Annotated in this window: 213 protein-coding genes, 6 tRNA genes and 1 pseudogene (2 of these 220 only partly in view); 141 read left to right on the forward strand and 79 right to left on the reverse strand. The window is 69.5% G+C overall.

The window, feature by feature from the left end; translation table 11 throughout:
* The 3 genes from ASE14_RS13260 to ASE14_RS13270 all read right to left on the reverse strand — a co-directional run.
* Positions 1-1,121 carry the 5' portion of an MFS transporter gene (locus tag ASE14_RS13260; RefSeq protein ID WP_056655269.1) on the reverse strand. Its footprint begins 196 nt before the window's first position, so 1,121 of the gene's 1,317 nt are visible here — the first part of the coding sequence; it begins with the start codon at positions 1,119-1,121; its stop codon lies beyond the left edge, outside the window.
* Positions 1,122-1,303: 182 nt separating this feature from the next.
* Positions 1,304-2,515 (reverse strand): ROK family transcriptional regulator, encoded by a 1,212-nt coding sequence (locus ASE14_RS13265; protein WP_056655272.1) that lies wholly within the window; start codon positions 2,513-2,515, stop codon positions 1,304-1,306.
* A 4-nt stretch (positions 2,516-2,519) separates the two neighbouring features.
* Positions 2,520-3,098, reverse strand: coding sequence for a TetR/AcrR family transcriptional regulator (locus ASE14_RS13270; RefSeq protein ID WP_056655273.1), 579 nt, complete (start codon positions 3,096-3,098; stop codon positions 2,520-2,522).
* A gap of 92 nt (positions 3,099-3,190) precedes the next feature.
* Here ASE14_RS13270 and ASE14_RS13275 point away from each other — a divergent pair, with 92 nt between their 5' ends.
* The 5 genes from ASE14_RS13275 to ASE14_RS13295 all read left to right on the forward strand — a co-directional run bounded on the left by ASE14_RS13275 (position 3,191) and on the right by ASE14_RS13295 (position 9,945).
* Positions 3,191-4,471, forward strand: coding sequence for an MFS transporter (locus ASE14_RS13275; protein ID WP_056655276.1), 1,281 nt, complete (start codon positions 3,191-3,193; stop codon positions 4,469-4,471).
* A gap of 10 nt (positions 4,472-4,481) precedes the next feature.
* Complete coding sequence (locus tag ASE14_RS13280; protein WP_082600673.1) at positions 4,482-5,798, forward strand: MFS transporter; 1,317 nt, start codon at positions 4,482-4,484, stop codon at positions 5,796-5,798.
* Positions 5,798-6,580, forward strand: a complete 783-nt coding sequence (locus ASE14_RS13285) for a phosphatase PAP2 family protein (protein WP_056655278.1) — start codon at positions 5,798-5,800, stop codon at positions 6,578-6,580. The genes ASE14_RS13280 and ASE14_RS13285 overlap by 1 nt, the downstream gene beginning before the upstream one ends.
* Positions 6,577-8,853, forward strand: a complete 2,277-nt coding sequence (locus tag ASE14_RS13290) for a glycoside hydrolase family 3 C-terminal domain-containing protein (protein ID WP_056655281.1) — start codon at positions 6,577-6,579, stop codon at positions 8,851-8,853. Before ASE14_RS13285 ends, ASE14_RS13290 begins: the two co-directional genes overlap by 4 nt.
* A gap of 108 nt (positions 8,854-8,961) precedes the next feature.
* Entirely contained in the window at positions 8,962-9,945 is a 984-nt protein-coding gene (locus ASE14_RS13295) for an endonuclease/exonuclease/phosphatase family protein (protein ID WP_162257740.1), read from the forward strand.
* A 26-nt stretch (positions 9,946-9,971) separates the two neighbouring features.
* Here the strand turns inward: ASE14_RS13295 and ASE14_RS13300 are convergent, their stop codons facing one another.
* A complete protein-coding gene (locus ASE14_RS13300) occupies positions 9,972-10,544 on the reverse strand; it encodes a TetR/AcrR family transcriptional regulator (RefSeq protein WP_056655286.1) in 573 nt (190 codons plus the stop codon).
* A gap of 71 nt (positions 10,545-10,615) precedes the next feature.
* Between ASE14_RS13300 and ASE14_RS13305 the strand changes: the two genes are divergently transcribed.
* From ASE14_RS13305 to ASE14_RS13335, 7 genes are all read left to right on the forward strand, one after another.
* Positions 10,616-11,206 carry a dihydrofolate reductase family protein gene (locus ASE14_RS13305; RefSeq protein ID WP_056655289.1) on the forward strand — a complete coding sequence of 197 codons (591 nt, stop codon included), beginning with the start codon at positions 10,616-10,618 and terminating at the stop codon, positions 11,204-11,206.
* A gap of 151 nt (positions 11,207-11,357) precedes the next feature.
* Positions 11,358-11,807 (forward strand): hypothetical protein, encoded by a 450-nt coding sequence (locus ASE14_RS13310; protein ID WP_056655291.1) that lies wholly within the window; start codon positions 11,358-11,360, stop codon positions 11,805-11,807.
* Positions 11,808-11,960: 153 nt separating this feature from the next.
* Positions 11,961-13,658, forward strand: coding sequence for a LuxR C-terminal-related transcriptional regulator (locus ASE14_RS13315; RefSeq protein WP_369816490.1), 1,698 nt, complete (start codon positions 11,961-11,963; stop codon positions 13,656-13,658).
* A gap of 130 nt (positions 13,659-13,788) precedes the next feature.
* Positions 13,789-14,127, forward strand: a complete 339-nt coding sequence (locus ASE14_RS13320; protein ID WP_200953328.1) for a hypothetical protein — start codon at positions 13,789-13,791, stop codon at positions 14,125-14,127.
* 57 nt (positions 14,128-14,184) lie between these two features.
* Positions 14,185-15,813 carry a LuxR C-terminal-related transcriptional regulator gene (locus ASE14_RS13325; RefSeq protein ID WP_056655294.1) on the forward strand — a complete coding sequence of 543 codons (1,629 nt, stop codon included), beginning with the start codon at positions 14,185-14,187 and terminating at the stop codon, positions 15,811-15,813.
* A gap of 96 nt (positions 15,814-15,909) precedes the next feature.
* The gene (locus ASE14_RS13330) at positions 15,910-17,037 is read left to right on the forward strand and encodes an NAD(P)/FAD-dependent oxidoreductase (RefSeq protein ID WP_056655296.1); all 1,128 of its coding nucleotides are present in this window, start codon (positions 15,910-15,912) and stop codon (positions 17,035-17,037) included.
* The gene (locus tag ASE14_RS13335) at positions 17,034-17,549 is read left to right on the forward strand and encodes an isoprenylcysteine carboxylmethyltransferase family protein (protein ID WP_056655300.1); all 516 of its coding nucleotides are present in this window, start codon (positions 17,034-17,036) and stop codon (positions 17,547-17,549) included. Before ASE14_RS13330 ends, ASE14_RS13335 begins: the two co-directional genes overlap by 4 nt.
* Here the strand turns inward: ASE14_RS13335 and ASE14_RS13340 are convergent.
* Together ASE14_RS13340 and ASE14_RS13345 are read right to left on the reverse strand one after the other, a co-directional pair.
* Positions 17,539-18,915: an alpha-hydroxy acid oxidase gene (locus ASE14_RS13340; RefSeq protein WP_056655302.1), complete on the reverse strand. Its 1,377-nt coding sequence runs from the start codon at positions 18,913-18,915 to the stop codon at positions 17,539-17,541. The two genes, ASE14_RS13335 and ASE14_RS13340, sit on opposite strands and share 11 nt — an antisense overlap.
* Before the next feature lie 75 nt (positions 18,916-18,990).
* Positions 18,991-19,743 carry a FadR/GntR family transcriptional regulator gene (locus ASE14_RS13345; protein WP_056655305.1) on the reverse strand — a complete coding sequence of 251 codons (753 nt, stop codon included), beginning with the start codon at positions 19,741-19,743 and terminating at the stop codon, positions 18,991-18,993.
* A 129-nt stretch (positions 19,744-19,872) separates the two neighbouring features.
* On the opposite strand from ASE14_RS13345, the gene ASE14_RS13350 reads away from it, so the two are divergent.
* The gene (locus ASE14_RS13350) at positions 19,873-21,039 is read left to right on the forward strand and encodes an acyltransferase (RefSeq protein WP_082600674.1); all 1,167 of its coding nucleotides are present in this window, start codon (positions 19,873-19,875) and stop codon (positions 21,037-21,039) included.
* 19 nt (positions 21,040-21,058) lie between these two features.
* Here ASE14_RS13350 and ASE14_RS13355 read toward each other — a convergent pair whose 3' ends face one another.
* Positions 21,059-21,334 carry a hypothetical protein gene (locus tag ASE14_RS13355; protein ID WP_056655312.1) on the reverse strand — a complete coding sequence of 92 codons (276 nt, stop codon included), beginning with the start codon at positions 21,332-21,334 and terminating at the stop codon, positions 21,059-21,061.
* Between the two features lie 210 nt (positions 21,335-21,544).
* Here ASE14_RS13355 and ASE14_RS20615 point away from each other — a divergent pair, with 210 nt between their 5' ends.
* The gene (locus ASE14_RS20615) at positions 21,545-21,688 is read left to right on the forward strand and encodes a hypothetical protein (RefSeq protein ID WP_157372979.1); all 144 of its coding nucleotides are present in this window, start codon (positions 21,545-21,547) and stop codon (positions 21,686-21,688) included.
* A gap of 20 nt (positions 21,689-21,708) precedes the next feature.
* Here ASE14_RS20615 and ASE14_RS13360 read toward each other — a convergent pair whose 3' ends face one another.
* The 5 genes from ASE14_RS13360 to ASE14_RS13380 form a co-directional block, all read right to left on the reverse strand.
* Positions 21,709-22,155, reverse strand: coding sequence for a hypothetical protein (locus ASE14_RS13360; RefSeq protein ID WP_157372980.1), 447 nt, complete (start codon positions 22,153-22,155; stop codon positions 21,709-21,711).
* 202 nt (positions 22,156-22,357) lie between these two features.
* On the reverse strand, positions 22,358-23,485 hold the full coding sequence (locus tag ASE14_RS13365) for an NYN domain-containing protein (RefSeq protein WP_056655318.1): 1,128 nt from the start codon (positions 23,483-23,485) through the stop codon (positions 22,358-22,360).
* A 72-nt stretch (positions 23,486-23,557) separates the two neighbouring features.
* On the reverse strand, positions 23,558-24,541 hold the full coding sequence (locus tag ASE14_RS13370) for a serine hydrolase (RefSeq protein WP_056655321.1): 984 nt from the start codon (positions 24,539-24,541) through the stop codon (positions 23,558-23,560).
* Between the two features lie 23 nt (positions 24,542-24,564).
* Positions 24,565-25,500, reverse strand: coding sequence for a 2-hydroxyacid dehydrogenase (locus ASE14_RS13375; protein ID WP_056655325.1), 936 nt, complete (start codon positions 25,498-25,500; stop codon positions 24,565-24,567).
* Positions 25,501-25,507: 7 nt separating this feature from the next.
* On the reverse strand, positions 25,508-26,707 hold the full coding sequence (locus ASE14_RS13380) for a DUF418 domain-containing protein (RefSeq protein WP_056655328.1): 1,200 nt from the start codon (positions 26,705-26,707) through the stop codon (positions 25,508-25,510).
* A gap of 180 nt (positions 26,708-26,887) precedes the next feature.
* Between ASE14_RS13380 and ASE14_RS13385 the strand changes: the two genes are divergently transcribed.
* Entirely contained in the window at positions 26,888-27,688 is an 801-nt protein-coding gene (locus ASE14_RS13385; protein ID WP_056655330.1) for a helix-turn-helix domain-containing protein, read from the forward strand.
* A gap of 151 nt (positions 27,689-27,839) precedes the next feature.
* On the forward strand, positions 27,840-29,198 hold the full coding sequence (gene gdhA, locus ASE14_RS13390; RefSeq protein ID WP_157372981.1) for an NADP-specific glutamate dehydrogenase: 1,359 nt from the start codon (positions 27,840-27,842) through the stop codon (positions 29,196-29,198).
* Positions 29,199-29,335: 137 nt separating this feature from the next.
* Here the strand turns inward: gdhA and ASE14_RS13395 are convergent, their stop codons facing one another.
* Both ASE14_RS13395 and ASE14_RS13400 read right to left on the reverse strand, forming a co-directional pair.
* The gene (locus tag ASE14_RS13395; protein WP_082600676.1) at positions 29,336-30,838 is read right to left on the reverse strand and encodes an MFS transporter; all 1,503 of its coding nucleotides are present in this window, start codon (positions 30,836-30,838) and stop codon (positions 29,336-29,338) included.
* 5 nt (positions 30,839-30,843) lie between these two features.
* Positions 30,844-31,341 carry a MarR family winged helix-turn-helix transcriptional regulator gene (locus tag ASE14_RS13400; protein ID WP_082600677.1) on the reverse strand — a complete coding sequence of 166 codons (498 nt, stop codon included), beginning with the start codon at positions 31,339-31,341 and terminating at the stop codon, positions 30,844-30,846.
* Positions 31,342-31,459: 118 nt separating this feature from the next.
* On the opposite strand from ASE14_RS13400, the gene ASE14_RS13405 reads away from it, so the two are divergent.
* The 7 genes from ASE14_RS13405 (at position 31,460) to ASE14_RS13435 (ending at position 41,826) form a co-directional block, all read left to right on the forward strand.
* On the forward strand, positions 31,460-32,626 hold the full coding sequence (locus tag ASE14_RS13405; protein ID WP_056655333.1) for a DUF4185 domain-containing protein: 1,167 nt from the start codon (positions 31,460-31,462) through the stop codon (positions 32,624-32,626).
* A 188-nt stretch (positions 32,627-32,814) separates the two neighbouring features.
* Positions 32,815-34,146, forward strand: coding sequence for an ABC transporter substrate-binding protein (locus tag ASE14_RS13410; protein WP_056655335.1), 1,332 nt, complete (start codon positions 32,815-32,817; stop codon positions 34,144-34,146).
* Between the two features lie 77 nt (positions 34,147-34,223).
* Positions 34,224-35,219 carry a carbohydrate ABC transporter permease gene (locus tag ASE14_RS13415; protein WP_056655338.1) on the forward strand — a complete coding sequence of 332 codons (996 nt, stop codon included), beginning with the start codon at positions 34,224-34,226 and terminating at the stop codon, positions 35,217-35,219.
* 10 nt (positions 35,220-35,229) lie between these two features.
* Entirely contained in the window at positions 35,230-36,051 is an 822-nt protein-coding gene (locus ASE14_RS13420) for a carbohydrate ABC transporter permease (RefSeq protein WP_056655341.1), read from the forward strand.
* A 41-nt stretch (positions 36,052-36,092) separates the two neighbouring features.
* Positions 36,093-38,135 (forward strand): DUF4185 domain-containing protein, encoded by a 2,043-nt coding sequence (locus tag ASE14_RS13425; RefSeq protein ID WP_056655343.1) that lies wholly within the window; start codon positions 36,093-36,095, stop codon positions 38,133-38,135.
* A gap of 146 nt (positions 38,136-38,281) precedes the next feature.
* Complete coding sequence (locus ASE14_RS13430) at positions 38,282-40,066, forward strand: ABC transporter ATP-binding protein (protein ID WP_056655346.1); 1,785 nt, start codon at positions 38,282-38,284, stop codon at positions 40,064-40,066.
* Complete coding sequence (locus tag ASE14_RS13435) at positions 40,063-41,826, forward strand: ABC transporter ATP-binding protein (RefSeq protein WP_056655349.1); 1,764 nt, start codon at positions 40,063-40,065, stop codon at positions 41,824-41,826. Before ASE14_RS13430 ends, ASE14_RS13435 begins: the two co-directional genes overlap by 4 nt.
* 82 nt (positions 41,827-41,908) lie before the next feature.
* Here ASE14_RS13435 and ASE14_RS13440 read toward each other — a convergent pair whose 3' ends face one another.
* Entirely contained in the window at positions 41,909-42,631 is a 723-nt protein-coding gene (locus ASE14_RS13440) for a TetR/AcrR family transcriptional regulator (RefSeq protein ID WP_056656410.1), read from the reverse strand.
* 87 nt (positions 42,632-42,718) lie between these two features.
* Between ASE14_RS13440 and ASE14_RS13445 the strand changes: the two genes are divergently transcribed.
* Positions 42,719-43,108: a VOC family protein gene (locus ASE14_RS13445; protein ID WP_056655351.1), complete on the forward strand. Its 390-nt coding sequence runs from the start codon at positions 42,719-42,721 to the stop codon at positions 43,106-43,108.
* 198 nt (positions 43,109-43,306) lie between these two features.
* On the opposite strand, the gene ASE14_RS13450 is transcribed toward ASE14_RS13445, so the two are convergent.
* From ASE14_RS13450 to ASE14_RS13460, 3 genes are all read right to left on the reverse strand, one after another.
* Entirely contained in the window at positions 43,307-43,816 is a 510-nt protein-coding gene (locus tag ASE14_RS13450) for a GNAT family N-acetyltransferase (RefSeq protein WP_056655354.1), read from the reverse strand.
* Positions 43,813-44,340: a hypothetical protein gene (locus ASE14_RS20820; RefSeq protein WP_056655357.1), complete on the reverse strand. Its 528-nt coding sequence runs from the start codon at positions 44,338-44,340 to the stop codon at positions 43,813-43,815. The genes ASE14_RS13450 and ASE14_RS20820 overlap by 4 nt, the downstream gene beginning before the upstream one ends.
* Before the next feature lie 121 nt (positions 44,341-44,461).
* Positions 44,462-45,604, reverse strand: coding sequence for a glycoside hydrolase family 172 protein (locus tag ASE14_RS13460; protein WP_082600679.1), 1,143 nt, complete (start codon positions 45,602-45,604; stop codon positions 44,462-44,464).
* A gap of 115 nt (positions 45,605-45,719) precedes the next feature.
* Here ASE14_RS13460 and ASE14_RS13465 point away from each other — a divergent pair, with 115 nt between their 5' ends.
* Positions 45,720-46,730 (forward strand): LacI family DNA-binding transcriptional regulator, encoded by a 1,011-nt coding sequence (locus ASE14_RS13465; protein WP_056655361.1) that lies wholly within the window; start codon positions 45,720-45,722, stop codon positions 46,728-46,730.
* 25 nt (positions 46,731-46,755) lie between these two features.
* Here the strand turns inward: ASE14_RS13465 and argS are convergent, their stop codons facing one another.
* Positions 46,756-48,477 carry an arginine--tRNA ligase gene (gene argS, locus ASE14_RS13470; RefSeq protein WP_056656416.1) on the reverse strand — a complete coding sequence of 574 codons (1,722 nt, stop codon included), beginning with the start codon at positions 48,475-48,477 and terminating at the stop codon, positions 46,756-46,758.
* A gap of 137 nt (positions 48,478-48,614) precedes the next feature.
* Between argS and ASE14_RS13475 the strand changes: the two genes are divergently transcribed.
* From ASE14_RS13475 to ASE14_RS13485, 3 genes are read left to right on the forward strand one after another with little or no spacing between them, the layout of a single operon-like run.
* The gene (locus ASE14_RS13475; RefSeq protein ID WP_082600681.1) at positions 48,615-50,207 is read left to right on the forward strand and encodes an FGGY-family carbohydrate kinase; all 1,593 of its coding nucleotides are present in this window, start codon (positions 48,615-48,617) and stop codon (positions 50,205-50,207) included.
* Entirely contained in the window at positions 50,204-52,744 is a 2,541-nt protein-coding gene (locus tag ASE14_RS13480; protein ID WP_056655364.1) for a GH116 family glycosyl-hydrolase, read from the forward strand. The genes ASE14_RS13475 and ASE14_RS13480 overlap by 4 nt, the downstream gene beginning before the upstream one ends.
* Complete coding sequence (locus ASE14_RS13485) at positions 52,741-54,375, forward strand: fucose isomerase (RefSeq protein WP_056655367.1); 1,635 nt, start codon at positions 52,741-52,743, stop codon at positions 54,373-54,375. Before ASE14_RS13480 ends, ASE14_RS13485 begins: the two co-directional genes overlap by 4 nt.
* 80 nt (positions 54,376-54,455) lie before the next feature.
* Here ASE14_RS13485 and ASE14_RS13490 read toward each other — a convergent pair whose 3' ends face one another.
* Positions 54,456-55,673: a cytochrome P450 gene (locus ASE14_RS13490; RefSeq protein WP_157372983.1), complete on the reverse strand. Its 1,218-nt coding sequence runs from the start codon at positions 55,671-55,673 to the stop codon at positions 54,456-54,458.
* A 65-nt stretch (positions 55,674-55,738) separates the two neighbouring features.
* Between ASE14_RS13490 and ASE14_RS13495 the strand changes: the two genes are divergently transcribed.
* Complete coding sequence (locus tag ASE14_RS13495) at positions 55,739-56,587, forward strand: alpha/beta hydrolase (RefSeq protein WP_056655372.1); 849 nt, start codon at positions 55,739-55,741, stop codon at positions 56,585-56,587.
* A 9-nt stretch (positions 56,588-56,596) separates the two neighbouring features.
* Here ASE14_RS13495 and ASE14_RS13500 read toward each other — a convergent pair whose 3' ends face one another.
* On the reverse strand, positions 56,597-56,959 hold the full coding sequence (locus tag ASE14_RS13500) for a hypothetical protein (RefSeq protein ID WP_056655374.1): 363 nt from the start codon (positions 56,957-56,959) through the stop codon (positions 56,597-56,599).
* A gap of 55 nt (positions 56,960-57,014) precedes the next feature.
* A complete protein-coding gene (locus ASE14_RS13505; protein ID WP_082600682.1) occupies positions 57,015-57,659 on the reverse strand; it encodes a histidine phosphatase family protein in 645 nt (214 codons plus the stop codon).
* A gap of 70 nt (positions 57,660-57,729) precedes the next feature.
* Here ASE14_RS13505 and ASE14_RS13510 point away from each other — a divergent pair, with 70 nt between their 5' ends.
* From ASE14_RS13510 to ASE14_RS13520, 3 genes are all read left to right on the forward strand, one after another.
* Positions 57,730-58,779 (forward strand): biotin/lipoate A/B protein ligase family protein, encoded by a 1,050-nt coding sequence (locus ASE14_RS13510; RefSeq protein ID WP_056655376.1) that lies wholly within the window; start codon positions 57,730-57,732, stop codon positions 58,777-58,779.
* Positions 58,780-58,822: 43 nt separating this feature from the next.
* Entirely contained in the window at positions 58,823-59,152 is a 330-nt protein-coding gene (locus ASE14_RS13515; RefSeq protein WP_056655379.1) for a hypothetical protein, read from the forward strand.
* 157 nt (positions 59,153-59,309) lie between these two features.
* Positions 59,310-60,212: a site-specific DNA-methyltransferase gene (locus ASE14_RS13520; RefSeq protein ID WP_056655382.1), complete on the forward strand. Its 903-nt coding sequence runs from the start codon at positions 59,310-59,312 to the stop codon at positions 60,210-60,212.
* 114 nt (positions 60,213-60,326) lie between these two features.
* Here the strand turns inward: ASE14_RS13520 and ASE14_RS13525 are convergent, their stop codons facing one another.
* The 5 genes from ASE14_RS13525 to ASE14_RS13545 all read right to left on the reverse strand — a co-directional run bounded on the left by ASE14_RS13525 (position 60,327) and on the right by ASE14_RS13545 (position 66,061).
* Positions 60,327-61,331, reverse strand: a complete 1,005-nt coding sequence (locus tag ASE14_RS13525; protein ID WP_056655385.1) for a LacI family DNA-binding transcriptional regulator — start codon at positions 61,329-61,331, stop codon at positions 60,327-60,329.
* Positions 61,332-61,394: 63 nt separating this feature from the next.
* Positions 61,395-62,864 carry a GH1 family beta-glucosidase gene (locus tag ASE14_RS13530; RefSeq protein WP_056655387.1) on the reverse strand — a complete coding sequence of 490 codons (1,470 nt, stop codon included), beginning with the start codon at positions 62,862-62,864 and terminating at the stop codon, positions 61,395-61,397.
* Positions 62,861-63,682: a carbohydrate ABC transporter permease gene (locus ASE14_RS13535; RefSeq protein ID WP_082600683.1), complete on the reverse strand. Its 822-nt coding sequence runs from the start codon at positions 63,680-63,682 to the stop codon at positions 62,861-62,863. The genes ASE14_RS13530 and ASE14_RS13535 overlap by 4 nt, the downstream gene beginning before the upstream one ends.
* Positions 63,679-64,686: a carbohydrate ABC transporter permease gene (locus tag ASE14_RS13540; protein ID WP_056655390.1), complete on the reverse strand. Its 1,008-nt coding sequence runs from the start codon at positions 64,684-64,686 to the stop codon at positions 63,679-63,681. Before ASE14_RS13540 ends, ASE14_RS13535 begins: the two co-directional genes overlap by 4 nt.
* Before the next feature lie 94 nt (positions 64,687-64,780).
* Positions 64,781-66,061, reverse strand: a complete 1,281-nt coding sequence (locus ASE14_RS13545; protein WP_369816492.1) for an extracellular solute-binding protein — start codon at positions 66,059-66,061, stop codon at positions 64,781-64,783.
* 268 nt (positions 66,062-66,329) lie between these two features.
* Here ASE14_RS13545 and ASE14_RS13550 point away from each other — a divergent pair, with 268 nt between their 5' ends.
* Positions 66,330-67,142 carry a M15 family metallopeptidase gene (locus tag ASE14_RS13550; RefSeq protein ID WP_157372984.1) on the forward strand — a complete coding sequence of 271 codons (813 nt, stop codon included), beginning with the start codon at positions 66,330-66,332 and terminating at the stop codon, positions 67,140-67,142.
* The gene (locus ASE14_RS13555; protein ID WP_056655392.1) at positions 67,135-68,463 is read left to right on the forward strand and encodes an MFS transporter; all 1,329 of its coding nucleotides are present in this window, start codon (positions 67,135-67,137) and stop codon (positions 68,461-68,463) included. The genes ASE14_RS13550 and ASE14_RS13555 overlap by 8 nt, the downstream gene beginning before the upstream one ends.
* Here ASE14_RS13555 and ASE14_RS13560 read toward each other — a convergent pair.
* Positions 68,429-69,442, reverse strand: a complete 1,014-nt coding sequence (locus ASE14_RS13560; RefSeq protein ID WP_056655395.1) for a DUF1648 domain-containing protein — start codon at positions 69,440-69,442, stop codon at positions 68,429-68,431. The two genes, ASE14_RS13555 and ASE14_RS13560, sit on opposite strands and share 35 nt — an antisense overlap.
* Entirely contained in the window at positions 69,439-69,789 is a 351-nt protein-coding gene (locus ASE14_RS13565) for a GntR family transcriptional regulator (protein WP_056655397.1), read from the reverse strand. Before ASE14_RS13565 ends, ASE14_RS13560 begins: the two co-directional genes overlap by 4 nt.
* Positions 69,790-70,132: 343 nt before the next feature.
* Here ASE14_RS13565 and ASE14_RS13570 point away from each other — a divergent pair, with 343 nt between their 5' ends.
* Positions 70,133-71,269: an amidase domain-containing protein gene (locus ASE14_RS13570; protein WP_162257741.1), complete on the forward strand. Its 1,137-nt coding sequence runs from the start codon at positions 70,133-70,135 to the stop codon at positions 71,267-71,269.
* A 59-nt stretch (positions 71,270-71,328) separates the two neighbouring features.
* Here ASE14_RS13570 and pgm read toward each other — a convergent pair whose 3' ends face one another.
* The gene (pgm, locus tag ASE14_RS13575) at positions 71,329-72,957 is read right to left on the reverse strand and encodes a phosphoglucomutase (alpha-D-glucose-1,6-bisphosphate-dependent) (RefSeq protein ID WP_056655402.1); all 1,629 of its coding nucleotides are present in this window, start codon (positions 72,955-72,957) and stop codon (positions 71,329-71,331) included.
* Positions 72,958-73,111: 154 nt separating this feature from the next.
* Positions 73,112-74,392, reverse strand: a complete 1,281-nt coding sequence (locus tag ASE14_RS13580) for a DUF445 domain-containing protein (RefSeq protein ID WP_056656427.1) — start codon at positions 74,390-74,392, stop codon at positions 73,112-73,114.
* A gap of 99 nt (positions 74,393-74,491) precedes the next feature.
* On the opposite strand from ASE14_RS13580, the gene pheA reads away from it, so the two are divergent.
* Genes pheA through ASE14_RS13600 form a run of 4 tightly spaced genes read left to right on the forward strand, consistent with a single transcriptional unit; the run spans position 74,492 to position 77,181 of the window.
* Positions 74,492-75,445 (forward strand): prephenate dehydratase, encoded by a 954-nt coding sequence (pheA, locus tag ASE14_RS13585; protein WP_056655406.1) that lies wholly within the window; start codon positions 74,492-74,494, stop codon positions 75,443-75,445.
* A 28-nt stretch (positions 75,446-75,473) separates the two neighbouring features.
* On the forward strand, positions 75,474-76,067 hold the full coding sequence (locus ASE14_RS20620; RefSeq protein WP_157372985.1) for a hypothetical protein: 594 nt from the start codon (positions 75,474-75,476) through the stop codon (positions 76,065-76,067).
* On the forward strand, positions 76,064-76,357 hold the full coding sequence (locus tag ASE14_RS13595) for a hypothetical protein (RefSeq protein ID WP_056655414.1): 294 nt from the start codon (positions 76,064-76,066) through the stop codon (positions 76,355-76,357). The genes ASE14_RS20620 and ASE14_RS13595 overlap by 4 nt, the downstream gene beginning before the upstream one ends.
* Positions 76,354-77,181 carry a hypothetical protein gene (locus ASE14_RS13600; protein WP_056655419.1) on the forward strand — a complete coding sequence of 276 codons (828 nt, stop codon included), beginning with the start codon at positions 76,354-76,356 and terminating at the stop codon, positions 77,179-77,181. The genes ASE14_RS13595 and ASE14_RS13600 overlap by 4 nt, the downstream gene beginning before the upstream one ends.
* Here the strand turns inward: ASE14_RS13600 and ASE14_RS13605 are convergent.
* Positions 77,138-78,145: a diacylglycerol kinase family protein gene (locus ASE14_RS13605; RefSeq protein ID WP_056655421.1), complete on the reverse strand. Its 1,008-nt coding sequence runs from the start codon at positions 78,143-78,145 to the stop codon at positions 77,138-77,140. The two genes, ASE14_RS13600 and ASE14_RS13605, sit on opposite strands and share 44 nt — an antisense overlap.
* Positions 78,146-78,236: 91 nt before the next feature.
* Between ASE14_RS13605 and serS the strand changes: the two genes are divergently transcribed.
* The 6 genes from serS to ASE14_RS13635 all read left to right on the forward strand — a co-directional run bounded on the left by serS (position 78,237) and on the right by ASE14_RS13635 (position 83,399).
* Positions 78,237-79,502, forward strand: a complete 1,266-nt coding sequence (gene serS, locus ASE14_RS13610) for a serine--tRNA ligase (protein ID WP_056655424.1) — start codon at positions 78,237-78,239, stop codon at positions 79,500-79,502.
* A gap of 11 nt (positions 79,503-79,513) precedes the next feature.
* Positions 79,514-80,335, forward strand: a complete 822-nt coding sequence (locus ASE14_RS13615; protein ID WP_056656431.1) for an HAD family hydrolase — start codon at positions 79,514-79,516, stop codon at positions 80,333-80,335.
* 73 nt (positions 80,336-80,408) lie between these two features.
* Complete coding sequence (locus ASE14_RS13620; RefSeq protein WP_056655427.1) at positions 80,409-81,680, forward strand: LCP family protein; 1,272 nt, start codon at positions 80,409-80,411, stop codon at positions 81,678-81,680.
* A 143-nt stretch (positions 81,681-81,823) separates the two neighbouring features.
* Positions 81,824-81,908: transfer RNA gene (locus ASE14_RS13625), tRNA-Ser, on the forward strand.
* 132 nt (positions 81,909-82,040) lie between these two features.
* On the forward strand, positions 82,041-83,222 hold the full coding sequence (locus ASE14_RS13630) for an LCP family protein (RefSeq protein ID WP_235511358.1): 1,182 nt from the start codon (positions 82,041-82,043) through the stop codon (positions 83,220-83,222).
* A gap of 88 nt (positions 83,223-83,310) precedes the next feature.
* Positions 83,311-83,399, forward strand: a tRNA-Ser gene (locus tag ASE14_RS13635).
* 117 nt (positions 83,400-83,516) lie between these two features.
* Here the strand turns inward: ASE14_RS13635 and ASE14_RS13640 are convergent.
* Positions 83,517-84,302: an SDR family NAD(P)-dependent oxidoreductase gene (locus ASE14_RS13640; RefSeq protein ID WP_056655431.1), complete on the reverse strand. Its 786-nt coding sequence runs from the start codon at positions 84,300-84,302 to the stop codon at positions 83,517-83,519.
* Positions 84,303-84,409: 107 nt separating this feature from the next.
* Here ASE14_RS13640 and ASE14_RS13645 point away from each other — a divergent pair, with 107 nt between their 5' ends.
* The 6 genes from ASE14_RS13645 (at position 84,410) to ASE14_RS13670 (ending at position 91,310) form a co-directional block, all read left to right on the forward strand.
* Entirely contained in the window at positions 84,410-84,898 is a 489-nt protein-coding gene (locus tag ASE14_RS13645) for a MarR family winged helix-turn-helix transcriptional regulator (RefSeq protein ID WP_056655435.1), read from the forward strand.
* A gap of 255 nt (positions 84,899-85,153) precedes the next feature.
* Complete coding sequence (locus tag ASE14_RS13650) at positions 85,154-86,386, forward strand: ROK family transcriptional regulator (protein ID WP_056655438.1); 1,233 nt, start codon at positions 85,154-85,156, stop codon at positions 86,384-86,386.
* Positions 86,383-87,684: an ABC transporter substrate-binding protein gene (locus ASE14_RS13655; RefSeq protein WP_082600686.1), complete on the forward strand. Its 1,302-nt coding sequence runs from the start codon at positions 86,383-86,385 to the stop codon at positions 87,682-87,684. Before ASE14_RS13650 ends, ASE14_RS13655 begins: the two co-directional genes overlap by 4 nt.
* Before the next feature lie 88 nt (positions 87,685-87,772).
* Complete coding sequence (locus ASE14_RS13660) at positions 87,773-88,738, forward strand: carbohydrate ABC transporter permease (RefSeq protein WP_082600689.1); 966 nt, start codon at positions 87,773-87,775, stop codon at positions 88,736-88,738.
* On the forward strand, positions 88,738-89,574 hold the full coding sequence (locus ASE14_RS13665; protein ID WP_082600691.1) for a carbohydrate ABC transporter permease: 837 nt from the start codon (positions 88,738-88,740) through the stop codon (positions 89,572-89,574). The genes ASE14_RS13660 and ASE14_RS13665 overlap by 1 nt, the downstream gene beginning before the upstream one ends.
* 23 nt (positions 89,575-89,597) lie before the next feature.
* On the forward strand, positions 89,598-91,310 hold the full coding sequence (locus tag ASE14_RS13670; protein WP_200953329.1) for a beta-galactosidase: 1,713 nt from the start codon (positions 89,598-89,600) through the stop codon (positions 91,308-91,310).
* A gap of 34 nt (positions 91,311-91,344) precedes the next feature.
* Here ASE14_RS13670 and ASE14_RS13675 read toward each other — a convergent pair whose 3' ends face one another.
* Complete coding sequence (locus tag ASE14_RS13675) at positions 91,345-92,115, reverse strand: FadR/GntR family transcriptional regulator (RefSeq protein ID WP_056655447.1); 771 nt, start codon at positions 92,113-92,115, stop codon at positions 91,345-91,347.
* A 123-nt stretch (positions 92,116-92,238) separates the two neighbouring features.
* On the opposite strand from ASE14_RS13675, the gene ASE14_RS13680 reads away from it, so the two are divergent.
* The 8 genes from ASE14_RS13680 to ASE14_RS13715 all read left to right on the forward strand — a co-directional run bounded on the left by ASE14_RS13680 (position 92,239) and on the right by ASE14_RS13715 (position 103,474).
* Entirely contained in the window at positions 92,239-93,354 is a 1,116-nt protein-coding gene (locus ASE14_RS13680; protein ID WP_056655450.1) for an enolase C-terminal domain-like protein, read from the forward strand.
* A 91-nt stretch (positions 93,355-93,445) separates the two neighbouring features.
* Positions 93,446-94,465 carry a LacI family DNA-binding transcriptional regulator gene (locus ASE14_RS13685; RefSeq protein WP_082600694.1) on the forward strand — a complete coding sequence of 340 codons (1,020 nt, stop codon included), beginning with the start codon at positions 93,446-93,448 and terminating at the stop codon, positions 94,463-94,465.
* A 198-nt stretch (positions 94,466-94,663) separates the two neighbouring features.
* Complete coding sequence (locus tag ASE14_RS13690; protein ID WP_235511374.1) at positions 94,664-95,875, forward strand: sugar ABC transporter substrate-binding protein; 1,212 nt, start codon at positions 94,664-94,666, stop codon at positions 95,873-95,875.
* 5 nt (positions 95,876-95,880) lie between these two features.
* Positions 95,881-96,807, forward strand: a complete 927-nt coding sequence (locus ASE14_RS13695; protein ID WP_082600896.1) for a carbohydrate ABC transporter permease — start codon at positions 95,881-95,883, stop codon at positions 96,805-96,807.
* A 13-nt stretch (positions 96,808-96,820) separates the two neighbouring features.
* The gene (locus tag ASE14_RS13700) at positions 96,821-97,711 is read left to right on the forward strand and encodes a carbohydrate ABC transporter permease (RefSeq protein ID WP_082600696.1); all 891 of its coding nucleotides are present in this window, start codon (positions 96,821-96,823) and stop codon (positions 97,709-97,711) included.
* 7 nt (positions 97,712-97,718) lie between these two features.
* On the forward strand, positions 97,719-98,933 hold the full coding sequence (locus tag ASE14_RS13705; protein ID WP_056655460.1) for a Gfo/Idh/MocA family protein: 1,215 nt from the start codon (positions 97,719-97,721) through the stop codon (positions 98,931-98,933).
* A gap of 113 nt (positions 98,934-99,046) precedes the next feature.
* A complete protein-coding gene (locus ASE14_RS13710; protein ID WP_056655462.1) occupies positions 99,047-102,892 on the forward strand; it encodes a discoidin domain-containing protein in 3,846 nt (1,281 codons plus the stop codon).
* 132 nt (positions 102,893-103,024) lie between these two features.
* A complete protein-coding gene (locus tag ASE14_RS13715; RefSeq protein WP_056655465.1) occupies positions 103,025-103,474 on the forward strand; it encodes a hypothetical protein in 450 nt (149 codons plus the stop codon).
* 81 nt (positions 103,475-103,555) lie between these two features.
* Here the strand turns inward: ASE14_RS13715 and ASE14_RS13720 are convergent, their stop codons facing one another.
* Entirely contained in the window at positions 103,556-104,470 is a 915-nt protein-coding gene (locus ASE14_RS13720) for a Ku protein (protein WP_056655468.1), read from the reverse strand.
* 87 nt (positions 104,471-104,557) lie between these two features.
* On the opposite strand from ASE14_RS13720, the gene ASE14_RS13725 reads away from it, so the two are divergent.
* Complete coding sequence (locus ASE14_RS13725) at positions 104,558-107,023, forward strand: ATP-dependent DNA ligase (protein ID WP_056655471.1); 2,466 nt, start codon at positions 104,558-104,560, stop codon at positions 107,021-107,023.
* Between the two features lie 45 nt (positions 107,024-107,068).
* On the opposite strand, the gene ASE14_RS13730 is transcribed toward ASE14_RS13725, so the two are convergent.
* Positions 107,069-107,968: an SDR family oxidoreductase gene (locus ASE14_RS13730; protein WP_056655472.1), complete on the reverse strand. Its 900-nt coding sequence runs from the start codon at positions 107,966-107,968 to the stop codon at positions 107,069-107,071.
* A 277-nt stretch (positions 107,969-108,245) separates the two neighbouring features.
* On the opposite strand from ASE14_RS13730, the gene ASE14_RS21010 reads away from it, so the two are divergent.
* Entirely contained in the window at positions 108,246-108,410 is a 165-nt protein-coding gene (locus ASE14_RS21010; RefSeq protein ID WP_200953330.1) for a hypothetical protein, read from the forward strand.
* Between the two features lie 74 nt (positions 108,411-108,484).
* Positions 108,485-108,877: a hypothetical protein gene (locus tag ASE14_RS13735; RefSeq protein WP_235511383.1), complete on the forward strand. Its 393-nt coding sequence runs from the start codon at positions 108,485-108,487 to the stop codon at positions 108,875-108,877.
* Positions 108,878-108,881: 4 nt separating this feature from the next.
* Here the strand turns inward: ASE14_RS13735 and ASE14_RS13740 are convergent, their stop codons facing one another.
* Positions 108,882-109,205, reverse strand: coding sequence for a hypothetical protein (locus tag ASE14_RS13740; protein WP_056655475.1), 324 nt, complete (start codon positions 109,203-109,205; stop codon positions 108,882-108,884).
* Between the two features lie 139 nt (positions 109,206-109,344).
* Between ASE14_RS13740 and ASE14_RS13745 the strand changes: the two genes are divergently transcribed.
* The 5 genes from ASE14_RS13745 to ASE14_RS13765 all read left to right on the forward strand — a co-directional run bounded on the left by ASE14_RS13745 (position 109,345) and on the right by ASE14_RS13765 (position 112,233).
* The gene (locus tag ASE14_RS13745; protein ID WP_056655478.1) at positions 109,345-109,563 is read left to right on the forward strand and encodes a hypothetical protein; all 219 of its coding nucleotides are present in this window, start codon (positions 109,345-109,347) and stop codon (positions 109,561-109,563) included.
* An 89-nt stretch (positions 109,564-109,652) separates the two neighbouring features.
* Positions 109,653-110,051: an MmcQ/YjbR family DNA-binding protein gene (locus ASE14_RS13750; RefSeq protein WP_162257742.1), complete on the forward strand. Its 399-nt coding sequence runs from the start codon at positions 109,653-109,655 to the stop codon at positions 110,049-110,051.
* Positions 110,052-110,175: 124 nt separating this feature from the next.
* Positions 110,176-110,248, forward strand: a tRNA-Arg gene (locus tag ASE14_RS13755).
* A gap of 250 nt (positions 110,249-110,498) precedes the next feature.
* Complete coding sequence (locus ASE14_RS13760; protein ID WP_056655482.1) at positions 110,499-111,977, forward strand: DUF998 domain-containing protein; 1,479 nt, start codon at positions 110,499-110,501, stop codon at positions 111,975-111,977.
* Complete coding sequence (locus ASE14_RS13765; RefSeq protein WP_056655485.1) at positions 111,940-112,233, forward strand: GNAT family N-acetyltransferase; 294 nt, start codon at positions 111,940-111,942, stop codon at positions 112,231-112,233. Before ASE14_RS13760 ends, ASE14_RS13765 begins: the two co-directional genes overlap by 38 nt.
* 308 nt (positions 112,234-112,541) lie before the next feature.
* Here ASE14_RS13765 and ASE14_RS13770 read toward each other — a convergent pair whose 3' ends face one another.
* The 5 genes from ASE14_RS13770 to upp all read right to left on the reverse strand — a co-directional run bounded on the left by ASE14_RS13770 (position 112,542) and on the right by upp (position 118,230).
* Positions 112,542-113,897 (reverse strand): M20/M25/M40 family metallo-hydrolase, encoded by a 1,356-nt coding sequence (locus tag ASE14_RS13770; RefSeq protein WP_056655488.1) that lies wholly within the window; start codon positions 113,895-113,897, stop codon positions 112,542-112,544.
* A gap of 78 nt (positions 113,898-113,975) precedes the next feature.
* Entirely contained in the window at positions 113,976-115,427 is a 1,452-nt protein-coding gene (locus ASE14_RS13775) for an anaerobic C4-dicarboxylate transporter family protein (RefSeq protein WP_056655490.1), read from the reverse strand.
* 108 nt (positions 115,428-115,535) lie between these two features.
* Positions 115,536-115,979: a MarR family winged helix-turn-helix transcriptional regulator gene (locus ASE14_RS13780; protein WP_056655493.1), complete on the reverse strand. Its 444-nt coding sequence runs from the start codon at positions 115,977-115,979 to the stop codon at positions 115,536-115,538.
* 311 nt (positions 115,980-116,290) lie between these two features.
* Positions 116,291-117,094, reverse strand: a complete 804-nt coding sequence (locus tag ASE14_RS13785) for a winged helix-turn-helix domain-containing protein (protein ID WP_056655496.1) — start codon at positions 117,092-117,094, stop codon at positions 116,291-116,293.
* 500 nt (positions 117,095-117,594) lie between these two features.
* The gene (gene upp, locus ASE14_RS13790) at positions 117,595-118,230 is read right to left on the reverse strand and encodes a uracil phosphoribosyltransferase (protein ID WP_056655499.1); all 636 of its coding nucleotides are present in this window, start codon (positions 118,228-118,230) and stop codon (positions 117,595-117,597) included.
* Positions 118,231-118,274: 44 nt separating this feature from the next.
* Here upp and tadA point away from each other — a divergent pair, with 44 nt between their 5' ends.
* Positions 118,275-118,742 (forward strand): tRNA adenosine(34) deaminase TadA, encoded by a 468-nt coding sequence (gene tadA, locus ASE14_RS13795; RefSeq protein WP_255356087.1) that lies wholly within the window; start codon positions 118,275-118,277, stop codon positions 118,740-118,742.
* Here the strand turns inward: tadA and ASE14_RS13800 are convergent.
* Positions 118,729-119,349: a TetR family transcriptional regulator gene (locus tag ASE14_RS13800; RefSeq protein WP_056655501.1), complete on the reverse strand. Its 621-nt coding sequence runs from the start codon at positions 119,347-119,349 to the stop codon at positions 118,729-118,731. The two genes, tadA and ASE14_RS13800, sit on opposite strands and share 14 nt — an antisense overlap.
* A 115-nt stretch (positions 119,350-119,464) precedes the next feature.
* Between ASE14_RS13800 and ASE14_RS13805 the strand changes: the two genes are divergently transcribed.
* Entirely contained in the window at positions 119,465-120,250 is a 786-nt protein-coding gene (locus ASE14_RS13805; RefSeq protein WP_056655505.1) for an SDR family NAD(P)-dependent oxidoreductase, read from the forward strand.
* A gap of 210 nt (positions 120,251-120,460) precedes the next feature.
* Here the strand turns inward: ASE14_RS13805 and ASE14_RS13810 are convergent, their stop codons facing one another.
* The gene (locus ASE14_RS13810) at positions 120,461-121,423 is read right to left on the reverse strand and encodes a cation diffusion facilitator family transporter (RefSeq protein WP_056655508.1); all 963 of its coding nucleotides are present in this window, start codon (positions 121,421-121,423) and stop codon (positions 120,461-120,463) included.
* 79 nt (positions 121,424-121,502) lie between these two features.
* Between ASE14_RS13810 and proC the strand changes: the two genes are divergently transcribed.
* Positions 121,503-122,354 carry a pyrroline-5-carboxylate reductase gene (gene proC, locus ASE14_RS13815; protein WP_056655511.1) on the forward strand — a complete coding sequence of 284 codons (852 nt, stop codon included), beginning with the start codon at positions 121,503-121,505 and terminating at the stop codon, positions 122,352-122,354.
* A 10-nt stretch (positions 122,355-122,364) separates the two neighbouring features.
* Here the strand turns inward: proC and ASE14_RS13820 are convergent, their stop codons facing one another.
* Positions 122,365-122,616, reverse strand: coding sequence for a hypothetical protein (locus ASE14_RS13820; RefSeq protein WP_056655514.1), 252 nt, complete (start codon positions 122,614-122,616; stop codon positions 122,365-122,367).
* 100 nt (positions 122,617-122,716) lie between these two features.
* On the reverse strand, positions 122,717-123,841 hold the full coding sequence (gene rlmC, locus ASE14_RS13825; RefSeq protein WP_056655517.1) for a 23S rRNA (uracil(747)-C(5))-methyltransferase RlmC: 1,125 nt from the start codon (positions 123,839-123,841) through the stop codon (positions 122,717-122,719).
* Between the two features lie 33 nt (positions 123,842-123,874).
* Here rlmC and ASE14_RS13830 point away from each other — a divergent pair, with 33 nt between their 5' ends.
* The 3 genes from ASE14_RS13830 (at position 123,875) to ASE14_RS13840 (ending at position 125,690) form a co-directional block, all read left to right on the forward strand.
* Positions 123,875-124,450 (forward strand): DUF402 domain-containing protein, encoded by a 576-nt coding sequence (locus ASE14_RS13830; protein ID WP_162257743.1) that lies wholly within the window; start codon positions 123,875-123,877, stop codon positions 124,448-124,450.
* A 92-nt stretch (positions 124,451-124,542) separates the two neighbouring features.
* Positions 124,543-125,127, forward strand: a complete 585-nt coding sequence (locus tag ASE14_RS13835) for a hypothetical protein (protein ID WP_056655520.1) — start codon at positions 124,543-124,545, stop codon at positions 125,125-125,127.
* Positions 125,127-125,690, forward strand: coding sequence for an RNA polymerase sigma factor (locus tag ASE14_RS13840; protein ID WP_082600700.1), 564 nt, complete (start codon positions 125,127-125,129; stop codon positions 125,688-125,690). Before ASE14_RS13835 ends, ASE14_RS13840 begins: the two co-directional genes overlap by 1 nt.
* 18 nt (positions 125,691-125,708) lie before the next feature.
* Here the strand turns inward: ASE14_RS13840 and ASE14_RS21255 are convergent, their stop codons facing one another.
* On the reverse strand, positions 125,709-125,903 hold the full coding sequence (locus ASE14_RS21255; protein ID WP_369816499.1) for a hypothetical protein: 195 nt from the start codon (positions 125,901-125,903) through the stop codon (positions 125,709-125,711).
* On the opposite strand from ASE14_RS21255, the gene ASE14_RS21260 reads away from it, so the two are divergent.
* Together ASE14_RS21260 and ASE14_RS13850 are read left to right on the forward strand one after the other, a co-directional pair.
* Positions 125,826-126,014, forward strand: coding sequence for a hypothetical protein (locus ASE14_RS21260; RefSeq protein WP_235511422.1), 189 nt, complete (start codon positions 125,826-125,828; stop codon positions 126,012-126,014). The two genes, ASE14_RS21255 and ASE14_RS21260, sit on opposite strands and share 78 nt — an antisense overlap.
* Before the next feature lie 151 nt (positions 126,015-126,165).
* Positions 126,166-127,653: an HNH endonuclease signature motif containing protein gene (locus tag ASE14_RS13850; RefSeq protein ID WP_056655527.1), complete on the forward strand. Its 1,488-nt coding sequence runs from the start codon at positions 126,166-126,168 to the stop codon at positions 127,651-127,653.
* Between the two features lie 2 nt (positions 127,654-127,655).
* Here the strand turns inward: ASE14_RS13850 and ASE14_RS13855 are convergent, their stop codons facing one another.
* The 7 genes from ASE14_RS13855 to ASE14_RS20630 form a co-directional block, all read right to left on the reverse strand.
* Positions 127,656-128,366, reverse strand: coding sequence for a response regulator (locus tag ASE14_RS13855; RefSeq protein WP_056655531.1), 711 nt, complete (start codon positions 128,364-128,366; stop codon positions 127,656-127,658).
* Complete coding sequence (locus ASE14_RS13860) at positions 128,363-130,855, reverse strand: ATP-binding protein (RefSeq protein ID WP_056655534.1); 2,493 nt, start codon at positions 130,853-130,855, stop codon at positions 128,363-128,365. The genes ASE14_RS13855 and ASE14_RS13860 overlap by 4 nt, the downstream gene beginning before the upstream one ends.
* Before the next feature lie 6 nt (positions 130,856-130,861).
* On the reverse strand, positions 130,862-131,470 hold the full coding sequence (gene kdpC / locus ASE14_RS13865) for a potassium-transporting ATPase subunit KdpC (protein WP_056655537.1): 609 nt from the start codon (positions 131,468-131,470) through the stop codon (positions 130,862-130,864).
* Positions 131,471-131,497: 27 nt separating this feature from the next.
* Positions 131,498-133,615, reverse strand: a complete 2,118-nt coding sequence (gene kdpB, locus ASE14_RS13870; protein WP_235511418.1) for a potassium-transporting ATPase subunit KdpB — start codon at positions 133,613-133,615, stop codon at positions 131,498-131,500.
* Positions 133,616-133,676: 61 nt separating this feature from the next.
* A complete protein-coding gene (gene kdpA, locus ASE14_RS13875; protein ID WP_056655542.1) occupies positions 133,677-135,350 on the reverse strand; it encodes a potassium-transporting ATPase subunit KdpA in 1,674 nt (557 codons plus the stop codon).
* Positions 135,350-135,439, reverse strand: coding sequence for a potassium-transporting ATPase subunit F (locus tag ASE14_RS20625; RefSeq protein ID WP_022891167.1), 90 nt, complete (start codon positions 135,437-135,439; stop codon positions 135,350-135,352). The genes kdpA and ASE14_RS20625 overlap by 1 nt, the downstream gene beginning before the upstream one ends.
* Positions 135,436-135,627 carry a hypothetical protein gene (locus tag ASE14_RS20630; protein WP_157372988.1) on the reverse strand — a complete coding sequence of 64 codons (192 nt, stop codon included), beginning with the start codon at positions 135,625-135,627 and terminating at the stop codon, positions 135,436-135,438. The genes ASE14_RS20625 and ASE14_RS20630 overlap by 4 nt, the downstream gene beginning before the upstream one ends.
* 149 nt (positions 135,628-135,776) lie before the next feature.
* Between ASE14_RS20630 and ASE14_RS13880 the strand changes: the two genes are divergently transcribed.
* A complete protein-coding gene (locus ASE14_RS13880; protein WP_056655545.1) occupies positions 135,777-136,277 on the forward strand; it encodes a hypothetical protein in 501 nt (166 codons plus the stop codon).
* Between the two features lie 65 nt (positions 136,278-136,342).
* On the opposite strand, the gene ASE14_RS13885 is transcribed toward ASE14_RS13880, so the two are convergent.
* Positions 136,343-136,921: a hypothetical protein gene (locus ASE14_RS13885; protein ID WP_056655548.1), complete on the reverse strand. Its 579-nt coding sequence runs from the start codon at positions 136,919-136,921 to the stop codon at positions 136,343-136,345.
* A gap of 152 nt (positions 136,922-137,073) precedes the next feature.
* Here ASE14_RS13885 and ASE14_RS13890 point away from each other — a divergent pair, with 152 nt between their 5' ends.
* Positions 137,074-137,469 carry a hypothetical protein gene (locus ASE14_RS13890; RefSeq protein ID WP_056655551.1) on the forward strand — a complete coding sequence of 132 codons (396 nt, stop codon included), beginning with the start codon at positions 137,074-137,076 and terminating at the stop codon, positions 137,467-137,469.
* A gap of 3 nt (positions 137,470-137,472) precedes the next feature.
* On the opposite strand, the gene ASE14_RS13895 is transcribed toward ASE14_RS13890, so the two are convergent.
* Positions 137,473-138,141, reverse strand: a complete 669-nt coding sequence (locus ASE14_RS13895) for a TrkA family potassium uptake protein (RefSeq protein ID WP_056655554.1) — start codon at positions 138,139-138,141, stop codon at positions 137,473-137,475.
* Positions 138,134-139,576, reverse strand: a complete 1,443-nt coding sequence (locus ASE14_RS13900) for a TrkH family potassium uptake protein (RefSeq protein ID WP_056655557.1) — start codon at positions 139,574-139,576, stop codon at positions 138,134-138,136. Before ASE14_RS13900 ends, ASE14_RS13895 begins: the two co-directional genes overlap by 8 nt.
* 70 nt (positions 139,577-139,646) lie before the next feature.
* Between ASE14_RS13900 and ASE14_RS13905 the strand changes: the two genes are divergently transcribed.
* On the forward strand, positions 139,647-140,078 hold the full coding sequence (locus tag ASE14_RS13905) for a helix-turn-helix transcriptional regulator (RefSeq protein WP_056655560.1): 432 nt from the start codon (positions 139,647-139,649) through the stop codon (positions 140,076-140,078).
* A gap of 64 nt (positions 140,079-140,142) precedes the next feature.
* Here ASE14_RS13905 and ASE14_RS13910 read toward each other — a convergent pair whose 3' ends face one another.
* From ASE14_RS13910 to ASE14_RS13920, 3 genes are all read right to left on the reverse strand, one after another.
* A complete protein-coding gene (locus ASE14_RS13910) occupies positions 140,143-143,760 on the reverse strand; it encodes an efflux RND transporter permease subunit (RefSeq protein WP_056655563.1) in 3,618 nt (1,205 codons plus the stop codon).
* 184 nt (positions 143,761-143,944) lie between these two features.
* On the reverse strand, positions 143,945-144,433 hold the full coding sequence (locus tag ASE14_RS13915) for a DUF1772 domain-containing protein (RefSeq protein ID WP_056655566.1): 489 nt from the start codon (positions 144,431-144,433) through the stop codon (positions 143,945-143,947).
* A gap of 49 nt (positions 144,434-144,482) precedes the next feature.
* Entirely contained in the window at positions 144,483-144,992 is a 510-nt protein-coding gene (locus ASE14_RS13920) for a GNAT family N-acetyltransferase (RefSeq protein WP_056655569.1), read from the reverse strand.
* Between the two features lie 118 nt (positions 144,993-145,110).
* Here ASE14_RS13920 and ASE14_RS20140 point away from each other — a divergent pair, with 118 nt between their 5' ends.
* The 6 genes from ASE14_RS20140 (at position 145,111) to ASE14_RS13945 (ending at position 151,416) form a co-directional block, all read left to right on the forward strand.
* Entirely contained in the window at positions 145,111-145,209 is a 99-nt protein-coding gene (locus ASE14_RS20140; protein ID WP_003792170.1) for a 30S ribosomal protein bS22, read from the forward strand.
* A gap of 95 nt (positions 145,210-145,304) precedes the next feature.
* A complete protein-coding gene (locus tag ASE14_RS13925) occupies positions 145,305-145,574 on the forward strand; it encodes a glutaredoxin family protein (RefSeq protein ID WP_056655572.1) in 270 nt (89 codons plus the stop codon).
* A gap of 83 nt (positions 145,575-145,657) precedes the next feature.
* Entirely contained in the window at positions 145,658-146,260 is a 603-nt protein-coding gene (locus ASE14_RS13930) for a hypothetical protein (protein WP_157372989.1), read from the forward strand.
* 184 nt (positions 146,261-146,444) lie between these two features.
* On the forward strand, positions 146,445-148,805 hold the full coding sequence (locus ASE14_RS13935) for an arylsulfatase (protein ID WP_056655578.1): 2,361 nt from the start codon (positions 146,445-146,447) through the stop codon (positions 148,803-148,805).
* Positions 148,802-149,752 (forward strand): HAD family phosphatase, encoded by a 951-nt coding sequence (locus ASE14_RS13940; protein WP_235511393.1) that lies wholly within the window; start codon positions 148,802-148,804, stop codon positions 149,750-149,752. Before ASE14_RS13935 ends, ASE14_RS13940 begins: the two co-directional genes overlap by 4 nt.
* An 8-nt stretch (positions 149,753-149,760) precedes the next feature.
* On the forward strand, positions 149,761-151,416 hold the full coding sequence (locus tag ASE14_RS13945; RefSeq protein ID WP_056655580.1) for a SulP family inorganic anion transporter: 1,656 nt from the start codon (positions 149,761-149,763) through the stop codon (positions 151,414-151,416).
* A 7-nt stretch (positions 151,417-151,423) separates the two neighbouring features.
* Here the strand turns inward: ASE14_RS13945 and ASE14_RS13950 are convergent, their stop codons facing one another.
* The 3 genes from ASE14_RS13950 to aspS are packed head-to-tail and all read right to left on the reverse strand — an operon-like array spanning position 151,424 to position 154,751.
* Positions 151,424-152,350, reverse strand: a complete 927-nt coding sequence (locus ASE14_RS13950; protein WP_235511395.1) for a formylglycine-generating enzyme family protein — start codon at positions 152,348-152,350, stop codon at positions 151,424-151,426.
* 9 nt (positions 152,351-152,359) lie between these two features.
* Positions 152,360-153,364, reverse strand: coding sequence for a hypothetical protein (locus ASE14_RS13955; RefSeq protein WP_056655583.1), 1,005 nt, complete (start codon positions 153,362-153,364; stop codon positions 152,360-152,362).
* A 43-nt stretch (positions 153,365-153,407) separates the two neighbouring features.
* Positions 153,408-154,751, reverse strand: a complete 1,344-nt coding sequence (gene aspS, locus ASE14_RS13960) for an aspartate--tRNA(Asn) ligase (RefSeq protein ID WP_056655585.1) — start codon at positions 154,749-154,751, stop codon at positions 153,408-153,410.
* A gap of 73 nt (positions 154,752-154,824) precedes the next feature.
* On the opposite strand from aspS, the gene ASE14_RS13965 reads away from it, so the two are divergent.
* From ASE14_RS13965 to ccsB, 5 genes are read left to right on the forward strand one after another with little or no spacing between them, the layout of a single operon-like run.
* A complete protein-coding gene (locus ASE14_RS13965) occupies positions 154,825-155,469 on the forward strand; it encodes a histidine phosphatase family protein (protein WP_056655589.1) in 645 nt (214 codons plus the stop codon).
* A 17-nt stretch (positions 155,470-155,486) separates the two neighbouring features.
* Positions 155,487-156,062, forward strand: a complete 576-nt coding sequence (locus tag ASE14_RS13970; protein WP_235511396.1) for a TlpA disulfide reductase family protein — start codon at positions 155,487-155,489, stop codon at positions 156,060-156,062.
* Between the two features lie 4 nt (positions 156,063-156,066).
* A complete protein-coding gene (locus ASE14_RS13975; protein ID WP_056655593.1) occupies positions 156,067-156,819 on the forward strand; it encodes a cytochrome c biogenesis CcdA family protein in 753 nt (250 codons plus the stop codon).
* On the forward strand, positions 156,803-158,554 hold the full coding sequence (locus ASE14_RS13980) for a cytochrome c biogenesis protein ResB (protein WP_056655596.1): 1,752 nt from the start codon (positions 156,803-156,805) through the stop codon (positions 158,552-158,554). Before ASE14_RS13975 ends, ASE14_RS13980 begins: the two co-directional genes overlap by 17 nt.
* Positions 158,555-158,611: 57 nt before the next feature.
* Positions 158,612-159,583 carry a c-type cytochrome biogenesis protein CcsB gene (ccsB, locus tag ASE14_RS13985; RefSeq protein ID WP_082600902.1) on the forward strand — a complete coding sequence of 324 codons (972 nt, stop codon included), beginning with the start codon at positions 158,612-158,614 and terminating at the stop codon, positions 159,581-159,583.
* A 24-nt stretch (positions 159,584-159,607) separates the two neighbouring features.
* Here ccsB and ASE14_RS13990 read toward each other — a convergent pair whose 3' ends face one another.
* Positions 159,608-160,831, reverse strand: coding sequence for an MFS transporter (locus ASE14_RS13990; RefSeq protein ID WP_056655602.1), 1,224 nt, complete (start codon positions 160,829-160,831; stop codon positions 159,608-159,610).
* Between the two features lie 71 nt (positions 160,832-160,902).
* Between ASE14_RS13990 and ASE14_RS13995 the strand changes: the two genes are divergently transcribed.
* Complete coding sequence (locus tag ASE14_RS13995) at positions 160,903-161,265, forward strand: MerR family transcriptional regulator (protein ID WP_056655605.1); 363 nt, start codon at positions 160,903-160,905, stop codon at positions 161,263-161,265.
* On the opposite strand, the gene ASE14_RS14000 is transcribed toward ASE14_RS13995, so the two are convergent.
* The gene (locus ASE14_RS14000; RefSeq protein ID WP_056655609.1) at positions 161,255-162,274 is read right to left on the reverse strand and encodes an o-succinylbenzoate synthase; all 1,020 of its coding nucleotides are present in this window, start codon (positions 162,272-162,274) and stop codon (positions 161,255-161,257) included. The two genes, ASE14_RS13995 and ASE14_RS14000, sit on opposite strands and share 11 nt — an antisense overlap.
* A 72-nt stretch (positions 162,275-162,346) precedes the next feature.
* Between ASE14_RS14000 and ASE14_RS14005 the strand changes: the two genes are divergently transcribed.
* The 4 genes from ASE14_RS14005 to ASE14_RS14020 all read left to right on the forward strand — a co-directional run bounded on the left by ASE14_RS14005 (position 162,347) and on the right by ASE14_RS14020 (position 165,823).
* Complete coding sequence (locus ASE14_RS14005) at positions 162,347-162,532, forward strand: hypothetical protein (protein ID WP_056655613.1); 186 nt, start codon at positions 162,347-162,349, stop codon at positions 162,530-162,532.
* Between the two features lie 48 nt (positions 162,533-162,580).
* The gene (locus tag ASE14_RS14010) at positions 162,581-163,519 is read left to right on the forward strand and encodes a 1,4-dihydroxy-2-naphthoyl-CoA synthase (protein ID WP_056655616.1); all 939 of its coding nucleotides are present in this window, start codon (positions 162,581-162,583) and stop codon (positions 163,517-163,519) included.
* A 43-nt stretch (positions 163,520-163,562) separates the two neighbouring features.
* Positions 163,563-164,747: an AMP-binding protein gene (locus ASE14_RS14015; protein ID WP_369816500.1), complete on the forward strand. Its 1,185-nt coding sequence runs from the start codon at positions 163,563-163,565 to the stop codon at positions 164,745-164,747.
* Between the two features lie 65 nt (positions 164,748-164,812).
* Positions 164,813-165,823, forward strand: coding sequence for a 1,4-dihydroxy-2-naphthoate polyprenyltransferase (locus ASE14_RS14020; RefSeq protein ID WP_056655619.1), 1,011 nt, complete (start codon positions 164,813-164,815; stop codon positions 165,821-165,823).
* Position 165,824: 1 nt separating this feature from the next.
* On the opposite strand, the gene ASE14_RS14025 is transcribed toward ASE14_RS14020, so the two are convergent.
* Entirely contained in the window at positions 165,825-166,100 is a 276-nt protein-coding gene (locus tag ASE14_RS14025) for a DUF4229 domain-containing protein (protein WP_082600708.1), read from the reverse strand.
* A gap of 73 nt (positions 166,101-166,173) precedes the next feature.
* On the opposite strand from ASE14_RS14025, the gene ASE14_RS14030 reads away from it, so the two are divergent.
* Genes ASE14_RS14030 through ASE14_RS14040 form a run of 3 tightly spaced genes read left to right on the forward strand, consistent with a single transcriptional unit; the run spans position 166,174 to position 169,327 of the window.
* Positions 166,174-166,614 (forward strand): PLDc N-terminal domain-containing protein, encoded by a 441-nt coding sequence (locus ASE14_RS14030; RefSeq protein WP_082600710.1) that lies wholly within the window; start codon positions 166,174-166,176, stop codon positions 166,612-166,614.
* On the forward strand, positions 166,607-168,433 hold the full coding sequence (menD, locus tag ASE14_RS14035) for a 2-succinyl-5-enolpyruvyl-6-hydroxy-3-cyclohexene-1-carboxylic-acid synthase (RefSeq protein WP_082600712.1): 1,827 nt from the start codon (positions 166,607-166,609) through the stop codon (positions 168,431-168,433). The genes ASE14_RS14030 and menD overlap by 8 nt, the downstream gene beginning before the upstream one ends.
* 39 nt (positions 168,434-168,472) lie before the next feature.
* Positions 168,473-169,327 (forward strand): polyphosphate kinase 2 family protein, encoded by an 855-nt coding sequence (locus ASE14_RS14040; protein ID WP_056655622.1) that lies wholly within the window; start codon positions 168,473-168,475, stop codon positions 169,325-169,327.
* A gap of 11 nt (positions 169,328-169,338) precedes the next feature.
* Here ASE14_RS14040 and ASE14_RS14045 read toward each other — a convergent pair whose 3' ends face one another.
* Complete coding sequence (locus ASE14_RS14045) at positions 169,339-170,664, reverse strand: isochorismate synthase MenF (RefSeq protein ID WP_369816493.1); 1,326 nt, start codon at positions 170,662-170,664, stop codon at positions 169,339-169,341.
* Between the two features lie 42 nt (positions 170,665-170,706).
* Here ASE14_RS14045 and ASE14_RS14050 point away from each other — a divergent pair, with 42 nt between their 5' ends.
* The 9 genes from ASE14_RS14050 (at position 170,707) to ASE14_RS14090 (ending at position 179,301) form a co-directional block, all read left to right on the forward strand.
* Positions 170,707-171,414, forward strand: a complete 708-nt coding sequence (locus tag ASE14_RS14050; protein ID WP_056655626.1) for a class I SAM-dependent methyltransferase — start codon at positions 170,707-170,709, stop codon at positions 171,412-171,414.
* A gap of 88 nt (positions 171,415-171,502) precedes the next feature.
* On the forward strand, positions 171,503-172,627 hold the full coding sequence (locus ASE14_RS14055; protein ID WP_056656470.1) for a polyprenyl synthetase family protein: 1,125 nt from the start codon (positions 171,503-171,505) through the stop codon (positions 172,625-172,627).
* Between the two features lie 16 nt (positions 172,628-172,643).
* Entirely contained in the window at positions 172,644-174,023 is a 1,380-nt protein-coding gene (locus tag ASE14_RS14060) for an FAD-dependent oxidoreductase (protein ID WP_056655628.1), read from the forward strand.
* Positions 174,024-174,155: 132 nt separating this feature from the next.
* Positions 174,156-174,809, forward strand: coding sequence for an A24 family peptidase (locus tag ASE14_RS14065; protein ID WP_056655631.1), 654 nt, complete (start codon positions 174,156-174,158; stop codon positions 174,807-174,809).
* A 243-nt stretch (positions 174,810-175,052) separates the two neighbouring features.
* Positions 175,053-176,609: a hypothetical protein gene (locus tag ASE14_RS14070; RefSeq protein WP_157372991.1), complete on the forward strand. Its 1,557-nt coding sequence runs from the start codon at positions 175,053-175,055 to the stop codon at positions 176,607-176,609.
* A gap of 228 nt (positions 176,610-176,837) precedes the next feature.
* Positions 176,838-177,032, forward strand: coding sequence for a Flp family type IVb pilin (locus ASE14_RS14075; protein WP_056655636.1), 195 nt, complete (start codon positions 176,838-176,840; stop codon positions 177,030-177,032).
* Between the two features lie 14 nt (positions 177,033-177,046).
* Positions 177,047-177,514, forward strand: coding sequence for a TadE/TadG family type IV pilus assembly protein (locus ASE14_RS14080; protein WP_056655639.1), 468 nt, complete (start codon positions 177,047-177,049; stop codon positions 177,512-177,514).
* Positions 177,502-178,512 (forward strand): pilus assembly protein TadG-related protein, encoded by a 1,011-nt coding sequence (locus tag ASE14_RS14085; RefSeq protein WP_162257744.1) that lies wholly within the window; start codon positions 177,502-177,504, stop codon positions 178,510-178,512. Before ASE14_RS14080 ends, ASE14_RS14085 begins: the two co-directional genes overlap by 13 nt.
* Before the next feature lie 48 nt (positions 178,513-178,560).
* Entirely contained in the window at positions 178,561-179,301 is a 741-nt protein-coding gene (locus tag ASE14_RS14090; RefSeq protein WP_056655645.1) for a Flp pilus assembly protein CpaB, read from the forward strand.
* On the opposite strand, the gene ASE14_RS20825 is transcribed toward ASE14_RS14090, so the two are convergent.
* Positions 179,292-179,783, reverse strand: coding sequence for a hypothetical protein (locus ASE14_RS20825; RefSeq protein ID WP_162257745.1), 492 nt, complete (start codon positions 179,781-179,783; stop codon positions 179,292-179,294). The two genes, ASE14_RS14090 and ASE14_RS20825, sit on opposite strands and share 10 nt — an antisense overlap.
* Here ASE14_RS20825 and ASE14_RS14100 point away from each other — a divergent pair.
* The 6 genes from ASE14_RS14100 (at position 179,760) to ASE14_RS14125 (ending at position 186,327) form a co-directional block, all read left to right on the forward strand.
* Positions 179,760-180,632 carry an AAA family ATPase gene (locus ASE14_RS14100; protein ID WP_162257746.1) on the forward strand — a complete coding sequence of 291 codons (873 nt, stop codon included), beginning with the start codon at positions 179,760-179,762 and terminating at the stop codon, positions 180,630-180,632. The genes ASE14_RS20825 and ASE14_RS14100 overlap by 24 nt on opposite strands.
* Positions 180,619-182,118: a CpaF family protein gene (locus ASE14_RS14105; RefSeq protein ID WP_056655654.1), complete on the forward strand. Its 1,500-nt coding sequence runs from the start codon at positions 180,619-180,621 to the stop codon at positions 182,116-182,118. Before ASE14_RS14100 ends, ASE14_RS14105 begins: the two co-directional genes overlap by 14 nt.
* Positions 182,115-183,071, forward strand: a complete 957-nt coding sequence (locus ASE14_RS14110) for a type II secretion system F family protein (RefSeq protein ID WP_056655656.1) — start codon at positions 182,115-182,117, stop codon at positions 183,069-183,071. The genes ASE14_RS14105 and ASE14_RS14110 overlap by 4 nt, the downstream gene beginning before the upstream one ends.
* A 1-nt stretch (position 183,072) precedes the next feature.
* The gene (locus tag ASE14_RS14115; RefSeq protein WP_056655659.1) at positions 183,073-183,939 is read left to right on the forward strand and encodes a type II secretion system F family protein; all 867 of its coding nucleotides are present in this window, start codon (positions 183,073-183,075) and stop codon (positions 183,937-183,939) included.
* A 68-nt stretch (positions 183,940-184,007) separates the two neighbouring features.
* Positions 184,008-185,045, forward strand: coding sequence for an alpha/beta hydrolase (locus ASE14_RS14120; protein ID WP_056655662.1), 1,038 nt, complete (start codon positions 184,008-184,010; stop codon positions 185,043-185,045).
* 244 nt (positions 185,046-185,289) lie between these two features.
* The gene (locus ASE14_RS14125) at positions 185,290-186,327 is read left to right on the forward strand and encodes a type IV toxin-antitoxin system AbiEi family antitoxin domain-containing protein (RefSeq protein ID WP_056655665.1); all 1,038 of its coding nucleotides are present in this window, start codon (positions 185,290-185,292) and stop codon (positions 186,325-186,327) included.
* A 104-nt stretch (positions 186,328-186,431) separates the two neighbouring features.
* On the opposite strand, the gene ASE14_RS14130 is transcribed toward ASE14_RS14125, so the two are convergent.
* Both ASE14_RS14130 and ASE14_RS14135 read right to left on the reverse strand, forming a co-directional pair.
* Positions 186,432-186,920, reverse strand: a complete 489-nt coding sequence (locus tag ASE14_RS14130) for a YajQ family cyclic di-GMP-binding protein (protein WP_056655668.1) — start codon at positions 186,918-186,920, stop codon at positions 186,432-186,434.
* A gap of 97 nt (positions 186,921-187,017) precedes the next feature.
* A complete protein-coding gene (locus ASE14_RS14135) occupies positions 187,018-188,037 on the reverse strand; it encodes a LacI family DNA-binding transcriptional regulator (protein ID WP_056655671.1) in 1,020 nt (339 codons plus the stop codon).
* A gap of 191 nt (positions 188,038-188,228) precedes the next feature.
* Between ASE14_RS14135 and ASE14_RS21015 the strand changes: the two genes are divergently transcribed.
* The 7 genes from ASE14_RS21015 (at position 188,229) to ASE14_RS14165 (ending at position 193,800) form a co-directional block, all read left to right on the forward strand.
* Positions 188,229-188,393, forward strand: coding sequence for a hypothetical protein (locus ASE14_RS21015; RefSeq protein ID WP_200953331.1), 165 nt, complete (start codon positions 188,229-188,231; stop codon positions 188,391-188,393).
* Positions 188,394-188,397: 4 nt separating this feature from the next.
* Entirely contained in the window at positions 188,398-189,060 is a 663-nt protein-coding gene (locus tag ASE14_RS14140) for a PH domain-containing protein (protein WP_082600718.1), read from the forward strand.
* Positions 189,061-189,114: 54 nt separating this feature from the next.
* Positions 189,115-190,443, forward strand: a complete 1,329-nt coding sequence (locus ASE14_RS14145; RefSeq protein ID WP_157372992.1) for a hypothetical protein — start codon at positions 189,115-189,117, stop codon at positions 190,441-190,443.
* 79 nt (positions 190,444-190,522) lie between these two features.
* Positions 190,523-190,607: transfer RNA gene (locus ASE14_RS14150), tRNA-Tyr, on the forward strand.
* A 95-nt stretch (positions 190,608-190,702) separates the two neighbouring features.
* The gene (locus ASE14_RS14155; protein WP_082600720.1) at positions 190,703-191,575 is read left to right on the forward strand and encodes an inositol monophosphatase family protein; all 873 of its coding nucleotides are present in this window, start codon (positions 190,703-190,705) and stop codon (positions 191,573-191,575) included.
* A 262-nt stretch (positions 191,576-191,837) separates the two neighbouring features.
* Entirely contained in the window at positions 191,838-193,481 is a 1,644-nt protein-coding gene (locus ASE14_RS21370; protein ID WP_157372993.1) for a peptidoglycan DD-metalloendopeptidase family protein, read from the forward strand.
* 1 nt (position 193,482) lies between these two features.
* Positions 193,483-193,800, forward strand: a complete 318-nt coding sequence (locus tag ASE14_RS14165; RefSeq protein WP_056655679.1) for a CHY zinc finger protein — start codon at positions 193,483-193,485, stop codon at positions 193,798-193,800.
* A 61-nt stretch (positions 193,801-193,861) separates the two neighbouring features.
* On the opposite strand, the gene ASE14_RS14170 is transcribed toward ASE14_RS14165, so the two are convergent.
* Positions 193,862-195,562: a glycoside hydrolase family 13 protein gene (locus ASE14_RS14170; protein WP_056655682.1), complete on the reverse strand. Its 1,701-nt coding sequence runs from the start codon at positions 195,560-195,562 to the stop codon at positions 193,862-193,864.
* 246 nt (positions 195,563-195,808) lie between these two features.
* Here ASE14_RS14170 and ASE14_RS14175 point away from each other — a divergent pair, with 246 nt between their 5' ends.
* From ASE14_RS14175 to ASE14_RS14200, 6 genes are all read left to right on the forward strand, one after another.
* Positions 195,809-197,041, forward strand: coding sequence for a maltose ABC transporter substrate-binding protein (locus ASE14_RS14175; RefSeq protein WP_056655684.1), 1,233 nt, complete (start codon positions 195,809-195,811; stop codon positions 197,039-197,041).
* 77 nt (positions 197,042-197,118) lie between these two features.
* Positions 197,119-198,741, forward strand: a complete 1,623-nt coding sequence (locus tag ASE14_RS14180) for an ABC transporter permease subunit (protein WP_056655687.1) — start codon at positions 197,119-197,121, stop codon at positions 198,739-198,741.
* Positions 198,741-199,745, forward strand: coding sequence for a sugar ABC transporter permease (locus ASE14_RS14185; protein ID WP_082600724.1), 1,005 nt, complete (start codon positions 198,741-198,743; stop codon positions 199,743-199,745). The genes ASE14_RS14180 and ASE14_RS14185 overlap by 1 nt, the downstream gene beginning before the upstream one ends.
* A gap of 66 nt (positions 199,746-199,811) precedes the next feature.
* The gene (locus ASE14_RS14190) at positions 199,812-201,722 is read left to right on the forward strand and encodes a glycoside hydrolase family 13 protein (RefSeq protein WP_056655690.1); all 1,911 of its coding nucleotides are present in this window, start codon (positions 199,812-199,814) and stop codon (positions 201,720-201,722) included.
* Between the two features lie 100 nt (positions 201,723-201,822).
* Positions 201,823-201,894, forward strand: a tRNA-Thr gene (locus ASE14_RS14195).
* A gap of 48 nt (positions 201,895-201,942) precedes the next feature.
* A tRNA-Met gene (locus tag ASE14_RS14200) sits at positions 201,943-202,016 on the forward strand.
* Positions 202,017-202,270: 254 nt separating this feature from the next.
* Here the strand turns inward: ASE14_RS14200 and ASE14_RS14205 are convergent.
* On the reverse strand, positions 202,271-202,615 hold the full coding sequence (locus ASE14_RS14205; protein ID WP_056655692.1) for a hypothetical protein: 345 nt from the start codon (positions 202,613-202,615) through the stop codon (positions 202,271-202,273).
* A gap of 132 nt (positions 202,616-202,747) precedes the next feature.
* Between ASE14_RS14205 and ASE14_RS14210 the strand changes: the two genes are divergently transcribed.
* From ASE14_RS14210 to ASE14_RS14220, 3 genes are all read left to right on the forward strand, one after another.
* On the forward strand, positions 202,748-203,329 hold the full coding sequence (locus tag ASE14_RS14210; protein ID WP_056655695.1) for an RNA polymerase sigma factor: 582 nt from the start codon (positions 202,748-202,750) through the stop codon (positions 203,327-203,329).
* Positions 203,326-203,856 (forward strand): hypothetical protein, encoded by a 531-nt coding sequence (locus ASE14_RS14215; protein ID WP_056655697.1) that lies wholly within the window; start codon positions 203,326-203,328, stop codon positions 203,854-203,856. Before ASE14_RS14210 ends, ASE14_RS14215 begins: the two co-directional genes overlap by 4 nt.
* Positions 203,857-204,237: 381 nt before the next feature.
* Positions 204,238-205,065 (forward strand): CPBP family intramembrane glutamic endopeptidase, encoded by an 828-nt coding sequence (locus tag ASE14_RS14220; protein ID WP_056655700.1) that lies wholly within the window; start codon positions 204,238-204,240, stop codon positions 205,063-205,065.
* A 24-nt stretch (positions 205,066-205,089) separates the two neighbouring features.
* On the opposite strand, the gene ASE14_RS14225 is transcribed toward ASE14_RS14220, so the two are convergent.
* From ASE14_RS14225 to ASE14_RS14235, 3 genes are all read right to left on the reverse strand, one after another.
* The gene (locus ASE14_RS14225; RefSeq protein WP_082600726.1) at positions 205,090-205,755 is read right to left on the reverse strand and encodes a GAP family protein; all 666 of its coding nucleotides are present in this window, start codon (positions 205,753-205,755) and stop codon (positions 205,090-205,092) included.
* A gap of 103 nt (positions 205,756-205,858) precedes the next feature.
* Entirely contained in the window at positions 205,859-206,038 is a 180-nt protein-coding gene (locus tag ASE14_RS14230; protein WP_056655706.1) for a hypothetical protein, read from the reverse strand.
* Between the two features lie 40 nt (positions 206,039-206,078).
* On the reverse strand, positions 206,079-207,743 hold the full coding sequence (locus ASE14_RS14235; protein WP_056655709.1) for a DHA2 family efflux MFS transporter permease subunit: 1,665 nt from the start codon (positions 207,741-207,743) through the stop codon (positions 206,079-206,081).
* A gap of 144 nt (positions 207,744-207,887) precedes the next feature.
* On the opposite strand from ASE14_RS14235, the gene ASE14_RS14240 reads away from it, so the two are divergent.
* Entirely contained in the window at positions 207,888-209,699 is a 1,812-nt protein-coding gene (locus tag ASE14_RS14240) for a DEAD/DEAH box helicase (protein WP_056655712.1), read from the forward strand.
* A gap of 56 nt (positions 209,700-209,755) precedes the next feature.
* Positions 209,756-210,043 (forward strand): annotated as a pseudogene (locus tag ASE14_RS21445) (DUF2809 domain-containing protein); the annotation flags it as partial.
* A gap of 22 nt (positions 210,044-210,065) precedes the next feature.
* Here ASE14_RS21445 and ASE14_RS21450 read toward each other — a convergent pair.
* Together ASE14_RS21450 and ASE14_RS14250 are read right to left on the reverse strand one after the other, a co-directional pair.
* Positions 210,066-210,653 carry a DUF6611 family protein gene (locus ASE14_RS21450; RefSeq protein WP_369816494.1) on the reverse strand — a complete coding sequence of 196 codons (588 nt, stop codon included), beginning with the start codon at positions 210,651-210,653 and terminating at the stop codon, positions 210,066-210,068.
* Positions 210,654-210,762: 109 nt separating this feature from the next.
* Positions 210,763-211,311: a TetR/AcrR family transcriptional regulator gene (locus ASE14_RS14250; protein WP_056655718.1), complete on the reverse strand. Its 549-nt coding sequence runs from the start codon at positions 211,309-211,311 to the stop codon at positions 210,763-210,765.
* Positions 211,312-211,494: 183 nt separating this feature from the next.
* Between ASE14_RS14250 and ASE14_RS14255 the strand changes: the two genes are divergently transcribed.
* From ASE14_RS14255 to ASE14_RS14295, 9 genes are all read left to right on the forward strand, one after another.
* Positions 211,495-213,117, forward strand: a complete 1,623-nt coding sequence (locus ASE14_RS14255; RefSeq protein ID WP_056655721.1) for an ABC transporter substrate-binding protein — start codon at positions 211,495-211,497, stop codon at positions 213,115-213,117.
* On the forward strand, positions 213,117-214,748 hold the full coding sequence (locus tag ASE14_RS14260; protein WP_056655724.1) for a CocE/NonD family hydrolase: 1,632 nt from the start codon (positions 213,117-213,119) through the stop codon (positions 214,746-214,748). Before ASE14_RS14255 ends, ASE14_RS14260 begins: the two co-directional genes overlap by 1 nt.
* Positions 214,745-215,713 (forward strand): ABC transporter permease, encoded by a 969-nt coding sequence (locus tag ASE14_RS14265; protein ID WP_056655727.1) that lies wholly within the window; start codon positions 214,745-214,747, stop codon positions 215,711-215,713. The genes ASE14_RS14260 and ASE14_RS14265 overlap by 4 nt, the downstream gene beginning before the upstream one ends.
* Positions 215,713-216,588 (forward strand): ABC transporter permease, encoded by an 876-nt coding sequence (locus tag ASE14_RS14270; protein WP_082600732.1) that lies wholly within the window; start codon positions 215,713-215,715, stop codon positions 216,586-216,588. Before ASE14_RS14265 ends, ASE14_RS14270 begins: the two co-directional genes overlap by 1 nt.
* Complete coding sequence (locus ASE14_RS14275) at positions 216,585-217,544, forward strand: ABC transporter ATP-binding protein (protein WP_056655730.1); 960 nt, start codon at positions 216,585-216,587, stop codon at positions 217,542-217,544. The genes ASE14_RS14270 and ASE14_RS14275 overlap by 4 nt, the downstream gene beginning before the upstream one ends.
* Positions 217,541-218,371, forward strand: coding sequence for an ABC transporter ATP-binding protein (locus ASE14_RS14280; protein WP_082600734.1), 831 nt, complete (start codon positions 217,541-217,543; stop codon positions 218,369-218,371). The genes ASE14_RS14275 and ASE14_RS14280 overlap by 4 nt, the downstream gene beginning before the upstream one ends.
* Positions 218,368-220,032, forward strand: a complete 1,665-nt coding sequence (locus ASE14_RS14285; protein WP_056655737.1) for an amidohydrolase — start codon at positions 218,368-218,370, stop codon at positions 220,030-220,032. The genes ASE14_RS14280 and ASE14_RS14285 overlap by 4 nt, the downstream gene beginning before the upstream one ends.
* 44 nt (positions 220,033-220,076) lie before the next feature.
* Positions 220,077-221,498 (forward strand): amidase, encoded by a 1,422-nt coding sequence (locus ASE14_RS14290; protein WP_056655740.1) that lies wholly within the window; start codon positions 220,077-220,079, stop codon positions 221,496-221,498.
* Positions 221,499-221,581: 83 nt separating this feature from the next.
* Positions 221,582-222,076, forward strand: coding sequence for a hypothetical protein (locus tag ASE14_RS14295; RefSeq protein WP_056655743.1), 495 nt, complete (start codon positions 221,582-221,584; stop codon positions 222,074-222,076).
* A gap of 29 nt (positions 222,077-222,105) precedes the next feature.
* Here ASE14_RS14295 and ASE14_RS14300 read toward each other — a convergent pair whose 3' ends face one another.
* On the reverse strand, positions 222,106-223,110 hold the full coding sequence (locus ASE14_RS14300) for a magnesium and cobalt transport protein CorA (protein ID WP_056655745.1): 1,005 nt from the start codon (positions 223,108-223,110) through the stop codon (positions 222,106-222,108).
* A 235-nt stretch (positions 223,111-223,345) separates the two neighbouring features.
* Complete coding sequence (locus ASE14_RS14305) at positions 223,346-224,893, reverse strand: glycosyltransferase (RefSeq protein WP_056655748.1); 1,548 nt, start codon at positions 224,891-224,893, stop codon at positions 223,346-223,348.
* A 200-nt stretch (positions 224,894-225,093) separates the two neighbouring features.
* On the opposite strand from ASE14_RS14305, the gene ASE14_RS14310 reads away from it, so the two are divergent.
* Together ASE14_RS14310 and cls are read left to right on the forward strand one after the other, a co-directional pair.
* On the forward strand, positions 225,094-226,047 hold the full coding sequence (locus ASE14_RS14310; RefSeq protein ID WP_056655749.1) for a phosphodiesterase: 954 nt from the start codon (positions 225,094-225,096) through the stop codon (positions 226,045-226,047).
* A gap of 78 nt (positions 226,048-226,125) precedes the next feature.
* A protein-coding gene (gene cls / locus ASE14_RS14315) for a cardiolipin synthase (protein ID WP_056655753.1) crosses the window boundary here: on the forward strand, positions 226,126-226,640 show its beginning. 958 nt of this gene lie beyond the right edge of the window; the window shows 515 of its 1,473 coding nt (coding positions 1-515); it begins with the start codon at positions 226,126-226,128; its stop codon lies off the right edge, out of view.

Here is a 226,640-nt window from a genome sequence, read left to right on the forward strand (position 1 = left end):
AGCACCTCGGTCATGAGCGCGGTGTCGACGGACATGTAGAGACCGAAGCCGATGCCGTTGATGACGCTCATGATGATCATGCCGGTCATGTCGGGCATGAGGAGCGGCATGATGAAGCCCACGACCATGATGGCCGACGCCACATAGATGAAGACCTTGCGCCGACCGGCCCTGTCGCTCCACCAGCCCGAGACCGCGATGGCGACGAGCGTCGGAACGAGTGCGACGAGCGTCAGGGTGACGACCGCTCCGGTCGCCTCGACGAGCTTCATGCCGATGTAGTCGGTGAGGATGTAGAACTGGAACGCCGCGACCACGAAGTAGCCGAGCATGAGCAGGAATCGGGCGGTGAACGCCCAGAAGAAGTCGGGGTTCGTGCGCGGGTTGATCCAGAAGCCGCCGAAGAACGTCTTCCAGCTCCACGGCTCGACCGCGGCCTGCTTCGACGACCAGTCGCGGTCGATGACCACGTACACCACGGTGACGATGATGATGGCGATGCCGAAGACGGCGTAGCCCATGCCGAAGTTCGCGGCGAACTGCCCGGCGACCATGATGCCGAGCGTCATGCCGACCTGCATGCCGATGCCGAACATGGCACTCGCGGCGCCGCGCTTGTCGCGCGGGAAGCGGTCGGGGGTGATCGCCGAGAGCGGCCCCTGGATCGCGTTGAGCGAGACCTGGATGAGCACCCAGAAGATCGCGATCCAGACGATCGAGTCGAGGAAGCCCATGCCGAGCAGGAGCACGCCGCCGATGAGCGCGCCGCCGACCATCCACGGTGCGCGGCGTCCGAAGCGCGAGCGCGTGCGGTCGCTGATCGCCCCGACGATCGGCTGTGCGAAGAGCGTGAACACGAAGGAGATCGTGGAGACGAACGCGAGGTTCGCGACCTTGTTCTCCTCGTCGATGATCGCGACCTGGAGCGGCAGCAGGATGGCGATCAGGCCGCCGTAGGTGCCGAAGAGGGTGAGGGCGACGAGCAGGATGCCGGGCAGCGTGCGCTTGGTGGGCGGCGGGCTCGCGGGGGCTTCACCGGGGAGCGGCTCGGTCGACGAGATGGCGCCGGTGGGGGCGATGAGGGCGGTGGGATCGCCGGGTGCTGCGGGCTGGATGGACAAGTGGGGCTCCTCTTCATTGAGAACGGCCGGGTGCGGGCGCGCGCATTCGCACGAAAACCGAATGGCGCTCGGCAATGAGTATGCGCCGAATCGTCACGAAATTCAACCGTTGAACTAAAAGGGTGGACGAGCGTCCGCCCAGCCCCGGGTTCGGGCTGACGACCGGAGCCGCGCGGGCGGGGTCAGAGGCCGAGGCGAGCCGGGTCGGCGAGCACGGTGTCGCGAGCGGCCCAGACGGCACCGAACAGCGCGGCGTCCGCGCCGAGTCGCCCGGCGACGACGGAGGGGATCGCGGGCCGGCCGCCGACGGCTTCGGTGAGCCTCGGGCGGTTCGCGCGGAACGCGTGCTCGATCGATGCGGTGTGCGCGGCCCAGAACCCGCCGATCACGATGGTTTCGGGGTCGGTCGCGAGCGAGAGGATCTGGAGCGAGCGCGCGATCCACGGCAGGGCATCGGCCCACGCGGCAGCGGCAGGCGTCGTTCCGGACGTGATCTGCGCGGAGAGCTCGGCGGTCGCCGCCGCGAGTCCGCGCTCGGCGACGAGGCCGGCGAGGCCGGCCTGCTCGAGCAGCACGTCGGGGCCGGCGACGGTCACGAGGCATCCGTACTGCCCGCAATCGCAGAGCTCGCCGTCGGGCACGACGACCATGTGGCCGAGCGCTCCGCCCACCCCGTGCGCACCGTCGACGAGTCGCCCGCTCAGGAGGATCGCACCGCCGATGCCCGAGTTGCTCTTGATGTAGAGCAGGCTCTCGGCGCTCGAGAGCACCGTGCGCTCCGCCAGGGCGGCGAGCCAGCCGTCGGACTCGAGGCTCACCGACTCGGGCAGGGAGGGGAGGCGCGAACGCAGCCCGCCGATCACATCGACCTCGCCCCATCCGAGGTCTGTGTCGGTGAGCACGACGGGCGGCTCGCCGCCGACCGGGGCGAAGACGACGATCGGCAGCTCGACCACTCTGCGGCGGAGCTCGGCGGCGGCGTCGAGTGCGTCGGCGACCACCACGGCGAGCACGTCGAGCACGGCGTCGGGCTCGCCCATGGGGCGCCCGTGCCGCTCGGAGGCCCGGTAGAGCTCGTCGCCGCCGAGGGTCGTGAGCAGCGCAGTCGCGGTATCGGCGTCGACCTGCGCGACGAGCACGGCGATGTCGGATGCCGCGAGCTCGAGTCTCGTGATCGGTCGGCCCTTGCCGATCGAGACGGGATCGGTCTCGCGCAGCACGCCCGCCTTGGTGAGCGCCGCGACGAGTGCGGTCACCGAACCGCGGGTGAGGCCCGTCGCCTCGGCGATCTCGCTGCGCGCGCTCGGTCCGGAGCGCACGAGGTGCTCGAGCACCACCGTGAGGTTGTGCCGGCGCACATCGTGCGAGACGAGCGAGCGGGGCAGTCGGGGCATCCGCTCAGTCCTTGCGTGTGATGAGGTACCAGAGGTAGGCGACGTGGTCGGCCATGTCGATGGCGGGGTCGAGCATCCACTGGGTCTGCAGGCCGTCGGCGGCGGCGAGGAAGAGGTTGCCGACGCGCTCGATGTCGAGGTCGGGGTCGAGGCGGCCGGCCGCCTGCTCGTCGCGGAGCATGCCGCCGAACATGCCGCGGAACTGCACGTACCGCTCGACGAAGAACTCGTGGGCGGGGTGGTCGGCGTCGCCGGCCTCGGTCGAGAGCTGGGCGTAGAGCTGGACGAGGCCCGGGACCTCGCTGTTGTGCTTGATGACCTGGAAGAACGCCTCGATCGGCTGCGCGACGTCGATGTGGAACGCGGCGGCATCGACCTGGTCGCGCTTGCGGAGGATCTCCTGGAAGAGCTCCTCCTTCGACGAGAAGTAGTGGAGCAGCCCGGCCTGGCTGAGGCCGACCGCTTCGGCGAGTTCGCGCACGCTCGTGCGCCGGTAGCCGTTGCGGGCGATGACGTCGAGCGCTGTGGTGAGGATCTCCTCACGCTTCGCGACGCCTTTCGCGTATGAACCCCTGCGTGCCATACGTGAATGCTAGTCGCTTGCGTATGAAAACCGAGCGATGTATGGTTTTGCCACCCGCCTCGATGCCGAGGCCCTGAAAGGACCCTGTAGACATGACAATGGCGTCTGCCCCCGCGCCCGTCGTCGAGCCCGATGGTGCTGAAGAACCCCAGCCCCTCGTCAAGGGCACGGTCAAGCGACTGCTCGGCTGGATCATCCCGGCGAACTTCTCGATCTTTATCCTCTGGGGCGCGATCCCCGGCGTGCTGCTCCCGCTGCAGCTCACGGCCATCGACCCCGTGAACCGCGTCGCGAACGCCGCCGTCATCTCGACGATCGCCGGCGTCGCCGCGATGATCGCGCAGCCGCTCGCCGGCATGATCTCCGACCGCACGCGCTCGAAGTTCGGTCGACGGGCGCCGTGGATGGTCGCCGGCGTGCTCATCGGCGGCCTCGCACTCATCGGCATGGCGCTCGCGAACACGCTCGTGCAGGTGGCCATCGCCTGGACCATCGTGCAGATCGCCTACAACTTCGCACAGGGCCCGCTCAGCGCCGTCCTCCCCGACCGGGTACCGCTCGCCGCACGCGGCACGTTCTCGGCGCTCGCCGGCATGGGCGCCATGCTCGGCGCACTCGGCGGACAGATCATCGGCTCGGCGCTCGGCACCATGATCCCGACCGCCTACATGCTGCTCGCGGGCTTCGCGCTGGTCGTCACCGTGCTCTTCGTCGTCTTCAACCCCGACCACTCCAGCACGGAGCAGGTCAACCCGCCGTTCTCGCTGTCGGAGTTCCTGCACACGTTCTGGGTGAACCCGGTCAAGCACCCCGACTTCTTCTGGGCGTTCACCGGGCGACTGCTGCTCTACACCGGCTACTTCGCCGTCACCGGCTACCAGTTCTACATCCTGTCGGACTACATCGGCCTCGGCGACGAGGGCGCGACCGCCGCGATCCCGGTGTTCGGCCTGCTCAGCCTCGTCGGCATGATCACGGCGATGGTCGTCTCGGGCCCGCTCTCCGACAAGCTCGGACGCCGCAAGATCTTCGTCTTCGGCTCCTCGGTGCTCGTCGGCATCGCCCTCCTCGTGCCGCTCGTCATGCCGACCTACACGGGTTGGCTCATCTTCACCGTGCTCGCCGGACTCGGCTTCGGCATGTTCCAGTCGGTCGACCAGGCCCTCATGAGCCAGGTGCTGCCCTCGAAGGAGTCGTTCGGAAAGGACCTCGGCGTCGTGAACATCGCCGCGACCCTGCCCCAAATCCTGGCCGCCGCCGTCGGCGGCGCGATCGTGCTCGCCTTCGGCGGCTACGTGGCGCTTTTCCCGATCGGCATCGCACTCTCGGTCCTCGGCGCCTTCGCCGTCTGGCCGATCAAAGCAGTGAAGTAGAGGAGCAGACATGACGACGTCGTCGACCCCGCAACCCGAAGCCGACTCCCGCACCAACGAACCCGAAGAGGTCGATGCCTTCATCGAGGAGGCCGCGGGCAACGAGGATCCGCCCACGCCGATCAAGGGCGTCCGCCGTCTCCTCGGCTGGATCATCCCCGCGAACCTCGGCATCTTCCTCATCTGGGGAGCGGTCCCGGGTATCCTGCTGCCTGCCCAGATCACCGGACTGTTCGGTGAGGCCGACAAGGTCGCGAACCTCGCGATCGTGGCGACGATCGGCGCGTTCTTCTCCATGCTCGCGCAGCCGATCGCCGGTCAGATCTCCGACCGCACGCGCTCGCGGTTCGGCCGTCGCGCGCCGTGGATCTTCATGGGGGCGCTCGCGGGCGGCCTCGCCCTCGTCGGCCTCGCCTTCGCGAACAGCCTCGTCGGCGTCATCATCGCGTGGACCCTCGTGCAGATCACGTTCAACTTCGCGCAGGGCCCGCTCAGCGCCGTCATGCCCGACCGCGTGCCGGTCAAGCGCCGCGGCACGTTCGCGACGCTCTCGGGCATCGGCCTGATGGTCGGCGCGCTCGGCGGCTCGATCGTCGGTTCGGTGTTCCTCGACAACATCGCCGTCGGGTACGTCACCTTCGCGGTGTTCTCGCTCGTCATGCTGACGCTGTTCATCGTCTTCAACCCCGACTACTCCTCGAAGGAGCTCGAGCGCGAGCCCTTCAAGTTCGGCGACTTCCTCCGCACCTTCTGGGTCAGCCCGATCAAGCACCCCGACTTCTTCTGGGCGTTCACCGGTCGCCTGCTGCTCTACACGGGCTATTTCGCCGTGACCGGGTACCAGTTCTACCTGCTCACCGACTACTTCGGCATCGAGAAGCCGGGCGAGGTCATCCCGCTGCTCGGCCTCATCAGCCTCGCCGGCATCCTGATCGCGACCATCATCTCGGGTCCGCTCTCCGACAAGCTCGGACGCCGGAAGATCTTCGTCTTCGTGTCGTCGGCCGTGACCGGGCTGGCCTTCTTGCTGCCGTGGATCTGGCCCGACATCACCTCGTGGATGATCATGACCTTCATCGCGGGCCTCGGCTTCGGCATGTTCCAGGCCGTCGACACCGCGCTCATGAGCGAGGTGCTGCCGTCGGCGAAGTCCTTCGCGAAGGACCTCGGCGTCGTGAACATCGCGGCGACCCTGCCGCAGACCCTGGCACCCGGCGTCGCCGGTGCGATCGTGATCGCGTTCGGCTTCGCCGGCCTCTTCCCGGTCGCGATCGTGCTCTCGATCCTCGGCGCGTTCGCCGTCTGGCCGATCAAGGCGGTGAAGTGATGTCGGATGCCGCCTCCGCTCCGATCTCGACCGACGTGACCGCTCCCGTGGCAGGCGAGCCGGGGGCATCCGCTGCCCGCCGGCCCCGCTGGCTGCTCGTGTCCGGCATCATCGGCATGGCGCTGTTCGTGCTCTTCGGGTTCGCCGTCGCGGCGAACCCCGAGAGTCCGCTCACGCAGGGCATCGACGACGCCTGGCGCGCCCTCGTCGGCCTCGCCCCGGGCACCGGCGGCGAGACCTGGGCGCTGCCGATGCTGTTCCAGCACCTCGGTCAGATCCCGGGTGCGGTGCTGACGCTGCTGCTCATCCCGATCTGGCTGTTCGTGATCCGCCGCTGGCGTTCGGCGCTGTTCTTCCTCACGGCCGAGCTCGTGGGCAGCTTCGGCGTCTCGCAGCTCACGAAGAACCTCGTCGACCGGCCTCGACCGGCCGACGACCTGGCGGCAGGCCTCTTCGGCCCGCTGGTCGAGGTCGACCACGGCTCGTTCCCCTCGGGGCACGCGGTGAGCACGGGCATCCTGCTCGTCGCGGTCGCCGCGCTGTTCCCGCCCGCGAAGCGACTCGTCTGGTGGATCATCGGCGCACTGCTCGTGGTCGGCATGATCTGGCAGCGCACGCTCATCAACGCGCACTGGCTCTCCGACGCGCTGTTCGGCATCATCGGCGGGGCATCCGCGACCCTCATCCTCTGGTGGGCCTTCGCGACCCTGCTGCAGAAGGACTATGGAAAACCACTCTTCCGGCGGAGTATCGAAGCACCGGCAATCGAAGGAGCATCATGACGGACACCCTGAACACCGGCGCCGGGCTCGACGCGCCGGCCGCCGACATCGTGGCGGAGCTCACGATCGAGGAGAAGGCGTCGCTCACGAGCGGCGCGAGCTTCTGGACGACGCAGGGCATCGAGCGCGCCGGCATCCCGGCGATCGTACTGACTGACGGACCGCACGGCGTGCGCCTGCAGAAGGGCAGCGCCGACCACCTCGGCATCGGCGACAGCGTGCCGGCCACCTGCTTCCCGCCGGCCGTGGCCCTCGGCTCGACCTTCGACCCCGAGCTGCTCGAGCGTGTCGGCACGGCGCTCGGTGAAGAGGCCCGCGCCGAAGGCGTCGGCGTGCTCCTCGGCCCGGGCGTCAACATCAAGCGCTCGCCGCTCTGCGGCCGCAACTTCGAGTACCTCTCCGAGGACCCGATCGTCTCGGGCGTGCTCGGTGCCGCCCTCGTGAACGGCCTGCAGTCGCAGGGCGTCGGCGGTTCGCTCAAGCACTTCGCGGCGAACAACCAGGAGCACGACCGCATGAGCTCCTCGAGCGACGTGGACCCGCGTCCGCTGCGCGAGATCTACCTGCGCGGCTTCCAGCGCGTCGTCGAAGACGCGCAGCCGTGGACCGTGATGTGCTCGTACAACCGTCTCAACGGCGTGTACACGAGCGAGGACCCGTGGCTGCTCAACACGGTGCTGCGCGACGACTGGGGCTTCGAGGGCCTCGTCGTCAGCGACTGGGGAGCCGTCAACGACCGCGTCATCGGCTTGCCGGCCGGTCTCGACCTGGAGATGCCGTCATCCGACGGTCGCTCGGCCGCCGCGCTCGTCGCGGCCGTCGCCGACGGCTCGCTCGACGAGTCGGCACTCGACATCGGCGCGCGACGCGTCGTCGAGCTCGTGCAGAAGGCCGTCGCCGGGGCATCCGACGCCGCCTACGACGTCGACGCGCACCACGCACTCGCCCGGGAGGCTGCAGGACGCGGCGCCGTGCTGCTGAAGAACGACGATGCGATCCTGCCGCTCGACGGCGCGACCTCGGTCGCCGTCATCGGCGCGTTCGCCGAGAAGCCGCGCTACCAGGGCGCCGGTTCGTCACTCATCAACCCGACGAAGCTCGACAATGCGCTCGACGCGATCACCGAGTACGCGGGCGCCGACCACGTGTCGTACGCTGCGGGCTTCACGACCGACGGCTCCGACGGCGCCGCCCTCGTGGCCCCCGCCGTCGAGCTCGCCGCGTCGAAGGACGTCGTCGTGCTGTTCCTCGGCCTGCCGGGATCGTACGAGTCCGAGGGCTTCGACCGCGAGGACCTGCACCTGCCGGCCGAGCAGCTCGCGCTGCTCGAGGCCGTTGTCGCGGCGAACCCGCGCACGGTCGTCGTGCTCGCCAACGGCGGCGTCGTCGAACTGCCGTTCGCCGATGACGTGCCCGCGATCCTCGAAGGCTGGCTCGGCGGCCAGGCCGGCGGATCCGCCATCGCCGACGTGCTCTACGGTGCCGTCAACCCGTCGGGCCGTCTCGCCGAGACTATCCCCGTGAAGCTGGCCGACACCCCCGCCTACCTGAACTTCCCGGGCGACTTCGGCCACGTGCGCTACGGCGAGGGCCTCTTCGTGGGCTACCGCTGGTACGACGCCCGCGACGCCGAGGTGCGCTACCCGTTCGGCCACGGCCTCTCCTACACGACGTTCGGCTACTCCGACCTGTCGGTGGCAGCGGATGCTTCGGGCCTCGCGGTGCGCGTCACGGTGACGAACACCGGCGACCGTGCTGGCCGCGAGGTCGTGCAGGTCTACACGGGCCTCGCCGCCTCGGGTGTGCAGCGTGCGGTGCGCGAGATCAAGGGCTTCGCGAACGTCGCCCTCGAAGCGGGCGAGTCGCGTCAGGTCGAGATCGCCGTGCGGGGCGAGGACCTCGCGTACTGGGACGTCCGCGTGGAGCGCTGGGTCGTCGAGCCCGGCGCCTACAGCGTCGAGGTCGGCGCGTCGAGCCGCGACATCCGGCTCAGCGCCGTCGTCGAGGTCGAGGGCGAGAAGGTGCGTCTGCCGCTCTCGCTCGAGTCGTCGATCGCCGAGCTCGCTGCCGACCCGATCGCGGGCCCGATCGTCATGCAGGCGATGGGCTCGTTCGCGTCCGGCATGGCCGACACCGACATCTTCGACGAGGGCGGCCTCGAGAAGATGATGGCGTCGTTCCCGATCGGCAAGCTCGCCGGCTTCCCGGGCGTGCCCGTGACGCCCGAGCAGATCCAGCAGCTCATCGACCTGTCGAACTCGCAGCAGGCGTAGCCGACTGCAGTCTCACGCGAACGGCCGCCCTTCCGAGGGCGGCCGTTCGTCGTCTCCGCGGTTGGCGTGATGGAGCAGTCGCACAGGCATCGCGGCGAGAATGGGCCGATGTCCGTGATCGCGCCACCCGAACCCGCCGCAGCGGGCTCCTCGTCGCCTCGACCGGTTCGGCGCCGACGGGTCGGCCTCGCCCGGGTCACCTCCCTGCTCGGCGTGGCACTCGTGCTCGTGCTGGTGTTCCACACGATGGTGCCGGATGTCGCGGGCCTCGGCCTCATCGCCGACACGGCGCTGCCGTGGCTCGGGCTCGCGGTGCCGCTGCTGTTCGTCGGCGCGCTCGTCGCGAAGAGCCGTGCGGCGTTCGCCGCCGCCGTGCTGGCGGCGCTCGTCTGGTGCGTCGTGTTCGTGCCCTCGATCGTCCCGTTGTCGTGGACGGCGGCTCCCGCATCGGAGTCGCGGCTCACCGTGGCGAGCCAGAACGTCGAGGCCGGCTCCGGCACGGCCGCCGACTCCGCCGCGGCACTGGTCGCCACGGGTGCAGAGGTGGTCGCATTGCAGGAGATGGACGCCGAATCCCGCGACGCGGCCGGAGCGGTGCTCGACGAGGTCTACCCCCACCGCTACGGCGTCGGCACGGTCGGCGTCTGGAGCGTGTTCCCGATCGAGAACGCCCAGATGCTCGACCTGGGGCTCGGCTGGAAGCGCGGGCTCGCCGCCGACCTCGAGACGCCGAGCGGTCCGGTGAGCATCTACGTCGTGCACGCGGCATCCGCTCGACCGGCTGCGCACGACGAACGCGACGCCATGCTCGCGAACCTCGCCGATCACCTGGCCCGCGACGAGAACACGCGAGTGATCGCAGTCGGCGATTTCAACGCGGGTTCGTCGGACCGGGCGCTCGGCGACGTCACCGCGCAGCTCTCGGGGGCGAACCAGAGCGACGGTGGGTTCGGGTTCACGTGGCCGGCCGCGGCGCCGGTGGTGCGACTCGATCACGTGTTCCAGCGCGGCATGGAGGTCGTGTCGAACACGACCGTGCCGGCAGGGGGCGGCGACCACCTCGCCGTGGTCGCCACGCTGAATCTCGAGTAGCGCTGCGACCGGCCTCGCGGGCCGGGTCAGCCGGTCGGCAGGAGGCCGCCGACGAGGGCGTCGACGATGTCGTCGGTCGGAGTGTCGGGGTCGAGCGGCGTCGTGAGCCGATCGAGCAGCAGGCCGTCGATCGCGTAATGGAAGAGCGCGATCTCGTGTCGGCCGCCGGGCAGGCCCGCCGCCGTGTTGAACGCGACGTCGCCGTCGAATCCCGCGCGCTGCCATGCGCCGAGCACGGCGGCGAGTTCGGGGCGACGGGTGCTCTCGAGTCGAAGCTCGAAGAGGGCGAGCGTCACCTCGCGCTCGGCCGTGAGCCGACGCACGATGTCGCGCAGGTAGTCGGCGAAGAGGGCGCGGCTCGGCGTCTCGACGGCGCGCCGCTCGAGGTCCTCCTCGGTCGGGGCGAGGCGTTCGCCGATGCGGGCGACCAGCCCGGCGATGAGCGACTCACGGCTGCGGAAGTAGTTGGACGTCGTGCCGGTCGGCGCGCCCGCGGCCTCGTCGATCGCCCGGTGCGTGAGTCCGCGTGAGCCCTCGCGGGCGAGCACGCCCAGACCTGCATCGGCCAGCGATCGTCGTCGCTCATCGTTCTTCGCCATGCCTCATGCTAGCGCAACCACTACAGATGATGTAGTCTCCCAATCACTACAGAAGTTGTGATTGGAGCACCATGCGAGAACTCGTCTACTACGTCGCCGTGACCCTCGACGGCTACATCGCCGGCCCCTCCGGCGAGTTCGACGCCTTCCCCGTGGAGGGCGATCACATGCACCACCTCAATACGCGGTTCGCCGATGCCGTGCCGACGCACATCGCTGAGGCCTTCGGTATCGAGCGGGACGGCACGATGTTCGACACCGTCGTCATGGGGTGGAACACCTTCGCGGTCGGCCTGCCCGCAGTGCCGAGTCCGTACCGGCACCTTCGGCAGTTCGTGTTCTCGCGAACCCGCAGCGACGCCGACATCCCGGGGGAGCACCCGAATCTCACGCTCACCGACGAGGATCCCGTCGAGGTCGTGCGCCGGTTGAAGGCCGAGCCGGGTGCGTCGATCTGGCTCTGCGGCGGGGGATCTCTCGCCACCGTGCTCGCCGACGAGATCGACCGCCTCGTACTGAAGCGCAGTCCGCTGCTCTTCGGCGACGGCATCCCGCTGTTCGAGCCGGGGGCGTACCGACCGCGTTCCTTCGAGGAGGTCGGCACGACGGCATTCGAGTCGGGTGTCGTCGTCTCCGAGTACGTGCGCCGTCGGTCGATGTAGTCGATGCGGCGGGCCGCGCTCCTGCACGCAACGCGACCACGGAATCCGCAACCCCCTTGCCGCGGATTCCGTGGTCGCGTAGACCCGGAGGTATCCGCGATGACGCTGCGTACGGCGTGATCGGCGTACGGCGTGATCGGAAGGGGAGGCCATGGCCGTGGAGTTCCGTGGGAAGCGAGACCGCCGAGAGCGAGCAGCGCTGGCGGTCATCGAAGCGAAGCGCGCCGAGCTCGAGACGCAGAAGCTCGCGCGACGGCTCTCGTCGGCGGCGCGCGCCGAGCTGCAACAGGTCGCCGCCTCGGTGCACGAGGAGATCCTCCGGGCGGGTCGCGACATCCGGCGACGACCCGGTCGGGCGCGGCGACGGGCCGGGCGCGCGGAGGCTCGCCTCGCACGGGCATCGCTCGCGACGCCGACCGGCGGTCGTTGCGACGGCGATCGGCGTGCGGGTGCGAGCGGAGCGGATGCCGCGAAGGCGCGCTCCAAGCTGATCAAGCGCCGCCGCGCCGAAGCCAAGCAGGCCCAGCAGATGGCGAAGATCGTCGCGGCGCAGATGGCGGTCGCCGCAGCCGTCACGTCCGCCGATGCGTCGAAGGGCTGATGCCGAGAGGACGCGTGTTGTCGCATCCGCGTGGCGAGGCGACAAGCGGCGTCCTCTCCACGCCCGCGGGAGCGAGGTGAGGGAGCGGGGAGCAGCGGAGACGCGCGAACGGCGCGCCCTTGCGGGGCCGGCGGCGCGGGGTTACCGTGACTCGTGACGACGGGTGCCGGCGTGCCGTCGGGCGTGAGCCGTGCCACCCTCAGGCTGGACGGGGTCATGACGATCTCCGCTTCGCTCGATCATGGTCGAGCGGCGTTCGCCGAGCACCGGTGGGGTGCGGCGTTCGAGGCGCTGACGCGCGCCGACGACGAGCGGCAGCTCGCCCCGGCCGACCTCGAGCGGCTCTCCACTGCGACGCTGCTCCTGGGGCGCGATGCCGAGGGCATCGACTTCGCCACGCAGGCGCATGAGGCCTACCTCGCGATCGAGGATGCCGCGGGCGCGGCCCGGATCGCGACCTGGATCGGCATCTATCTCATGGGCAAGGGCGACGACGCCCGGGGCAATGGCTGGCTCGCCCGCGCGAGGCGGATCGCCGACACGACGGAGGCCGGCGCCGAATCCTCGGCCGCGCTCCTGCTCGTCGCGGCCGCGCTCGACGACCTCTACTCGGGGGAACCCGCTCGAGCGGCGAGCACCTTCGCCGAGGCGTTCGCGATCTCCGCACGCGTGCACGACCGGGATGCCGCAGCCCTGGCGCAACTCGGGCTGGGCCAGGCGCAACTGATGCTCGGCGACCCGGTCGGCGGACTCGCGCTCCTCGACGAGGCGATGGTCGCCGTCACCGCCGGGGAGATCTCGCCAGTGGCATCCGGTGTCGTCTACTGCTCGGTCATCAACACCTGCCACCTGGCCTTCGACGTGCGCCGAGCCCAGCAGTGGACGATCGCCCTCGATCGCTGGTGCGGCGACCGGCCCGAGATGGTGATGTTCACCGGGCAGTGCCAGGCGCACCGTGCCGAGCTGTACCAGTTGCACGGGGCGTGGAGCGACGCGGTCACGGCTGCCAGGGTGGCTCAGGACCGGGTGCGGCTCGGCGACTGGACCGGGTCGTTCGGGGCCTGGTACCAGGAGGGCGAGGTGCATCGCCTGCGCGGCGAGTTCGACGCGGCGGATCGTGCGTTCCACCGTGCAGCCGAGACCGGATACCCGGCGCAACCCGGTCTCGCGCTGCTGCGACTCGCGCAGGGGAGGGTCCGCCTCGCGCGGTCGAGCATCGATGAGGCGGCTGAGCAGGCCGATCCCGCGACCAGGCGGGGGCTGCTCGCCGCCCTCGTCGAGATCGACCTCGCGGCGGGCGACCTCGTGGCGGCCAGGCAGGTCGCCGATGAACTGGCCGCGGCCGCCGCCGTCGCGGAGATCCCGATGATGCGGGCGACCGCCGCGAGATCGGAGGCGGCCGTGCGACTCGAGGAAGGCGACGCCCGCGGGGCGCTCCCTGCGCTGCGCACCGCGTGGGCGTTGTGGCAGGAGCTCGACGTCCCGTACGAGGCCGCCCGGTGCCGGGTGCTCGCCGCGCAGGCGGCGCGGGCGCTCGGCGACGACGCGTCGGCCGCGATGGACCTCGAGGCGGCACGCGAGGTGTTCGTCGCGCTCGGCGCGGTTCCCGACGTGGTGCGCGTCGACGAGCTGGCGCGCCGCTCGCCCGGGAGCGGGCCGATCGCCCTGACGGCCAGGGAGGTCGAGGTCGTCCGCCTCGTCGCCGAGGGCAAGACGAACCGCGCCATCGCGGGCCAGCTCTACCTCAGCGAGAAGACCGTCGACCGCCACCTCAGCAACGTGTTCGCGAAGCTCGGCATCTCGTCGCGCGCCGCGGCCACGGCGTATGCCTACGAGCACGCCCTGATCTGAGGTCGGGCGACGGATGCCCCGAGGCCGGGCGGCACCACTCCATACGGACGTCCGAATGACGCCGAACGGACATGCCGGATGGGTGATTCTCCCGATGCCGCCGGCGGGCGCCATCCGTAGCGTCGGTTCCATGGATCTCGCCGTGTTCGCCGGCATCCTCTCGACCGGCCTCTTCGCCATGAGCTACCTGCCCATGCTGGTGAAGGCCGCGCGCACGAAGGACCTCTCGTCGTACAGCCTCGGCAACCTCGCGATCACGAACGTGGGCAACGTCGTGTACTCGCTCTACGTGTTCAGCCTGCCGTTCGGGCCCATCTGGTTCCTGCACTTGTTCTACCTCGTCGCCTGCGGACTCATGTTCGCGTGGTTCCTCCACTATGGCGGGACGTGGCGGCGGTTCGTCACCCGTCGCCGCGAGGCGTTGAAGGCACCGGCCGCTTGCCCCCCTGACCTCGCGGCGGTACCGTGACGGTGACTGACGGGTGCACAGCCTGCCGCCGGGCCGGGTGCGCTCGCGGAAGTGGCAATGATGTCGCCCGACGTGCTCGAACGTGGACTCGAGGCCTTCGCCCAGCAGCGGTGGCGCGAGGCGTTCGACGCGCTGGCCGCAGCAGATGCCGAGACCGAGTTGGCCGCCGACCAGATCTCGCGCCTTGCCACGGCGGCGATCCTCATCGGCGACGACTCCGGCACCGACACGGCGACGCGGGCCCACGAAGCGTTCCTGCGGGCGGGCGACGATGCGGGTGCAGCTCGGGCGGCCGTGTGGATCGGCATGCATCTGATGGACCAGCAGGAGCGCGCGCGGGCCGGGGGGTGGTTCGCACGCGCACAGCGCATCGTCGATGCGGGCGGCGATGCCGAGTCGGTCGGCGGACTGCTGCTCATTCCGCAGGCACTCCGCGCGCTGTACGGCGGCGACCCGTCGGGCGCCCTCGAGATGTTCTCGCAGGCGCTCGCGATCGGGGAGCGGTTCGGTGACCATGACGCGATCGCGTTGGGTCGACTCGGTCTTGGACAGACCAAGGTCAGCATCGGTGACACCGAGGCCGGATTCGCGCTCTTCGACGAGGTGATGGTGGCGGTCACGGCCGGTGAGCTCTCGCCGGTGCCGTCGGGGATCGCCTACTGCGCCGTGATCGGCACCTGTCAGATCGCGTTCGACATCAGCCGGGCACGGGAATGGACGGTCGCACTCGATCGCTGGTGCAGTTCGCAGCCCGACATGGTCGCGTTCAGCGGGCAGTGCCAGGCGCACCGGGCTTCGCTCTACCGGCTGCACGGGGCCTGGCAGGACGCGCTCGAGGCGGCGACCGCGGCGATGGCGCACGCGCGGCGCGGCGACCGCAACGCGTCGTACGGGGCCTGGTACGAGCAGGGAGAGATCCAGCGACTGCGCGGTGACCTCGACGCGGCCGAGGAGTCGTATCGCCGTGCGAGCGAGACCGGGTATCCACCCGAGCCGGGTCGTGCCCTGCTCCGGCTCGCGCGGGGCAGGTCGCGATCGGCGCAGTCGCTGCTCCGTGAGGCGATGGCGAGCGCCGACCCGATCAATCGGCGCAGGATGCTGCCGGCGATGGTCGAGATCGAGCTCGCCCTGCACGACGTGACCTCTGCCCGCCAGACGGTGGATGAACTGATCGCGACCACCCCGAGCGCACCGAAGCCGATGCTGCGTGCCGTCGTCGACGGCGCCGAAGGAGCCGTGCTGCTCGCCGAGGGGGCAGCACGAGAGGCGCTCGAGCGGTTGCGGCGCGCGTGGGCGCTCTGGCACGAGCTCGACATCCCGTACGAGGCGGCTCGATGCCGGGTGCTCGGGGCGCAGGCGTGCCGCACGCTCGGTGACGATGCATCCGCGTCGCTGGAATTCGACGCCGCACGCACGGCGTTCGCCGAACTCGGCGCGGCAACCGATCTCGCGCGGCTCGATGCGCTGGCACGCTCGATCTCGAACACCGCGTACGGCCCGCTGAGCGCTCGGGAGTTCGAGGTGGTGCGGCTCGTCTCCTCGGGCAGGACGAACCGTGCCATCGCGCACGAACTCTTCCTCAGTGAGAAGACCGTGGCGCACCACCTCAGCAACGTGTTCGTGAAACTCGGGCTCGCGTCGCGCTCGGCGCTGACGGCGTACGCGTACGAACACGGGCTGGTCTGACTGCGAATGGGTCATTCGTCCGATGCGGAGACGCACAGCTCTTCCTACCGTCGAAGGCATGGACATCGTCCATACCCTCGACCAAGGAGGCCCGAAATGATGGTCAATGACACCGAGTTCGTCGACACCGTCGTCATCGGCGGCGGGCAGGCGGGACTCGCGATCGGCGCCGAACTGGCTCGCCAGGGGCGCGCCTTCGTCATTCTCGACGCGGAACGCCGGGTCGGCGACGCCTGGAGGTCCCGCTGGGACTCGCTGCGGCTGAACACGCCGGCGCGTTTCGACGGGCTCCCGGGCTTGCCGTTCCCCGGTGATCGGCTGGCCTTTCCCAGCAAGGACGAGGTCGCCTCATACCTCGAGGACTACGCCGCGGTACACGGTCTCCCGGTCCGCACCGGTGTGCGCGTGGACCGCGTGCGGCGCGAGGGCGACCGCTTCGTGACATCCGCCGGCGGCAACCGATGGGAATCGCACAACGTCGTCGTCGCCACGGGCGGGTGCCAGGTGCCGAAGGTGCCGGAGATCGCCGATCGGCTCGGCGGCGACATCGTTCAACTGCACTCGAGCGACTATCGCAACCCGGCTCAGCTGCCCGCGGGTCCGGTGCTCGTCGTCGGCGTGGGTAACTCCGGCGCGGAGATCGCCCGGGACACTGTTTCGTCCCACGAGACATTGATCGCGGGAACGCCGAGTGCCCAGCCCCCGGTGCGCCCGACGCGCATGAATGCACGTTTCGTCTACCCCGTGTTCCGGTTCATCGGCCTCCACGTGCTGACGACGGCGAACCCGATCGGTCGCAATGCGGTCGCGAAGTTCCACACGGCCCCGCTCATTCGCACCAAGGTCGCAGACCTCGTCGCCGAAGGCGTTCAGGTCGTTCCGCGAGTCACGGGCGTGGAGGACGGCCGCCCCGCCTTCGCCGACGGCACCAGGGGCGAGGTATCGAGTGTGATCTGGTGCACGGGCTATCGGGACGACTTCAGGTGGATCGACCTGCCGGCGTTCGATGACGACGGCGAGCCCCGCCAGCACCGCGGCGTGGTGGAGTCCGTCCCGGGGCTGTACTTCCTCGGCCTCGAGTTCCTCTATGCCCTCTTCTCGGCGACGCTTCCGGGGCTCGGGCGCGACGCGCGCTACCTCGCCAAGCGGATGCGTCCGCCGTCGGACGTGCAGCTCACGGCGGTTCAGGCCTCGGCGGGTGGCCGGACGGAGCGGGTGCGATGAGCTGGAGTGTGATGCGGCGAGCTGCCGCGCTCTACGAGAACCTCCCACTGCCCGCGGGACAGGTCGTCGGAGTCGTCGCGATCGTCGTGCTCGACCGTGTGTCTCCGGCGCCGCTCCCCGGTCCGCGAGGCCCCCAACGAGCGGCCGGTGCCGCCGCGCTCGCCGCGGGGTGCGCGTTGAACGTGTGGGCGCTGCGCGAACGACGACGTCGGACGACCGGTGAGTTCCAGCTGGAACAACCGCAATCGCTCGTGACGACCGGGCCGTATGCGATGAGCCGGCACCCGATGTACGTCGGATGGTGGCTCATCCACCTCGGCGTCGGGGTCATGCGCGGGTCCGCCTGGGTGGCGGCGACCCTGGCCGCTGCAGTGCTCGTGGAGCATCTCGGCGTGCTCGCGGAGGAGCGCGCCCTCGACAGCGAGTTCGGGGCAGAGTTCGCCGAGTACCGCGAACGCGTTCCCCGGTACCTGCCGTGGCGATCGCTGGCGGCGGCGCGGTCTACTTCGTGACGGAGTTGCGTGAAGCGGACTTCGACCCGGCGGGCTTCGTCGCGGGCGGCTTCGCGGTCGACCCGGCCGCACGAGGCGCGCGCACCGTCTTGGGCTTCGCGGCGACGGCCTGCTCCGCGGCATCCGTCATCGGCTTCGGCAGCGCCGTGAAGCGCGAGAGCTGCGTGACGTGCTGCGGGCCGAGCTCGTCGAGCGTCGACACCTCGAGCAGCTTCATCGTGCGCGCCACCTGACCGCCGAGGATCGAGATCGTCTTGTCGACGCCCTCGCGGCCGCCCGCCATGAGGCCGTAGAGGTAGGCGCGGCCGATGAGCGTGAAGCGCGCGCCGAGGGCGACGGATGCCACGATGTCGGCGCCCGACATGATGCCGGTGTCGAGGTGCACCTCCATGTCGGAGCCGACCTCGCGCACGACGTGCGGCAGCAGGTGGAAGGGGATCGGCGCGCGGTCGAGCTGGCGGCCGCCGTGGTTGGAGAGCACGATGCCGTCGACGCCCTTGCCGGCGAGGATCTGCGCGTCCTGCACGGTCTGCACGCCCTTGACGACGATCTTGCCCGGCCACATGGCGCGGATCGTCTCGAGGTCGTCGAACGAGATGGTCGGGTCGAACATGCCGTCGATGAGCTCGCCGACGGTGCCGCCGGTCGAGGAGAGCGAGGCGAACTCGAGCTTCGGGGTCGTGAGGAAGTTGATCCACCACTCGGGGCGGGGGATCGCGTTGACGACGGTCGCGGGGGTCAGCTGCGGCGGGATCGAGAAGCCGTTGCGGGTGTCGCGCAGGCGTGCGCCGGCGACGGGGGTGTCGACGGTGAAGAAGAGGGTGTCGAAGCCGGCCGCGGCGGCGCGGCGCACGAGCTCGTACGACTTCTCGCGGTCGCGCATCACGTAGAGCTGGAACCAGTTGCGCCCGGTGGGGTTCGCCGCCTTCACGTCTTCGATCGAGGTCGTGCCCATCGTCGACAGCGTGAACGGGATGCCGGCCGCCCCGGCGGCGCCGGCGCCGGCGGTCTCGCCCTCGGTCTGCATCATGCGCGTGAAGCCAGTCGGCGCGATGCCGAACGGCAGGGCCGTTGGGCCGCCGAGCACCTCGCGGCTCAGGTCGACCTCTGGCACGTTCCGCAGGATCGCCGGGTGGAACTCGATGTCCTCGAACGCCTGACGGGCGCGCTTGAGCGAGATCTCGCCCTCGGCGGCGCCCTCGGTGTAGTCGAACGGGGCCTTCGGTGTGCGGCGCTTCGCGATGTCGCGGAGGTCGGCGATCGTGAGGGCCTTGTCGAGGCGGCGCTGCTTCGCGTTCAGCGTCGGCGCCTTGAAGCGCATGAGCTCGGCGAGCTCCTTCGGGTTCGGGAACTGGCGCTTGACCATGGTGCTGCTGCTCTCTTTCGGGCCGGCGAGATGACGCGAATCGACCTTCCACCACCCGGGCGAGGTCGATTCGCGTCATCTCGGTGCGGGGTCGACGAACGTCTCGGCGTAGTAGCCCGAGATGTGGTCGTGGGTTCGGGTGCGGGCGGATGCGGCATCCGCCCGCCTGATCGCCTCGACGATGCTGCGGTGCTCGCTGCGGAGGCGGCTCGAGGTCGTGCTCCAGTCGGCCAGCGAGGCGAGGCCCTCGAGGGCGTACCCCTCGATGCCGCTGCGGAGGCCTGCCATCGTCGCGGTGATCACCTGGTTGCCGGATGCCTCGGCGAGGGCGAGGTGGAAGGCGGCGTCGAGCGCGAGGAACTCCGTGGGCGCGAGGTCGGGGGAGTCCATGGCGTCGAGCAGCAGCTCGGCCGGGGCGAGGTCGGGTGCGGCAGCGCCGGCGGCGGCACCGGCGCCCGCCGACGCGTCGGCGAGCTCGCCGGCGACCGAGGTCTCGAGGATGAGTCGCGTGCGCACGATGTCGGCGACCGGGAACCCGCTCGCCGCGACCTGCAGGCGCATGAGGGCGGACATGCCGCCGCCGGGCGTCGCGATGATGATCGCGCCGGAGTTCGGGCCGGAGCCCGCGGCGGTGCGGATCAGCCCGAGCACCTCGAGCACGCGCAGCGCCTCCCGCACGCTCGAGCGGCCGACGCCGAGTTCGGTCGAGAGGGCGCGTTCGCCGGGCAGACGATCGCCCGGGCGCAGGGCGCCCTCGAGCAGCTGCGTCTCGATGTGCTCGAGCACGGTGCGCCAGGCGCGCGGGGTGTCGGCTGTCTCAGCGCCCATGCCGATCGTCCTCTCCGCGTGACTGTGGTCGGACCACAGTAGCAGGTGTGGTCAGACCACAGGGAGAGGTTGCCGGCACCCCGATTCCCAGGATCTAACCGTGCTATCTCGGATAATAGGCTGTGCCGCATGAGGTCATCGAACAACTTCGACGCGGTGAGAGTAGCCGCCGCCGTCATGGTCGTTGTCGGACACCACTTTGTGCTCATCGGGGAGCCCGCACCACGAATCGCCGGCATGCCCATCCACACGGTCGGCGTCGCCATCTTCTTCACCGTCAGCGGGTATCTGATTGCGCAGAGCGTCACACGCACTCCGTCCGCGAGGTCCTTCCTCTGGAAACGGTTCATTCGAATCGTGCCCGGGCTGGCGTGCGTTGTCCTGGTGACGGTGTTCATCATCGGACCAGCGATCAGCTCCCTCGCGCCAGCCGCGTACTTCTCGGCGCCGGAGACGTGGAGCTACCTGCTGAACCTCGGGTTCATCGCCCAGTACGACCTTCCCGGCGTCTTCGAGACGGAACCGAATCTGAAGGCAACAGTCAACGGATCGCTGTGGACGCTCGGGGTGGAAGTCTGCTGCTACATCGGCGCGCTGCTCCTCGGGAGGATTCGAGGCAGTCGGCTGCGGACTTCCGCCTATGTCGCCGCGGCAGTCGTGCTCGCAGGGCTGAGTTTCGCGTCGCTTCCCGTCAGCCCAGCAGCGGAGCTGTGCGTCTTCTTCGCACTCGGGGCGCTTGCAAGTACTCACCTGCCGAACCTGGTGGGGCCAGCTCGAGGTGCCGCTGTGGCCGGAGCGATTGTGGTTCTCGCCGTGTCACCGCTCATGGGCGGCGTCGCTCCGGCTATCGCGCTCTGGCTGGCGCTTCCAACTGCGATCATCTGGGTTGGCCGGATGTCCACCCCGGGAGTCCGCAGTGCTGCGCGGTTCGGTGACCTCTCCTACGGCATCTACCTCTGGGGCTACCTGGTCGCGCAGTTGCTGATCAGCTGGATCGGGCTCGACCATCCAGAGCTGCTGCTCGTGCACACGCTTGGGGCCGTCGGCATACTCGGGGCGCTCTCCTGGTGGCTGATCGAACGCCCCGCGCTCCGGTTCAAGGGCGTGACGCTCGGGAAAAGCGTGCCGCAGACTGCGAGCTCCGCCCAGTCAACACGGGCGTACGAGCTGGCGGGCGGAAGTGCACCGGGGTCAGCCAAGCCTGTCGCGGGAGGGTCTCGACACGGGTCCGAGGCGGCGTTTCTGGTCGGCGCACAGCTTCATCGAGCTATCACGATGAGAGGAGTTCAAGGATGAACTCGTCGTGGCAGTGGTGTCAGCCGGCGTCGCTATGAGCGGCGACTCGTTCCGGCACCTTGTGAGGTTCCAGAGACCGCGGCCGGAGCTCGGCCCGTCCCGCGCGTGACAGGGCAGCGCCGACGACGATGAGCGCGATGCCCACGAAGGCGACGGCGAGAGATCCGACACTACTCGCCGGCCAGTCTCCCTGCTCGAGCGCAACGGTGAACAGCGCGGCGCCGATGACGAGGGCGGAGACGCCGATGAACGTGAGGGCTTCGCCGATGATGGCAAGCTTGGCAGGGCGGCGCATGGAGCACTCCTGAAGGGTGGAAGGTCATGGGTGGACGCTGGGGCGGGCTGCACCACCGCCCGCCCCAGCTAGTGGCGCGCACATCACCGAGGAGTTGCGCATACTCCGCCGCGCGAAGGCGACAACGGTGTTGCCACGGAGAGGCTACCGGAGCTATCTCGATTAACCAAGCCGGTCGCGAGGGCGGACCTCCTGCACGATCTCGTGCGGATGCTCTACGACGAGGTGAAGTTCGACCGGGTCGTCTCGTTCGGCGCGCCGGGGGAGCGAGAGGGGCTTGCTGAGGTCCTGAGTGCGCCAATGAAGCACACCATGGCTATGCATGCCCTCGTCAAGGAGACCGGCGGTCCTTGAGGGGCACCGTCACGTAGGGATCAATGCTGGGCGGCCGTATAGAACAGCCACGGGTTCAGCATCAGCAAGACGATGACCGCCACAATCACAGTGACGACCACGGCGAATCCGGCCATCAGCCAACGGCCGGCCGCGTTCGACGGCCACCGCAGTACACCCTGCCCGGCGAACCCGGCGCCGATGAAGACGCCGATGATGAGCAGCACCGAGATGATCGCTCCGACAGAGTCCCCGCCGTCACACGCCGTCGAATCAGCGGTGCACGACCGGAACGGCCCGCCCTGACCGCTCGTGTCGTAGCTCTTCACGCTGACTGAGAGCCAGAGCACCGCGCCGAGCGTCACCGGAAGGCCAGCCACGACTACGGCCAGCGTCGTGAGCAGCGCGCCGATGACTCGGCGCCAAGAGGGCCCGGCAGGCCGGGACTCAGTTTCGCTGACCGGGCCGGTTGTGGTGTCGTGGTTCATATCAGCCATGCGGTGGACTTCCGATTGGGTGGCTCGAGCCTACGTGCGGCGAGGCTCGCGGACCCCGGCCGCCGGCGCAAAATGTGCCGAAGGTGGGACCGGGCAAGACCGTGACGGCGAGTGCATCCCGGCGGGCAGGAGACCGAGACCGGTCTCGAGGTCCTCGGTGGGAGCTTCGAAGAACGCGGCCGGATGCCTCGGCTCAGTCCTTCTTCGGACGGATGCGCACGCGCCCCCGCCCGGTCTCGTCGAGTTCGACCACGCCGCCGCGCGACTTCAGGAAGTCGGTGAACGAGGCGAAGCCGAGCCGGCGCTCTTGGAAGCTCGGGTCCATGCGCATCATCTGGTTCTTCACCGTGCTCGACGACTGCCACTCCTCGTCGTTCTTCGCGTGGAGGAGTTCGAGCGCCTTCAGCAGCAGACGGCCGGGGTTCCGCGGGCTCCCGGCCTCGGTGTCGTCGGCCGGCTGGTGGTCGGTGGGGGCGACGAACTGCAGCGCCCGGGCCGAGGTTCGCATGGCCGGCGGCTCGGGCGACGTCGCCGCCTCGGCCGGCGCGTCGACTGCGGCATCCGCGACCGACTTCGACGTCGCGCGACGGCGCCGGGCCGGGGCGGGCGCCGACTCCGCAGCGGGCTCCGTCGCCGCTTCGCCGGTGGGCTCCGCCACGGCCTTCGCGCGCGTTCTGCGGCCCGACGCAGGGGCGGGCGCGGTCGCTGCCGCTGCGGTCTCCGACGAGGCATCCGCCGCCTCGTCTTCACCGACCGCGGCGTCCGTCGCGAGCAGGGTGTCGTAGTCGGCGTACTCGTCGCACGCGGCGGTGAGGGCCCGGCTCGTGCCGCCCGCGACGCCGATGCCGACGACGTAGCGGCCGAGGCGCTTGGCCTTCTGCGCGAGGGCGACGTAGTCGGAGTCGCCGGCGACGATCACGATGTGGGTGAGGTCGTCGATGCGGAACATGTCTTCGACGGCGTCGACGGCCAGGCGGATGTCGGCGCCGTTCTTCGTCGCCGAGAGCGGGAAGAGCTGCACGAGGTCGACGGCGCGGTCGATGAGCTGTCCGCGGTAGCTCGCGTTGACGGGCGTCGACCAGTCGGCGTAGGCGCGGGCGATCGCGATCGTGCCGAAGGTCGCCGCGAAGTCGAGCACGGCATCGACGTCGACCGTCGCCTGCGTGAGACGCTCGGCGGTGTCGGACCCGGCCGCGACCGTCTTGCGGCGCGAGGTGTCGCGTCGGTACTGCATGTCGCCGTGCAGCTGGTCGTAGCGCGAGATGACGATGTTGTCGAAGTCGAAGTAGAGGGCGACGCGTGGTTCTGCCGAAGTGGCCATGCCTCGACCCTATGCCTCGCAGCTGCGCGTCGACCGGGTTCCTGCCGGCGCGGTTCCGTCGAACGTGCTCGCTCAGGCCCCCGCGACGACCGCGTTGTGCAGTTCGTCGGTGTCGACGCCCAGGCGCCTGATGCCGCCGCCGACATGGGTGAGCAGCACGAAGCACGCGTCACGCGACGGCGTGATCCAGAACTCGCAGCCGCCCCATCCGCCGTGGCCGTAACTGTCGCGCGCGAGCAGGCCGGGCACGTTGTTCCGCAGGTTCCAGGTGAAACCCCAGTCCTGGCCGCGCGACGCCGGGAACGGCTCGAGCTTCGTCATGCCGACGGTCAGCGGGCGCAGCATCGCCTCGACGGTGATGGGCGCGACGAGCGATCCGTCGTTGCGCAGCAGCGCGCTGCCGACCGCGAGCAGGTCGGCTGCGCGCCCGAACGCCCCGGCTCCCGGGTGGCCGAGCGCCGCGAAGCGGGCGTAGTCGAGGCCCTGCGCGGCAGCGTCGACGACCTCGTGCGGCGTCGAATCGACATCGAGGGTGAACCCGTCGGCGCCGACCCGTGCCGCGACCGCGGTGACGGCCTCGAACCACGGCTCGCCGCCGGCATGCTCGATCATGGCGGCGACGCCCTCGAAGCCGAGGGTCGAGTAGCGGGTCGTCGTGCCCGCCTCGAAGTCGCGGCCGGGTGCGACGAGCGACGCCCGCAGTCCGCCCTCGTCCATCGGCGGCTCGGCGATCCCCGAGCTGTGGCTCACGAGATGGCGGAGTCGGACGATGTCGTCGCGACCGGCGCCGAAGTCGGGCACGGCGGCCGAGAGGGGCGTGTCGGGAGTGAGCCAGCCGCGCTCGACGAGTCGCAGGGCCGCGAGGCCGACGAGCGGCTTCGTCACCGAGAAGAGGGGGTAGTGGTCGTCGACGGATGCCGCGCGCCCCCGTTCGGTGCCGAACGCCTCGAGCGCGACGACGCCGTCGCTCGTGGCGATGCCGAGCACGGCCGTGGGAAGTGCTTCGGCGGCGACGTGGCGTCGTACCCAGTCGAAGGCGTCGTCGTAGCGGGGCATCGGGTCCTCTCGGTCGGTTCGGGTCAGCTGCGGTAGACGACGTTGAGCGGAGTGTCGCCGCGCAGCATCCGCTCGATCTGCTCTCGCAGCAGCCGCGCCATGCGCGGCATCATCGCGGTCGAGGCGCCGCCGACGTGCGGGCTCACGAGCACGTTCGGCAACGCGAAGAGCGGATGTCCCGCCGGCAACGGCTCGGGTTCGGTGACGTCGAGCGCGAATCGCAGCCGGCCCGATTCGGCTTCGGCGAGGATCGCCTCGGTGTCGGCGACTCGGCCTCGGGCGATGTTCACGACGAGGGCGCCGTCGGGCAGCGCCGCGAGGAATGCGGCGTCGACGAGGCCGGTCGTGGAGTCGTTCAGGGGTACGCCGACGATGACGATGTCGGCGTTCGGCAGCAGGGTCGGCAGCTCGTCGATGCCGCGGACGAACCCCTGCTCGTCGGAGCGGGCGCGGCTGGCGACCCGCGTGAGTTCGACCTCGAACGGCGCGAGCCTCGCCTCGACGGCCCGTCCGACGCCGCCGTAGCCGATGAGCAGCACCCGCCGGTCGGCGAGGCTCTCGTGGCGGGCGGGGGCCCAGCGCCCCTCGCCGGCGGCGCGCACGAAGTCGGGGATGCCGCGCTGGGCGGCGAGGATGAGCGCGAGCGTCAGCTCGGCGGTCGAGGTCTCGTGCACGCTCGCGGCGTTCGCGAAGACGTGCCCTTTCGGCAGAGCGCCCGGCACGTCGTCGAAGCCGATCGACTGCGACTGCACGAGGCGGGTCGTGACGCCCTCGAGCGCCCCGAGTCGTGCGGCAGCACCCATGTACGGCGGCACGACGAGGTCGATGCGGTCGGCGGGTGGCGGGCCGTCGAGCTTCCACTCGAGCTGCTCCACTCCGGCCGGCAAGGGGCCGAGTGCGAGGAGCGCGTCGCGCAGCGCGGCGCCGGGCAGGGAGACGAGGATGCGGCGGTCGCTCACCCGCCCATCATCCCAGACGGGCGGCCCGCTCGCGGGCGCTGCGCCGCCAGGGCGTCGCCGTGAGCCGGCGAGTGAGCCACTCCATCGGGCCGCGGAGGCCGCGGCGGCGCAGGAGGTCTGCTGCGAGGACCGAGAGCACCCAGACGACGACCGCGATCAGGCAGGCTCCGGCGAAGCCCACGTCGTCGGCCAGGTCGAGGGTGAACGGGTAGAAGAGCGCCAGCCACACCGCCGACTGCGCGAGGTAGAAGGTGAGCGAACGCTGGCCGAGGGCCGCGAGCGCAGTCGTGATGCGCCCAGGGCGGGATCCGGCATGTACGACGAAGAGTCCGACGGCGCAGGCGAGGCCGATGCCGCCGGCGTACCCGCCGATGGTGTGGGCGACGGCGAGCCCCCACAGCGCCCCCGGCGATGCGACCGACCAGACGCCGGCGAAGGCCAGGGCCTCGGGAAGGCGCATGACCAGGGCGGCGCCGAGCAGCACGATGGTCGCGATCCGCAGCGTGCGCACGTGGCGCGCGGGCTCGTCGAGAATGCGTCGCCTCGCGCACCAGATGCCCAGCGCCATGCCGGGTACGACCATCGGCACGGCCAGGATCGTCTCGGGAAGCCAGGTCGCCAGCTGCGAGACGACGTGTGCGAGGTAGTCCGTCGCCATGTAGGGGACCATGGTCTCTGGAGCGCCCAGCGCTTGGGCGGCGAGGGCGCGCTCGGTCTGCCAGGCGATGAGCGTGATGGCGAACGGCAGTGCGACGGCGGCGCTCCAGAGCAGCACGCGGTCGCTCGAGCGGACGAGCCAGGCGAAGCCCAGCAAGGCGATCCCGTAGACCGCGATGATGTCGATTGGCACCAGGAGCGCGGTGTTCAGCAGGCCGATGACGAGGAACACCAGGCCGCGACGATGCAGCACGCCACGGATGCCTCCCCATCCCTCACCCGACGCTGCCCGACTCGCAGCGAACTGCCCGAGGCCGTAGCCGAACAGGAAGATGAACATCGATCGCGCCTGGTTCTCGGCGACCAGTGCCCTGATGAACTCGGCCGACTGGTCGAGCCAGTCGGTGCCCCAGTCGGCGACGAAGGCCGGGGCGTGCGCGAGGGCGATCAGGAGGAGCATGACGCCGCGCGCGACGTCGGGTGCGACGGCGCGGACGCGGTCGGGGGATGCGGTCGAGGTGACCGAGGTGGAAGGTGAAGCGGTCGCCATAGTGGTCTCCTTTGCTTTTCGTGCCAACCGAACGCTACGTTGCATTCAGTGTGCTTGCAACAAGATGTCCCTCATTCGCGCTGGTTTCATGGCGATTGTTGCAATGAGTGTGAAGCTGAATGCATCGCTTGTCTGGTAGCGTTGCAATGACCTGAAGCTGAACGAACGATCGGAGACGGCATGCCCGGAGGGCGGCTCACGCTCGACGAACGTCGGGCCATCGAGGCCGGAATCGCCGAAGATCTCGGGTATGCGCAGATCGCGAGGCAGATCGAGCGACCCACGTCGACCGTGACGAGGGAGGTCGTGCGCAACGGCGGCGCTCGCGGCTATCGCGCGGAGCATGCGCAGACTGCGACGCACGATCGGGCGAGGCGTCACGGGGTCGACCGGGCGGATGTCGCGGAGGCATCCGAGGTGTCGGCGTTGCAACCCGAACTCGATGCGTTCACCGACCTCCTCGTCGCGACCGGGCTGCCGCGCACGGCGTCGCGGGTGCTCGTCGCCCTCTACACGACCGAGTCGTCGAACCTCACGGCGCGCGACCTCGTGGCCGGGCTCGGCGTGAGCGCGGCGTCCATCTCGAAGGCCGTCGGGTTCCTCGAGGCGGGCGGACTCGTGCAGCGCGATGTCGACGCCGGCACCAGGCGTGAACGCTACGGCCTGGGCGACGACATCTGGGAGCAGTCGTGGGCGGCGAGTCGCCGCGCGAACGAGCTGTGGGCGATCGGCGCAGCTGAGCTGGCCGGACGGTACCCGGAATCCAGTCGCGTTCGGAGGCGGTTCGAGGAAGCTGCCGAGTTCTTCGAACGACTCAGTCGTCAGATGGCCGGCGGACCGGGGCCGGCCGTGGAGCCGGGGCTCGCAGAGACGTTGAAGGCGCTCGCGCGCGGGGGCGCACCGCTCACTGCGTCCCAGCTCGAGGCTGCGCTCACGCCGCAGCAGCGCCGAGTCCTCGCAGGGGACTCGGCGCGGTCGTAGTCGAGGAGCCACGCCTGCCGTTCGGCGGTGCTCGCACGGAGTTTGCAGGCAGGGAGGCGGTCTCGTCGAGAGGCTTCCTCAGCACTGGGTAGTGTGGAATCGCCGCGCGCGACATGCACCACGTGGCATCCGTTCGACAGAAGGGCGCGCGTTGCTGAACCGCACCACCATCGAAGACATCTACGCCGACACGCTGCGGCGCAACCCCGGAGAGGTGGAGTTCCACCAGGCGGTGCGCGAGGTCTTCGACTCGCTCGGGCGGGTGCTCGAGAAGAACCCGCAGTACGTGCAGGCCTCGATCCTCGAGCGCATCTGCGAGCCCGAGCGGCAGATCATCTTCCGGGTGCCGTGGGTCGACGACGCCGGCCAGGTGCGCATCAACCGCGGATTCCGCGTGCAGTTCAACTCGGCGCTCGGCCCGTACAAGGGCGGGCTCCGCTTCCACCCGACCGTGCTGCTCGGCACCGTGAAGTTCCTCGGCTTCGAGCAGGTCTTCAAGAACGCGCTCACCGGCATGCCCATCGGCGGCGGCAAGGGCGGCAGCGACTTCGACCCGAAGGGCCGCTCCGACGGCGAGATCATGCGGTTCTGCCAGTCGTTCATGACCGAGGCCTACCGCCACATCGGCGAGTACACGGATGTCCCGGCCGGTGACATCGGCGTCGGTGCACGTGAGATCGGCTACCTCTTCGGCCAGTACAAGCGCATCACCAACCGCTACGAGTCAGGCGTGCTCACCGGCAAGGGCGTGACGTGGGGCGGCTCGCTCGTACGCACAGAGGCCACCGGCTACGGCGCCGTGTTCTTCACCGAGCACATGCTCGCGACCCGCGGCCGCTCGTTCGACGGCGCCCGCGTGCTCGTGTCGGGTTCGGGCAACGTCGCCGTCTACGCGATCGAGAAGGTGCACGCGCTCGGCGGCATCGTCGTCGGCGCCTCCGACTCCTCGGGCGCGATCCACGACCCCGACGGCATCGACCTCGCGCTGCTGCGCGACATCAAGGAACGGCGCCGCGAGCGCATCTCGGTGTACGCCGAGGAGCGCGGCGGGCGGGTGAAGTTCCTGCCAGGGGCATCCGTCTGGGACATCGAGAGCGACGATCGCATCGACGTCGCGCTGCCGTGCGCGACGCAGAACGAGATCTCCGAGGCGCAGGCCGTGAAGCTCGTCGCCTCGGGCGTCGTCGCCGTCGCCGAGGGCGCGAACATGCCCACGACGCCGGGCGCGATCCGCGTGCTGCGCGAGGCCGGCGTGCTCTTCGGCCCGGGCAAGGCCGCGAACGCCGGCGGCGTCGCGACCTCCGCGCTCGAGATGCAGCAGAACGCATCGCGCGACTCGTGGGGCTTCGAGCACACCGAGGAGCGCCTGTCGGAGATCATGGCGGGCATCCACGAGCGCACCGCGGCGACCGCCGACGAGTACGGCGTGCCGGGCGACTACGTGGTCGGCGCGAACATCGCCGGATTCACGCGGGTCGCCGACGCGATGCTCGCCCTCGGCGTGATCTGACTCGCTGCGCGTTCGGGCTCGCTGCTTCTCGCCTCCACGCTTCTCGTCTTCGCCATCGAGGTGACGCTTGTTGTCGGTTCGGCGTCCTGTGAACCGACAACACGTGTCATGTCGACGAGCCGAGCAGGGGAGCGACGCTAGGTGCGCGGCTTCGGCAGGCGGATCGGCGAGGTGAGCGCCACCTCCGCCGAGAAGTCGGCGGGCACGAGCCGGTCGTTCGGCACGTGCGGCACGAGCTCGCGGTCGGCGTCCGACCCGCGTTCGCGCTCGGCCGCGCGCTTGCGATCGGTGTCTCGATCCCGGCCGAACTCCCGCTCGAGTTCGCGCTCGAGCTGATCGACCCCGATGGTCGGAACGGCCTGCGTGGTCACTGCCGCGATCGCAGCGGTCGGGGCATCCGAGAACGATACGACCGGTCGCCAGGCGTACCGCGGATGCCGCGCCAGCCGCATTCCCCGTGAGATCACGAGCCAGCCGAGGCCGATGAGCGCGGCCACCGTCGCGGCGATCGCCGCGAGCCCGAGCGCCCAGCGGGGACCCATGCCGTCGGCGACGGCACCAACGATCGGCGCGCCGATGGGCGTGCCGCCGGCGAGGATCGCCATGTACAGCGCCATCACCCGGCCTCGCAGCTCGGGCTTCGTGGTGGTCTGCACGTAGCCGTTCGCGGTCGTGAGGATCGTCACCGCGCCGAGTCCGATGAGGATCGTGGCGGCGGCGAACGTCCAGTAGGTGGGCATGAGCGCGGCGGTGAGCGTCGCGAAGCCGAGGAACGCGCAGGCCAGGATGATCACCCGGATGCGGGCGCGCTCGCGCCGCGCGGCGAGGAGCGCGCCGGTCAGCGAGCCGATCGCGAGGATCGAGGAGAGCAGTCCGTACTCGCCGGCGCCGCGGCCGAACTCGACCGCCATCGTCGACGAGAAGATCGGGAAGTTCATGCCGAACGCGCCGATGAGGAAGACCATCACGAAGACGACGACGAGGTCGGGCCGCCCGGCCACGTAGCGGAAGCCGGCGACGAACTGGCCCTTGGCGCGAGGCGCACGCGGGGTGCGCTTCAGCTGTCGTCCCTTCAGCATCGAGAGCGCGCCGAGCACCGCGAGGAACGTGAACGCGTTGATGACGAAGACCCAACCCGAGCCGACCAGCACGATGAGGAAGCCGGCGACGGCGGGGCCGATCATGCGAGCGGTGTTGAAGGACGCCGAGTTCAGGGCGACCGCGTTCGACATGTCGGAGTTCGAGACGAGGTCGGAGACGAAGGTCTGCCGCGCGGGGTTGTCGATGGCGTTCACGAGCCCGAGTGCGAGCGCGAAGAGGTAGAGGTGCCAGAGTTCGGCCTGGCCGAAGACGAGCAGGAGGCCGAGGGCGAGTCCGAGCAGCATGAGCGCGGTCTGCGTCACCATGAGGATCTTGCGGCGGTCGAAGCGATCGGCGATGAGGCCGGTGATCGGCACGAGCAGCAGCTGCGGGGCGAACTGCAGCGCCATGGTGATGCCGACGGCGAAGGCGTCGTTGTCGGTGAGTTCGGTGAGCACCACCCAGTTCTGGGCGGTGGCCTGCATCCAGGCGCCGACGTTGGAGACGAGGGCGCCGATGAACCAGATTCGATAGTTGCGGTGGGCGAGGGAGCGGAACATGGCACTCACTGGGTGATGAGCCTCCTGAGGATGGTCGTCGCCTCGGCGAGCGTCTCGCGTTCGGCTGGGGTGAGGGTGGCGAAGCGCTTGGCGAGCCAGGCGTCGCGTCGCCGGCGGGTCTCGAGCACGATCGACTCGCCGGCCGTTGTGGCGGAGACGATGACCTTGCGGCCGTCGTCGGGGGAGGCCGCGCGGGTGGCGTAGCCGGACTCGACGAGGCAGTTGACGGTGCGGTTCATCGACGGGGCGGTGACGTGTTCGAGTTCTGCTAGACGGCCGATGGTGAGCGGCCCCTCGGTCGAGATCCAGCCGAGCGTCGAGAACTGCGAGCCGCTGAGCTCGGTCTCGGTGCGCTCCTGCCTGAGGCGGCGGGAGAGGCGCATGATCGCGATGCGCAGTTCGGTGCTCTGCTCGGCGATGGTCCGACGTCGAGCGGATGGCGCGCGTCCGGGTGTTTCAGGGGTGACTCGTGCGACCGGGGCAGGGCGCGAGTCATCCGTCATATTGCTTAGTGTAACAAATTAGCCTTGCTAATTACCTGTGTGGATCCCTCCGAATCCTGAAATCGGTTTCAAAATCCGTCCCGTCGTCGTATCGTGTCGGTGACGATCGAGGAGGATCATGCGCCATGCCAGCACCAGTCGAATCCCGTGGAGCCTCGCGCTCGGGGCATCCGTCGTTCTCGCACTCGGGGCCTGCCTCGGCGGCGGGGCCGGAGCGGGCCCGGTGAGCGTCGACCAGGACGCCGACAAGCCCTTCGTGCTCGAGGGGGTGGGCAACCTGACCGAGATCGCGAAGCTCACCGGCCCCGGCGCGATCAACGACACGGAATCCGCCGCCGTCGCGGGCACCGACCTCGGCTCGATGGTGAACCTGGGCGACAAGACCTTCCTGATCTTCGGCGACACCTTCGGCGACCGTGCTCCCGACGCATACGGCGGGCAGGGCGGCAACTGGCGCTCGAACGTCTCGGCGTGGACGACCGACGACGACCCGAGCGACGGGCTCACCTTCGACGGCTGGGCGCCCGCCGACGAGCTCGGTTGGGCGGGGGCGCTCGTCGAAGGGGAGCACGACGCGAACGACGGAACCGGCGAGGTGACGAAGATCCCGACCTATGGCTTCGCGATCGGTGACACGCTCTACATCTCCTACATGTCGGTGAAGTTCTGGGGCGAACCCGGCGCGTGGGACGCGAACTTCGCGGGTCTCGCGAAGTCGACGGACGAGGGGCTCACATGGGAGGCGCTCGAGAGCCCGAAGTGGCCCGGCGACTCGAACTTCATTCAAGTGGCGACCGCGGCCGTCGAGGAGGACGGCACCGACTACGTCTACTTCTGGTCGATTCCGTCCGGGCGATTCGGGGGAGTGCAGCTCATGCGGGTGCCGGCGACGGTCGATGCGGTCGAGGATGCGTCGGCGTACACGTACTTCACCGGCACGGCCGCTGACGGCGCCCCCGAGTGGAGCAGCGACATGGCCGGCGCGACGACGATCGTCGACGGCACGATCGGCGAGCTCTCGGTCATGTGGTCGGACTACCTCGACCGGTGGCTCATGACCTACTCCGATGACGGCAACGCCTACATGCGCGAGGGCATCACACCGTGGGGGCCGTGGGGCGAGCCCATCGAGATGGTCTCCGCCGCCGACTACCCGGGCCTCTACTCGCCGTACATGAATCCGCGGTACGTCGGCGAGGGTGGCAGGCGTGTCTACTTCACGCTGTCGCTCTGGGGTCCGTACAACGTGTTCTGGTTCTCGGTCGACCTGGAGCGCTCGGAATGAGCGGCGACATCCTCTTCGGCCGGCGTCGCGAACCCTTGCACATGAAATCGATTTCGCGTACGCTGACGCCGAGACGAGATCAGAGGCGATCCGCAGCGGCGGCGCGCCGGTCTGATCGAACCGGACCGGGCTCCCTGACCGGCCACAGCAACGACTCACCGATGAGTCGAGTTCCTGAGGAGGGACGAATGCACAAGAGAATCACCAGGCTCGCCACCGTCGGCATCGCGGCCGCAGCGGTCGGGGTCATGCTCGCCGGCTGTACGCCTGCGAGCAGTGGCACGACCGAAGACGGCAAGTCCAAGGTCGTCTTCTGGCAGCAGAAGTTCGAGGACTACCAGCAGGACTGGTTCAAGGCGCAGGTCGCCGAGTTCAATGAGAGCCAGGACGAGGTCGAGGTCGAGCTCCTGGTGGTCCCTGCCGACACCTGGGACCAGAAGCTCAAGGCCGCGCAGGCCGCAGGCAAGGCGCCCGACGTGAAGACCACGAGCTACGGGAACATCAAGCCCATGCAGGCCAGCGGTCAGATCGCCGACCTCAGCGAACTGATGGACGCAGACGCCTTCGACGACATCGCCGAGAACATCGCGCCGTTCGTCACGGTCGACGACGGCGTCTACGGGTACCCGCTGCTCGTCGAACCCTCGACGGTGCTGTTCTACCGCACCGATCTCCTCGCGGCGGCCGGCATCGATGCGCCGCCGACGACGTGGGACGAACTCCTGGATGATGCGCGAACGCTCACGACGGGCGACGTCTACGGCATGAACATCGGTCAGACCGCGCCAGACCTCGGATGGTCGAGCTGGGGTCTCCAGTACAACGTTGCGGGCGATTTCCCGCTGCGCGGCGACTGGTCGGAGGCCTCTGCAGACGATCCCGCCTACGAGGACCTCGCGAAGTTCTACCAGACCCTCTACACGGAGAAGCTGATGCCGCAGGAGGCGACATATCCGTACGCCGACTGCTCGTTCTTCGGTGAAGGCAAAGTGGCCATGAGCGCATGCGGATCGTGGGCGCTCGGCCAGCTCTCGGCGAACCCGGACTGGGCCGGCGTGTGGGAGAACACGGCTGTGGCCGCCTTCCCCTCGTCCGACGGCGACCCCACGTCGCCGACGTCGACGCTCGGCGGATGGACGCTGACCGTCGATGCCAAGTCGAAGGTGCAGGACGAATCCGCGGAGTTCGTCCAGTGGCTCCTCGCCGACGACACGGATCGGCTCGTCGACTTCTTCACGGCGACCGGCTTCTCGAAGTACCCGGCGCGCGTCTCTGTCACCGAAGCGCTCGCGGCGACTCCCGAGGCGGCAGACGACCCGTTCCTCGCGACGATCACCGAGGACATCGTGCCCTACGCCAAGGCGGAGCCGTCCTACCCGTGGGACGTCAGCCTCGCCTTTGCGACGAGCCTCGAGAAGGCAATGCGGGGCGGTGACATCCCCGCCGCGATGAGCGAAGCCCAGGCGGCGATCGAGGATGTGATCAAGAAGCAGAAGTTGGCCGGCACCGGCAGCGACTGATTCGTCACGTGGGGCGGGTGCTGCCAGGCGGCACCCGCCCGACGTTCAGTCCCGACCGATCCCGAAGGAGAACAGCGATGACCATGTCGCCGCAGTCCACCAACCGCCTCGCGACCGCCGCGAGTGTCGCCCTGGAGCCGGAGACCACGGCCCCAGCGCCCAAACGCCGGCGCGGAGTCGGGCGTCTGAGCACGCACGTGATGGACAACCGCACCGCATACGTGATGATCGCCCCGATGGTGGTGCTGCTCGGCATCTTCGTCTGGTGGCCGCTGTTGTACTCGTTCTACCTGTCGACATTCGAGATCAGCTTCTACGAGGAGCCGTTGTTCGTCGGACTGCAGTTCTACGGGTACGTCCTCGAAGACCCCGACTTCTGGCATTCCATCGGCATCGGAGCCACCTACGTGCTCTACACCGTCCCCGCCATCATGATCATCGCGTTCCTGGTCGCCAGCTTCATCCGGACCGTCGGACGCAAGGTCGCCGGACTGCTGAAGACGACGGTGTACGTTCCGACCGTGGTCTCCGCGGTGATCACGTCGGTGGTGTTCGTCTTCATGTACCGCGCCGACGGCGGCCTCATCAACTGGCTGATCGGGTTCGTCGGCCTCGGCCCGTTCGCGTTCCTCTCCGACCCCGAGCTCGCACTGCCCGCGATCTCGGTACCGGGCATCTGGCTCGCCTTCGGAATCACCACGCTCATCATGCTCGCCGGCATGTACGACATCCCGCAGAGCTACTACGAGGCCGCCCAGCTGGAGGGTGCGAACTTCTTCCAGCGCACGTGGTTCATCACGATCCCGCTCATGAAGAACGTGCTCCTGTACCTGGTGGTCACGGCGACGATCGCGGGCATGCAGCAGTTCGAGCTTCCGCTCGTCATGACGCAGGGCGGTCCGACGAACTCGACGATGACCCCCAATCTGTTCATCTTCAACCAGTTCAAGGACCCCACTCCGTACGCCACGAGCTTCTCGCTGACGGCGGCGCTCATCCTCTTCTTCGTCCTCGGCGGCATCAGCATGCTGATCTTCCGCCTCATCCGTTCCGACAAAGCGATCGACGCATAGGAATCTCGAAATGAAGGCTTCTCTCGGGCGACGCGTCGCCACCTACGCCCTCGCTGCGCTCATCGTCGTCAGCACCACGCTTCCGCTCGCGTGGATGCTCATCTCGGGATTCAAGGGCCGGAGCGAAGTGCTGCGGACTCCGTTCCAGTTCTTCCCCGACGTCTGGCTGTGGCAGAACTACGCTGCGATCCTGCAGGATCCCGCGTTCCTTCAGTCGATGGCGCTGACCTTCGCGGGCGCCCTCCTGTTCACGCTGCTCAGTCTCGTCGTGAACTCGATCGCCGCGTACGCGTTCGCTCGCCTCGACTTCCGGGGGAAGCGGTTCTGGTGGGTCTACTGCATCACTCCGATGTTCATCCCCGGCATGGCGATCCTGTTGACCTCCTACGTCGTGGTGTCGAACCTCGGAATGCTCAACACCCTCGCCGTCCTGATCATCCCCGGGGCGGCCTCGGCCGTGCAGATGTTCTTCATCCGGCAGTTCTACCTGAACACCCCGCTCGCCATCGAGGAGGCGGCCCTGATCGACGGCGCAGGCCGCTGGCGCATCTTCTGGTCGATCTTCCTCCCGCAGTCGCAGGGAGTGTTCGTCGTCGTCGGGGTCGGCTCGTTCCTCGCGTACTGGAATGCGTACGTCTGGCCGATCCTGACGATTCAGGACCCCGGCCTGCAGCAGATCATGCAGTACATCGCGGGCTTCCGCTCGGAACGCGGGAACGAGTGGGGCCTCCTGATGGCCGGATCCACGCTCGCAGCCCTGCCGACGATCCTTCTCGTCCTGATCTTCCAGCGATACATCGTCAACGGCGTGCGGCTCGCCGGAATGAAGTAGCACGCAACCTCGCGAACCTCCACCGACAGGGAGATGCAACGATGCAACCCGTACGAAGGACCTCCGCCATCCTCGCCGCCGTCGGTGCCCTCGTCGTCGGCGTGATCGCGCCGATCAGCGCGGCCGCGGCACCGCTCGCCTCCGCGGAGAGCGCGACCGCCGAGCCATCCGTCGACCATTCGCCGGCGGTGCTCGTCAGCAAGATGACGGGACCGAAGTCGCTGAGCGCGACCGACACCCGGTGGGCGGTGACCGGCACCGACCTCGGCATCATGTGGGACAACGGTTCCGGCGAGATCCTCACCGCGTTCGGCGACACGTTCGGCGACTGGAACGGGCCCGGCGGCGGTGGCGGCGACTGGCGTTCGAACGTGCTGCTGCGCAGCAGCGACGCCGACCTCGCCGACGGCATGACCTTCGACTCGGCGGTCGAGGACGCCCCCGGCCACGCGGGCGAGATCATCCCGTCGCTGAAGATCAACGGCCAGGAGATGACGACGATCCCAACGGCGGGCATCGCCGTGGGCGACCGGCAGTACCTCGCGTTCATGTCGGTGCGCCAGTGGGGCGCACCGGGCGCATGGGACACGAACTTCAGCCGCATCGCCTACTCCGACGACAACGGCGAGACGTGGAACTCGACCGACGGGCCCGAATGGGCGAACTCCGCCGACGGCCGGCACCCGTTCCAGATGGTCGCGTTCGAGCGCCACGACGGCTTCGTCTACATGTTCGGAACACCCAACGGCCGATTCGGGGCGGTGCACGTCGCGCGCGTGCCCGAGGCATCCGTTCTCGACAAGTCGGCCTATTCGTACTGGAACGGTTCGAGCTGGGTGGTGGGCGACGACACCGTCGCAGCACCGATCGTGCCGCCGAACGCCGCCGAGCTCTCGGTGCAGTACAGCGAGCACACGGGCGGCTGGCTGATGACCTACCTGAACGAGGACCTCGATCTCGTGCTGCGCACCGCACCCGCTGCCGAGGGGCCGTGGGGCGAGGCGCAGCGGCTGGCGAGCTTCGCCGACTACCCGGGCCTGTACGGCGGGTACCTGCACCCGTGGTCGGACGGCGGCGAGCTGTACTTCGCGCTGTCCCAGTGGGAGCCCTACAACGTCTACCTGATGCGCGCGGAGATCGACGAGACCGGCGCCGTCGTGAACCCCAACCTCATCGAGGACCCCGGGTTCGAGCGGGCCGTCGACGGTGCAATGCCGGCGCCGTGGGCATGTACGGGGAACTGCGGCATCGACGTCAACCATGCGTGGGCGAACGGCGGCACCAAGCAGGGCTGGATGCGCCACAACGCCGGATGGATCGACATCCACCAGGATGTCGCGGTCGAGCCGAATACCACCTACACCTTCACCGGCTTCGTGGTGACCGGTGGTGCTCCCGCTCCCGGTTCGATCGGGGTGCGCGAACTCGGCGCCGGAGGCTCGACGCTCGCCGAGGCATCCTTCGAATCGGTCGGCGCGTACACGCGGTACTCGGTGACCTTCCACAGCGGCGACCGCACGGCCGTGCAGGCCTTCGTCGGCACGAACCTGAACGGCGACCGCTGGGTGCAGATCGACGACCTCTCCCTCGTGAAGGCGAGGGAGCAGCTGCCGGCACTGACGGTCACCGCCTCCTCCGACCCGGTGGCGGGCTCCGAGGTGGTGCGCGACGACGTCGTGACGTTCGAGGTTCAGGCGTCGACCGACAGCGCGAGCCCCGAGGCGGTCGCCCTCGCGGTCGACCTCGCCGGCCTCGTCGACGACGCGACGCTGGATGCCGCGTCGGTGCGCTCCTCGATCGGCGAGCCCGTGCTCGACGGCTCGACGCTGCGCTGGTCGGGCGAGATCGAGCCCGGCGAGACGCTCGACCTCGGTTTCGCCGCGACCGTGCGGCGCGACGCGTCCCGCGGCGACTCGGAGCTCGTCGTCACGACGACCGCCGAGGCCGAGCGGGCGATCCTGACCTCGTGCGCGGGCTGCCTGCTCAGCCTCTCGGCGGTGCACTACGACCCGCGGCCGCCGCGCCCCGAGTTCCCCGACAAGCCCGGCAAGCCCGAGCGCCCGGGCAAGCCCGACCGACCCTGAGGCCGGCCGGACGGCGGCGGGCGGTGCTTGAGATCGACCCTTGCGAAATCGATATCACACCCCCTAGCCTGAAAGGCTCGTCTCGGGTGGACGGTGCCGTGCTCGCTGGGTCGCGCACGAGGAGTCCGACCGGAACGAGGTGAGCGATGCGCGCTCTTCCCGAGCCGTTCGCCGCGCCGCCGCGCGAGGTGACGCCGTGGGGGTTCCTGCGGTGGCTCGTCCGTCAGCAGTGGACCACGGTGGTGCAGGGCACCGTCTGCGACATCATCTGGCTGCTGGGACTCGCTTTGACGCCGTGGGCCATCGGCCGGGCGATCGATGAGGGGCTCGTCGCCGGCGACTACGCCGCCTTCCTCCGGTGGCTCGGCGTCGTCGTGCTGCTGCAGCTGCAGCACTCCTTGATCCAGGGCCTGCGCGACCGCGCCGGATCGGTGAACTTCGAGCGATCGTGGTCGCGTGTGGACCAGATCATCGCCCGCGCTTCGTCTCGCGTGACCGTCGCCGCCGAGCGCGACCTGCACCCCGGCGCGGTCGTCACCATGGCGTCCTCGGATGTCTGGGCGCTGAGCTTCGTCGCGATCAACGTGGGATCGCTGGTGTCGGCGCTCATCTCGTTCGCGACCGTCGCCGTGATCCTCCTGCGTGATTCCCTCCTGCTGGGCGGACTCGTCATCGTGGGAGTGCCGGCGTTCTCGGCGCTCCTGTTCCTGCTCGTGCGATCGCTGCGCGCACGCCAGATCGAAGCACGCGACGCCACGTCGGAAATGAACACCGTCGCCACGGACAGTGCACGTGGGCTGCGGGTGCTTCGCGGCATCGGCGGCGAGGAGTGGTTCCTCGCCCGGTTCCGCGAGCGGTCGGCCTCGGCCCGCGATGCCGGCAAGAAGGTCGCGAGGCCGATGTCGATCGCCGAGGCGCTCAAGGTGCTGATCGCCGGCACGCTCGTCGTCGGGCTCACCTGGATCGGCGCGGTGCTCGTGACCCAGGGCGAGCTGACCGTGGGTGAGCTGGTGTCGTTCTACGGGTACGCCGGTTTCATGGTGCTCCCCGTGACGCTGCTCAACCAGTCCGTCACGGTCGCGGTGCGAGCACTCATCGCAGCGCGGCAGATCACCGGGCTGCTCGAGGTGGCTCCGCTGTGGCCCAGGGAGGCCGGAGACGACGCGGGCGGGGTCCCCGCGGCGCGGGAGACCGCCCAGAAGGGGGCGCAGCACGACGGCGGCGAGGATTCGACCCTCGACTGGGATCTGCTCGATGAACGCAGCGGCCTGCGCGTGCGCGAGGGCGAGCTGCTCGGCGTCGCCGTGCGCGACGCCGCTCAGGCGCGCGCGCTCGTCGACCGGATCGGGCGCATGGTGCCCGACGACCCCGATGCCGTCGTGCGCCTGCAGGGGCAGGACCTCGCCGAGCTCCCGATCGACGAGGTCCGCGAGCGGATCGTGGTCTCGGATCCGGTTCCGTTCCTGTTCAGCGGCACGCTGCGGGAGCTGCTCGATCCGCGGGGCCGCCGTGACGACGAGACCATCCTGCGCGCGGTCGCCGCGGTGGACGCGACCGACATCGTCGACGCGGTCGACGGCGGGCTCGACGTGATCGTGGGCGAGCGCGGCGTCGAGTTCTCCGGCGGGCAGCGGCAACGACTGGGTGCCGCGCGAAGCCTGCTCAGCGAGCCGCAGCTGCTCGTGCTGCACGAGCCGACGTCCTCGGTCGACGCGTCGACCGAGGAGCGAATGGCCGCCGGGCTGCGGGCCTACCGGCGGGGACGGGCGACGGTGATGGTCAGTACGAGCCCGCTGGTGCTCGGGGTGAGCGACCGGGTGGCGTTGATCGACGACGCCGGCGCGGTGGTCGCCGAGGGAGCCCATGAGGAACTGCTGCAGCTCGAGGCCGACTACCGCGGCGTCGTGCTGCGGGCGGAAGGAGTGTCATGACCGGGCCCATCCTTCCCGACGCCGGACGCGAGCGAGTCCGCGCTGAGCTCCGGGGCATCTGGCGCACGCATCGGGGCCGATTCGTCGTGGTCATCGCGCTGTTCGGGGCATCCGCGCTCGCCGGACTCGCACCGCCGCGTCTGGTCGGCGTGCTCGTCGACCAGCTCACGGCGGGGGCGGGGCCCGCCGAGGCATCCCTGTACGGTGCCTCGATGCTGGCGTTCGTGCTGGTGCAGGCCGTGCTCGTGATGTTCGCCATCCGGTCGGCCCTGGTACTCGGCGAAGACGTCTTCACCCACCTGCGCGATCAGTTCATGTCCGATGTGCTGCAGGTTCCGATGGGGCTCGTCGAGTCGGCCGGCACCGGCGAACTCGTCACGCGCACGACCCAGGACATCAGCTCCGTCTCCGAGACAGTGCGACGGGCGCTTCCGGAGTCCCTCATCGCGGCGGTCACGGTGATCCTCACGCTCGCCGCCGCCGCGCTGACGTCGCCGCTGATCGCCCCGGCCTACCTCTTGGCGGTGCCGCTCCTCGTCGTGGTCATGCGGTGGTACATGAGGCGCGCGGTCGGCGTGTACGAACGTCTGGGAGCCAGCTACGGCCCGCTCTTCGCGTCGCTCACCGAGACGGCGAACGGCGCCCGCACCGTGGAGGCGCTGAACCTCGCCGACGTGCGCAACCGGTCGATCGACGACGTGCTCGCGCGCCACTGGGTCACCGCCGTCGGGCGCATCCAGCTGCGCATGGTCGTGCTGCCGTGGTCGAACCTCGCCTTCGCGATCCCGGTGTTCGCATCGCTCGCCTGGGGCGGATGGCTGTCGATTCAGGGCCAGGTCTCGATCGGCACGGTGGTCACCGTCACGCTCTACGCCGCGGCACTGGTCGCCCCGCTCGAGGCGCTGATCGGGTGGACCGACGAGTTGCAGAAGGGCCTCGTCTCGTTCGCCCGCATCCTCGGCGTCGGCGAGGTGCGCGAGCAGGCGGGCGGTGATGCGCTGCCGTCGTCGACCGACGTCGAGCTGCGCGACGTGCGATTCGCCTACCGCACGGGCCACGAGGTGCTGCACGGCGTCTCGCTGCGCATCGTCCCGGGCGAGCGGCTCGCCATCGTCGGGGCATCCGGTGCCGGCAAGTCGACGCTCGCTCGACTGCTCGCCGGAATCGATGATCCCACCGAGGGTCGCGCGATGATCGGTGGTGTCGACGTGCGGGAGGTCCCGCTCGAGCGCCGTCGCCGCGAAGTGCTGCTCGTGACGCAGGAGAGCCACATCTTCGCCGCCAGCGTGCTCGACAACGTCCGTCTCGCCCAGACCGACGCGAGCGACGACGAGGTGCTGCAGGCCCTGCAGGCCACCGGTGCGGCGGACTGGATCGATCGACTGCCTGACGGGCGGGACACGGCGGTCGGCTCGGGCGGGCACTCGTTGACCGGCGCCCAGGAGCAGCAGCTCGCTCTCGCGCGGGTCGTGCTGGCCGACCCGCACACGCTGATCCTCGACGAAGCGACCTCGGCCATCGACCCGACGGCCGCGCGCGATCTCGAGGCCGCGCTCGCCGCGGTGATGGAGGGCCGGACCGTGATCGCGATCGCCCACCGTCTCGCCACGGCGTACGACGCCGATCGCATCGCGGTGATCGACGCGGGCCAGCTCGTCGAACTCGGAACCCACGAGGAACTGCTCGCGCGTGGCGGCAGCTATGCCGATCTGTGGCGGGCGTGGAGCGCCGACGGCGGGAGTTCGCAGGGGGTCGACTGACGCCGCTGCGATCGCCCACCGTCGGCCGGTCGAGGGAGAACGAGGTCGCGGAGGGCGAGTTCGGGCTCGAGACGGTTCGCGATCAGCCGCCGGTCGCGTCGTCGAGTCCGGAGATGACCCGGTCCAGACCGTACTCCCATGCCCGCTCGGCATCGTGCGGGCCGCCCATCGCCTCCCCGGCCGCGCGACCGACCCGCTGCGCGAGTGCGAAGTCGTCGCCCACGTAGCGGGCCAGGCTCGCGACCGACTCCTCCCAGAGCTGTCCGAAGTCGCCGGTCGCGGGCCGCGTCACGATTCTCGAGGCCGACGACCGCACGAAGTCGAGCACGAAGGTCAGCGCCGCATCGCGATGGATGTCGCCGATCGAGGTGCCGTCGAAGGCGCGCAGCTCGTGGTCGTACTTCGCGATCGTCCCGGGGCCGAGGGCGGTGCGCGGGTCGGCGACGTCGAGCAGCCAGGGGTGGGCGCGCAGGAGCGCGAGGTTGTCGTCGGCGACCCGGCGTACCCGGGTGCGCCACGCTGCCCGCCCGAACGGCGTCGGCGTCATCCGCGCGTGCGCGTGGTCGGTCATCAGCACGAGCAGGTCGTCGCGGCTGTTGACGTGGGTGTACACCGACATCGCCGTCATCTCGAGCGACTGCGCGAGCGCGCGCACGGTGACGGCGGCGAGGCCGCCCTCGTCGGCGAGGGCGATCGCGCGTGCGACGACGTCGCCGGTCGAGTAGCGCGCCCTGGGGCCGCGGCTGCCGCCGGTGGGCGCACTCGGGCTGTCGCGCCACAGCAGGTCGACCAGGGGTCTGGGCATCGCGGGGCCTTCCTCGGAATACTTCCACAACATTGTACGTTGTAGACCGTACTGTACGTCGTACAGGGTTTACTGACAGGAGATTCGATGAACATCACCCAGACCGCCCTCTCGCTGAACGTCGCCGACGTCGGCGCCTCGGCGGGCTTCGCCGAGACCTTCTTCGGTTACGAAGCGGCCATGGCGGCCGACGGGTTCGTGTCGCTCCGGCATCCCGACTCGAACACGAACCTGATCTTCCTGGCCACGGGCCTGTCCACCTTCAAGCCGAGCGAGATCGCAGGCTCAGCGGGGCAGGGGCTGCTGCTCGTCTTCGTCGTCGACGACCTCGACGGCGAGTTCGCGCGCATCGAGGCGGCCGGTGCCCGAGTCGTGACGCCTCCGGAGACCGAGCCGTGGGGTGAGCGCTTCTGCCAGTTCGCCGATCCGAACGGGCTCATCTGGCAGCTCGTGCAGTGGGTCGACCAGCCCGCTTGAGCACGGAGGGGGCGACGCGCTCCGCGCCTCGCCCCCTCACCTGCTGGCCTCGTCAGGCCCGCGGCGGCATGCGGGAGCCTGCAGCGCGACGACGGCATCGAGGAACCGGCGGTGTCCAACCGCTGACGCCGAGATATCGCTGCCGGGGCCGATCCTTGGCCCCGGCGGCCGGCCGGGCGCACACATCGTGGTGGGAGTTCAGCCCCGGGTTGGCGCCCCAGAACCGAACGCCAGATGGAACCGCGTGTAGCTCTCGAACCGCTCGCTCTCCTGGAAGCCGAGGCGTTCGAGCAGGCGGATGCTCGGAGTATTGCCGTGGGTGACTCCGGCGAAGACATCTGTCGCGCCGAGTGTCATACGGGCATGCTCCAACAATGAGCGCATGGCCTCGGTCGCGATGCCTCTCCCGGTTGCGGCCTCGGCGAGCCAGTACCCGGAGCCGTAACGCGGGGGGTCGACCGGTACCAGGCTCACGATCCCCTGCAGTATGCGGCCGTCGAACACACCGAAGTAGTGCTCGGCGACCTCGGCCCGCTCGAGCATCGCCGCCAGTTCCGCGTCGGTCATCTCCACCAGGTCGCCGTAGTCGCCGTTGCGCGTCAGGTGCGCACGATTCTCGCGGATGACGCGACCGAGGTCGGCGGCTTCGCTCGGCCGCATCGGCCGGAGAGTGACGCCGGTGAGCGCCGTCGCGATGCCGTCGATCACGTCAGTCCTGCGATGCCCGAAGCAGCATGGCGCCGACTCTCGAGTTCGCCCCGCACCCACGCTTCGACGAGCCGAGCCGTCTGGGCGGGAGTGAGCGAGTCGGTGTCGACGATCTCGGCACGCCATTGCGGATCTCCGGGGCGGGCGTCGGCCCATCTCGACCACTGCATGGGCACATCGCTGGACACGCGAATCACCTCGGGCGCGTGGGTGGGATCGATCGTGTGCGCACGGAACCAATCGCCGAACCGGTTGTGGTGCATGATCGCCCCGGGGTCCTCGCCGCGCTGCAGCAACCGTTCGCTGCGCACCTCGGGTGAGCAGTGCAGCAGGCACACGGCGATGCCCTCGAGTCGATCGGCCGATGGTGCCGCGAGGAGCTCGCCCATCGGCACCTGTCCGCACAGCAGCACGTGCGCGCCGTCCGCCTGGGCTGCCAGTGCCTGCTGGGCCCAGTGCTCGATGGCGCCGTGTCGCCAAGCGGTGTCTGCGTCGTCGGGTACGCCGATCGAATCGAACTCCACGCAGTGGACCGGCGTCCCCCAGTCGACGGTCTCGAGATGGGCAAGTACCGTCGATTTTCCCGCCCCACTGGCGCCGGTCAATGAGAACAGCATTCGTCTCCCTCTTCCCGCGGGCCGAACCTTAGTCCTGCGGCGCCCGCGGCGGCGTGGCGCCGATGTCGGGCACCGGCGCGGTACCCAAGTGGACCTCCATGTCGTCGGCGGTCGGCGACTTCGGGCGGCGCGCAGTGGGGCGGTCGAGATAGAACAGGGCCGTCGAGGCGATGTCGTCGCGGAGCGGCAGGTAGCGCCATCCGCTGCGCCAGCCGAGCGCCTGGATGTCGACCTTGGGGATGCCGGTCGCGAAGAAGATCGGATCGAGCAGGTGCCAGCGATACATGCCGAAGCGCTGCTGGCTGACGTAGAGGCCGTCGGGGCGGATCACCTGCGGCATGCCGAGGTACGGGGTCGAGAACTCGGTGTAGCCCTGACCGGGGATGTCGAAGTTCCAGGCGCCGCCGAAGTAGTCCTCGGTGCCGGTGCCGCAGATCGTCGGGTGGTCGGTGTCGTCGTCGAGGTAGAACTTGATCTCGCCCTCGCCCCACCAGCCATTGGAGTTCACGCCCCACGCGAGGTAGGTGCCGACGTACTGGCCCTGCCCCTCGATGCCCTCGAGGATCGTGTGCGGTACGAGCTCCTCGAGCGGGTTCGACCGGCGCCACTGCGCGTGGAAGTAGCCGTCGGCCGAGTAGTCCCCGCCGATCTCGTAGGTCACCTGGTAGTACACGCGCACGTCGACGACCGAGGTGTTCTCGATCGTGAGTCGGGCGCCGGTCTTGAACGGCATCGGCCAGTACGAGTTGAATCCGCCGTGCGGGTTCGCGGCGATCGCCTGCGAGTTGACCTGCGCGAACACGCCCCAGCCGTTGCAGAAGAAGTCGCCGTACGGCACCTCGACCGCGGGCTCCTCCGCGCCGTCCCAGTAGGCGCGCAGCACGAGCGTGCGCCAGTTGTCGGTGTGGGTCGTGATCCAGATGTGCGTGATCCTGCCGGGGCCGTCGATCGTCGCGAGGTCGAGGGTGTCACCCGCCTTGATGTCGACGCTCGGCGAGATCTTCCAGCCGGGGCCGAGATCGCGGGCGCAGGATGCCCCGGTGCCCTCGGTCGCTCGGCCGCCGCCGCCGACCGCACCGTCGAAGTTCTCAGGTGAGATCGATCGGGTCTGCAGGCGTCGCAGCGCCGAGATCGATGAGAGATCGGGACTCTGGGGGTGAGGGGCGTTCACGATCTGCCACTTCCTCGTGTCGGCGCGGCAGGGTACCCGCGCTGCTGGAATCGATTTCAACACTGTAGGGTTGGCTCACCGGCATGTCAACGCGAGCCGGCGCAGGGCAGGGCGCATGGCGACGATCTACGAGGTGGCGAAACTCGCCGGGGTCTCCCCGGCGACGGTTTCGCGCGTGTTCAACGGAGTGGCGGTCTCCGACGAGAAGTCGGCCGCGGTGCGGGACGCCGCGCGAGCGCTCAGGTTCACGCCCAATCGCACCGCCCGCACGCTCCGCAAGCAGGAGTCCGAGGTCATCGCCCTCGTCATCCCCGACATCGAGAACCCGTACTTCACCGAGCTTGCACGGGGGGTCGAAGACGTCGCGCAGAGCGCCGGATTCTCCGTCGTGCTGTGCAACACCGACTCGCAGGTCGAGAAGGAGGCCACCTACCTCCAGATCGCGATATCCGAGCACATGGCGGGTGTGATCCTCGCCGCGGCATCCGATCAGACCAATCTCGACGACATCCGCGCCGCGGGCCGGCCGGTCGTCGCGGTCGACCGGAGCACGGGCTACGACATCGACGGCGTGATCATGGCCAATCGAACGTCGGGCCAGGCGGCGACCGAGCACCTCGCGCAGGCCGGATACCGGCGCATCGCGTGCATCACCGGCCCCCAGCACATCGAGACGGCGGCCGAGCGCGCGGAGGGCTGGCGCGCGGTCATGGCGCGGCGGTTCCCCGAGGTCGACGCCGACGAGCTGCTGCGGTACTCGACCTTCCGCGTCGACGGCGGGCGCGAGTCGATGGAGGCGCTGCTCGCGCTTCCCGAGCCGCCCGACGCGGTGGTCGCGGCCAACAACCTCCTCGGTGTCGGCGCCATCCAGGTGCTGACCGAGCACGGCCTCACCCCGCCCAAGCTCGGGGTCGCGGTCGTCGGCTCGCTGCCGTTCACCACCCTGTCGCCGAGCGCGGTCACCCTGGTGAAGCTGCCGGCGAGGCACATGGGCGTGACCGCGGCGAAGATGCTGCTCGAGCGCATCTCGGGCGACGATCAGCAGGCGCGCACGGTCGTGCTGCGCGGCGAGGTGCAGCCGGCCCGACCGGCCGGCGACGCGCTGATTCCCACGACGTCGAAGTGACGACACCCGGCTCGGCGGGGCGGAGTCACATTCGGAGCGGCGCGCCGATGCCCAGCAGGTCGAGGCCACGCACGAGCACGGCCTCGGTCTGGCGGCAGAGGCGGAGCCGCGCGTCGCGATCGGCCGCCTCCGCGCGGAGGATCGGGACGGCGTCGTAGAACGCTGCGAATCGCTTCGCGACCTGGTAGAGCAGAGCGCAGAGCCGGTGGGGTTCGAAGGACTCGCCCGCCGCTCGTGCGGTGGCGTCGAAGTCGAGCAGCTGCAGCGCCAGCTCGCGTGCTTCGGGGGTGTCGAGGGTGATCGCCGCGTTCGGATCGTGACCCTTCGACGCCGGGTGCGAGAAGACGGAGCGGACGCGGGTCACCGCGTATTGCAGGTACGGACCCGTGTTCCCGACCGGGGCGAGCATCCGGTCGAGGTCGAACATGTAGCCGGTGTCGTGCGGCACCGAGAGGTCGGCGTACTTGATCGCGCCGATCGCGACCGCACGGGCCGCGCGTTCGCGCTCGTCGTCGTCCTCGATCGCGCGCTCGCGATCCGTGGCCGCCGCCGCTCGGCGGTAGGCCTCGTCGATCAGGCTCGCCAGGGTGACGCCGTCGCCGCTCCGGGTGCGGAGCAGCTTGTTGTCGGCGCCCACGACGTTCCCGATCTTCACGTGGACGGTCTCGGTCGTCGGCGGGAGCCAGCCGGCTTCACGGGCGACGGCCCAGACCATCTCGAGGTGCGTCGCCTGGGGTTCGCCGATCACGTAGACCGCCTGATCCGCTTTCAGCACCGTCGCGCGATATCGGATGGTCGCCAGGTCGGTCGTGGCGTAGCCGTATCCGCCGTCGCCCTTCCGGATGATCAGCGGGGCCGGGGCGCCGTCGCGACCGGTGAATCCCTGGGGGAAGGCGCACAGGGCGCCATCGCTGACGCGGGCGAGGCCGAGCGCTTCGAGTTCGGCGCAGATGTCGGCGAGCTCGTCGTTGTAGGAGCTCTCTCCGGCCAGGTCCTCATCGGTCAGGGACACGTCGAGGCTGCCGTACACCCTCCGGAAGTAGGCCTTCGACGCGTCGACGAGATCGGTCCACCGTTCGAGCGTCGCGGCATCGCCCGCCTGGAGGAGCACCACGCGCCGGCGAGCGCGCTCGGCGAACGCGGGTGACGCGTCGAACTTCGCGCGCGCCGCCCGGTAGAAGGCGTTGGGGGCGTCGGCCATCCGATCGAGCTCCGCCGGCCCCGGTCCGAGGTCGAGCGAGTGCTCGATGAGCATGCCGAACGGGGTGCCCCAGTCGCCGATGTGGTTCTGGCGGACGACCGTGTGCCCGTTCCACTCCAGCATGCGCGCAAGCGCGTCGCCGACGACGGTCGTCCGAAGATGGCCGACGTGCATCTCCTTGGCCACGTTCGGCGAGGAGTAGTCGATCACGACGCGTCGACCCGTTGCGTCGTGTCGCTCCACGACGGCGAGCGAGGAGAGCTGCTCCGCGATCCAGTCGGTCGAGAGCTCGAGGTTCACGTACCCGGGCCCGGTCACTTCGGCGCGCGCGATCGGGCCGTCGGTCGGGATCCGGTCGACGACCTGCTGTGCGAGGTCGCGTGGGCGCAGTCCGCGCGCGGGGCCGAGCGACAGGGCGGCGTTGCTCTGCAGGTCCGCGAAGCGCGATTCCCGGATCACCGGGTCGACGCCGGCGGGCTCGACGCCGAGCACTTCGGCGATCGCGCGCGCTGCGACGGTCGCCACGGCAGCTGTCGGGCTCTCCACGCGTGGAGTGTATCGAACGTCGGGGGCCCGGATGTCGTCGGATCTCACGTCGATTGCGGCGCTTCGATTGATCATGAAATCGATTTCGCCTAGAGTTGCCGACGACGCCACACTGGCTGCGATCAAGGAGGAACGCCATGCCGAAGCGGTGCACGCTCGGAGTCGACATCGGCACCTCGAGCAGCAAGGGCGTGCTCGTCGCGGCAGACGGCGAGATCATCGCGACCGCCACGGCGGCGCACGAGGTGCAGCGCCCGCATGCCGGCTGGGTCGAGATGGACGGCCGCATCTGGTGGGACGAGTTCGTGGAGCTCTCGCGGCGACTGCTGGCCGAGGCATCCGCTCTCGGTATCGCGGTCGAGGTGATCGGCGTCGGCGTCAGCGGCATGGGCCCATGCATCCTCCTGGTCGACGAGCACGACGGACCGGTGCGCCCCGCGATCCTGTACGGCGTCGACACGAGGGCGGCGGCGCAGATCGAGCGGATGTCGCAGCAGCTCGGCCGCGACGAGATCACGCGGGTCGGCGGCTCGACCCTCACCTCGCAGGCGGGCGGGCCGAAGATCGGCTGGGTCGCCGACGAGGAGCCCGATGCGTTCGCCCGGGCCCGCCGACTCTTCATGCCCGCCTCGTGGCTCGTGCGCAGGCTGACCGGGGCCTACGTGCTCGACCACCAGTCGGCGAGCCAGGTCTCCCCGCTCTACGACATCGAGGCCGAGACCTGGCACGAGCCGTGGTGGAGCCGCTTCGCCGAGGGCATCGAAGCGCCGCCGCTCGCGTGGGCGGGCGACATCGTCGGCACGGTCACGAAGGCCGCGGCCGAGGCCACCGGCATCCCGGCCGGCACGCCCGTCATCGCCGGCACGATCGACGCATGGACCGAGGCGGTCAGCGTCGGCGCCCACGGCGCCGGCGACCTCATGCTCATGTACGGCACGACGATGTTCCTCATCGCGACGGGGGAGGAGACCCTGCGCACGCCGTCGATGTGGACCACGGTCGGCGCCTTCCCCGGCACCCGCAACCTCGCCGGCGGGCTCGCGACCTCCGGCGCCCTCACTGGCTGGCTGAAGGAGCTCACCGACGCCGACTACCCGACCCTGCTCGCCGAGGCAGCCGAGTCCGGCGTCGGTGCGGGCGGGCTCGTGATGCTGCCCTACTTCGCGGGGGAGCGCACCCCGATCCTCGATCCCGACGCCCGCGGCGTGGTCGCCGGGCTCACCCTCAGCCACACCCGCGGCGACTTGTACCGGGCCGCGCTCGAGGCGACCGCGCTCGGCGTGCGGCACAACGTCGAGACGATGCGCGCCGCGGGAGCCGACATCCGCCGCATCGTCGCCGTCGGCGGCGGCACGCAGGGCTCGCTGTGGCTGCAGATCGTGTCGGATGCCACGGGGCTCGTGCAGGAGGTGCCGCAGACGACGATCGGGGCGAGCTACGGCGCGGCCTTCCTCGCCGCGGTGGCCACCGCCGGAAGCGCGCCGGCCGATGAGCCGCCGAGCATCGCCGACTGGAACCCCGTCGCGACGACGATCCGGCCACGGGCAGAGGTCGCCGCCGACTACGACGTGCTCTTCGATCGCTACCTGCGGCTGTACACCTCGACGAAGGAGCTCGTGCACGAGCTCGCGGCGGCGCAGCGCGCCGAGCCGGCGGGCGAGCACGAGCGGGTCCGCGACGAGCAGGCCGGCGACGAGCGGGTCGGCGACGAGCAGGAGGTCGCGCGATGACGCGCAGGGCCCGGGGCATCCCGCACACGGCGGAGCGGGCCGCCTTCCCGCTCGGCGGCATCGGCACGGGCAACGTGTCGCTCGGCGCCCGCGGCGAGCTGCGCGACTGGGAGCTCGAGAACCTGCCCGACAAGGGCCGGCTGAACCCGAACACCTTCTTCGCGATCCACGCGGCCCCCGAGGGCGCCGCCGCGGTCACCCGCGTGCTCGAGGCGCGGATCACCGGCCGCCACGACTGGGATGCCGGCTACGGCTTCGACCGGCTCGCCGGGCTCCCGCGCCTGGCCGGCGCGACGATGCACGGCGAGTACCCGGTGGTCGACCTCGACTTCGTCGACGACGTGCTGCCGGTCGACGTCTCGCTCACCGCCTTCACCCCGCTCGTGCCGCTCGATGCCGACGCCTCCGGCATCCCCGCCGCCGTGCTGCGCTACCGCGTCACGAACCCCGGGGCGGTGCCCGTCGCCGTCACGGTCGCGGGTTCGCTCAGCCACACCGCCGGGCGCGGAGAGGGGCCGTACGGCATGCGCGCGGCGCAGACCGTGCGCTGGCGCGACGACGGCGCGGTGCGTGGGCTCGACTTCGGCATCGGGCTGCCCGACGACGACTTCGGGTACGGCACGATGAGCCTCACGACGACGGATGCCTCGACCACCGCGAAGCCGCAGTGGGTGACCGGCTTCTGGCCCGACGGGCCGCGGCTCTTCTGGAACGACCTCGGCGATGACGGTCTGCTCGAACCCGAGCCGCGGCTGACGCTCGAGGATCGCCCGCGCGGGCTCTTCGCCGACTCCGATGACGGCGCGCCGATGACCGAGGAGGCGCTGTTCGAGAAGCTCCCGCGTCTCCGCACCGGCACGCTCGGCATCGTGCACGAGCTCGCACCGGGGGAGCAGCGCGACTTCGAGTTCGTGCTCGCGTGGAGCTTCCCGAATCGGCGACGCGGCTGGTACGGCCACATCGTCTTCGCCGACGCCGACCCGCCCCAGGTGGTGCGCAACCACTACGCGACGCTCTGGCCCGATGCGTGGGCCGCCGCGTCCCACCTGCACCGGGAGCTGCCGGCGCTCGAGGCCTCGACGCGCGGCTTCGTCGAGGCCCTTTACGGCGGCACGCTCGACCCCGTGATCGCCGACGCCGTCGGGGCGAACATCGCGACCCTGCGTTCGACGACGTGCTTCGTCGTCGAGCAGCCGAATCCGGAACTCGGCGAGGGCCCCGTCTTCGCCGCGTGGGAGGGCTCGTTCGACCACGGCGGCTCCTGCGAGGGAACCTGCACCCACGTCTGGTCGTACGCCCAGACGGCGGCATGGCTGTTCCCGTCGCTCGAGCGGAGCGCCCGCCGGGTCGAGTTCCTGCTCGAGACGGATGCCGCCGGCGCCCAGAAGTTCCGGTCGAACCGTGTCTTCGGCGGCCCTTCCTGGTTCATGGGCCCAGCAGTCGACGGGCAGCTCGGCACGTTCCTGCGCCTGCACCGCGAGTGGCGGTTCTCGGGCGACGACGACTTCCTGCGGGAGCTCTGGCCCGCGGCCGTCCGCACCCTCGAGTACGCGATCCGCGAGTGGGACACCGACGGCGACGGCCTGCTCGACGGCGAGCTGCACAACACCTACGACATCGAGTTCCACGGTGTCGAGCCGCTCGCGAACGGCATGTTCCTGGCCGCGCTGCGCGCCGGCGCCCGCATGGCTGCCCACCTCGGCGAGACGGGGCGCGCGTCCGATTGGCTCGCCCGCGCCGAGCGCTGCGCCGCGGGCATGGAGGCGGTGCTCTGGAACGGCGAGTTCTACCGGCAGGTCATCGAGGACGTCGACGGGCACCGCTACCAGTACGGCGACGGCGTGCTCTCCGACCAGCTGCTCGGCCAGTTCCACGCTTCCGTCAACGGCCTCGGCGAGATCCTCCCCGCCGAGCACGTGCGCAGCGCACTCGGCGCGATCGTGCGCCACAACCACCGCACCGACCTCTCGGAGCACGAGAGCACGCAGCGCGTCTACGCCCTGAACGACGAGGGCGGGCTGCTGCTCGCCTCGTGGCCGCGAGGCGGACGACCGGCGATCCCCTTCGTCTACTCCGACGAGGTCTGGACCGGCATCGAGCACCAGGTCGCGGCGAGCCTCGTCTACGCGGGGCTCGCCGACGACGCGCTGCTCCTCGAGCGCACCCTCCGAGCCCGGTACGACGGCAGCGTGCGCAACCCGTGGAACGAGATCGAGTGCGGCAACCACTACGCCCGCTCACTCGCGTCCTGGGCGCTGCTGCTCGCCTTCAGCGGCGCGCAATGGGATGCCCCGGCCCGCACGCTCTCGTTCGACCCGGGCTCCGACGGCCGCTTCCTCTTCACGACCGGTGAGGCATGGGGGCGCGTCGAGATCGACGGCGACGAGCTCACGCTGCACGTCGACGGCGGCGTGCTCGACGTCGACCGCATCGTGCTGCGGGGGCGCGAGGCATCCGGAGTACTGCACCTGACCGCCGGCGACGACCACATCGCCCGCGCGGCGACCGACGACCACGAACACCAGGAGACACGATGACCAGCTACACCCTGCCCGCGACCGTCGAACGGCCGGTCGCGACGCCGAACACCGCCTACCTCATCGCGAGCGGCGATCTCCGGGAGTCCGCCAATACCGCCGGCTGGGCGACCCAGTCGGCGATGGAGGCGGATGTCACCGCGGCGTTCGACGAGCTCGGCTGGAGCGTCGTCCGGGCCAACGGCGTCGACCCGGCGACGGGCCACGGGTTCATCTCGAGCCAGCGCATGGGCCTCGAGGTGTTCAAGGCGATTCCGGTCGACGCCCCGCTGATCGTGGCTGAGGCGGTGTGGCAGTACTCGCACCACGTGCTGGCCGGGCTCCGCACCCACCGCGGTCCGATCCTCACCGTCGCGAACTTCGCGGGCGACTGGCCGGGCCTCGTCGGCCTCCTCGGCCTGAACGCCGGACTGACCAAGATGGGCACGCCGTACTCGACCATCTGGTCGGTCGACTTCACCGACGAGTGGTTCAAGGCCGGGCTCCGCGAATGGGTCGAGACCGGGCGCATCACGCACGACGCCTCGCACGTGCGTGCACTGCCCGAGCTGCCCGACACCCCCGAGGTGCGCCTCGGCCGCGCCCTCGGCGACCAGCTGCTCGCCGACAAGGCGATCATCGGCGTCTTCGACGAGGGCTGCATGGGCATGTACAACGCCGTGTTCGACGACGAGCTGCTGAACCCGCTCGGCATCTACAAGGAGCGGCTCTCGCAGTCGGCGCTCTACGCCGAGATGCTGACCGTGCCCGATGCCGACGCCGATGCCGCCCGCGACTGGCTCGTCGAGCGCGGCATGACCTTCCGCTTCGGCACCGATGACGCGACCGAGCTCACGGCCCTGCAGGTGCGCTGGCAGATGAAGATGTACATCGCGGCGCTCCGCATCTCCGACGACTTCGGCCTCGACGCCGTCGGAATCCAGTACCAGCAGGGGCTGAAAGACCTCGTGCCGGCGTCGGACCTCGCCGAGGGCGTGCTGAACTCGACCGAGCGGCCGCCCGTGTTCTCGCGCGACGGCTCGCGCGAGCTGCACGCCGGGCGCGCCTTCCCGCACTTCAACGAGGCCGACGAAGGCGTCGCCGTCGACGCGCTCATCACCGATCGCGTGTGGTCGGCGATGGGCCTCGTGCCCGACAACACCCTGCACGACGTGCGCTGGGGCGAGGAGTACGACGGCGAGTTCGTCTGGGTGTACGAGATCTCGGGCTCGGTGCCGGCCTCGCACCTCGACGGCTGGGCGCACGCGGAGGGATGGCGCCAGGACCCGGTGTTCTTCCCGGCGGGCGGCGCGACGATCAACGGCGTCTCCAAGCCCGGCGAGATCGTGCTCTCGCGCGTGTTCATCGCCGACGGCATCCTGCAGGCCGACGTCTTCCGCGGCACCGTCGTCGAGCTGCCCGCGAAGGAGACCGAGCGGCGCAAGCAGGCGACGAACCCCGAGTGGCCGATCGCGCACGTCGTGCTGCACGACGTCGACCGCGACCAGTTCATGGCGCGCCACAAGGCGAATCACGCCCAGCTCGTCTACGCGCCCGACGCCGAGACCGCCGACCGGGCGCTCGCGGCGAAGGTCGCGATGCTCGACCGCATCGGCGTGAAGGTCAACCTCATCGGCACCGTGGCACTCTGAGGCGACGCGCCCCTCTGCAGAGGAGACGCAGACCGCGGAGCGAGCGGGCGCAGTCGCGTCCCGCTCGCTCCGCGTCGCTGTTACGAGCCCGCGCCGAACCGGATGGGGTACCGCACCGGCCCCGTGTTCCCCGAGACCGGCAACCACTCGCCCGCGCCGTCGGGCGCGGCATCCGGCATGCGCTGCGCGAGCAGTGGCAGCGCCACGCTCATGTCGGTGCGTGCGACGAAGTGGCCGATGCAGTGGTGCACGCCGCCGCCGAAGCCGGCGTGCAGCGGGCGGTCCTCGACGAGCAGGTCGAAGCCGGGCGCGTCGCCCATCGTGCGCGGATCGGTGCCGATCGCGTGCGAGAGCACCTGCACGATGCCGCCCTTCGGCACGTGCAGGCCGTGCAGGTCGACGTCTTCCAGTGCTTCGCGGGTGACCCACGTGACCGTCGGATTGACCCGCATCACCTCCTCGACGGCGCGGCCGCCGAGCTCGGGGCGTGAGGCGAGCAGGGCCCACTGGTCGGGGTGCGCGAGGAAGGTCTGCATCGCGAGCCCGAGCTGGTTGCGCGTCGTCTCCATGCCGGCGAAGGCGAGGAAGACCAGGGCGACGCTGAGTTCGCGCCGGCTGAGCGCAGCCTGCCCTGAGCTCGTCGAAGGGTCGCTCTCGTGGGCCGTCAGGAGCGTGGTCACGAGGTCGTCGCGCGGGGTCGCCGCCCGATCGGCGATGACCTCCTCGATGTAGCCGGTGAGCCCCTCGAGCGCGGCCTCGATGCGCGGCAGGTCGTTGCGCACGTTGACGCCGAATGACTTGCCGAGGTCGTCGGCCCAGTGCGCGACCTGCGGCCACTGCTCGTCGGGCAGGCCGAGCAGCATGCAGAGGATGCGGGAGGCGTAGGGCTCCGCGAACTCCGACACGAACTCGACTCGGCCGCGCGGAGCGAAGCCGTCGATGAGCTCGTTCGCGAGCGCCTGGAAGCGCGGTCGCATCGCCTCGATCGCCCGGCTCCGGAACGCGGGGCCGAGCAGGCGCCGCAGGCGCAGGTGATCGTCGCCCTCGATGCTCAGCAGGGTCTCGCCCCACCACTGCTGCCACGGTCCGTCGTGGATGCCGTTCTGCGCCGGCCAGCGCGCGTTGCCCTGCTGGAATCGGCGATCCTTCAGCACGGCGGTGCCCTCGTCGTAGCGCAGGATCGCCCAGCCGTAGGGCGTCTCGGCGTACCAGCCCGCATTGCGGGCCTCGAGCACGGGCTCCGACGTGACGTCGAAGGCGGGGTCGGCGAGGTCGAGGTGTGGAACAACGTCGGTCACAGGCCAGAGCCTACCCACCGCGGGTTCATCGACCATCGGGATGGCCGGCCTGCCATGATGTCGGCATGGCGACCTTCACCGATGCGCACGGGGTCAGGATCCACTACGAGTCGTGGCGGGTGCCCGGCGCGACCGCGGTGATCCAGCTCGCGCACGGCGTCGGCGAGCACATCGGCCGCTACGGCGAGCTGATCGAAGCGCTGAACGCCGCCGGCTACTCGGTCTGGGCCGACGACCATCGCGGCCACGGCCAAACCGGCTTCGAGCACCACGGCGGCGACCTCACCCGCATGGGCCGACTCGGTCCTGGCGGACTCCGGGCGACGATCGACGCGGTCGAGCAGTTCAGCGGCGTCATCCGCGAGGCCGAGGGTCCCGAGCTGCCGCTCGTGCTGCTCGGCCACTCGTGGGGCTCGCTCATGTCGCAGATCATCGTGAACCGCAGCGCCGAGAAGTACGACGGCGTCGTGCTCACCGGCACCGCCTATCGCACGCTGTTCGACATGAACGGCGGCGACCTGAACGCCCGCCACAAGCACCTCGGGCCGACCCCGGTCGAGTGGCTCAGCCGCGACCCCGACGTCGCGCCCGCCTTCATGGCCGACCCGTACACGACCGCCGTGCCGCTGCGGAAGCTGTTCGGCACGGTCGACTCGCTGCGCCTGCTCGGTCGGCCGGCGCGGGACCTGCCCGCCGAGCTGCCGCTGCTCATCATGGTCGGCTCCGACGACCCGCTCGGCGGCGAGGAGAGCGCGGCGAAGCTCGCGAACTCCTACGTGCACCGCTCGGGCCTGGTCGATGTCGAGCTCATCGTCTACGAGGGCGCACGGCACGAGATCTTCAACGAGACGAACCGGGCCGAGGTGCGGGCCGACCTCATCGGCTGGCTCGACGAGCGGTTCGCGGTCGACTGAGGCGCGTCGTCAGTCGAGCATCGCCCACGCCACGCACAGCACACCGGCCGCAGCGAGCACGAGCCATGACGGGTGTCGTGCGCGGCTGAACACCAGCGGCAGCAGGCTCGCCGCGATGAGGCACCACCCGATCGCCGCGATCGCGGCATCGACGCTGGCATCGAACGCGAACAGCGCCAGCGCGATGGCGATGGCGAGGGCGAGCACCGACGTGACATGCCAGGCGAACCGCAGCGTCGCGAGCGGGAAGTCCGCTCCAGCCACTCGTGGCAGTTCGTGCTGCCGCGAGAGCGGCACGAGGATGAAGCGCTCGCCGAGCAGCGAGTGGCCGATGGCGAGCACGAGCATGAGCACCGAGGCGATGACGAGCATGCCGACAGGCTATCGACGAGCGGTCAGTCGGTTCGTCGGATGGTCGAGACGCCGCTCAGACCGCGGCACGCCCCGGCGGCACGTCGAAGCCGAGCAGCCGGATGCGCGGATGGCTCGTGAGCTCCGACTCGGTCGCCCAGGGGTAGACGATCGTGGTGATGCTGCAGTTGCCGAGCACGGGCAGCAGGTCGCGGTAGCCGTCGGGATCCATGCCGGCCAGCTCGCAGAAGAGCAGCCTGATGAGCGTCGCGTGCGCGACGATCAGGACGCGCCCGTCGGGGAACTCCTCGACGAGCTCGTCGAAGACCGGTAGGGCGCGGGCGATGCCGTCGCGTCCGCGTTCGCCGCCCGGGAAGGGGTTCGTCGCCGGCGCCCGGCAGAACGCCGCCCACTCGGCGGGGAACCGCTCGGCGAGCTCGGCCGGAGTCAGCCCCTCGCCGTCGCCGAAGTCGATCTCGACGAGCCGGTCGTCGACGCGCAGCGCGAGCCCGGTCGTCTCGACGGATGGCGCGGCCGAACGCCGCGCGCGGCTGAGCGGCGATGCCACGATCGCGTCGAGGCTCGCGTCGACCGCCCAGGCCCCGAGGGCGGCGGCCTGTCCGAGACCGTGGCGCGTCAGCGGGACATCCGAATTGCCCGCGTACCGGTGGTCGGCGTGCCAGGTCGTCTCCCCGTGGCGTGCCAGGTAGAACGTCGTCATCTCGGGCCCCCTGCCGTCTCCTCGATCGTAGGACGCCGCAGCGTCGCCCGGCATCCGTAGGCTGTACCGCATGCACGGTGAATACAAGGTGCCCGGTGGCAAGCTCGTGGTCGTCGATTTCGATGTGCGCGACGGGGTGATCGTGAACCCGCGCGTCGCGGGCGATTTCTTCCTCGAACCCGACGAGGCGCTGGGCGACATCGACGCAGCGCTCGGCGGGCTCTCCGCGGCATCCGATGCGAAGCAGATCGCGGCGGCGATCGCCGCGGGCCTCCGCCCCGACGCCGTCATGCTCGGCTTCTCGGCCGAAGCGATCGCGGTGGCCGTGCGGCGGGCGATGACGGATGCCACGAGCTGGGCCGACTACGAATGGGAGATCGTGCACGACGCGGCCGTGCCGCCGCGCACGCACCTCGCCCTCGACGAGGTGCTCGCGACCCGCGTCGGCGAGGGGCGCCGCAAGCCCACGCTGCGCTTCTGGGAGTGGGACGAGTCGGCCGTGGTCATCGGCAGCTTCCAGTCGGTGAAGAACGAGGTCGACCCCGAGGGCGCCGAGAAGTACGGCTTCGACGTCGTGCGCCGCATCTCGGGCGGCGGCGCGATGATGATGGAGCGCGGCAACGTCGTGACGTACTCCCTCTACGTGCCGGGCGAGCTCGTGCAGGGCATGAGCTTCGCCGACTCCTACGCCTTCCTCGACGACTGGGTGCTGCAGGGACTGCGCGCGGTCGGCATCGAGGCGACCTACCAGCCGCTCAACGACATCGCGAGCCCGCTCGGCAAGATCGGCGGCGCCGCGCAGAAGCGACTCGGATCCGGCGGGGTGCTGCACCACGTCACGATGTCGTACGACCTCGACAACGAGAAGATGCTCGAGGTGCTGCGCATCGGCCGCGAGAAGATCAGCGACAAGGGCATCGCCTCGGCGGCCAAGCGGGTCGACCCGCTGCGCTCGCAGACGGGCCTCAGCCGTGCGGCGGTCATCGAGAGCCTGAAGCAGACCTTCACCTCGCTCTACGGCGCGACCCCCGGCACGGTGGGCGCCGACGAACTCGCCGAGGCCGAGGCGCTCGTCGCGTCGAAGTTCTCGACGCAGGAGTGGCTGTACCGGGTGCCCTGACCCCGTGCGAGGAAGGCTCAGCGATCCCCGTTAGACTCGCCGGGTGGATTGGTGGATCTGGCTCGGCATCGCCGCGCTCGTCGTCGCCTTCGTGGCGTACGCCGTGCGGCGCGGCTGGATCGACCTCTCCGACAAGACCAAGCGCGGCGGCAGCGGCGGCGGCATCATGATGATCGGCGACGAGGTCTTCGCACCGCGCAAGCACGAGGCGCAGGCCGAGCTCGACCGGCAGAGCCGGCTGCCCGCCCCGGCGCCGCTGCCGGGCGACGGCGACAAGGGCATCTCCTTCGCCGACGACGGCACGGATGCCTCGCGGCCCGAGCCCGCCCGAGCCGACCGGTTCCGCGGCACGATCCGCCTCGAAGTCGAGTAGTCCGTGGGTTGAGGAGGCGCGCCAGCGCCGTCTCGTGGGTTGAGGAGGCGCGCCAGCGCCGTCTCGAAACCCCGCGTGCGAGCGGCCGGGTTTCGAGACGCGTCCTCCTTCGTCGGGCGCTCCTCAACCTGCGGCATCGAGCTGACAGACTGGACGGGTGAGCACCGACGAACCCGACCGCATCATCCATGCGGACAACCTCGCGGTGCTGCCGACCTTCCCCGACGGGCGGTTCACGCTCATCTACCTCGACCCGCCGTTCAACACCGGTCGGGCCCAGTCGCGGCAGTCGACCCGCCACGTGCGCGTCGCGCCGACGGATGACGCCGAGTCCGCGCAGGGTTCTGCGGGCGCGGTCGGCACCATCACGGGCTTCGCGGGCAGGCGCTACGAGCGCATCCGCGGCGACCTGCTGCGCTACGACGACCGCTTCGACGACTACTGGGGCTTCCTCGAGCCGCGGCTCATCGAGGCATGGCGGCTGCTCGCTGACGACGGCACGCTGTACCTGCACCTCGACTACCGTGAGGCGCACTACGCGAAGGTGCTGCTCGATGCGCTGTTCGGTCGCGAGTCGTTCCTCAACGAGCTGATCTGGGCCTACGACTACGGCGCCAAGGCGAAGCGCAAGTGGCCGACGAAGCACGACACGATCCTCGTGTACGTGAAGAACCCGTCGGCGTACTGGTTCGACTCGACCGCGGTCGACCGCGAGCCGTACATGGCGCCGGGGCTCGTGACGCCCGAGAAGGCGGAGCTCGGCAAGCTGCCGACCGACGTGTGGTGGCACACGATCGTCTCGCCGACCGGGCGCGAGAAGACGGGCTACCCGACGCAGAAGCCCGAGGGCATCCTGCGGCGCATCGTGCAGGCCTCGACGCGCGAGGGCGACTGGGTGCTCGACTTCTTCGCCGGCTCGGGCACGACCGGCGCGGTCGCCGCGACGCTCGGCCGCCGCTTCGTGCTCGTCGACGAGAACCCCGAGGCGATTGCCGTCATGAAGGGCCGGTTCACGGATGTCGCGGGCGTCGTGTTCGAGCAGGGGCCGCTGGCGACCTGACCGCCGACGTAGCCGGTCTTCACATCAGAGGACGCGAGTCGAGTCGGAGGACGCTGCTCCGTTGCCTCGGACGCGACTCGTGTCCTCCGACGCGACTGAGCCGAGGCCGAGGGCCTACGCCGACGCGCGCCGCACCAGACGGGTCGGCATGATGTTGCGACGCGGCACGTCGGCGTCGCCCGCCAGGTGCCGCAGCAGCAGGTCGGCCATCTCGAAGCCCATCTGCTCCGACGGCTGGTGCACGGTCGTCAGCGGAATCGCCGAGGAGGTCGCGGCGGGGCTGTCGTCGAAGCCGACGACGGCGATGTCATCCGGCACCGATCGACCGCGCTCGCGCAGCACGGCGAGCGCACCGGTCGCCATGAGGTCGCTCGCGACGAAGAGCCCGTCGAGGTCGGGCACCCGGTCGAGCAGGCGCCGGGTCGCTGCGACCGCTCCGGCGGCCGTGAAGTCGGCGGTCTCGACCGCGTCGACGGGCATCTCGGCGGCCTCCATGGCCTGTCGGAAGCCGGCGAGCCGGTCGATGCCGGCCGGCATGTCGAGGGGGCCGGTGATCGTGCCGATGCGGCGGCGGCCGAGGTCGACGAGATGCCGGGTGCCGAGCTGGCCGCCCTCGACGTTGTCGACGTCGACGAAGATGTGGTCGTCGAACTCCGACGACGGCCGGCCGCCGAAGACGAGCGGCAGTGTCATGCCGGCGTCGTGCTGCAGTTCGTCGCCCTCATGGTGCGAGACGACGAGCGCACCGTCGACGATCCCCGACCGGAGGTAGCGCCTGGTCTTGTGGCCCGGGTCGGTCGACGCGACGAGGAGGTTCAGCAGGTAGTCGCTCTCGTCGAGGCGCCGGGTGATGCCCTGCACGATCGCGGCGAAGTACGGGTCGCCGAAGAACCGGGTCGTGTCTTCTGGCACGATCAGCGCGATCGCCCCCGAGGTGCGGCTCGCGAGCGAGCGAGCCGCACGGTTGGGCACGTAGTTGAGCTTGGCGATCGCCGCGTTCACGGCCGTGACCACGTCGGCGCTCACCTTCGGCGAGCCGTTGACGACCCGGCTCACGGTCGCGCGGGACACCTTCGCCTCTCGGGCGACCGCTTCGAGCGTCGGTGCCGCAGAACGCATCCGATCACCACCCCCTTGTCTGCCGTCAGTCTATTTCCGCCAGGTGCGGTCGGGGGTCGCGGCTCAGCTCATCTGCGCCGGCGTCACCGGCAGCGCCCGCTCGCGGATGATCGCGGCGTAGGCGAGCCCGCTGTCCTTCACCGTGCGCTCCTGCGTGTCGTAGTCGACCCGCACGATGCCGAAGCGCTTGTCGTAGCCCCATGCCCACTCGAAGTTGTCCATGAGCGACCAGTAGAAGTAGCCGTGCACCGGCACGCCCTCGTCGATTGCGTCGAGGATCGCCCCGAGGTGCGCCTCGAGGAACTCGGTGCGCTCGACGTCGTGCACCGCTCCGTCGGCAGCGACGACGTCGTCGTACGCCGCGCCGTTCTCGGTGACGAAGAGGCGCACGCCGGCGGATGCCGCGTAGTCCTCGTGCACCCGCACGAGGAGCTCGCGGAGCCCGTCGGGCTGCACCTCCCATTCCATCGCCGTGAGCGGAAGGCCCTGGGGATGGTTGAAGACGCCGTCGGCGGCCGGGAACGGCGAGCGGATGGCGCGGTCGGTCGGCGCCTGCGCGAGCAACGGCTGCCCCGCCGGCCGGTCGCTCACGTATTCGCCGTGGTAGTAGTTCACGCCGAGCGTGTCGATCGGGGTGGAGATCACGTCGAGGTCGCCGGGTTGCACGACCGCGTCGAGGCCGAGGGCGCCGACGTCGGCGAGCAGGTCGTCGGCGTACTCGCCTCGGAAGATCGGGTCGAGGAAGAAGCGGTTGAACTGGCCGTCGATGCGGCGTGCGGCGTCGACGTCGCCGGGGTGCGTCGGGTCGACCGGCTTCGCGACCGTGAGGTTCAGCGTGATGCCGAGTTCGAGCTCGGGGTCGCGGCCTCGCAGTGCCTGCACGGCGAGGCCGTGGGCGAGCAGCAGGTGGTGGCCGGCGGCGAGGCCCGCCGCGACATCCTGACGCCCCGGTGCGTGCGCCCCGCCGGTGTAGCTCAGGAACGACGAGCACCACGGTTCGTTGAGCGTCGTCCACACGTCGACGCGGTCGCCGAGGGCGTCGTGCATCGCGAGCGCGTAGTCGCGGAAGCGGAACGCCGTGTCGCGGTTCGTCCACCCGCCGAGGTCCTCGAGGGCCTGCGGCAGGTCCCAGTGGTAGAGCGTGAGCCACGGCTTGATGCCGGCGCCGAGCAGCTCGTCGACGAGGCGGGAGTAGAAGTCCACGCCCTTCGGGTTCACCGGGCCGCCGTCGGGCTGCACCCGCGACCACGAGGTCGAGAAGCGGTAGGTCTGGAGGCCCAGCTCCCGCATGAGCGCGACGTCCTGCGGCATGCGGTGATAGTGGTCGCACGCGACATCCCCGTCGTCGCCGTTGATCACCGCGCCCGGGACCCGGCAGAAGGTGTCCCAGATCGAGGCCGTGCGGCCGTCTTCGAAGGCAGCGCCCTCGATCTGGAACGCCGCGGTCGCTGCGCCGAGCAGGAAGTCGGACGGGAACGGTCGGCTGGTGACATCGGTCACTGTGGTGAGGTCCTCTCGGAAGTCGATGGTCATCCCTTCACGGCTCCCGCCATGATGCCGCTCACGAGCTGCTTGCCCGCGAACACGAACAGGATGAGCAGGGGGATCGTCGACAGCAGCACGCCGGCGAGCACGATCGAGTAGTCGACGAAGTAGTTCGACTGCAGGAGCGAGAGCGCGACGGGCAGCGTCGGGTCGTTGCGGTCCAGCACGATGAACGGCCAGAAGAAGTTGTTCCACGCCGACACGAAGGTGAAGAGGCCGAGCATCGCGGCGGCGGGCCGGGCGGCAGGCAGTGCGACCGTCAGGAAGGTGCGGAACGAGGATGCCCCGTCGACGCGTGCCGCCTCGATGAGCTCGTCGGGCACGGCCTGCTGCAGGTACTGGGTCATCCAGAAGACGCCGAAGGCGCTCGTCAGGGCGGGGATGATGATCGCGCCGATGTTGCCGGTCCAGCCGAGGTCGGCGAACAGGATGTAGAGCGGCACGACGCCGAGCTGCGTGGGCACGGCCATGGTCGCGACGACGAAGACGAGCAGCCACTTCGAGCCCCGGAACCGCAGCTTCGCGAACGCCCAGCCCGCGAGCGTCGAGAAGAAGACCACCGAGGCGGCGATGAGGGCCGAGCTGTAGATCGAGTTCCACAGCGCCCGCCAGAAGTTCACGGCGGGGTCGTTGATCACGGATGCCGCGTTGGCGAGGAAGTTCCCGCCGGGCAGCCATGACATGTTCGGGTCGCGGATGGTCGAGGCGTCACCGGAGCCGATGAGGAACGACCAGTAGAACGGGAAGAGGGCCGCGCCGAGCACGATCACGAGGCTCGAGTACACGAACCAGCCGGGGCGCTTCATCGGGTGCTCCCTTCGTCGCGCACGAGACGTCGGGTCACGAGCAGGTTGACGACACCGATCGCGAGGATGATGAGGAACAGGATCCAGGCGAGCGCTGCGGCGCGGCCGAAGTTCCACTGCCCCCAGCCGATGTCGTAGAGGTAGAGGGTGATCGTCAGCCACTGCGAGTCGGCGCCGCCCGTGCCGTACTGGTCGTACATGCGCGGCTCGTCGAAGATCTGGAGGCCGCCGATCGTCGACGTGATGATCACGAAGATGAGCGTCGGGCGCAGGCTCGGCACGGTGATCGCGAAGAACTGGCGGAGCTTCGACGCGCCGTCGATGGCGGCCGCCTCGTAGTAGTCCCGCGGGATCGCCTGCATCGCGGCGAGGAGGATGAGCGTGTTGTATCCGGTCCAGCGGAAGTTCACCATCGTCGCGATCGCGATGTGGCTCGCGAACGCGTCGCTGTGCCACATGACCGGCGAGAGGCCGATGTCCTGCAGGATCGTGTTCACGAGGCCGTACTTGTCGCCGAACATGTTGCTGAAGATGAGGGCCACGGCGACGGGCGCCATGACGTAGGGCACGAGCACGCCCATGCGCCAGAAGGTCTTCGCCCGGATGTTCTGGTCGAGCATCGCGGCGATGAAGATCGCGAGCAGGAGCTGCGGCACGCTCGAGAGCAGGAAGATGCTGAAGGTGTTGCGCAGTGCGATCCAGAACTTCGGCTGGGTGAGCACGTAGACGTACTGATCGAAGCCGATGAAGGTGCCCGTGCCGCGCACGAGGTCCCAGTCCATGAAGGAGATCACCGCGGTGTACGCGATCGGGAAGAGCCCGGTCACGATGAAGAGGATGAAGAACGGCGAGATGTAGAGGTAGGGCGACAGCTTCAGGTCCCACCGGCTGAGCCGCTGGGAGAACGCCAGGCGACGGATGCCTCTGGGCTCGTGCCGCGGCGGGGGAGCGGCGGTGCCGTTCGTGCGGGTGCCGGTCGCGGCATCCGTCTCGGTTGCGGTCATGGTGCTCTTTCAGGAGGTGGGTGCGGCGGTCGGGAGCGGGGCGTGCCGCGTCGGCGTCGAGCACGACGCGACACGCCCCGCGGGCACTCGGCGGTTAGCCGATCGCCTCGACTTCGGAGACCCACTGGTCCCACGAGGCCTGCTTGTCCTGCGTGCCGTCCTCGACACGCGTCAGGGCCTTCTGCATGGCGTCGTTGACCTGGAAGTAGAACTCGCCCTTGAACGGGGCCACCGTGACGGCGTTGGCGCGATCGGTGAAGATCTGGCCGACGGGGGCGTTGTTGAAGTACTCGTTCGTGTAGTCGGTCAGTGCGGGGTCGGTGAAGGCCTCGTTCTGGCTCGGGAAGGTGCCGGCGTTGACGAACGCCTTGATCTGCTGCTCGGGAGCGGTCAGCCAGTCGGCGAGCTTCTGCGCCTCCTCGACGTGCTCGCCGTTGGCCGGAACGGTCAGGTACGAACCGCCCCAGTTGCCGCCGCCGGCGGGGAAGACGTTGGCGACGTCCCACGTGGTGACGCCCTCGGCGTTGCCCGAGATGACGCCGAGCATCCAGCCCGGGCAGAGCATGGTCGCGTAGGCGCCGTTCGAGAGGCCGGCGAACCAGTCGTCGCTCCACTGGCCGAGGTGGGCCGACTGGGCGGCGCTGGCGTCGAGCACCTGGTTGTAGATGTCTTCGACGTCGGGGTTCTCGGTGGCGATGATCTCGCCGGAGTCGGGGTCCTCGTAGGCGGCCTCGACCTGGTTGACCATGCCCTGGTAGGTGCCGCCGGCCGAGTCGAACCAGGCCTTGCCGGTCGCAGCGGAGTACTGCGCACCGACCTCGAAGTACTTGGCCCAGTCGCCCTCGAGCAGGGTCGCGACCGACTCGCGGTCGGTCGGCAGGCCGGCTGCCGCGAACAGGTCGGAGCGGTAGCAGACGCCCTCGGGGCCGATGTCGGTGCCGTACCCGATCAGGCGGTCGTCGGCGTCGGTCGCGGCCTGCACCTTCCAGTCGAGCCACCGGTCGGCGGTGCCCGAGGGCACTTCGGCGAGCAGATCGGAGTACTGCATGACCTCGGGCAGCCAGTCGACCTCGATCGCCTCGACGTCGGCGAGGCCGGTCTTGCCGAGCTTCTGGAAGTAGTTGGCGCGTGCGTCGTTCGAGGTCGCGGCCTTGTTCTGCACGACCGTGATGTTCGGGTTCGCATCCATGTACTCCTGCAGGAGTTCATCGGTGTAGCCGAAGTCGTTGAAGGTGGCGACGGTCAGTTCGATCTTGCCGCCGTCTCCCTCTCCGGAATCGGCCGCCGGCGAACAGCCGGCGGCGATGAGGGCGATGGATGCGGCGCCTGCTGCGGCGGCGATCGCCTTGGTGCGTCGTGAAAGCTTCACGGTCACTCCCTTGTGTGCGTGTGCGTGGGTGTCGGAATGGTCACGTGAGACGCGCCGCCCACCCGTGGTGAGAGCGCTCTCACGATGCAGCCATGATGCTAGCCATCGACGAATCCGAAAGTCAAGAGAGCGCTCTCACGGTAGTGCTTCGTTACCGAGACGTGATCGCGGATCGTGTCGACACGGGGCGCTGCCGGCGTCGCGCCGACATCGCACCGGCGCCCCGACCAGCGCTCTCCCAGCTGCGTTCTCGAGCCCGGCGTAGACTCGAGCGGTGTCATCGAGTGAACGCCAGGACCCGTCCGACGAGGCGGGGCAGAAGCGTCGTCTCGTGATCGCCGCCTCCCTGAGCCTCGCCCTCGTCGCCGTCGCCGTCGTCGTGATCGGTGCGGTTTCGGGCGGTGCGGCCGCGGGATCGACGGCCGACGGGGCATCCGGTTCGGCGACGTCCGCGACTCCGCGCCCTGCCCCCGCTGCCGCCCCGCCGCCCGCGGGCGTCGACACCTTCGACCGCGCTGCGCACTCCCTCGACGAACCGAACAGCATCTGGGTCGTCGTGAACAAACTGCGCCCCATGAACCCGCAGGACTTCGAGCCCGACGACCTCGTCGAGGTGGACGTGCCGCACACGTGGGATCCGATGCTGCGCCAGGAGGCCGCCGACGCGGTCGTCGCGATGTTCCAGGCGGCGTCCGACGAGGCCGACCTCACGCTCGCCTCGAACAGCGCGTTCCGCTCGTACGAGTCGCAGGAGGAGATCTACGACGGCGACGACCTGCTGACGGCGCGTCCCGGGTTCAGCGAGCACCAGACCGGACTCGTCATGGACATCGGCGCCGACAGCGGCGACTGCTCGCTCGACGCGTGCTTCGCCGACACCCCCGAGGGAATCTGGCTGCGCGACAACGCCTGGCGGTTCGGGTTCATCCTGCGCTACCCGGCCGACAAGACCGACGTCACCGGCTACGAGTTCGAGCCGTGGCACTACCGCTACGTCGGCGTGCCGCTCGCGACCGAGATGCACGAGAACGGCATCACGACGCTCGAGGAGTTCTTCGGCCTGCCCGCAGCGCCCGAGTATGAGTGAGCGCGTGCCGCATCGCGGCCTCTCGCTCACGGTGCTGGTGGTCAATCAGCTCCTCGCCGGCGTCGGCGTGGCCTCGGGCATCGCCGTCGCGGCGCTCCTCGTCGAGGAGCTCACGGGCGTCGTCGCCCTTGCCGGCCTCGCGCAGTCGGCGAGCGTGCTCGGCGCCGCGATCGTCGCCATCCCGCTCGCGCGTCTCGCGGTGCGCTCGGGCCGCCACGTCGCGCTCGCGACGGGCTACGCGCTCGCCGCGACGGGCGCCGTGCTTGTGATCGCCGCCGCCGCGAGCGGCTGGGTGCCGTTCGTCTTCCTCGGGCTCGCCGCGTTCGGTGCGGGCGCCGCGGCGGGCCTGCAGGCGCGCTTCGCCGCGACCGAGGTCGCCGCCGCCGGGTTCGAGGCGCGCTCGATGTCGATCGTGCTCTGGGCCACGACCATCGGATCGGTCGCCGGCCCGCTGCTCGCCTCCACCGGCGACGCCGTCGGCATCGCGCTCGGCCTGCCGCCCCTCGTCGGTCCGTTCCTCTTCTCGGGCGTCGCGTTCGCGCTCTCGACCCTGCTCGTGGCCACGCTCCTGCGGCTGCCGAAGCCCGGCACGATGGCGACGGATGCCGCGAGCAGCGCTCCCGACGTCACCGACACGCAGGCCGATGAGCTCGCCCCCGACCACGTCGTCGACGCCGGGGGAGCGGCACCGGCTGCCGAACCGGTCGGGGCGTGGGCGGCGTTCCGCACCGCTGTGCGCGAACCGAGGTCGCTCTTCGCGATCCTCGCCATCGTGTGCTCGCACACGGTGATGATCGGCGTCATGGTGATGACCCCGGTGCACATGACCGAGCACGGTCTCTCGCTCTCGCTCGTCGGCGTCGTGCTCAGCATCCACATCATCGGCATGTACGGCGCCAGCCCGCTCGTCGGGTGGCTCGCCGACCGCATCGGCCCGCCGCGAGTGATCGCCATCGGCGCCGCTATCCTCACGAGCGCCGCGCTCATCGGCATCCTGGCGCCCGCCGACGACATGCTGCTCGTGCCGCTCGCGCTGGGCCTGCTTGGCCTCGGCTGGTCGTGCGGGCTCATCGGCGGCTCGACGCTGCTCACGACCTCGGTCGAGCCGTCGATCCGCGTGCCGTTGCAGGGCGCGACGGATGCCGCGATGAACCTCGCGGCCGCGGCATCCGCTGCGTTGTCAGGCGTCGTGCTGGGGGCTGCGGGCTTCGCGGGAGTGAACGTCGTGGCACTGCTCGTGCTCGTGCCGCTCGTGATCGCGGGACTGCGTGCGCGCCGCGCCGGCCTCAGCGAGGCGGCTCGAGGCGAGCCCGCGCGCTGAGCGCCTCGAGGAGGGCTGCCGCGGTGGCCGCGTCGTCGACGGTCACGACGAAGCGACGACCGTTGCGGCGGGTGACCTGCAGCGCCTCGCCGGCGCGGAGCACGATGCCGAACGTCCCGTCGGGCGCGAGGCGGATGCCCCAGCCGCCGAACTCCGCGGTCGGCTGCACGCTCGTGACCGCGACGGCCTCGACGTCGTCGATCGGTACCTGGAAGCGCGGGATGCCGAGGGGTGAGCGGACCACGAGTCCGCGGTCGTCGACCCGCACCCGGAAGACCAGGGTGGTGAGGGCGAGAAGGGCGAGCAGCACGGTCACGCCGAGCATGACCCACCACGCCGTCGAGCCGCTCGCCGCAACGACGACGGTGCCGATCGCGAGTGCGAGGATGCTCACGACGATGACGATCACCCCGGTCCGGTTCATCGCCGTGGTGCGCACCCAGACGGCCCGCTCGCCGGCGGCGAGGTGGAGCGGTTCGACGGTGCGCGCCGGCGTACGGCCGTCGGTCGTGACGTTCGGCTGCACGAGCCACCCGACGAATCCCGTCGCGAGCGCGAGCACCGCGCACACCATGAACTGCAGGCCGATGTCGGGTGCGTCGTGCGCGTCGGCGAGCCCCCGCTGCATGCCGAACGACCAGGTGATGCCGACGACGATGAGCACGTTGGTGCCGATCGACAGTGCGCCGAGCAGCCGCAGCATCGGGCCCCACTGGCCGCCGCGCGTGCCGGTGAGCATGATCGCGGCGAAGAGCGCGACGAGCCCGAGCCCGACCACGGCGGTTCCGAGCGGGACCGTCCACGCGGGGCCGAATCCGTCGGGGCCGCTGCCGTTCCAGTGCGTGGCGACCGTCGCCGGGACCTCGGGAAGCCAGCTCAGCATGAGCACGACGGCGATGACGGTGAATGCCGCGGGCAAGGCGCATCCGACGAGCAGGAAACGGTGGCGGGCGGTGCGGACGTCGGCTGACGCGGTCATCGGTAGGTCTCCTTCACGAGGGCGGCGAGTGTATCGGCTGCGAGGCCGAGGGTGCGGGCGCGGGCGACGAGCGCGGTGATGTCGTGATGCAGTTGCGCGAGCGGTTCGACCGCCTCGGTGACGACCGCGCCGCGACCGCGCCGCATATCGACGAGTCCCTCGTCGCGCAGCAGCTGGTAGGCGCGCAGCACCGTGTGCAGGTTGACGCCGAGCGAGGAGGCGACGTCGCGGGCCGACGGCAGGCGGTCGCCGGCACGGAGTCGGCCGGCCGCGGCATCGGCGTGCACGGACGCGGCGATCTGGGCGAAGATCGGCGTGTCGCTCGCGGGATCGACTCGGATCAGCATCGGCGCAGCCTTTCGTAACTGTTCTATAAATACTAGAACAGTTTCAACCGCCTGGCGCAGACGAGCCTCGGCCCGTGGTGCCGTGGCGGCGGAATTCCGGCGGGAGCGCGCTCTCACCGCCTTCCCAGAATTCGAGAGGGTTCCTCACAATTTCGCGTGATGGGGTGTGATGTCCCCCGAAACGCCGACCCGGAATCCCCCTGTGCCCTTCACCTTCTTCTCGTCTGCCTCCGCGCCCTCCGAACCCCCCGTTCGTCGACGCTCCACCTACCGTGAACCCTCGTCGGTTCCGGTCGAGCCGGAGCGCGATGAGACGGCGACGGTGATGAGTCCGGTGAAGCCGGTGCATTCGGCAACGCCCGAGGCGACGCAGGAGGCCGGGGAGCAGGCGGAGCTCGAGCTCCTCGCCGAGCGCCGTGCACGCCACCGCGCCGAGCGCGTGCGCAACCGCCGGCCGTCGAGCGGCGGCGCCCGCCGGTTCATGGCCCTCGGCTGCGCGAGTGCGATCCTGAGCGTCAGCGCGTTCGGCGCCGTCGCCGCGGCATCCGCCGAAGACGAGACGAGGCTCGCCGCGGCCCGGGACTCCTCGGCCGAGTCGACTGCGAATCGCGACGTCATCTCCGCGCCGGTCTCGATCGCGAAGCGGCCGACGGTCACGAGTGGACTCTCGACGGCGGCGGTCCCGTTCACCGGGGGCGCCCAGGTCACGGTCGCGGGGGAGCAGCTCGACCAGGTCGGCCAGGTCGTCGTCGGCGGTGTCGCCGCGCCGATCGTCACCGCGACCTCCGATCAGCTCACGTTCCAGGTGCCGGCCGTCGCCGACACCGCCCTCGGTGACGTCGCGGTCGCGTTCACGGATGCCGCGGGCACGCCCGTCGCCGTCGCGACACCGGGGACCGCGACCGTCGCCGGCGCCGCGGCCCCCGCCTCCCTCGCGGCACAGCTCACCGAGATCGAGCAGGCCGAGGTGCACGCGCCCGGCCCCTCGCTCACGCTGACCTACACCTCGAGCCCGGCCATCGACGCCCAGGTGGGATACGTGCTCACCCACTGGAACAGTTACAACACCGCGGCGTACACCGTCTTGAGCGGTGTCGACTGCGCGAACTTCGCGAGCCAGTCGCTCGTCGCCCGCGGCTGGGCGATGGAAGCGGGCTGGTACTACGACCGCGAGACCGGCGCGATGTCGCCGAGCTGGTCCAGCTCGACCGCGATGCGCGACTGGCTGTACAGCCGCCCCGACCTCGCGACACCGCTCGACGACTCGCAGCGCGGCAGCGTGAAGGTCGGCGACATCGCCCAGTTCGACTGGGACGGCTCGGGCGACCGCGATCACACCGCGGTCGTCACCCGGGTCGAGCGCAGCGACAACGGCATCGCCGTCTGGGTCGGCGGGCACACGAAGGACGCCGACTACTGGAACGTCGACGAGGCGCTCGCCTCGGGCGGCGGCAGCGTCACCTACTTCTCGCTGGAGTGACCGTGGGCTGAGGAGGCGCGCCGGCGCCGTCTCGAAACCCGTGTTCGAGCGGAGCGGGCTCAGCCCGCGAGCGCCGCGTCGACGATCGCCTTCGCCTCGGCCTGCACCTCGGCGAGGTGCTCCGGCCCCTTGAACGACTCGGCGTAGATCTTGTAGACGTCTTCGGTGCCGCTCGGCCGTGCCGCGAACCACGCGTCGGCCGTCTCGACCTTCACCCCGCCGATCGCCGCGCCGTTGCCCGGCGCGTGGGAGAGCTTCGCCGTGACGGGATCCCCGGCGAGCTCGGTCGCCGAGATGGCGTCGCCGTCGAGCTTGCTGAGCGCGGCCTTCTGGGCAGCGGATGCCGCGGCATCCGTGCGCTCGTAGGCGGGGTCGCCGAACCGCTCGACGAGCTCCGCGTACAGCGCGGAGGGGGACGTGCCCGTCACCGCGCGGATCTCGGAGGCGAGCAGGCACAGCAGGATGCCGTCCTTGTCGGTCGTCCACACGGTGCCGTCGAAGCGCAGGAACGAGGCGCCCGCGCTCTCTTCGCCGCCGAATCCGACCGAGCCGTCGACGAGGCCTGGCACGAACCACTTGAAGCCGACCGGCACCTCCCAGAGGCGACGGCCGAGCGCGTCGGCGACCCGGTCGATCATCGAGCTCGACACGAGGGTCTTGCCGATCGCGGCATCCGCTCGCCAGCTCGGCCGGTGCCCGAACAGGTACTCGATCGCGACCGCGAGGTAGTGGTTGGGGTTCATGAGGCCCCCGTCGGGCGTGACGATGCCGTGCCGGTCGGCGTCGGCGTCGTTGCCGGTGAGGATGTCGAAGCTGCTGCCGTGCTCGAGCACCGAGGCCATGGCGCTCGGCGACGACGGGTCCATGCGGATCTTGCCGTCCCAGTCGAGCGTCATGAACGACCACGCCGGGTCGACGCGCTCGTTGACGACCGTCAGGTCGAGCTCGTAGCGGTCGCGGATGGCGCCCCAGTACGAGACGGATGCCCCGCCGAGCGGGTCGGCGCCGATGCGGATGCCGGACTCGCGGATCGCGTCGAAGTCGATGATGTTCGCGAGGTCCTCGACGTAGTTGCCGCGGAAGTCGTAGGTCTCGACGGCACTCGGCTCGGCCTGCTTGACGCCCCGCAGGCCGTCGGCGATGAGCTCGTTCGCGCGAGCGGCGATCCAGCTCGTCGCGTCGGAGTCGGCCGGGCCGCCGTGCGGTGGGTTGTACTTGAACCCGCCGTCCTGCGGGGGGTTGTGCGATGGCGTGATGACGATGCCGTCGGCCTCGCCCTCTGCGCGCGTGGCGGGGTCGTTGTTCCACTTCAGGATGGCGTGCGAGAGTGCCGGCGTCGGCACGTAGTCGTCGAACTCGTCGGCGAGCACGCGCACCCGGTTGGCCACGAGCACGTCGAGTGCGGTCGTCTGCGCGGGGGCGCTGAGCGCGTGCGTGTCGGCGCCGATGAAGAGCGGGCCGGTGATGCCCTGCGAGGCGCGGTACTCGACGATCGCCTGCGTGATGGCGAGGATGTGGTCCTCGTTGAACGCGGTGTTGAAGGCGGAGCCGCGATGGCCCGAGGTGCCGAAGGCCACGCGCTGCTCGGGCACCGAGGCATCCGGATGCCGCTCGTAGTAGGCCCTGACGAGGGCCTCCACGTCGATGAGGTCGGATTCGGTCGCCGGGGTGCCTGCGCGCTCGTGCATGCTCATAGTCTCCCGTGGGTTGAGGAGGCGCGCCAGCGCCGTCTCGCGATCCGTGGGTTGAGGAGGCGCGCCAGCGCCGTCTCGAAACCTCGATGTCCGGGCAGCAGGGGTTTCGAGACGCTCGCTTCGCTCGCTCCTCAACCCACGGGATCGCTCACCCGGCGAGCGCGTGCACCGCCGTGGCGATCGAGAAGATCGCGAGCCCGGCGAGTGCGCCGACGACGGTGCCGTTGATGCGGATGAACTGCAGGTCGCGGCCCACCTGCAGCTCGAGCTTCTCGGTCGTCTCCCGCGGATCCCAGCGTTCGACGGTCTCGGTGATGACCCCCGCGATCTCGTGGCGGTAGTTGCGCACGACGTAGGCCGCGGCATCCGTCAGCCAGGTGTCGACCTTCGCGGCGAGCACCTCGTCGTCGACGAGCCGGGCGCCCACCTCGACAACGGCCGAGGCCAGCCCCGCGCGCAGCTCGCTCGACGGGTCGGCGAGCGAGGCGTCGAGCGTCGCCTTCACCGAGGCCCACGCCTCGCCGGCGAACTCGCGCACGCGCGGGCTCGCGAGCAGCTCGTCCTTCAGCCGCTCGACACGGGCGATCATCGCCGGGTCGTGCTGCAGGGCGTCGGCGAGCTCGGCGAGGTAGCGGTCGATCGCGATGCGCAGCGGATGCCCCGGATCGGCGCGCACGGTGCGGATGAACGCGAGCACCTCGCGGGCGGCGCGGTCGTCGACGAGTCGATCGACGAAGCCGGGCATCCAGCGGGGGAGCCGATCGGAGACCATGCTGCCGAACGCCTCGGGGTGCGCCTCGAGCCAGGCCTCGGCCTTCTCGAGCACCACGTCGACCGCGGCGCGCTGCTGGTCGGCGGCCACGAGCCGGGCGCCGACCCGGCCGATCGCCGGGCTCCACTCTGGTTCGAAGAGATGGCGCCGGGCGAGTCGCTCGATGACGTCCTCGACGTCGTCGTCGCCGAGCAGGGTGAGCACGCCGCGTGCGGCGACGGATGCCTCGGCGGTCAGTCGCTCGGCATTGGCGGGCGTCGCGAGCCAGCCGCCGAGCCGTCGGGCGATGCCGATCGAGCGGAGCTTGCCGAGCACGACGTCGTCGGAGAGGAACTCGTGCTCGACGAACGCGCCGAGGCTCGCGCCGATCTCGTCCTTGCGCTTCGGGATGATCGCGGTGTGCGGGATCGGGATGCCGAGCGGATGGCGGAACAGTGCCGTCACCGCGAACCAGTCGGCGATCGCGCCGACCATGGCGCCCTCGGCGGCCGCGCGGACGTAGGCGAGCCACGGCACCTCGTCCTGCAGGGCGAACGAGACGGCGAAGACGACCGCCGCGCCGACGAGCAGCCCGGCTGCGACGCGCTTCATCCGGCGCAGCGCCGCGAGCCGCTCGACATCGGTGGGCACGGTCCGGTGCGCGTCGATCGTGGTCATCGGCCCCTCCTCACGGTGCACGACGTCGCGCGGGCGCACGGCGTCGCACGGTGTCGACGCTAGCCGTTCCGCCCCGGCCCGGTGGATAGGCTGGCCTGCATGACGGATGCCGCGCCCACACCGCCCGAGGAGACCTACTCCTACCTGGGGCCGGCGGGCACGTTCACCGAGGCGGCCCTGAAGCAGGTCCCCGCGGCAGCCGGAAAGCACTGGCGAGCCGTCAACAACGTCGGCGAAGCACTCGCCGACGTCACGAGCGGCCGCTCGACCGCCGCGATGATCGCGATCGAGAACTCGATCGATGGCGGCGTCACGGCCACGCAGGACGCGCTCGCGACCGTGCCCGGCCTCCGCATCCTCGGCGAGTACCTCGTGCCGGTGAACTTCGTGCTCGTCGCCCGGCCCGGCACCGCGCTCGCCGACGTGCGGGTCGTCAACGCCCACCCCGTCGCCTACGCGCAGTCGCGCGGCTGGCTCGAGCGCGAACTGCCAGACCACGGGCACATTCCCGCGACGAGCAACGTGTCGGCCGCGGCATCCCTCTTCGAAGGCAGTCAGGCCGACGCGGCCGTCGCACCGCCCGGCATCACCGAGCACCTCGACGTCGACGTGCTCGCCCGCGACATCGGCGACAACCCCAACGCCGTCACCCGTTTCGTGCTCGTCAGCCGCTCGCGCGAACTGCCCGAGCCGACCGGCGCCGACAAGACGAGCCTCATCGTCGAGCTGCCCGACGACGAGCCGGGCGCACTGCTCGCGATGCTCGAGCAGTTCTCGACGCGGGGCGTGAACCTTTCGCTCATCCAGTCGCGACCCATCGGCGATGCCCTCGGCCGCTACCGCTTCGTCGTCGACGTCGACGGGCACATCGCCGACGAGCGCGTCGCCGACGCCCTGCTCGGCCTTCGTCGCACGAGCCCCAACGTGATCTTCCTCGGCTCGTATCCGCGCGCCGACGAGCAGACCGTCGCGTACCACTCGAAGTACGATGACGGCATCTTCATCGAGGCGCGCGACTGGTTGCGCGGCCTGTTGAGCGGCGAGCCCGACTGATCGGGAAGCCCTGACCCGAGGAGCTGACGTGAGCGACGGTGCCACGACCGGTCTGGACCCGCGGTTCGACCCGCGCTATCAGCGCGGGTATCCGGGGCACGGAGCAGCCGAGACGGATGCCTCGGCTGCTCCGCCTGCGGTGGCGCCACGGGTTCCCGAACCGCCGGCACCGGAGCCGGTCACGGCGGCGTCGCCGAGCCAGGGCATGCTTCCGCGACCTGAGACGCGGGCTGCGACGGCCCGAGCGATGTCCGAGGCGGCGGATCCGCCGCCCGAGCCTGCCGCCGAGCCGTTCTCGGGTTGGACCGGCGATCCGGCGCCCACGATGCAGCGACGCGCCGACGGCGCGTTCGCAGCGGCATGGGTGGTGGCCGCGGCCTCCCTCGTCATCGGCGCGGCGCTCTATTGGGCCGGCATCTCCACCGGGAGCTTCTACGGCCAGTCGACGGCCGCCGACCAAGCGCTCCAGACGGTGTCCTGGCTCCTGGCGCCCTCACTCGTGCAGGCCGGACTGCTCGGCCTCGTCGTGATGCTCGTCTGGACCGGCGTCAGGCATGCCCGCGCCGGAGACGTGGCACGCCTCGCCGATGCCCTGACGTCTCCCGTCGAGGGTCGGCGATGATCCGTCGGCTCGCCACGAACCCCGCGGTGCTCGTGCTGGTGGCGGTGGTGCTGCTGTGCGTGGTCGGCACGGTGTGGGGCCTCCAGACGAACCTGAGCAATCAAGGGGGCATGAGTTGGACCGGTGAGCCGAGCGAGGAAGTGCTCTGGCAGATGAGGATGATGCAGATCTCCGGCACCCTGACGCCGATCACGACCTTCGTCGGCGTCGCAGCCCTGCTCGGCCTGCTGGTGATCGCCTCCGCGAGCCGGCATCGGAGCGACCGGCCCCGACCCGAGGAGTCGACATGAGCGACGGTGCCACCGGTCTCGACCCGCGATTCGACCCGCGATTCCAGCGCGGGTACCCGGGGCAGGGGGCGAGCGAGACGGATGCCTCGTCGGCGCGGCCCGCACCGGTGCCGGCATCGACCCCGGCGACGGAGTCGCGCCGTGTTCCCGATCCGCCGATGCCGATCGCGGTGACGCCGCCGGTCGTCGACGATCGCACTCCTGCCGGCACCGACGCGACCGACGGAGTCGACGAGCTCATCCGAGCGTTCCAGCCGCTCGATCCGGCAGGGGAACCCGAGGCGGAGGAGACGCTCCGGCCATGGGTGATCGCCGCCTGGTTCACGCTCGCGGCGTTCGTGGTCATCGGTGCGTCGTTGATCTGGACGGTGAACAACGACGCGAGCTTCTACACGGGGACGGGCCGCGGCAATCCGCTGAGGGACCTCGGGTGGACGGTCGGGCCGGCGCTCGTCCGCGTCGGAACCCTCGGCGTGGTCGTGCTGCTCACGGGGCTCGGCGTGCGCCGGCTGCTGGCGGTCCATGGGTCGTCGCAGCCCAGGCCCGCCCTGGTGCGGAGCCTCGAGTTCATCGGGCTGTTCGCCGTGATCGCAGCCGCCATCGCGCTCGTCGTCTGGAACACGGCCGTCGTCGGGGTCGAGCGCATGAACGGCTGGGTCGGTGCCCCCGACGCCGAGACGATCGAGCTGATGGCGCTCCAGCAGGTCACGAACATCCTGTCCGGCGCAGCGGTCGAGGCCGCGCTGTGGGCGGCGCTCGGCCTGCTCGCGCTCGGCGGGATCAGTGCGGTACGCGCACGATCAGCGCGGCCGGATCGACCGTGAACCGCGCTGCGGCCACGAGTCCGAACTCATCGCCGTCGATCTCGAACTCCTCGGCGTCGCCCTCGATCTCGAGTTCGACCGAGCGCCCGCGCAGGTAGACGATCTCGCTGCGCCGGTTGCCGCCCGTGAGGTCGAGGAACTGGCGGCCGATCGCCGACCTGCGGAGCACGCGGTTCTCCCACGTGACCTTGCGCCAGATGAGCAGCCAGCCGAACAGGTTGCGGGGTGCCAGCACCACTACGTCGAGGCGGCCGTCGTCGATCTCGGCGTCGGGGATCAGCTCGATGTTGCCGGGCAGGTAGCCGAGGTTCGCGACGAGGATGCTCGAGACCTTCGAGCGGTGGTGCCTGCCGGCGTCGACCCGGTGCACGACCCGGTACGGCTTCGAGGCGGGCAGCGCTCGCAGGCCGGCGTCGACGTAGGCGAGCCAGCCGACGCGCTTCTTCAGGTCGGGGTTGGTGTTCGAGATCATCGCGGCGTCGATGCCGATGCCGCTCATGACGAGTGAGACGTGGCTCTCGTCGGTGCCGTCGGGCCGGGTGATGTCGGCGACGATGAGGTCGACCGCGCGGTCGAGGCCCGCGAAGGCCAGCACGACGGCGTCGGCCTGGTCGCCGACCGGGATCTCGAGGTTGCGGGCGAAGAGGTTGCCGGTGCCGATGGGCACAAGCCCGAGCGGCACTCCAGTGCCGCGCAGGCCGGCGGCGACCGAGCGCACGGTGCCGTCTCCGCCGGCGGCGATCACGAGGTCGACGCCGGCTTCGATGGCTTCGCGCGCCATGCCCTTGCCAGGATCGTCGGCCGCGGTCTCGATCCAGAGCGACGGGGCGAACTGCTGTCGGGCCTCTGCCGCGGCGACCGCCGCACGCAGCGTCTCGACGCCCTGCTTGGTGGGGTTGAAGATCACGGCGGCCCGCTGGCGCCCGCCCGCGCCATCCGTCGCCCCCTGCTCGCCTGGTGTCACGCAGCCCACGGTATTGCATCAGGGCCGGAATTCCCCCTGAACGCCCGCAACCGCAGATCAGGGGTCGGATGCCGCGGCTAGACTTGCTCGGGTGATCGATCCCGTGCTGCTTCGCGAGAACCCCGACCTCATCAAGCGCTCGCAAGAGCTCCGCGGCGAGTCCGCGGCGCTCGTCGACGCCGCCGTCGAGGCCGATGCGGCGCGGCGCACCGCGATCACGGTCTTCGAAGCGCTGCGCGCCGAGCAGAACGCGTTCGGCAAGCAGGTCGCGCAGGCGCCGAAGGAGGCCAAGGCGGCACTCGTCGCCGAGGCGCAGGAGCTCGCCGCCCGCGTGAAGGCCGCGAACCAGGCCGCGAGCGACGCCGAGGCCGAGTTCACGCTCGCCGTGCAGCGACTCGGCAACGTCGTCATCGACGGGGTGCCTGCGGGAGGCGAAGACGACTTCGTCGTGCTGCGCGAGGTCGGTGGGATCCCCGCGTTCGACTTCGAGCCGCGCGACCACCTCGAGATCGGCGAGCTGCTCGACGCCATCGACATGCAGCGCGGTGCCAAGGTCTCGGGCGCGCGCTTCCACTACCTCAAGGGCATCGGCGCCCGCCTCGAGCTCGCGATCATGAACATGGGCCTCGACCGGGCGATCGCGGCGGGCTTCACCCCGCTCATCACGCCCACCCTCGTGCGCCCCGAGATCATGCAGGGCACCGGCTACCTCGGCGCCCACGCCGACGAGGTGTACTACCTGCCAGAACAGGAGCTCTACCTCACGGGCACGAGCGAGGTCGCGCTCGCCGGCTACCACGCCGACGAGATCATCGACGTCTCGAACGGGCCGATCCGCTACGCGGGCTGGTCGACCTGCTACCGCAGCGAGGCCGGCAGCCACGGTAAGGACACTCGAGGCATCATCCGGGTGCACCAGTTCAACAAGCTCGAGATGTTCACCTTCATCGACCCGGCCGACGCCGAGGCCGAGCACGAGCGGCTGCTCGGCTGGCAGGAGGGCATGCTGCAGGACCTCGGCCTCACCTACCGCGTGATCGACACCGCGGCCGGCGACCTCGGCACGAGCGCCGCCCGCAAGTACGACGTCGAGGCCTGGGTGCCCACGCAGAACGCGTACCGCGAGCTCACCTCGACCTCGAACTGCACGACGTTCCAGGCCCGCCGCCTCGAGATCCGCCACCGCACCGAGACCGGCAAGACGGCGCCGGTCGCGACGCTCAACGGCACGCTCGCGACGACGCGCTGGCTCGTCGCGATCCTCGAGACCCACCAGCGGGCCGACGGTTCGGTCGTGGTGCCCGAGGCGCTTCGCGGCTACCTCGGCGGCCTCGAGGTGCTCGAGCCGATCGCATGAGCATCGAGCGGATGACGCGCCCCGACGCCGATCTCGACGAGCAATGGTTCGTCGCGCTCGACGTCGACGGCACGATCATGCACGAAGACGGGTCGATCGACTCCGTCGTCGTCGACGCGGTCGCGGCCGCTCGCGACCGCGGTCATGTCGTCACGCTCGCGACGGGGCGCTCCTGGTCGACGACCGCGCCCGTGCTCGAGCAGCTCGGGCTCTCGCCCGAGTACGTGGTGTGCGCGAACGGCGCCATCACGATGCAGCGCGACGACTCGGCGCCCGGCGGCTACGTGCGACGCCACGTCGAGACGTTCGACCCCACCCAGGTGCTCGAGCGCATCCGCGGCTTCCTGCCGTCGGGCAAGTTCATGGTCGAACTGCCCGACGGGTACCGCCTCTACACCGAGGGCATGACCGAGTGGAACCTCGAGAACGCCCGCGAGGTGCGCTTCGAGGAGCTGCTCGACCATCGCGCCACGCGCGTCGTCGTCACGAGCCTCGAGCACGGACTCGACGAGTTCTTCGGCATCGTCGACCAGATGGGCCTGCACCACGTGAGCTACGCCATCGGCTGGACCGCGTGGCTCGACATCGCTCCCGACGGCGTCAACAAGGCGACGGCGCTCGAGCGGGTTCGAGGCTGGCTCGAGCTGCCGATCGACCGCGTGCTCGCCGCCGGCGACGGGCGCAACGACCTCGAGATGTTCGCGTGGGCCGGTGCAGCGGGCCGTGCCGTCGCGATGGGCCAGGCGCCGGACGAGGTGCGCGAGGCTGCGAACGAGGTCGGCGGCTCGATCGACGATGCCGGCCTCGCGGCGGTGCTCGACTCGCTGCCCTGACGGTCGGCGTTCATGCCGCTCTCGGGATGATCCGAGTCCGTCGGCATAGAATCGGCCGGGTCAGAGGGGTGCGATGAGCGATTCGGGCGAACAGCAGCGGGATGCCGCAGAGCAGACGGCGGTGCCGAGGCACGGGCGACTGCCGAAGCGCGGTGCCGCTTCGACCTACCTGAAGCTCGCGGCATCCGTCGTCGCCGTGCTCGCCGTGAGTGCCGCCTCGGTCGTCGCCTATGCGGCAGTCGACCTCGTGGGGTCGGTGAAGCCGGGCACCGAGCTCGCGAACGAGCACCTGCTCGACGGTGTGCCCGACATCGGTGCGATGGAGGACGGTCTCAGCTTCCTGCTCGTCGGCAGTGACAAGCGCCCGCTCGACGGTTCGTTCGGCGACCCCGAAGAGGACCCGGGCGTCCTGAACGACGTGAACATGCTGTTGCACATCTCGCAGGACCACTCGCACGTCGAGGTCGTCAGCTTTCCGCGCGACATGATCGTGCCGGTGCCCGAGTGCCCCGATCCCGTCGACCCCGAGAGCGGGCCGCTCTCGGCGATGTCGGGCGTTCCGCTCAACAGCGTGCTCGGTCACGGCGGACTCGGCTGCGTGGTCGCGACGATCGAGCAGCTCACCGGCGTCAAGATCCCCGTCGCCGGCGTCGTCGAGTTCAAGGGCGTCGCTGCCCTCTCCGAGGCGGTCGGCGGCGTCGAGGTCTGCCTCGCCGACCGGGTCGACGACGACTACTCGGGGCTGCACCTCGACGCAGGCACCCACAACATCTCGGGCTACGACGCGCTCGCGTTCCTTCGCACCCGCCACGGCGTCGGCGACGGCAGCGACCTCGGCCGCATCGCGAGTCAACAGGCGTTCATGGCCTCGCTCGCGCGCACGTTGCAGAGCGACGGCACACTCAACGATCCGGTGAAGCTCTACTCGATCGCGAAGGCCGTGCTGTCGAACATGGAGCTGTCCAATGCGCTCCAGGACCCGACGAAGCTCGTCGCCATCGCCCGCACCCTGGCCGATGTCGACCTGTCGAAGATCGCGTTCGTGCAGTACCCGACGGAGTACAACGAGGACCGCACGGAAGTGCTTCCATCGCCCTCCGCAGAGGCGGTGAACGTCGCCCTCCGGGCCGATCAGCCGCTCGTGATCGACCCGACTGCGATCGACAGATCGGAATTCGGCACGGTCGCCGGCCCCCCTGCTGCGCCCGCGGACCCGGCGGCGCCGCCTGCCGATGGTTCGGCAGAAGCGCCGCCCGCCGATACCGGCGCGACCGTGCCGTTGCCCGATGACGTGACCGGCATCACCGGCGACACCGTGCGCTGCGCGAAGGCCAACGAGGGCTGATCGGGCAGTCTCCGCTCGTCTGCCCTCCTGAGGGGTGCTTCAGCACCTTTTCAGGCTGGCCTGCGAGTCTGGCTGGAACATGCTTCGGCTAGAATCGGGGCCAGCCTGCACGATCAGCACCTCCGGGAGCGTCGCGCGGGCATGGAGGGCTGTCCGAGCGGCCGATGGAGCTGGTCTTGAAAACCAGTGGGCAGCAATGCCTCGTGGGTTCGAATCCCACGCCCTCCGCGAGATCGACACGACGAAAGGACACCGGTGAGAGACGAATCGCGTTCCAGTTCCCGGCGCGCCACGTCGTCGACCCCCGTCGTCCGCCACGGTCGGCTCAAGCGGCGCGCGCTGTGGAGGTCGATCGCGAAGGTGACGGTCTCGGTTGTCGCTGTCGTGCTGGTCTCCGGTCTCTCCGTCGCGGCATACGCCGCCTGGGACCTCGCCAACACCGCCAAACCCACCGTCACGCTCGGCAACGAAGACGTGCTCGAGGGCGTGCCCGACGTCGGTGCGATCGAGGGCGGCGTGAACCTGCTCCTCATCGGCAGCGACAGCCGCGAGGGCCAGGGCGATGGATTCGGCGACCCTGATGAAGAGACCGCGGTCCTCAACGACGTCACGATGCTCATGCACATCTCGGAAGACCACTCGAACGCCTCGGTGATCAGCTTCCCGCGCGACATGCTCGTCGATGTGCCCGAGTGCGTCAACCCTGCCGACCCGGCCGGCGAGCCGCTGTCGGAACAGTACGACGTCAAGATCAACTCGGTGCTCTCGCTCGGCGGCATGCCGTGCGTCGTCAAGACCATCGAGCAGCTCGTCGGCGTGACCATCCCGTTCGCAGGCACGGTGCAGTTCATGGGTGTGGCCGGGCTTTCCGAAGCCGTCGGCGGAGTTCCCGTCTGCGTGGCCGAACCGATCGAAGACGAGCACACCGATCTCTACCTCCCCGCCGGCATGCACGAGCTCTCGGGCATGCAGGCGCTGCAGTTCCTCCGCACCCGCCACGGGGTCGGCGATGGCAGCGACCTCGGCCGCATCTCGAATCAACAGGTCTTCATGTCGTCGCTCGCCCGAACGCTGCAGTCGAACGGCACGCTGAGCGACCCGGTCAAGCTCTACTCCATCGCGAAGGCCGCGCTCGCGAACATGCAGTTGTCCGACAGCCTGATGAACCCCACCAGCATGATCTCCATCGCGAAGGCGTTGAAGGACACCGATCTGAACAAGATCGCCTTCGTGCAGTACCCGACCGGCTACGTCGACGGGGGAGGGGCGTTGCGCCCGACCGACTCATCTGGTGCGATCAACTACGCCCTGCAGAACGACCTGCCGGTCACATTCGACCCGACGTCGCAGGACACCTCGTTCGCTTCGGTGGGTGACCCGACTGCGGTCGCGCCTCCCGTTGAAGGTGAGGTGCCGGCTGAGCCCGCGCCCGCCGACCCGGCTGCACCCGCGCCCGCGGTCGAGGCGCTGCCGAGCGATGTCACCGGACAGACCGCGGCCGAGACCCGCTGCTCCGCGGGCCGCACGCTCGACGACCAGTAGCGTCTACACCGTCCGGCGTCCGCCGAATCGTCATCCGCGGCATCCACGGGTTATGATGACTTTCGCGTGTGCACGTCAGTGCGCGCGAGGAGACGTCGCATAGTCCGGCCGAGTGCACCACCCTGCTAAGGTGGAGTCCCCGTAAGGGGACCAGGGGTTCAAATCCCCTCGTCTCCGCTCAGTTGGTGATCTGATTTCCTGATCGACACGGTCTGGAATCCCGCCCTGAAGCAAAAGGCCCCCGCGTTCCGCGGGGGCCTTTCTCGTTTCTCGTGGCGACGACTCGAAGCCACCTCACACGATGGTCGAAAGCACCCCGCCGTCCGCTCGGAGGGAGGCGCCATTGGTCGCCGAGGAGCGAGGGCTTGCGAGGTAGGCCACGAGGTCGGCGATCTCACTGGGCTCGATGAATCGCTGAATCAGCGAGGAGGGGCGCACCAGCGACGATTTCAGCTCATCGGGCGACATGGAATGCGCGGACGCGATCTGCTCGACGACGCCTGCGACGCCGTCGGAGTAGGTCGGTCCACCGAGCACGGTGTTGACTGTGACGCCGGTGCCGCGTGTGAGTTTTGCGAGCCCGTTGCTCAGGGCCAGCGACGCAGCTTTCGTCGCGCCGTAGTGGATCATGTCGCCCGGCACGTCGACCGCCGATTCGGTGCCGATGAAGATGATCCGCCCCCAGCCCTTCTCGAGCATGGCGCCGAGGAGGTGGCGCGACAGTCGGACGCTGCTCATCACATTGATCTCGAAGTACCGCAACCAGTCGTCGTCCTCGATGTCGGTGAACGGTGCGACGTCGAAGAGCCCGACGTTGTTGACCAGCACGTCGACGTCCTCGAGCGATTCGAGGAGGGCCTGCACCTGAACGGGGTCCGTGAAGTCCGCCGCGATCCCTGAGACGTCTCCGCCGGGAGCGGTTGCGCGGAGCTGTTCGACGGCTTCGGCGACACGCTGCTCGGCGCGCCCGTTGACGACTACCGAAGCGCCTTCGGCCAGGCATGCCTCCGCCACGGCATAGCCGATGCCCTGGGTGGATCCACTGACGAATACCTTCTTCTGGTCGAGCTTGAGGTCCATGGCGTGTGTCCTTTCGTGCTGCGGATCGCAGCGGGAATTACTTTCCTGAGCAAGTGAACGCTAGAACAACTTACTTTCCTGAGCAAGTCATGCCGTACAGTGAACGCATGGCTGCACCGGAATCCGCTGACGCGTTCGACCGCGACGAGCTCGAGACCTGGTCCGCCCTTGCGACCCTCCTCGAGTGGTTGCCGGCCGCACTGGATGCGCAACTGAAGCGCGATTCCGGGATCAGCCACTTCGACTTCGGGATTCTCTTCGCGCTCTCCGAAGCCGAGGACGACACCCTTCGCATGAGCGATCTCGCGAGCTTCGCCAACAGCACGCTCTCGCGTCTCTCGCGCGCAGCGAGCAGGCTCGAGAGTGAAGGTCGGCTGCGCCGCGCCCCCGACCCGGCCGATGGCCGGATCACCCTCGCAACGCTCACCGACGAGGGTCGGGAGTTCGTTCGCGCGGCGACGCCGGGGCACGTCAGCCTCGTCCGGCGACTCGTGTTCGAGTCGCTGACCGCGACGCAGTCCCAGCAGCTGAACACCATCAGTCGGCGCATCACGGGCGCCATCAGCTCGCACGACGGTTGGCACCCGCCGAGCTGAGCGAGCCCGGAGTCGACCGCTTCCAGACCGCCCCTCAAGTGTTTCGAAGGCCCCCGCATCATGCCGGGGGCCTTCTTCGTTCCCGCCGCGGTTCAGGAGTGTCAACCGCGTCGTGCACGTTGAGCTCATGCAAGGTGCTTGCATTTAAATCGAGGAGATCCCTTGATTCGAACTTCCATCGCATATATGTTGGGGCGAACAAGATGCAATGTACTTGCATAAGTCCCCAATCGCGATGAATGAGGCAACGAAGCCGTGGTCAAAAGCAACCGTCATGGAGCGCGCGTCGGCGCGATCCGTCAAGAGAACGAGACCCAGTGTGCGCTGTGGCTGCGTGACCACGGTCGGTCTTCGGTCGGCACGCTCAGCCGCAGCGTCGGCCTGTCACGACCGACGGTGGAGGTCGCGCTGGCGCGGCTCGTCGAGCGCGGCCTCGTCAAGGAGATCGAGGGCGGATCGGACGCTGCGACCGGTCGCCCCGCACGGGTGTTCGAGTTCGTCGAGCGTGCCGGCTTCGTGGCAGGCATCGACATCGCTCGGGCCGGCATCACGGTGGTCATCGCGGACATCGGCGGACGAGTGCTCGCCCAACGGCGATCCAGTGCACCTCTCCCGACGGACTCGCTCGCCCGCCTCAAGCTCGTCACGCACGAGACCACCGCGGCACTCGCCGAGGCCGGCGGAACCGTGTCCCGTCTGGTGACGGCGCACGTCGCGTTGACCGGATGGGTGGGCTCCGACGGCCGCCTGCGCGCATCCGGTGCATACCCGGACTGGGAGGGCGTCGACATCACCGAGCATCTGTCCCGCATGCTCGGCTGCGAGGTACGCGTCGACAACGACGTCAACCTGGCGGCATTGGCCGAGCACCGCATCGGAGCCGCCCGACTCATTCCCGACATGCTCTACGTCCGCATCGGGCGCGGTATCTCCGCGGCCCTCGTTCTCGACGGACGACTGCGCCTCGGCAGCCACGACTCAGCCGGAGCTCTTGCCGGTGCGAGCCTGCCGCTGCCCATCGATCCACAGGGCGACCTCGGCTGGGCGGACGAACCGTCGTTGCGGTCGGTGCTGGATCGCGCGGACGCGGGCGATGCGGATGCCGCAGCGAAGCGGAACGACTTCGTCGACGGCCTCGCCGAGCTGGTCGGGATGATCGGCCAGATCGTCGACCCCGATTGCATCGTCGTCGGATGCGATGCTGCCGAGCACAGCGACACGATCGTGGCGATGCTGCGTCAGCGCATCATCGCCAAGGGGTGGCTCCTCTACGAGCCGGCGATCATCGCGTCCCACCTCGGGGACGACGCCGCGGTGCTCGGAGCGCTCACGTGCGCCTTCCAGAACAGCGCGAAGCACCTGTACGGCCTCGATGAGGTCGGACTTCCGGAGATCCGCTTCTCAGACGTCACCGCGACGTCGAGTGCGCCGATCACCGCGAACACTCCCTCAGGCAACACCCAACCGATCGAAGGAGAAGAACCATGAGCAGGGCCCGTCCAACGACGCGCGGGATCGTTTCCGCCGCCATCTCAGCCGCAATGCTGGGAACGATGCTCGCCGGGTGCACCACCGCCGCCCCGGAGTCCGAGAACAGCGAGCTGGAGTTCTGGGGGTGGAACCCCGCGTACGAGAAGGTCGTCGACCTGTGGAACTCCTCGCACGATCAGCAGGTGAAGTTCGAGACGACCGCCTCCGGCGGTTCGGGCGGATACACCAAGATGCAGGCCGCCGTGAAGGCGGGCAATGCGCCGTGCCTCGCGCAGGTCGGCAACGAATCGCTCCCGACACTCACGGTCGACGGCTCGCTCGTCGACATCTCGAAGGAGGTCGACGACTATCGATCCGGCTTCCCGGACAGTGCGTGGGCAGCCATGCAGGTCGGCGAGGGAACGTACGGCGTCCCGGTCGACATCGCGCCGCTCGCCCTGTTCTACCGTGCTGACGTCTACGAGAAGTTCGGTGTCTCGCCGGCGACGACCTGGGAGCAGTTCGCCGCCGACTCCGCGACGGTGCACGCCGCAGACCCGAACGTCTACCTCAGCTCCTTCGCGCCCGCGATCACCTATCAGATCGCCGGGTTCGTGCAGCAGGCCGGCGGTACCTGGTACTCGAGCGAGAACGACGAGTGGAAGGTGTCGATGAACGGCGCCGAGACGCAGGATGTCGCCGCCTACTGGCAGAAGATGATGGACGAGGACCTCACGAAGGTCACCGACCCCGAGACCCCCGAGTGGTTCGCCGCCATCCAAGAGGGCACGATCGCCAGCTATGTGGCCCCCGTGTGGTGGGTGACCGTGTTGGAGGGTGCCGCGCAGGGATCCGCAGGTCAGTGGCGGGTTGCGCCGATGCCCAACATCGAGGCCGACACCGTGAGCACGGGCACCGCTGGCGGATCGGCCACGTCGGTGCTCACCGGTTGCGACGACGTGCAGGGCGCGGTCGACTTCGCGAACTGGATGAGCACGGATGACGGAGCGCTGGAGATCCTCATCGAAGACGCGGCATCCTTCCCGGCCGCTTCGAAGGGAACGGGGCTCGGCTCGCTGAGCGAGCCGCTCGACTTCTACGGAGGGCAGAAGGTGTACGAGGTGTTCGCCGACGCCGCACCCACGATCAACCCGAACTGGCAGTTCGGGCCGGCCAACGCCGAGACGGGCAGCGCCTACGCCGACGCCATGAAGCCGGTCCTCGACGGCACCCGGACGATGGCGGAAGGTCTCGACATCGCCCAGGCGTCGCTCGTCGACGCCCTCACCACCAAGGGGCTCAGCGTCACCGAGTGACGCTGCGGCCACGACACGGAGGGTTCCCGGCGCCCCACGCCCGGGAACCCTCCGCCTGGATCCGAACGCCTCCGAACAGGGACGAACCATGACAACCACCACTGCCGTCCGAGCGATCGCCAGCAGACCTCCGCGGTTCCGCGCGGTCGGTCGCACCACGATCCGTCGCTCGCAGCGCCGGGCGATCTGGCTCCTCCTGCTGCCGTTCCTCGTGCTGTTCGTGTTCTCGTTCGTGGTGCCGCTCGTCTACGCCGTCGTCGAGAGCTTCTTCACCGAGCAGCGATCGGGGCTGGGCATCGGCGGCGAGCGGGTGTTCGCGGGATTCGTGAACTACGTGAACGCGATCCAGAAGACGGATCTGCTCGAGGGCGTGGGGAGGGTGCTCGTCTTCGGCATCGTCCAGGTGCCGCTCATGCTCCTCACCGCCCTCGCTCTCGCGCTCGCGGTGGATGCGCTGAAGGGCAACTACCCGAAGTTCGTCCGACTCTCGGCGTTCCTGCCGTACGCGGTCCCGGGCGTGATCGCGGCGATCCTGTGGGCTTTCCTCTACCTCCCCGGGACGAGTCCGTTCGTCGCCGCCCTCGCGAACGTCGGCATCGACGTCGACTTCCTCTCGAGCGACGTGGTGCTGTGGTCGATCGCGAACATCGTCACCTGGACCTGGACGGGCTACAACATGCTCGTGATCTACTCGGCACTGACCGGCATCCCGCAGGAGCTCTACGAAGCGGCCGCCATCGACGGCGCCGGAGCGTGGCGGATCGCGTGGAGCATCAAGATCCCGCTCGTGGCGCCGGCGCTCGTGCTCACCACCTTCTTCTCCATCGTCGGGACGGTCCAGCTGTACGCCGAGCCGACCGTGCTGAAGTCCTACTCCAGCGCGATCACCTCGGGGTACACGCCGAACATGGCGGTGCAGGACGTCGCATTCGGGCTCAACAACTACGGCGTCGCGGCTGCCATGGCCGTGCTCCTGGCCCTCGGGACGTTCGTCCTGTCGTTCGGGTTCCTGCGCGTGGCGAACGTCATCACCGCACGGCGGGCGGCCGCCTGATGCCGAAGTTCACCAGCCGGCTCTTCATCCGCGGAGTGCTCCTCCTCGGCGTCGTGTACTTCCTGATCCCCATCTGGTGGCTCCTCACGGCATCCACCAAATCGAGCTCGCAGTTGTTCTCCAGCCCTCCGCTCTGGTTCGGCGAGGACTTCGCCCTGCTCGACAACATCGTCGCGGTCCTCACCCGCCAGGACGGGCTCTTCGTGCGGTGGATGCTGAACTCGCTGATCTACGCCGGCGGCGGTGCGATCGGCGCCACTCTCATCAGTGCCGCCGCCGGTTACGTGTTCGCGAAGTACAGCTTCCCCGGCAAGGGCGCCCTCTTCGGCGCGATCCTCGCCTCGATCCTCCTGCCCGCATCGCTGCTCGTCATGCCGCTCTACCTGCTGTTCTCGTCCCTCGGGATGATCAACACCATGTGGGCGGTGATCATCCCGAGCCTCGTCAGCCCGTTCGGCGTGTTCCTCGCCCGCATCACCGCGCAGGAGAGCGTCCCCGACGACCTGCTGGACGCGGCTCGCATCGACGGCGCCGGTGAGATCCGGATCTTCTCCACGATCGCGCTGCCCATCATGGGCCCGGCCCTCCTGACCGTTTTCCTCTTCTCGTTCGTCGGCATTTGGAACAACTTCTTCCTCCCGCTGGTCACGCTGAACGACGCGGAGCTCTGGCCGGCCATGCTCGGCCTCTACTTCTGGGGCAACCAGCCCAGCGAGCTCAACTATCACTTCGTGATCACCGGGTCGCTGCTGTCGATCATCCCGCTCGCCATCGCCTTCATCAGCCTGCAGAAGTACTGGCGCGTCGGCCTCACCGCCGGCGCCGTCAAGATCTGATCACCTCACGACGAATGGACACCATGGACCCTTCTTCTCCCGCGCCACGCGTCCTCTCCGGCGCGATCCACTACTACCGCTCGCTGCCGGAGCAGTGGCCCGACCTGATGCGATCGATGCGCGCGATGGGCCTCGACACGGTCGAGACCTACCTCGCCTGGAACGTCCATGAGCCTCGCGAGGGGCAGTGGCAGCGTCTCGACGAGATCACCCGGTTCCTCGACTGCGCGCACGCCGAAGGGCTCCGCACGATCGTTCGTCCCGGGCCGTACATCTGCGCGGAATGGGACAACGGCGGCCTGCCCTCCTGGCTGACGGGGCGAGTGGGCAAGCACGTGCGCACGAGTCATCCGGACTTCATGGATGCCGTCGGGCGGTACCTCGACGCGGTCGTGCCGACCTTCGTCGACCACCCAAGCCTGCTCATGGTCCAGGTCGAGAACGAGTACGGTTCCTTCGGCTCGGACGCGGCGTACCTGGGCGCGCTCGCCCGGGGCCTGGAGGAACGCGGTGTCGCCGTCCCGCTGTTCACGAGCGACGGATGGACGGACGTCTGCCTCTCGGGCGGGACCGTTCCCGGATTGCGCGCGACGGTGAACTTCGGGTCGGAGGCGCCCGCCGCGTTCGCCGCACTCGCACGCCATCGCCCGGATGACCCGCCGTTCTGCATGGAGTTCTGGAACGGGTGGTTCGACCATTGGGGACAGCCTCGAGTGACGAGGCCGCCCCAGGACGCTGCTGACGCGCTCGCCGAGATCATCGATGCGGGCGGGTCGGTGAACATCTACATGGCGCACGGCGGCACCAACTTCGGGACGGGTGCCGGCGCCAACCACGTCGACCACGGCGGTGTGAACGAGTATCGCCCGACCGTCACGAGTTACGACTACGACGCCCCGCTCGACGAGCGAGGTGCCCCGACGCCGAAGTTCCATGCGCTCCGCGAAGTGCTGTCGAGCACGTCGGACGGCCGGGAGATCGTCGACCTCCCGATTCCGCATCCGCTCATGGCCGATGCGATCGTCCCGTTGACGCACGTCGCGGCCGTCGACTTCGAGGAGCACGGCCAGTACGCCGTGGCACCGACCTTCGAAGAGCTCGGCGTCGATCACGGGCTCGTCAGGTACGAGGTCTCGATTCCGGGGCCTCGGGAGCCGCTCCCGCTCGAGCTCATCGAGCTGCGCGATCGAGCTCAGGTCCGCGTCGACGGCGCGCTCGTCGCTGTCGTCGAGCGTGACGGAGACACGTCGATCCTGCCTCCGGTCGGGGGGCACGCCCAGGTATCGGTCATGGTCGAATCGATGGGTCGGGTGAACTACGGTCCCCGGCTCGGCGAGACGAAGGGACTTCGCGGGCTGCGCCAGGACAATCAGTGGCTCAACGGCTTCTCCGTGTCGTCGCATGCGTTGCCGGAGTTGCGCGAGCTCGACTGGGCGACGATCTCCGCCCCGGTGATCAGCCCGTCCGCCGGCCCGGCGATCGGCCCGCGGTACTACCGCGGAGAGGTCGAGCTGCCGGAGCAGGCGGATGGCTACCTCGAGATCCCCGGCGGATCGAAGGGGTATGCCTGGTTCAACGACCTGTGCCTCGGACGGTACTGGAACCGCGGTCCGCAGCAGCGCCTCTTCGTGCCATGGCCGGCGACGCGGACCGGCCGGAACATCGTGACCGTGCTCGAGATCGACGCGCTCACCGACCTCGGCGTCCGCCTCCGGACTACGCCCGATCTCGGCTGACCTGCTGCTTCGAACCGAGCGCGAACCGCGCCGGTCAGCGGTCCGCGTTCACCGAATCCCCCCACGTCCACATCTGCGAGATGTGTTCGCTGAGGGTGCTCAGCGCGTCGTCGGTTCGCCCGTCGCGAAGTGCACGGAAGATGGCCCAGTGCTGCCGATTCGCGGCGTCGTACGAGTCTCGCGGTGCGGCGACGACTCGACTCGGCGGGGGCATCTCGTCGACCAGCAGATGCACGATGCCCTCGGTCAGCTGGTTGCCCGCGCGACGCTGGTACACCCGGTGAAAGGCCAGGTCGGCTGCCTGCAGGCGGTCGAAGGAGGACTCGGCGTCCATGGTGCGCAGGTGCCCCTCCATCACCTCGAAGTCCTCGTCGGTCAGATTCGGGGCGGCCTCGGCGAGGAGGGAGAGGTCGAGATCGAGGCGGAGCTTCACGGCATCGCTCCGGATGCGCGCTCCCACGTTCAACGCCAGCGCGGTGCGCAGCACACTCGGATCGAGGAGGTTCCATGTGGAGGACTCGCGCACGACGGTGCCCTCGCCCTGGCGAATGGTGACGAGTCGGGCGGCCTCGAGGAATTTCATGGCCTCACGGGCGACCGGTCGACTGACTTCGAACTCTGCGACCAGCTGCGGCTCAGGCGGGAGCAGCGAGCCGACGGGGTACTCGCCCGAGATGATCCTGCGCAGCAGCTCCTCCGAGACGACCGTGCTGAGGCGATTGGGACGATGCCCCCGACGGCTTTCCGATGCTCTCGACGCGAGGTCTCGCGCTTCGGGTCGTGAGCGAACCGGTGAAGTCTCCATGCCATCCTCCCGTCGAAGCTCCTCTAGGTCTGCATCGTAGCTTGTTCGTCAAACGTCAAACGTGTAACGTTTGCAAAGCGCCGTCGCACTGGCAGCGGGCTCCGTCGTTCGAGGAAGAGCTCTATGAAGATCACCCACGTGGAAGTGTGGACCGTCCCGGTGGCGGCACCATCGCCGTCGTTCAAATGGCGTGCAGGGCTGCCCGGCAGCGGCGCTGCGGGGGAGCGGGGCATCCTTCGCATCGGTACCGACACCGGCGCGACGGGGGTGGCCTTCGCGTCACGCCCCGGCAGTGCTTCCATGTTGCGCGACCTGGTCGATCGCGTCTGGCGCGATGAGCTCGTCGGGCAGGACCCGTTGCAGCGTGAGCATCTCTACCATCGCATCTGGGAGCTGGACCGACTCGAGGAGTTCGCCCTCCCGTACCTCGGCACGGTGGACCTGGCGCTGTGGGACCTTGCCGCGCGTGAGGCGGGGCTGTCCCTCTGGCAGTTCCTGGGAGGTGCGAGGACGCGGATCCCCGCGTATGCCTCGACCACGACGTTCGAAACGACGGAGGAGTTCCTCGCCGTTGCGGATCGCGCACTCGAGCAGGGTTACCCGGCGATCAAGCTGCACGCGTGGGGCGATGCGCGTCGAGACGCAGCACTGTGCCAGGCGCTTCGCGACCACGTCGGCCCCGACGTCCCGCTGATGTACGACGGTTCCGCCGGGTTCGACCTCCCTGACGCCATCTTCCTCGGGCACGCACTCTCGGACGCGGACTACCTCTGGTACGAGGAGCCGATGCGCGAGTTCTCGGTCTCGGCGTATGGGGCGCTCGGCCGTGCAGTCCGCGTGCCGCTGCTCTCTGCCGAGACCTCGGATGGCTCCTACATGAACTCCGCCGATTTCGTCAGTGCCGGCGCGGCCACGTTCGGACTGCGCATCTCGGCAGAACTGCGAGGAGGCATCTCCGGCGCGATGCGCACCGCACATCTGGCCGATGCCTTCCGGTTGCGTGCCGAGCCCCATGGCATGGGGGAGGCCGAGCGTCACCTCTGCATGGCCGTCAGCAACGCGACGTATTACGAATCGCTCGTCACCCACACCGAGTTCGTGCGCACTGACGGGATCGACGTCGATGGCTACCTGTTGGCGCCGGTCGGCCCGGGCGTCTCCCTGCCGAGAGGGCTCGACTACCCGCACGAGCTGGCGGACTATGTGAACCCCGATCCGGTCTCACTCGCCGGCGCCTGACCTCGACCGGGAGAACCTGTGCGGGTCGGAGCCGTGGCCCGGCTCCTGCGCGAGCCGGCCACGCCACCGTGACGGCTAGGCTCGTGGAATCATGAGTGCACGAGCCGGCAAGGAGCGCCCGCGGGTGACCCTGCGCGAGGTCGCCGCCCATGCCGGGGTCTCGATTGCGACCGCCTCCTACGTGCTCACGGGTACGCAGAAAGAGGGTGCGCGGTACTCGGATGAGACGGCGGAGCGGGTGCGAGCATCCGCCGCCGGGCTCCACTATCTGCCGAACCGGATGGCACGGTCGGTGCGGACGGGCCGAACCGGCGTCATCCAACTCGTGCTGCACATGCTCGGCGATCCGTGGACGCTGAGCATCGCGGAGTCCTTCACCGAAGCGACTCCCGAGCTCGGGTGGACGACGCTGATCGCCTTGGATTCCGACTTCGCGGCCGCGCTCGTGCGAAGTGAGTTCGATGCCGCATTCGTTGCGGCCGCCGACGCCTCGGAGAGCACTCAGTGGCGTGATGCGCTCGGCCCCCTGGCTCGCAAGGTGTCGGTCTACTCGGCATACCTCGAACCGGACGGCTTCGACGTCATCCGCTTCGATGAGCGTCGCGCTGCTCGGATGGCGGTCGAGCACCTGCTGGAGCGACATCAGCGGGTGGCCTGCCTCGCGGTCGCTCCCGATCGCGAGTCGCCTCGCGAGAGCGTTCGGCGGCAGACGTACGTCGAGACGCTTCAGTCGGCGGGGAGGTCCGTCCCCGACGGATACATCGCCGAGTACGCGAAGGATCTGCTCGACCCGTATCGCGCAGCCCGAGTGCTGCTGGACCGTGACGACCGACCGGATGCGGTGTTCGCGGAGGCCGACTTCGCCGCCTTCGCCGCGGCGCACACGGCGCGGGAACTGGGGCTGCGTGTGCCTGAAGATGTCGCCGTCATCGGCATCGGCGACTCTCGTCAGGCCGCGCAGTCCGACATCAGCTCGGTCGGTGCCGTCGACATGCGGGCCCGGATCATCGAGTTCGTGCTCGCGCGTGCTCAGGATGCCGAAACGCCGACGAACCGCATCCTGGAACTCGAGCCGACCCTCTTCGCGCGCGGGTCGACCCGCGCGGACTGACTCGTCGGGATCCGATCGTCCCGAAAACCTGCGCCCCTCTTGACCGAAACATCTGACGTTCGTTACAGTCCTGCATAATCGTTTAAGCGCACCAAACGATTCAGTGGACATCGACCGAACATCGCATCGTCGCGATGGAAAGGAACCGAAATGCAATCACGTGCTCTTCGCTCTGGCGCGGTAGCGCTGGGGGCGGCGATGGTCGCCGCACTCGCCCTCGCCGGATGCTCATCAGGCGGTGGCCAGGACGGGCCGACCACGCTGAACTACACGATCTGGGATCAGAACCAGGAACCGGCTCTTCGCGAGGCGGCAGACGAGTTCGAGAACCAGAACCCGAACGTCGACGTCGAGATCACCGTCATCCCGTCGAAGGACTACTGGACGAAGATCCAGACGCAGATGTCCGCGGGGACCGGGCCGGACGTCTTCTGGGTGAACGGGCCGAACTTCCAGCTGTACGCATCGAACGGCCAGCTGGCCCCGCTCGACGACACCGGCATCGAGGCCGGCGACTACCCGGAATCCCTGATCGATCTCTACACCTACGACGGAAGTCTCTTCGGTGCGCCCAAGGACTTCGACACCATCGGCGTCTACTACAACAAGGCGCTCTTCGACGCAGCGGGTCTCGAGTACCCCGCCGCAGGGTGGACGTGGGCGGACTTCCAGAACGCAGCCCAGAAGATCAGCGATCCGGCCAACGGCGTCTACGGCACCGCTGCAGCGCCGTACGGACAGATGACGTACTACAACACGATCCTCCAGGCCGGCGGCGAGATCATCTCCGAGGACGGCACGACGTCGGGGTACGACACTCCGGAGGCGGCAGAGGGCGTGCAATTCTGGGCCGACCTCATCGAGAACGGTTCGTCGCCGACCCTCCAGCAGATCACCGACACCTGGCCCGGCGATACCTTCAGCTCGGGGAAGATGGGCATGTTCCTCGACGGCTCCTGGGCAGCGGGCACCTACAGTTCGGCGGAGGCGATCGCCGACGTGATCGGTGTCGCGCCGCTGCCGATCGGTCCGTCCGGGGAGAACACCTCGGTCGTCCACGGCCTCGCGAACGCCGCTTCCGCGAAGTCCGAGAACCTCGAGATGGCCAAGAAGCTCGCGGTCTTCCTCAGCGGAGAAGAGGCCGCCGGGATTCAGGCGAAGACGGCCACCGTGATCCCCGCGTTCAACGGCACGCAGCAGGCCTGGGTCGATGCCCTGACGGCGATCGACGCGCAGATCTTCCTCGACGCGGTCGAGACCGGGGCGCCCCTGCCCATCTCGAAGAACACGACGGCCTGGGTGCCGGTCGAGGAGGACTACATCAAGCAGATCCTGTCGGGTCAGATCGACACGGAGACCGGCTTGAAGGACCTTGCCGGTGAGATGAACGACCTGCTCGCCGAGGAGTGAGCACGATGGCGCGACTGCGCGGCCGGGAGGCCGCACCGCGGCGAACGGCCGCGCAGCTGAGCCGAGGGCGGGCCTGGTGGGCACTGCTGTTCATCGGGCCCGCGGGCCTCGGGCTCGCGGTCTTCTACCTGTGGCCGATCATCAGGGGCATCTACCTGTCGTTCCAGGACGTCGGGCCCTTCGGCGGCGAGACCTTCGTCGGCATCGACAACTTCATCGAGGTCTTCGCCGAGCCCGATCTCGGCCGCGCCCTGTTGAACACCCTGCTGTATGCAGCGATCTGCCTCATCGGCATCCCGGTGGCGATGATCGTCGCGGTGCTGATCAACACGAAGGGGCTCAAGGGGCGAGGTCTGTTCCGGGTCCTGTTCTTCCTCCCGGTGGTCACCATGCCGGTCGCGGTCGCACTGGTGTGGCGGCTCCTGCTGAACGTCGACTACGGCGTGTTGAACCTCAGCCTCCGGGCCATCGGCCTGCCGGGCGTCGCCTGGCTCTCCACACCGGTCGTCAACATGGTCGTGATCGCGATCGTCGGCATCTGGATGGGGCTCGGCACGCAGATCATCATCTTCACGGCGGGGCTGCAGGGCATTCCCGACACCCTGATCGAGGCGGCAGAACTCGACGGCGCAGGTCCGGTGCGGCGATTCGTCTCCGTGATCGTGCCATTGCTCTCCCCGACGACCTTCCTGCTGAGTGTGCTGAGCGTGATCGCGTCGATGCAGGTCTTCGACCTGATCTTCCTCATGATCGACCCCAACAACCCGGCCCAGTCGCAGTCGCAGTCCTTGGTCTCCCTCTTCTACGCCAAGGGCTTCCTTCAGCATGATCTCGGTGCCGCCGCCGCGATCGCCTGCGTGCTGCTCGCGATCATCCTGGTGCTGAGCGCCATCCAGTTCCGACTTCAGCGACGGTGGGTGCACTATGAGTGAGTCGACGTCGGTCATGACGCGCGAACGAGCACCGGTCGCGGTGCGTGAACCGGCACCGGTCACGACGCCGCGTCGCGCCCGCCGTGCACCGGGCAAGCCGTTGACCTGGGTCTACGCCCTCCTGATCCTCGGATCCGCGGTGATGGTGTTCCCGTTCATCTGGGAGGTCCTGACTTCGCTCAAGACCCTGTCCGGGGCGTCCTCCGTGCCACCGCAGATCCTCCCGGATCCGTTCACGACCCGCGCCTACACCAAGGTCTTCGACACGTTGCCGTTCTGGAACCTGCTCGGCAACTCGATCCTGCTGACCGTGATCCGAACGCTCGGTCAGGTCCTGCTCTGCACGATGGCGGGTTACGGGTTCGCCCGCTTCCACTTCCGGGGCAAGAACGTGCTGTTCATCGGATTCCTCGCGGTGCTGATGGTTCCCGGTCAGCTCTTCCTCCTGCCGCAGTACGAGATCATCCGCGAGCTGGGCCTGCTCGGCACGATCCCGGGTATCGCCCTTCCCGGACTGTTCAGCGTCTTCGGCACCTTCCTGCTGCGACAGTTCTTCCAGACGCTGCCGATGGAGCTCGAGGAGGCCGCGCGCCTCGACGGTGCGAACGAATGGCAGATCTTCTGGCGCGTCATGCTGCCGCTCGCCAAACCCGGGATCATCGCGCTCACGTTGCTGACCGCGCTGTGGTCGTGGAACGACTTCCTCTGGCCGCTCGTCGTCTCGGGCAGCGTCACCTCGATGCCGTTGAGCGTCGGCCTCAGCCTGCTCACGGATCTGCGTCTGCGGGACGACGCGCTCCTCATGGCCGGCGCACTGCTGAGCTCCCTGCCGATGATCGTCGTCTTCCTCGTCCTGCAGCGACAGTTCATCCAGGGCATCGCCTTCACCGGAACGAAAGGTTAACAACCGAATGGGCAACACACGGATGCCGGTCGGCATCGTCGGATTCGGAGTGCGCGCGCTCCTCACCGAGGAACTCGCAGATCGGGTGGATGTCGAGATCAGGGTCATCTGCGACCCCTCCGAGCGTGCTCGTGCTCGCGCTCGCGAGCAGTTCCCGGAGGCGCAGGTCACCGGCTCCCTCGACGAACTGCTCGAGGCCGGTGTCGAGGCCGTGTTCGTGCTCTCGCCCGACGACACGCACGCCGACATCGTCTGCCGGTGTCTCGCCGCAGGGGTCGCCGTGTTCTGCGAGAAGCCAATCGCGATCTCCATCGAGGACGCCGATCGCATGCTGGAACTCGCCCGGGCCACGGGTGCGCGGCTGTACCTCGGCCACAACATGCGGCACATGCCCGTCGTGCGGTTGATGCGCGACATCATCCAGTCGGGCCGCATCGGCGAGGTGAAAGCGATCTGGTGCCGCCATTTCGTCGGACACGGCGGGGACTACTACTTCAAGGACTGGCACGCCGAGCGGTCGCACGTGAACTCGCTGCTGCTGCAGAAGGGGGCCCACGACATCGACGTGATCCACTGGCTCGCCGGCGGGTACTCGCAGCGCGTCTCGGGGATGGGCGGTCTCACGGTCTACGGCGAACCCGGCCAGCAGGGCGCTCGTGGCGGCCAGATGATGACCGACTGGATCAGCACCGACAACTGGCCGCCGACAGCTCAGACGGGAATCAATCCGCTCGCGGACGTCGAAGACCTGTCGATGATCACGATGCGACTCGACAACGGCGTGTTCGCGAGCTACCAGCAGTGCCACTACACGCCGGACTACTGGCGCAACTACACCGTGATCGGCACGGAAGGCCGACTGGAGAACGTCGGAGACGACTCGGACGGCGTCGTGAATGTGTGGACGCGACGGCATTCGGGCTTCGCGCAACCGGATGAAGTGATCGAGATCCCCGAGGCGTCCGGATCCCACGGCGGCGCCGACCCCGTGCTGCTGGGCGAGTTCCTGCGTTTCGTCCGAGAGGGAGGGGTCACCGAGACCTCCCCGATCGCCGCACGGCAGGCCGTGGCGGTCGGGGCGCTCGCCGCTGAATCCATGCGCAGCGACCAGGGGGCTCGCACGATTCCCGCCCTCGCGCCGGATCTCATCCGCTACTTCGACGACGGCCAACCGGGTTCGCACGGCACCATCCCGATGGCCACCGCTGCGGCGGACCGCTGATCCGACCGCACCTCGACGCCTCCACCTCCAGACGCAGTACCTCCGTGCTCCCATCGCGGGAGCCGCTTCCCGATCTCGTTTCATCGAAGAACCGATCATCCAGAGGAGTACTCATGAAAGACAGGCGAACGAAACCGATCGCGATCCTCAGCGCCTCCGCGCTGGTGACCACCGCGATGGCGATCGGTGCGATCACCGGTCCCGCCCAGGCCCAGCAGGTCGGCGGGAATGCACCATTCATCAACTCATGGCTCGTGTCCGGTCCGGTCGACACCGCCGTCGCCGACGAGATCTACGGCTGCGAGGTGCCCGAAGTCGTCAACCTGGCGTCGTCGGCGACGGCGACGGCCTCGACGGCCCTCGCCGCGAACCCGCCGGCACAGCTCATCGACGGCGACGTCCGCAAGCAGTGGGTGGGGGAGAGCGCCTCCGCTCCGACCGTCACCCTCACCTGGGAATCGCCGATCGCGCTCAACGAGGTCCGCTTGGCGCAGTGGGGCGACGGCCGCCACGTGAACCAGTCGTACCGGCTCGCGTTCACGTTCGAGGACGGCACGGTCGTCGATTCGCCGAACGTCGCCAGCACCTCGAACGCCCCGACCTCTCCGACCGTCTACACGCACGCGGAGACGCTTCGGGATGTCGTGTCGCTGACCGTCACGATCGACCCGGATCTCAGCCCGTACCCGGGGATCACCGGGCTGTCCGAGATCGAGGTCTACGAGCGGGCGCGGCCGGCCGAAGGCGAGGAACCGATCACCCCGGAGCTCGGCGGCACGCTCGGCACGGAAGCGGCGTCGACCACGTGGGAGTACTTCGACGACCGGCTGTACAACCGCAACTACGACGACTACCAGGACCTCTACGGCTACTACTCCGTCAAGAAGGGCGAAGACACGCGGAACAAGTTCGTCTACGCGCACACCTACGTGTACAGCCCCGAAGCGCGCACGGCGTTCGTGAACGTCGGGGCCAGCGGTTCGTACCGGCTCTATGTGAACGACCACTGCATGACTTCGCCGAGCACGCCCGTCGAGGTGCAGAAGGACCTGACCAAGCAGGAGGTCGAACTGCAGGCGGGATGGAACAAGGTGCTGCTGCAGATCGAGCACACCTACACCGAGGACGTCAACGCCGATGGCGTTCCGATCGCCAAGGACCAGAACGTCGCCTACCTCGGCTTCTACGGTCGGATCAGCGATGAGAGCGGCAACCGGATCGACGGCATCGTCAGCTCGGTGAGCGGTCCCTCGAAGGAGCTGCAGATCGACACGCAGCCCCTCGAGAGCCCCAGCGCCGGCGAGGACTCCCTGCCGAAGGGAGCGCTGCCGACCGGCTACGTGGACTGGCCCTACGTGTGGAACAAGTCCGTCACCGCGAACGCGTACGGCGTCACCGCGTCGCCCTTCCAGTTCACTGCCAGCGGCGGCACGCCGGGGTACACGTGGAAGCTCATCGACGGGGAGCTCCCGGCCGGCCTCGAGCTGAACGCCGACGGCACGATCGCCGACGGCCTCGTCGACGGCACGGTGGATCTCGCCAACCCGAAGGGGATCATCAGCCCCAACGCCCGCATCGGCGACTACGCGTTCACCCTCGAAGTGACCGACGGCACCGGCGCGACCGCGAAGAAGGAGTTCACGCTCACGGTCAAGGATCGACCCAACCGCAAGTTCGAGGAGGGGCGCGTCAGCGCGCTCACGCACGCCACTCCGATCTACAGCTACTTCATCGACCCGAACTACTCGGTCGACCAGTGGGCCGAGCGCGCGAAGGGGCAGGGCCACTCGTTGGTGACGCTCGAAGCGCTGCAGCAGAACTACCACTGGCCGTCGAAGTTCGCCGACCCGGCGCATGATCGCAATCAGTACATGCCGAAGGATGCCGACGGCCACGTCGTCGACGGACTGATGCCCTTCGCCGACGCCGTTCATCGGTACGGCATGGATCTCGGGATCTACTACGCGACAGAGGGCGGCGGCCTGCAGCACTACTCGACCGACGTGTTCGTGCAGAACGTCGAGGATCTGCTGAACCGCTACGACCCGTCGTATCTCTACTTCGATGGTCCGCAGGCCATGCGCGGCGCGAACTACGACGTGATGTACAGCGCGGTGCGCAACCACGGAGCAGACGTGATCATCAACTCCAACGCCTGGGGGGAGGAGTTCGGAGACCCCGACGCCCGCACCGATGAGGCATCGGGCCTGTTCTCCAACACCGGCCCCGACCACTTGGCCAAGCGGTCGCCGATGGAACCGTGGAAGATGATCCGGACCAAGAATCAGGTGTCGCCCTACTACGGACAGCGCGACGACTTCCGGATGGTGGTTCAGGAGACGGTCATGAACGCCGGGCGCGGCTACGTCGACAACAACGACCAGACCGTGATCGACAGCCGCGGCCCGAACTGGCATTCGCCCACCGAGATGGCGACGCGCTACCCGAAGGGCGTGCAGGAGTTCATCGACGTGCGCGATGCCATGGTCGACTGGTGGGAACCGGCTCCAGGCGTGAACCTGCACGAGTCGATCACCGGCACGGTGCCGTTCTTCCTGCCGGGCTACGGCTACGACGACGACGGGATCGGCAACTACGACGAGTTCGCTCACCCTGACGCCACGACCGGGCCGCAGTGGGGCTATGCGACCAGTCGTGACAACAACGTCTACCTGCACATCGTGAACGGTCCGGACGGCAAGCAGGGATTCGGCGCGATCGAGAACCGTCAGCTGACGATCGGGGCGATGAACCACACCGTCACCGCCGTCACCCTGCTCAACGGGGATCAGCCGATCCAGTCCTTCAGCCAGGACGGCGATCAGCTGTCGCTCGATCTATCCGATGTCGCCGAGGACCCGATCGACACGATCATCAAGATCGAGACGGATGACACGGCCCGCGAGTACGAGCTGACCGACGTCACCGTCGACGCGGAGGCCCGCGACGACGGCCGGTTGCAGCTCGTCGCCGGCGGATACATGACCTACCCGTCCCTGCCCGCCGAGCTGGACAAGGTCAAGTACCACGTGTCGAGCAAGAAGGTGGTCACCGTCGGCAAGGACGGACTGCTGGTGCCCCGTGGAGACGGCTCGGCCACGGTCACCGTGACCGGAAAGGCCGATGGCGTCACCAAGCGCACAGAGGTCGAGGTCACGGTCGTCAACGGCGTCGCCTTCATCGGCGAGGACCTGACCGGGGCAGTGTTGCGGATCGACGGCAAGGAGACCTTCGGCGCCTTCGCGCACAACGCGGAACTGTCGTATGCCCTCGAGGGGCGCTCGGCGAACGGCCGGTCCGTGCGGCTGGACGCGGCCGACATCACCTGGCACGCCGGTGAGGTCGACCTCGACGGCGGCACCAAGACGGCGCCGATCGCGATCACCGAGCTGGACACGTTCACCTTCGCCGACGGCACGGTCTCCACCCCGGAGGTCACCGAGACGAAGCGTGGTGTCATCTGGGCGGACGTCGTGCTGGACGGGACGACGATCACGAGCAACCGCGTGTTCTTCGACCTGCTGCCGACGAGCAATGTCGCCGGGTCGGCGAAGATCACGGCCAGCGATGGTTCCGCGTCGACGGAGAAGTTGATCGACGGGATCGAGATCGACGCGGACCACCTCAGCGGGTCCGGGTGGTCGGTGGCCGGAGACGCGTCGTCGTGGGTGCAATTCGAACTCGCGAAGCCGAGCGCTCTGTCGAGCATCGACCTGACCTTCAACTCGGCGGGCCAGCGCTACATCAACACGCCGGCCACGATCCAGATCCAGACCAGCACCGACGGTGAGACCTGGCAGGACGCTGGAGCCGTGAACGGTCCGAGCGGCGGGGTCTACTTCGGGTCCGACGACAACTATCCGCTGTCGGGAACCGCGCAGTACGTCCGGGTCTCATTCGCGGACGGCTCGCAGGGATCGACGCTCGATCTGCTCGAGGTGGCGATCAACGCGATGTGAGTCGGTTCCGTCGCCGACGGCCCCGGTGATTCGGGCGAGATCTCAGCTCGAATCACCGGGGCGCCCGCGCTTGTACGCGTGTCGGAGGGCGCCGCTAGACTCTTCTGGTCACACGATCAGGGGGCATTTCATATGCAGAAAATCATCACGTCCACTGCGCTCGTCTTCGCGGGCGCCCTGCTTCTCTCGGGCTGCGCCACCGGCAGCGGCACCGCCGACTCGGGCGCTGAGGCCTCGGCCGACTCGTGCGAGGTCGTCCGCGTCGCGGTGCGCGACATCTCGAACGGCGCGCAGAACGCGATCCTCGCGGTCTCCGACCCGGCAGAACTCCAGGCCTCCCTCGACGCGCTCTCCGAGCGTGCCGACGCGCTCGACGAGCAGGCGGCCGACGACACTGCCCTCGCCGAGGCGCTCGACGCCCTCGACGAGAAGATCGACGCGGCGAGCGACTGGGCGGCGACGCTGCCCACCGCAGCCGAGATCGAGGCCGGCACCGAGATCGACGCCGAGGCCCAGGCGGCTCAGGTCGAGGGCATCCAGGCGGCGGCAGTGTCGATCACCGAGGTCTGCACTGCGAAGTAGCGAGCGTCGTCGAGGGGGTCGCGCGCGAGATCGGCGCGGCACTCCCGACGATCACGCAGGTGACGAGCGCGCGGCATCCGTTCATTCGGAGGCCGCGCGCTTTCGCGTGCTCGCCGTCTTCTTCGTCTCCTTCTCCGCGGACGCTGTCGGCGCCTTCTTCGCCTTCGTCCCGCCACTGCGGCTCTTCGCCGCACCGGAACCCGCGCCCGACTCCCGCTTCGCGGCGATCGACTGGCGCAGCGCCTCCATGAGGTCGATGACCTCGCCGCCGGCCTCCTCCTCTGGCTCCTCGCCGAACGTCGCGGCGGTGTCGATCCCCTCGCCCTGCTCGAGCTTGGCCGCGATGAGGGTGCGCAGCTCCTGCTGGTACTCGTCGACGTACTGCTCGGGGTCGAAATCGGAGACGAGGCTCTCGACGAGCTGCTTCGAGAGGTCGAGCTCCTTCGCCGAGATCTTCACCGGCTCGGAGAGCGAGGCGAAGTCCGCTGCGCGCACCTCGTCGCTCCAGAGCAGCGTCTGCACCATGAGCACGTCGCCGTGCACGCGAAGCGCGGCGAGCCGCGTCTTCTGTCGCAGCGCCATCTGCACGATCGCGGTGCGGTCGGTGGACTCGAGGGTCTCGCGCAGCAGCACGTAGGCCTTCGACGACGCCGAATCCGGCTCGAGGTAGTAGCTGCGGTCGAACATGATCGGGTCGATCTGATCGTTCGGCACGAACTCAACGACCTCGATCTCGCGACTGCGCTCGGCGGGCAGCGCCTTCAGGTCGTCGTCGGTGATGACGACGGTCTGCTCGCCGTCGTCGTAGGCCTTGTCGATGTTCTTGTAGTCGACGACCTTGCCGCACACCTCGCACTTGCGCTGGTACCTGATGCGCCCGCCGTCCTCGTCGTGCACCTGGTGCAGTGACACGTCGTGGTCTTCGGTGGCGCTGTACAGCTTGACGGGCACATTCACGAGGCCGAATGTGACCGCCCCCTTCCAGACGGCTCGCATGCCTCCAGTACACACCAGCGGCACGCATGCGCGATACCCCTCGCGCCGACCTCGTGATCGGGGCCGTGCACCGGCATGATGGTTGGCATGGCCGACGGCGCGCGCCGACTCGTCGAGGTCGACGGCCGCCGCCTGCGGCTGACGAACCTCGACAAGGTCATGTATCCCGAGACGGGCATGACGAAGGGCGAGGTGATCTCCTACTACGCGGAGATCGCCGCCGTCATGGTGCCGGTGGTCGCCGGGCGGCCGGTGACGCGCAAACGGTGGGTTCATGGCGTCGGCACAGCGGATGCCCCTGAGCAGCCGTTCTTCGAGAAGAACCTCGCCGAGCACGCTCCCGAGTGGGTGCGCCGCGGCATCCAGCACCACTCCGACGGCGACAAGGGGTATCCGATCGTCGGTGACCGCGCGACGCTCGTCTGGCTCGCGCAGCAGGCCGCCCTCGAACTGCACGTGCCGCAGTGGCGCTTCGACGCCCGCGGGGAGCCGGCGAACCCCGACCGCATGGTCTTCGACCTCGACCCGGGCGAGGGCACGGGGCTCGTCGAGTGCGCGGAGGTCGCCCGGCTCGTGCGCGACCTCATCGCGGGCATGGGCCTGGAGGCGGTGCCCGTGACGAGCGGCAGCAAGGGCATCCACCTCTACGCGGCGCTCGACGGCTCGCAGAGTTCCGAGCAGGTCTCTGCGGTCGCGCACGAGCTGGCCAGGGCCCTCGAGGCCGATCACTCCGACCTCGTCGTGTCGAGCATGCGCAAGACGCTGCGCACGGGGCGGGTGCTCATCGACTGGAGCCAGAACAACGGCAAGAAGACGACGATCGCGCCGTACTCGCTGCGCGGCCGGCCGCGGCCGACCGTCGCCGCGCCGCGCACTTGGGAGGAGCTCGACGACGCCGGGCTCCGCCAGCTCGAGGCGTCCGAGGTGCTCGAACGGGTCGCGACGTCGGGCGATCCGATGCGCGCGATCACCGAACGATCCCACGGCGGACCGCTCGCCCAATACCTGTCGATGCGGAGCGCCACGGCCACGCCAGAGCCGATGCCGGCCTCGGCATGGGGTGAGGCGAGCGCGGGGGCGCCGCGATTCGTGATCCAGGAGCACCATGCCAGGCGCCTGCATTTCGACCTGCGGCTCGAACGTGACGGGGTGCTGAAGAGCTGGGCCGTGCCGAAGGGCGTGCCGGAGACCTCGGGCGCGAACCACCTCGCCGTGCAGACGGAGGACCACCCGATGGACTACGCCGCGTTCGAGGGCACGATCCCGAAGGGGGAGTACGGCGCAGGGGCCATGACGATCTGGGACTCGGGCACCTACGCGACCGAGAAGTGGCGCGAGGACGAGATCATCGTCGACGTCGACGGGCAGCCGGGCGGACCGCTCGGCGGGCCGGTGCGGCTCGCGCTCATCCGCACCGACGGGCACGGCGAGAAGAGTTCGTGGCTTCTGCACCGCATGAAGGATCAGCATGCGGACACTCAGCGGGTTGAGGAGGCGCGCCAGCGCCGTCTCGAAACGCCCACGCCGGGGCAAGCGGATTTCGAGGCGCGTCCTCCTGCGTCGGGCGCGCTTCAACCCGCGGCGGGGGTCGGCCCGATCACGCAGCGCCCGATGCTCGCGACCGCGGCGACGGTCGGCATGCTGGCGGGGGAGGACTGGGCGCTCGAGTGGAAGTGGGACGGCATCCGGGTGCTCGCCCGCGTCGACGCCGGCGGCGTGCGACTGCTCAGCCGAAACGGTGTCGACATCACCGCCCGCTACCCCGAGCTCGCCGGGTTGCCGGCCCTCGTGCGGGGTGATGCGCTCCTCGACGGCGAGATCGTCGCACTCGACGCCGACGGCCGACCCGACTTCGGGCGGCTGCAGCATCGGATGAATCTCACGAGACCGCGCGAGATCGAGCGCGTCGCGGCATCCGTGCCCGTGCGCCTGCTGCTCTTCGACGTGCTCGAGGTCGGCGGCCTGCCGGTCGTCGACGAGCCGTACCGGGATCGCCGCGCGCGTCTGGCCGGCCTCGTCAGGGTCAAGCGCGGCGTGCCGGTCGAGGTGCCGGCGCCCGCCACGGGCGACCCCGCCGAGGCGCTCGAAGAGAGCCGCCGTCTCGGGCTCGAGGGCCTCGTCGCGAAGCGACCCGACTCCCGGTACCGAGCAGGCGCCCGCAGCAGCGATTGGCTGAAGCTCAAGCTCACCCTCACGCAGGAGGTCGTGATCGGCGGCTACCGACGCGGCGTCGGCACGCGCACCGGGCGCATCCGCTCGCTCCTCGTCGGAATCCCGGGCGATGGCGGGCTCGAGTACGCCGGGCGCGTCGGCTCGGGGCTCGGCGAACGCGAACTCGAACGGCTGCTCGGCACGCTGCGTCCGCTCGAGCAGACCGAATCGCCCTTCGTGCAGGTGCCGGCTGCCGACATGAGCGATGCGGTGTGGGTGCGCCCCGAGCTCGTCGGCGAGATCGAGCTCGGCGACTGGACGAGCACCGGGGTGGCGCGGCATCCGCGGTGGCGGGGACTCCGACCCGACAAGTTTCCCGCCGACGTCGTGCGCGAGTCCTGACCCGCTCGCGCGCGGGCGCCGTGGTGGTCACGCGAGCGTGCGCGGTCAGAGGCCCCGGCCGCCGGCGACCGGCAGGATCGCGCCCGAGACGTACGACGCCTCATCGGACGCGAGGTACACGTAGGCGCCGGCGAGTTCGGCCGGCTGTCCGGCCCGGCCGAGTGGTGTGTCGTGCCCGAACTCGGGCAGCGTGTCCGGCCATCCCGTCGACGGGATGAGCGGCGTCCAGATCGGCCCGGGGGCGACCGCGTTGACGCGGATCCCGCGCGGCCCGAGCTCCTCGGCGAGGGCCTTGGTGAATGCCACCAACGCGGCCTTCGTCATCGCGTAGTCGACGAGCGCCGACGACGTGTCGAAGCCCTGGATCGAGGTCGTCGTGATGATGCTCGAACCCGCGTCCATGAGCGGCACCGCGGCGCGGGCGAGGAAGACCGGTGCGAAGAGGTTCACGCGCATCACGGTCTCGAAGTCGTCGGTCGGAATCGTCGAGATGCCACCGCGCTCGCGCTGGTGGGCGGCGTTCAGCACGAGCAGGTCGAGCCCGCCGAACGCCTCGTGGCTGCGGGCGACGAGTTCCTGGCAATGGGTCTCGTCGCGCAGGTCTCCTGAGAGCAGCAGCGGGTCGGACCCGGCGTCCGAGATCCACCTCGCGGTCTCGTCCGCGTCCTCCTGCTCGCTCGGCAGGAAGGCGATGGCGACGCTCGCGCCCTCGCGGGCGAAGGCGATCGCGACGGCACGTCCGATGCCGGAGTCTCCGCCGGTGATGAGGGCGCGCCGGCCCTCGAGTCGCCGACTGCCCCGGTAGCTCTGCTCGCCGTGATCGGGAAGGGGGGACATCCGCTCGGTCAGGCCGGGCGGCACCTGCTCCTGTCTCGGGAACGGGTCGGTCGTGTGCTTGGTCGTCGGGTCGATGAGCAGATCGTTGGTCAGACGGTCGTCGGTCATGGGACCTCCTCGGATCACCGGCCACAGTACGCGCACGCGACGGAGTGCAGCAGGGGATTGACAAGCGGGCCGCCGGCGTCCGCACCAGACGACCGAGCGGCATCGACGGCTGCCGGTAGCACGGGGCCGGAAGGGCGGTCAACCCCTAGCCGCGGGCCCACGCGGCTCAATAGCGTCGAGGAACGAGGCGTACCCCCGCTTCGAGGTTCTGCCCGTCGGGCCCGAACCACTCGCCGCACTCGTCGACCACGAGGGCGGACCACCTGAAGGAGAGATCATGAACATCCTCGTCGCCATCATCGCCATCGCCGCAGTCGTACTGCTCATCACCGGTGGCATCGTCCCCGCCCTGAACTTCCTGATCTGGGTCGGCATCGCGCTGGCGGTCATCGCGGTCATCGTGTTCCTCGTTCGCTACATCGGCGGGAACCGGACGGTCTGACCCGCGGAGCACCTCACCGGAACGGGCGGCCTTCGGGTCGCCCGTTCCGCGTGCCGGAGCCGTATGCTGAGGCCGTGGGAACCCTGTACTACGGCGACTCCGGCACCCCGATCGGCATCGAGGACCGCGCACTCGCCCACCTGAAGGTCGCCATCACGACGAAGCTCCGCCGGGGCGAGTCCTTCACGCTGTCGTGGCAGCACGCCGACGACCAGCCGCGCGGCCGGAGCACGCTCTGGCTGCACCCCAGCATTCCGCTGCGTTTCGTCTTCGACGAACCGGAGGCGCCCGAGCTCAGCCGGCAGTGGATCGAGGACCTGATGCGGTCGGCGAACAGCACGGGCGGCATCGGGCTCGTGCCGGAGCACCTCGACACCGATCCGATCCCGACGATGCCCGACCAGCCGGTGCAGGTCGGCGTCGACGTGCAGGAGGTCGAGGCCGGCAGCGAGACGCAGCCGGCCTGAGCCGCTACTCGCCCTCGAACTGCTCGTTCTCGGTCGGTTCGGGCACGGAGACCAGTCCGGCGGTGCTGTTGGCGGAGAGCAGCATCTGCTCGACCCAGAGCCGGTTCAGCGTCGGCGGCCGATTGCCGCTGAAGACGAACTGCAGCGGCACTGATTCGTGCAGCCACATCGTCGTGCGGCCGCTGCCGTTCTCGACCCCGTGCTCCCAGGTCATCGCGAAGCTCTCGGAGCGGCGGAGCTTGTTCAGGATCGCCACGCGCAGGTGGGCGAGGGTGCGATCGTCGATCTCGATCTCACGCGGTGACGAGTTGTAGATGAACTTGCCCATGCCCGCACTCTAGCCTGCGCAGGGGCGCGAGACGATGACCGCGAATGCCTCGCCCACCGGTCTCGTGGAGGACCGTTCGTCCGAGAAGGCCCGCCGGCGGCGGCGGAGTGGATCTACGCTGAACGAGAGGGGGCTCACGATGAACGATCGACTCGAACACGCTCTGGAACACGAGATCGAGCGCTGGTGGCCGCAGCTCTCGATCGACGCGAAGCACCGTATGCTCGCCGACCTCGAGGCCGAACTCGACCCGCTCACGTGCGCCGAGATCGAGTCGCTTGTGGGGGCTCCGGCGCCGACCAGTCTCACCGCGGCCGAACGCATGTTCATCGTCACGCAGATGGAAGCGGTCGACTGACTCGAGGGATCGCTCAGCCGCGTGCTGCGGTTCCGCAGCGGATGCCACGGCCTCGCGCCGTGTCGGCGGTGCGGCGTAGCGTGGGCGACGTGAAGCACCCCCGAGTCGTGGACCCGTGGCATCCGCTCGTCGAACGCGTGCGCGCCGTGTGCCTCGAGCTGCCCGAGGCCGTCGAAGTCGAGGCGTGGGGTCGGCCGACCTTCCGTGCGGCGAAGCCGATCTTCGTGCACGTGAGCGCCTCGATGGAGCGCCCGCTCTCGATCGTGCTGAAGACCGACCCCGTCGAGCACCTGGCGCTCGTGCAGGACGACCGCTTCTTCGGGCCGCCGTACTACGACCGCGACCACTGGGTCGGGGTCGACCTCGATCGGCCAGAGACCGATTGGGCGCTCATCGCCGAGCTCATCGAGACCTCGTACCGCCAGGTCGCGAACCGCCGGCAGCTCACCGCGCTCGACGCGATGCGGCCGGAGCACGCGGGTCCGTGACCGGCTGCGCACGATCTCCGCGACGAGTCATCGCCGATGGCGACGCTCGATTGGCGAGATCTGAGCGGGTGCGTTAGAGTTACGTGGTTGCCTGATCGCGAAGGAAGCGCAGGCGACATGCCATGCGCCCGTAGCTCAACGGATAGAGCATCTGACTACGGATCAGAAGGTTGGGGGTTCGAATCCCTCCGGGCGCACACTGGTTGAGACAGTAACAGAACGGCCCGCGAAAGCGGGCCGTTCTTGTTTTCCGGTGCGGCGCTTCGAGCGGCGGTCGAGGGTCCGCTGGGGCCCGCTCGCGTCATTGTGCACGAGCTTCGCGGACACCCGCAGTTCGCTGAGAGTCTGCTGGGTATAGGCGTGGGCGACGTGACAGCGGGGTGACTCGGCTGCGCCTCCCCGGTTAGGCTCGCCTCACGTCTGATTCCCGGGATCGAGAGTTCGGATATGAGGGGTGCGTTCGTCGGGGTCGACCCGGCTTCGTTGAATCGGGACATCGCCGTGCGAACACGTGCGGCGGAGACCGTCGCCGCCGAGCGTGAGGGGCACGTTCGGCTCAGAGGGCTGCGCTCGCGACGGCTGGCCTCGCACATGCGGCGGCTTTACGCCGCGCTGATCGCCGTTGCCGTCGCGATCGTGCTGTATCGCGCGCTCGACCCGCGGTACTCGCCGACGAGCGGCACGCACGGGATCGACGTGCTCTGGATGATCCCGGCGCTGGCCGGGGGCGCGGTGGTCGGCGCGTGCCTCATCGTGGCATCGGCCTCGAGTGCCGGGATCGCCGGTCTCGAACAGCTCGGGCTCCCGGCGCTGCCCGTCGAGTCGCGTGCGGTCGCCAACGGACTGACATGGGCCGCGATCGCATTGCTCGCCGTCCACTTCACCTCCTCGGCGTTCGACGTCCTTCCCGGCGGCCACCGACTGGCTGGCGTCCTCCTCGGCGTCCTGTTCGGTGTCGGCACGTTCCGCCTGCACCGTCACGCGATCGAGCACGAGGCGTACCGCACCTTCAATCTCGTGGCCATGCTGCTCGCCGCCGGAAGCCTCGCGAGCATGAGCATCACTCCCACCGGCGACTGGTGGACGCACAACTTCAGCACCCTCGGCACCTCGAACGACCTCGCCGCGGCGTGCTTCAACATCGCGATCATCGTGTCGGGGTTCGGCATGGCGGGCCTCACGGCGCTACTGACCCGTTCGCTCGCCCATGGCCCGTTCGGGCTGCGGCCCGGGGCGCGCACCGTGATGCACGTGCTCATCGCCCTGGTCGGCATCAGTCTCATGGGGGTCGGCCTGGTGCCGATCGACACCGACACCGACCTGCACAACGCCTTCGCGGTCGGAGCCGCCGCGGCGTTCGCCCTGCTGTGCCTCGGCGTGCAGCTCTTCGCGCCGGGCATCCCGCGATGGTTCGCCTGGTTCTCGTATCTCTCCCTCGCCGTCGAGGCGATCGCGATGGTGGCGTACGACCAGTTCGGGGTCTTCAACCTCACCGTGTTCGAACTCGTGGCGTTCACGCTCGTGTTCGCCTGGCTGATCGCGCTCGTCGTCGCGACCGTGCAGGAGCACCGCGATGCGGGAACGGATGCCGCTGCGCCGCCGCGAGGCATCCGTCGCTGCCTGGCCCGGCCGATGACGGCATCGCGTCGGGTGCGGCCCGAACCGCTCGCCTCTATTCGGATCGACCACGGTACGGTCGCGGTCGGTGCCGCCTGTCCGGGTTCGACTGCGCCGGATCGGCGCCGCCGCATCCGCCGCATCCGTCAGGAGGTTCCTCGGCGAACCGTGCGCCTGTCCTCCGTGGCGCCGCCGCAGGGGCCTCCGCGCCGACGGCGAGGTCTGCGTCGATCACGGCGAGGCGGTCGGGGCGGTCGAGTAGAGTCGCGCCATGGCCTCCGACATCGTCGAAATCGTCCGCAACGATGACCGTCACCGTTACGATCTCCGCTTCGACGGAGAGCACGCGGGGTTCGCGCAGTACCGGCTGACGGACGGCGCGATCGTCTTCACCCATACCGTCGTGCTGCCCGAGTTCGAGGGGCGGGGCCTCGGCAGCAAGCTGGCCCGGTTCGTGCTCGACGACGCCGTGTCGCGCGGCGAGCGCATCGTGCCCGAGTGCCCGTTCATCGCCGCCTACCTCCGCAGGCACGACGAGTACGAGGCATCCGTCGACTGGCCCTGATCGACAGGGCGCGGTCCCGCCGTCGTTCGCACGACTCCGGAGTTGGAAGCGTTCTCACCCCCCAATCGGGGCAGTACCGACGATCCATGCGGGCGGATACGATTCGATCAGACCCGAGTCGGACCCGTACCGACCTACTCGCCCTGTACCGGCGAGTCGCGCGACCGACGACCCATCGGCCGCCCGGGACAAGCTCGCCGAGCTCAGTTCGGGTCGCTCGGCGGGAGGGTCTCCTTGGAGACCGCGGTGGGGCGGGAGGTAGGGTTCCCGCCCCACCGTCACGTCCGCCGCGAGACCCCGGATGAAGATCAGGCCTGTTCGGCCGCTGCGAGACCCCGGATGAAGAGGGTCTGTGCCGCGATCATCCGCTCGATCTCACCCGGGTCGACCGACTCGTCGGACGCATGGATGCGCGACTGCGCGGTATCCTCCGCGCCCCAGAGCACGATCGCCGATCCAGGCGCCACCTTCTGCAGCGACGCCACGAGCGGGATCGACGCTCCGCTGCCGATCGACTCGACCGGTGCGCCGTAGGCGGCTTCGAGGGCCTCCTCGGCGGCGACGATCGCCGGGTGCGAGGAGTCCACGGCGAACGGATGCCCCGTCTTCACCTTCTCGACCTCGACCTCGCAGTTCCACGGCCGCTGGGCGCGCAGGTGCGTCATGAGCGCGTCGAGCTGCGCGTCGGCGTCGGTACCCGGCACGATGCGCATCGAGAGCTTCGCGGTGACCGAGGGCAGCAGCACGTTGGACGCCTCGGTGGTGTTCGGCAGGTCCATGCCGAGCACCGTCACCGACGGCTTCGCCCAGATGCGGTCGGAGAGCGACCCGGTGCCGAGGAACTCGACGCCGGGCAGGATGGCCGAGCCCTCGCGGTAGACGTCCTCCTCCATGTCGGCGCCGCTCCACTGCCCGCTGTCGACGCCGGGGATCACGGTGTCGCCGTGCTCGTCGTGGAGGCTGTCGAGGATGCGGATCATCGCCGTCATGGCGTCTGGGGCCGCGCCGCCGAACATGCCGGAGTGCACGGGGTTGGCGAGGGTCCGCACGGTGACCGTGCACGCGACATCCCCTCGCAGCGCGGTCGTGAGGCCGGGCCGGCCGACGCGCTGCGGGCCGATGTCGGCGATGACGTAGGCGTCGGCGGCGAAGAGCTCGGGGTTCGCCTCGACGAACGCCTCGAGGTGCGAGATCGTCTCCTCCTCGCCCTCGACGAGGATCTTCACGCGGCACGGCCGGTCGGGGCCGAGGAGCTTCAGGGTGCCGTAGTGGATGACGAGCCCCGACTTGTCGTCGGCGGCTCCGCGACCGTAGATGCGGCCGTCGTCCTTCGTCACGGGTTCGAACGGCTCGGTCGACCAGCCTTGGCTCTCCGCCGCGGGCTGCACGTCGTAGTGGGCGTAGAGCAGCACGGTCGGCGACCCCTCTGGGCCGGGAAGATCCGCGTAGACGCACGGGTAGCCGTCGGGCACGTCGAGCAGCTTCACGCCCGATGCACCGGCGGCTTCGAAGAGTTCGACGACCGCCGCCCCCATGCGGTGCACGGGCTCGGGGTCGAACCCCGGGAACGCGACGGACGGGATGCGCACGAGCGTCTCGAGGCGTTCGAGCACCTCGGGCATGAGCTGGGCGGCGGCGGACTTCGTGTCACCGGCGTCGGTCATGGGTTCCTCCTTGGCTGGATGATGGGGACGCGTTCGAGCCCCGAGTCGGGGCGTTCGGCCGTTGGACTCGGCCGGCGCTCACGCCGGGACGACGAGCTGGATCAGGAGGCCTGCCCCGACGACGGCGACCCACGACACGAGCATGGGGATCGTGAACGAGTGCCAGACGGGCACCTGGGTCAGCTTCGTCGACCCGGTGAGGTCGGTCTCGACGGCGGCGATCTGCGAGCCGTTGGCCGGGAAGAGCCAGACGCCGATGAGCGACGGCCACATCGCCGTGATGATGCCCGGGGCGAGACCGGCGGCGAGGGCGATCGGGATCATCGTGTTCGTCGTCGCCGACTGGCTCGTGGTGAGGCCGCAGACGATGAACAGCGCGACGGCCAGCAGGAGCGGGTTCGACTCGATCATCGCGCCGAGCGGTTCGATGATCGTCTCCTCATTGGCGGAGATGAAGGTGTCGGCCATCCAGGCGATGCCGAACAGCGCCACCGCGGCGACGAAGCCGGCCCGCAGCAGCGGCTGCTCCACCACCGACGACGGCTTCACCTTGCGCACCAGGATGATGACGAGCGCGACCGTGAACATCACCATCTCGATGATCGTCGACATGCCGAGCGGCACGAGTTCGCCGGCCTCGTCGGGGAACGCCGGGCGGAGGCCAGGGAAGAGCCCGAGGAGCACGATCAGCAGGGTGCCGGTGACGAAGATCCACGCGGCGGTCGCGCCGCCCGGCGGCACCGGGTGCTCGATGCGTGCGGGCGGCATGTCTGCCGCCGCGACATCCGAGCCGCCGGTCGCCGTGGCAGTGGCGGTGGCGGTTCCGCCCGCCGTCACCGGTGCCCCGCCGACCTTGGCCTCGTAGCGGGCCTTCAGCGCGGCCGGCACCTCGACGGTGCCGTCGGCGACGCGCTTCAGGAACACCGGGTCGTCGAGCAGGTCCTTGCCGACGCGCTGCTGCACGAGGGAGGTGGCGATGCAGGCGATGAGCGCCGCCGGCACCGTGATGAGGAGGATCTGCGGCAGCCCGTAGCCGGTTCCGTCCATGAGCACGAGGTAGGCCGCCATCGCCGCCGAAACCGGACTCGCCGTGATGCCGAGGCCCGAGGTGACGGTGGACGCCGCGAGCGCCCGCTCGGGACGCTGCCCGTTGCGGTACGCGGTCTCGTAGATCACCGGGATGAGGGCGAAGAAGATGTTCGAGGTGCCGGAGAGCACCGTGAACACGAACGCCACGATCGGGGCGACGTAGGTGAGCCGCTTCGGATTGCGCTGGATGATCTTCGACGCGATCGACACGAGGTAGTCGATGCCGCCGGCCGCCTGCATCGCCGACGACGCCGTGATCACCGCGATGATGATGAAGAACGCGTCGATCGGGATGGCGCCCGGCGGGAGCTGGAAGACGAACACGAGGATCACCGTGCCGACGACGCCCCAGAGGCCCAGGCCGATGCCGCCGGTCCGGACGCCGAGCACGATCGCGCCGATGACGATGCAGGCTTGCAGGATGACGAGCACGATGTCCATGATTTCCCCCCGGGGACCCAGACCCACTGTCTGAGCTGAGAGTAACGCCGTGGAGAGCCGTGCGTCTATACCGAGTTTCGCCGCGGGATTCCGCGGCTCACGAGGGCGCTAGGCCTGGTTGAGTTCCGGGCGCAGGCGATTGCAGAGATCGGCGAGCGTGTGGAGCTCCTCATCGGAGAGGGAGTCGCCGAACTGCCGGTTGATCGCGTCCATGTGGGTCATCGCGACGCGACGGAAGAGGTCGAACCCCTCGTCGGTGATCGCGACGATCGTGCCGCGTCCGTCGTGCGGATCGTGCAGCTTCGCGACGAGGCCGCGCGAGGTGAGCCGATCGACCAGCCGGCTCACGCTCGGCTGGGTGATGAGCACGTTGCGGTTGAGGTCTTTGAGGCGCAGGCGCCGACCCGGGGCGCGCGTGATGTTGAACAACACGTCGTACTCGTTGAGCGAGATGACGTCGCTCGGGAACTCGGCCGCGAGCGCGCGCATGATCGTGACTTGCGCACGGAACAGCGATTCCCATGCGGCGACGGTGATCGCGCGATCTGCCATGCGGTTCCCTTCGACGTGTGGACTCATCCCACAATAGGGAACTGCGGCAGGATTCGGTGGGGGGCCGGGAGGAATCGGTTGAGGGCCGGTCGGAGAGGCTGACGGCGCTGGGCGCTGCCCCTCGAGCGTCACGGGGAGGAATCGGTTGAGGGCCGGTCGTAGAGGCTGACGACCGGCCCTCTCCCTTGCACCAAGAGTGTCCTGCAATCACATTCCGCGCCGTCTGCCACAGCAAACAGGCGGCGCACTTCCGAATATATAACGGATCGGTAACAGGCGCTAGTTATCGTTCCGTTATTTTTCGAGCGGCTTCAGTACAGGTCAGGGGAGGGCGTCGACGCCTGGCGGATCGAGACATCCGCGTGACGGTCGAAGCGGTAGCCGACGCCGCGCACGGTGCGCACGATGTCCTGGTAGTGGGCGAGCTTCGAGCGCAGGCGACGCACGTGCACGTCGATCGTGCGCTCGCTCGGCGCCTCGTCGTCGGCATCCCACAGGTTGTCGATGAGCTCGTGGCGGTCGATCGTGCGGCCCTCGCGCAGCACGAGGTATTGCAGCAGCTCGAACTCCTTGTACGTGAGGCCGGCAGGCTCGCCGTCGAGCAGCACGCGCTTGCGGGAGATGTCGATGATCACGCCGTTGGGGTGACGGTCGGCGTCGTCGCGGGTGCCGTTGCCCTCGCGCTGCTTCGCGAGCGCCGAGGGGTCCTGCAGGGCGAGTCGCACGACGTCGACGTCGCGGCCGCCGGCGCCTTCGGGGGCGAGGGCCACGGCGGCGTACGTCTCGGCAGAGGGGGAGACCTCGGCGGTGAGCGTGCGGAGCGCCTCGACGATGCGGTGCAGGGTCGTGCCGTCGGCGAGGGCCTTGGCCTCGTCGATGCCGACGTAGAGCACGAAGCCGCGCGCCTCGGTGCCTTCCGGTACGGCGCGGACTCGAGGAGCGGGAGCGGCGGTCGCGGCCTCCGCCGCCGGGGCGGTGTGTACGGCCGCGGGGACGGAGCGGAGCGGGGCCGAGCGGAGCGGAGCGGCCGGCGACACGTGCGACTGGGCGGGCAGCGACGGGGCGATGCGGGCCTGGACGGTGCGGACGGGAGCGGGTGCGAATGCGAGAGACATGACGGAGGATCCTTGCGTGAAGGGTGCAGCGACGGACCCCTGATGGCGGGGTCGGAGCGAATGGCCGTGCGGCCGGGCGAACCCTCGAGATACGGCGGGTTCAGAGGAGTCGGCGTCGATCTGGATGCGGATCGGCTGCGGAACTCGGCGGTCGGGTCGCGGTCAGCGGCACATTCGACAACACATGGGTGCACGCGCCGGCATCATCATGCCGGTCGTCCTGAGAGCGCCGAGGGCGGTCAGGTTGCGTGCGGTGTCAGTCATGAGCGTCAGTCAAACCGATGACCGAGCATGTGTCAATTCGTGACGATCTCTGACCGGGGTGTTTGTCGCACGCGGTGCGCGTTGCTGCGAGGCATCCGGCAGGATCAGTCAGCCCGTCGAGATGCGTGCAAGATTCTGCGATTGATTCGCAGATCAAGAAATCTTCCGCGTCGGATTCTCGCCCCGGCGTGTCGGGGCTCGAAGATCCTTCGGCGAGGGAGGCGGCGGGTGGGTGCTTATACCGTGCCGTACAGGCGGTCGCCCGCGTCGCCGAGGCCGGGCACGATGTAGCCCAGCTCGTTGAGGCGCTCGTCGACGGCGCCGAGCACGACGGTGACCTCGCCACGGCCCTCCATGGCCTGCTCGACCGCCGCGAGCCCCTCGGGCGCGGCGAGGATGCAGATCGCGGTGACATCCGTCGCCCCGCGCTTCAGCAGGAACTCGATCGCGGCGATGAGCGAGCCGCCCGTGGCGAGCATCGGGTCGAGCACGAAGCACTGGCGGTCGCTGAGGTCGTCGGGCAGGCGCTCGGCGTACGTCGTGGGCTCGAGCGTCTCTTCATTGCGCGCCATGCCGAGAAAGCCGACCTCGGCGGTCGGCAGGAGCTTCGTCATGCCCTCGAGCATGCCGAGTCCTGCCCGGAGGATCGGCACGATGAGCGGCTTCGGTTCGGCGATGCGCACGCCAGTGGTGGGGGCGACCGGGGTCACGATGTCGACCGGCTCGACCCGCACGCCGCGCGTGCCCTCGTAGGCGAGCAACGTCATCAGCTCTTCGACGAGTGACCGGAACACGGGCGACGGGGTGGTCACGTCGCGGAGCACCGTCAGCTTGTGGGTGATGAGCGGGTGGTCGGCAACGTGGACTCGCATAGGCTCGAGTCTAGTTCGCAGGGCCGTCGAGCGGAGGGAGTGTCGTGGAGCTGCCGCAGCACCGGGAGTGGATGCGCCTCGCGCTCGCCGAGGCCGCCCAGGCGCCCGCGACGCGCGACGTGCCGGTCGGCGCGATCGTCGTCGACGCCGCCGGCGAGGTCATCGCCGCCCGTCGCAACGAACGCGAGCTGCACGGCGACCCGACCGCCCACGCCGAGCTCCTGGCGCTCCGCTCGGCCGCCGAGGTCACCGGCGACTGGCGGCTCACCGACTGCACCCTCGTCGTCACGCTCGAGCCGTGCGTCATGTGCGCGGGGGCGATCCTCGCGGCGCGCATCCCGACGGTCGTGTTCGGCGCCTGGGACGAGAAGGCGGGGGCTGCCGGCTCCCTCTACGACGTGCTCCGCGATCGGCGGCTGAACCACCGGGTCGAGGTGTTCGCGGGCGTCGAGGCGGATGCCGCGGCGCGACTGCTGCTCGACTTCTTCGAGGATCCGCTCAGACGCTCGTGAGGCCCGCCGAGAGGCGCCGGAAGTTCTGCACGGCGCGCTCGGCCGGTGATCCCGGCCCGAGTTCGGGGTCGTCCGTCTCCGCCCACGCCTCGAGTGCGATCCGGATCGCGTCGGTGGCTGCTGCGGCCACGAGCCGTGCCGTCAGCTCGTCGACCGACGGCCCGCCGAGTTCGAGGATGATGCCCCGAAGCTTCGCCTCGGATTCGCGGTTGACCCGGTACCAGACGTTCATGAGCGCGGGGTCGTCGGCGCCGGCCCGCAGGAGTCCTCGCGTCCAGTGCACGCCCTCCACCTCGGCGTCGGGTGGCGTGAGCGCCTCCGCGATGGCCTGCTCGATCGCGATGAGCGGGTCGACCGAGCGATCGGATGCCGCGAGCCGGGCTCTCCAGTGGTCGGCGCCGACCGTGAGGAGCGGGGCGACGGCGTCCTCCTTGGTGCGGAAGTAGCGGTAGAACGTGCGCAGTGCCACGCCGCCGGCAGCCGCGATCTCCTCCGCGGTCGTCGCGTCGGGGCCGCGGTCGGTGAAGAGGCGGGCGGCGGCGCGGGCGAGCTCGAGCTGGGTCGCGGCCTTGCGGCGTTCGGTCAGCGTCGGGGGTTTCTCGTCCACGTTCGAAGCGTACGCGATGACCGCGTCAACATGGCGCTCATCGCCACACTGGCACAACGTGACAGTGTGGCGTAGCGTGTCCTATATCTTCCCGAACACCGAAAGGTCACCAGTCATGAAGCGTTATGAAGGACGTCGCGCCATCGTCACCGGCGGAGGCTCCGGCATCGGCCAGGCCACCGTGCTCCGCATGCTTGCCGAGGGAGGCAGCGTCGTCGCCGCCGACGTCAGCGAGGCCGGCCTCGCCGACACCGTGACCAAGGCCGGCGACGCCGCCGACCGCCTCACGACCGTCGTCGTGAACATCTCCGACGAGGCATCCGTTCGCGACGGCGTCGCCGCCGCGGTCCAGGCGCTCGGCGGGCTCGACGTGCTCGTCAACGCCGCCGGCATCCTCCGCTCCTCGCACACGCACGAGACCTCGCTCGAGCAGTTCCAGCAGGTCATCAACGTGAACCTCGTCGGCACGTTCCTCATGATCCGCGAAGCGATCCCCGCCCTGCTCGAGGGCGACGACGCGGCGGTCGTGAACTTCAGCTCCACGTCGGCGGCGTTCGCGCACCCCTACATGGCGGCCTACGCGGCCAGCAAGGGCGGCGTGCAGTCGATGACCCACGCGCTCGCGGCGGAGTACGGCAAGCAGGGCATCCGCTTCAACGCGGTGCAGCCTGGCTCGATCTCGTCGGGCATGACCGACGGCAGCGGCGAGAGCAAGCAGAGCCAGGGCCCCGGTCTGCCCGCCGACGCCGACTTCAGCCTCTTCATGAAGCTCACCCCGGCGATCAAGCAGGGCTTCGCGGGCCCCGAGGCCGTCGCCGGCGTTGTCGCGATGCTCGCGAGCGAAGACGGCGCCTTCATCACCGGCACCGAGGTGCGCATCGACGGCGGCACGCACTACTAGTCGGCACGTCAGGCCATCAGGGCGCCGTCCGGAGCATCCGGGCGGCGCCCTCGTGCTGTGCGGACCGTGCGCCGCAGTCTCGGAGAACTGCGCGACGTCGGATCGATCGGCCGCGAGGTCTCCGAACTGCTGCGGATCTCCGAATTCACGTTCGGCAGGGCGTGGGCAGCGCGACGAGGCCGGGCACCAGTGCGGTGCGGCGGGCTCGCGTCACTCGAGGCCCTTGATCACGATCGCGTCGGTGGGCGGTGCGGGCTGGTTCGGCTCGACGTACACGTCGGGCTCGATGTAGATGGCGCGTGCCGACGGCACGGCTTCGCGGATGCGCTGCTCGATCACGTTGGTCGCGGCCGACACCTCGAGCAGGCGCTGGTCGGCGGTGAAGCCGAGCTTGGCGGCGATGAGCAGCTCGTCGGGGCCGAGGTAGAGCGTCTTCATGTGGATGATGCGCTCGGCCTCGGGGCCGGCGAGGATCGCCTGCTCGATGCGGAGCAGGTCGTCGTCGTTGGCGCCCTCGCCCACGAGCAGGGACTTCGTCTCGATGCCGAGCACGACGGCCACGACCACGAGGAGCGTGCCGATCATGAGCGTGCCGATCGCGTCGAACAGGGGGTTGCCGGTGATGACGGTGAGCCCGACCGCGATGAAGGCGAAGACGAGGCCGATGAGGGCCGCGACGTCTTCGAGCAGCACGACGGGCAGCTCGGGCGCCTTCGCCCGGCGAACGAACTGCACCCAGGTCTGACGCCCGCGCACGTGGTTCGACTCCTTGACCGCGGTGCGCAGCGAGAACGACTCGAGCACGATCGCGATCGAGAGCACGAGCAGCGGCAGCCATGCGTTCTCGAGTTCATGCGGGTGCTGCAGCTTGTCGATGCCCTCGTAGATCGAGAAGATGCCACCGACCGAGAACAGGATGATCGAGACGACGAAGGCGTAGACGTACCGCTCGCGGCCGTAGCCGAAGGGGTGCTCCTTGTCGGCGGCCTTCTTCGCCTTGCGGCCGCCGAGGATCAGCAGCAGCTGGTTGCCGGCGTCGGCGACCGAGTGGACGCCCTCGGCGAGCATCGAAGCGGAGCCTGAGACGCCCCACGCGATGAACTTCGTGACGGCGATGCCCGTGTTCGCGAGGAACGCCGCGATGATTGCCTTTGTGCCACCCGATGCGCTCATACAGCAATCCTAAAGTGATGCGTGACGTGAGACAGCCACGCACCTCCACAGCATCCGGCCCCGAATCTAGGATGGTCGCATGAGTGCCGAGGCCACCGTCAGACTGCCCGCGATCGCGTTCCTGGGGGCGGGGTCGATGGCCCGCGCCATCCTCACCGGCCTGTTGCATCCGGGCATCGAGGTCGACGGCGGCATCCGTGCGACGAACCGCAGCGCCGAGAGGGCGGCCGAGCTCGCCGCGCTTCCGGGGGTCGTCGCCTTCGCCACCGAGACGGATGCCGCGGCCAACCGCACGGCCGTCGACGGCGCGAAGATCGTGGTCGTCGCGGTGAAGCCCGCCATGGTGCCTGCGCTCCTCGAGGAGATCGCCGACGCCCTCGCGCCCGGAACGATCGTCGTGAGCGTCGCCGCCGGCGTCACCGTGGCGACCTTCGAGTCGCTCCTGCCGGAGTCGGTCTCGGTGATCCGCTCGATGCCGAATACGCCGGCCGTCGTCGGCCGCGCCGTCACGGGCGTCTCAGCCGGCACGCGTTCGAGCGACGACGACCTCGCGCTCGCCGTGGCCCTCTTCGAGACCGTGGGCGAGGTGCTCGTCGTGCCCGAGGCGCAGATCGACGCGCTCTCGACGATCTCGGGCTCCGGCCCGGCCTACGTCTTCTACCTGATCGAGCAGCTCACGGCGGCGGCGGTCGACAAGGGCTTCACGCCTGAGCAGGCGGCGGTCATGGTCGAGGGCACGTTCCGCGGGGCGAGCGAGCTGCTCGCCGCTTCCGACGACGGACCCGCCGAGCTGCGCCGCCGAGTGACGAGCCCGAAGGGCACGACCGAGCGCGCCGTCGCCGTGCTCGAGGAGGCCGCCCTCAAGCAGACCTTCGACCGCGCCACCGACGCCGCGCTCGCCCGTGCGAGGGAGCTGGCCTCCGGCGCCTGAGCAGCCGGCGCTACAGCGCCGCGTGCATCTCGCGGGATCGCGCCCTGACGAGCGCCTTCGTGAGCCGCACGCTGGCGGCGATCACCAGCACGGCGGCGACGGCGCTGACGCCCATGGTGAGGCCGGCGAGTGCGGCGTCGGGGTGTTCGCGGGTGAGCGTCGGGTCGGTTGCGAGTTCGTGCTCGAAACCGGCCGCAAAGCCGATCATGAACAGCCAGGTCGCGACGACCATCGTTGCGAGGAACGTTGGGATCGTCTTCATGTCGCCTCCTTCGGCGTGACCTGCCAGTATAGCCGACGTGCAGGAAAATGCCTGAACCGGGCCCGTTTCGAAACGCGGCGAAAGCCGGGAGGCCCCGGTCTCAGGCCCGTTCGAGCAGCACCATGACCTCGAAGTGCGTCGTCTGCGGGAACATGTCGAACACCCGGCCGCGCACCGGCCGCAGCGACGGCATCGCCTCGAGGTCGCGCGCGAGCGAGGCCGCGTTGCAGCTCGAATAGAGCACATGACGAACGGCGGATGCCTCGAGCCATCCGCTGAGCTCTCGGCCGATGCCCCGCCGGGGCGGGTTCACGATCACGAGATCGGGAGCCGTCTCGGCGCCCAGGGCGAATGCGGTGGCGTCGCCGGCCTCGAAGCGCACGCGTGAGAGCGCGGCATCCGTTCGGCTGAGCTCGGCGCTCGCGACGGCTTCGACGCTCGTCTCGATGCCGGTGACGGATGCCGCGGCATCCGCGATGTGCAGGGCGAAGCCGCCGACGCCGGAGTAGAGGTCCCACGCCGAGTCGGGCGCGAGGGCGCGCACCCAGTCGCGCGCCTCGACGTAGAGCGCCTCGGCGATCTCGGTGTTCGTCTGGAAGAAGCTCTGCGGGCGCAGGTGCATCGTCACGTCGCCGAGCCGCATCGGCAGCGTCGAGGCCTCGGTGAAGACGATCTCGTGTTCGCCCTCGAGCACGGCCTTGTGCTCGGGCAGCACGTTCGCGGTGACGACGCGGGCGTTCGGCAGCTCGGCGAGGAGCCACGGCAGATGCTTGCGGATGCGGCCGACCGGCTCGGTCGAGCGCACGACGAAGCGGATCATGAGCTCGCCGTCGGGCGACTCGGTGAGGATCAGGTGCTTGAGCTCGCCGGTGCGGCTCGGCACGTCGTACGGCGTGAGGCCGGCGCGCGTGATGAACGCGGCGATCACGGGGAACGCCGCGCGGTGGCCGGGGGAGCAGATGCCGCACGCCTCGAGGTCGATGCCGTGCCCGTCGGCGTCGAGGATCCCGATCGTCGGGGCATCCGTGGTGCCGCCGATCACCATCTTCGCCTTGTTGCGGTAGCCGTCTTCGCGACTGCCGATCGGCGGCAGCCAGTCGAGGCCGTCATGCCTCGCGAGCAGCTCCTCGGCATGCCGCTGCTTGCCCGCGAGCTGCGACGGGTAGGGCTGGCCCATGAGCGAGCACGACAGGCAGCGCCCGGCGTCGAAGTAGGAGCAGTCCACGGGTTCCAGCGTAGGCGCGGATACGGTGGTCGGGTGAGCGACGAAGACCGCACCGGCATCCCTGTCACGTCTGGCGCTCCGCGCGCGCCCGGTGCGCTCGTGCGCGTTCGCGCGACGAAATGGGGCGGCCGGCCGCACTGGGAGTTCGACGGGCGGTGGCTCGGTGCCGACGCGCACGGCGACTGGGTCGGATTCCCCGCGGGCACCCGGTTCGCTCGGCCAGGGCACGCGTTCACCGCGACGTGGGACTCGGTGTCGCTCTTCCCGCGCTCGGGCTGGGCGGCCGCGTTCAACGAGCATCATCCGCGCGGGCTCGGCGTCTACGTCGACCTCGCGACGGTTCCCGAGTGGCGAGCGGATGCCTCCGGCTCGACGGTCTGGACGGTCTCGTACGTGGATCTCGATCTCGATGTCGTCGAGCGCGAAGGGGCGCCGGCCTTCATCGACGATGAGGACGAGTTCGCCGAGCACGCGGTGGAGTTCGGCTATCCGCCCGAGCTGGTGGCGCGGGTGCGAGCCGATGCCGACGCCGTGCTTCGCGCCGTGCAGCGGCGCGAAGCGCCGTTCGACGGGGCGACCGCTGCGGGGTGGCTCGCGCGGCTGGCGTGACACCGGGTTCGCACGGTTGATGGGCGGGAACGTGCACATTCGTGCCGTCCCGGACATGTCTCTTGTGAAGGCCCGACCAGAGATGGAGCCGCATGAGCATCGATGAACGACTGACCCGGAGCGATCCGGCCCTCGTGGGATCACTGTCACTCGACGAGTCGGCCAAGACCCTCGCCCTGCAGATCTCGGCGTCGAGGTCTCGGCGTGGGCGGTGGTTCGCGCCCCTCGCGGTCACGGGCGTGCTCGGGTGCCTCGGACTGGCCGGCGGCGTCGCCGCGGTCGCCGCACCCGACCTCATGCCGTGGGCAGCCCCTGAGTATCACGGCGACCTGAGCTACGAGCGTGTCATCCCGATCGAGACGGGAGAGCTGAGGTGCACCATCGACGTCGGCGCCGAACCCGACCCGAGCACCGCCGGGGCCGACGTCGAGCTGCGATTCAGCGAGGCGCAGGAGTTCCTCGCCGCAGTGGACATCGACGAGCTCGACCGCGGCACGGAGCAGAGCGAGAGCATGTGGGCGCAAGCACGTCTCCGTGAGTCCGCTGAGGTCGACCCTGACGAGCGATACATCATCTCCACGTTCTTCGGTCAGATCCGGGAGGAGTTCGAAGCCCGCGGATTCCTCGGCGCGGGCGTCTCCTTGCAGGCCCAGTACGGCTGCCAGGAGCAGCGGTGATGGCGGCGCGGCGCAGCGTCGACCGGCGGCGCTTGACCCTTCTCCACGAGACCATCGCCCCGGAGTTGCTGCGCTACTTCCTCCGGCGAACGACGGAGCCGGCCGATGCGGCCGACCTCCTCGCCGAAGCGTTTCTCGTCGCGTGGCGGCGGATCAGGGATCTCCCCACCGACGACCATGAGGCGAAGCTCTGGATGTACGGTGTCGCCGGCCGAGTGCACGGCAACTGGGTCCGTGGTCGCCGCCGAGCCGAACGACTGGCAGCCCCGCTCCGCGCGCAGTTGCAGAATGCCGTGGTGCCACCCGTCGATGACGAGGCGCTCGATGTGCGTGCTGCCGTCGCAGCGCTCCCGAACGATCAACGCGAACTGATCATGCTGGTCTATTGGGATGGCTTGCCGGTTCCGGATGCCGCTGCCGCGCTCAGTATCTCGCTCACGACGGCACGAGGAAGAGTTCATCGGGCCAAGCGCGTACTGCGAGGTGCGTTGGCCGACGCGCCGCAGAGCGCCGCAGAATTCGATCGCCCCGGTTCGCCTGCTGCAGTACGCACAGCGGATTGATGACGATCTCTGCCCGAATCAATGAGGTTGTCGTGCGAAGCCCGTGTCGGTCGTCGGTGCAGTGCCGCATCGAAGCCACTTCGCTTCGACGGCAGCGGGGAGATCGACGCCCTGACTTCGGGCCAAGAGGAGAAGGTGGGCGAGAACGTCGGCGCATTCGTTCGCGAATGCCTCGCGCTTCTCGTCACCGCTCAGGCCGCGGTCGCGTCCCATGCCGTTCAGGTCGACGAACGCCTGAGTGAGCTCGCCGACCTCTTCCTGGAGTTTGAGCATGAACCATTCGTCGGTGCGCTGCAGGTCGAACTTCGCAGCGTAGGTGCGTGAGACCGATTCGACCGCTTCTCCGACGGCATGAAGTTCCATGAGCGAGAGAGTAGCGTGTCGACTCGAATCTCTCTTCTATTCTGCGCGAACCGATGCACAATTCTCTCGAACATGTCTTCCATTCCTGACTCATTCCGCGGTAGAATCGGGCATGCCCGAAGCGACCGCAGCGCTCTCCGAACTGAGAGTTGCGTGCGCGGTCGCCGACGAGGTCTGGGCGGGCGCCATGCTGGGGGTTTCGGCAGATCCGGCCGGCGACGTCCGGGTGATGAGCGGCGACGGGTTGGTGCGGGTGACCGAGTCGCTGGCCGAGCTGGCGCGCCGTGTGCAGGCGCTGCAAGCCAAGTGCGCCGCCGAGCTCGCGAGCCGTTCGCGTGGGGGCGGCGATGACGATGTTGCGCGCCGCCACGGCTTCTCCTCGCCTGAGCGACTGATCGCGACGGTCACCGGTGGTCGGTTCAGCGATGCCGCCAAACTCGTGGCCGTGGGCGAGGCGACAGCGCCTCGGGCTTCGTTCACCGGCGAGGTGCTGCCACCCCGGCATCCGCATCTGGCCGCCGGTCTGGAGAGCGGCTCACTGTGCGTCGATGCGGCCGAGACGATCCGCCGGTTCCTCGACGGCATCGCCGTCCGCGCCGACCGAGCCGAACTCGGCGAGGCCGAGCGGTTTCTCGTCGAACGTGCCCCGTTGGTCGGTGTCGACGGGCTCACTCGGCTGGTCAAGCAGCTGCAGGCGCGACTCGACCCCGACGGCGTGAAGCCGCGCGAAGACGAGTTGCGGGCGCACCGTGGGCTGCGCATCTGGGAGGATCGCGCCGGAATGATCCAGCTGCAGGGGGCGTTCGATCCGGCGAGCGGTGCTCCGATCAAGCTCGCCGTCGAGGCGCTCGTCGGTGCAGAGCTGCACCGGGCGCGCGATGCGAAGCGCGGCTTCGGCGGATCGGTCGACGGTGAGCAGGCGCCCGACGGCGGCGAGCCTCACGCAATGGGCGAGCCCGATGCGATCTTCGACGAGCAGCGCACGATCGCGCAGATGAACGCCGACGCCCTCGCCGACATCGCGCGCCTCTCGCTCGGGGCGAAGCAGGCGCCCGCGGCGCTCAGGCAGGCCACCGTGGTCGCGCGCGTCGACGCCGACTCGCTGGCGACCGGTCGCGGGCACGCCACGATCGACGGCATCGATCAGCCGGTGTCGGTCGCGACCGTGCGCGAGCTGGCGATGTCGGCCGGCATCAGCCCGCTGCTGCTCGATCACCGCTCCGAGCCGCTCGAGCTCGGCCGCGCGGTCCGACTCTTCACCACGGCGCAGAAGCTCGCGCTCGTCGAACGTGACGGCGGTTGCGCCTGGCCGGCGTGCAATCGCCCGCCATCGCATACGCAGGCGCATCACATCAGATGGTGGAAGCGTCATCGAGGCCGCACCGACGTCGACAACGGCATCATGTTGTGCTCGCACCATCATCACCGGGTGCACGACGACGGCTGGGTCATCACCGTGCACGACGCGCAGACGTGGTTCACGCCTCCGGCGCACCTCGACCCGCAGCAGCGACCACGCCCCGGCAATCGGCGGCTGTCGTCGGCGTGGATGGAGACAGCCGCGCCCGTCGTGCCCGTCGCTCGAGCCGCTGCGGCCTGAGCTCAGGCTCCGGTGGCTTCGATCGCCCCCGGCTCGAAGCGGTAGCCCATGCCGGGCTCCGTGAGGAAGAACCGCGGCTCCGACGGCGTCGGCTCGAGCTTGCGGCGCAACTGGGCGACGTAGAGACGCAGGTACCCGGCGTCGTTCGCGTGGAACGGGCCCCACACCTCGCTCAGCAGCATCTGGCGGGTGAGGAGCTTGCCCGGGTTCTTGAGGAACAGCTCGAGCAGGCGCCACTCCGTCGGCGTCAGGCGCACGGATGTCGCGTGCCCCGTGGCATCCGTCGACCTGATGGTCTTCGCGGCGAGGTCGACGGTGAGCGAGCCGATCGCGTACGCCGCGGCATCCGCCTCGCCGCTCGTCGACCGGGCGCGGGCGCGGATGCGGGCGAGCAGCTCGTCCATGGCGAAGGGCTTCGTCACGTAGTCGTCGGCGCCGGCATCGAGGGCGTCGACCTTCTCGGCGGAGTCGGTGCGACCCGAGAGCACGAGGATCGGCACCTTCGACCACGCGCGCACAGCCCGGATGACGTCGAGGCCATCGACCTTCGGCATGCCGAGGTCGAGCAGGATCAGGTCGGGGTGCGCGTTCGCGGCCAGGTCGATCGCCTCGGCGCCGTCGCGAGCTGCGACGACCTCGTAGCCGCGCGCGGCGAGCGTGATGCGCAGCGCCCGCTGCAGCTGGTCGTCGTCGTCGGCGAGGAGGATCCTCATCGCAGCTCCTCGGTGATCGGGGCGGACGGCAGGGTGACGACCATGGTCAGGCCGCCGCCGGGCGTGTCCTCGACCTCAAGTGTGCCGTCCATTCCCTCGACGAACCCCTTCGACAGGGCGAGGCCGAGGCCGAGGCCCGTGTCGTTGTCGGTGTCGCCGAGGCGCTGGAACGGCGTGAAGACCTCGTCGCGGCGCTCGACGGGGATGCCGGGGCCGCGGTCGACGACGCGCAGCTCGGTGCGCCCCCGGAACGAGCTCGCGGCGAGGCGCACGCGCTCGCCGTCGGGGCTGTGGCGCACGGCGTTCGCGAGCAGGTTCACGACCACCCGCTGCAGCAGCACGCCGTCGGCGAGCACCGGCGCGAGTTCGTCGGCGAGGTCGAGTTCGACGTCGCCCGGCCCGAGCGCGAGCTCGTCGAGGGCGGGGAAGACGACATCGGCGACCTCGGTGGGGGCGAGGGTCACGGCGAGCGCCCCCGCCTGCACCCGGCTCACGTCGAGCAGGTTGGTGACGAGCTCGGCGAGGGCGTCGAGGCTCTCGGAGGCGGTCGCGAGCAGTTCGTCGCGCTCGGCGGCGGGCAGCTCGACCTCGCGGGAGCGCAGGGCGCTCACCGCGGCCGACGCCGACGTGAGCGGGCGCCGCAGGTCGTGGCCGACGGCGGCGAGCAGTGCCGAGCGCACGCGGTCGGTCTCGACGAGGGCGTCGGCCGCCGAGGCTGCGGTCGCGAGCGCGCCGTGCTCGATCGCGGCGTCCATCTGGGTCGCGATGACCTGCAGCAGGCGGCGTTCGGATGCCTCGAGGTCCTGCCCGTGCAGTTCGAGCACGCCTCGGCTGCCGATGGGGATCTCGGTGACCCGCTCGTCGCGGCTGGGCTCGCCGTCGGCGACCCGGGTCTGGCCGTCGACGAGGAGGCGCACGCCGGTGAGCCCGAACGCCTCACGGGTGCGGGTGACCATCGCCTGCAGGGCGTCCTCGCCTCGGAGCACGCTGCCCGCGAGGGTGGCGAGCAGCTGCGATTCGGCGGCCGCCCGGCGCGCGATGCGCGTGCGGCGAGCGGCCTGGTCGACGACGTAGCTCACGAGCAGGGCGTTCGCGACGTAGAACACGAGGGCGAGGAACTGCCTCGGGTCGCTGATCGTCAGCGTGTAGATCGGTTCGACGAAGAGGAAGTTGAGGGTGAGGCCTGAGAGCACGGCGGCGAACAGGCCCGGCCAGATGCCGCCGATGAGGGCGACGACGATGACGAGCAGCTGATAGGCCAGCACGTCGCTCGTGATCGACGTCTCGGTGTGGAAGGTGACGAGGAGCCAGCTGAGCAGCGGCCCGGCGATGAGCGCCACGGCGAAGCCGACGAGCATGCGCCGGCGGCTGAGTGCCCCGCCGAGCTTCGGAAGGGAGATGCCCGAGCCCGCCGCCGCATGCGTGACGATGTGCACGTCGATGTCGCCCGACTCGCGGATGACCGTCGCGCCGATGCCCGGCCCCGTGAACGCCGCAGCGAGCCGCGAACGGCGGCTGACGCCGATGACGAGCTGCGTGGCGTTCGCCGCGCGCGCGAAGTCGACGAGCGCCTGCGGCACGTCTTCGCCGACGACCTGGTGGAAGGTGCCGCCGAGCTGCTCGACGAGGGTGCGCTGGCGGTCGAGGGCATCCGGATGCCGCGCGCGCATGCCGTCGGGGTTGGTGACGTGCACCGCGATGAGTTCGCCGCCGGAGGATCGCGAGGCGATGCGCGCGCCACGGCGCAGCAGGGTCTCGCCCTCGGGGCCGCCGGTGAGGGCGACGACGACGCGTTCGCGCGCCTCCCACTTGCGGTCGATGCCGTGCTCGACGCGGTAGGCCTTCAGGGCGGAGTCGACCTCGTCGGCGAGCCAGAGCAGGGCGAGCTCGCGGAGGGCGGTGAGGTTGCCGAGGCGGAAGTAGTTCGACAGCGCGGCGTCGATGCGCTCGGCCGGGTAGACGAGGCCGCCCGCGAGTCGGTCGCGCAGCGCCTGCGGGGCGAGGTCGACGACCTCGATCTGGTCGGCCGCGCGCAGCACGGCGTCGGGGATGGTCTCGCGCTGGGCGACGCCGGTGATCTGCTGCACGACGTCGCCGAGCGACTCGATGTGCTGGGTGTTGACCGTGGAGATCACGTCGATGCCGGCGTCGAGCAGCTCGTCGACGTCCTGCCAGCGCTTGGCGTGCCGCGAGCCGGGGGCGTTGGTGTGCGCGAGCTCGTCGACGAGGGCGATCTCGGGCCGGCGCGCGAGCACCGCGTCGAGGTCCATCTCGTCGAGGCCCATGCCGCGGTGCTCGACCACGGTGCGCGGCAGCACCTCGAGTCCGCTGACCATCGACGCCGTCGCCTTGCGCCCGTGCGTCTCGACGAAGGCCACGACGACATCGTGACCATCGCCTCGCAGCCGCCGGCCCTCTTCGAGCATGGAGTAGGTCTTGCCGACGCCGGGAGCGGCGCCGAGCAGGACCCGAAGCCGCCCCCGTTTCATCGTTTGCTAGCCCTCCAGCTCAGCGAGGGCGAGGTTCAGCTGCAGCACGTTGACGGTGGGCTCGCCCAGGTACCCGAGATCCCGTGCCTGAATCTTAGACTCCACGAGCTCGCGAACCTCGGATTCGGGGAGCCCGCGCTCGTCGGCGACGCGCGCCACCTGCAGCAGGGCGTACTCGGGGCTGATGTGCGGGTCGAGACCCGACGCCGATGCGGTGACGGCATCGGCCGGGACATCCGCTTCGTCGACGCCGTTGAACTCGGCGACCTGCGCCTTCCGCTCCTCGATCGCGGCGATGAGGTCGGCGTTCTCGGGGCCCCAGTTGCTGCCGCTCGATGCGCCGCCGTCGTAGCCGTCGCCGGCCGCCGACGGGCGGGGCTGGAACCACTCGGGAAGCGGGTTGCCGTCGGCATCTGCGAACGACTGGCCGATGAGCGCGGAGCCCACGACCTCGTCACCGGAGCGTTCGAGTGAGCCGTTCGCCTGGGCGGGCAGGATGACCTGCCCGATCCCCGTGACGACGATCGTGTAGGCGACGCCGAGCACGAGCGTGAAGAGCAGCATCGCGCGGATCGCCACCCAGTGGGTGCGTACCGCCGTGCGTGTCGTACTCATGTGTGTGCTGTCCTTTCGAGTCCGGGCCTAGAACCCGGGGATGAGGCTGACGACGAGGTCGATCAGCTTGATGCCGATGAAGGGGGCGATGATGCCGCCGAGGCCGTAGATCAGCAGGTTGCGGCTGAGGATCGCGGATGCGCCGCCGGCCTTGTACTTCACGCCGCGGAGTGCGAGCGGGATCAGGATCACGATGATGATCGCGTTGAAGATGATCGCCGACAGGATCGCCGAGGCGGGGGAGTGCAGCTGCATGATGTTCAGCACCGCGAGCCCGGGGAAGACGCCCGCGAACATCGCCGGGATGATCGCGAAGTACTTCGCGACGTCGTTGGCGATCGAGAACGTGGTGAGCGCGCCGCGCGTGATGAGCAACTGCTTGCCGATGCGCACGATCTCGATGAGCTTCGTCGGGTCGCTGTCGAGGTCGACCATGTTGCCAGCCTCCTTCGCGGCCGACGTGCCCGTGTTCATCGCGACACCGACGTCGGCCTGCGCGAGCGCCGGGGCGTCGTTCGTGCCGTCACCGGTCATGGCGACGAGGCTGCCGCCCGCCTGCTCGCGCTTGATGAGCGCCATCTTGTCTTCGGGGGTGGCCTCGGCGAGGTAGTCGTCGACGCCCGCCTCGGCCGCGATGGCCTTCGCGGTGAGCGGGTTGTCGCCCGTGATCATGACCGTGCGGATGCCCATGGCGCGGAGCTCGGCGAAGCGCTCGGTGAGGCCGTCCTTGACGACGTCCTTCAGGTGCACGACGCCGAGCAGGCGCGCCTCGCCGTTCGCGTCCTTCGCGGCGACGACGAGCGGCGTGCCGCCGCTGTTGGAGATCGCCTCGACGCGCTGCTCGAGCTCGTCGAGCGTGCTCGATGCGATGCGGCCCGAGGCCTCGACCCAGGCGATGACCGCCGACCCTGCGCCCTTGCGGATGCTGGAGCCGTCGGGCAGGTCGAGCCCCGACATGCGGGTCTGCGCCGTGAACGGCACGACCTCGCCGGCGGGCGCGGAATCGAAGCGGATGCCGCGTTCCGCCGCCAGCTCGACGATCGACGAACCTTCGGGGGTGGGGTCGGCGAGTGACGCCAGGGCTGCGGCCCGCTCGAGCTCGGAGACGGCGACGCCGGGCATCGGCACGAACTCGCTCGCACGGCGGTTGCCGTACGTGATGGTGCCGGTCTTGTCGAGGAGCAGCGTCGTGACGTCGCCTGCGGCCTCGACCGCGCGGCCCGACATCGCGAGCACGTTGCGCTGCACGAGGCGGTCCATGCCGGCGATGCCGATCGCCGAGAGCAGGGCGCCGATCGTCGTCGGGATGAGGCAGACGAGGAGCGCGATGAGCACCGGGATCGAGACCGGCGAGGCCGCGTACGAGGCGATCGGGTTCAACGTGAGGGTGACGATCACGAAGATGATCGAGAGGCTCGCGAGCAGGATGTTGAGCGCGATCTCGTTCGGCGTCTTCTGGCGCGACGCGCCCTCGACGAGCGCGATCATGCGGTCGACGAAGGTCTCGCCGGGCTTCGAGGTGATGCGCACCACGATGCGGTCGGAGAGCACGCGGGTGCCGCCCGTGACCGCCGAGCGGTCACCGCCGGACTCGCGCACGACCGGGGCCGACTCGCCCGTGATCGCCGACTCGTCGACCGAGGCGATGCCGTGGATGATGTCGCCGTCGCCCGGGATCGACTCGCCCGCCGTCACGACGACGATGTCGCCGAGCCGGAGGTCGCCCGAGGAGATCTCGGTGATCGCGGTACGTTCGGCCGCGGCATCCGCGACCTCGTCGTACGCCGTCACCCGGCGGGCGACCGTCGACGTGCGCGTCTGCCGCAGCGTGTCGGCCTGCGCCTTGCCGCGGCCCTCGGCCACCGACTCCGCGAGGTTCGCGAAGAGCACGGTGAGCCAGAGCCAGACGGCGATCGCCCAGGTGAAGGAGACCGGCACGGCCGTGCCGCCCGACGACTCGGGCCCGCCGAGGAACGGCTCGGCGATCGCGAGCACGGTCGTGAGTGCAGCGCCGACCTCGACGAGGAACATGACGGGGTTTCGCCACATCTGCCGCGGGTCGAGCTTGCGGAACGCGCCGGGCAGCGCCTGCACGATCTGCGCCGGTCCGAATGCGCCGGCAGGGCGTTTCGAGGGGGAGCCCATCTGACGGGGGGTGTGCTCGGCCAACGGATCAGGGGCCGAGACGGTGGAGACGGTGGACATTTCAGTTCAGCCCTTCAGCCAGGGGACCCAGCGTGAGAACGGGGAAGTAGGTGAGCGCCGTCACGATGACCGTGACGCCCACGAGGAGGCCGACGAACTGCGGCCGGTGGGTGGGCAGGGTGCCTGCGGTCGCGGGCACCTTGTCCTGCGCGGCGAGCGAGCCGGCGAGGGCGAGCACGAGCACGATCGGGATGAACCGGCCGAGCAGCATCGCGACACCGAGCGCCGTGTTGAACCACGGGGTGTTCGCGGTGAGACCGGCGAACGCCGAACCGTTGTTGTTCGACGCGCTCGTGAACGCGTAGAGCACCTCGCTCATGCCGTGGATGCCGGGGTTCCAGATCGAGACCGACTCGACGTCCTCGCGGATGCCGGGGATCGCGAAGCTGAGGGCGGTGCCCACGAGCACGAGTGTCGGCGTGACGAGGATGTAGAGGCTCGCGAGCTTGATCTCGCGCGGCCCGATCTTCTTGCCGAGGTACTCGGGCGTGCGGCCGACGAGCAGGCCGGCGATGAACACGGCGATGATCGCGAGCACGAGCATGCCGTAGAGACCCGAGCCGACGCCGCCGGGGGCGACCTCGCCGAGCATCATGTTGAGCATCGGCATCATGCCGCCGACCGCGGTGTACGAGTCGTGCATCGAGTTGACTGCACCGGTCGAGGTGAGGGTCGATGTCGTTCCGAACAACGTCGAGGCGAAGATGCCGAAGCGCGCCTCCTTGCCCTCGAGTGCGCCGCCGGCGAGCTCGGGCGCTGTACCGTTGCCGCCGGCCTCGAGCGCGCTGAGCGCCGTGAGGGAGATGACGTAGAGCGTCGCCATGACCGCGAGGATCGCGTAGCCCTGCTTGTTCGAGCCGACCATCTTGCCGAAGGTGCGCGGCAGGGCAAACGGGATCGCGAGCATGAGCACGTTCTGGAAGAGGCTCGTCCAGGCCGTCGGGTTCTCGAAGGGGTGGGCGGAGTTCGCGTTGAAGAAGCCGCCGCCGTTCGTGCCGAGGAGCTTGATGACCTCTTGCGACGCCGTCGGGCCGCCGGGCAGGTTCTGCGTGTTCCCGGCGAGGGTGGTGACCTCGGTGAAGCCGTTGAAGTTCTGCACGACGCCGCCGATGATCAGCACGATCGCACCGATGACCGAGAGCGGCAGCAGCAGGCGGAACGCGCCGCGGAACAGGTCGACCCAGAAGTTGCCGATCGTGCCGGATCCGCGCCGGGCGAAGCCGCGCACGAGCGCCACTGCCACGGCGATACCGACGGCGGCCGAGACGAAGTTCTGCACGGCGAGGCCCGCGAGCTGCACGGTGTAGCCCATCGTGAGCTCGGGGGAGTACGACTGCCAGTTCGTGTTCGCGACGAAGGACGCCGCGGTGTTGAACGACAAGCCCTCGGGCACGGCGGGCAGGCCGAGCGAGTACGGCAGCACCGCCTGGGCGCGCTGCAGCACGTAGACGAACAGCAGGCCGATGACCGAGAACGCGAGCACACCGCGCAGGTAAGCCGGCCAGGACTGCTCGGAGCGCGGGTCGACGCCGATGAGGCGATAGAGCCCGCGTTCGAACTTCCAGTCGCGATCGCTCGTGTAGAGGCGCGCCATGTAGTCGCCGAGCGGGCGGTAGAGGAGGGCGAGGATCAGGGCGAGGGTGGCCGCCTGCATGACGGCGAAGAGACCCTCCATCAGAACCGCTCAGGTTTGACGAGGGCGTACACGAGGTACACCACAGCGGCGACACCCAACGCGGCAGCGAGGAGTTCGAAGAAGATCACAGCTTCTCGACCCCCCTGGCGATGAGGCCGACGAGTACGAACACGGCGATGATGCCGAGAATGTAGACGACGTCGAGCACGAAGACTCCAGATTCGCAAGGCCGCGAGCCGCAGGCGCGGCGGGCGGGCAGCAGTTCACTGCACCTGCGATGCAACACCCGAGCGGATGCCTCGACGCCGATCCTCACGGACCCCTAACGCCTCCTCGGGCGATCCGAATGCGTCGCTCACGATGACGACGGCACTCTGCTTGGAACCCGTCAGAGAACCAGGCCCGACCCGTTCGGATTCCGTTGGCGCGAGGGTTCATCAGGCGTTCCGCCTCTACACCTGAACCATGACGACGGTTCTCTCGTACAGCACCAGCACCCCTCGGCCGACGCCGACGGGCCACCTCGCCGGACTGGAGCACTGGCCCCGGCACACCACCGCGACCGACGACGACATCGTCGTCTCGGGTGTCTCGATGCTCCGCCTCGTCGAGCTGTGCGGCACGCCGTGCGTGCACACGGCGACCGCCGAAGCGACCGAAGACGGCGGGCCGGGGCGGCAGGTCGACATCTCGGTCGTCGTCGTGCGGGTCACGAACGTGCGAGGTCGCGGCGCAGAGCGGGTCGTCGAGGTCGACGGCCGGCTCGACGGGTGCGACGCCTGCTGGTTCGAGCTGCGGATGATCGGCCGCGCCTGCACCGGCCCGACGTCCGCCGTCGGCCTGCTGACACCGTCGGAGCCCGGCTCGGGCAATCAGGTGTCGCTGCCGGCGGACATCGCCGCCGGGGACCTCATCGCCGTACCGTGCGGGCATGTCAGCGCGCTGCGCGACATCCGCAGAGGCTGACAGCTGGCACACGACGGCGGATGCCGCACGCCTCGGCGTGCGGCATCCACTGGTTCATGGTGGGGTCAGCGACCGCAGTGCCCCAGCGGGAACTCGTCGCGATCGTGGTCGATTCGGTCGTCGGACAGCCGTGCACGATGGCGGCTCGACGGTCGGACGTCACGGAGCGACGTGGCCCCGCGGCACGGCACGGCGATGAGGTCGCCGGGGTGCAGGTCGATCGGCAGGGCCGCGACCGGCACCTCGGCAGCCGTCGTGACCGATGGCCGGAGCTGGACGGGCAGCGTCATCTCGACGCGCGGGCGTCCGATGATCCGAGCCTCGGAGAGCACGGGGGAGCAGCGGTCGAGATCGGCGTCGACCCAGGCGGCCAGCGAATCATCGGGAAGCGTCTCGACCGCGAGCACCCGCGTGACGACGACCGAGGCGAACTGCGAGGCCGACGGCACGCCGCCCGTGCCGGGCACGACGGCGGCGGCATTGCGCACGCACGGAGTGCCGTGGCTCGCGACGACGCCGAGGAGCGAGATCGTGCTGATGCGCACGTCTCCCGCTTCCATCACCGTGGCCTCGGGCCAGGCGTCGCGTGACCACGGGCCGGTGTAGCGGTGGCGCAGCCACGTGACGGTGTGCAGGATACTCATCGATGGAACCTCCTCGGGGTGGTTCCTCCGGTCTACGCCCGGCCCGCTGTGCGCTGCAGGGGCACTCACGGGACCCGAACGGTCGAGACCTGTTCACCGACGGGTTCCTCACGCGCGCGGTCCCGCTGCCCATGGGACGGTACGTTTGCCTCATGAACGCGGCGGACACCATCTCGGTCATCACCGAGGTGATCGGATGGTTCGCGCTCGCCGCGGGCCTCGCGTGCCTGCTGCTCGCGCTGCTCATCCGCGTCGCCGACGGCCGATGGCTGCGCACCGAGGCCGTGGTGGTCGATGACGACGACGGCAGCGTCGTGCGCTGGTTCACCGACGACGGCTTCCAGTCGCGCAGGCTCAGCGCCGACGAGCGGGCGCACGTGACCCGCCCCGACGAGGAGCCCGCGTACTACAAGGAGCGGGAGCCGCAGCGACTGCGACTCCACGAGCCGCCCGCGGGCCGGCGCGTCATCCGGATCCTCGGCATCGTGTTCATCGGCATCGCCGTGCTCTCCGCGATCATCGGCCTCGTGCTGATGTTCGTCGGCTGAACGCTACTCGAGCGCCGCGAACCGCTCGATGTCGCCCTCGGTGCCCGACACGATGATGAGGTCGTGGTTGGAGACCACGGTGTTCTCGGTCGCGTAGGTGAACGGCTTGCCGGGGCTCTTCACGCCGACGACGGTGACGCGGTACTTCGAGCGAACACCGGACTCGGTGAGGTTCTTGCCGCGGATCGGCTTCGGCGGGTACATCTTCACGAGGGCGAAGTCGTCGTCGAACTCGATGAAGTCGAGCATGCGACCGCTCACGAGGTGCGCGGTGCGTTCGCCGGCCTCGCGCTCGGGGTAGATGACGTGGTTGGCGCCGATGCGCTGCAGGATCTTGCCGTGCGAGGCCGAGATCGCCTTCGCCCAGATCTGCGGGATCTTGAGGTCGACGAGGTTCGCGGTGATGAGCACGGATGCCTCGATCGACGATCCCACCGCGCAGACCGCGATCGAGAAGTCCTGCGCGCCGATCTGCTTCAGCGCGTCGATCGACTTCGCGTCGGCGACGACGGCGTGGGTGACCCGTTCCGACCACTTCTGCACGAGCGTCTCGCTCTCGTCGACCGCGAGCACCTCGCGGCCGAGCCGGTCGAGCTGACCCGCGGTCGCGGCTCCGAAGCGGCCGAGGCCGATCACGAGCACCGGGGCGTCGTGCCTGATTCGATCAACCAACGATGGGCCTCTCTTCCGGACGTTTGAACAACTGCCGGCGCTGGCTCGCCGCCAGGGCCGCGGCGAGTGTCACTGTACCAACCCGCCCCATGAACATCGTGGCCGCCATGACGTAGACGCCCTCGGGCGGCAGTTCGGCCGTGAGGCCCGTCGAGAGGCCGCACGTGGCGAAGGCGGAGATCACGTCGAAGAGCACGTAGTCGAAGGGCTGCTTCGTGATCTGCAGGATGGCGATCGAGGAGACGGCGACGATCGTCGCGCCCCAGAGCACGACGCTGACCGAGAGGCGCAGCATGTCGCGCGGGATGCGGCGGCCGAACGCCTCCATCGAGGGCGCACCACGGGCCTCGGCGAACGCGGCGAGGAAGAGCACGGCGAGGGTCGTCACCTTGATGCCGCCGGCGGTCGATGCCGAGCCGCCGCCGATGAACATGAGCATGTCCGAGACGAGCATGCTCGAGCCGTTGAGGTCGTGCATGTCGATTGTCGCGAACCCGCCCGACCTCGTCATCATCGACATGAAGAACGACTGGAACACCGTCGGGCCGGCATCGAGCTGGCCGTAGGTCTTGGGGTTGCCGTATTCGAGCAGCAGGAACATCGCAGCGCCGGCGACGAAGAGGATCGTGGTCGTCGCGAGGGTGAGCTTCACGTGCACGCTCCAGCGACGCGGCTGCCGCCAGGCCCGCGCCAACGCGAAGATCACGGGGAAGCCGAGGCTGCCGAGGAACACGCCGAGCATGAGGAGCGACTGGAACCAGTAGTCGCCGACGAGCGGTTCGAGGCCGCCGGGATTCGGGCTGAACCCGGTGTTCGTGAAGGCCATCGCCGAGTAGTAGAAGCTGTACCAGAACGAGTGCCAGGCGTCGTAGCCCGCGGCGAGCATGCTCGGGATCATGCCGATCGCGATCGTCACCTCGATGACGAGGGCGCTGATCGCGACCGTCGCGAGCAGCCCGCCGACCTCGCCGAGCCGCACCGCCTGGCGTTCGGAGACCGGGCCGACGTGGATGCGCGACGGGTTGGTGTCGCTCGCGGCGATGAGCTTGGCCCGCAGGCCGAGGCGGCGGGAGATCACGAGGCCGAGGATCGATGCGAGCGTCAGCACGCCGACACCGCCGATGTTCACGCCGATGAAGACGAGCACGTTGCCGAACGGCGACCAGTGCGTCGCCATGTCGACGGTCGCGAGGCCGGTGACGCAGATGACCGAGACGGCCGTGAACACCGCGTCGTGAAGCGGCGTCATCTGTCGATCGGCGCTCGCGATCGGCAGCGAGAACAGCACGGTGAAGAGCACGATGAGTGCCGCGAAGATGAGGATCGCGAATCGCGACGGGGAGTGCTTCATCAGCGCGTCGACGGCGTCGCGAACCTTGCCGAGCCACGACCGGCGGTCGACTCGGCCGAGTCGACCTATCGGCTGTGCGCGCATCGAGCCCCCTCCGCCGTCACCGATCGCGTGAGTCATGGTACTCCCCACGCGGAGTGACTAACCTTGGGGCATGGCGGACATCTTCGACGTGGTGGCGGACTCGACGCGGCGCGACATCCTCGCCGTGCTCCTCGAGCGCGAGGCGGAGGTGCCATCGTCGGGTGGCGAGATCAGCGTCTCAGAGATCGTGAGCGCGCTCGGCGCGAGTCAGCCGACGGTCTCCAAGCACCTGAAGGTGTTGCGCGAATCGGGCCTCGTCGCGGTGCGCGAAGAGGGCCAGCACCGGTACTACAAGCTCGACCGCACGCCCCTCGAGACGCTCGAGGACTGGCTCATCCCGTTCGTGTCGACGGATGCCGCGGCCGACGCCGCCACGCTCGCGAGCGCGAGTGCGCGCGAAGAGATCGCCCTGAACGAGGAGCAGTTCGCGTTCGCCTCCGCCATCGGCAAGGTGTTCGCCGAGACCGCCCACCAGGTCACCGCGGTCGTCAAGCGCAAGTAGCCCGCTGGGCGCTCGACCGTCGCGTCCGCGGCGGAGCGGGCACGCCGCCCCGCCGCACCGGCTTCTACCGGCCATCCGCCATGAGCGCATCGACGAGGTCGGTGGCATCGGTGCGATCGCCCGTCGCCTCGTCGGCCTCCTGCGCCTCCGCCGCCTGCCGTGCTCGCCGGCGCTCGCCGCGGCGTTCCATCAGCGAGTACAGCACCGGCACCAGCAGCAACGTGAGCAGGGTCGACGAGACGAGTCCGCCGATCACCACGATCGCGAGCGACTGCGAGATGAAGACGCCGCCGCCGGTGAGGCCGATCGACATCGGGAGCAGCGCGAACACGGTGGCGCACGCCGTCATGATGATCGGTCGCAAGCGGAGCCTTGCACCGTGCACGATGGCGTCGTGCACGCTGTCGCCACGCGCGCGGTACGAGTTGATGAGGTCGATGAGCACGATCGCGTTCGTCACCACGATGCCGATGAGCATGAGCAGTCCGATCATCGCGGGGATGCCGAGCGGGGTGCCGGTGATGAGGAGCCCGGCGACCGCGCCGGTCGCCGCGAACGGCACGGAGACCAGCAGGATGAGCGGCTGCAGGAGGCTCCGGAAGGTCGCGACCATCACGATGTACACGAGCGCGATCGCCACGAGCATCGCGATCCCGAGCTGGGTGAACGACTCCTCCTGGGCCTGCGCGACGCCGCCCACGGTGGCCGTGACACCGTTCGGCAGTTCCAGTTCGTCGAGCCCGTCGCGCACCGCGAGGGAGATCGCGCTCAGGTCGTCGCCCTCCTGCACGGCCGAGACGGTCACGGTGCGCACGCCGTCGACGCGCGTGATCGTGGCCGGGGCAGCCTCGTTCGTCACGCTGGCGACGTCGGAGACCTTGATCGGTGCGGCGGTCGTGTTCGCGAGGTTCTCCTGCGCCAGGGCGAAGGCGTCCGCCTCCGCCCGCTGCGCGGCGGCATCCGCTCGAGCCGTCGCCATCGCGTCGAGTTGCGCGTCGATCCCCGAGACCGCTGAACGTGCTTCGGCCAGAGCGCCGTCGAGTGCGGCGAGCTGCTCGGCGCGCTCCTGGTAGGCGCGCGCCATCGCCTCCTCCTCGGGCGTGGTGGGCACGACCGGCGGCACCTCGACCGGTGCACTCGCGAGTGCCGCGAGCTGGGCGGTGAGACCGCCGAGCTGGCTGCTGGCAGCGGCGCGAGCGGAGCGGAGCTCCGATTCCTGCTCGGCCGCATCGGCGCGAGACGCGTCTTCGGCGCGCTGTGCCGCGGCCTTCTGGTCGGCTTCGAGCTTGTCGGCCGCCGCCTTCTGCGCCGCCGCCTGCTGGAGCCCGCTCACGGGCAGTTCGAGCGCGGCGATCTCCGCCGGGGTGGCGCCCACGCGCTGCGCCCGGACGATGACATCCCGCGACGATCCCTCGAGCACGATCGAGCCGAGCGACGCACCGCGCACCGCATCCGAGATCGCCGTGCCCACCTGCGCCTGCGTGAAGCCGTACTTCGCGGCCGCAGCACGATCGACATCGACCTTGAGGATCGCCTGCTCGTCGGCGAGGTCGCTCGTGACCTCCCCGAGTCCGTCCACGCCGTCGAGCATCTCCTGCACCGCCGCCGCGCCGGCTGCGATCGCCGCGGCATCCTCGCCGCGCACCGCGACCTGCACTCCGCCGGACGAGAAGCCGGCGTCCGTCGCGCCGAGCGAGACGGTGCCCACGTCGCTCAGCCCGTCGACCTCCTCCATGATCGCCGCGGCGACCTCGTCGCTCGCGGCGCTCTCGTCGAGGGTGATCGTGATCGAGGCCGTGCTCGACGACGAACCGTCGCCGATCGTCGTGAGGTAGGACTCGACTCCCTCGGTCCCGGCCAGCACGTCCTCGACCTCTGCCGCGGCGGCGCTCGTCACGTCGAGGCTGGTTCCGGCCGGCAACTCCTGCGTGAGGCGCAGGCTGTGCTCCTCGCCGAGGCTGCCGAGGTAGTCCATCTTGAGGAACCCGCCGGCGACGATCGTGCCGGCGAAGATGCCGGTGGCCACGAGGAGCGAGACGACCGGATGCCGCAGGGCCGAGGTGAGCACTGGAACGTATCCGCGCTGCAGCCGGGTGTACGCCTCGGCCCGCTCCGACTCGACGCCGTCAGCGGCAGCGGCCAGTCCGGCCGCCACGGGACCGGGCGCGGCCGAACCGGGGTCCTCCGCGTCGACGGCGGCGGCCTTCGCCGAACGCCCGCCCATGAACCAGTACGCGAGCACCGGCACGATCGTGAGGGAGACGAGCAGCGATGCGAGCAGCGCCAGAGTCACTGTCACGGCGAACGGCCGGAAGAGCTCGCCGATCGTGCCGCCCACGAAGGCGACGGGGAGGAACACCGCGACGGTGGTGATCGTCGATGCGGTCACGGCACCCGCGACCTCGCGCACGGCCGCGAGTGCCGAGGCGGTCGTCATCGGCACACCCGTGTGCCGGCGCTTGAGGTTCTCGATCACGACGATCGAGTCGTCGACGACGCGACCCACCGCGACCGTCAGCGCCGCGAGGGTGAAGATGTTGAGGGAGTAGTCGCCGATCCAGAGCCCGATCATCGCGATCAGCAGCGACAGCGGGATCGAGACGGCCGTGATGATGGTCGACCGGAGCGAGAGCAGGAAGACGAGGATCACGAGCACGGCGAAGAGCAGCCCGAGCCCGCCCTCGACCGACAGGTCGTGGATCGACTGCTCGACCATCGGCGACTGGTCGAAGACGACCGTGAACGCGGCGCCGTGGCCGAGTTCGCTTTCGAGGTCGGGCAGCGCCGCCCTGATCGCGTGGGCGACCTCGACGGCGTTCGCATCGGGGCTCTTCAGCACCGAGATGCTGAGCGAGGGCAGGCCGTCCGCGCGCGCGATGGACGTCATGGCGGCGGGGACGAGTTCGACGTCGGCGACCGTCGACAGGGGGAACGGGCCATCCTGATGCTGGATCGGCAGGGCCTTCAGATCTTCGAGCGAGGTGACCGCGCTGCCGACCTCGATCGCGAGGGCGACGCCGTCGCTCACACTCGTGCCGGCGGCGACGACCACGCCGCTCGCGGTGATCGCTGCGCTGACCTCCTCACGTGAGACCTTCTTCGCCGCGAGGTCGGCGGGGCGCATCGTGATGACGAGCTGGGTCTCGTTCTGCCCGCTGAGCTGGACCTCGCGGACGCCATCGATCTCGCGGAGCGCGGGGAGCACGGTCGACGAGACCTGCGCCGCGAAGTCAGCGGGGTCGGCCTCCGAGGCGATCGCCAGCGACATCACGGGGATGTCGTCGGTACCGCCCGCGTAGACCTCGGTCGTGGCGTCGGCGGGAAGGCCGCTCCGCGCCCCGTCGATGGCCGACCGGATGTCGGCGGTGATCTTCTCCGAGTCCAGCCCGAACGCCCACTGCACCTGGATGCTCGCGTTGCCGTTCATGGTGCTCGACGTGACCTGATCGACGCCCTTCACGCTGCGCACCGCCCGCTCGACGGGTTCCGTCACCTCGCGCTCGACCGAGGTGGGAGAGGCGCCCGGGAACGTCGCCACCACAACGGCGCCCGGTTGCTGCACCGAGGGGAGCAGCTCCTGCTTGAGCGACGTGGTCGCGAAGAGGCCGAACCCGACGATCACGATCGTCACGAGCCCGACGATCGCTCGGTTGGCGAGGCTCAACTTGGTGAGGAAGGTCATGGCCGGGCAGCCTCTCATCGGGGCGGTCGTTGCGGGAAGCAGGGCGGAATCGCCCGTCCTTCACGCTACGAACCGGAGCAAGCTCCCCGCATCGACCCACTGGAGGAGCTTGCCTCGCCCTGCCTCCATCGCAGGGAGGATGCCGCGTGGTACCGGGGTACCACTGCCCCGATGCCGTGCGGGCTCAGCCGCCGATGAGGGCAGCGAGCACGAACGCCAGGCACGCCGCGGTCGAGGCGATCGTGCGCACGTGGTTCCACGCGAGCCACCCGGGGCGGAAGGCCTGCCAGGCAGCGGCGAGCGCCGGGGCATCCGTTTCGTCGGGTGCCGCCAGACGGTTGTTGCGCGGCACGTTCGCACCGCCCGTCACGCCGACCACGCCGATCAGGTAGAGCGCCGCGCCGCCGATCGCCCACCACGTCGCGCCCTCGGGCTCGCCGAGGAACGCGAAGACGGCGAGCACCGCGACCACGAGCGCCGTGCCGAAGATCGCGAGCATGAGCGGCGCCCGCACCGCGGTGACGTTGATCTCGCGCATCGCTCGTGCCGCCTCAGCGTCCGGCAGGCGCCCGATGCCCTGGGTGACGAAGCCCGAGAACGCGAAGAAGACGCCGGCAACCAGGCCGGTGCCGAGGATGGCGATGACGAGCAGCACTTCGACGAACGCAGTCATGCGCCCAGTCTGCCGTGCGGGTTTCGACGAGCTCAACCAGCGGAGGAACTCAGTGCAGCGGCTTGATCATCTCGAGTTCAAGGCCGCCCGGCGTGAGCTCGTACTCGCGGCTTCGGCCCGTGCGCGTGAAGCCGAGCTTCTCGTAGAAGCGGATCGCCCGCGGGTTGTCCTCGTGCACCTCGAGCCGCAGCGTGCTGCCGAAGCCGCGCGCCCACTGCTCGACCGCGTCGAGCAGCAGGCGGGAGACGCCGGCGTCGTCACCTCGGTGCTCGGGCGCGACGTAGACGCCGACGAGCATCGGGCCCGACGTGGCATCCGGAATGTAGCCGCCCATGTGACCGATCCAGTGGTCGCCGTCGATCGCGACGACCGAGGTCTGCCGGGGCGTCGTGCCCCGCGCGGCGCGGGCCCGCCACGTCGCCTCGTCGGCGTCGAGGGCCGTGGCGAGCGTCTCGCCGTAGGCCAGCGGGGTGTCGCGCAGCATCTCGAGACGCAGGGCGCGGACGGCCTGCCAGTCGGCTTCCTCGGTGGTGCGGATCACGAGATCGGGGCGGGGCATCCCACGACGCTAACCCATCGGGCGCAGGCTGCCATGCGGATCCGGTAGACTACCCCGAGGCTTTCTGGCCTCCGGCCGCGGCACGCGCGTCCGACTCGATCTTTTCTGTGAGGTTCTGATGGGTTCCGTCATCAAGAAGCGCCGCAAGCGTATGGCGAAGAAGAAGCACCGCAAGCTGCTTCGCAAGACGCGCCACCAGCGTCGCAACAAGAAGTAGTCCTTCGAGACGACGGCTGAGCGTCAGGCCCTGCGGCCTGGCGCTTTTCGCTGTACCCGGACGCCGTCGGTCGAGGACCCGCCTACCATTGACGTATGGCTCGCGACATCCGCCTGACCCTCATCGGCAAGCCCGGCTGCCACCTCTGCGACGACGCACGGGAGGTCGTGCAGGGCGTGATCGCCGAGATCGAGGCGACGGATGCCCCGCCCCGCATCGCCCTCGACGAGCGCTCGATCCTCGACGATGAGCAATTGCGCGCGCGCTACGCGGAGGAGATCCCCGTGCTGCTCATCGACGACGTCGTGCACAACTACTGGCGCATCGACCCGGTGCGGCTGAAGACGGCGCTGCTCGCCGGCTGAAGCGCAGCGCCGGGCATGCTCCTTTCGGCACATGATCCTTCCTCGGCGTGTATACGGCCACGCATCCGACATACGATTCGTGGATGATTCAGCGCCGAACCGCTCTGGTCGGCTTGGCCGGCCTCGCACTCACCCTGGCAGCGTGCTCCTCAGCTTCGGACGAGCCCGATCCTTCGAGCGTTCGCGGCGATGCTCCCACTGAGATTCAGATGGATCCTGCTCTCCTGAATGAGATTCAAGCGGGGTTGGAGCGACGGGAACAGGCGTTTCGCGACGTCCTCGCTTGCATGGAGGAGAACGGCTGGCCGGTCGCGGTCTCAGGCAAGGAATCGTTCTCGGTGGTCGGCGAGACGGAAGAGCAACGTCCGCTCGTGGCGGAGGTGTATCGGACGTGCTCGGAGAGCACCGGCTGGAGCGGTCCGACGGACGTCGACCCTCGCGCCCTCGCACAGCTGTATTCGTATGAGCTGGCAACCCGTGACTGCCTCAGCGGACTCGGCCTCCCGGTCGACACTCCGCCGTCAAAAGAGACGTTCATCGAGCAGTTCACGACAAGCGACCGATGGGACGCCTACTCCGGGTTCATCGACGACTTCGCGGAACTCGAAGAACAGGGCAAGGCGCCGTCCTGGGATGAGGTCACTACTGCGTGCCCTCCGCCCATCCGCTACGCCGACCTCGGCTAGCAGTGTTCGAGTCCCTTCACCACGAGCCGGAGCCCTTCCCGCGGCCGTGTCGTCATTGTCACGGCGCTCGCCGTGTGCCACGGTGGAGAGGAAGCCGTCGGGGGTCGACGGCTTCTGAGCGGGAAGGGTGAGGGCAGGGACATCCGCCGCTCGCCGTCGCCCTTCCAGACCAGGGAGACCGACTGTGAGCAGCAAGCCCGACGTCCAGCGTTCGACACTTCCGATTCCGGACCTGGCCTATACGGGCACCGTCACCTACGACGCGACCGACCCCGACACGCACTACCCGCCGATCGAACGGCTGCTGCCGCCGGAGGGGGCGCCCAACGTGCTCGTCGTGCTCATCGACGACACCGGCTTCGGCGCCTCAAGCGCCTTCGGCGGCCCGGTGCACACCCCGAACTTCGAGCGGGTCGCGGCCCAGGGCCTGAAGTACACGCGCTTCCACACGACCGCGCTCTGCTCGCCGACGCGCGCCGCGCTGCTCTCCGGCCGCAACCACCACACCGTCGGCATGGGCGGCATCACCGAGATCGCCACGAGCGCTCCCGGCTACAGCTCGCTGCGCCCGAACAACTGCGCGCCCCTCGCCGAGACGCTGAAGCTCAACGGCTACAGCACGGCCCAGTTCGGCAAGTGCCACGAGGTGCCGGTCTGGGAGTCGAGCCCCGTCGGCCCGTTCGACCATTGGCCGCACCCCGGCGGCGGCTTCGAGTACTTCTACGGGTTCATCGGCGGCGAGACCAACCAATGGTACCCCGCGATCTACGAGAACACGTCGCCGATCGAACCATGGGGCACGCCCGAAGAGGGCTACCACTTCATGGCCGACATGACCCAGAAGGCCATCGACTGGACCAAGCAGCAGAAGGCGCTCGCCCCTGACAAGCCCTTCTTCACCTACTTCGCGCCGGGCGCGACCCACGCCCCGCACCACGTGCCCGCCGAATGGGCTGACAAGTACGCCGGCAAGTTCGACCAGGGCTGGGACGCGGTGCGCGAGGAGACCTTCGCACGGCAGAAGGCCCTCGGCGTCATCCCCGAGAACGCGGTGCTCACCGAGCGCAGCCCCGGCATCCCCGCGTGGGACGAGATGAACCCCGATCTGCACCCCGTGCTCGCCCGCGAGATGGAGGTGTACGCCGGATACCTCGAGTACGCCGACCACTACGTCGGCGAGCTGCTCGACGCCCTCGAAGAGCTCGACGTGCTCGACGACACGCTCGTCTACGTGATCATCGGCGACAACGGGGCATCCGCCGAGGGCACGATGAAGGGCACGACCAACGAGGCGTTCACGATCAACCACATGAACGAGCTCGAAGACGACGCCTACCTCATCGAGCACCAGGACGACCTCGGCACGCCCCGCTCGTACAACCACTACGCGATCGGCTGGGCGCACGCGATGGACACGCCCTACCAGTGGACGAAGCAGGTGGCGAGCCACTGGGGCGGCACCCGCAACGGCACGATCGTCTCGTGGCCGAACGGCATCGAGGCGCGCGGCGAGATCCGCAACCAGTTCGCGCACGTCATCGACGTGGCGCCGACGGTGCTCGCCGCGGCCGGCATCCCCGAGCCGGCGACGGTGCACGGCGTCACGCAGCGGCCCTACGAGGGCACGCCCATGAACTCCACGTTCCCCTCCGCCGACGCCGAAGAGGTGCACACCACCCAGTACTTCGAGATGCTCGGCAACCGGGCCATCTTCCACAAGGGCTGGACCGCGGTCGCCAAGCACAAGGACCCGTGGCTCGGATCCGACCACGGCCTCGACGACGACGTGTGGGAGCTCTACAACGTCGAGGAGGACTGGACCCAGTCCAACGACCTCGCGGCGAAAGAACCCGCGAAGCTCGCGGAGCTGCAGCGGCTGTTCCTGATCCAGGCCGCGCGCTTCAACGTGCTGCCCATGGACATCCGATCGGCCGAGCGGTTCAACGAGGAGATCGCCGGACGCCCCGCCCTCGTGAAGGGCACCTCGCAGACCCTCTACTCGGGCATGAAGCGCCTCAGTGAGAACTCGGTCATCAACATCAAGAACAAGTCGTTCACCGTGACGGCGAAGGTGACCATCCCCGTGTCCGGCGCGGGCGGCGTGATCATCGCGCAGGGCGGTTCCTACGGCGGGTGGAGCACGTACCTGCACGAGGGCGCGCTGCGCTTCGCGTACAACATCATGGGCATCGAGACCGACTACACGACCTCCGAGGCCGTGCTCGAGCCGGGCGTCCACGAACTCCGCGTGCACTTCGCGTACGACGGCGGCGGCCTCGGCAAGGGCGGCACAGTCACGCTCTCCGACGGCGAGACAAAGCTCGGCGAGGGCCGGGTGAACCGCACGCTGCCGTTCTTCTTCTCGATGGACGAGACGGTCGACGTCGGAGCGGATGTCGCGTCTCCCGTCTCGGCCGACTACACGGCGACCGGCAACGCGTTCACGGGCAAGATCTCCTGGGTGCGCATCGATGTCGGCGACGACGACCACGACCACCTCATCGACCCGGCGCACCGGATGCAGATCGCGATGACCCGGCAGTGAGCGCGACGAACGACGCCGTGCGGGCGCTGCCGTCGTGGACGGACGGCGCGACCCGCGACGCGATCCTCGACTTCGTGGCATCGGTCACCCAGGGGCCGGATGCCGTGCCGGTCGAGGACCGCGTCGCCGTCTTCGACAACGACGGCACGCTCTGGACCGAGAAGCCCATGCCGACGCAGCTGCACTTCATCGTGCAGCAGTGGGTTGCGGCGGCGGCCGCCGACCCGTCGCTCGCGGAGCAGCAGCCCTACAAGTCCGCGGTCACCGGCGACTTCTCGTGGCTCGGGGGAGCGCTCGACAAGCACTACGCGGGCGACGACTCCGACCTCAAGGTCATGATCGGGGCGATGCTCGCCTCGGCCGCCGATCTGGACGTCGAGCAGTATGCGGCGATGGTCGCCGACTTCTACCGCGACGCCCGGCACCTGACGTTGCACCGGCCGTATGCCGAGGTCGTTTACCAACCCATGGTGGAGCTGCTGCGGTACCTCGAGGCCAACGGCTTCGCGAACTACATCGTCTCGGGCGGCGACCGCGACTTCATGCGGCCGATGACCGCCGAGTACTACGGCATCCCTCCGGAACGCGTCATCGGTTCGGCGCTCGGGCTCGGCTATGACGAGGCATCGAACCAGGTGCACTACCACTCGACGTTCGACTTCATGGACGACGGCCCCGTGAAGCCGGTGCGCATCTGGACGCGGGTCGGACGCCGTCCGATCCTCGCCGCCGGAAACTCCAACGGCGACATCCAGATGCTCCGGTACGCGCAGGGCAGCCCGCAGCACCTCACCCTGCTCGTGCATCACGACGACGACACCGGCCGGGGCGACACCCCTTACGACAAGGGGGCCGAGCAGGCGCTCGCCGCGGCATCCGAGCACGACTTCACGGTCGTGAGCGTGCAGCACGACTGGGCGGCGGTCTTCCCCGACCCGGCGGCGTAGGGCAGCGGATGCCGCAGACGAGCGTTGCAGTGCGGCGGCGACCGCTGCTGTTCCCGACCCTTCGGGGTTACCAGCGCGGATGGCTCGGTCCCGACCTGCTCGCCGGACTCTCGGCCGGCGCCGTCGTCATCCCGCAGGCGATGGCGTACGCGACGATCGCGAACCTGCCCGTGCAGATCGGTCTGTACACGTGCATGGTGCCGATGCTCGTGTACGCCATGCTCGGCGGCTCCCGGGCGATGAGCGTGTCGACGACGTCGACGATCGCCACGCTGACCGCGACGACGCTCGTCTCCGCAGGCGTCGCCGCGGGCTCCGACGACCCCGTGCCCGACCTCATGGCGCTCACGCTCATGGTCGGGATGCTCCTGCTCGTCTGCCGACTCCTCCGACTCGGCTCCCTCGTCGAGAACATCTCGAAGGCGACGATCGTCGGCATCCAGGTCGGCGTCGGCGCCACGGTCGCGGTCGGGCAGCTGCCGAAGCTCCTCGGTGAGACGTCGAACTTCTCGGGCCATGGATTCATCCGCTCGCTCGTCGCCGTTGTCGAGGCGGTGCCCGGCGCGAACCCGGCGACGATCGCCCTCTCGGTCGGATCGATCATCGTGCTCGTCGTGCTCAAGCGGTTCGCCCCGCGCGTGCCGGGGCCGCTGATCGTCGTCGCCGGCGGCATCCTGCTCGTCGCGTTCGCCGGTCTCGAAGGGGCGGGCGTCGAACTCATCCCGCCGGTCCCGCAGGGCTTCCCGCCGCCGTCGCTGCCCTCGTTCGCGCACGTGCCCGAGCTGCTGCCCGGCGCGCTGGCGATCGCGGTGATGGCGTTCCTCGAGTCCGCGGCGGTGGCACGGGGCATCCGCAAGCCCGGCGAACCGCAGATCGACAGCGATCAGGAGCTCTTCGCGACCGGCGCAGCCAACACCGTCGGCTCGTTCTTCCAGGTGCTGCCCGCGGCCGGCGGTTTCTCGCAGAGCGCCGTCAACCAGGGGGCGGGCGCGCGCACGCAGTTCGCGACGATCGTCACGGTCGTGCTCGCCGTGCTCGTGGCGCTATTCCTCGGGCCGGTGCTGAGCCTGCTGCCGCAGGCGACGCTCGCCGCGCTCGTGTTCGTCGCGGTGATCAGCCTCATCGATGTCGGCTCGCTCGTGCGCTTCTGGCGGATCAGCCGGAACGACTTCTGGATCGCCGTCGCCACGGCGTTCGTGGGGCTCACCGCCGGCCTGCTGCTCGCGGTGGTCGTGGGCATCCTCGCCACCTTCGTCGTCGTGCTGCGCGAGCTCAACCGGCTGCGCATCGACGTCGCCGAGCCGGTCGACGGCGTGCTGCCGGTGCGGCTCGTCGGCCCGCTCTACACGGCGAACGTCGTCGCCAACGAGAACGCGGTGCTCGCCGCCGCGGCCGATGCCGCTGCTGATGCCGCTCCTGATGGCGCGGGCATCCGGGCGGTCGCCCTCGAACTCACCCGGCTCTCGGCGACCTCGATCACGGTGCTCGACACGCTCGCCGACCTCGACCGCGAGCTCGCGGCGACCGGCGTCGAGTTGCGTCTCGCCGCCGTTCCGGAGTCGGGGGCGGAGGTCGCGCGTCGCACGAGCTGGTTCGCCGGGCTCGAGGCCGCCGGGCGGGTCTACCCGACGCTCGACGCTGCGGTGCGAGCGCCGGTCGAGTAGAGCGCGATCAGACGTCGCGGGCGCAGCGGAAGCCGATGTGCGTCGTCGCCGAGTCATCCGCCTGCGGGGAGCGGGCCGCCGGGCGATAGCGCAGGCAGTAGTCGGGGGAGCACAGGTGCGAGCCGCCCTTGAGCACTCGGCGCGGGATGCGCGAGCCGGGCTCGGCCGAGGCCGCCGCGAGCAGGTTCGGCCGACGTTCGGCGTCGACCGCCTCGACGCCTGGCGGGTTGTGGCGGGCGGTGTAGAAGTCGGTCGTCCACTCCCACACGTTGCCGGTGACGTCGAAGAGGCCGTAGCCGTTCGCCGGGAACGTCATCACGGGGGAGGTGCCGGCCCATCCCTCCGCCCCCGTGTTGCGGTACGGGAAGGATCCCTGCCACCGGTTCACCATGAGCCTGCCGTCGGGGAACTCCTCGCCGCCCCACGCGAAGCGCGCGCCGTCGAGCCCGCCGCGGGCGGCGAACTCGAACTCGGCCTCGGTGGGCAGTCGCTTGCCGGCCCATTCGGCATAGGCCGTGGCATCCTCGAAGCTCACCTGCACGACCGGGTGGGCAGGGCGGTCGACGAGCGCGTCGACGGATGCTTCTGGCCCGAACGGATGCCGCCAGCTCGCGCCGGCACCCCAGCGCCACCACTGCCGCCACTCGCGCAGGTCGACGGGGCCCGAGGTCGGCGTGAAGACGAGCCCGCCGGGCACGAGATCGGTGGGGTCGACGCCTGGGAAGTCGATCGGATCGAGCGGGCGCTCGGCGACCGTGACGTAGCCGGTCGCCTCGACGAACGCGGCGAACTGCTCGTTGGTGACCGGGTGCACGTCGAGCTCGAACGCGTCGACCGTGCGCTCGTGCACGGGCGTCTCGTCGGCGTAGAACTCGTCGGAGCCCATGCGGAACGCGCCGCCCTCGATGCGGATCATGGGCGTGGGCTCGGTCATGCTCCGAGCCTACGACCTCGCACGGAACTCATGGCGGCGCTCGGCCCGCACGGCCGCAGAGACGCCTGCACCATCGCGCGTCCACCTGAAGCTCTCGAGGATTCTGTCCGCGAGCTCCTGACAGGCTCCGCGAGTCAGGTGGTCGCCGCCCGCGATCGTGACCGTGATGTCGAGACCGCTTCGCGGATCGTCGCGCGAGGGGATCGGATGCAGACGGGTCAGGAGGGTGCCGACCGTGTCGTGCGACCACTCCGAGCCGACGACGGTCGGGTGCTCCGTAGCGAAGGTCGATCTCCGGTGCGCGCGCCGGTGCGCGACCGTGATCTCCACGCGCGGGACGAGCGGGTCGAGAGAGGAAGGGGCCGCGTAGCGCCAGGTGCCGCGTTCGCCGGCGACCTCGGTGTAACGCCAGCCGGCCGGGATCTCGAGAGAGAAACGTGCGGGCTCCTCGACTGGCATGCGGATCAGGGTCCAGGTGGTGAGGGCGGCACGTCGCAGTCGATCAGATCTGCGGCCGTACGGGATGAGTCGGACGAGCGCCGCAACCACGCAGACGCCGGCGACGCATGCTCCGATCCAGTGCGCTCCGAGGAAGTCGAGTTCGCTCGAGGATTCGGTGCGCGGATCGGGAAGCACACCGTGGGCTTGAGGGAACGCGAAGGCGAACGCGGCGTCGGCGATCATCGCACCTGCAGAGAACGACAGCGCCGCGTTCAATCGCTCCACGCGGGACACCCGCGTTGTCGCGACGAGGGGGACGAGCACGATCGCCGCCCCCGCGGCGAGGACGACGACGAGCCACGCCGGGATGACCAGCGCCGGGTAGCGAACGATGACGTCCCAACGGGGGCTGTCGTCGGGGTACGTCTGTCCGCCCGAGAGGAACAGCGACGCGAGGAGGAAGACGATGAACAGGAGCACCGGCGCACCCTGAAGGATCAGGAATGCCCGGAGGAGCCGATCGTTCGTGCGGTGGACCGCTGCGGCGCTCCTCGGCGTCACGGTCTTCGGCATCAGGTACCGAGCCCGTAGGTCGCTCAGCGGGACCACGTGGAATCTAGGGAAGCAGGCGCGTCGGTCCGCGGAAGAGGTACGTCGTCTCGCGGATCGAGTGCTCCTCGAGCATGAGCATCAGCACGCGCGCGAGGCCCATGCCGAAGCCGCCGTGCGGCGGCACGCCGTAGCGGAAGAAGTCGAGGTAGAACTCGAGCTCCTCGGGGTCCATGCCCTTGTCGCGAGCCTGCTCGACGAGCACGTCGATGCGGTGCTCGCGCTGCGCGCCCGTCGAGATCTCGACGCCGTTGTAGATGAGGTCGTAGGAGTTCGTGAGGCTCGGGTCGCCCTCGTGGCGCATGTGGTAGAACGGCCGGATGCTCGACGCGTAGTCGACGAGGAACACGAAGTCGTGCCCGAACGCCTCCTTGACGTACGCCGAGATCTGGCGTTCGCCCTCGGGGTCCATGTCGTCGTCGGTGCGGGGGATGACGTAGCCGCGGTCGGCGACGATCTGCTTCGCCTCGGCGAGCGGGATGCGCGGGAACGGGCGCGACGGCACGGCGAGCTCGATGCCGAAGAGCTCGGCGATCTCTGCGCCGTGCTTGTCGACGACGGCCTGGAAGCCGGCGACCATGAGCTCCTCGTGCAGGGCCATGACGTCTTCGTGCGAGTCGATCCAGCTGATCTCGGTGTCGATCGAGGTGAACTCGGTCGCGTGGCGCGAGGTGAACGAGGGGTCGGCGCGGAACGCGGGGCCCACCTCGAAGACGCCGCCGAATCCGGCGGCCTGTGCCATCTGCTTGAAGAACTGGGGGCTCTGCGCGAGGTACGCCTTGTTCTCGAAGTACTCGACCTCGAAGAGCTCGGCGCGCGACTCCGACGCCGAGGCCATGAGCTTCGGGGTCTGGATCTCGATGAGGCCCTTCTCGATCCACACGCCGCGGAGCGCGTGGAGGAAGGTCGTCTGGATGCGGAAGATGAGGGCCTGCTTGGGGTGACGCAGGTCGAGGAAGCGCCAGTCCATGCGCTTGTCGAGGCTCGAGTCGGCCGCGATGGGCGTCTCGGGGTTGGCGGCGGTGACGATCTCGAGCGAGGCGATCTTCACCTCGAGGCCGCCGAGCTTGACGCGCTCGTCGTGCTTGAGCTCACCGGTCACGGTGATGAAGGAGCCGTGCGCGAGCGCCGAGATGGCCTCGGTGGTCGCCAGGCGAGCGGATGCCTCGGCGTCCGCGCCCTCTTCGACCTCGCGCGTCGCGGGGTTCACGAGCTGCACGGCACCCGACTCGTCGCGAAGGATGACGAACTGCACCTTCTTCTGATCGCGCACGGTCTCGACCCATCCGGACACGGTGACGGGGCCGTCGGGGAGGGCGGCGAGGTTCTTGACGAGGGTGCGGGTGTTCACGATCGACCATCCTACCCGCGGGGGTTCCGACGCTCGGCGGATTCAAAGGAAGCCGCTCTCTAGACTGGAAGCCGTGCCGGCCGACCAGATCCATCTCGTGCGCCATGGCGAGGTGTTCAACCCCCAGGGTGTGCTCTACGGGCGACTCTCGGGATACGGGCTCTCCGACCTCGGTCGCAGCATGGCGCAGGCCGCCGCCGACGACCTCGTCACCCGCGATCGCGCCGTCACCGCCCTCGTCTCCTCGCCCCTGCAGCGCACGCAGCAGTCGGCCGAGCCGATCGCCGCGGCCTTCGGCCTCGAACCGGTGCTCGACGATCGCGTGATCGAGCCCGAGAACCGCTTCGAGGGCAAACGCATGCGCGGCCCCGAGGGCGCGCTCCGCGACATCCGCAACTGGCGGTTGCTCGTGAACCCGTGGGAACCGAGCTGGGGCGAGCCCTTCCGGTCGATCGCCGACCGTATGCTCGCCGCCATCGGCGACGCCTGGCAGGCGGCCGACGGCGGCGACGTCGTGATCGTCAGCCACCAGCTGCCGATCTGGATGGTGCACCGTCGCCTTGCCGGCATCTCTCTCGCGCACGACCCCCGGCGTCGGCGCTGCGCCCTCTCGAGCATCACGACGCTCGAGCGGCGGGGCGAGCGATTCGTCGAGGTCGGCTACACCGATCCCGCGGCGGGGCTCTCCGCCCAGGCCACAGATGTAGGAGCAGTGTGATGCGCAGGCGTTGGTCGATGACGGCAGTGGTCGTGGCGTCAGCCCTGCTGCTGACCGGCTGCACGAGCGACCCGCTCGCCGACCAGTTCCGCGAGGGCAGCGGCAAGAACTACATCGCCGGCGACGGCACGATCACGGTCTACCCCTTCGGCGATCGTGGCGACCCCATCGAGTTCACCGGTGAGACGGTCGAGGGCGAGCAGTACGACTCGGCGGATGACGCGGGCAAGGTGCAGGTCGTCAACTTCTGGTACGCGGGCTGCGCGCCGTGCCGGGTCGAGGCGCCCATCCTGCAGGAGGTCTACGACGAGGTCGAGGCCGATGACGTGAGCTTCGTCGGCGTGAACGTGCGCGACCAGGCCGCCAACGCGGCGTCCTTCGAGAAGGACTACGGCATCACCTACCCGTCGGTGCTCGACGTCGAGACCGGCGAGGCGCAGCTCGCATTCGCGGGCAGGGTGCCGCCCGCCGCCGTTCCGACCACCATCGTGCTCGACCAGAACGGCAAGGTCGCCGCCCGCGTGCTCGGCCAGCTGAAGGACGCCTCGATCCTGCAGACGATCATCGACGACCTCCTCGCCGAGCAGGCCTAGCGAAATGGGTGCGGGCGAGATCGTCCTCAACGGGCAGCTGCTCGCAGCGATGCCGATCGCGATCGCGGCCGGCCTCGTCTCGTTCCTCTCACCGTGCGTCCTGCCGCTCGTGCCCGGCTACCTGGGCTACCTGGGCGGCTTCACGGATGCCTCGGCCGACGCCGCCACGGAGCGGAAGAACCGTCGCCGGCTGCTGCTCGGCGTGCTGCTCTTCATCGTCGGGTTCACGGTCGTCTTCGTGAGCTTCAACCTCATCGCGGGCTTCGCCGGTTCGTGGCTCGTGCGCTACGCCGACGTGATCGTGCGCATCGCCGGGGTGCTGCTGATCCTCATGGGGCTCGTCTTCATCGGCCAGTTCACCTTCATGCAGCGCACCATCAAGCCGTCGTGGCGCCCGGCGACGGGCCTCGCAGGGGCGCCGCTGCTCGGCGTCGTGTTCGGCCTCGGCTGGACGCCGTGCATCGGCCCGACCCTCGCCGTCGTGCTCGCGCTCAGCGCCGACTCCGCCTCGGCCGGCCGCGGCGTGCTGCTCGGCCTCGCGTACTGCGTCGGCCTCGGCATCCCGTTCCTCCTCGTCGCCGCCGGCTTCAGCTGGGTGACGGGCTCGCTCGCCTTCCTCCGTCGTCACATCCGTGCGATCAACATCGCGGGAGGCGCGCTGCTCATCGTGATCGGCGTGCTCATGGTGACGGGGATCTGGTCCATCTGGATGTACGAACTGCAGGCGGTGATCACGGGTTTTGTCCCCGCAATCTGACCCGGGCGCCCCTTCGCGGCCCGCCGACCACATCGACTCGACCGAGCCCGAGGCCGGCGACGCCTCCATCGCGCAGCCGAAGCTCGGCTTCGTCGGGTGGCTGCGCTTCGGCTGGCGGCAGCTCACGAGCATGCGCACGGCCCTGCTGCTGCTCCTGCTGCTCGCGATCGCGGCGGTGCCCGGCTCCCTCGTGCCGCAGCGTTCGAGCGACCCCAACGGCGTCACGCAGTACTTCGACAAGAACCCGGAGCTCGCGCCGATCCTCGACGGCTTCCAGATGTTCGACGTGTACACCTCGGCGTGGTTCTCGGCGATCTACCTGCTGCTGTTCGTCTCGCTCATCGGCTGCATCATCCCGCGCACGAAGCACCACTTCGAGGCGCTGCGCGCCCGGCCGCCGCGCACACCGGTGCGCCTGTCCCGCCTCGCCGGTCACACGGAGCGAGCCCTTCCCGAGGGTGAGACGGCGGCGGCCGCGATCGACTCCGCTGCGAAGCAGCTGCGCCAGTCGGGCTACCGCGTCGAGCGGTACGAGCTGCGCGGCGAGCCATCCGTCTCGGCAGAGCGCGGCTACCTCCGCGAGACCGGCAACCTCGTCTTCCACACCGCCCTCGTCGGCGTGCTCGTCGCCGTCGGCTTCGGCGGCGGCTTCGGCTTCTCGGGCCAGCGCGTGATCGTCGAGGGGCAGACCTTCGTCAACACGCTCGCGGCGTACGACTCGTTCAACCCGGGACGCTTCTTCACCGACACCCGGCTGACGCCCTACGGCCTCACGCTCGAGAACCTCGACGCGGTGTACGAGACGCGCAACCAGGATGCGATCGGCCAGCCCATCGACTTCACGGCGCACGTGACCGTGCAGGGCCAGGGCGGCGATCCCGAGGACCGTACCGTGAAGGTCAACGAGCCGCTCTACACGCACGGCACCGACGTGTACCTCCTCGGCAACGGCTACGCGCCGACGATCACGGTGAAGAACGCCGACGGCGAGGTCGTCTTCACCGACGCCGTACCGTTCCTGCCGCAGGACGCGAACCTCACCTCGATCGGCGTCGTGAAGGTGACCGACGGCATGCCCGAGCAGCTCGGCATGCTCGGCTTCTTCTACCCGACGCAGCACGAGCTCACCTCGGGGGCGTACACCTCGAGCTACCCCGACCTGATCCTGCCGGTGCTGACGCTCAACGTCTACGCGGGCGACCTCGGCATCGACGAGGGAACGCCGACCTCGGTGTACACCCTCGATCCGTCGACCATGGAGCAGCTCAACGGCGGCAAGACGGGGGTCGACTCGATCGAGCTGAAGCCCGGCCAGACCGCCGAGCTGCCGAACGGCCTCGGCACCGTGACCTTCGAGGACGTCACCCCCGGCGCCGCCCCCGCGGTCGACGTGGACGACGACGCGGATGCCGCCGCCTCCGAGAGCCGCAACTACTCGCAGAGCGTCTCGCGCTTCGCGAGCTTCGACATCCACCACGACCCGACGCAGATGTGGGTGCTCGCCTTCGCGGCGCTCATCCTCGGCGGGCTGCTCGTCTCGCTCTTCGTGCCGCGCCGACGCATGTGGGTCAAGGCCGTCTCGAAGCCCGACGGGAGCGTCGTGCTCGAGTACGCCGCGCTCGCCCGCGGCGATGACCCGGGTCTGGAGGACGCCGTGACCGGCTTCGCCGACAAGCACGCGGGGCCGGCGGACGCGGACGAAACCGCAGATGCCCCCGAGAAATCTTCGACGTAAGGTAGAACAGTGCAGTTGACGCTCGACGAGATCTCCATCCTCTGCGTGTACTCGGCCATGGTCGTGTACGCGATCGCATTCATCGCATTCTCGATCGACCTCGCGCGGCGCTCGGCAGCCGCGACGGCGGCCACGGATGCTGCGGCTCGCGTCGAGGCGAAGGAGGCCGTCGGCGTCGGTGCATCCGGCGGCCCGAGTTCGGCGGTCGCGGCGAAGCCGGCGGCATCCCTTCGACAGGCTCAGGACGGCGCCGTCGCCTACGGCCGTTCGCCATCGCTGCGCGTCGGCGTCGCGATGACGGTGCTCGCGTGGATCCTGCACCTCTCGGCCACTGTGCTGCGCGGCCTCGCCGCGGGCCGGGTGCCGTGGGCGAACATGTACGAGTTCGCGCTCACGGGCACGCTCATCATCACCACGGTCTTCCTCGTCGTGCTCGTGGTCTCGAAGCAGGACCTGCGGTTCCTCGGCACCTTCATCACGGGCCTCGTGCTCGTGCTGCTCGGCGTCGCCGCCCTGAACTTCTACGTCAGCCCGATCCCGTTGCCGCCGGCGCTGCAGTCGGTGTGGCTCGTCATCCACGTATTCGTGGCGAGCGCGTCGGTCGGCCTCTTCGCCCTCGGCTTCGCACTCTCGGTCGTGCAGCTCATGCAGGCGCGCCGGGAGTCGATCGCGGCGACGGCGAAGGCCGCGAAGCTCACGTTCCTCGCGACGCTGCCCGATTCGGTCACGCTCGAGAACCTCGCCTACCGCATCAACATCATCGGCTTCATCATGTGGACCTTCACGCTCATGGCCGGCTCGATCTGGGCCGAGAAGGCCTGGGGCCGCTACTGGGGCTGGGACACCAAGGAGGTGTGGACCTTCATCATCTGGGTGGTCTACGCCGGTTACATCCACGCCCGTGCGACGCGCGGCTGGCGCGGCTCGCGCTCGGCGTGGCTCGCGATCATCGGCTTCTCGACGGTGCTGTTCAACTTCACCGTGGTCAACCTCTTCTTCAAGGGCCTGCACGCCTACTCGGGTCTCTGATCCGGTGACCCGATGGGGTCGGGGTCATGCCCCGGCCCCCACCGGCCGGAAGGCCGCACGCGCCGTCGCGGCGATGACGGCGGCGACCGCGAGCAGTGCCAGTGCGAGCCACGGCAGCACCTCGACGCCCATCGAGTCGAGGGCGAGTCCGCCGAGGAAGGCGCCGGCCGCGATCGAGCCGTTCCAGGTCGCGACGACCATGGACTGCGCGACATCCGCCGCGTCGCCCGCGATGCGGGCGGGAGCCGCCTGCAGCAGGGTCGGGGCGGTGCCGTAGGCGATGCCCCACGCCCCGAGGGCGACGTAGACCACGACGGGCTGGGCGGCGAAGAGGCCGATGGCGATCATCGCGAGGCCGAGCAGCGCCGTCGCGACGAGCACCATCGAACGCATCCGCCGATCGACGAGGGCGCCGGCGCCGATCACGCCGACCACGGCCAGCACGCCGAAGACGAGCAGCGCCAGGTCGAGGTGGCGGTCGATGCCGGACGCGACGGTGAGCGGGGCGATGTAGGTGTACGCGATGTTGTGCGCGAGCACGAACGCCGCGGTCGTCGCGAGCACGGCCGCGAGTCCCGGCATCCGCAGCACGGAGGAGAGCGACGGGCGCTGCCCCGACCGCTCGCCCGCGAAGGAGGGGAGTGCTGCCGCAGCCCAGATCGCGAGCCCGACGCCGACGACGGCGATGACGCCGAACGCCGCGCGCCAGCCGATCGCGGCGCCGAGGGTGGTCGCGATCGGCAGGCCGAACGCGAAGGCGAGCGGGGTGCCCACCATCGCGATCGAGAGGGCGCGGCCCGAGTGCTCGGGTGCCACGGTGCGCATGGCGTAGCCCGCGGCCATCGCCCAGAGGAGTCCGGCCAGCATGCCGCCGAACATGCGGGCGATGAGGATCACCATGTACGAGTCGGCGATCGCCGTGACGCCGTTGACGAGCGCGAAGCCGATGACGAGCCCGACGAGCAGGGGCTTCCGCGGCAGGCTGCGGGTGACGGCGGTGAGCGGGATCGCGGTGATCGCGGTGGTGACCGCGTAGATCGCCACGAGCTGGCCGATCTGGGATTCGGATGCCCCGAGGTCGGCGCTCATCTGCGGCAGGAGCCCGGCCGGGAGGATCTCGGTGACGACCCCGGTGAACACGACGGCGGCGAGGGCGAGCAGCCCGTTGAGGGGCAGGCGCGTGCGAGGTCGGCGGGTGGTGGTCGCGGGCAGCGGCGGGGCGGAACGGTCGGTGATCGGTGAAGCCATGTCGACAGTGTCGAACCTTGACACTAGTGTGAAGGTCAAGTCGTGAGCCACGCGACGACACAGGAGGCGGCATGCGCATCGGCGAACTCTCGACGCGAACGGGCGTGCCCACGCGCCTGCTGCGGTACTACGAGGAGCAGGGCCTCGTGAGTTCGACGCGCGAGCACAACGGCTACCGCGATTACGAGGAACCGGCGATCGAGCGGGTGAAGCAGGTGCGCGGGCTCATCGAGGCCGGCATCCCGACCGCGGTGATCCGCGACATGCTGCCGTGCCTTGCGAGCACCGCGAACGCCACGGCCCCGGTCATCCAGCGTGAACTCGCCGAGACCCTCGCCGTACGCCGTGCCCAGCTCGATCAGCGCATCGGATGCCTCGCGAAGAACCGCGACGCCATCACGACGTACCTCGAGCGGGCGACGGTCACCGGCTGAGGTCGACGTCGGATCCGACGCCGGCCGCGGCCTCCGCGAGCACCGCATGGCAGCGCACGATGCGCTCGAACCACCACTCGGTGCGCTCGGGCGAGGCGGCGTAGCGCTCGAGCAGTGCGGGGTCGGGCAGCACCCGGCCGACCGGGATCGAGCCGTTTTCGGGGATGAGGGGTGAGCGCGTGACATCCGCTGCCAGCAGCGAGGCCGTGCCGAGGCCGCAGTCGTATTCGAGCGAGGTGACGGATGCCGCGAGCTGCGCGCCCATCGACAGGCCGATGCTCGTGTCGAGGGCGCTCGACACGACGACAGGCAGGCCGGTGCGGCCGATGAGCTCGAGCGCGCGGTGGATGCCGCCGAGCGGCTGCGCCTTGATCACGAGCAGGTCGGCGGCTCCGGCCTCGGCGACGGCGAGCGGGTCGTCGGCGCGGCGCACGCTCTCGTCGGCGGCGATCGGCACGCCCATGTACTTCGTGCGCCGACGGATCTCGGCGAGCTCCTCGACGCTCGCGCAGGGCTGCTCGACGTACTCGAGGTCGAACGGCGCGAGGGCGTGGATCGCGTGCTCGGCCTCGTCGACGTTCCACCCGGCGTTGGCGTCGATGCGGATGCGTCCCTCGGGGCCGAGCGCCTCGCGCGCGGCGCGCACCCGCGCCACGTCCTGCGCGAGCGTCTGGTCGGGGCTCGCGACCTTGACCTTCGCCGTACGGCATCCGGGGAATCGCGCGAGCACCGCGGCGACGCTGTCGGGGTCGACGGCCGGGACGGTCGCGTTCACCGGGATGCGGTCGCGCAGCGCGGGCGGCGGGGTCGTCCAGCCGAAGTCGATGGCCGCGGCCAGCCAGGCGGATGCCTCGTCGTCGGGGTACTCCACGAAGGGCGAGAATTCGGTCCACCCCTCCGGCCCCTCGAAGAGCACGGCCTCGCGCACGTCGATGCCGCGGAACCGCGTCACGAGGGGGAGGGCCACGACTCTGGCGGTGGCGAGCAGTTCGTTCGGCTCGGGCAGCATGTGCCCAGTCTCGCACCCCCTGCCCGCAGACGGGGCGGACTGTTAGGGTGAACGCCCACAAGGGGGTGCGTGATGGACGGATTGCAACAGCTCGGCATCGAGGGCACCGAAGTGGCCGAGGAGCCGGTGTCGAAGAACGTGCTCATCGGCGTCGGGGGAGTGCTGCTCGTGATCGCGGCCCTGATCCCGATCACCGCGGCGGTCATCACGGTCGTGGTCGTCGTCACGAGCTACGGCGGCGCGATGCTCGGCCTCTGACGGGGCATCGGCCGCTCGTGCCCGGCACCGGCGGAATAGGCTTGGGGCATGAGCGCCGAGGTGTCTGAACTGTTCGATGCGAGCGAGTGGACCGAGGCGCCATCCGCGGCCGGATTCACCGACATCACGTACCACCACTCGAACGACGGCCGCATCGCGCGCATCGCGTTCGACCGGCCGGAGGTGCGCAACGCGTTCCGACCGCACACGGTCGACGAGCTCTACCGTGCGCTCGAGGACGCGCGCACGAACCCGCGCATCGGCGTGGTGCTGCTGACCGGCAACGGGCCGAGCGCGAAGGACGGCGGCTGGGCGTTCTGCTCCGGCGGCGACCAGCGCATCCGCGGGCGCGACGGCTACAAGTACTCCGACGCCGAGACGGCGATCGTCGACGGCGCGGGCGGCACCGCCGACCCGCACGGGCACGCGGCGGTCGGGCGGCTGCACATCCTCGAGGTGCAGCGGCTCATCCGCTTCATGCCGAAGGTCGTCATCGCGGTCGTGCCCGGCTGGGCTGCCGGCGGCGGTCACTCGCTGCACGTCGTCTGCGACCTGACCATCGCGAGCCGCGAGCACGGCCGGTTCAAGCAGACGGACGCCGACGTCGGCAGCTTCGATGCCGGCTACGGCAGCGCGTACTTCGCACGGCAGATCGGGCAGAAGTTCGCCCGCGAGGTGTTCTTCCTCGCCGAGGAGTACTCGGCCGAGCGCGCCTACGAGATGGGCGCCGTGAACCGGGTCGTGCCGCACGCCGAGCTCGAGCGCGAGGCGATCGCAATGGCCCGCACGATCCTGACCAAGTCGCCGACCGCGGTGCGCATGCTGAAGTTCGCGTTCAACGCCGTCGACGACGGCATGGTCGGCCAGCAGGTCTTCGCGGGCGAGGCGACGCGTCTCGCGTACGGCACCGACGAGGCCGTCGAGGGTCGCGACGCCTTCCTCGAGAAGCGCGACCCCGACTGGGGCCCCTACCCGTGGCACTACTGATGCCGGTTACGGCACACCGCCTCCAAGGGGTTTCGTGAGCGACGTGAAACCCCTCATCCGGGTCGCAGCCGGCGACACGCGCGTGATGCTCGCGCAGCTGCGGCAGGCCGTGCTCTTCGACGGGGCGGCGCTCGCCGTGCTGCCGGTGCCGGGCGACACCGAGCCCTCCCGTGACGACCTCATCGCCGCGCACGTGCCGCGCGACGTGGCGCTCGTCGTCGAGACGAGCGGGTCGACGGATGCCCCGAAGCGCGTGATGCTCTCAGCCGCGGCATTGCGCGCGAGCGCGGGTGCGACCGAGCAGTGGTTCGGCGGTCAGCACGGCCAGTGGCTGCTCGCCCTGCCCGCGACCTACATCGCGGGCGTGCAGGTGCTCGTGCGGTCGATCCTCGCGGGCACCGAACCCGTCGTGCTGCCGCCAGGGCACTTCGATCCGCGGGCGTTCGCCGTGGCATCCGCTCGGCTCGACCACGAACGGGTGCGGCTCACCTCCCTCGTGCCCGTGCAACTGGCCCGCCTCGTCGAGGCCGCTGCCGCGGATGCCGCGGTCGCCGACGCGTTGCGCTCGTTCGACCGGATCCTGCTCGGCGGCCAGGCGGCGCCGGCCGGGCTCGTGGAGCGGGCCGCCGAACTCGGCGCCCGCGTGCACCGCACCTACGGATCGAGCGAGACCGCGGGCGGCTGCGTCTACGACGGCATTCCGCTCCCTGGCGTCGGGGTGCGCATCGTCGACCGTGAGGTGCAGCTGAGCGGCCCGATGCTCGCGAACGGGTACCTCGACGACCCCGAGCGCACGGAGGCGGCGTTCACGACCGACGCCGACGGCTCCCGCTGGTATCGCACGGGCGACCTCGGCGAGCTCGCTGCCGGCGCGCACGGCCTCAGCCGGCTCCGCATCTCGGGGCGGGCCGACGACGTCATCATCTCCGGCGGCGTGAAGGTCGCGCTCGGCGAGGTCGAGCGCGCGGTCCGCGCCGTTCCGGGGTTCGCCGAGGCCGTCGTCGTCGCAATCGACGACGCCGAGTGGGGTCAACGGCCCGCGGTCGCGGTAGCGGGAGCCGCGGCATCCGCGACCCTCGCCGACCTCGCAGCGGCGACGGATGCCGCGGGGCTCTCGCCTGCGGCACGACCCGTGCGGATGCTCGGACTCGATGCGCTGCCGCAGCTCGCCTCGGGCAAGCCCGATCGGCGACGCCTCGCGCAGCTGCTCGCCGAGTCGCCCGCGTAGGCCGACGAGGTCGACGAAGGCCGTCGCCGAGCCCGCTCGAAGGTGCCTCGAACTAGCATGTTCGTGTGGCCCGCCCGAAACCCCAACGTCTGAATCCCGCCTCCGATCTCCCGGCGAAGTCCCGCACGCCCGGGCGCAGCGGCAACCCGGCGAAGGCCGCCCGCGGCCCGGCATCGCCGAAGGCGGCATCGCGCGAACGCGCGACCGCCGCCGACTGGGTGTCCGGCGCCCGCCTGCGCACCCTGCCGCTCGCGATCGCCCCGGTCGCGCTCGGCACCGGCGCCGGCATCGTCGCGATCCCCGACGGCCCGTGGCACCCCGCCCGGGCGCTGCTCGCCCTCGTGGTCGCGCTCGCCCTGCAGATCGGCGTCAACTACGCCAACGACTACTCCGACGGGGTGCGCGGCACCGACGAGCACCGGGTCGGCCCGGCGCGGCTCACGGGTTCAGGGGTCGCGAAGCCCAAGCAGGTGCTCGCCGTCGCGCTGAGCTTCTTCGCCCTCGCCGCACTCGCGGGCCTCGCGCTGACGATCGTGACGGGGCAGTGGTGGATGCTCGCGGTCGGCGCGGTCGCGATCGTCGCCGCCTGGTTCTACACCGGCGGCAAGCACCCCTACGGCTACTACGGCCTCGGCGAACTCTTCGTCTTCGTGTTCTTCGGCCTCGTCGCGACGGCCGGTTCGGCGTTCGTGCAGGCGCTCGCGGTCAACTTCGAGGCGTGGCTCGGCGGCGTCGGCGTGGGCCTCCTCGCCTGCGCGGTGCTCATGGCCAACAACCTTCGGGACGTCGCACAGGACAAGATCGCCGGCAAGCGCACCCTCGCCGTGCTCGTCGGCCCGCTCGCGGGGCGCATCCTGTTCACGGTCTTCATGCTCGTGCCGTTCGCGTTCGTCGCGTTCTTCGCACTGCTCTACCCGACGGCGTGGCTCGTGATGTTCGCGCTGCTCGCGGCGCTGCCGGCCTGCCTCATCGTGCTGACGGCGAAGACGCCGCGCGAGCTCATCATCGCGTTGCAGCTCGCGAGCCTCACGGCGCTCGTCTACGGCGTCGGGCTCGGGCTGGCGTTCGCGCTCTGATCTACTGGTCGCGCTTGCCGCGTTCGATCGCGGCGTCTTCGACCTCGTCGTCCTCGTTCACGACCGGCTTCTCGCGGTGGCGGGCGGCGTAGAGGTCGTTCGACATCGACTCGCGCGGGCGGCGGAGCAGGAGGAGCGAAGCGCTGAGGCCGAAGACCGCGGCGATGATCGCGGAGACCATCGGGTCGACCTGCGCGAGGAGGAGCACCGTGAGCGGGACGGCGAACAGCAGCACCCGCAATGCGGTGTACCAGATCCAGACGGGCACGGATTTCACCCGATCAGTCTAGGTCGGTGCGCCTGAGCGCACTCACAGCCGGGAACGGGGCGCACACGCCTAGACTGAGGGCATGGTGAGGTTCTACGTGGTGCTCATCGTGGCCGCGGTGGTCTTCTCCATCTATGCCGTCGCTGATTGCGCGTTCTTCGACCGGATGCGCATCCGAGGGCTGAGCCGCGGCTGGTGGATCGTCGTCATCATCTTCGTGCCGATCATCGGCGGGCTGCTCTGGTTCCTCATCGGCCGAGGCCGCGCAGGCCGTTCCTCCGGCGGTCGCTCGCGCACCCTCGCGCCCGACGACGACGCCGAGTTCCTGCGGCAGCTGGGCACCGAGGCCGAGCAGGACGAGCGCATCCGTCGCATGGAGCAGGAGCTCGCCGACCTCGACGCCGATGGTGCCACGGGTGACGCGGCCGCACCGCCCGAGGGCGCGGCCGGCACCGAGCGCAAGCGACCCGACACCCCTGAGACACCGGGTGAGTCCGGTCCGTCCGGCCGCCCGAATGGCTGAGCCGGCCCACCGAACGGCGAGCCCCGCGAGCGACAGCGCGATGGCGCTGCTCGGCGCCCTCGTCGGCCATGGCGTCGTCGACCTCGTCGTCGCGCCCGGTTCCCGATCGCAAGCCCTCGCACTCGCCGCCGCCGAGCTCGAACGCGCCGGCGTCGTGCGCCTGCACGTGCGCATCGACGAGCGCGGTGCGGCGTTCCTCGCCCTCGGCCTCGCGGTCGAGTCGGGGCGCCCCGTGCCGATCATCACGACCTCGGGCACGGCCGTCGCGAATCTCCACCCCGCGGTGCTCGAAGCCCACCACTCGGGCCTGCCGCTGATCGTGCTCTCGGCCGATCGGCCGGCGGAGCTGCGCGGCATCCGCTCGAACCAGACGACCATGCAGCCGGGCATCTTCGCCGGTGCGGTGCGCCTCGAGCGCGACGTCGCGGCACCCGAAGGCGCCCCGGGCGAAGCGGATGCCGCGGCGCGCCTCGCCCGTGACGCGGTCGACGCCGCACTCGGCCGCGACGCCGACGGGCGCCTCGTGCCGCACCCGGGCCCCGGCCCCGTGCACCTCAACCTGCAGTTGCGCGAACCGCTGTCGGCGGCGATCACGGATGACGCGCGACGGACGCTCGCGGCGGTTGGCCCGGGCGCTGCACCGGCCGATCACCCGATCGACGGGGGAGCGACGCCCGCACCCATCGCGCCCGGCCCGCGCACGGTCGTCGTGGCCGGCGCCGGTGCCGGCGCGGCCGCCGAGCAGTTCGCACGCGACGGCGGCTGGCCGCTGCTCGCCGAGGTCTCGAGCGGCGCCCGCTTCGGGCCGAACCTCGTCGTCGCCTACCGCGAGCTCCTGCACGAGCCGGGCTTCGGCGATGAGATCGAACGCGTCGTCGTCTTCGGGCATCCGACGCTCTCCCGAGAGGTGCCGGCGCTCGTGCAGCGCGAGGGCGTCGAGACGATCGTCGTCGCGCCGTGGGGCATCGAGTGGTTCAACCCCGGGCGCCGAGTCGGCCGGTTCGAGCGCGCCGTGCGCGCCGAACCGCACGCGCAGAGCACCGAGGAACGGGCCTGGACGGGGCGCTGGGTGCGCGCGAGCCGCATGCTCGTCGAGGCCGGCCTCCCGCCCGCCCCGCTGCAGCGCGACGGCATCGACGAGACCGGCCACGTGTCCGACTTCGAGGCCCAGCGCGAGTACATGAAGGCCCAGCTCGCCGCCGTGCGCGCGCCCGTCACCCGGCGCATGCTCGTCGACGCGGTCTGGTCGGCGACCTGGCCGCACGACCGGCTCCTGTTCGGGGCGTCGCGGCTCATCCGCGACGCCGACCGGGCGGTGCCCGGCCGGCGCATACCCGTGCATGCGAACCGCGGGCTCGCGGGCATCGACGGCACCGTCGCGACCGCCGTCGGCGTCGCGATCGCGAGCCAGTCGCCGCTCCCCGGTGCTTCGACCGGCGAAGCGGATGGCGCGGCGCAGGCATCTGCGCCGCCGACCCCCGCGCACGCCGGCGTCACCCGCGCGCTGATCGGCGACCTCACGCTGCTGCACGACGTCGGGTCGATGCTCCTCGGCGAGGGCGAGCAGCGCCCCCGGGTGCAGCTCATCGTCGGCAACGACGGCGGCGGCACCATCTTCGATTCGCTCGAGGTCGCGGCATCCGCCCCCGCTGAGGCGTTCGACCGGGTGCAGTTCACCCCGCAGCACGCTGACCTCGCGGCGCTCGCCGCCGCCTACGGCTGGGCGTACACGCGGGCGACCACCCGCGGCGAGCTCGACGAGGCGCTCGGCACCCGCGTCGACGGCCCGTCGATCCTCGAGGTGCCGCTGCCGCGCTGACACTTGCCGCGGCATCCGCTCGCTCGGCAGGATGGGGGCATGAGCCGCGAGACGTACTGGACCGCCGACCCCGCCAACCTGCTGCTCGTCGGCGACGGCTTCGAACTGTCGAAGACCGACTCGCGTGCACACCCCGGGTTCGACGGCGACAAGGCCGCAGGGCAGGACGCGCTCGCCGAGGGCGCCGAGATCCTCGCCCAGTTGCAGGAGCAGCTCTTCGCCATGAGCCGCATGGGAGACGAGCGCCGCATCCTGCTCGTGCTGCAGGCGATGGACACCGCGGGCAAGGGCGGCATCGTCAAGCACGTCATGGGGTCGGTCGATCCGCAGGGCGTGCAGCTCGCCGCGTTCAAGAAGCCGACGCCCGAAGAACTCCAGCACGACTTCCTGTGGCGCATCCACAAGCAGGTGCCCGGCGCCGGCATGATCGGCGTCTTCGACCGATCGCACTACGAAGACGTGCTCATCGGCCGGGTGCGCGCCCTCGCGTCGCCCGAAGAGCTCGAGCGGCGCTACGAGGCGATCAACGAGTTCGAGGCCGAGCTCGCGGGCACCGGCACGACGATCATCAAGGTCATGCTGCACATCTCGCGCGACGAGCAGAAGGCCCGGCTCACCGAGCGGCTCGCCCGCCCCGACAAGCACTGGAAGTTCAACCCGAGCGACGTCGACGAGCGGCTGCTGTGGAACGACTACGCGGCGGCCTACCAGCAGGTCTTCGACCGCACGGCGACCGCGGATGCCCCGTGGTTCGTCGTGCCCGCCGACCGCAAGTGGTACGCCCGCCTCGCCGTGCAGCACCTGCTGATCGATGCGCTCGAGGACATGGACCTCGATTGGCCGAGGGCCGACTACGACGTCGCCGAGCAGCAGCGGCGGCTCGCCGCGAGCTGACGCTCGGCGGCTCAGCCGCCGAAGGCCTCGACGATCGGGCGGAACTTCATCACGGTCTCGGCGAGCTCGTCGGCCGGCACGGAGTCGTGCACGATGCCGCAGCCGGCATACGCCGTGACGGTGCCGTCGGGGTCGACCTGCGCGCAGCGCAGCGCGATCGCCCACTCGCCGTCGCCGTCACCGTCGATCCAGCCCACTGGGCCGGCGTAGCGGCCGCGGTCGAAGCCCTCGAGCTCGGCGATCGCGGGCAGCGCGATGCTGCGCGGGGTGCCGGCGACGGCGGCCGTCGGGTGCACGGCCTGCACGAGGTCGAGCGAGCTCGAGCCGTCGCCGAGGGTGCCCTTGAGGTCGGTCGCGAGATGCCACAGGTTCGGCAGCTGCAGGGTGAACGGCTCGGGGCTCGTGTCGAGGCGGGCGGTGTGGGGGGCGAGTCGCTGCACCGCGCTCTCCACGGCGAGCGCGTGCTCGGCCCGGTCCTTCTCGGAGGCCGCGAGGGCGAGCGCGCGTTCGCGGTCGGAGGCCTCGCCCGCTCCGCGCGACGCGGTGCCGGCGAGCACGCGGGCGGAGACGGTGCCGTGGTCGACCCGCACGAGCGTCTCGGGGCTCGCGCCGATGAGCCCGTCGACGGCGAAGACCCAGGTGTCGGGGTAGTCCTCGGCGAGGCGGTTGATCGTCGCCCGCAGCCCGGCGTCCTCATGCAGCTCGCCGACGAGCTGGCGGGCCAGAACCACCTTCTCGAGTCGTCCGGCCTCCTCGAGCTCTCCGGCGTCCTCGAGCTCTCCGGCGTCGATGCGGCGCACGGCTTCGGCGACGGCGGCCTCGTAGGCCACGGGCGGCAACGAGCCGGGAGTGAATGCGACGCGAGGCACCTGGCGCTTCGGCGCCGGCTCGGGGAGGGCGACCTCGGCGGAGCCGGAGGCATCCGTCGCCTCGTCGTCGCCCGTGTCGAGCGAGATGCGGGTGACCCAGGCGCGGCCGTCACGGCGGCCCATCACGAGCTCGGGCACGATGAGCACGCTCATCGCCTCGGACTCGTCGGCGAACGCGAAGGCGCCGAACGCCACGAGCCCGGTGCCGGGCAGGCCGACCCGGTCGTCGATCTCGGCCAGCTCGGCGAGGGAGGTCCACGCCGCCGCGGCGTCTTCGACCCTGGTCGCACCCGTCGTCTCGATGCGCACGACCTCGCCGAGCCCGACGATGCCCTCGCCCCGGCGCATCCAGACGAGCGGATGCCGTGGATCGGCGCGTGGAATGAGCGGCTCGGTCTCATCGACGGCGACGGTGCGAACGACGAGCCGAGCACTCGCGGCCTGCACCGCGTCATCCGTCTGACTCACCGCCCCAGCCTACGCCGAGCTCGCGCGCCGTAGGATCGAAGGATGACCCGCGCAGACCTCGGCAAGCAGCCCGACCAGGTGTCGGCGATGTTCGATCGCGTCGCCGCGAGCTACGACCGCACCAACACCGTGCTCTCGGTGGGCAACGCCCCGCTCTGGCGCGTCGCCACGACGCGAGCGGTCGGCCCGAAGCCCGGGCAGCGCATCCTCGACGTCGCGGCGGGCACGGGCACCTCGAGTGCGAGCCTCGCCAAGTCCGGGGCATCCGTCGTCGCCGCGGACTTCTCGCCCGGCATGATCGAGGTCGGTCGCCGTCGGCAGGCGAGCGTGCAGAACCTCGTGTTCGTCGAGGCCGACGCCACGAAGCTGCCGTTCGGCGACGACGAGTTCGACGCCGTCACGATCTCGTTCGGCCTGCGCAACGTCAACGAGCCCAAGAAGGCCCTGGCCGAGTTCTTCCGCGTGACCAAGCCCGGCGGCAAGCTCGTCATCTGCGAGTTCTCGACCCCGCCCGCGGCGCTCGTGCGCACCGGGTACGGCATGTACCAGCGCTACGTCATGCCGCCGCTCGTGAAGCTCTCGAGCTCGAACGACACGGCCTACGACTACCTCAACGAGTCGATCAACGCCTGGCCCGACCAGCCCACCCTCGCCGGGTGGATCCGCGAGGCGGGCTACACGGATGTCGCGTGGCGCAACCTCACGCTCGGCGTCGTGGCGCTGCACCGCGGTCGCAAGCCGCTCGCCTGAGTCACTCGCCTGGGCGGCGAACGCCACCCGCCCGGTTCGCCATGGCCGACGCACGTTCGTGCAGATCGACCCCGATAGGCTAGTGAGCGTGAAACCGAGTCACCCGGTCGCCCGTCGAGGCTCATCGCTCGCCGCCAATCTCGGGCTCAGCGAGCGCGTCTTCGCCTCCTCCGCCGACAAGGCGATGGCGAGGGCGATCGACGACGGACTCGACCGTGTCGAAGCCGGCCTCCTCGACGAGGTGCAGTTCGCCGACACCATCGCGGATGTCTCGACGCGCTACCTGCTCCAGGCAGGGGGCAAGCGGGTGCGTCCCATGCTGACGCTGCTCACCGCGCAGCTCGGCGCCGGCGTGACCGACGACGTCGTCACCGCCGCGGAGGCGATCGAGATCACGCACCTCGCGAGCCTGTACCACGACGACGTCATGGACGACGCGGACCGTCGTCGCGGCGTGCCGAGCGCGCAGGCGGTCTGGGGCAACTCGGTCGCCATCCTCACCGGCGACCTGCTCTTCGCCCGCGCCAGCCAGCTCATGGCCGGCCTCGGCGAGGGCGCCATCCGCATGCAGGCGACGACCTTCGAGCGGCTCGTGCTCGGCCAGCTGCACGAGACCGTCGGCCCGCAGCCGGGCGACGACCCCATCGAGCACTACATCCAGGTGCTCGCCGACAAGACCGGGTCGCTCATCGCGGCCGCCGCCCAGTCGGGCATCATCTTCTCGGGCGCCGACCCCGGCCTCGAAGCCCCCATCATCGAGTTCGGCGAGAAGATCGGCGTGGCGTTCCAGCTCGTCGACGACGTCATCGATCTCTCGCCGCAGCCCGCCGAGACCGGCAAGGTGCCCGGCACCGACCTGCGCGCCGGCGTCGTCACCCTGCCGATGCTCCGGCTCGCCGAGCAGGCGAAGACCGACGCGGCATCCGCTGCCCTGCTCGAGCGGATCCAGCGCGACGTGGTCATCGCCACCGGCCCCGCGGCGCCCGGCGACCCGATCGACACGAACACCCTCGCCTCGCGTATCGTGCCCTCGAAGGAGACGGTCGATGCGATCATCGCCGAACTCCGGGAACATGGAGCCACGCGCGCTACGCTCGCTGAGGCCCACCGTTGGGCGCGCGAGGCGGTCGCCGCACTTGCGCCGCTGCCCGAGGGCAGTGTGAAGAAGGCGCTCACACGATTCGCCGAGACGGTCGTTGAGCGCGAGAGCTGATGGAGAGACCACGCACGTGACGAGGAACAAGCTGAGACTGGCGATCGTCGGGGCAGGCCCCGCCGGCATCTACGCCGCGGACATCCTGCTGAAGGCCGAACGCAACTTCGACGTCTCGATCGACCTCTTCGATCACCTGCCCGCGCCGTACGGCCTCGTGCGCTACGGCGTCGCGCCCGACCACCCGCGCATCAAGGGCATCATCACGGCGCTCCGCGAGGTGCTCGACCGGGGCGACATCCGCATCTTCGGCAACGTGAAGTTCGGTGAGGACATCGGCCTCGACGACCTGAAGAAGCACTACAACGCCGTCATCTTCGCGACCGGCGCCGTCAAGGACGCCTCGCTGAACATCCCGGGCGCCGAGCTCGAGGGCTCCTACGGCGCGGCCGAGTTCGTCAGCTGGTTCGACGGGCACCCCGACTTCCCGCGCACGTGGCCGCTCGACGCGAAAGAGGCCGCGGTCATCGGCAACGGCAACGTCGCGCTCGACGTTGCACGGATCCTCGCCAAGCACGTCGAAGACCTCATGTCGACCGAGATCCCCGCGAACGTCGCCGCCGGCCTCGCGGCCTCGCCCGTCACCGACGTGCACGTGTTCGGCCGTCGCGGCCCGACCTCGGTGAAGTTCACGCCGCTCGAGCTGCGCGAACTCGGCGAGCTGCGCGATGTCGACATGATCCTGTACGACGAGGACTTCGACTACGACGACGCCGCACGCGCGGCGGTCTCGGGCAACAAGCAGGTCTTCGTCATCGACAAGGTGCTGAACCAGTGGCGCCAGCGCGAGGTCGGTGAGGCGTCGCGTCGCCTGCACCTGCACTTCTTCGCGAAGCCGCTCGAACTCGTCGACGACGGCGAGGGCAAGGTCGGCGCCATCCGCTGGGAGCGCACCGCGCCCGACGGCGAGGGCGGAGTGGTCGGCACCGGCGAGATCCGCGAACTGCCCGTGCAGGCCGTCTACCGCGCCGTCGGCTACTTCGGTTCGCAGCTGCCCGGCATCCCGTTCGACAAGAAGTTCGGCGTCATCCCGAACCACGAGGGCCAGGTGCTCACCCGCGACAAGGGGACCGGCGAGCCGCGTCAGATGTACGGCGTCTACGCGACCGGCTGGATCAAGCGCGGCCCCGTCGGCCTCATCGGGCACACCAAGTCCGACGCGATGGAGACCATCAAGCACCTCATCAACGACCTCGGCAACTGGTGGGACCCCGAGTCCCCGTCGGAGGAGTCCGTCGTCGAGATGCTCGAGTCGCGCGGCATCCGCTGGACCGACCTCGACGGCTGGCACCGCCTCGACGAGCACGAGCAGGCGCTCGGTTCCGCCGAGGGCCGCGTGCGCGTGAAGGTCGTGCCGCGCGACGAGATGGTCGACATCTCGCGCCCCGAGGCATAACCCTTCCTGCGGGTTGAGGAGGCCGCCCGCGGCCGTCCCGTGGGTTGAGGAGGCCGCCTGCGGCCTTCGCGTGGGTTGAGGTGGCCGCCCGCGGCCGTCTCGAAACCCCCGTGACCCGCTACGCTCCCACCCATGCCCCTGATCGCGTCCACGCTGATCGCCGCCCTGCTCGGCTTCGTGCTCGGCTGGTGGCCGCTCGCCGCCTGGACCGAGCGTTCGATGCAGGGCGAGCGGATGCCGCAGCGCACGCTGCGCTCTCTGAGTCTCGCCGCCGCGATCACCACTGCCGTCGTCTTCGGTGTGCTCGCGCTGCGGTTCGGGCTCTCGTGGACGCTGCCGGCGCTGCTCGTGTTCGCCGCGTGCGCGACCGTGCTGTCGATCGTCGACCTCGCCGAGAAGCGGCTGCCGAACGCCGTCGTCTTCCCGGCGCTCGGCGCCGTGGCGGTGCTGCTCGTGCCGGCGACGTGGGCGACCGGCATCTGGATGACGCTCGTGTGGGCGCTCGTCGGCTGTGCGGCGATGTTCGCCGTGTACTTCGTGCTCGCACTCATCTCGCCCTCATCGATGGGCATGGGCGACGTGAAGCTCGCGCTCGTGATCGGGCTGCTGCTCGGCTGGTTCGGACTGTCGGCGTGGCTCGTCGGACTGCTCGCGGCCTTCGTCGTCGGGGGAGTGATCGCGCTCATCGCGCTCGCGTTGAAGCGAGTGACGCTGCGCGGATCGATCCCGTTCGGGCCGTCGATGCTCGTGGGGGCCTTGGTGGCGGTGGTGTTGGTCGGGGGATGATTCCGGGGGGAGCGACGAGTCGGTGCTCAGCGATCGGGTAGCGACAAGAGTGGTAGCACGACCCCTGTTGTGGGGACTGTTATCGACGTGAGCCGTACGGTTTGCTGTTTCGGCACCTCCTCCGTTCCGTCCGGCTCGTCGAAACGAGCGGCTGCCCGTTGCCGTGGTGATCGACCGGCGCTGCCCTAAGCGCCATGATGCTCCCGCGGTTGTGAACGCGCAGCTCGACGTGTGAAGGACCAGATGACCGAGATAGTGCTGCCACTGTCACGCCCCGAGCGAGTTCGGCGCATCATGCAGACAGAACGATACCGATGGGGTCTCGCTTCAGTCCTCCTCGCGATGCTCGCCGCGGTGCGCGCCGCAGTTCCAACGGAGCGGGACCACTATTGGTCGGCGCAGGCTGGTCTGGAGGTATTGAACGGCACGCCACTGGCTCGTTCCGACACATGGAGTTGGTCCGCTGAAGGCATGTGGTATCCGAACTCACCGGCATGGAATGTCGTGCTCGGTCTTGGCTGGCAGTCGCTCGGCTTCTGGGGGCTGTTCCTGGTTGCGTTCCTCTCAATGTCAGCCCTGTTCGGTGTGGCCCTGCTCGGGGCGCGACTCGCCGGGGCACGCGCGTTGCCGACGTTGCTGGTGTTCATTCCGATCCTGCTCGGAGCGTCCGCATCCTTGTCGGCGCGGGCGACAGTGGTCGTGCAGGCATTCGTCCTCGCTGCGGCGATCTTCGCCTGGTGGTGGGGTGGCATCGCCAATCGACTGAACAGCGTCGCCGCGATTGCGGTCGTGGGCGCGGTCGGTTTCGGCGTGTCCTTCGCTGGAAACTGGGTGCATCTGTCGTTCATGTTGATGGCCGCCGCCATCGCCGTGATGTGGGCTGTTGCGTGGTGGTTGTCTCCAGGGCTGAACGCTTTGCGACGTATCGCCCTCACCCTTGCCGGAACCACAGGGCTCTTCCTGGGTTGCATTCTGTCGCCGTATGGCGTCGAACTGACGCTTGAGAGGTCTCGAGTTGTCAGCGAGATCTGTCAGGGGATCATCATCGAATGGACATCGGTGTTCCGGGCAGCAGAATTCGGCGACTTCCGCTGGATTCCGGTCGCCGTTGTGGCCGCCTGTATCGCACTCGGTTCGGGGATGTGGGCGTTTCGCTCGCTCCGACGGCACGGTCGATCTGACGCACGAATCAGATTGTTGGTGCCGCTCGCGATCTTCGCAGTACCGATGACGCTGATCGGCTTCGGGGCCCTCAGGTTCCTCGGCATCGGGATGCTCGCAATCCTGCCGGTGGCTGCAGCCGCGACGACGGCGCTGGTCGACGTGGTGCACGAACGTCAGGGGGCTGGAGGCATCCTTGCGCGGCCCAAACTCGTAGAGTATGCATCCGGCAGATTCTGGGTCACCGTGATGACGGGCATTGCGATCGTGCTGGCGCCGCTCGCCGCATTCGGGGCGTCGAAGGGCTCGAAAACACCGGAAGCCGTGCTCGGAGAATTGCTCCCCCGAGACTGTTCCCTATTCTCTGACGCTGGTGCTGCGGGCCCCGTCATTCTGACGAGACCCGACGTGAAAGTGTGGATCGACGGGCGAGCAGACTTCTACGGGAGGCAGCACCTCATCGAATCCGTCAGAATCTTCTCAGCGATCGACCCTGTGCCCGAAGAAGCCGATTGCGTGCTGCTACCACTCTGGGACGGGCTGGGTCATGTCATTCCCCTTGCGCTGTCGCTCGATCGCGATCCTGTTTGGGATCGAATCGCCACGCTAGATGGGTACGCCCTCTGGGTCCGTCCATAGCCTCTGCGCACCGATCGATGTGTTCAGTACAGGCGTGTACCCCCAAAGCGGGGTACGCGGTACTGCATCTTGCACGGAATCATGCGGATTCATCAGGTTCGTTGCGCCGCCAACGGATACATCCCCCGAAAGGGGGCGTTCGTTGCATGCATACGCACTGTAGCTTCAACTCACCGTCAACTACCCGGGCGGGTTTCTCTCCATCCTTGTAACCCGAAGGAAAGTCTCATGCTCAAGGCATACTCGCGCCTCGTTGCGCGCATCAACTCACTCACGTCCGACGAAGAAGGCGCAACGGGCGTCGAGTACGCCCTGATCATCGGTGTCGCGTCGATTGCGATCGTCACCGCCCTCGCTCTGCTGGCTCCGGCCATTTCAACCTTCATCAGCACCACCGTGGTGCCCGCGCTCAACGGCCCGTAATCACTACTCGCCGGGTGCTCGTCGACTGGGCGGCTCAGCTCGAATTGGTTGCGATCGACCAGCATTCTCCCTTGCTGAAAGTTCCCCTGATGTCTGCACGCAAGAATGAACGTGGTGCAGCGGCCGTCGAGTTCGCACTCGTCGTGCCGCTGCTGCTCATCATGCTCTTCGCGATCATCGATGTCGGCTGGGTCTTCAGCCAGCAACTCGCCGTTACCACCGCAGCTCGCGAAGGCGCTCGAGTCTTTGCAATCCACAACTCTGACGAAGACGGGCTGGCACAAACCAAAGCGGAGGCTCGCGCCGCCGAACTGGTCTCCGGCACCCCCACATTCAGCTATCCGTCGCTCTGCACGAGTGCCGACGACGACGAGTTGGTCATGGTGGTCACAACTCCGTTGACCGATCTGACCGGATGGCTGGAGTCAATCGCCCCAGGCGCGACACTCAAGGGCACAGGGAGTATGCGATGCGGCGGCTGACTCGACGTCGGAATAACGCGCGTGAAGAACGCGGCGCCGTCGCGGTAACTGTCGCCCTCTGCATCGTGCCGATTCTGGCGATTGTCGCATTGGTCACCGACGTGGGGCTCCTCTATTGGGAGCGCGGCGAGTTGCAGAACGGTGCCGATTCAGCGGCGCTCGCCGTTGCGCAGGAGTGCGCAGTCAGCCCTGACACGTGCACAGCTGAGGCCGACGCGATCGCCACCGAGTATGCGGGCGGCAATGCAAACGACGGCCTCGCCACAGCAGAGATTCCGACCTCGACCTTCATCATCGATGGGCGCAGTGGAACCGTCACGGTAGATACATCGACGCTCACCGATGACGGCAGCACGCTGAGGCACCCGCTGGCTTCCGTCGTGGGTCTCGACCCAACGACCGTGCGTGCCGATGCCACGGCCGAGTGGGGCACTCCGATTGCGGGCGAGACCATTCCTCTCGCGATCTCGCAATGCGAGCTCGACACCAGGCTGGCATCGCTCGACTCGCCGACGACGTCGCGGATCATCCTTCGGAGTGACCGCAACGCTGGCAACTGCACCTCTGGCCAACCCGGGGGCTTCGGCTGGCTCGCAGACACCGACTGCAGTGTGGAATTCGCGATCGGCGGCGAGATGACGCCGCTCACGACGGGCAACAACTCCAACGGAACCGGTTGCGACGACGATCCCGACACCGGATTTCTACACGATCATCTCGGAACCACGATCCTCGTTCCTCTCTACAACACGGGAGGCGGCACAGGGGCGCACGGTGGCTACTTCATCACGAAATTTGCCGCGTTCTACCTGACGGGGTATCGAGAAGGTGGCGCGAGCTCCACGCGGTATCTCGGCGGCACACCGCTCTCGCCCGTCTTCGGGGCTGGCGAAAAGGGCATCCAGGGCTATTTCGTTCGATATGTCGCGCTTGGCGAGGACTTCGAGCTGGGCGATGGTGGCGACGGTGGCCTCATGATCGTGCGCCTCACGAACTGATCGCTTCGCAGGATCCCTACTTTATTCCCTGCATCAAGGAGAACCCGAATGAAGACTCGAATCATCGGAGCGGTCGTCGCCGTCATCATCGCCGCCGTCGGCGCGTTCCTGCTCATCTCCTACGTACGCGGCGCAGACGCCCGGGCGGCGGAGGGAGCGGAACTCACCGAGGTGTACATCGTGCAGGAGACGATTCCCCGCGGTACGGCCGGCGAGACGGTGAAAGACTTCGTCAAGTTGGACACCCTGCCCGAACGAAATGTCGCCGCGGACAACGTGACGAACCTCGACGACCTCGCCGGACTGGTGAGCGACGCCGACATCCTGTCCGGCGAGCAGTTGCAGAGCGCGCGTTTCGTCAATCCGCTCGAGCTCGCGGCGCAGGGTGACGTTCCGGTGCCGGAGGGTATGCAGGAGGTCACGATCACCCTTCCGGTGAACCGCGTCGTCGGCGGAAAGGTGACCGCCGGCAGCGAGGTCGGAATGGTCACGACGTTCGAGCGTCCCGGGCTTGCGGACCCACCTCAGACCCAGTTCGCCTTCCACGACGTGCTCGTCACGAATGTGCAGCGCGGTACGTCAGCCACCGCCGACAACGCCGGTGAGCCAGAGACTGCCCAGCAGCTTATGGTGACGGTTGCACTGACGACCCATCAAGTGGAGCGCTGGGTCTGGGCGGCCGAAGGATACGAGAGAGGCGTCGACGTCGGAGTTTGGCTGACGCTGGAGAACGCGGCGACCGATAACGGCGGCTCCTCGCCGGTTAGCGGAAGCACCTTCTACGAGTGACTCCCTTCCTCCTCGTCAGCCGTTCCGCCGAGTATGAGTCCCGACTCAGGACAATGCTCGGTGAGAGGCTTGCCGTAGTCGCCGGCGAGTTCTTGACGTTCGGAACGGCCGCGGTCGTCGGGCGGGTCGATGGCACACCGCGGATCGCGTTCCTCGGTCCGGTTCTCAACTATGAGGAGACTCGCGGGCTCGTTGAAGAGCTGACCGCCAAACATCCGGATCTGGGGCTTGTGGTCGTACGAGAGCAGCGTTCCGATCTCGAGGACTGGGTCGATGAGCTCGCCCTGCATGCTGTGCTGAGCCCGAACGCGAGCGACGAGACCACCCTCGAGCTCATCAACCGGCTCTCGCGCTGGCTCATCTCGAACGGCAAGGCCGAGGAGCGCGATTTCGACGAGCCGCCAGTCCGAGAGTTCGAGACGCCGGAACCGATCCCCGCATCTGATGAGGATCTCCTCTTGCTCGAGGGCGATGAGGACCATGAAACGTTCGACGAACTCACCCAGGCCCCGCCGGTGCAGGAGTGGGCATTCCCGCCCCTCGAGGCCGGCGTATCGAGCGATGCCTTCGCAGTGGTGGCACCGAAGGGCGGGCAGGGCAAGACGACTATCGCGATCAACCTTGCGACCGGCCTCGCGGAGATCGCACCCAATTCGGTCGTGCTCGTGGACGCGGACCTCCAGTTCGGCGACATCACTGCTGCACTGGCACTCGATCCCACGCGCACGATCGTCGATGCCGTGGCTGCGGCCGCTGTCGATGAGCTCGTGCTGAAGACGGCGCTCACCCATCACGAAGACGGGTTCTTCGTCGTCGCGAGCGCACCCTCACCTGAACTCGGCGATCAGGTCTCCGCCGTGGCACTGGGCACGCTTATCGAGCGGCTGCGACATTCGTTCCGCTACGTGATCGTCGACACTACTCCAGGCCTTGGCGAACATACGCTCGTCGCGCTCGAACACGTCACAGACGCGGTGTTCGTGACCAACATGGGCGTGCCGGGACTCCGCGGCATGCGGAAGGAGTTCGAGCTGCTGACCGCCCTCGGACTCATGCCGAGCAACCGTCACATCGTCGTGAACCAGACCGACAAGCTCAGTGGGCTCACGATGCGGGATGTCGAGAACATCATCGGCGCACCGGTCGATGTCGAGGTGCCACGGTCGTCGGCTGTGCTCCTCTCGAGCAACCGCGGTGTCCCGTTGATCCATGATGACGTGCGCGACCCGGCAGCAAAGGCGATCCGCTCCCTCGTTCTGCGGATCGCGCCAGAAGCGTTCCCGAAGCGAAGCAGGATCCAGAGAAGGCGGCGATCAAATGAACCTGAATGATCGGCTGAAGGCGATCCGCGACCCGCATGAAGTTCTCGCGCCCGCCGAACTCGATGTGGTTGCCGTCTCCGGCGTTGCGAACGGTACTGTTCCGAATGTGGAGACCGCTTCCGAGCCGGCGGAACCGCTCGTCCACTCGTCCGCTGAGCCCCGCGCCGCTGCTCCGCATTCGAGGCGCGAGCCGGCGGCATCCGACCCGCTCGCCGCGGTGAAGGAGAAAGCCGCGCAGGAACTGTTCGTGCGCATCGGTTCGCGGCTGAGTGACTCGACTCTGACCGAACAGCAGTTGCACCAGTTGGCACGGTCGGAGCTCGCCGAAATCGTCGCAGCGGAGCAGCTCGCCATGTCGACGTCTGAGCGGAATCGACTCATCGACGATATCGGCGCTGAGGTTCTCGGCTATGGGCCGTTGGAGGAGCTGCTCAATGACGCGTCGGTCACCGAGATCATGGTGAATCGCTACGACCAGCTCTACGTCGAGCGCAATGGCCGGCTCGTCGAGACCGCGCACCGTTTCACGGGAGAACCGCAGTTGCGCCGTGTGATCGAACGGATCGTTGCACGCGTCGGTCGTCGCATCGATGAGGCATCGCCCCTCGTTGACGCGCGCCTCGAGGATGGATCGCGCGTCAACGCGATCATCCCACCGCTCGCAGTCAACGGTTCTTCGCTCACGATTCGAAAGTTCTCGGCGACACCGTACACAACCGAAGACCTCATCAATTTCGGCACGATGACGCGCGAGGTGACGACCGTGCTTGACGCCGCCGTGCGAGCGAAGATGAACATCCTCGTCTCGGGCGGCACCGGCACCGGCAAGACGACCTTGCTGAATGTGCTGTCGGCGTTCATCCCGAGGGACGAACGCATCATCACGATCGAAGACGCGGTCGAACTGCAGCTTCAGCAGGATCACGTGGTGCGGCTCGAGTCGCGCCCGCCGAACATTGAGGGTCGCGGCGAGATCACCATCCGGGAGCTCGTGCGGAACTCGCTTCGTATGCGCCCCGATCGCATCGTGGTGGGCGAGGTGCGTGGTGGCGAGAGCCTCGACATGTTGCAGGCGATGAACACCGGCCACGAGGGATCGATCTCCACTGTGCACGCGAACTCACCGCGTGACGCGCTCTCGCGCATGGAGACGCTCGTGCTGATGGCCGGCATGGACCTGCCGCTCCGGGCGATCCGTGAGCAGATATCCTCGGCGATCGACATCATCGTGCAGATCACGCGCCACAAGGACGGCGTGCGACGGGTGACGCATGTCTCGGAGGTTCACGGCATGGAGGGTGAAGTGATCACTCTGCAGGACGCCTTCAGCTTCGACTATTCGGCGGGGTATGACGAAGAAGGACGACTGCGCGGTCGTCTCGAGCCGACAGGTGTGCGTCCGCGTTTCGCTGAGCGGATTGCCGACCACGGCATCGCGTTGCCGGTCTCGATCTTCCAGCCGGAGATTCGCACACTACTCGGAGAGATCCGATGAACGTCGTCACCCTGTTCCTCGGCATCACCGTTTGCCTCCTCGCCGGACTCGTGCTCCTCTTCTTCGTGATCGCACCGCCGGCGCCGCGCATCGCGGTCGATCGCCGCCGGGCGCCGGGCGCAGTTCATGTCTCGGCGCTCGAGCGCGCGACGGCGCGAACCACGGCAGCCATCGACGCGGCGGTGTCGAAGCAGCGCACGCGTCTGTTCGGCCCGGAAGAGCTCGAGCTTGCGGGTGTCAAGTCCGAGCCATCGCAGTTCCTCGTGTTCGTGGGTTCCGCCGCCGCCGTCGCCGCTCTGCTGGGCGCGCTCCTCGGCCTCGTCAATGGGACATCGATTCTTCTCGCGGTGTTGCTCGCTGCGCTGACACCGATCGTCGCAAAGATCACGGTCATCATGCGCACCTCGAGGCGACGGGCGAAGTTCGCGGAGCAAGTCGATGACGCTGTGCAGCTCATCGCCGGAGGCCTTCGTGCTGGCCATGGGTTGTCGCGGGCGGTCGGCGCGGTCGCGAACGACGCCGAGGCGCCGATGAGTGAGGAGCTCATCCGTGTCGTCAATGAGACACGCCTAGGTCGCAGCCTCGCCGATTCCCTCGCGGTCACGGCGCAACGTATGAAGAGTGACGATTTCGAATGGGTCGCGCAAGCCATTGCCATCAACCTCGAGACCGGAGGCAATCTCGCGGAGGTGCTCGACCAGGTCGGCAAGACGATCCGTGAGCGGAACCAGATTCGCGGCCAGGTGAAGGCACTGAGCGCAGAGGGCCGGATGTCCGCGATCATCCTCGTGCTCCTGCCAATCGGTCTCTTCGTGTTCTTCGCCATCGTGCAGCCGACCTACGTTGCGACATTCTTCACCAGCATCATCGGAATCATCGCGCTCATTATCGGCTTCATTCTGCTCGTCCTCGGAACCATCTGGACGGCGATCGCTGTGAGGGTGAAGGTCTGACATGGAGACGTCGACGATCATCGCCCTGATCACCGCCATCGCGACGGCGATCGCGATCGGCGCGTTCGTGTTCCTGCTCTTCCCTGCGCGGAAGCCAGTCGTGGAGCCAGACGGCGAGGTGCACCCCACACTCGGCCCCGTCCAGCAGTCGTCGATCGGCACGAAGTTGATCGCCGCGGCACCCCGTGGGTACATCGGTTGGATCGAGAAGCAGATCGTGCTCGCCGGCCGGCCGATCGGCTGGACGGCCTCCGGGATCGTGACGTCGAAGATCGTGCTCGGCGTGGTCGGTGTGCTGTTCGCACTCATGATCGTCGCCCTGGCGGAGTTTGCGTTGAAGGTGCCGCTCGCAATCGCGGCCCCGCTGCTGCTGTTCTTCCTCCCAGATGTGCGGATCAACAGCCGCGCGCATGATCGGCAGTCAGCGATGCAGCTGGCGCTGCCCGACACGCTTGATCAGATGACCATTGCTGTTGAGGCCGGCTTGGGGTTCGACTCTGCGATGGCGAAGTCGGCGCGCAACAGCACAGGCCCGTTGGCCGAGGAGTTCATCAGGACCCTGCAGGACATGAGTATCGGGCGAACGCGCCGCGATGCGTTCATGGAGCTCGAACGACGCACCGACTCTGAAGACCTGCGCCGTTTCGCGCGGGCGATCATCCAGGCCGACTCCTACGGCATCTCGATCGGCGAGGTGTTGCGTGTGCAGGCGGCAGAAATGCGGGTGAAGCGCCGGCAGCGCGCCGAGGAGCAGGCGATGAAAGTCGCGGTGAAGATGGTGTTCCCACTCATATTCTGCTTCCTGCCGGTGATCTTCATCGTGGTGCTCACGCCGGCGATCATCCGCGTTGTCGAGACCTTCTCCTAGGCGCGCGCAGCGTCGTACCGACAGGGCGCTCTTGCTTCCCTAGGCTGGGCAGCGATCGGGGAGGCGTCGTGGGGGATGAACGCAGCGAGCGATGGCAACCCGACGTGCTCGGCGAGCACTTCGAGCAGCTCACCCTCCCGCTCGGCGCCGACAACGAGGGCGAGGTCGTGGCGACCCTCGTGCGGCACCGGCCGCCGTGGCGCCTGCGGCTCACGCGAGGCGCGGCATCCGGAGCCGACGTGCTCTACGTGCACGGCTGGAGCGACTACTTCTTCAACCCCGAGCTCGCCGAGTACTGGACGAACGCCGGCGCGCGATTCTTCGCGCTCGACCTGCGCAAGTACGGTCGCAGCCTCCGCCCCGGCCAGACACCCGGGTTCATCACCGACCTCGCCGACTACGACGCCGACATCGCGGCCGCCCTCATCGCGATGGGTCACGCCGCGCCCGACGGATCGGACGGTGCGGATGCCGCAGCGACGAGCAGCAACGCGCGACCGCTGATCCTGCTCGGGCACTCGACGGGCGGGCTCACGCTCAGCCTCTGGGCCGCTCGGCACCGGGGGCGTGCCGCCGCGCTCGTGCTGAACAGCCCGTGGCTCGAGTTCCAGGCGAGCAAGGTGGGCCGCGAGGCGCTCGCGCCCGTCATCGGCTGGGGTGCGAAGGTCAACCCGCTCGCGCAGCTGCCGAACGTCGACCTCGGCTTCTACACGCGCACCGTCGCGAGGGAGCAGGAGGGTGAGTGGGAGTACAACCACGTCTGGCGGCCCGATCGCGGGTTCACGACGCATCCGGCCTGGCTGAACGCGGTGCTCGCCGGGCACGCCACCGTGGCCTCCCGCATCGACGTCGGCGCGCCGGTGCTCACCCTGCTGTCGAAGCGGTCGACGCTGCAGGCGCGCTGGGATCCAGCGATGGCGTCGAGCGACATCGTGCTCGTCGTCGACGAGGTCGCCGAGCGCACGCTGCGACTCAGCCAGATCGGCGCCGTGGCGCGCATCGACGGTGCGCTGCACGACGTGTTCCTGTCACGCGCGCCGGTGCGCGCGGCCGCGTACGACTCGATCACGCAGTGGCTGCGCGGCTACGCGCCGCATCGCCGCTGAGCGTCGCGTCGCCGCGCCACCCGGCCCCCCCCGATCGCGCCGCGCCAGCGCGTCGGAGGACGGGTATCCCGTCGGAGGACGCGGATCCGTTGCCTCCGACGCCACAGCTTGCCTCCTACGGCCCGGAGCATCCGACTGCGAGCGGGCGCGTGACTCGGCCTCGACAGGTCGGGCATCGGCGCAGGGTCCACCAGCCGGTGCGCAGCATGACCGGCCGGTGCGTGCGCGGTGTTGACTCGCCGGCATGACCGATCTCCCGCTGACGGCGCACGGACTCATCCGCTTCGACGACGTGCGGGCGATGGGTTGCGAGTCCGAGCTCGCTGCGGCGCTCGCTGCCGGCCGCATCAGCCGAGTCCGACGAGGCGTCTACGCGCCGAGCCCGGCCGGCAGCCCGGCGGGATCCGAGGGCGAGCGCGATGCGATCCGGTATCTGACCGAGGTCCGAGCTGCAGCCGAGACCCTGCGGCGGCCGATCTTCACGAGCTTCTCGGCGCTCGCACTCGCGGGTCTGCCGATCTTCGGCCGGTGGCCGACCGAGATCTACGTGATGTCCGGCGACCGGCAGGGCCACCGACGCACTGGAGTGGTTTCCGTTGCGGGATCCTACGACCCGGCGCATGCTATGCAGGCTTCGCACGTCGTGACTTCCATCGAGTTCACCCTCATCCAGATCTGCCGTCATGCGAGCTTGGCAGCGGCATTGACGGCGATGGATGCCGCGCTGCGGGTGTCGCGGTTCGGCTCAGTCCGTTCGCACACGACCATGGCGGCAGTTCGGGCCGAGCATGAACGGCTGCTGCCCTATCGCGGCAGCCGTCGCACAGAGGCCGTGCTGGCGCGGACGACCGATCAGGCCGATACCCCGCTCGAGACCATCGGCCGACTCGTGATCGAGGAGCTGGGATTCGAGGAACCCGAGCTTCAGCACGAACTCTGGCTGCCCGAGCTCGGCAAGCGTGCCTTCCTCGACTTCTACTGGAAGGGTGTCGACGCGGGAGGCGAGGCCGACGGTCATGGAAAGTACCTCGGGCGGGCGAACACGACAGGGGCGGTCGCTTCGGCCGTCATCGCCGAGAAGGAGCGGGAGAACGCGGTTCGGCGTCAGGTTCGGGCGTTCGACCGGTGGGACTGGTCCGAGACGCTGCGGCGAACCCCGCTCGACCGCCGTCTCACGGCGATGGGCGTGCCGCGTACCCGTCGACGGCGTGCGCCACTCGTCGGCTCACCGGACGAGGCAGCTGCGTTCGGGCCGAAGCGCCGCCGCGCGGCCGGCACCTGATGCGACAGAGGCAATGAGGCCCGGCGGCGGCAACGGATCCGAGTCCTCCAACGCGCGACATTGCCTCCGACGCGCGCGGCCGCGGCGCGCCGCGCCGGCTCGACTCAGCGGAAGTTGACGAACTGCAGGGCGACCTCGAGGTCCTTGCCCTTGAGCAGCGCCATCGTGGCCTGCAGGTCGTCGCGGCTCTTCGAGGAGACCCGTACCTCGTCGCCCTGCGTCTGGCTCTTGACGCTCTTCGGCGCCTCGTCGCGGATGATCTTGTTGATCTTCTTCGCGTTCTCGGAGTCGATGCCGGCCTTCATCGTCGTCTCGATGCGGAACTCCTTGCCCGAGGCGAACGGCTCACCGGCGTCGAGCGAGCGCAGGGAGATGCCGCGCTTGATGAGCTTGGCCTCGTAGACCTCGAGGATCGCCTTCGCGCGCTCCTCGCTGTTGGCCTTGATCAGCACCTTCTCGCCGGACTGCTCGATCGACGCGCCGACGTTCTTGAAGTCGTAGCGCTGCGCGACCTCTTTCTGCGCCTGGTGGAGGGCGTTGTCGGCCTCCATCTGGTCGACCTTGGAAACGATGTCGAACGTTGCATCTGCCATGCCGCCAGTGTATCGGCGAGATCGAAACGACGAGCGGATGCCGCGTGGCCGGGGTTTCGAGACGGCGCCGGTGCGCCTCCTCAACCTGCAGAGGGGGTTACGCCGGCGGACGGGCCGTCGACGAGCGCACGCGCAACTCGTAGGGCAGGGGAGTGGCGGCGGGCGTCGCGGCATCCGTCGTCGCCGGTTCGAGCTCGTCCATCAGGATCTCGACCGCGAGCTCGCCCTGCACCCGCGGGAACTGCGCGACCGTCGTGAGGCCGAAGAAGTCGGAGAGGTCGTGGTCGTCGATGCCGGCGATCGAGACGTCGCGCGGCACGACGAGGCCGAGGTCGCGTGCGGCGAGGATCGAGCCGATCGCCATCTCGTCGGACGCCGCGAAGATCGCCGTGGGTCGATCGTGCGGGGCGCCGAGCAGCTGCTTCGCGGCGTGGTAGCCGCCGCGGATCGTGAAGTCCGCCGGTGCGAAGAGTCGCGGGTCGACCTCGATGCCGGCGTCGCGGAGCGCGCCCTCGTAGCCGATGCGGCGGTTCGTCGGCAGGTGGAAGTCCATGTCGAACTCGAGGTCGCCGCCGATGTGAGCGATGCGGCTGTGGCCGAGGCCGATGAGGTGCTCGGTGGCGAGGCGGGCGACGGCGACGTCGTCGATCGTGAGGGTGCGAACGCCGGGGATCGGGCCGCCGACGCCGACGAGCGGCTTGCCGAGTTCGTGCAGACGCGCCACCTCGGGCTCGGTGAGTTCGAGGGAGACGGCGATGACGGCGTCGACGCGCTGGCGCAGCAGGAAGTGCTCGAACACGCTCGCGCGCTCCCGCCCGTCGCCGGAGAGGTTGTAGAGCGTCAGGTCGTAGCCGCTCCGGAGAAGTGACTGCTGTGCCCCCTCGAGCACCGAGGAGAAGAACCAACGGTTCAGGAAGGGGATGACGACGCCGATGTTGCGGGTGCGCCCAGAGGCGAGGCTCGAGGCGTTGGAGGAGACGACGTAGCCGAGCCGCGCGGCGGCCTCTTCGACCTTCGCCTTGGACGTCGGCGAGACATGGCCGCGGCCGCTGAGCGCGCGCGACACCGTCGCGGTGGACACGCCCGCGAGTCTCGCGACCTCTTCGATGCCGGCCATGACTCCTCATTCCCGGCCTCGCCGAGTCCATTCCCGGCCTCGCCGAGTCAGGGGAATCCTACTCGCCAGTGCCCGCGGTGCCCCGCGTGGCGCGTTGTCTGAACGGACCGGGTGGGATAGAAATACGTGTCGGGGCTGGCTCACGGGGGTGGCGGCTCGCCCCCTGTCGCCGTCTCGAAGGGAAAGCACCCGTGAAGTGGCTCAAGGGCATCGCCGTGGCGTTGGTCGTGATCTTCGCCTTGTTCTACATGATCAGTCGTCCTGAAGACGCTGCCAATGTCGTGCAGGGCGCGCTCGGCGCCGTCGTCTCGGCCACCGAGTCCGTCGGCAGGTTCTTCAGCTCGCTCGCCTCATGACGCCATGAGCGTGTTCGGGTTCGATCCGCGCGTCGAGCGGCACCTCATCTCCGACGAGGGAGAGGTGATCGTCGACGAGGTGCGCAAGCACTGGGCCGCCGTGGTCGGCGCGATCCTCGAGATGCTCGCCGCAGTGCCCGCGCTGCTGCTGCTCGCGTGGGTGCCGCAGCAGCTGTACTGGTTCCCGCTCTTCCTCGCGCTCTTCCTCGCCCTGCACGGGCTCTGGCGCATCCTGCAGGCGCGCATGGACCGCTTCGTGATCACGAACATGCGCGTGTTCCGCGTGCACGGCATCCTGTCGCAGCGCATCGCGACCATGCCGATCTCGCGAATCCTCGACATCTCGGTGCACACGCCGCTCATCGGCCGGGTCTTCGGCTACGGGCACTTCGTGTTCGAATCGGCCGCGCAGGACCAGGGGCTGCGCGAGATCCGCTTCGTCGGTTCGCCCGACCAGCGCGGTGCCACGATCCAGCGGGTCATCCAGCGCTCCGGCCTGCGGGGCCCGGCGCGTCCGATGCATCGCGACGAGCAGTACGACCCTGCGTCGCAGACACAGCCGGCGCCGCGCTACGACCCCGCGCCACGGCCCGATCGCTACGATACGACGCCGCAGCGCGACCAGAACGACACGGCAGAGATGCCCTGGTGGCGCGGGTCGAACTGACACTCCCCGACATGGCCCTCGCGCGCCGGGGCGCACCGTGCAAGCATGGTGGCCATGTCGAAACGACGGATGTCGCTTGCTTCGGGGGTCGCAGCAGCAGCACTGCTGCTCGGCGCACCAGCCGCCATGCTCGCGGTCGGAGCGCCAGCTGCCGCAGTCGAGCCCGATGAGTTCGGCGTCTTCGCCTCGTACGAGATGAGCGCCGCCACTGCACCGAACACGTTCGCGGGCACGGCGACGTTCGCCACGACGGCCGACGCCTCGCCGATCGAGATCACCACGGATTCGACGACGGTGAAGGTGCCGACGGGGGAGTCGGCGTTCCTCGGCGCGAGCACCGGGTTCGGCCAGTACTTCGGATCGACCCGGTCCCAGCCGTACCTCTACCTCTCGCCCAGCGCGGGCAACGCGCCCTCGACGACGACGCTCAGGTTCACGGGCGCGGTTCCGCCGCTGGGGTGGGGATTCGCCGTCGGCGACATCGATGCCGACTACGTGACGATCGAACCGCTCGACGCCGGCGGCGCCGTGCTCCCGCTCTCGACGCTGAATGCGCAGGACACCGGCGGCACTCCGCTCCTGAACTACTGCGCGAACGCCGTGCCGAAGCCCTCGAGCTGCGTCGGCCCGGGGCCGTTCACCGATCACCCGTGGTGGCTCACGACGGCCGGCCCGTCACCGACGTTGCCCGGGCCGTTCCCGGCGGGCTCGGTCGTCGGCAACGGCATCGACACGTACGGCTCCTACGACTGGTTCCTGCCGTCGGCGGAAGTGCACGGTCTCCGGCTCACCTTCACCGTGCAGTCGGGCATTCCGATCTACCAGCTGTGGCTCGCAGCGGTCGCGACGAAGGCCACGATCACCGGCACCGTCGTGCTCCCGGAGGCGCCGCCTGGAACGCCGGTTCCCGACGGCACGAAGGCCGAGCTCCACAACGGCGACGGCACGCCGGTGCTCGACATCGAAGACCAGGTGGTGACCACCCCTGTGGCGCCCGACGGCTCGTTCGCCTTCGAGACCGAGCAGCGGCCGGCCGACGACCCGTATCAGGTGGTCCTCGTTCCGCCGGCCCGCTACGAACCCCCCGCCCCGACCACGGTGGTGGCCGACGCGGCAGAGGTCGAGGTGCAGATCGAACTCGTCGCCTCGCCGACGACGCCGGCACCGACGCCCACCGCGACGCCCGCGCCCGCGCTCGCCGAGTCGGGTTTCGTCGGCGGTCCGTGGTTCATCGTCGGCGGAGTCGTCCTGCTCGCGGGTCTCGCCACCGTCGTGCTCGTCGCCCTCCGTCGCCAGCGAGCGGCACGTTCGGGTGGCGGCGCATCGGAAGCATCCGAGACGGGCCCATCGACGTCTTCCGACGACGGTCCCACCGCCTCCTGAGGCCCGATTTCTCGCGACGGCCCTCGGCGGGTATTCTTGACAGGCCCCCGGTTGTGTGCAGAACGTGGTCGGGTGCGATGGCGAGTTACCCAAGCGGCCAAAGGGATCTGACTGTAAATCAGACTGCTCAGCATTCGGGGGTTCGAATCCCTCACTCGCCACCAGAGAAGCCCCGGTCAGCCGGGGCTTTCGTGGTTTCAGGGGTCGTGAACGACGGATGCCTCGGACGGCGGCGACCTCGCCCGACTAGCGTGAGGGCATGAGCGAAGACGCGTTCTCGATCGGCGACCACGAAGCGACGCACGCGAACGGAGAGCGCGGGGCGGCGGCATCCGCTGCGCTGCTCGACCTCGCGAAGCGCATCGCGCTGCAGGCGGGAGAGTTCGCCGTCGAGGCGCGCTCCGGCGGGGTGAGCGTCGCCGCCACGAAGTCGTCGCCCGTGGACATCGTCACGGCCGTCGATCGCGACACCGAGGCGCTCATTCGCCGGCTCGTGCTCGAGGCGCGACCCGACGACGGCATCGTCGGCGAGGAGGACGAGGCGCGCGTCGGCACGACGGGCCTCAACTGGGTCATCGACCCGATCGACGGAACCGTGAACTTCCTCTACGGCATTCCCGCCTGGGCGATCAGCATCGCCGTCGTCGAGGGGTCGGACGATCCGCGAATGTGGACCGCGCTCGCCGGCGTGGTCGTGAACCCGAGCAGCGGGGAAGTGTTCGAGGCGAGCCGCGGAGGCGGAGCCCGTCTCGACGGCGGGCCGCTTCGGGCCAACACGGATGTCGCGCTCAGCCGCGCCCTCGTCGGCACGGGGTTCTCGTACTCGGCCGAGGTGCGGCGCGAGCAGGCGGAGGTGCTGCTGACGGTGCTGCCGCTCGCGCGGGACATCCGGCGCGGCGGCTCGGCCGCCCTCGACCTCTGCGCGGTCGCCGCGGGCCGCCTCGATGCGTACTACGAGCGGGGATTGAACCCATGGGATCATGCCGCCGGCGCCCTGATCGCACAGGAGGCGGGCGCGCGGGTGGGCGGGCCGGGGGGCGGGGCCGCGACCGTCGAACTCGTGCTCGCGGCGGCACCCGCGCTCTACGACGAAATCGCCGAGGTGCTGCGGCGGGCCGGGCTCGGCGCGTGAGGCGCCGAGATCGGGAGGCCACGGAAGTCGTGGATTCCATGCGTTCCGACAGTGGAGAATCTCCGTTCCACATGGCGTGGACCGTCGAGACCGGGTAGTCTTTACCAACCTGTTATTTCGGCGTGACGCCGGGATGCCCACCTCCCTGATTCACCCTGTCCGCTCCACGACGCCGAGAGTTCCCCCACACGTGCTCGAGTCCCCCCTCGTGCCTGACGGTTCAACGCCGGGCACCCAGGCCCCTTCGCGGGCCGAGCGACCCTTGACTCGTCGAGAGCTCCGCGAGCGCGAAGCCGCTGAGGCGCTTCGGGCAGCGGGTGCCCAGCAGCCCGTCGGGGCTCCGGCCGAGCAGCCGGCGGATGTCTCGTGGCAGGCGCTCTTCACTCCGGCGGCAGCACCCGTTCAGGCAGCGGCAACCCCGGTTCAGGCCCCTGTGCAGCCGGCTCCTGTGCAGCCGGCCCCCGTGCAGCCGGCCCCCGTGCAACAGGCAGCCGCACCGGCAGCGGCCGTCTGGCATCCGAGCCCGGCGGCGCAGGTCGCCCCGACAGAACCCGGCGCGCTTCGGCCCCGGCGTTCCGCCGCCGCCGTGCCGCCCTCGCCCGTTCCGTTCATTCCGCTTGCTGCAACCCCCTCCGCTCCCGCCCCTCAGGCCGAGCCGGTCGACCGCCCCGTCGACACGGTCTCGGCCTTCGCCGATTCCCGGGTCGACATCTCGCCGTCGCACCCGGCGCCCTCGCAGGTCGACACTGCGCCGCAGGGCGGGTTCGACGCGCTCTTCGCCGGACTCGGCGAGGAACCCGAGCCGGCAGCAGAGCGACCCGCCCGGTCGGCGCGCCCGTCTCGCGCCGAGCGGAAGGCGGCGAAGGCGGCCCCCGTTCCCCGTCGCACGTCGGCGGTCGCCGCACCGGCTGCCGAGGCGGCTGCGCCGGTCGACGACTTCGCGGCCGTGATCGCGGCGTCGGCCGTCGCCGGTGCGTCACTCGTCACGCCGGCGCCGCGCGAGGCCGAGGCGGCCGACCTCGGGGCGGCTCCACCCGCTGACGCGGCCTGGCAGCCGTCGACCGGCACCGCGAGCGCTCAGCGCCCCCGACGTACGGCCGACACCGGCGCCCGGCGGGCCACGGGCCGCGAGCTTCCGGCGGCCGGCGCAACAGACGGTTCATCCCGCCCGGCGCCCAAGCGGCGAGTGAAGCGCGCAAGCCGCATCGCCCGCGTGTCGAGCGGCTTCGCAGCGATGAGTTTCGCGGCGCTGCTCGCCGTTGCGACATCCGTGCCCTCGCTGTCGCTCCTGTCGCCCGCCGACGTGCAGGCCATCGCTCTCGAGCAGTCCACGCGCGGCACCGAGCCCGGCCAGGTGGTCGAGATCACCGGTGGCGCGCTCGCGCAGACCGTGCAGCGCGACGGGTACGAGACGCAGACGATCGACGAGTACGCGCGTGCCGCCGGCATCCGTCCCGAGGCGACGTTCACGAACAACCCGTCGGGCACGATCCAGTGGCCGTTCGCAGTCGGCGTGCACATCGGCGACCGGTTCGGATACCGCGACTGCGCCGGCTGCTCGAGCGACCACGGCGGCCAGGACTTCAACCCGGGCCTCGGCGCCGAGATCCAGAGCATCGCCGACGGCGTCGTCGCCAACTCGACCGACTCGGGCGGATCGCTCGGCGTCGTGATGATGATCGACCACATGATCGACGGGGAGCTCGTCACGAGCGTCTACGCCCACATGGAGTACGGCTCGCGCCGCTTCGAGACCGGCGACACGGTCAAGGTCGGCGACGTGATCGGCCAGACCGGTGACACCGGCATGTCGACCGGCCCGCACCTGCACTTCGAGATCCGCGTCGGCGGCATGAGCGGCATCAAGGTCGATCCGCTCGAATGGCTGTACGCCAACACCAACTGACGTGCGCCCCCACGTTCACGGGCGCACGGTCGACGACGAGACCCGGTGCGTGCACTACGCGACGGCGGTCGACATCATCGCCATCCGGTTCGCCTGCTGCGATCGGTACTACCCGTGCCACGCGTGCCACGAGGAGGCCGAGCCGCACCCGGTCGTGCTTCGGCCGCGCGCCGAATGGGATGCGCCCGGCATCCTGTGCGGGGCCTGCGGCACCGAACTCTCCGTGACCGCGTACCGCGCGAGCGAGTCCTGTCCGGCCTGCAGCGCGGACTTCAACCCGCGCTGCCGCCTGCATTGGGACCGCTACTTCGAGCAGTAGGCCGTCCGTGCACGGCCGGTGCCGGCCGCGGCCGCAGCCGCAGGCGCCGTTTCCCCTCGGCTCAGGCCGCGAGCCAGACCGTGGAGTCGGCGGGCAGCGTGCGGCCGTCGAGCGGCTCGCTCGTGAGCAGCACGTCGCCTGCGGGCAGCTCGACGGGGGAGGCCCCGGCATTGGCGATCACGAGGACGCCGCCGTTGCGGAACGCGACGATCGACTCCGGGAAACCGGGCAGCCACTCGAGCGTGCCCGCGCCGAGGTCACGTGCCCGCCGCAGCGCGAGGGCGTCGCGGTAGAGGGAGAGCGTCGAGGCGGGGTCGCCGCGCTGCGCGTCGCGCGCGAGCGCGGCCCACTGCGCGGGCTGCGGGAGCCACGAGGCATCCGTCGGACCGAAGCCGTACGAGGACGCTGCGGATTCCCAGGGCAGGGGCACGCGGCATCCGTCTCGCCCGTAGCGTTCGCCTGCCGTGCGGAACCACGTCGGGTCCTGGCGGGCGTCGTCTGGCAGGTCGATGACCTCGGGCAGGCCGAGCTCCTCGCCCTGGTAGAGGTAGACCGAGCCGGGCAGTGCGAGCATGAGCGCGGTCGCGGCACGGGCTCGGCGCAGGCCGGACGCGTACTCGGGCAGGCCCTTCGAGCGCGGTCCGAGGCCGTGGCCCTGCGGGTTCGCCTCGGTGACCGAGAGCCGGGTCGCGTGGCGCACGACGTCGTGGTTCGAGAGCACCCAGGTCGACGGGGCGCCGACCGCGGCGAACGCGGCGAGCGAGTCATCGATGACCCGGCGCAGAGCGTCGGCGTTCCACGGCGTCTCGAGGTAGGCGAAGTTGAACGCCTGGTGCATCTCGTCGGGGCGGACCCAGTTCGCGAGCCGCGAGAGCGGGTCGACCCATGCCTCGGCCGCGAGGATGCGGTCGTCGGGGTACTCGTCCAGCAGCGTCCGCCAGTCGCGGTAGATCTCGTGCACGCCGTCCTGGCCCCAGTAGGGCGCGCTGTCGGCGGGCTCGGCCGAGATCTCGGGTTCGAGGGCCACTCCGGAGGCAGCGGGGGAGACGCCGCCCATGCTGCCGCCCTCGGCCGGGGGCGTGAAGTCGGGGAGGCCGTCGGCCTTGATCATGCCGTGCGCGACGTCGACCCGGAAGCCGTCGACGCCCCGGTCGAGCCAGAAGCGGAGGATGCGCCGGAACTCCTCGCGGACCTCCTCGTTGGTCCAGTCGAAGTCGGGCTGCGAGCTGTCGAAGAGGTGCAGGTACCACTGGCCCGGAGTGCCGTCGGCCTCGAGCACGCGGGTCCACGCGGGGCCGCCGAAGACGGACTCCCAGTTGTTGGGCGCTTCGGAGCCGTCGGCACCGCGTCCGTCGCGGAAGAGGTAGCGGGCGCGTTCGGTGCTGCCGGGCGCTGCGGCGAGCGCGGCCTGGAACCACTCGTGCGCGTCGGAGGAATGGTTGGGCACGAGGTCGACGATGACGCGGATGCCGCGGGCGTGCGCCTCGGCGACCATCGCGTCGAAGTCGGCGAGCGTGCCGAAGAGTGGGTCGACGTCGCAGTAGTCGGCGACGTCGTAGCCGGCGTCGCGCTGCGGCGAGGTGTAGAACGGCGAGAGCCAGATCGCGTCGATGCCGAGCTCCTGCAGCGCACCGAGGCGCGAGGTGATGCCGGCGAGGTCGCCCATGCCGTCGCCGTTCGCGTCGGCGAACGACCGGGGGTAGATCTGGTAGATCGCGGCAGTGCGCCACCATTCGGAAGTCATGCGGAAACTGTACGTCATCGCGCAACGCGATGGAAACGCTTGCAGTCTTCGGGATTCACGCGATGGTTACGAACCGGTATCAATGCATATGACGCGGTTTGGTAAAGCGCGCGAGGCAAGGTATACCTGTAATCGCTTGCACCAAGCGGGCAATACACACGGAAGAACGGCCTTTCGGGCGCGGTGCCCGTTCCGCACACGGAGCGGGAGACTCATCCACCAGGCGAAGGCGCCGATCTCACGCACACTGAGAAGGGCACACCAATGAGGGTGAACAAGAAGAGCCTCCTCGCTGCCGGCGCGGTCGCAGTCATCGCGACGCTCGGTCTCGCGAGCTGCGCAGGCGCCGACAGCGGCTCCGAAGGCGAGGCCTCGTCGAGCGGCACGCTGACCGTCTGGGTCGACGCCGAGCGCGTGGACGCTCTGCAGGGCGCGGCCGACGCCTACTCCGAGGAGAAGGGCGTGAAGGTCGAGCTCGTCGGCAAGGACAACGCCGACATCAAGGACGACTTCATCCAGCAGGTTCCGACCGGCAAGGGCCCCGACATCACCATGGGCGCGCACGACTGGCTGGGCGAGCTCTCGACCAACGGCGTGGTCGCCCCCATCGAGCTCGGCGACTCCGCCGCCGACTACCTCCCGGTCGCCATCGACGCCTCGACGTACGAGGGCACCACCTACATGCTTCCCTACGCGGTCGAGAACATCGCCGTGCTCCGCAACGCCGACCTCGTTCCCGAGGCCGCGACGAGTTTCGACGACATGATCGCCAAGGGCCAGGCAGCCGGCCTCACCCAGCCCTTCGTCGTCGAGCAGGGCGCAGAGGGCAACCCCTACCACCTGTACCCCTTCCAGACCGCGTTCGGCGCCCCCGTCTTCGGCACCAATGACGAGGGCTACGACCCGACCGACCTGCAGATCGGCAACGCCGGCGGCGAGCAGTTCGCCACGTGGCTCGGCAGCCAGGGCAAGAACGGCACCGGCGTCTTCAACACCGACATCGACGGCGACATCGCCAAGCAGGCGTTCATCGACGGCACCGCGGCCTTCTGGCTGACCGGCCCGTGGAACGTCGGCGCAGCGACCGACGCCGGCATCAACGTCGCGATCGACACCGTGCCGAGCCCGACCGCAGAGGTCGCGTCGCCGTTCGCCGGTGTCAAGGGCTTCTTCGTCTCCTCCGAGTCGAAGAACAAGGTCGCCGCGAACGACTTCCTCGTCAACTACATCGGCACCGAGGACGTGCAGCTCGAGCTCTTCAAGGCCGGTAACGTGCTCCCCGCGCTCTCGGCCGCAGCTGAGACCGCGTCGAGCGACCCGATCGTCGCCGGCTTCGCCGCCGTCGGCGCCGAGGCCGTGCCGATGCCCGCGATCCCCGCCATGGGCGCCGTCTGGCAGTACTGGGGCATCGCCGAGGCCGACATCATCAACGGTGCCGACCCGGTCGCCACTTGGCAGAAGCTGACCGCCGACGTGCAGGCTGCGATCAACAAGTAACGACTGACTGCTCCGGGTCGGATGCCGCGACGGCACCCGGCCCGGAGCACTCACGTGCGACGGGAAGAGCGGGCAGGATGAGCACCACCATCGAAGACGAGGTCACCTCCTCGGAGACACGGCCGAAGCCGACGAAGCGCCAGCGGCGAGCGGCGAACATCGCCGACGCGGCATCCGGCGGGCTGAAGATGCTCCTCGTGAAGCTGCTCATGCTCGGCCTGATCGACGCGATCGCGATCTACGGGGTCATCATCCTCGCGACGGCCGGGCAATGGCTCGTCGCGGCGATCGTCGCCGTCGTCGCCGTGATCGTCAACTGGATCTACTTCTCACGGCGAAAGCTCCCCGCGAAGTACCTCACGCCAGGTGTCATCTTCCTCGTCGTGTTCCAGGTGTTCGTGCTCGTCTACACGGGCTACATCGCCTTCACGAACTACGGCACCGGGCACAACGGCTCGAAGGAGCAGGCGGTCGGCTCGCTCATGGCCTCCTCGCTGCAGCGCGTCGAGGACTCGCCCACCTACCCCGTCACGGTCGTCGACCAGGGCGGCACGCTCGGCCTGCTCGTGACCGACCCCGACGGCGAGGCGCTGCTCGGCACCGACGAGCAGCCGCTCGCCCCGGTCGACGCCGAGATGGACGGCGACCGCGCCGTCGCCGTCGACGGCTGGACGACCCTGCAGTTCGCCGACGTGATCGCCCGCACCGACGAGATCACCGAACTCGCCGTGCCGTTCTCCGACGACCCCAACGACGGTGCGCTGCGCACCCCCGACGGCTCGAGCGCCTACCTCTACCTCTCGAACCTCGAGTACGACGCCGCCGCCGGCACGATGACGAACCTCGACACGGGCACCGTCTACTCCGACATCGGCACCGGTGCCTTCACCTCCGAGAGCGGCGAGGAGCTGCTCCCCGGCTGGCAGATCGTCGTCGGCTTCGACAACTTCGTGCGCGCCGTCACCGACGAGCGCCTCGCCGGCCCGCTCGTGTACGTCACGCTCTGGACCTTCGCGTTCGCGCTCATCTCGGTCGCGTCGACGTTCTTCCTCGGCCTCTTCCTCGCCATCGTCTTCAACGACATGCGGATGAAGGGGCGCAAGTACTACCGCGTGCTGATGATCCTGCCGTACGCGATTCCGTCATTCCTGTCGGCGCTGATCTGGGCCGGCATGATGAACGAGAGCTTCGGCTTCATCAACCAGGTGCTGTTCGGCGGGGCATCCATTCCGTGGCTCACCGACCCGGTGCTCGCCAAGTTCTCCGTGCTCCTCGTGAACCTGTGGCTCGGCTTCCCGTACATGTTCCTCGTGTGCACGGGCGCGCTCCAATCGATCCCCGAAGAGCTGCAGGAGGCCGCGACGGTCGACGGTGCGAGGCCGTGGGCTGTGTTCCGCCTCATCAAGCTGCCGCTGCTGCTCGTCTCGGTCGCACCGCTGCTCATCGCGTCGTTCGCGTTCAACTTCAACAACTTCAACGTGATCTACATGCTCACCGACGGCGGGCCGAGGGACTCGAACGCCCCGATCCCCGTCGGCTTCACCGACATCCTCATCTCGATGGTCTACAAGGTGGCGTTCACCGGGCAGACGCGCGACTACGGTCTCGCGAGCGCGTACTCGATCATCATCTTCATCATCGTGGCCGTGATCTCGGTCATCGCCTTCCGTCGCACCAAGTCCCTCGAGGAGCTGAACTGATGGCCGCCCAGCAGCCCGTTCCCGGAACCCAGACCGGCCTCGTCATCGGCGAGGCGGAGGAGTTCGCGGATGCCTCGACGCGCGCGAGCATCTCGATCGCGCGCGACGGCCGTGGCGGCGGCTTCGACCGCGAGCTTCCCCGCAAGCCGTTCAACCTGCGTCGCTGGTTCGCCGCGACCGGATGGCGCCACGTCGTCGGCGTGATCATGGTCGCGTTCTCACTGTTCCCGATCGTCTTCGTGATCTCGTCGTCGCTGAACCCGCACGGCACCCTCACGGGGTCGAACGCACTGTTCTCGGCGATCGGCCTCGACAGCTACGTGCGCATCCTCACCGACCCGCAGGTGCCGTTCCTGACGTGGTTCGGCAACACGCTCATGATCGCGGGCATCACGGCCGTGCTGACGGTGTTCCTCGGGGCACTCGCCGCGTATTCCTTCTCGCGCATGCGCTTCACGGGTCGTCGCTTCGGCCTGATCTCGATCGTCGTCGTGCAGATGTTCCCGCAGCTGCTCGCCGTCGTCGCGATCTTCCTGCTGATGAGCGCGATCGGCGATTGGTTCCCCGCGATCGGGCTGAACACCCACATCGGCCTGATCATGGTCTACCTCGGCGGCGCGCTCGGCGTGAACACGTACCTGATGTACGGCTTCTTCAACACGGTGCCGGCGTCGATCGACGAGGCCGCGAAGATCGACGGCGCGGGCCACGCCCGCATCTTCTTCACGATCATCCTGCGGCTCGTCGCCCCGATCCTCGCGGTCGTGGCGCTGCTGTCGTTCATCGCCTCGGTCAACGAGTTCGTGGTGGCCTCCGTGCTGCTCATCGACACCGAGCAGCAGACGCTCGCAGTGGGCCTGACGAAGCTCGTCTCGAACCCGCGGTACGCCGACTGGAGCGCCTTCTCAGCCGGTGCCGTCATCGCGGCGCTGCCGGTCGTGGCGCTCTTCCTCTTCCTGCAGAAGTACATCGTCGGCGGTCTCACCGCCGGCGCCGTGAAGTAGCGACCGGCTGCCCGGGCGGCACGGCGATGTCACCTGCGTGTCATGCGCAGGTGGAAAGGTGATGGCATGACCCTGTCGACCCCACTGGCTCCGCACCACGACGGATCCCCGCTGCACGTCTCGACAGCGGCGCCATCGCTCGGCGAGACCGTGCGGGTGCGCCTGCGCGTGCCCAAGTCGTTCGGCCCGCTCATCTGGGTGGGCACCCGGTCGAACCCGAACCGGGAGCCGCGCTTCGACGAGGCATCCGTCGTCGGGGCGGCCGACGGCTGGCAGTGGTGGGAGGCGGTCGTCGAGGTCGAGAACCCCGTGCACGGCTACCGCTGGCTGCTCGTCGGCGCCGACGGCCGCCAGCACTGGCTGAACCAGCTCGGCCTCTCGAGTCTCGAGACGCGCGATCACGACGACTTCCGTCTCGTCGCGCACGAGCCGGCGCCCGAGTGGGCGGCGTCGAGCGTGATGTACCAGGTCTTCCCCGATCGGTTCGCGAAGTCGGGGACGGCACCCTTCGATCGGCTCAGGGCTGCGGGGGAGCTGCCCGAATGGGCCATCGCGGCCGACTGGGATGAACCGGTCGACCCCGTCTACCCGGGCCGCTCGAAGCAGCTCTTCGGCGGCGACCTCGACGGGGTGCGCGAAAAGCTCGACCACCTCGCGTCGCTCGGCGTCGACCTGCTGTACCTGACTCCCGTCTTCCCTGCCCGCTCGAACCACCGCTACGACGCCACGACGTTCGACCTCGTCGACCCCCTGCTCGGCGGCGACGAGGCGCTCGTGCGGCTCGTCGAGGCGGCGCACGCCCGAGGCATCCGCGTCATCGGCGACCTCACCTCGAACCACTCGGGCGACGCGCACGAGTGGTTCCGGGCGGCGCAGGCCGACCCGGCCGCGCCTGAGCGCGAGTTCTACTTCTTCCGCGACGAGGAGGGCGGCGAGGGCTACGAGTCGTGGCTCGGGGTGCCGAGCCTGCCGAAGTTCGACTGGAGCTCGGCCGAACTGCGGCGGCGCTTCATCGAGGGGCCGGACTCGGTCGTCGCGCGCTTCCTCGCGCTGCCGTTCGGCCTCGACGGCTGGCGCATCGACGTCGCCAACATGACGGGCCGGCTCGGCTCGGCCGACCTCAACGCCGAGGTGCGTCAGACGATCCGCCGCACGATGCTCGAGGCGAGCCCCGACACGATCCTGCTCGGGGAGTCGACGAACGATGCCGCAAGCGACTTCCAGGGCGACGCATGGCACGGGGCGATGACCTACACGCCGTTCACCCGGCCGCTGTGGAGCTGGCTGCTCGAGCCCGGCAGCCCGGCCGGCGGCGGACTCGGCTTCGCCCTGCAGCAGGTGCCGACGTTGACCGGCGGCGAGTTCCATGCCGCCCACACGCGGTTCGCCGCGGGATTCCCATGGCGCACGCGCCTCGCGACCATGAACGCGCTCGACACGCACGACACCCCGCGGTTCGCGACGCACGCGCGGGCGGGCGCCGTGCCCGTCGCCCTCGGGCTCGCGGTCGCACTTCCCGGCATCCCCGTCGTCTGGGCCGGCGACGAGTTCGGCCTGACCGGCGAAGACGGCGAGGCCTCGCGCACGCCGATGCCGTGGGGGAGCGAGACCTCGCCCGAGGTCGCCCCGGTGCTCGAGACCTACCGGTCGCTGCTGCGGCTTCGTCGCGAGCACCCGGTGCTCGCCACCGGCGGCATCCGCTGGCTCGCCGTCGGTGACGACGCCGTCGCGTTCGTGCGCGAGTCGGTCGACGAGACGGTGCTCGTGTTCGCGGCGCGGTCGACCGCGACCCTCGAGTTCGATGCGGCAGCGCTCGGTGCTGCGGCCGGTTCGACGGATGCCGCGGCGCCCCTCTTCGGGCAGGCCCGGCTCGAGGCATCCGCTGATCGCGTGATGCTCGAGGCGAGTGGGACCGGCTTCGCCGCGTGGAGTCTGCCGGGCGTCTCGGCGCCGTCGTGGCAGGCTGGAATCGCGTGACCGGCAGTCGCCCGCCCGCCGGTGCCGACTGGTTGCGGTGCTGGTTCGGCGGTACCGCCGAGAGGTGATATCCTCGTACGGTTGCCAAGTGCGGCAACGCGCCCCGATAGCTCAGTGGTAGAGCACTTCCATGGTAAGGAAGGGGTCGTCAGTTCAATCCTGACTCGGGGCTCTGGTTCTCTTCGGTTCGGCCGTTCGGCTGAGCTGGGGAAGCCTACCCGGCGGGGTAGCTCAGGTGGTTAGAGCACACGGCTCATAATCGTGGTGTCGCGGGTTCGAGTCCCGCCCTCGCTACATATGAATGCCCTCTGAACAGGAATTTCGTTCGGGCATGGACTCGCATCTTGGATCGGACACGACCCCAGGTCCGTTCTCGACTCCGGTCGAGTTCTCGGCCGGGGTTGTCCTTCAGGATCGCTTCGGTCAGGACTCGCATTCTGAGCTTCGCCGGAGGCTCGAAAACACAACCTGAAGCCCCGGCCCCCACGGGTGAGGAGTGCTCACTCAGCGTTCCCCTCCACCGTTCGGCTGCCAACGTTCAGTGGCGCTCAGCCGGGGATCACCTGCTGCTCGCCGGTGATGGCTGTGCTCAGTCGTCTGGCTGGGCGCGTGTACGTCTCCCGGTGCACGGCCGGCACGTAGCGACGTTCGCGCCGAGAGGTGCGCAGCGAGGCAGTGCGCTTCGGCCGGAGCACGAGACCCATGCACACGACAGCCACGCCGGCGATCGCGGCCGCCGCACCGATGGCTGCGACAAGAAGCGCGACGCTGCCCTGCTGGGATGTGCCGAAGGCCGACGAGTACGCGAGCATCGCGGCGCCGATCACCAGGCCGACCAGGCCGAGCATCGTCACCGCGCCTCCGGCGCGCATGAGCTTCGTGGCAGGCGTCATTCTCGTCATACTTCCCCGGTCTTCATTCCTGTTCCCTGAACAGAGATGTCCGGATGAGGGAGGTGGGTTGCAAACTCGTTCGCGACGGATGTACGCACAGCGTTCGCGCCTGCTCATGCCTAGACTGCGGGTGTGAATGACGAGGTGCAAGATGCGGTTCTGTGGCTGGAGGCGACCTCTGGCACAGACGCATCATTCGCCGTCATCTTCGACCGGTACCGGCGTCTCGTGTTCAAGCGGGCGTACGACCGCGTCCGTGATGTCACGGATGCCGAGGACGTCGTCGCGATCGTCTTCATGGAGGCGTGGCGGAAGCGTGACAGCGTCAGGTTCATCGACGGATCGCTCCGGCCGTGGCTGCTCGTCGTGACCCTCAACGTCTGCCTGAACCGCGATCGGGCGAACCGCCGGTACCGGCGGCTCCTCACGAAGCTGCCTCCTCCCGAGCACGAACCTGACCTGAGCGAGCGCACCCTCGCGCAGATCGAAGCCGGCGAAGCCTTCCAGGCCCTGCGAACCGCGATGAAGCGCTACAGCAGCTCCGATCAACGTGTCGTCGAGCTCTGCCTGATCGATGACGTACCCGTCTCGGCAGCCGCAATCGTCCTCGATATGCCCGTCGGCACAGTGAAGGCGAAACTGTCCCGCGCACGGAAGAAGCTCCAGGTGGAGCTCGAGCGATTCGCTCCAGTATCGGAAGTGATCGACATATGAACGAACTACTGGACGGCAGCCCCGAGATGCGCCCAGGGCGCGAAGCTGCGATCAAGAGCCTCGTGCTCGAGAATCTCGAGGAGTCGCGGGAGAAGAAGGCGCGTTGGCGCCGGAACCGCTGGTTCGCGTGGGGCGGCGTCGGTGTGCTGGTTGTTGGCATCGGCGCGACGGCAGCGGGAGTCGTGCTGCAGGCGCAGACGGTGTCGAACGAGCGGATCGTGCACTGCCTGGAATCAGACCAGCGTGCGGCCGACGGCAGCTACCCAGGAGGGATGGGCTCGCTCGCGTCCACGACCGGTGAAGCCCGGGCCATCGAAGCTGTGGACTTCTGCACGATGATGTGGGAGCAGGGCGTGATGGAGCCGGGCTTCGACCCCCGGTCGACGACGAACGCCCCAGGTGAGGTGCCCGAGGCGTTCGTGGTGTGCGTCATGCCTGATGGCAGCGCTGCTGCGGTGCCCTCGTCGGAGCCGGCGGTCTGCCAACGCCTCGGCCTCGCGCCCCTTGATGACGGTGACGGCGAGTAGCACGCAGCTCCTGTTACCCCGCGCGTCCGTCAGCCGACCGTGCCCTGGGGCCGGAACACGATCGAGCGCACCTGATCGTTCAGGCTGCCGATGCTCGGGCAGCCCGGCGTGCAGTTGAGATTCTCGCCGCCGTAGTTCGTCGCCTTTGTAGAGCGTGAGCCAGCAACTGCTCGCAGGCCGGTCGACCCAGCCTCGCGGGCCTGAACGACCGTCGAGCATCCCTCCGGAGGATGACGTTGCGTTCGGAACGTCGCCCTTCCGCCCGATGCTGCCGGTCGATGCGGATCGTCATCATGAGAGGGCGCCACGGTGCGCGGTTCTGCCCTTTACTTGCCCGGGGCAGCGCGTCCAGCACCTCGCATTCCGCAGCCCGAAGGAACCATGTTCAAGAATCTCTCCGACCGCACGAGCGCGATCGTCTTCGTCGTCCTGGTGGTCGGCATCGCGGCCACCACGGCCTCCTTCGCGGGCGGTCTCGTCCTCGCCGTCTCTCCGCTGCTCGTGACCGGCCTGATGATGTTCGTCGTCACGCGGGACGGCTACCGTGCCGAGGGCTGGCGCCGGTTGGGGATCACCCGACTCGGCCTGCGCTGGTGGCCGGTGACGCTGGCGGCGACCCTCGGCGTCTCGATCGCGGCGGCCGGCATGACGGTCCTCCTCGGCTTCTCGCAGGTCGCTGCGCCCACCCCGGCCGCCTGGCAGGACCTCCTCTCGCTCTGCATCGCGGGCCCGATCCTCGCCTTCGCCGAGGAGATCGGCTGGCGAGGCTACCTGCAACCGCGGGTCATGCCGTGGCTGGGTGAGAAGTGGACGTACCTCGCCATCGGCGTGGTGTGGGTGGTCTGGCACCTCATGTACATCCTGCTCACGCCCTACTACCACTCGGAGGGCGACCGGGGGATCGTTCTCGCCCTGTTCTCAGCGACCGTCATCGCCTTCTCCTTCCTGTTCGGGCGCCTCCGAACCCTGTCGGGCAGCGTCTGGCCGGCCGTACTCGGCCACTTCGCGCACAATGCGACGTTCGCCTGGATCGCCTCCGCCATCGTGCTCACCGACCAGCCGGTGCTCGTGAACGAATACCTCGCCGGCGACACCGGACTCTTCGTGCTGCTCGGCACGGTCGCGTCGGTCGTGGCCATCGCGGCTGCCACGAAGCGTGGGCGCACACCGGTCAGCGCGATCCCGCCGCAGAGCGTGAGCGCTCCGTAGATCGAGATGCGCGAGTCGCGCGCCTCACAGTCGGGCGATGCCGCTTCCGATGATGAAGACGCCGACGAGCAGCAGGATGACGGACGTGACCACCCGGTTGTTGCGGGTGAGCCACTCCTTCATCTTCAGCAGCTTCGGCTCCATGCCCTTGGCGTCGACGAGCGTCGCGATCACCGGCACCGCCACGGTCGACGCGCCGATGACCGTGTACACGAGGATCGCGATCAGGGACTCGGAGACGGAGAGCCCGGCGCCGCGCACGGCGAGGCCGGCCGCGATGGCGAGCAGCAGCTCCTTGGGGCGGATGTTCAGCGCCACCCCGATACCGAATGCGCTCCACGGGCCGATGGACTCCAGCTTGTCGAGCCAGGCGGGCATGGCATCCACGGGATTCCGTCGGGCGCGTCGGAAGGAGACGATCGCGATGACGATGAGCCCGGCGCCGACCAGCATCTCGGCGACGGCGACCGCCACAGCGGGCTGCCGAGCGGAGCGAGGCGTCGGAACCGCCTGCGCCGAGACGATGCAGATGAAGACCAGGAGGGCCATGCCGATGACCCATCCGATGAGGAACGGGGCGGATGACCCGCGCTTCGGCGACAGCAGGATCACGATCGTCGCCATGATCGGCACCGAGCTGATCGCGACCGCCAACGCGATCGGAAGGATGTGCCCTATCGCCTGCAGCATTCCGCTGCACCCCCTGACTGGTGGTGACACACCGCGCCCGCGGCGCCGCTGTCCACACGATATCGGAGGCGGGCGTCCGGAGGCCGGAGGTCGACGCTCCTGCTCAGGCGGCGAATGCGTAGGCGTCGACGGCAGGACCCGCCGACGCCAGCGCACGCGAGGTCGGCCGGTCGTGGTCGTGGTCGCGCGGGCAGCTGCAGCGCACCGGCATCCGGCCGCCGTCGACCGACGTCACGAACTCGACGTGCTCGACCGGATCCTGCTGCTTGCGCCTACCCCACATGTTCGGCCCCCTTCACTGAAGAGATGCGGGGTGACGTGATTCATGACGCGGGTTCGGCCTCGACTCCGGATGCCGCGCTCGACCGCTTCGCCACGGCCCGGAGACGCAGGGCGAACGCCCCGCCGAGCACGAGGAACCCGGCGGCCGCGAGGAGCGCCCAGCGCGAGGCATCCGCCATGCCGGTGGCGAGTGCATCGGCGACCGCGGGCCCGGCCGAGCCGAGCTGGCCGTCGGTGCCCTCCGCCCGCACCTGCGGGATCGTGCCGCCGGCCGATTCCTCGGTCGCGGAGACGATCTGGTCGGCGGTCGACGAGGGCACGCCGGACACGGTGTCGACCTGGGCCGGCAGCGCGACCGCGAGGCCCGCCGCGAGCACGGCGCCGATGATGGCCGTGCCGAGGGCCGAGCCGACCTGGCGCCCGGTGCTCTGGGTCGCCGAGCCCTGCCCGGACTCCTCCGGCGGAATGTCCGCGAGCACGGTGCCGGTCAGCTGCGCGGAGGCGAGGCCGAGGCCGAGACCGTAGAGGGCGAGCACGCCGGCGAGCAGCCAGGCGTTCATCTCGGACGACAGCAGCAGGGCGGCGATGAGTGCACCGGCGACCTCGAGCGCGAGGCCGATCACGACGACCGTCGGCGCGCCGAACCGTTCGGCGACGTGTCGGGCCATGGCGCCGGAGACGAACGCACCGAGCCCCATGGCCGCGAGCACGAATCCGGCCGCGAGCGTCGACAGCCCCAGCGCGTTCACGATGAACAGGGGGAGGACGAAGAGGATGCCGAACTCGCCGATCGCGACGCACATCGCGACGAGGTTGCCCCATGTGAACGTGGGGACGGAGAACAGGTGCACGTCGAGGATCGCCGACCGGCCATTCCTGGCGCGATGCCGCTCCCAGAAGAAGAAGAGCACGAGGGCCACGAGACCGATCGCGATCGCCACCGGCACGGGGGAGATGGGCCACGAGGTCGGCCAGGTCCAGCCGAAGAGCTCGAACGGCTGCTTCGGCGCCCACCAGCCGAGCGAGCCGCCCTCGATGAGGCCGAACACGAGTGCGCCGAACCCGATCGCCGAGAGGAGCAGGCCGTCGACGTCGAGGCCCTTGGAGGTGATGACGGCACGCGTCTCGGGCACGGTGAGGAAGGTGGCGATGAGGATGATCGCGCCGAACGGGAGGTTGACGAGGAAGATCCACTCCCAGCCGAACGACTGGGTGAGCCAGCCGCCGAGCAGAGGGCCGAGCGCGGCGACACCCGAGATGACCGCGCCCCAGACGCCGAAGGCGACCGCGCGGTCGCGACCGCGGAACGTGGCGTTGACGGTCGACAGCGTCGTCGGGAGGATGAAGGCGCCGCCGATGCCCTGCACGAATCGGGCGAGGATGAGGGAGGTGCCGCCGGTCGCGAGTGCGGCGAGCATGCTGCCGGCCAGGAAGACCAGGATGCCGGCGACCATCGCGCGGCGTCGCCCGAGGCGGTCGCCGAGACGCCCGGCGGTCAGCAGCAGCGCGGCGAAGATCACCGAGTAGATGCCGTTGACCCACTGCGCTTCGCTGAAGTCGAGCTTCAGGTCGGTGATGATCGTCGGCAGCGCGATGCCCACGATCGTGCCGTCGAGCACGATCATCGAGAGCGCTGCAGCGAGAACGCCGAGCCCCACCCATCGCCGTGCGCCGGTCGCTTCGGGCGCGGTAGCAGTGTCCTTCATGACGTCGTCCCCCTGTCGGCTCCCACAGTATTCCCAGTGGCGCGCAGGGCGAATGCATCGTTCGGTTGACACGCTGGGCCTCCGTGCCCGTGCCGCCGAAACGGGGGAACTGCGTTCTCCCAGCTGGACGGACTACCCTGAAGCGTGACTGCTGACGATGCTCCGGTCGAGGTGGAGGCTCCAGAAGAGCCCGCCGCGACGACATTCTCCGACCTCGGGCTCGATGGCGCGGTGCTGAAAGCACTCGCCGACGTCGGCTACGAGACCCCTTCCGCGATCCAGGCCGCGACGATTCCGACCCTGCTCGAAGGCCGTGACGTGGTGGGCCTCGCCCAGACCGGTACCGGCAAGACGGCGGCCTTCGCGCTGCCGATCCTCTCGCGCCTCGACCTCTCCCAGAAGACCCCCCAGGCTCTCGTGCTGGCACCCACGCGCGAACTCGCGCTGCAGGTGTGCGAGGCGTTCGAGAAGTACGCCGCGCACCTCAAGGGCGTGCACATCCTCCCGGTCTACGGCGGGCAGGGCTACGGCGTGCAGCTCTCGGCGCTCCGCCGGGGCGTGCACATCGTCGTCGGCACCCCGGGTCGCATCATGGACCACCTCGAGAAGGGCACGCTCGACCTCTCGGAGCTCAAGTACCTCGTGCTCGACGAGGCCGACGAGATGCTCAAGATGGGCTTCGCCGAGGATGTCGAGACGATCCTCGCCGACACCCCCGACACGAAGCAGGTCGCCCTCTTCTCGGCGACCATGCCCGCCGCCATCCGGCGCATGTCGAAGCAGTACCTGCACGACCCCGAAGAGATCACCGTCAAGACGAAGACGCAGACCTCGGCGAACATCAGCCAGCGCTACCTCATCGTCTCGTACCAGCAGAAGGTCGATGCGCTGACCCGCATCCTCGAGGTCGAGAACTTCGAGGGCATGATCGTCTTCGTGCGCACGAAGAGCGTCACCGAAGAGCTCGCAGAGAAGCTGCGGGCTCGCGGATACTCGGCTGCGGCCATCAACGGCGACATCGCCCAGGTGCAGCGCGAGCGCACCGTGAACCAGTTGAAGTCGGGCAAGCTCGACATCCTGGTGGCCACGGATGTCGCGGCGCGCGGCCTCGACGTCGAGCGCATCAGCCACGTGGTGAACTTCGACATCCCGACCGACAGCGAGCCCTACGTGCACCGCATCGGCCGCACGGGACGCGCGGGCCGCACCGGTGACGCGATCAGCTTCGTCACGCCGCGCGAGCGCAGCCTCCTCGCCCGCATCGAGAAGGCAACGCGTCAGCCGATCGTGCAGATGCAGCTGCCGAGCGTCGACGACGTCAACGTCACGCGCCTCGCGCGCTTCGACGACCGCATCACCGCCGCACTCGGCCAGAACGAGCGCATCGATGGCTTCCGCGACATCATCGCCCACTACGTGCGCAACCACGACGTGCCGGAGGCCGATGTCGCGGCCGCGCTCGCCGTCGTGGCGCAGGGCGAGTCGCCGCTGCTCCTCGAACCCGAAGCCGCCCGTCGTGCCGAGCGCGAGTGGGCGGATCGCCCGGCTCGCGGCGACCGGCCCGAGCGCGGCGAGCGTCGCGACCGCGGCGGAGATCGATTCGACCGGGGCGACCGCGGCGACCGCCCCGAGCGGCGCCAGCGTCCGAGCAGCGGACCCATGGCGACCTACCGCATCGCGGTCGGCAAGCGGCACAAGGTCGAGCCGCGCCAGATCGTCGGCGCGCTCGCGAACGAGGGCGGTCTCAGCCGTGAGGACTTCGGCGCCATCCAGATCCGCCCGGAGTTCTCGCTCGTCGAGCTCCCGGCCGACCTGCCCCAGGAGACGCTGGAGCGGCTGGACGGCACCCGTATCTCGGGCCGGCTCATCGAGATCCGTCCCGACCGCGGCGCCCCCTCGCGTCGTTCGAACGACGGCGACGGCAAGCCGTTCAGGAAGCCGCGCCACAAGGGTTGAGTGAGCAGCGGCCGCCGGCCACGACCGATTCGCGCGGCATCCGCGCGCGAACGGCCGTGGCCGCGGTCGTCTGCCTCGCCATCGGCGTCTGCCTGCAACTCCTCGAGCGCACGCTGATCGTCGACCTCCTCGGCAGCGTGCTCTACGTCGGGCTCATCGCGTTCCTGCTCCGCTCGGCCTGGCCGCGCCTGGGCGGCGCGAGGAGCTCGGCGCTGGCGTTCGCCGTCGCGGCGACGGTCGAGCTGCTCCAGCTCACCGGGCTGCCGCACCGCGCGGTCGAGGTGTTCCCGCCGGCCCGGCTCGTGCTCGGCGGCTCGTTCGACCCGATCGACCTCGTCGCCTACGCGGTCGGCGCGGCGCTCGCGTTCATCGTGCAGCTCGCGCTGGCCGGTGCCGGCCGCGGGGGACGGTCTCGTACACCGCCAGCCAGCGGCGCCGGTACTCCGCTTCGTCGATCTGACGACTCCGAAGCATCCGATCCATCTCGGTGAGTTCCTCGAACCGTTGCACGAGCGCCGCGCCATCGCCGTACATGCCGCTGCCGGGCGCGCAGCACACCTCGATGGAACGTACCGAGGCTCGCACGTCGGCGGAGAGACGCCGCGCCGCGAGGGTCGTCAGTCCGATGCCCGCGGGCAGGAATGCGAGCAGCCACGCCGGGTCGAGGAACCACGCTCCCGCCGCGAAGAGGAGCACACCGCCCACGGCGCCGAGAAGTGGCGCCCAGTCGTCGAACCACAGCAGGCGCCGGTCGGCTGCGTCGATCTGCGGAGGAAAGACCCGCAGCCGGTAGGCGCTCCACCCCCATCGCGGCGGGGAGTCGATCTCGAGACGTCCCCAGGTCGGGGTGCGATGTCGGCGATGGCGCGCATCGTCCTCGAGGCGCATGGCGAGATCGATCGCCTCGCTCGGGGTCGCGACGACGCCGGATGCGGTGGTGCTGAACTCATTCACGGATCGATCTCAGCACCCGGCGCGGAACCGCGATGTGAGGGAATCGTGAGCGCCGGGCCTCACGCCGTTCGGGTTCCGTTGTGCGAGTCGCCCAGGTGCCCGTGCGCGTTCAGTCGGTGCCCGCAACCTCGGGCGGCAGCCCGAGGACGACCGCGGCGTGCTCGGCGCACGCGCGCCGACCCACCGCCTGGATGCGGATCATGCTCGAGAGTCCGTAGGCGAGGGCGAGGGCGATGTCGGCACGTGCGCCCGCTTCGGCCGGCTCGAATGCTTCGAGGAGCGCGATCTCGATGGCGGCGCGGATGCGCTGGTACATCGGGGTGAGCGTCACGCCCGACCCGGGGTTGGAGGCGGCGTAGGCGGTGAGTTCGTCGAGCACGACGTCGTCCTGCGCGTTCGAGTTCTGCCACGTGTCGCCGAACAGCTCATGGAAGATCTCTGCTCGCCGCCGGCCGAGTTCTGCGTGCTCGACGATCTGCTCGAGCGAGCTCGCGTATCGCTCGGTGTACAGCGCGACCAGTGATTGGAGCTGGTCGGCCTTGTTGCCGAGGTAGTGCCGCACATGGCCGCGGCTCCATCCGCTGCGGTCGGCGACCGCCTGGACGGTGAGGCCGTGGATGCCGCTCTCGGCGACGCACGCGGCGAGTGCCTCGAGCATCTCTGCCTGTCGTTCGGGTGCAAGGCTCGGTCGCATCTGCTCTCTCTTCGGATCTCGGTACGAGACTGCCAGATCGCGGGCGATCCGCGCGCCGGCAGTTCTTTGTCATCTTGACAACTTATGCCCTTGTGCGCTTGCATGGCTCCGACGCCGCGATGACGCGGCGAACCCGAAGGAGGCAACGTGTCGAAGAGGACGCGATGGATCGGTGCGGCGGTCGCGGTTGTCACGGCCGCGGCGCTGGTCGGATGCACAGCACAGCCCACCGAGACTGCGAAGATCGAACTCGTCGAGACCACCGACCAGGCGGTCGGCGGTCTCGACAGGCTGGTCTGGAACCTGCCGTACGGCGAGCCGTTCTCGCTGGACCCCGCCATGTCGTCGGGGGAGTCGAACTCGACCGTCATCGGCAACGTGTGCGAGAGCCTGCTGCGACTCGAACCCGACTTCGGCATCGTTCCGAACCTCGCGTCCGTCGAGCAGACGGATGACCTGCACTACCGCATCACCCTGCAGGACGGGCTCGTCTTCTCCAACGGCGCCCCCGTCACGGTCGACGATGTCGTCTTCAGCCTGCAGCGCTACCTCGCCCCCGAGCTCGGGTCGTCGTGGAGTGCCGCATTCAGCTCGGTCGCCTCCATCGAGGCGACGGGTGAACGCGAAGTCACCCTCACCATGGCCCAGCCCGACGGGCTCGTCATGCAGTTCCTCGCGATGCCGGCGGGCGTCGTCCTCGAGCGTGCGAGCGTCGAGCAGGCGGGCGCCGAATACGGCACGCCGAGCGGCTTGCCGGTCTGCACCGGCCCGTACGTCCTCGACGAGTGGGCGAAGGGCGACCGGATCGTCCTGAGCGAGAACGCGGCCTATTGGGACGAGGAGCGTCGGCCGCTCACTCCCGAGGTCGAGTTCCGATTCATCACGGATGCCGCCACCGCCACGACCGCCATGCAGACGGGCGAGATCGACGGCGCCTTCAACTTCCCGATCTCCTCGATCCCGCAGCTCACGGGCGGCGAGGGGGCGGTCTCGTACGGCGTCGGGCTCGGACTGCTCTCGCTCATCTTCGTGCACGTGGAGGACGGTCCGCTCGCCGACATCCGGCTGCGTGAGGCGCTCATGCTCGCCGTCGACTACGACGGCATCCGGACCGGCATGTACGGCGGCGCCGCCGAGTTCAACAAGACCCTCACCCCGAAGTCGGCGTGGGGATACTCGGAGGACATCTTCCAGGCGGCATGGGACGAGATCCCCGACCAGGTGACCGACCTCGAGCGCGCGTCGGAGATCGTCGAGGAGGTCGGCGCCCCGAGCGATCCCATCGTGCTGAGTTACGCGACCGGCTTCCCCGAGAGTGTGCAGATCGCGACCGCGATGAAGGATGCCGCGGGCAAGATCGGCCTCGAGATCGAACTGAACGCCCAGACCGAGGCCGAGAACATCGCCCTCTACTTCGACGACGAGGCACGGGTCGGCACCGACCTGATGATCTGGGAGGGCTACCTCGACTACCCGGACCCCGTCGCCTACTACCAGGTCTATACGAGCGACTCGATCTTCAACGCGCCTGGATTCGCGGACCCCGAGTTCGATCGGATCGTGGCCGACGCCAGGACCAGGATCGACGACGACGAACGCGCCACCCTGATCACCGAAGCCCAGAGCATCTACACCGAGAACCGCAACATCATCCCGCTCGTCTCGCAGTACACGCGGCTGTACCAGAGCGCCGGCGTGACCGGCGGCTCGCCCACCCAGTCCTTCCTCTACCGGCCGTGGGCCGCGGTCATCGGAACGGCGGCAGAGTGATGGCGGAGCTCGGATTCCTCGCCCAATCCCGTCCCGACGATCGCGCCGTCCACGAGTTCGTGGCGATGCGCGACGGCACTCGCCTCGCGACCGACGTCTACCTGCCGCCGAATGCCGTCGGCCCCGTGCCGACCGTGCTGATCCGGCTCCCGTACGACAAGACCGGCAGGTACACGTTCATCCCCGAGATCGCGACGCACTTCGCCGCGAACGGATTCGCGGTCGTCGCGCAGGACGTCCGTGGCAAGTACCTCTCGGACGGCGCCCGCTCGCCCTTCGTGAACGAGGCCGACGACGGATGGGACACGGCCGAATGGATCGTCGCCCAGGCCTGGTCCGACGCGACCATCGGCACCTGGGGCGACTCCTACTACGGGTTCACGCAGTGGGCGCTCGCGAGCACCCGCCATCCCGCCCACAAGGCGATGGTGCCGCGCGTCACCGGACATCGCTTCCTCGACCTGCGGCCGGGAGGAGGCCTGCCGACGCTGACGCTCCTCGACTGGCTGGTCGACGCGTGGGCGCACCAGGAACTCGTGCTCGAACACGGCACCGATCACACGACGGTGCCGGCGATCGACATGGTCCACCCGGACCTGCCCGACGGCGCTGCGCTGCTTCGCGCGTACCTCGCGGCGATGGAGGAGCCCGAGCAGCTCGTCGCCTCGGTCTTCCCCGACGGGGATCCGGCCGCCGGACTCGCCATCCCGGCGCTGCACACCGGCGGCTGGTTCGACAACCTCCAGTTCTGGCAGCTCGATGACTGGGAGCGCGCGCTGCATTCGCCGGCCGCCGAGCATCAGTACCTCGTGATGACGTCGAGCGACCACGAGGACTACCGCTGGCGTCCGCGCGGCCTTCCGCTCGAGACGGACTTCGGCGTCGACCCGAGCGCGCTCGCCGAGCACATCCCGTCGCTGCTCGAACTGCCGATCTCGTTCTTCGACCACTACCTCCGCGGGCGTGACGGTCGATGGTCCGAAGCGCGCGTGCGCTACGACGTCTGCGGCGACGAGGCCCGGGTGGCGCCCAGCTGGCCCCCGTCGTCGAGTCGCCGTCGGCGGTTCGGGCTCTCGGCGGATGGGGCGATCCTCCCCGCCGTGCAGGAGGGGACCGGAGCGAGCGTCGACTGGATGCATCGCCCCGCGGACCCGGTGCCGTACCCCGTGGCCAGCGAGTGGGATCAGAACCGCGGCGGCGTCCCCGACGAATCCGAGCTGTGCCGCCGGGCCGACACGGTGTGCTTCGACGGCGAACCGCTCGAGACGTCGATCACGCTGGCCGGTCGATGCGAGTTCACCGCCCGGATCTCCGCACCGACGCGCACGACGCACGTCGTCGCCCGCCTCTACGACGTGGACGAGCACGGCGACGCCCGGCTGGTGTGCGGCAACGCGGTCGAGGCCGTGGCCGACGGGGCCACGCCCTTCACCGTGCGCCTCGGCGACACCGCCTACCGGCTGCCGGCCCGACATCGGCTGCGTCTGCTCGTCGCGACGAGCCTCGCCGGCCAGTACGTCGTCCACCCCGGCACCGACGAGTCGCCCTGGCACGCGGCCACTCGCCACCCGGCGCACCAGTCGCTGCTCGTCGACGGCGCCGCGCTCGTCCTCCCCGAGGAGGTCGGATGAGCAGTCAGGCCGCGGCATCCTTCCGGTTGGTGGGCGGACGGGTGCTCGGGGCGGTCGTGACGATGTGGGTCACCACGATCGTGGTGTTCTCGGCCCTCTACCTCGTGCCCGGCGACCCGCTCTCCGTGCTGCTTCGCGGGCGCAAGCCCACGCCGGAGCTCGTGGAGATGATGCGGGCGCAGTACCAGCTCGACCTGCCGTTCCTCGAGCGCTACTGGAACTGGTTCACCGGGATCCTGCACGGCGACTTCGGCTACTCGATCCAGTATCAGCAGGATGTCGGCGAGCTGCTCGCCGGCCGGATGCCGACGACGGTCTGGCTCGTGGTCTACACCGCGATCCTGATCCTGATCGGCGGCACGGCGCTCGGCATCGCCTCCGCGGTGCGCGGCGGTCGCACCGACGGCGCCATCCTCGTCGCCACTTCGGCCATGTCGGCACTGCCGGCGTTCGTCGCCGCCCTCGTGCTGCTCTTCGTCTTCGCCGGCCTCCTCGGCTGGTTCCCCTCCTTCGGCGCGGGCGGGCCCGACGTGGCGAGTCGCATCGTCCACTTGACCCTGCCGGCCGTGGCCCTCGCGATCAGCTATGCGGGCCTGATGGCGAGGATCACACGTTCGGCGCTGCGCGCCGAACTCGGCTCCGACCATGTCGAGGCGGCACGGCTGCGCGGGCTCGGCGGCATCCACCTCTTCCGGCACCATGTCGCTCGCAATGCCACCGTGCCCGTGCTGACCTACTCGGGCATCCTCGTCGCCGGGCTCCTCGTGACCAGCCAGCTCGTCGAGTCCGTGTTCGGGCTGAACGGGATCGGCAGCCTCGTGGTCTCGTCGGTGAAGAACCTCGATCTCGCGGTCGTCCAGGCGGTCACGCTCCTCGTGGTGGCGGTCTTCGTGCTCACCAACCTCGTCGTCGATCTCGTCACCCCGATGATCGACGTCCGGCTCCGACAGCGGAAGGCGGCATGATGGCCGGACTCTCCATGCCCTCCTCGCTCGCAGCGGCCTCGACCGGGCTGCGCCGGCGGCCGAGGCGCAACGTCTCGTTCGATCTCTCGATCGGCGTCCTCATCGCCTTCGCGGTCGCCGCCATCGCCGCGCCACTGCTCGCACCCCACGATCCGTACTCGGTCGACCTCGGGCTGACGAACGCACCGCCCGGCACCCCGGGGCATCCGCTCGGCACCGACGGGAGCGGTCGCGACCTGCTCAGCCGGCTGCTGTTCGGCGCCCGCACCAGCGTCATCGGCCCGACGATCGCGATCACCGTCTCGGTCGTGATCGGCGTCACGATGGGCGCGGCGGCCGCATGGTGCGGCGGCTGGATCGACGCGGTCCTGACCCGGATCACGGACTTCCTCTTCGCGTTCCCCGGCCTGCTCGCCGCGGTCTTCGCCGTGGCGCTGTTCGGCCCGGGCATCGTCGCCCCGGCGGTCGGCATCGCGATCGCCTACTCCCCGGTGATCGCGAGACTCACCCGCAGCGTCGTGCTCGGCGAGCAGCAGAAGCTCTACGTCGTCGCCGACCGGACCATGGGCTTCTCAGGTGCGCGCACGCTCGTCACGACGGTGCTCCCGAACATCGCCCCGATCATCGTCTCGCAGTGCATCGTGAGCTTCGGCTACGCGCTCGTCGACCTGGCCGCACTCTCGTTCCTCGGCCTCGGCGTGCAGGCACCCGAGGCCGACTGGGGTCTCATGCTCAACGAGAGCCTGCCGTCGCTGCTGCTCGGTGCGTGGTGGGTCATGGCGTTCCCTGCGGCGTGCCTCGTGCTCGTCGTGGTGGCGATCAACACGGTCGGCGAAGGTCTGCTCGACCGCCGTGGGAAGAAGAGGAAGCGATGAACGTCGTCGAAGTCGAGGACTTCACCATGCACCTCGCGGGGGACGAGTTCCGACGCCCGGTGCTCGACGGGGTCTCCGTGCAGGTCCAGGCCGGACGATGCCTCGGCATCGTCGGCGAGTCCGGCAGCGGGAAGTCGCTGCTCGCGAAGGCCCTGCTCGGCAGCACGCCGGCCGGAGCCTCCACGAGCGGCCGCATCAGCATCGCAGGCACCGAGATCCACGACGTCGACCGCAGGGCGGTCGCGGCCGTGCGCAGTCGGGTCGCGGGCATCGTCTTCCAGGATCCGCGCTCGAGCGTGAATCCACTGCATCCGATCGGCGACTTCCTCACCGAGTCGGTCGTGCGGTCCGGCGCGCTCACCGGCGCTGCCGCGAGGCTGCGGGCGATCGAGCTGCTCGAGACCATGCGGCTGCCGGACCCCGAGCAACTGCTGCGCCGTTACCCCGACGAGCTCTCCGGTGGAATGCTGCAACGGGTCGTGATCGCCGCGGCGATGATGCCGGCGCCGGACGTGCTCATCTGCGACGAGGCGACGACCGCACTCGACGTGACGACGCAGGCCGAGATCGTGCGGCTGCTGCAGCGCCTGCAGGACGAGACCGGGGTCGCGATCGTCTTCGTCACCCACGACCTCGACCTCGCCGGCGAACTCTGCGACGAGCTGTGCGTGCTGTACGCCGGCCAGGTGCAGGAGTACGGCCCGGCTGAGCGCGTGCTCGCGGCGCCGAGGCATCCGTACACCGCTGCCCTGCTCGCCTCGATCCCGCGCATCACCGACCTGCCGGCGCGTCGCCTCCCGGTGATCCCGGGGGTCGTGCTGCCGCTCACCGCGACGGCGGTCGGATGCCGCTTCGCCGACCGGTGCTCGCTGGTCGGGCCGGCATGCGAACTGCCGTCGATCCCGCTCGTCGAATCGCCGCAGCGGGCAGTGCGATGCGTGAAGGAGTCCGCATGAAGGCCATCGAGCTCATCGGCGTGAGCAAGGTGTATCCGCAGGCGACGGGTGGTCGCGCCGCACTCGACGACGTGAGCCTCGCCGTCGAGCAGGGCGCCTCGCTCGGCCTGATCGGGGAATCGGGTTCTGGAAAGACGACGATCGCGAAGATCCTGCTCGGGCTCGAGCCGGCATCGGGTGGCGAGGTCGTCATCGCGGGGCACCGGATCGACGGGAGGCCCCGCGGACGGCGCGCGCGCATCGAGCACGCGAGGCGCATCCAGATCGTGTTCCAGGACCCGTATCTCTCGCTCAATCCGCGGCTCGCGGTCGGCGATGCGATCGAGCGGACGCTGCGACTCCACAGCGTCGAAAGGTCGGGTGCGCGGCGCCGCGCGCTCGAACTGCTCGCACAGGTCGGCCTCGGCGAACGCGAGGCCGACGCGCTGCCGGGGATGCTCTCCGGCGGGCAGCGCCAGCGTGCCGCCATCGCAAGAGCCCTCGCGGTCGGGCCGCGGGTGCTCATCCTCGACGAGGCCGTCGCGGCGCTCGACGTCTCGGTGCAGGCACAGGTGCTCAACCTCTTCAACGACCTGCGCGAGGCCGAAGGGCTCAGCTACCTCTTCATCACCCACAACCTCGCGGTCGTGCAGTACGTGACCGACGACGCCGTGGTGCTCCGCCAGGGCAGGGTCGTCGAGCACGGTCCGACCCGTGAACTGCTCGCACGCCCGACCTCTCCGTACACGGTCGAACTCCTCGACTCCATCCCGCGCGGCATCCCGCGCCGGCGCCACGACCCAGTCGTCGCGCCGGCCGCCGCCCTGACCGAAAGCACGAGCTCATGACCCGCACCCGCATCGACCGCATCTTCGTGAACGGCTCCCTCTTCGTCGACGCCGCACGGCCGACCGAACGACTCGCGCTCGCGGTCGGGAACGGTCGGATCACGGCCATCGGCGACGAGGACGAACTGCGCTCGCGCGCGTCCCGCTCGACCGAGTTCGTCGACCTCCGTGGCGGGCTCCTCAGCCCGGGCTTCCGCGACTCGCACATCCACGCCGTGTACGGCGGCGTCGGGCTCGGCCAGTGCTCGATGCACGAGTGCGAGACGGCCGAGACCTGCTTCCAGGCGATCGTCGCCTACGCGGAGGCGCATCCCGAACACGACTGGATCGTGGGCGGCGGATGGAACATGGACTCGTTCCCCGGCGGCACCCCCACCGTGGCGATGCTCGACGCGGTGTGCGCGGATCGCCCGGCCTACCTGATCGAGCGCGGGGCGCACAGCGCCTGGGTCAACACCCGTGCCCTCGCGAACGCCGGCATCGACCGGGACACACCGGATCCGGCCGACGGCCGCATCGGCCGCGACGAACGCGGCGAGCCGAACGGCATGCTCTACGAGGGCGCGATGGCACTCGTCGCCGAACTGCTGCCGCCGCTCACCCGGGCCGACTACGACGACGCCCTCGTCGCCGCCGAGCGGTACGCCTTCTCGTGCGGCATCACCGGGTGGCAGGACGCGATCGTCGGAGCCTACGGCGGATTCGAGGACCAGTTCGACGTCTACAACGATGCGGACCGCGCAGGGACGCTGCGGGCCGACGTCGTCGGCGCGTTGTGGTGGGACCGCAACCGCGGACTCGAGCAGATCGACGATCTCGTGGCACGGCGAGCTGCCGCGCACGGCGACCGCTTCCGCGCCACGAGCGTCAAGCTCATGCTCGACGGCGTGGTCGAGGCGAAGACCGCATCGATGATCCACCCGTACCGGGACGCCTGCGGGCACACGACCGACAACCACGGCCTGCGATTCATCGACCGCGAGGAGCTGATCGAGGCGGTCGTCAGGCTCGACGCGCTCGGCTTCCAGCCGCATTTCCACGCCCTCGGCGACCAGGCCGCCCGCGACGCCCTCGATGCGGTCGAGGCCGCCCGCCTCAGCAACGGAGTGAACGACACCCGGCCGCACATCGCGCACCTGCAGGTCGTGCAGCCCGTCGACATCCCGCGGTTCCGGACGCTCGGCGTCACGGCGAACCTCCAGCCGCTCTGGGCCTGTGCACTGCCCACCCGCGACGAGCTCATCGTGCCGTTCCTCGGACCGGAGCGCGTCCAGCTGCAGTGGCCGTACGGCGCGATCCACCGCGCCGGCGCCGGACTCGCCGCAGGCAGCGACTGGCCCGTCTCGTCGCCGCATCCGCTGCTCGGCATGCACATCGCGGCGAACCGGCAGCCGCCGGCCGATCTCGCCGAGGGCATGGACATCCCGCCGTTCCTGCCGGCGGAGCGGATCGGCCTCGCCGGACTCTGGCGCGCCTACACCCTCGGCTCGGCGCAGCTCGCGCACGCCGACGTCAGGTCGGGCACCCTCGAGGTCGGCAAGGACGCCGACCTCGTCGTACTCGACCGCGACCCCTTCGCATCCGACGACGCGGAGATCTTCCGCACGCAGATCCGCGGCACGTACGTGCGCGGCGAGCAGGTCTACGACGCACCGGCGTGAGCCGCAGCACTCGACGACACCACGACTGAACGGAGACCCCGGCCATGACCGACCAGACCCACTACCTGACGGCGACCGAAGTGCTCGAGCGGTTCCGAAACGGCGACCTCGCCCCGGCGGACTACCTCGACGTGCTGCTCGCTCGCATCGATGCGGTGGAGCCCGCCATCAACGCCCTGACCGGCGAGCGTCTTCCCGTCGCCGAGGCGCTGGCGGAATCGGCCCGGCGCTACGCCGACGGCACCGCGCGCCCCCTCGAAGGACTGCCGGTCGTCGTGAAGGAGGCGCACGCGATCGCCGGGCACACCGAGACCTACGGCTCGCCGATCCTCGCCGACAACATCGCGGAGGGGACGAGCCCGATCGTCGAGCGCATCATCGAAGCGGGCGGCATTCCGTTCGTCCGCTCCACGACACCCGAGTTCTGCATCGCCGCGTACACGCGCAGCGCGATGTGGGGCATCACCCGTGGCCCGTGGAACCGGGAGTACTCGTGCGGGGGGTCATCCGGCGGTTCCGGCGCCGCGCTCGCTGCGGGATACGCACCGCTCGCGACGGGCTCGGACATCGGCGGTTCCACTCGGATCCCGGCGTCGTTCAACGGGGTCGTCGGGTACAAGCCGCCGTTCGGCCGCGTGCCCACCGTGCCCGGCAACTACATGGACGAGTACTGCACCGACGGTCCGATGGGTCGCACCGTGGCCGACGTCGCACTGTTCCACAACGTCATCGCCGGGCAGCATCCGTTCGATCCGGTGAGCCTGCCGAACCCGGTCGTGATCGAGCCGAACGCCGACCTGACCGGCAAGCGCATCGCGGTGGCGACGACGCTCGGCGACTATCCGGTCGACGACGAGGTGGCCACGGCGATCCGGGCGACGGTCGAGTGGCTCGCGGATGCGGGTGCCGCGGTGGAAACGGTCTCCGTGCCGCTGTCGTACGAGCGGATCGTCAGCGCGGCGCTGGCGCACTACGGCACGAGCTTCATCCCCTGGATCGAGGAGGAGGTCGGGGCCGACCGTCTCGCCGATGCCGAGCCCTACACCCGGCAGGCCGTCGAGCAGGGGCGGCGCGCGCTCGACGAACTCGGGGTGCTCGGCGGTCCCGAGATCGAGGCGGGAGTGCATCACGTGCTCGCCACCCTCTTCCTCGAGTTCGATGCGCTCGTGTGCCCGGTCGCGGGCGTTCCGGCGCTCAGGGCGGACGACTACTACGAGGACGGCGTCACGATCGGCGGCACGCACGTCGACAGCCACATCGGCGCCATGCTCACGGTGCCGTTCAACATCGCCAACCGGAACCCGGTGCTCGTCGTCCCGGTCGCCCGATCGAGCGAGGACGTGCCGATCGGCGCGCAGATCGTCGGCCGGCCCTACGACGACGCGACCGTCTTCGACGTCGGCGCGGCCCTCGAGGCGGCACGCGGCGAGTGGTACCGATCCACGGAGCACCGACCGGCCCTCTGAGCGATGAACCCACCCGCTCGGCGCCGCCTTGGGTACTGTCGTTACGGACCATGCCCTCGAACGCGACGGAGAGGTGGGTGAGCATGCCCGAGCAGGACGAGCACGACGAGCCGGATGACGCATCACGCCGCCCCCGCGGACGGCGGGCGGCACCGGCGTCACCTGTGGGCGCAATGCTCGAACCGCTGCTGCCCTACGTTGCCGCCTCCGTCACCTGGCTGACGCGGCACCGGCTGGCCGCGGCGATCGGCGTCACCGGTCTGGCCGTCGCCGTCATGGGCGTCGCCGGCATCGCCCTGATGCAGAACGTCGGTGGAGGCGCGCCAGGGACCGAGGCGTCGACGTCGATCGACGACCCGCGACCGACGTCGACGACTCCTGCGACACCCAGCCGCTACGGCCCGGTGCTGCCGACTTCCGCGCCGCCGACGCCGGTTCCGTCCGAGCCGACGGAACCGAGCCCCGAGGAGGCCGAGGAACCTCCAGTCGACGGTGGAACGCCGACCGAGCCGACGGCGTCGCCGGAGACCCCCGACGACCACCCGGGTCAGGGCAGAGGGCCGAAGAAGCCCCGGTGACGGCTCGGCGGCCCGCCGTCGCGCTCGCGTCAGAGCCACTTCTTGAACTTGAAGACCGCGTAGAGCCCGACGCCGAACAGCACCATCGCGGCGAGCGCCATCGGGTAGCCGAACTCCCAGTGCGTCTCGGGCATGTCGTCGAAGTTCATGCCGTAGACGGTGCCGATGAGCGTCGGCGCGAAGATGATCGCCGCCCACGACGAGATCTTCTTGATCTCGTCGTTCTGCTTCAGGCTCGTGTCGGTCTGCCGACGCGCCACGAGCGCCGAGTGCACGGTGAGGGCGTTGTCGAGGATGGCGCGGAACGAGCCCACTCGCTCGTTGATGCGGATGGCGTGGTCGAGCACGTCGCGGAGCGAGCGCTGCAGTTCGACGTCGACGCGATATTTCTCTGAGCCGCGGCGCAGCCACTCGAGCATCGACGCGAGCGGCTGCACGGCGCGCTGGAAGTTGATGACCTCGCGCGAGAGCTCGTAGATGCGCCGTGAGAGCGCGTCGTCGTCGCTGTCGCCGAAGAGCTGGTCCTCGATCTCGTCGATGTCGTTCTCGAGGCCCGCGACGACCGGCTCGTACTCGTCGACGACCTCGTCGAGGATCGCGTAGAGCACGGCCTCCGGCCCCATGGCGAGCAGCTCGGGGCTCGACTCCATGCGCCGGCGCACGGCCGCGAGGTCGGGCGACTCGGCGTGGCGGATGGTGACGACGAAGTCGGGGCCGACGAAGAGGTGCAGTTCGCCGAACTCGACCGTCTCGAGCTCGTCGCGGTACCGGGCTGGGCGCAGCACGGCGAAGAGCGTGTCGCCGTAGCGTTCGAGCTTCGATCGCTGGTGACCGGTCAGCGCGTCCTCGACGGCGAGCGGGTGCAGGTCGAACTCGCGGGCGACCGAGGCGACTTCGCGCGGACTCGGCCGGTAGAGCCCGATCCAGGCGAGGCCGTCATGGTCGTCCATGAGGCGGTAGGTGTCGTCGAGGTTCGTGGGCGTCTCGACGCGACGTCCGTCGACGTAGACGCCGTTGTCGACCAGAGGTGACATGAGCGATCCGTTCTCGCATGGCGCGCGGCAGCGCGCCGGGTTCGGCAGGTGAGCGGATGACGCCGCCAGCCGGGTGCGGATCGGAACACGTTCGCGCGTGGCCGAGCAGAGGCTCAGCGCGTGCGGGAACGGGGAGACGACGCAGCAGCGGTGGCGGCGTCGGTACTATGATCGGCCATCGCCCTCACCGCCTCTCGCATCAGGGGCCGCGCGGTGGCAGGCCCGACGGCAGAGTCTAGCCCACGCGTCCGAAGCCGCGGGCCATCCGGTCGATCGCCGAGACGACGCTCACCCCGGCCTTCCGAACGGGCCGGGGGAGGGGGAGGCGCGCGGCCGCGGCCCGTGCACGGCCGAACCGGCCCGTGCGCCGCACCTCCCTGCGCACCTCGGCGTGGTGCAGTTCGCGCGCCCAGATGCCCGTCACCCGCACCTCGTCGAACCGGCTCGCAGTGCGCACGGCGGCAGCCCGCATGCGGGCGACGCGTCGCGGCGACATCCGCTGCAGCCTGACGATCGCATCGGCGAGGCCGTCGACGTCGCCGGGCGGCACGAGGAAGCCGTTGCGTCCGTCGCGGATGAGGTCGGCCGGCCCGTAGGGGATGTCGTAGGCGATCGGCAGGCAGCCGGCGGCCATCGCCTCGACGAGCACGAGCGGGAATCCCTCGGAGTGCGAGGTCAGCAGGAGGAACGACGCGGCGGGGAGGTGCCGTCGGGCGTCGGGATCGAATCCGTGGAGCTCGATCGTCGCCGGGGCGGTGATGCGCTGTTCGAGCGCCGGGCGGCTCTCGCCGTCGCCGTACACGTCGAGGTGCACGTCGACTCCGGCGTGCGCGTCGGCCGCCTGCACTGCGGCGATCGCGTGCGAGACGCGCTTGCGCCGGGTGAGCGCGGCGAGCACGACGCCGCGGGCGGGGTCGCGCGGCACCGACTCCGAAGGCGACGGCAGCGGTCTCGGGTTCGGGATCACGACGAGGTGGTCGCGCCGGCCGACGATCCGCTCGAGGTCGTCGCGCTGTCGACGTGAGAGCACGGCCACGAGGTCGAAGTCGTCCAGCTGCTCGAGCGCTTCGCGGCGCGAACTCCTGATCGGGTGCGCCTCCGACGGCGCGGATCGGTGCGAGGCGTGCACCAGGTGCGCGGTCATGACGTGCGCCCGGCGGTACGTGAGCATGAACGGGGCCATCGTCTTGCTGTCGACGATCATGGTGGCCGGTCCGCCCGCGGTCAGCGCGTCGAGCCAAGCCCGGTACATCGTCCAGAGCCGGCGCCACGAGCGCACCGGCCGGCCGTCGCCGTCGCACAGCACGACGGAGCGGCCGCCGATCACGCCGCGCTCGCGCGTGTCGTGGCGGTCGCTGAGGAGCAGCGTGCCGTCGTCACGGTAGTGGTCGGTCTGCAGCGCGTTGCCCTGGGCATCGAGCCGCGACCGGCTCATGACGATGTCGCCGCGGAGCCGGGTCTCGTCCGCCTCGTCGGCGGTGAGCGGCGTGAACGTCTGGGGGTCGTGGCGGAGCGAACCACCGGGCAGCGGATGGCTCCGGAGCCAGTCGTAGAGGTTCACGATGCGAACCCCCGGCGCGAGCACACCGTGTTTCCGGAGATCGCGCTCGAGCTCTGGGGTGTCGGGCCGGAGATCGAAGGTCAGCACGTCGACGTCGACCCCGGCGACGCGGTGGAACGCGGCGGAGCGGCGGAGCATCGCATCCGTCATGCCGCCGAAGGCGTCGGGGATCGACCATGTGACGGCGAAGTGGCGGCCGTCGGGCAGCGCGATGCGAGTCATCCGCAACCCCCTGACTTGCGCGGGTCTGACATGTCCTCGAGCCTATCCACGGGGTCTCCGAGAGTCCTGAAGGCGCTCACCTGCCCTGCGCGGGCTTCGGCACAGGCCGCGTTCATGCGCCGTTCAGGCGGGCATGGTCGGCTAGTGTCCATGCCAGACGCCCGAGGTTGCGCGTCGACCACCGATCGATGGGATGAATCGTGACGACCCGTACGGCCGAGTATCCCCGGCCGGACCACTTCCTCCTCCACATCAGCGACACCCACGTGCTCGCGGGCGGCGGCATGCTCTACGACCGCGTCGCGAGCGAGCGGCACCTGCAGACCCTCTTCGAGGAGTTCGAGGCATCCGGTGGTCGCCCCGAGGCGATCGTCTTCACCGGCGACCTCGCCGACAAGGGCGAGCCCGACGCGTACGACCGCATCCGGCGGATCGTCGATCCCGTCGCCGAGCGCCTCGGCGCCCAGGTGATCTGGGTCATGGGCAATCACGACGACCGGGCGGCGTTCCGTCGCGGCCTGCTCGGCGAGGCGGCGGGCGGCTCGCGCGGGGCACGACCCGTCGACCGGGTCGACGACGTCGACGGGCTGCGCGTCATCACCCTCGACTCCACCGTGCCCGGCCACCACCACGGCGAGATCGCACCCGCGCAGCTCGATTGGCTCGCCGAGGAGCTCTCGATGCCGGCGCCGCACGGCACGATCCTCGCCATGCACCACCCGCCGGTGCCGAGCGTGCTCGATCTCGCGGTCGCCGTCGAGCTCCGCGATCAGGGCGGCCTCGCCGAGGTGGTCGAGGGCAGCGACATCCGCTCGATCATCGCCGGCCACCTGCACTACTCCTCGACCGCGACCTTCGCCGGCGTGCCCGTCTCGGTGGCCTCGGCCAGTTGCTACACGCAGGACCTCAACGTGCCGGTCGGCGGCACCCGCGGTCGCGACGGCGCCCGCGCCTTCAACCTCGTGCACGTCTACCCGACGACGGTGCTGCACTCGGTCGTGCCGCTCGGTGCGTACGCCGCGCTCGACTGGATCGACGCCGACGAGAGTGCACGCCGCCTCGCGGCCTCGGGCATCGGCATCGCGGATGCCGCGAGCCCGCCGGTGCCGAACGACCCGCCGTGCACCATGCCGGTCCCGGTGCTCGCGGGCTGACATACTCAGACCACTTCTCCCGACCGCAGCGACCACGCACGAGCGCGAGGCGAGCAGACGACCCTGGGGAGGTGGCGTATGAGCACGGAGCTCGCCGCGATCATCGGAGGCCTGCTGATCGTGGCAGACCTCGCCATCCGCATCGCCGCGCTCATCATCGTGCCGCGGGGGCGCAAGCCCACCGCGGCCATGGCGTGGCTCCTCGCGATCTTCCTTATCCCGTTCATCGGCATCCTCTTCTTCCTGCTCATCGGCAGCGTGAAGCTGCCGAAGAAGCGGCGCGAGAAGCAGCGGGAGATCAACGCCATGATCGCCGCGAAGACCGACGGCGTCGACCTCGCCCCCGACCGCGCGACGTGGCCCGAGTGGTTCGCCTCGCTCACCGAGCAGAACCGCACACTCGGCGCGCTCCCCGCCGTCGACGGCAACACCGCCGAGCTCATCGGCGACTACCAGGCCTCGATCGACGCCATGGCGGCGGAGATCGACACCGCTGCGCGGTTCGTGCACGTCGAGTTCTACATCGTCTCGTTCGACGACACCACGAGGGGATTCTTCGCGGCCATGGAGCGGGCGGTGCAGCGCGGGGTCGT

It is taken from the genome of Agromyces sp. Root81, from assembly GCF_001429165.1.
Lineage (GTDB): Bacteria > Actinomycetota > Actinomycetes > Actinomycetales > Microbacteriaceae > Agromyces.

Bases quoted from the DNA above. Each gene is read 5' to 3' on its own strand.
- ASE14_RS14225 (WP_082600726.1), bottom strand. From the start codon at position 205,755: ATGCTGCAGGCGATAGGGCACATCCTTCCGATCGCGTTGGCGGTCGCG.
- ASE14_RS20140 (WP_003792170.1), top strand. From the start codon at position 145,111: ATGGGTTCCGTCATCAAGAAGCGCCGCAAGCGTATGGCGAAGAAGAAG.
- ASE14_RS13950 (WP_235511395.1), bottom strand. From the start codon at position 152,350: ATGACCGAGCCCACGCCCATGATCCGCATCGAGGGCGGCGCGTTCCGC.
- ASE14_RS13300 (WP_056655286.1), bottom strand. From the start codon at position 10,544: ATGGCGAAGAACGATGAGCGACGACGATCGCTGGCCGATGCAGGTCTG.
- ASE14_RS13740 (WP_056655475.1), bottom strand. From the start codon at position 109,205: ATGGGCAAGTTCATCTACAACTCGTCACCGCGTGAGATCGAGATCGAC.
- ASE14_RS14050 (WP_056655626.1), top strand. From the start codon at position 170,707: ATGACCCGCGCAGACCTCGGCAAGCAGCCCGACCAGGTGTCGGCGATG.
- ASE14_RS14185 (WP_082600724.1), top strand. From the start codon at position 198,741: ATGGCCGCCCAGCAGCCCGTTCCCGGAACCCAGACCGGCCTCGTCATC.
- ASE14_RS14030 (WP_082600710.1), top strand. From the start codon at position 166,174: ATGGTGAGGTTCTACGTGGTGCTCATCGTGGCCGCGGTGGTCTTCTCC.
- ASE14_RS14140 (WP_082600718.1), top strand. From the start codon at position 188,398: ATGAGCGTGTTCGGGTTCGATCCGCGCGTCGAGCGGCACCTCATCTCC.
- ASE14_RS13475 (WP_082600681.1), top strand. From the start codon at position 48,615: ATGCCGAAGCGGTGCACGCTCGGAGTCGACATCGGCACCTCGAGCAGC.
- ASE14_RS21255 (WP_369816499.1), bottom strand. From the start codon at position 125,903: ATGGGACGCGACCGCGGCCTGAGCGGTGACGAGAAGCGCGAGGCATTC.
- ASE14_RS14260 (WP_056655724.1), top strand. From the start codon at position 213,117: ATGGCGGAGCTCGGATTCCTCGCCCAATCCCGTCCCGACGATCGCGCC.
- ccsB (WP_082600902.1), top strand. From the start codon at position 158,612: ATGGTCGTGTACGCGATCGCATTCATCGCATTCTCGATCGACCTCGCG.
- ASE14_RS13600 (WP_056655419.1), top strand. From the start codon at position 76,354: ATGAGCGACGGTGCCACCGGTCTCGACCCGCGATTCGACCCGCGATTC.
- ASE14_RS14175 (WP_056655684.1), top strand. From the start codon at position 195,809: ATGAGGGTGAACAAGAAGAGCCTCCTCGCTGCCGGCGCGGTCGCAGTC.
- ASE14_RS13705 (WP_056655460.1), top strand. From the start codon at position 97,719: ATGGGCAACACACGGATGCCGGTCGGCATCGTCGGATTCGGAGTGCGC.
- ASE14_RS13890 (WP_056655551.1), top strand. From the start codon at position 137,074: ATGAACGCGGCGGACACCATCTCGGTCATCACCGAGGTGATCGGATGG.
- ASE14_RS13770 (WP_056655488.1), bottom strand. From the start codon at position 113,897: ATGACCGACGCCGGTGACACGAAGTCCGCCGCCGCCCAGCTCATGCCC.
- ASE14_RS13685 (WP_082600694.1), top strand. From the start codon at position 93,446: ATGAGTGCACGAGCCGGCAAGGAGCGCCCGCGGGTGACCCTGCGCGAG.
- ASE14_RS13415 (WP_056655338.1), top strand. From the start codon at position 34,224: ATGACCATGTCGCCGCAGTCCACCAACCGCCTCGCGACCGCCGCGAGT.
- proC (WP_056655511.1), top strand. From the start codon at position 121,503: ATGAGTGCCGAGGCCACCGTCAGACTGCCCGCGATCGCGTTCCTGGGG.
- pgm (WP_056655402.1), bottom strand. From the start codon at position 72,957: ATGCACGAGCGCGCAGGCACCCCGGCGACCGAATCCGACCTCATCGAC.
- ASE14_RS13335 (WP_056655300.1), top strand. From the start codon at position 17,034: ATGAGCTGGAGTGTGATGCGGCGAGCTGCCGCGCTCTACGAGAACCTC.
- ASE14_RS13645 (WP_056655435.1), top strand. From the start codon at position 84,410: ATGGCTGCACCGGAATCCGCTGACGCGTTCGACCGCGACGAGCTCGAG.
- pheA (WP_056655406.1), top strand. From the start codon at position 74,492: ATGACGGATGCCGCGCCCACACCGCCCGAGGAGACCTACTCCTACCTG.
- ASE14_RS13910 (WP_056655563.1), bottom strand. From the start codon at position 143,760: ATGACCTTCCTCACCAAGTTGAGCCTCGCCAACCGAGCGATCGTCGGG.
- ASE14_RS13340 (WP_056655302.1), bottom strand. From the start codon at position 18,915: ATGGTCAAGCGCCAGTTCCCGAACCCGAAGGAGCTCGCCGAGCTCATG.
- ASE14_RS13345 (WP_056655305.1), bottom strand. From the start codon at position 19,743: ATGGGCGCTGAGACAGCCGACACCCCGCGCGCCTGGCGCACCGTGCTC.
- ASE14_RS14275 (WP_056655730.1), top strand. From the start codon at position 216,585: ATGAACGTCGTCGAAGTCGAGGACTTCACCATGCACCTCGCGGGGGAC.
- ASE14_RS14305 (WP_056655748.1), bottom strand. From the start codon at position 224,893: ATGACTCGCATCGCGCTGCCCGACGGCCGCCACTTCGCCGTCACATGG.
- ASE14_RS14300 (WP_056655745.1), bottom strand. From the start codon at position 223,110: ATGTCACCTCTGGTCGACAACGGCGTCTACGTCGACGGACGTCGCGTC.
- ASE14_RS13305 (WP_056655289.1), top strand. From the start codon at position 10,616: ATGCGAGAACTCGTCTACTACGTCGCCGTGACCCTCGACGGCTACATC.
- ASE14_RS13465 (WP_056655361.1), top strand. From the start codon at position 45,720: ATGGCGACGATCTACGAGGTGGCGAAACTCGCCGGGGTCTCCCCGGCG.
- ASE14_RS14135 (WP_056655671.1), bottom strand. From the start codon at position 188,037: ATGGCCGGCATCGAAGAGGTCGCGAGACTCGCGGGCGTGTCCACCGCG.
- ASE14_RS13855 (WP_056655531.1), bottom strand. From the start codon at position 128,366: ATGAGGATCCTCCTCGCCGACGACGACGACCAGCTGCAGCGGGCGCTG.
- kdpC (WP_056655537.1), bottom strand. From the start codon at position 131,470: ATGAGTACGACACGCACGGCGGTACGCACCCACTGGGTGGCGATCCGC.
- ASE14_RS14170 (WP_056655682.1), bottom strand. From the start codon at position 195,562: ATGACGTACAGTTTCCGCATGACTTCCGAATGGTGGCGCACTGCCGCG.
- ASE14_RS14110 (WP_056655656.1), top strand. From the start codon at position 182,115: ATGAACGTCGTCACCCTGTTCCTCGGCATCACCGTTTGCCTCCTCGCC.
- ASE14_RS13445 (WP_056655351.1), top strand. From the start codon at position 42,719: ATGAACATCACCCAGACCGCCCTCTCGCTGAACGTCGCCGACGTCGGC.
- ASE14_RS13930 (WP_157372989.1), top strand. From the start codon at position 145,658: ATGATTCAGCGCCGAACCGCTCTGGTCGGCTTGGCCGGCCTCGCACTC.
- ASE14_RS13295 (WP_162257740.1), top strand. From the start codon at position 8,962: ATGTCCGTGATCGCGCCACCCGAACCCGCCGCAGCGGGCTCCTCGTCG.
- ASE14_RS14190 (WP_056655690.1), top strand. From the start codon at position 199,812: ATGACCCTGTCGACCCCACTGGCTCCGCACCACGACGGATCCCCGCTG.
- ASE14_RS14010 (WP_056655616.1), top strand. From the start codon at position 162,581: ATGAGCGCCGAGGTGTCTGAACTGTTCGATGCGAGCGAGTGGACCGAG.
- ASE14_RS13785 (WP_056655496.1), bottom strand. From the start codon at position 117,094: ATGTCTCTCGCATTCGCACCCGCTCCCGTCCGCACCGTCCAGGCCCGC.
- ASE14_RS13310 (WP_056655291.1), top strand. From the start codon at position 11,358: ATGGCCGTGGAGTTCCGTGGGAAGCGAGACCGCCGAGAGCGAGCAGCG.
- ASE14_RS13270 (WP_056655273.1), bottom strand. From the start codon at position 3,098: ATGGCACGCAGGGGTTCATACGCGAAAGGCGTCGCGAAGCGTGAGGAG.
- ASE14_RS13810 (WP_056655508.1), bottom strand. From the start codon at position 121,423: ATGAGCGCATCGGGTGGCACAAAGGCAATCATCGCGGCGTTCCTCGCG.
- ASE14_RS13695 (WP_082600896.1), top strand. From the start codon at position 95,881: ATGGCGCGACTGCGCGGCCGGGAGGCCGCACCGCGGCGAACGGCCGCG.
- ASE14_RS13615 (WP_056656431.1), top strand. From the start codon at position 79,514: ATGACGCGCCCCGACGCCGATCTCGACGAGCAATGGTTCGTCGCGCTC.
- ASE14_RS13655 (WP_082600686.1), top strand. From the start codon at position 86,383: ATGAGCAGGGCCCGTCCAACGACGCGCGGGATCGTTTCCGCCGCCATC.
- ASE14_RS13510 (WP_056655376.1), top strand. From the start codon at position 57,730: ATGCACGGTGAATACAAGGTGCCCGGTGGCAAGCTCGTGGTCGTCGAT.
- ASE14_RS13805 (WP_056655505.1), top strand. From the start codon at position 119,465: ATGAAGCGTTATGAAGGACGTCGCGCCATCGTCACCGGCGGAGGCTCC.
- ASE14_RS13385 (WP_056655330.1), top strand. From the start codon at position 26,888: ATGCCCGGAGGGCGGCTCACGCTCGACGAACGTCGGGCCATCGAGGCC.
- ASE14_RS13265 (WP_056655272.1), bottom strand. From the start codon at position 2,515: ATGCCCCGACTGCCCCGCTCGCTCGTCTCGCACGATGTGCGCCGGCAC.
- upp (WP_056655499.1), bottom strand. From the start codon at position 118,230: ATGCGAGTCCACGTTGCCGACCACCCGCTCATCACCCACAAGCTGACG.
- ASE14_RS14295 (WP_056655743.1), top strand. From the start codon at position 221,582: ATGCCCGAGCAGGACGAGCACGACGAGCCGGATGACGCATCACGCCGC.
- ASE14_RS13860 (WP_056655534.1), bottom strand. From the start codon at position 130,855: ATGAAACGGGGGCGGCTTCGGGTCCTGCTCGGCGCCGCTCCCGGCGTC.
- ASE14_RS13325 (WP_056655294.1), top strand. From the start codon at position 14,185: ATGATGTCGCCCGACGTGCTCGAACGTGGACTCGAGGCCTTCGCCCAG.
- ASE14_RS13680 (WP_056655450.1), top strand. From the start codon at position 92,239: ATGAAGATCACCCACGTGGAAGTGTGGACCGTCCCGGTGGCGGCACCA.
- ASE14_RS14040 (WP_056655622.1), top strand. From the start codon at position 168,473: ATGAGCCGCGAGACGTACTGGACCGCCGACCCCGCCAACCTGCTGCTC.
- ASE14_RS13730 (WP_056655472.1), bottom strand. From the start codon at position 107,968: ATGACCGACGACCGTCTGACCAACGATCTGCTCATCGACCCGACGACC.
- ASE14_RS13395 (WP_082600676.1), bottom strand. From the start codon at position 30,838: ATGTTCCGCTCCCTCGCCCACCGCAACTATCGAATCTGGTTCATCGGC.
- ASE14_RS13565 (WP_056655397.1), bottom strand. From the start codon at position 69,789: ATGCTGATCCGAGTCGATCCCGCGAGCGACACGCCGATCTTCGCCCAG.
- ASE14_RS13690 (WP_235511374.1), top strand. From the start codon at position 94,664: ATGGTCGCCGCACTCGCCCTCGCCGGATGCTCATCAGGCGGTGGCCAG.
- ASE14_RS13355 (WP_056655312.1), bottom strand. From the start codon at position 21,334: ATGCGCCGCCCTGCCAAGCTTGCCATCATCGGCGAAGCCCTCACGTTC.
- ASE14_RS13820 (WP_056655514.1), bottom strand. From the start codon at position 122,616: ATGAAGACGATCCCAACGTTCCTCGCAACGATGGTCGTCGCGACCTGG.
- ASE14_RS13485 (WP_056655367.1), top strand. From the start codon at position 52,741: ATGACCAGCTACACCCTGCCCGCGACCGTCGAACGGCCGGTCGCGACG.
- ASE14_RS20615 (WP_157372979.1), top strand. From the start codon at position 21,545: ATGCTCTACGACGAGGTGAAGTTCGACCGGGTCGTCTCGTTCGGCGCG.
- ASE14_RS13555 (WP_056655392.1), top strand. From the start codon at position 67,135: ATGAGTGAGCGCGTGCCGCATCGCGGCCTCTCGCTCACGGTGCTGGTG.
- ASE14_RS13425 (WP_056655343.1), top strand. From the start codon at position 36,093: ATGCAACCCGTACGAAGGACCTCCGCCATCCTCGCCGCCGTCGGTGCC.
- ASE14_RS13765 (WP_056655485.1), top strand. From the start codon at position 111,940: ATGGCCTCCGACATCGTCGAAATCGTCCGCAACGATGACCGTCACCGT.
- ASE14_RS14065 (WP_056655631.1), top strand. From the start codon at position 174,156: ATGCCCCTGATCGCGTCCACGCTGATCGCCGCCCTGCTCGGCTTCGTG.
- ASE14_RS14280 (WP_082600734.1), top strand. From the start codon at position 217,541: ATGAAGGCCATCGAGCTCATCGGCGTGAGCAAGGTGTATCCGCAGGCG.
- ASE14_RS14145 (WP_157372992.1), top strand. From the start codon at position 189,115: ATGTCGAAACGACGGATGTCGCTTGCTTCGGGGGTCGCAGCAGCAGCA.
- kdpB (WP_235511418.1), bottom strand. From the start codon at position 133,615: ATGGGCTCCCCCTCGAAACGCCCTGCCGGCGCATTCGGACCGGCGCAG.
- ASE14_RS14220 (WP_056655700.1), top strand. From the start codon at position 204,238: ATGTTCAAGAATCTCTCCGACCGCACGAGCGCGATCGTCTTCGTCGTC.
- ASE14_RS13905 (WP_056655560.1), top strand. From the start codon at position 139,647: ATGGCGGACATCTTCGACGTGGTGGCGGACTCGACGCGGCGCGACATC.
- ASE14_RS13710 (WP_056655462.1), top strand. From the start codon at position 99,047: ATGAAAGACAGGCGAACGAAACCGATCGCGATCCTCAGCGCCTCCGCG.
- ASE14_RS13760 (WP_056655482.1), top strand. From the start codon at position 110,499: ATGAGGGGTGCGTTCGTCGGGGTCGACCCGGCTTCGTTGAATCGGGAC.
- ASE14_RS13780 (WP_056655493.1), bottom strand. From the start codon at position 115,979: ATGGCAGATCGCGCGATCACCGTCGCCGCATGGGAATCGCTGTTCCGT.
- ASE14_RS13320 (WP_200953328.1), top strand. From the start codon at position 13,789: ATGGATCTCGCCGTGTTCGCCGGCATCCTCTCGACCGGCCTCTTCGCC.
- ASE14_RS13700 (WP_082600696.1), top strand. From the start codon at position 96,821: ATGACGCGCGAACGAGCACCGGTCGCGGTGCGTGAACCGGCACCGGTC.
- ASE14_RS13535 (WP_082600683.1), bottom strand. From the start codon at position 63,682: ATGAAGCGCCCCGGCTGGTTCGTGTACTCGAGCCTCGTGATCGTGCTC.
- ASE14_RS14130 (WP_056655668.1), bottom strand. From the start codon at position 186,920: ATGGCAGATGCAACGTTCGACATCGTTTCCAAGGTCGACCAGATGGAG.
- ASE14_RS13675 (WP_056655447.1), bottom strand. From the start codon at position 92,115: ATGGAGACTTCACCGGTTCGCTCACGACCCGAAGCGCGAGACCTCGCG.
- ASE14_RS13405 (WP_056655333.1), top strand. From the start codon at position 31,460: ATGCGCCATGCCAGCACCAGTCGAATCCCGTGGAGCCTCGCGCTCGGG.
- ASE14_RS13880 (WP_056655545.1), top strand. From the start codon at position 135,777: ATGACGACGGTTCTCTCGTACAGCACCAGCACCCCTCGGCCGACGCCG.
- ASE14_RS13850 (WP_056655527.1), top strand. From the start codon at position 126,166: ATGCCCGAAGCGACCGCAGCGCTCTCCGAACTGAGAGTTGCGTGCGCG.
- ASE14_RS13400 (WP_082600677.1), bottom strand. From the start codon at position 31,341: ATGACGGATGACTCGCGCCCTGCCCCGGTCGCACGAGTCACCCCTGAA.
- ASE14_RS13665 (WP_082600691.1), top strand. From the start codon at position 88,738: ATGCCGAAGTTCACCAGCCGGCTCTTCATCCGCGGAGTGCTCCTCCTC.
- ASE14_RS14290 (WP_056655740.1), top strand. From the start codon at position 220,077: ATGACCGACCAGACCCACTACCTGACGGCGACCGAAGTGCTCGAGCGG.
- ASE14_RS13840 (WP_082600700.1), top strand. From the start codon at position 125,127: ATGGCGGCGCGGCGCAGCGTCGACCGGCGGCGCTTGACCCTTCTCCAC.
- ASE14_RS14250 (WP_056655718.1), bottom strand. From the start codon at position 211,311: ATGCTCGAGGCACTCGCCGCGTGCGTCGCCGAGAGCGGCATCCACGGC.
- ASE14_RS13945 (WP_056655580.1), top strand. From the start codon at position 149,761: ATGCCGCAGACGAGCGTTGCAGTGCGGCGGCGACCGCTGCTGTTCCCG.
- ASE14_RS14205 (WP_056655692.1), bottom strand. From the start codon at position 202,615: ATGACGCCTGCCACGAAGCTCATGCGCGCCGGAGGCGCGGTGACGATG.
- ASE14_RS13595 (WP_056655414.1), top strand. From the start codon at position 76,064: ATGATCCGTCGGCTCGCCACGAACCCCGCGGTGCTCGTGCTGGTGGCG.
- ASE14_RS13480 (WP_056655364.1), top strand. From the start codon at position 50,204: ATGACGCGCAGGGCCCGGGGCATCCCGCACACGGCGGAGCGGGCCGCC.
- ASE14_RS14215 (WP_056655697.1), top strand. From the start codon at position 203,326: ATGAACGAACTACTGGACGGCAGCCCCGAGATGCGCCCAGGGCGCGAA.
- ASE14_RS13495 (WP_056655372.1), top strand. From the start codon at position 55,739: ATGGCGACCTTCACCGATGCGCACGGGGTCAGGATCCACTACGAGTCG.
- ASE14_RS14180 (WP_056655687.1), top strand. From the start codon at position 197,119: ATGAGCACCACCATCGAAGACGAGGTCACCTCCTCGGAGACACGGCCG.
- ASE14_RS13505 (WP_082600682.1), bottom strand. From the start codon at position 57,659: ATGACGACGTTCTACCTGGCACGCCACGGGGAGACGACCTGGCACGCC.
- ASE14_RS13660 (WP_082600689.1), top strand. From the start codon at position 87,773: ATGACAACCACCACTGCCGTCCGAGCGATCGCCAGCAGACCTCCGCGG.
- ASE14_RS13540 (WP_056655390.1), bottom strand. From the start codon at position 64,686: ATGACCGCAACCGAGACGGATGCCGCGACCGGCACCCGCACGAACGGC.
- ASE14_RS13290 (WP_056655281.1), top strand. From the start codon at position 6,577: ATGACGGACACCCTGAACACCGGCGCCGGGCTCGACGCGCCGGCCGCC.
- ASE14_RS13745 (WP_056655478.1), top strand. From the start codon at position 109,345: ATGAACGATCGACTCGAACACGCTCTGGAACACGAGATCGAGCGCTGG.
- ASE14_RS13725 (WP_056655471.1), top strand. From the start codon at position 104,558: ATGGCCGACGGCGCGCGCCGACTCGTCGAGGTCGACGGCCGCCGCCTG.
- ASE14_RS13925 (WP_056655572.1), top strand. From the start codon at position 145,305: ATGGCTCGCGACATCCGCCTGACCCTCATCGGCAAGCCCGGCTGCCAC.
- ASE14_RS13410 (WP_056655335.1), top strand. From the start codon at position 32,815: ATGCACAAGAGAATCACCAGGCTCGCCACCGTCGGCATCGCGGCCGCA.
- ASE14_RS14005 (WP_056655613.1), top strand. From the start codon at position 162,347: ATGGACGGATTGCAACAGCTCGGCATCGAGGGCACCGAAGTGGCCGAG.
- menD (WP_082600712.1), top strand. From the start codon at position 166,607: ATGGCTGAGCCGGCCCACCGAACGGCGAGCCCCGCGAGCGACAGCGCG.
- ASE14_RS13360 (WP_157372980.1), bottom strand. From the start codon at position 22,155: ATGAACCACGACACCACAACCGGCCCGGTCAGCGAAACTGAGTCCCGG.
- ASE14_RS13275 (WP_056655276.1), top strand. From the start codon at position 3,191: ATGACAATGGCGTCTGCCCCCGCGCCCGTCGTCGAGCCCGATGGTGCT.
- ASE14_RS14085 (WP_162257744.1), top strand. From the start codon at position 177,502: ATGCGGCGGCTGACTCGACGTCGGAATAACGCGCGTGAAGAACGCGGC.
- ASE14_RS14265 (WP_056655727.1), top strand. From the start codon at position 214,745: ATGAGCAGTCAGGCCGCGGCATCCTTCCGGTTGGTGGGCGGACGGGTG.
- ASE14_RS13430 (WP_056655346.1), top strand. From the start codon at position 38,282: ATGCGCGCTCTTCCCGAGCCGTTCGCCGCGCCGCCGCGCGAGGTGACG.
- ASE14_RS13365 (WP_056655318.1), bottom strand. From the start codon at position 23,485: ATGGCCACTTCGGCAGAACCACGCGTCGCCCTCTACTTCGACTTCGAC.
- ASE14_RS13640 (WP_056655431.1), bottom strand. From the start codon at position 84,302: ATGGACCTCAAGCTCGACCAGAAGAAGGTATTCGTCAGTGGATCCACC.
- ASE14_RS14090 (WP_056655645.1), top strand. From the start codon at position 178,561: ATGAAGACTCGAATCATCGGAGCGGTCGTCGCCGTCATCATCGCCGCC.
- ASE14_RS13670 (WP_200953329.1), top strand. From the start codon at position 89,598: ATGGACCCTTCTTCTCCCGCGCCACGCGTCCTCTCCGGCGCGATCCAC.
- ASE14_RS13580 (WP_056656427.1), bottom strand. From the start codon at position 74,392: ATGACCACGATCGACGCGCACCGGACCGTGCCCACCGATGTCGAGCGG.
- ASE14_RS14000 (WP_056655609.1), bottom strand. From the start codon at position 162,274: ATGCTGCCCGAGCCGAACGAACTGCTCGCCACCGCCAGAGTCGTGGCC.
- ASE14_RS13280 (WP_082600673.1), top strand. From the start codon at position 4,482: ATGACGACGTCGTCGACCCCGCAACCCGAAGCCGACTCCCGCACCAAC.
- ASE14_RS13775 (WP_056655490.1), bottom strand. From the start codon at position 115,427: ATGGACATCGTGCTCGTCATCCTGCAAGCCTGCATCGTCATCGGCGCG.
- ASE14_RS14285 (WP_056655737.1), top strand. From the start codon at position 218,368: ATGACCCGCACCCGCATCGACCGCATCTTCGTGAACGGCTCCCTCTTC.
- ASE14_RS13835 (WP_056655520.1), top strand. From the start codon at position 124,543: ATGAGCATCGATGAACGACTGACCCGGAGCGATCCGGCCCTCGTGGGA.
- ASE14_RS13330 (WP_056655296.1), top strand. From the start codon at position 15,910: ATGATGGTCAATGACACCGAGTTCGTCGACACCGTCGTCATCGGCGGC.
- ASE14_RS21010 (WP_200953330.1), top strand. From the start codon at position 108,246: ATGAACATCCTCGTCGCCATCATCGCCATCGCCGCAGTCGTACTGCTC.
- ASE14_RS13970 (WP_235511396.1), top strand. From the start codon at position 155,487: ATGACGGCAGTGGTCGTGGCGTCAGCCCTGCTGCTGACCGGCTGCACG.
- ASE14_RS13955 (WP_056655583.1), bottom strand. From the start codon at position 153,364: ATGCCGAAGACCGTGACGCCGAGGAGCGCCGCAGCGGTCCACCGCACG.
- ASE14_RS13560 (WP_056655395.1), bottom strand. From the start codon at position 69,442: ATGACCGCGTCAGCCGACGTCCGCACCGCCCGCCACCGTTTCCTGCTC.
- ASE14_RS13990 (WP_056655602.1), bottom strand. From the start codon at position 160,831: ATGGCTTCACCGATCACCGACCGTTCCGCCCCGCCGCTGCCCGCGACC.
- ASE14_RS13975 (WP_056655593.1), top strand. From the start codon at position 156,067: ATGGGTGCGGGCGAGATCGTCCTCAACGGGCAGCTGCTCGCAGCGATG.
- ASE14_RS13500 (WP_056655374.1), bottom strand. From the start codon at position 56,959: ATGCTCGTCATCGCCTCGGTGCTCATGCTCGTGCTCGCCATCGGCCAC.
- ASE14_RS14075 (WP_056655636.1), top strand. From the start codon at position 176,838: ATGCTCAAGGCATACTCGCGCCTCGTTGCGCGCATCAACTCACTCACG.
- ASE14_RS13350 (WP_082600674.1), top strand. From the start codon at position 19,873: ATGAGGTCATCGAACAACTTCGACGCGGTGAGAGTAGCCGCCGCCGTC.
- ASE14_RS14235 (WP_056655709.1), bottom strand. From the start codon at position 207,743: ATGAAGGACACTGCTACCGCGCCCGAAGCGACCGGCGCACGGCGATGG.
- ASE14_RS13370 (WP_056655321.1), bottom strand. From the start codon at position 24,541: ATGCCCCGCTACGACGACGCCTTCGACTGGGTACGACGCCACGTCGCC.
- kdpA (WP_056655542.1), bottom strand. From the start codon at position 135,350: ATGGAGGGTCTCTTCGCCGTCATGCAGGCGGCCACCCTCGCCCTGATC.
- ASE14_RS13420 (WP_056655341.1), top strand. From the start codon at position 35,230: ATGAAGGCTTCTCTCGGGCGACGCGTCGCCACCTACGCCCTCGCTGCG.
- ASE14_RS13885 (WP_056655548.1), bottom strand. From the start codon at position 136,921: ATGAGTATCCTGCACACCGTCACGTGGCTGCGCCACCGCTACACCGGC.
- ASE14_RS13380 (WP_056655328.1), bottom strand. From the start codon at position 26,707: ATGGCGACCGCTTCACCTTCCACCTCGGTCACCTCGACCGCATCCCCC.
- ASE14_RS13720 (WP_056655468.1), bottom strand. From the start codon at position 104,470: ATGCGAGCCGTCTGGAAGGGGGCGGTCACATTCGGCCTCGTGAATGTG.
- ASE14_RS13440 (WP_056656410.1), bottom strand. From the start codon at position 42,631: ATGCCCAGACCCCTGGTCGACCTGCTGTGGCGCGACAGCCCGAGTGCG.
- ASE14_RS13530 (WP_056655387.1), bottom strand. From the start codon at position 62,864: ATGACCATCGACTTCCGAGAGGACCTCACCACAGTGACCGATGTCACC.
- ASE14_RS13525 (WP_056655385.1), bottom strand. From the start codon at position 61,331: ATGCGTTCTGCGGCACCGACGCTCGAAGCGGTCGCCCGAGAGGCGAAG.
- ASE14_RS14270 (WP_082600732.1), top strand. From the start codon at position 215,713: ATGGCCGGACTCTCCATGCCCTCCTCGCTCGCAGCGGCCTCGACCGGG.
- ASE14_RS13915 (WP_056655566.1), bottom strand. From the start codon at position 144,433: ATGACTGCGTTCGTCGAAGTGCTGCTCGTCATCGCCATCCTCGGCACC.
- ASE14_RS14115 (WP_056655659.1), top strand. From the start codon at position 183,073: ATGGAGACGTCGACGATCATCGCCCTGATCACCGCCATCGCGACGGCG.
- ASE14_RS14230 (WP_056655706.1), bottom strand. From the start codon at position 206,038: ATGTGGGGTAGGCGCAAGCAGCAGGATCCGGTCGAGCACGTCGAGTTC.
- ASE14_RS14155 (WP_082600720.1), top strand. From the start codon at position 190,703: ATGAGCGAAGACGCGTTCTCGATCGGCGACCACGAAGCGACGCACGCG.
- ASE14_RS14070 (WP_157372991.1), top strand. From the start codon at position 175,053: ATGACCGAGATAGTGCTGCCACTGTCACGCCCCGAGCGAGTTCGGCGC.
- ASE14_RS14125 (WP_056655665.1), top strand. From the start codon at position 185,290: ATGACCGATCTCCCGCTGACGGCGCACGGACTCATCCGCTTCGACGAC.
- ASE14_RS13920 (WP_056655569.1), bottom strand. From the start codon at position 144,992: ATGCCCCGCCCCGATCTCGTGATCCGCACCACCGAGGAAGCCGACTGG.
- ASE14_RS13435 (WP_056655349.1), top strand. From the start codon at position 40,063: ATGACCGGGCCCATCCTTCCCGACGCCGGACGCGAGCGAGTCCGCGCT.
- ASE14_RS13620 (WP_056655427.1), top strand. From the start codon at position 80,409: ATGAGCGATTCGGGCGAACAGCAGCGGGATGCCGCAGAGCAGACGGCG.
- ASE14_RS13900 (WP_056655557.1), bottom strand. From the start codon at position 139,576: ATGCGCGCACAGCCGATAGGTCGACTCGGCCGAGTCGACCGCCGGTCG.
- ASE14_RS13715 (WP_056655465.1), top strand. From the start codon at position 103,025: ATGCAGAAAATCATCACGTCCACTGCGCTCGTCTTCGCGGGCGCCCTG.
- ASE14_RS13995 (WP_056655605.1), top strand. From the start codon at position 160,903: ATGCGCATCGGCGAACTCTCGACGCGAACGGGCGTGCCCACGCGCCTG.
- ASE14_RS20825 (WP_162257745.1), bottom strand. From the start codon at position 179,783: ATGGTCCTCATCGCCCTCGAGCAAGAGGAGATCCTCATCAGATGCGGG.
- ASE14_RS14105 (WP_056655654.1), top strand. From the start codon at position 180,619: ATGAACCTGAATGATCGGCTGAAGGCGATCCGCGACCCGCATGAAGTT.
- ASE14_RS13285 (WP_056655278.1), top strand. From the start codon at position 5,798: ATGTCGGATGCCGCCTCCGCTCCGATCTCGACCGACGTGACCGCTCCC.